At 71.4% G+C, this 181257-nt stretch carries 168 protein-coding genes, 5 tRNA genes and 1 pseudogene (1 of these 174 cut by a window edge); 116 read left to right on the top strand and 58 right to left on the bottom strand.

The genetic code is table 11. The features are described from left to right. Positions 1-273: 273 nt before the first annotated feature. Positions 274-810 carry a GNAT family N-acetyltransferase gene (locus tag ACZ4VW_RS25325; protein ID WP_467966121.1) on the bottom strand — a complete coding sequence of 179 codons (537 nt, stop codon included), beginning with the start codon at positions 808-810 and terminating at the stop codon, positions 274-276. A gap of 230 nt (positions 811-1040) precedes the next feature. Here ACZ4VW_RS25325 and ACZ4VW_RS25320 point away from each other — a divergent pair, with 230 nt between their 5' ends. Both ACZ4VW_RS25320 and ACZ4VW_RS25315 read left to right on the top strand, forming a co-directional pair. Beyond that, entirely contained in the window at positions 1041-1223 is a 183-nt protein-coding gene (locus ACZ4VW_RS25320; RefSeq protein ID WP_467966120.1) for a hypothetical protein, read from the top strand. A 34-nt stretch (positions 1224-1257) separates the two neighbouring features. Continuing rightward, on the top strand, positions 1258-4293 hold the full coding sequence (locus ACZ4VW_RS25315) for a helix-turn-helix transcriptional regulator (RefSeq protein ID WP_467966143.1): 3036 nt from the start codon (positions 1258-1260) through the stop codon (positions 4291-4293). Here ACZ4VW_RS25315 and ACZ4VW_RS25310 read toward each other — a convergent pair. The 3 genes from ACZ4VW_RS25310 to ACZ4VW_RS25300 form a co-directional block, all read right to left on the bottom strand. Continuing rightward, a complete protein-coding gene (locus tag ACZ4VW_RS25310) occupies positions 4290-4595 on the bottom strand; it encodes a DUF6191 domain-containing protein (RefSeq protein WP_467966118.1) in 306 nt (101 codons plus the stop codon). The genes ACZ4VW_RS25315 and ACZ4VW_RS25310 overlap by 4 nt on opposite strands. A gap of 20 nt (positions 4596-4615) precedes the next feature. Beyond that, a complete protein-coding gene (locus ACZ4VW_RS25305; protein WP_467966116.1) occupies positions 4616-5725 on the bottom strand; it encodes a PQQ-dependent sugar dehydrogenase in 1110 nt (369 codons plus the stop codon). 81 nt (positions 5726-5806) lie between these two features. Beyond that, entirely contained in the window at positions 5807-6808 is a 1002-nt protein-coding gene (locus tag ACZ4VW_RS25300; protein ID WP_467966114.1) for an aldo/keto reductase, read from the bottom strand. A 75-nt stretch (positions 6809-6883) separates the two neighbouring features. Here ACZ4VW_RS25300 and ACZ4VW_RS25295 point away from each other — a divergent pair, with 75 nt between their 5' ends. The 7 genes from ACZ4VW_RS25295 to ACZ4VW_RS25265 all read left to right on the top strand — a co-directional run bounded on the left by ACZ4VW_RS25295 (position 6884) and on the right by ACZ4VW_RS25265 (position 17391). After that, positions 6884-7846, top strand: coding sequence for a 2-hydroxyacid dehydrogenase (locus ACZ4VW_RS25295; RefSeq protein ID WP_467966112.1), 963 nt, complete (start codon positions 6884-6886; stop codon positions 7844-7846). A gap of 307 nt (positions 7847-8153) precedes the next feature. Next, on the top strand, positions 8154-11096 hold the full coding sequence (locus ACZ4VW_RS25290; protein ID WP_467966110.1) for a putative bifunctional diguanylate cyclase/phosphodiesterase: 2943 nt from the start codon (positions 8154-8156) through the stop codon (positions 11094-11096). A gap of 220 nt (positions 11097-11316) precedes the next feature. After that, entirely contained in the window at positions 11317-13194 is a 1878-nt protein-coding gene (locus ACZ4VW_RS25285) for an acetolactate synthase large subunit (protein WP_467966108.1), read from the top strand. A gap of 52 nt (positions 13195-13246) precedes the next feature. Beyond that, positions 13247-13771 carry an acetolactate synthase small subunit gene (gene ilvN, locus ACZ4VW_RS25280; protein ID WP_019889675.1) on the top strand — a complete coding sequence of 175 codons (525 nt, stop codon included), beginning with the start codon at positions 13247-13249 and terminating at the stop codon, positions 13769-13771. A 119-nt stretch (positions 13772-13890) separates the two neighbouring features. Continuing rightward, complete coding sequence (gene ilvC, locus ACZ4VW_RS25275; RefSeq protein ID WP_467966106.1) at positions 13891-14892, top strand: ketol-acid reductoisomerase; 1002 nt, start codon at positions 13891-13893, stop codon at positions 14890-14892. A 238-nt stretch (positions 14893-15130) separates the two neighbouring features. Beyond that, positions 15131-16720, top strand: a complete 1590-nt coding sequence (serA, locus tag ACZ4VW_RS25270; protein ID WP_467966104.1) for a phosphoglycerate dehydrogenase — start codon at positions 15131-15133, stop codon at positions 16718-16720. An 89-nt stretch (positions 16721-16809) separates the two neighbouring features. After that, complete coding sequence (locus ACZ4VW_RS25265; protein ID WP_467966102.1) at positions 16810-17391, top strand: TetR/AcrR family transcriptional regulator; 582 nt, start codon at positions 16810-16812, stop codon at positions 17389-17391. 195 nt (positions 17392-17586) lie between these two features. Here ACZ4VW_RS25265 and ACZ4VW_RS25260 read toward each other — a convergent pair whose 3' ends face one another. Next, positions 17587-18699, bottom strand: a complete 1113-nt coding sequence (locus ACZ4VW_RS25260; RefSeq protein ID WP_467966100.1) for a PucR family transcriptional regulator — start codon at positions 18697-18699, stop codon at positions 17587-17589. A 184-nt stretch (positions 18700-18883) separates the two neighbouring features. Here ACZ4VW_RS25260 and ACZ4VW_RS25255 point away from each other — a divergent pair, with 184 nt between their 5' ends. Together ACZ4VW_RS25255 and pruA are read left to right on the top strand one after the other, a co-directional pair. Next, positions 18884-19810 (top strand): proline dehydrogenase family protein, encoded by a 927-nt coding sequence (locus ACZ4VW_RS25255; protein WP_467966098.1) that lies wholly within the window; start codon positions 18884-18886, stop codon positions 19808-19810. A 30-nt stretch (positions 19811-19840) separates the two neighbouring features. Next, positions 19841-21472, top strand: coding sequence for an L-glutamate gamma-semialdehyde dehydrogenase (pruA, locus tag ACZ4VW_RS25250; RefSeq protein WP_467966096.1), 1632 nt, complete (start codon positions 19841-19843; stop codon positions 21470-21472). 219 nt (positions 21473-21691) lie between these two features. Here pruA and ACZ4VW_RS25245 read toward each other — a convergent pair whose 3' ends face one another. Beyond that, positions 21692-22093, bottom strand: coding sequence for a hypothetical protein (locus ACZ4VW_RS25245; RefSeq protein ID WP_467966094.1), 402 nt, complete (start codon positions 22091-22093; stop codon positions 21692-21694). A 36-nt stretch (positions 22094-22129) separates the two neighbouring features. Next, a complete protein-coding gene (locus tag ACZ4VW_RS25240) occupies positions 22130-23020 on the bottom strand; it encodes an alpha/beta fold hydrolase (protein WP_467966092.1) in 891 nt (296 codons plus the stop codon). 111 nt (positions 23021-23131) lie between these two features. Here ACZ4VW_RS25240 and ACZ4VW_RS25235 point away from each other — a divergent pair, with 111 nt between their 5' ends. Continuing rightward, positions 23132-23671: a GNAT family N-acetyltransferase gene (locus tag ACZ4VW_RS25235; protein WP_467966090.1), complete on the top strand. Its 540-nt coding sequence runs from the start codon at positions 23132-23134 to the stop codon at positions 23669-23671. A 1-nt stretch (position 23672) separates the two neighbouring features. On the opposite strand, the gene ACZ4VW_RS25230 is transcribed toward ACZ4VW_RS25235, so the two are convergent. The 3 genes from ACZ4VW_RS25230 to ACZ4VW_RS25220 are packed head-to-tail and all read right to left on the bottom strand — an operon-like array spanning position 23673 to position 25757. After that, positions 23673-24377 (bottom strand): hypothetical protein, encoded by a 705-nt coding sequence (locus ACZ4VW_RS25230; protein WP_467966088.1) that lies wholly within the window; start codon positions 24375-24377, stop codon positions 23673-23675. Then, positions 24374-24715, bottom strand: coding sequence for a PadR family transcriptional regulator (locus tag ACZ4VW_RS25225; protein WP_467966086.1), 342 nt, complete (start codon positions 24713-24715; stop codon positions 24374-24376). Before ACZ4VW_RS25225 ends, ACZ4VW_RS25230 begins: the two co-directional genes overlap by 4 nt. A 49-nt stretch (positions 24716-24764) precedes the next feature. After that, the gene (locus ACZ4VW_RS25220; RefSeq protein WP_467966141.1) at positions 24765-25757 is read right to left on the bottom strand and encodes a zinc-binding dehydrogenase; all 993 of its coding nucleotides are present in this window, start codon (positions 25755-25757) and stop codon (positions 24765-24767) included. Between the two features lie 175 nt (positions 25758-25932). Between ACZ4VW_RS25220 and ACZ4VW_RS25215 the strand changes: the two genes are divergently transcribed. The 4 genes from ACZ4VW_RS25215 (at position 25933) to ACZ4VW_RS25200 (ending at position 29926) form a co-directional block, all read left to right on the top strand. After that, on the top strand, positions 25933-26868 hold the full coding sequence (locus ACZ4VW_RS25215) for a LysR family transcriptional regulator (protein WP_467966084.1): 936 nt from the start codon (positions 25933-25935) through the stop codon (positions 26866-26868). A 140-nt stretch (positions 26869-27008) separates the two neighbouring features. Then, positions 27009-27143 carry a hypothetical protein gene (locus ACZ4VW_RS25210; protein ID WP_467966082.1) on the top strand — a complete coding sequence of 45 codons (135 nt, stop codon included), beginning with the start codon at positions 27009-27011 and terminating at the stop codon, positions 27141-27143. A 391-nt stretch (positions 27144-27534) separates the two neighbouring features. Next, positions 27535-28575 carry a 3-isopropylmalate dehydrogenase gene (locus tag ACZ4VW_RS25205; protein ID WP_467966080.1) on the top strand — a complete coding sequence of 347 codons (1041 nt, stop codon included), beginning with the start codon at positions 27535-27537 and terminating at the stop codon, positions 28573-28575. A gap of 244 nt (positions 28576-28819) precedes the next feature. Further along, entirely contained in the window at positions 28820-29926 is a 1107-nt protein-coding gene (locus ACZ4VW_RS25200; RefSeq protein ID WP_467966078.1) for a branched-chain amino acid aminotransferase, read from the top strand. Between the two features lie 113 nt (positions 29927-30039). Here the strand turns inward: ACZ4VW_RS25200 and ACZ4VW_RS25195 are convergent, their stop codons facing one another. Continuing rightward, positions 30040-31467 (bottom strand): cytosine permease, encoded by a 1428-nt coding sequence (locus ACZ4VW_RS25195; RefSeq protein ID WP_467966076.1) that lies wholly within the window; start codon positions 31465-31467, stop codon positions 30040-30042. A gap of 137 nt (positions 31468-31604) precedes the next feature. Here ACZ4VW_RS25195 and ureA point away from each other — a divergent pair, with 137 nt between their 5' ends. The 7 genes from ureA to ACZ4VW_RS25160 all read left to right on the top strand — a co-directional run bounded on the left by ureA (position 31605) and on the right by ACZ4VW_RS25160 (position 39592). Then, a complete protein-coding gene (gene ureA, locus ACZ4VW_RS25190; RefSeq protein WP_467966074.1) occupies positions 31605-32351 on the top strand; it encodes an urease subunit gamma in 747 nt (248 codons plus the stop codon). Beyond that, the gene (locus tag ACZ4VW_RS25185; protein WP_467966072.1) at positions 32351-34033 is read left to right on the top strand and encodes an urease subunit alpha; all 1683 of its coding nucleotides are present in this window, start codon (positions 32351-32353) and stop codon (positions 34031-34033) included. The genes ureA and ACZ4VW_RS25185 overlap by 1 nt, the downstream gene beginning before the upstream one ends. A gap of 11 nt (positions 34034-34044) precedes the next feature. Continuing rightward, on the top strand, positions 34045-35061 hold the full coding sequence (locus tag ACZ4VW_RS25180) for an agmatine deiminase family protein (RefSeq protein ID WP_467966070.1): 1017 nt from the start codon (positions 34045-34047) through the stop codon (positions 35059-35061). Between the two features lie 44 nt (positions 35062-35105). Next, positions 35106-35546 (top strand): hypothetical protein, encoded by a 441-nt coding sequence (locus ACZ4VW_RS25175; protein ID WP_467966068.1) that lies wholly within the window; start codon positions 35106-35108, stop codon positions 35544-35546. A gap of 87 nt (positions 35547-35633) precedes the next feature. After that, positions 35634-36191, top strand: coding sequence for a TetR/AcrR family transcriptional regulator (locus ACZ4VW_RS25170; RefSeq protein ID WP_467966139.1), 558 nt, complete (start codon positions 35634-35636; stop codon positions 36189-36191). A gap of 375 nt (positions 36192-36566) precedes the next feature. Next, positions 36567-38189 (top strand): citramalate synthase, encoded by a 1623-nt coding sequence (cimA, locus tag ACZ4VW_RS25165; RefSeq protein WP_467966066.1) that lies wholly within the window; start codon positions 36567-36569, stop codon positions 38187-38189. A gap of 56 nt (positions 38190-38245) precedes the next feature. Further along, positions 38246-39592 (top strand): hypothetical protein, encoded by a 1347-nt coding sequence (locus tag ACZ4VW_RS25160; RefSeq protein ID WP_467966064.1) that lies wholly within the window; start codon positions 38246-38248, stop codon positions 39590-39592. An 18-nt stretch (positions 39593-39610) separates the two neighbouring features. On the opposite strand, the gene ACZ4VW_RS25155 is transcribed toward ACZ4VW_RS25160, so the two are convergent. Both ACZ4VW_RS25155 and ACZ4VW_RS25150 read right to left on the bottom strand, forming a co-directional pair. After that, on the bottom strand, positions 39611-40822 hold the full coding sequence (locus ACZ4VW_RS25155; RefSeq protein ID WP_467966062.1) for a DNA polymerase III subunit beta: 1212 nt from the start codon (positions 40820-40822) through the stop codon (positions 39611-39613). Between the two features lie 110 nt (positions 40823-40932). Next, complete coding sequence (locus tag ACZ4VW_RS25150; RefSeq protein ID WP_467966060.1) at positions 40933-41544, bottom strand: YceI family protein; 612 nt, start codon at positions 41542-41544, stop codon at positions 40933-40935. A gap of 233 nt (positions 41545-41777) precedes the next feature. Between ACZ4VW_RS25150 and ACZ4VW_RS25145 the strand changes: the two genes are divergently transcribed. The 6 genes from ACZ4VW_RS25145 to ACZ4VW_RS25120 all read left to right on the top strand — a co-directional run bounded on the left by ACZ4VW_RS25145 (position 41778) and on the right by ACZ4VW_RS25120 (position 52113). Continuing rightward, on the top strand, positions 41778-42287 hold the full coding sequence (locus tag ACZ4VW_RS25145; RefSeq protein WP_467966058.1) for a hypothetical protein: 510 nt from the start codon (positions 41778-41780) through the stop codon (positions 42285-42287). Positions 42288-42457: 170 nt separating this feature from the next. Then, the gene (locus ACZ4VW_RS25140) at positions 42458-46339 is read left to right on the top strand and encodes an endo-alpha-N-acetylgalactosaminidase family protein (protein WP_467966056.1); all 3882 of its coding nucleotides are present in this window, start codon (positions 42458-42460) and stop codon (positions 46337-46339) included. 129 nt (positions 46340-46468) lie between these two features. Next, positions 46469-48823, top strand: coding sequence for a polysaccharide lyase 8 family protein (locus tag ACZ4VW_RS25135; RefSeq protein ID WP_467966054.1), 2355 nt, complete (start codon positions 46469-46471; stop codon positions 48821-48823). A 179-nt stretch (positions 48824-49002) separates the two neighbouring features. After that, positions 49003-50586 (top strand): acyl-CoA carboxylase subunit beta, encoded by a 1584-nt coding sequence (locus ACZ4VW_RS25130; protein ID WP_467966052.1) that lies wholly within the window; start codon positions 49003-49005, stop codon positions 50584-50586. 15 nt (positions 50587-50601) lie between these two features. After that, a complete protein-coding gene (locus tag ACZ4VW_RS25125) occupies positions 50602-50802 on the top strand; it encodes an acyl-CoA carboxylase subunit epsilon (RefSeq protein WP_376636639.1) in 201 nt (66 codons plus the stop codon). A gap of 105 nt (positions 50803-50907) precedes the next feature. Continuing rightward, positions 50908-52113 (top strand): hypothetical protein, encoded by a 1206-nt coding sequence (locus ACZ4VW_RS25120; RefSeq protein WP_467966050.1) that lies wholly within the window; start codon positions 50908-50910, stop codon positions 52111-52113. A 74-nt stretch (positions 52114-52187) separates the two neighbouring features. Here the strand turns inward: ACZ4VW_RS25120 and ACZ4VW_RS25115 are convergent, their stop codons facing one another. The 8 genes from ACZ4VW_RS25115 to ACZ4VW_RS25080 all read right to left on the bottom strand — a co-directional run bounded on the left by ACZ4VW_RS25115 (position 52188) and on the right by ACZ4VW_RS25080 (position 62632). After that, positions 52188-52769 (bottom strand): GTP-binding protein, encoded by a 582-nt coding sequence (locus ACZ4VW_RS25115; RefSeq protein ID WP_050791473.1) that lies wholly within the window; start codon positions 52767-52769, stop codon positions 52188-52190. Then, positions 52750-53298, bottom strand: a complete 549-nt coding sequence (locus ACZ4VW_RS25110; RefSeq protein WP_467966048.1) for a DUF742 domain-containing protein — start codon at positions 53296-53298, stop codon at positions 52750-52752. The genes ACZ4VW_RS25115 and ACZ4VW_RS25110 overlap by 20 nt, the downstream gene beginning before the upstream one ends. Before the next feature lie 93 nt (positions 53299-53391). Then, complete coding sequence (locus tag ACZ4VW_RS25105; protein WP_005311461.1) at positions 53392-53805, bottom strand: roadblock/LC7 domain-containing protein; 414 nt, start codon at positions 53803-53805, stop codon at positions 53392-53394. Between the two features lie 7 nt (positions 53806-53812). Then, a complete protein-coding gene (locus tag ACZ4VW_RS25100; protein ID WP_467966046.1) occupies positions 53813-57022 on the bottom strand; it encodes a sensor histidine kinase in 3210 nt (1069 codons plus the stop codon). Between the two features lie 339 nt (positions 57023-57361). After that, positions 57362-57946, bottom strand: a complete 585-nt coding sequence (locus ACZ4VW_RS25095) for a GTP-binding protein (RefSeq protein ID WP_467966044.1) — start codon at positions 57944-57946, stop codon at positions 57362-57364. Further along, positions 57927-58334: a DUF742 domain-containing protein gene (locus ACZ4VW_RS25090; RefSeq protein ID WP_467966042.1), complete on the bottom strand. Its 408-nt coding sequence runs from the start codon at positions 58332-58334 to the stop codon at positions 57927-57929. Before ACZ4VW_RS25090 ends, ACZ4VW_RS25095 begins: the two co-directional genes overlap by 20 nt. Before the next feature lie 128 nt (positions 58335-58462). Further along, positions 58463-58876, bottom strand: coding sequence for a roadblock/LC7 domain-containing protein (locus ACZ4VW_RS25085; RefSeq protein ID WP_030325548.1), 414 nt, complete (start codon positions 58874-58876; stop codon positions 58463-58465). Positions 58877-58885: 9 nt separating this feature from the next. Then, positions 58886-62632 (bottom strand): sensor histidine kinase, encoded by a 3747-nt coding sequence (locus ACZ4VW_RS25080; protein WP_467966040.1) that lies wholly within the window; start codon positions 62630-62632, stop codon positions 58886-58888. Between the two features lie 544 nt (positions 62633-63176). On the opposite strand from ACZ4VW_RS25080, the gene ACZ4VW_RS25075 reads away from it, so the two are divergent. The 9 genes from ACZ4VW_RS25075 (at position 63177) to ACZ4VW_RS25035 (ending at position 67091) form a co-directional block, all read left to right on the top strand. Further along, positions 63177-63365, top strand: a complete 189-nt coding sequence (locus ACZ4VW_RS25075) for a hypothetical protein (protein WP_158994727.1) — start codon at positions 63177-63179, stop codon at positions 63363-63365. Positions 63366-63444: 79 nt separating this feature from the next. Beyond that, the gene (locus ACZ4VW_RS25070; protein WP_467966038.1) at positions 63445-64230 is read left to right on the top strand and encodes a fumarylacetoacetate hydrolase family protein; all 786 of its coding nucleotides are present in this window, start codon (positions 63445-63447) and stop codon (positions 64228-64230) included. Beyond that, positions 64223-65701, top strand: coding sequence for a glutamate--tRNA ligase (gene gltX / locus ACZ4VW_RS25065; RefSeq protein ID WP_467966036.1), 1479 nt, complete (start codon positions 64223-64225; stop codon positions 65699-65701). Before ACZ4VW_RS25070 ends, gltX begins: the two co-directional genes overlap by 8 nt. Positions 65702-65723: 22 nt before the next feature. Beyond that, complete coding sequence (locus ACZ4VW_RS25060; RefSeq protein ID WP_467966136.1) at positions 65724-66446, top strand: HAD family hydrolase; 723 nt, start codon at positions 65724-65726, stop codon at positions 66444-66446. A gap of 94 nt (positions 66447-66540) precedes the next feature. Then, positions 66541-66612, top strand: a tRNA-Gln gene (locus ACZ4VW_RS25055). 42 nt (positions 66613-66654) lie between these two features. Beyond that, positions 66655-66727 (top strand) — tRNA-Glu (locus ACZ4VW_RS25050). Positions 66728-66815: 88 nt separating this feature from the next. Then, positions 66816-66888, top strand: a tRNA-Glu gene (locus tag ACZ4VW_RS25045). Positions 66889-66904: 16 nt separating this feature from the next. Continuing rightward, a tRNA-Gln gene (locus tag ACZ4VW_RS25040) sits at positions 66905-66976 on the top strand. 42 nt (positions 66977-67018) lie between these two features. Beyond that, positions 67019-67091, top strand: a tRNA-Glu gene (locus tag ACZ4VW_RS25035). A gap of 146 nt (positions 67092-67237) precedes the next feature. Here the strand turns inward: ACZ4VW_RS25035 and ndgR are convergent. Continuing rightward, positions 67238-67954, bottom strand: coding sequence for an IclR family transcriptional regulator NdgR (gene ndgR / locus ACZ4VW_RS25030; RefSeq protein ID WP_005311436.1), 717 nt, complete (start codon positions 67952-67954; stop codon positions 67238-67240). Positions 67955-68094: 140 nt separating this feature from the next. Between ndgR and leuC the strand changes: the two genes are divergently transcribed. The 4 genes from leuC (at position 68095) to ACZ4VW_RS25010 (ending at position 71281) form a co-directional block, all read left to right on the top strand. Further along, positions 68095-69519: a 3-isopropylmalate dehydratase large subunit gene (leuC, locus tag ACZ4VW_RS25025; RefSeq protein WP_467966034.1), complete on the top strand. Its 1425-nt coding sequence runs from the start codon at positions 68095-68097 to the stop codon at positions 69517-69519. Positions 69520-69525: 6 nt separating this feature from the next. Beyond that, the gene (gene leuD, locus ACZ4VW_RS25020; RefSeq protein WP_467966032.1) at positions 69526-70119 is read left to right on the top strand and encodes a 3-isopropylmalate dehydratase small subunit; all 594 of its coding nucleotides are present in this window, start codon (positions 69526-69528) and stop codon (positions 70117-70119) included. A gap of 104 nt (positions 70120-70223) precedes the next feature. Beyond that, on the top strand, positions 70224-70451 hold the full coding sequence (locus ACZ4VW_RS25015; protein ID WP_031013922.1) for an SCO5555 family protein: 228 nt from the start codon (positions 70224-70226) through the stop codon (positions 70449-70451). Positions 70452-70594: 143 nt separating this feature from the next. After that, positions 70595-71281: an HU family DNA-binding protein gene (locus ACZ4VW_RS25010; protein WP_467966031.1), complete on the top strand. Its 687-nt coding sequence runs from the start codon at positions 70595-70597 to the stop codon at positions 71279-71281. A 121-nt stretch (positions 71282-71402) separates the two neighbouring features. Here ACZ4VW_RS25010 and ACZ4VW_RS25005 read toward each other — a convergent pair whose 3' ends face one another. Both ACZ4VW_RS25005 and cofC read right to left on the bottom strand, forming a co-directional pair. Next, positions 71403-71612 carry a hypothetical protein gene (locus ACZ4VW_RS25005; protein WP_355107455.1) on the bottom strand — a complete coding sequence of 70 codons (210 nt, stop codon included), beginning with the start codon at positions 71610-71612 and terminating at the stop codon, positions 71403-71405. A gap of 10 nt (positions 71613-71622) precedes the next feature. Beyond that, positions 71623-72270, bottom strand: coding sequence for a 2-phospho-L-lactate guanylyltransferase (cofC, locus tag ACZ4VW_RS25000; RefSeq protein WP_467966029.1), 648 nt, complete (start codon positions 72268-72270; stop codon positions 71623-71625). 161 nt (positions 72271-72431) lie between these two features. Here cofC and ACZ4VW_RS24995 point away from each other — a divergent pair, with 161 nt between their 5' ends. The 3 genes from ACZ4VW_RS24995 to ACZ4VW_RS24985 all read left to right on the top strand — a co-directional run bounded on the left by ACZ4VW_RS24995 (position 72432) and on the right by ACZ4VW_RS24985 (position 75412). Further along, the gene (locus ACZ4VW_RS24995) at positions 72432-73184 is read left to right on the top strand and encodes a lysophospholipid acyltransferase family protein (RefSeq protein ID WP_467966028.1); all 753 of its coding nucleotides are present in this window, start codon (positions 72432-72434) and stop codon (positions 73182-73184) included. Continuing rightward, positions 73181-74182, top strand: coding sequence for an NAD(P)H-dependent glycerol-3-phosphate dehydrogenase (locus ACZ4VW_RS24990; protein ID WP_467966026.1), 1002 nt, complete (start codon positions 73181-73183; stop codon positions 74180-74182). The genes ACZ4VW_RS24995 and ACZ4VW_RS24990 overlap by 4 nt, the downstream gene beginning before the upstream one ends. Before the next feature lie 90 nt (positions 74183-74272). Next, on the top strand, positions 74273-75412 hold the full coding sequence (locus tag ACZ4VW_RS24985; RefSeq protein WP_467966024.1) for a D-alanine--D-alanine ligase family protein: 1140 nt from the start codon (positions 74273-74275) through the stop codon (positions 75410-75412). Between the two features lie 82 nt (positions 75413-75494). Here the strand turns inward: ACZ4VW_RS24985 and ACZ4VW_RS24980 are convergent, their stop codons facing one another. Both ACZ4VW_RS24980 and ACZ4VW_RS24975 read right to left on the bottom strand, forming a co-directional pair. After that, a complete protein-coding gene (locus tag ACZ4VW_RS24980) occupies positions 75495-75989 on the bottom strand; it encodes a DUF3515 domain-containing protein (RefSeq protein ID WP_467966022.1) in 495 nt (164 codons plus the stop codon). A gap of 20 nt (positions 75990-76009) precedes the next feature. Then, the gene (locus tag ACZ4VW_RS24975) at positions 76010-76243 is read right to left on the bottom strand and encodes an Lrp/AsnC family transcriptional regulator (RefSeq protein ID WP_028802415.1); all 234 of its coding nucleotides are present in this window, start codon (positions 76241-76243) and stop codon (positions 76010-76012) included. 230 nt (positions 76244-76473) lie between these two features. Here ACZ4VW_RS24975 and ACZ4VW_RS24970 point away from each other — a divergent pair, with 230 nt between their 5' ends. Then, on the top strand, positions 76474-77436 hold the full coding sequence (locus ACZ4VW_RS24970; protein ID WP_467966020.1) for a thiamine-phosphate kinase: 963 nt from the start codon (positions 76474-76476) through the stop codon (positions 77434-77436). After that, positions 77433-78224, top strand: a complete 792-nt coding sequence (gene thiD / locus ACZ4VW_RS24965; RefSeq protein WP_467966018.1) for a bifunctional hydroxymethylpyrimidine kinase/phosphomethylpyrimidine kinase — start codon at positions 77433-77435, stop codon at positions 78222-78224. The genes ACZ4VW_RS24970 and thiD overlap by 4 nt, the downstream gene beginning before the upstream one ends. Before the next feature lie 203 nt (positions 78225-78427). Here the strand turns inward: thiD and rpmB are convergent, their stop codons facing one another. Then, entirely contained in the window at positions 78428-78613 is a 186-nt protein-coding gene (gene rpmB / locus ACZ4VW_RS24960; RefSeq protein WP_003957616.1) for a 50S ribosomal protein L28, read from the bottom strand. A 237-nt stretch (positions 78614-78850) separates the two neighbouring features. Here rpmB and ACZ4VW_RS24955 point away from each other — a divergent pair, with 237 nt between their 5' ends. Next, positions 78851-80452 carry a DAK2 domain-containing protein gene (locus ACZ4VW_RS24955; protein ID WP_467966016.1) on the top strand — a complete coding sequence of 534 codons (1602 nt, stop codon included), beginning with the start codon at positions 78851-78853 and terminating at the stop codon, positions 80450-80452. Positions 80453-80703: 251 nt separating this feature from the next. On the opposite strand, the gene ACZ4VW_RS24950 is transcribed toward ACZ4VW_RS24955, so the two are convergent. Both ACZ4VW_RS24950 and ACZ4VW_RS24945 read right to left on the bottom strand, forming a co-directional pair. After that, entirely contained in the window at positions 80704-83490 is a 2787-nt protein-coding gene (locus ACZ4VW_RS24950) for a tetratricopeptide repeat protein (protein WP_467966014.1), read from the bottom strand. Further along, positions 83487-85298, bottom strand: a complete 1812-nt coding sequence (locus tag ACZ4VW_RS24945; protein WP_467966013.1) for an HSP90 family protein — start codon at positions 85296-85298, stop codon at positions 83487-83489. The genes ACZ4VW_RS24950 and ACZ4VW_RS24945 overlap by 4 nt, the downstream gene beginning before the upstream one ends. Before the next feature lie 166 nt (positions 85299-85464). Here ACZ4VW_RS24945 and recG point away from each other — a divergent pair, with 166 nt between their 5' ends. The 8 genes from recG (at position 85465) to mutM (ending at position 92912) form a co-directional block, all read left to right on the top strand. After that, entirely contained in the window at positions 85465-87678 is a 2214-nt protein-coding gene (gene recG, locus ACZ4VW_RS24940) for an ATP-dependent DNA helicase RecG (RefSeq protein WP_467966011.1), read from the top strand. 73 nt (positions 87679-87751) lie between these two features. Further along, entirely contained in the window at positions 87752-88333 is a 582-nt protein-coding gene (gene rsmD / locus ACZ4VW_RS24935; RefSeq protein ID WP_467966009.1) for a 16S rRNA (guanine(966)-N(2))-methyltransferase RsmD, read from the top strand. Positions 88334-88359: 26 nt separating this feature from the next. Beyond that, positions 88360-88851: a pantetheine-phosphate adenylyltransferase gene (coaD, locus tag ACZ4VW_RS24930; protein ID WP_467966135.1), complete on the top strand. Its 492-nt coding sequence runs from the start codon at positions 88360-88362 to the stop codon at positions 88849-88851. 110 nt (positions 88852-88961) lie between these two features. Beyond that, positions 88962-90026, top strand: a complete 1065-nt coding sequence (locus ACZ4VW_RS24925) for an ATP synthase F0 subunit B (RefSeq protein ID WP_467966007.1) — start codon at positions 88962-88964, stop codon at positions 90024-90026. Positions 90027-90210: 184 nt separating this feature from the next. Further along, positions 90211-90816, top strand: coding sequence for a YceD family protein (locus tag ACZ4VW_RS24920; protein ID WP_467966005.1), 606 nt, complete (start codon positions 90211-90213; stop codon positions 90814-90816). A gap of 2 nt (positions 90817-90818) precedes the next feature. Continuing rightward, the gene (rpmF, locus tag ACZ4VW_RS24915; protein WP_030496967.1) at positions 90819-90992 is read left to right on the top strand and encodes a 50S ribosomal protein L32; all 174 of its coding nucleotides are present in this window, start codon (positions 90819-90821) and stop codon (positions 90990-90992) included. A 19-nt stretch (positions 90993-91011) separates the two neighbouring features. Next, positions 91012-91866: a ribonuclease III gene (rnc, locus tag ACZ4VW_RS24910; protein ID WP_467966003.1), complete on the top strand. Its 855-nt coding sequence runs from the start codon at positions 91012-91014 to the stop codon at positions 91864-91866. Between the two features lie 185 nt (positions 91867-92051). Beyond that, positions 92052-92912: a bifunctional DNA-formamidopyrimidine glycosylase/DNA-(apurinic or apyrimidinic site) lyase gene (gene mutM / locus ACZ4VW_RS24905; RefSeq protein WP_467966002.1), complete on the top strand. Its 861-nt coding sequence runs from the start codon at positions 92052-92054 to the stop codon at positions 92910-92912. On the opposite strand, the gene ACZ4VW_RS24900 is transcribed toward mutM, so the two are convergent. Together ACZ4VW_RS24900 and ACZ4VW_RS24895 are read right to left on the bottom strand one after the other, a co-directional pair. Further along, positions 92902-93294, bottom strand: a complete 393-nt coding sequence (locus tag ACZ4VW_RS24900; RefSeq protein ID WP_467966000.1) for a winged helix-turn-helix transcriptional regulator — start codon at positions 93292-93294, stop codon at positions 92902-92904. The genes mutM and ACZ4VW_RS24900 overlap by 11 nt on opposite strands. Before the next feature lie 195 nt (positions 93295-93489). After that, on the bottom strand, positions 93490-94323 hold the full coding sequence (locus tag ACZ4VW_RS24895; RefSeq protein ID WP_467965998.1) for a CAP domain-containing protein: 834 nt from the start codon (positions 94321-94323) through the stop codon (positions 93490-93492). A gap of 181 nt (positions 94324-94504) precedes the next feature. Here ACZ4VW_RS24895 and ACZ4VW_RS24890 point away from each other — a divergent pair, with 181 nt between their 5' ends. The 4 genes from ACZ4VW_RS24890 to ACZ4VW_RS24875 all read left to right on the top strand — a co-directional run bounded on the left by ACZ4VW_RS24890 (position 94505) and on the right by ACZ4VW_RS24875 (position 100788). After that, complete coding sequence (locus tag ACZ4VW_RS24890; protein WP_158990922.1) at positions 94505-94786, top strand: acylphosphatase; 282 nt, start codon at positions 94505-94507, stop codon at positions 94784-94786. 393 nt (positions 94787-95179) lie between these two features. Further along, positions 95180-95395, top strand: a complete 216-nt coding sequence (locus ACZ4VW_RS24885; protein WP_215066520.1) for a hypothetical protein — start codon at positions 95180-95182, stop codon at positions 95393-95395. 195 nt (positions 95396-95590) lie between these two features. Beyond that, complete coding sequence (gene smc, locus ACZ4VW_RS24880) at positions 95591-99154, top strand: chromosome segregation protein SMC (protein WP_467965995.1); 3564 nt, start codon at positions 95591-95593, stop codon at positions 99152-99154. A gap of 200 nt (positions 99155-99354) precedes the next feature. Beyond that, complete coding sequence (locus ACZ4VW_RS24875; RefSeq protein WP_467965993.1) at positions 99355-100788, top strand: sugar porter family MFS transporter; 1434 nt, start codon at positions 99355-99357, stop codon at positions 100786-100788. A gap of 48 nt (positions 100789-100836) precedes the next feature. Here the strand turns inward: ACZ4VW_RS24875 and ACZ4VW_RS24870 are convergent, their stop codons facing one another. Both ACZ4VW_RS24870 and ACZ4VW_RS24865 read right to left on the bottom strand, forming a co-directional pair. Continuing rightward, entirely contained in the window at positions 100837-101808 is a 972-nt protein-coding gene (locus tag ACZ4VW_RS24870; protein ID WP_467965991.1) for an LLM class flavin-dependent oxidoreductase, read from the bottom strand. Positions 101809-101867: 59 nt separating this feature from the next. After that, on the bottom strand, positions 101868-103337 hold the full coding sequence (locus ACZ4VW_RS24865) for a cytosine permease (protein WP_467965989.1): 1470 nt from the start codon (positions 103335-103337) through the stop codon (positions 101868-101870). 225 nt (positions 103338-103562) lie between these two features. On the opposite strand from ACZ4VW_RS24865, the gene ftsY reads away from it, so the two are divergent. Further along, positions 103563-104795, top strand: a complete 1233-nt coding sequence (ftsY, locus tag ACZ4VW_RS24860; protein ID WP_467965987.1) for a signal recognition particle-docking protein FtsY — start codon at positions 103563-103565, stop codon at positions 104793-104795. A gap of 86 nt (positions 104796-104881) precedes the next feature. Here ftsY and ACZ4VW_RS24855 read toward each other — a convergent pair whose 3' ends face one another. After that, positions 104882-105532, bottom strand: a complete 651-nt coding sequence (locus tag ACZ4VW_RS24855) for a bifunctional DNA primase/polymerase (protein ID WP_467965985.1) — start codon at positions 105530-105532, stop codon at positions 104882-104884. 419 nt (positions 105533-105951) lie between these two features. Between ACZ4VW_RS24855 and nsdA the strand changes: the two genes are divergently transcribed. The 6 genes from nsdA (at position 105952) to ftsH (ending at position 115651) form a co-directional block, all read left to right on the top strand. Next, positions 105952-107427, top strand: coding sequence for a transcriptional repressor NsdA (gene nsdA, locus ACZ4VW_RS24850; protein ID WP_467965983.1), 1476 nt, complete (start codon positions 105952-105954; stop codon positions 107425-107427). Between the two features lie 332 nt (positions 107428-107759). After that, positions 107760-109106, top strand: a complete 1347-nt coding sequence (locus ACZ4VW_RS24845) for an ammonium transporter (protein WP_467965981.1) — start codon at positions 107760-107762, stop codon at positions 109104-109106. Then, positions 109103-109441 carry a P-II family nitrogen regulator gene (locus ACZ4VW_RS24840; RefSeq protein ID WP_101390346.1) on the top strand — a complete coding sequence of 113 codons (339 nt, stop codon included), beginning with the start codon at positions 109103-109105 and terminating at the stop codon, positions 109439-109441. The genes ACZ4VW_RS24845 and ACZ4VW_RS24840 overlap by 4 nt, the downstream gene beginning before the upstream one ends. Before the next feature lie 21 nt (positions 109442-109462). Then, entirely contained in the window at positions 109463-111913 is a 2451-nt protein-coding gene (locus ACZ4VW_RS24835; protein WP_467965979.1) for a [protein-PII] uridylyltransferase, read from the top strand. Positions 111914-112024: 111 nt separating this feature from the next. Continuing rightward, the gene (gene ffh / locus ACZ4VW_RS24830; protein ID WP_467965977.1) at positions 112025-113578 is read left to right on the top strand and encodes a signal recognition particle protein; all 1554 of its coding nucleotides are present in this window, start codon (positions 112025-112027) and stop codon (positions 113576-113578) included. A 147-nt stretch (positions 113579-113725) separates the two neighbouring features. Then, positions 113726-115651 carry an ATP-dependent zinc metalloprotease FtsH gene (ftsH, locus tag ACZ4VW_RS24825; RefSeq protein ID WP_467965975.1) on the top strand — a complete coding sequence of 642 codons (1926 nt, stop codon included), beginning with the start codon at positions 113726-113728 and terminating at the stop codon, positions 115649-115651. Positions 115652-115743: 92 nt separating this feature from the next. Here ftsH and ACZ4VW_RS24820 read toward each other — a convergent pair whose 3' ends face one another. Next, positions 115744-116514 carry a class I SAM-dependent methyltransferase gene (locus tag ACZ4VW_RS24820; protein WP_467965973.1) on the bottom strand — a complete coding sequence of 257 codons (771 nt, stop codon included), beginning with the start codon at positions 116512-116514 and terminating at the stop codon, positions 115744-115746. Positions 116515-116939: 425 nt separating this feature from the next. On the opposite strand from ACZ4VW_RS24820, the gene ACZ4VW_RS24815 reads away from it, so the two are divergent. The 17 genes from ACZ4VW_RS24815 to ACZ4VW_RS24735 all read left to right on the top strand — a co-directional run bounded on the left by ACZ4VW_RS24815 (position 116940) and on the right by ACZ4VW_RS24735 (position 130217). Beyond that, a complete protein-coding gene (locus ACZ4VW_RS24815) occupies positions 116940-117536 on the top strand; it encodes a hypothetical protein (RefSeq protein WP_467965971.1) in 597 nt (198 codons plus the stop codon). Between the two features lie 180 nt (positions 117537-117716). Continuing rightward, entirely contained in the window at positions 117717-118157 is a 441-nt protein-coding gene (rpsP, locus tag ACZ4VW_RS24810; RefSeq protein ID WP_467965969.1) for a 30S ribosomal protein S16, read from the top strand. 2 nt (positions 118158-118159) lie between these two features. Beyond that, positions 118160-118399, top strand: coding sequence for an RNA-binding protein (locus ACZ4VW_RS24805; RefSeq protein ID WP_005311361.1), 240 nt, complete (start codon positions 118160-118162; stop codon positions 118397-118399). An 85-nt stretch (positions 118400-118484) separates the two neighbouring features. Continuing rightward, on the top strand, positions 118485-119102 hold the full coding sequence (gene rimM / locus ACZ4VW_RS24800) for a ribosome maturation factor RimM (RefSeq protein ID WP_467965967.1): 618 nt from the start codon (positions 118485-118487) through the stop codon (positions 119100-119102). Then, positions 119099-119920, top strand: coding sequence for a tRNA (guanosine(37)-N1)-methyltransferase TrmD (gene trmD, locus ACZ4VW_RS24795; protein WP_467965965.1), 822 nt, complete (start codon positions 119099-119101; stop codon positions 119918-119920). Before rimM ends, trmD begins: the two co-directional genes overlap by 4 nt. A 129-nt stretch (positions 119921-120049) precedes the next feature. Then, on the top strand, positions 120050-120400 hold the full coding sequence (gene rplS, locus ACZ4VW_RS24790; RefSeq protein WP_467965963.1) for a 50S ribosomal protein L19: 351 nt from the start codon (positions 120050-120052) through the stop codon (positions 120398-120400). A 71-nt stretch (positions 120401-120471) separates the two neighbouring features. Then, positions 120472-121296, top strand: a complete 825-nt coding sequence (gene lepB, locus ACZ4VW_RS24785) for a signal peptidase I (RefSeq protein ID WP_467965961.1) — start codon at positions 120472-120474, stop codon at positions 121294-121296. Then, positions 121289-122314, top strand: coding sequence for a signal peptidase I (gene lepB / locus ACZ4VW_RS24780; protein ID WP_467965960.1), 1026 nt, complete (start codon positions 121289-121291; stop codon positions 122312-122314). Before lepB (ACZ4VW_RS24785) ends, lepB (ACZ4VW_RS24780) begins: the two co-directional genes overlap by 8 nt. Then, positions 122265-123209, top strand: a complete 945-nt coding sequence (lepB, locus tag ACZ4VW_RS24775; RefSeq protein WP_467966133.1) for a signal peptidase I — start codon at positions 122265-122267, stop codon at positions 123207-123209. Before lepB (ACZ4VW_RS24780) ends, lepB (ACZ4VW_RS24775) begins: the two co-directional genes overlap by 50 nt. A 63-nt stretch (positions 123210-123272) precedes the next feature. Then, positions 123273-124106, top strand: a complete 834-nt coding sequence (gene lepB, locus ACZ4VW_RS24770) for a signal peptidase I (protein WP_467965958.1) — start codon at positions 123273-123275, stop codon at positions 124104-124106. Further along, on the top strand, positions 124103-124624 hold the full coding sequence (locus tag ACZ4VW_RS24765) for an NUDIX hydrolase (RefSeq protein WP_467965956.1): 522 nt from the start codon (positions 124103-124105) through the stop codon (positions 124622-124624). The genes lepB (ACZ4VW_RS24770) and ACZ4VW_RS24765 overlap by 4 nt, the downstream gene beginning before the upstream one ends. A 55-nt stretch (positions 124625-124679) precedes the next feature. Next, positions 124680-124988, top strand: coding sequence for a DUF2469 domain-containing protein (locus tag ACZ4VW_RS24760; protein WP_005311352.1), 309 nt, complete (start codon positions 124680-124682; stop codon positions 124986-124988). 201 nt (positions 124989-125189) lie between these two features. Further along, on the top strand, positions 125190-125606 hold the full coding sequence (locus ACZ4VW_RS24755; RefSeq protein WP_467966131.1) for a YraN family protein: 417 nt from the start codon (positions 125190-125192) through the stop codon (positions 125604-125606). 1 nt (position 125607) lies between these two features. Beyond that, positions 125608-127221 carry a YifB family Mg chelatase-like AAA ATPase gene (locus ACZ4VW_RS24750; RefSeq protein WP_467965954.1) on the top strand — a complete coding sequence of 538 codons (1614 nt, stop codon included), beginning with the start codon at positions 125608-125610 and terminating at the stop codon, positions 127219-127221. Beyond that, a complete protein-coding gene (dprA, locus tag ACZ4VW_RS24745) occupies positions 127218-128531 on the top strand; it encodes a DNA-processing protein DprA (RefSeq protein ID WP_467965952.1) in 1314 nt (437 codons plus the stop codon). Before ACZ4VW_RS24750 ends, dprA begins: the two co-directional genes overlap by 4 nt. 238 nt (positions 128532-128769) lie before the next feature. Further along, entirely contained in the window at positions 128770-129606 is an 837-nt protein-coding gene (gene whiG, locus ACZ4VW_RS24740) for an RNA polymerase sigma factor WhiG (RefSeq protein WP_467965950.1), read from the top strand. A gap of 53 nt (positions 129607-129659) precedes the next feature. Further along, positions 129660-130217, top strand: coding sequence for a TetR/AcrR family transcriptional regulator (locus ACZ4VW_RS24735; protein WP_467966129.1), 558 nt, complete (start codon positions 129660-129662; stop codon positions 130215-130217). 78 nt (positions 130218-130295) lie between these two features. Here ACZ4VW_RS24735 and ACZ4VW_RS24730 read toward each other — a convergent pair whose 3' ends face one another. Then, positions 130296-130763, bottom strand: coding sequence for a murein hydrolase activator EnvC family protein (locus ACZ4VW_RS24730; RefSeq protein ID WP_467965948.1), 468 nt, complete (start codon positions 130761-130763; stop codon positions 130296-130298). A 255-nt stretch (positions 130764-131018) separates the two neighbouring features. On the opposite strand from ACZ4VW_RS24730, the gene rpsB reads away from it, so the two are divergent. The 5 genes from rpsB to ACZ4VW_RS24705 all read left to right on the top strand — a co-directional run bounded on the left by rpsB (position 131019) and on the right by ACZ4VW_RS24705 (position 135567). Continuing rightward, the gene (rpsB, locus tag ACZ4VW_RS24725; RefSeq protein WP_467965946.1) at positions 131019-131939 is read left to right on the top strand and encodes a 30S ribosomal protein S2; all 921 of its coding nucleotides are present in this window, start codon (positions 131019-131021) and stop codon (positions 131937-131939) included. A 123-nt stretch (positions 131940-132062) separates the two neighbouring features. Further along, complete coding sequence (gene tsf / locus ACZ4VW_RS24720) at positions 132063-132899, top strand: translation elongation factor Ts (protein WP_467965944.1); 837 nt, start codon at positions 132063-132065, stop codon at positions 132897-132899. Positions 132900-133057: 158 nt separating this feature from the next. Beyond that, positions 133058-133822: a UMP kinase gene (pyrH, locus tag ACZ4VW_RS24715; protein ID WP_467965942.1), complete on the top strand. Its 765-nt coding sequence runs from the start codon at positions 133058-133060 to the stop codon at positions 133820-133822. A 96-nt stretch (positions 133823-133918) separates the two neighbouring features. Next, positions 133919-134476: a ribosome recycling factor gene (frr, locus tag ACZ4VW_RS24710; RefSeq protein ID WP_467965940.1), complete on the top strand. Its 558-nt coding sequence runs from the start codon at positions 133919-133921 to the stop codon at positions 134474-134476. After that, positions 134476-135567, top strand: a complete 1092-nt coding sequence (locus ACZ4VW_RS24705; RefSeq protein ID WP_467965938.1) for a phosphatidate cytidylyltransferase — start codon at positions 134476-134478, stop codon at positions 135565-135567. Before frr ends, ACZ4VW_RS24705 begins: the two co-directional genes overlap by 1 nt. An 86-nt stretch (positions 135568-135653) precedes the next feature. Here the strand turns inward: ACZ4VW_RS24705 and ACZ4VW_RS24700 are convergent, their stop codons facing one another. Together ACZ4VW_RS24700 and ACZ4VW_RS24695 are read right to left on the bottom strand one after the other, a co-directional pair. Beyond that, entirely contained in the window at positions 135654-137222 is a 1569-nt protein-coding gene (locus ACZ4VW_RS24700) for a phytoene desaturase family protein (protein ID WP_467965936.1), read from the bottom strand. A 3-nt stretch (positions 137223-137225) separates the two neighbouring features. Further along, positions 137226-137711, bottom strand: a complete 486-nt coding sequence (locus ACZ4VW_RS24695) for an SRPBCC family protein (protein WP_467965934.1) — start codon at positions 137709-137711, stop codon at positions 137226-137228. A 221-nt stretch (positions 137712-137932) separates the two neighbouring features. Between ACZ4VW_RS24695 and ACZ4VW_RS24690 the strand changes: the two genes are divergently transcribed. Beyond that, positions 137933-138817: an SDR family oxidoreductase gene (locus ACZ4VW_RS24690; RefSeq protein ID WP_467965932.1), complete on the top strand. Its 885-nt coding sequence runs from the start codon at positions 137933-137935 to the stop codon at positions 138815-138817. A gap of 183 nt (positions 138818-139000) precedes the next feature. Here the strand turns inward: ACZ4VW_RS24690 and ACZ4VW_RS24685 are convergent, their stop codons facing one another. Beyond that, on the bottom strand, positions 139001-140146 hold the full coding sequence (locus tag ACZ4VW_RS24685) for an SRPBCC family protein (protein WP_467965930.1): 1146 nt from the start codon (positions 140144-140146) through the stop codon (positions 139001-139003). Positions 140147-140149: 3 nt separating this feature from the next. Next, positions 140150-141019, bottom strand: a complete 870-nt coding sequence (locus ACZ4VW_RS24680; RefSeq protein WP_467965928.1) for a histone protein — start codon at positions 141017-141019, stop codon at positions 140150-140152. 222 nt (positions 141020-141241) lie between these two features. Here ACZ4VW_RS24680 and ACZ4VW_RS24675 point away from each other — a divergent pair, with 222 nt between their 5' ends. Genes ACZ4VW_RS24675 through ACZ4VW_RS24640 form a run of 8 tightly spaced genes read left to right on the top strand, consistent with a single transcriptional unit; the run spans position 141242 to position 145028 of the window. Continuing rightward, positions 141242-141616: a gas vesicle protein GvpO gene (locus ACZ4VW_RS24675; RefSeq protein ID WP_467965926.1), complete on the top strand. Its 375-nt coding sequence runs from the start codon at positions 141242-141244 to the stop codon at positions 141614-141616. Positions 141617-141646: 30 nt separating this feature from the next. Beyond that, entirely contained in the window at positions 141647-142102 is a 456-nt protein-coding gene (gene gvpJ, locus ACZ4VW_RS24670; RefSeq protein ID WP_467965924.1) for a gas vesicle protein GvpJ, read from the top strand. 3 nt (positions 142103-142105) lie between these two features. Further along, the gene (locus tag ACZ4VW_RS24665) at positions 142106-142825 is read left to right on the top strand and encodes a GvpL/GvpF family gas vesicle protein (protein ID WP_467965922.1); all 720 of its coding nucleotides are present in this window, start codon (positions 142106-142108) and stop codon (positions 142823-142825) included. A 44-nt stretch (positions 142826-142869) separates the two neighbouring features. After that, the gene (locus tag ACZ4VW_RS24660; protein ID WP_467965920.1) at positions 142870-143118 is read left to right on the top strand and encodes a gas vesicle protein GvpG; all 249 of its coding nucleotides are present in this window, start codon (positions 142870-142872) and stop codon (positions 143116-143118) included. 21 nt (positions 143119-143139) lie between these two features. After that, positions 143140-143562 carry a gas vesicle protein gene (locus tag ACZ4VW_RS24655; protein WP_467965918.1) on the top strand — a complete coding sequence of 141 codons (423 nt, stop codon included), beginning with the start codon at positions 143140-143142 and terminating at the stop codon, positions 143560-143562. Beyond that, positions 143559-144398: a GvpL/GvpF family gas vesicle protein gene (locus tag ACZ4VW_RS24650; protein WP_467965916.1), complete on the top strand. Its 840-nt coding sequence runs from the start codon at positions 143559-143561 to the stop codon at positions 144396-144398. The genes ACZ4VW_RS24655 and ACZ4VW_RS24650 overlap by 4 nt, the downstream gene beginning before the upstream one ends. Next, positions 144395-144616 carry a gas vesicle protein gene (locus tag ACZ4VW_RS24645; protein ID WP_467965914.1) on the top strand — a complete coding sequence of 74 codons (222 nt, stop codon included), beginning with the start codon at positions 144395-144397 and terminating at the stop codon, positions 144614-144616. The genes ACZ4VW_RS24650 and ACZ4VW_RS24645 overlap by 4 nt, the downstream gene beginning before the upstream one ends. Then, the gene (locus ACZ4VW_RS24640; RefSeq protein WP_467965912.1) at positions 144609-145028 is read left to right on the top strand and encodes a gas vesicle protein K; all 420 of its coding nucleotides are present in this window, start codon (positions 144609-144611) and stop codon (positions 145026-145028) included. Before ACZ4VW_RS24645 ends, ACZ4VW_RS24640 begins: the two co-directional genes overlap by 8 nt. 87 nt (positions 145029-145115) lie before the next feature. Here the strand turns inward: ACZ4VW_RS24640 and ACZ4VW_RS24635 are convergent. Further along, a pseudogene (locus ACZ4VW_RS24635) lies at positions 145116-145310 on the bottom strand (GlsB/YeaQ/YmgE family stress response membrane protein); the annotation flags it as partial. Between the two features lie 125 nt (positions 145311-145435). On the opposite strand from ACZ4VW_RS24635, the gene ACZ4VW_RS24630 reads away from it, so the two are divergent. Further along, positions 145436-145606 (top strand): hypothetical protein, encoded by a 171-nt coding sequence (locus ACZ4VW_RS24630; RefSeq protein WP_467965910.1) that lies wholly within the window; start codon positions 145436-145438, stop codon positions 145604-145606. A gap of 70 nt (positions 145607-145676) precedes the next feature. Here the strand turns inward: ACZ4VW_RS24630 and ACZ4VW_RS24625 are convergent, their stop codons facing one another. The 3 genes from ACZ4VW_RS24625 to ACZ4VW_RS24615 all read right to left on the bottom strand — a co-directional run bounded on the left by ACZ4VW_RS24625 (position 145677) and on the right by ACZ4VW_RS24615 (position 146623). Beyond that, positions 145677-145847: a hypothetical protein gene (locus tag ACZ4VW_RS24625; protein WP_467965908.1), complete on the bottom strand. Its 171-nt coding sequence runs from the start codon at positions 145845-145847 to the stop codon at positions 145677-145679. 69 nt (positions 145848-145916) lie between these two features. Next, positions 145917-146147 (bottom strand): hypothetical protein, encoded by a 231-nt coding sequence (locus ACZ4VW_RS24620; RefSeq protein WP_467965906.1) that lies wholly within the window; start codon positions 146145-146147, stop codon positions 145917-145919. A gap of 35 nt (positions 146148-146182) precedes the next feature. After that, positions 146183-146623: an Asp23/Gls24 family envelope stress response protein gene (locus tag ACZ4VW_RS24615; protein ID WP_467965904.1), complete on the bottom strand. Its 441-nt coding sequence runs from the start codon at positions 146621-146623 to the stop codon at positions 146183-146185. Positions 146624-146795: 172 nt separating this feature from the next. Between ACZ4VW_RS24615 and rlmN the strand changes: the two genes are divergently transcribed. From rlmN to ACZ4VW_RS24595, 4 genes are all read left to right on the top strand, one after another. Beyond that, positions 146796-147902 carry a dual-specificity RNA methyltransferase RlmN gene (gene rlmN, locus ACZ4VW_RS24610; protein ID WP_467965902.1) on the top strand — a complete coding sequence of 369 codons (1107 nt, stop codon included), beginning with the start codon at positions 146796-146798 and terminating at the stop codon, positions 147900-147902. 226 nt (positions 147903-148128) lie between these two features. Next, positions 148129-149196 carry a thiamine ABC transporter substrate-binding protein gene (locus ACZ4VW_RS24605; RefSeq protein ID WP_467966127.1) on the top strand — a complete coding sequence of 356 codons (1068 nt, stop codon included), beginning with the start codon at positions 148129-148131 and terminating at the stop codon, positions 149194-149196. 38 nt (positions 149197-149234) lie between these two features. Further along, on the top strand, positions 149235-150848 hold the full coding sequence (locus ACZ4VW_RS24600; protein WP_467965900.1) for an ABC transporter permease: 1614 nt from the start codon (positions 149235-149237) through the stop codon (positions 150846-150848). After that, a complete protein-coding gene (locus ACZ4VW_RS24595; RefSeq protein WP_467965898.1) occupies positions 150849-151907 on the top strand; it encodes an ABC transporter ATP-binding protein in 1059 nt (352 codons plus the stop codon). Positions 151908-151914: 7 nt separating this feature from the next. Here the strand turns inward: ACZ4VW_RS24595 and ACZ4VW_RS24590 are convergent, their stop codons facing one another. The 6 genes from ACZ4VW_RS24590 to ACZ4VW_RS24565 form a co-directional block, all read right to left on the bottom strand. Then, positions 151915-152901, bottom strand: coding sequence for a DMT family protein (locus ACZ4VW_RS24590; RefSeq protein WP_467965896.1), 987 nt, complete (start codon positions 152899-152901; stop codon positions 151915-151917). A gap of 289 nt (positions 152902-153190) precedes the next feature. Continuing rightward, entirely contained in the window at positions 153191-154312 is a 1122-nt protein-coding gene (locus ACZ4VW_RS24585) for an LOG family protein (RefSeq protein WP_467965894.1), read from the bottom strand. Between the two features lie 109 nt (positions 154313-154421). Then, positions 154422-155567 (bottom strand): hypothetical protein, encoded by a 1146-nt coding sequence (locus ACZ4VW_RS24580; RefSeq protein WP_467965892.1) that lies wholly within the window; start codon positions 155565-155567, stop codon positions 154422-154424. After that, positions 155549-156277, bottom strand: a complete 729-nt coding sequence (locus ACZ4VW_RS24575; RefSeq protein WP_467965890.1) for an ABC transporter ATP-binding protein — start codon at positions 156275-156277, stop codon at positions 155549-155551. Before ACZ4VW_RS24575 ends, ACZ4VW_RS24580 begins: the two co-directional genes overlap by 19 nt. A gap of 218 nt (positions 156278-156495) precedes the next feature. Further along, complete coding sequence (locus ACZ4VW_RS24570) at positions 156496-157875, bottom strand: aspartate aminotransferase family protein (RefSeq protein WP_467965888.1); 1380 nt, start codon at positions 157873-157875, stop codon at positions 156496-156498. Then, complete coding sequence (locus tag ACZ4VW_RS24565) at positions 157860-158366, bottom strand: Lrp/AsnC family transcriptional regulator (RefSeq protein ID WP_137993079.1); 507 nt, start codon at positions 158364-158366, stop codon at positions 157860-157862. Before ACZ4VW_RS24565 ends, ACZ4VW_RS24570 begins: the two co-directional genes overlap by 16 nt. A 190-nt stretch (positions 158367-158556) precedes the next feature. On the opposite strand from ACZ4VW_RS24565, the gene ACZ4VW_RS24560 reads away from it, so the two are divergent. The 3 genes from ACZ4VW_RS24560 (at position 158557) to ACZ4VW_RS24550 (ending at position 161389) form a co-directional block, all read left to right on the top strand. After that, positions 158557-159993 (top strand): gamma-aminobutyraldehyde dehydrogenase, encoded by a 1437-nt coding sequence (locus ACZ4VW_RS24560; protein ID WP_467965886.1) that lies wholly within the window; start codon positions 158557-158559, stop codon positions 159991-159993. Positions 159994-160231: 238 nt separating this feature from the next. Beyond that, positions 160232-160789: an HXXEE domain-containing protein gene (locus tag ACZ4VW_RS24555; protein ID WP_467965884.1), complete on the top strand. Its 558-nt coding sequence runs from the start codon at positions 160232-160234 to the stop codon at positions 160787-160789. A gap of 30 nt (positions 160790-160819) precedes the next feature. Beyond that, complete coding sequence (locus ACZ4VW_RS24550) at positions 160820-161389, top strand: hypothetical protein (RefSeq protein ID WP_467965882.1); 570 nt, start codon at positions 160820-160822, stop codon at positions 161387-161389. Here ACZ4VW_RS24550 and ACZ4VW_RS24545 read toward each other — a convergent pair. The 5 genes from ACZ4VW_RS24545 to ACZ4VW_RS24525 form a co-directional block, all read right to left on the bottom strand. Continuing rightward, a complete protein-coding gene (locus ACZ4VW_RS24545; RefSeq protein ID WP_467965880.1) occupies positions 161368-162567 on the bottom strand; it encodes a serine hydrolase domain-containing protein in 1200 nt (399 codons plus the stop codon). The genes ACZ4VW_RS24550 and ACZ4VW_RS24545 overlap by 22 nt on opposite strands. A gap of 99 nt (positions 162568-162666) precedes the next feature. Then, the gene (locus ACZ4VW_RS24540; RefSeq protein WP_467965879.1) at positions 162667-163338 is read right to left on the bottom strand and encodes a response regulator; all 672 of its coding nucleotides are present in this window, start codon (positions 163336-163338) and stop codon (positions 162667-162669) included. Then, positions 163335-164549 (bottom strand): sensor histidine kinase, encoded by a 1215-nt coding sequence (locus ACZ4VW_RS24535; RefSeq protein ID WP_467965877.1) that lies wholly within the window; start codon positions 164547-164549, stop codon positions 163335-163337. The genes ACZ4VW_RS24540 and ACZ4VW_RS24535 overlap by 4 nt, the downstream gene beginning before the upstream one ends. After that, positions 164549-165334: an SAM-dependent methyltransferase gene (locus tag ACZ4VW_RS24530; protein ID WP_467965875.1), complete on the bottom strand. Its 786-nt coding sequence runs from the start codon at positions 165332-165334 to the stop codon at positions 164549-164551. Before ACZ4VW_RS24530 ends, ACZ4VW_RS24535 begins: the two co-directional genes overlap by 1 nt. Beyond that, positions 165331-166023 (bottom strand): glycerophosphodiester phosphodiesterase, encoded by a 693-nt coding sequence (locus tag ACZ4VW_RS24525; protein WP_467965873.1) that lies wholly within the window; start codon positions 166021-166023, stop codon positions 165331-165333. The genes ACZ4VW_RS24530 and ACZ4VW_RS24525 overlap by 4 nt, the downstream gene beginning before the upstream one ends. Before the next feature lie 157 nt (positions 166024-166180). Between ACZ4VW_RS24525 and ACZ4VW_RS24520 the strand changes: the two genes are divergently transcribed. Both ACZ4VW_RS24520 and ACZ4VW_RS24515 read left to right on the top strand, forming a co-directional pair. Further along, a complete protein-coding gene (locus tag ACZ4VW_RS24520) occupies positions 166181-167383 on the top strand; it encodes an NAD(P)/FAD-dependent oxidoreductase (protein WP_467965871.1) in 1203 nt (400 codons plus the stop codon). A 10-nt stretch (positions 167384-167393) separates the two neighbouring features. Beyond that, on the top strand, positions 167394-168347 hold the full coding sequence (locus tag ACZ4VW_RS24515; protein WP_467965869.1) for a sigma-70 family RNA polymerase sigma factor: 954 nt from the start codon (positions 167394-167396) through the stop codon (positions 168345-168347). A gap of 58 nt (positions 168348-168405) precedes the next feature. Here ACZ4VW_RS24515 and ACZ4VW_RS24510 read toward each other — a convergent pair whose 3' ends face one another. Continuing rightward, positions 168406-169437 (bottom strand): adenosine deaminase, encoded by a 1032-nt coding sequence (locus ACZ4VW_RS24510; protein WP_467965867.1) that lies wholly within the window; start codon positions 169435-169437, stop codon positions 168406-168408. A gap of 75 nt (positions 169438-169512) precedes the next feature. Here ACZ4VW_RS24510 and ACZ4VW_RS24505 point away from each other — a divergent pair, with 75 nt between their 5' ends. Further along, entirely contained in the window at positions 169513-170160 is a 648-nt protein-coding gene (locus tag ACZ4VW_RS24505; protein WP_467965865.1) for a DUF4190 domain-containing protein, read from the top strand. Positions 170161-170233: 73 nt separating this feature from the next. On the opposite strand, the gene ACZ4VW_RS24500 is transcribed toward ACZ4VW_RS24505, so the two are convergent. Continuing rightward, positions 170234-170782 (bottom strand): NADAR family protein, encoded by a 549-nt coding sequence (locus tag ACZ4VW_RS24500; RefSeq protein ID WP_467965863.1) that lies wholly within the window; start codon positions 170780-170782, stop codon positions 170234-170236. Between the two features lie 175 nt (positions 170783-170957). On the opposite strand from ACZ4VW_RS24500, the gene ACZ4VW_RS24495 reads away from it, so the two are divergent. The 6 genes from ACZ4VW_RS24495 to ACZ4VW_RS24470 are packed head-to-tail and all read left to right on the top strand — an operon-like array spanning position 170958 to position 178153. Beyond that, positions 170958-172472 carry a gamma-aminobutyraldehyde dehydrogenase gene (locus ACZ4VW_RS24495; RefSeq protein WP_467965861.1) on the top strand — a complete coding sequence of 505 codons (1515 nt, stop codon included), beginning with the start codon at positions 170958-170960 and terminating at the stop codon, positions 172470-172472. Between the two features lie 48 nt (positions 172473-172520). Continuing rightward, on the top strand, positions 172521-173768 hold the full coding sequence (locus ACZ4VW_RS24490; protein ID WP_467965859.1) for a polyamine ABC transporter substrate-binding protein: 1248 nt from the start codon (positions 172521-172523) through the stop codon (positions 173766-173768). A 40-nt stretch (positions 173769-173808) separates the two neighbouring features. Further along, complete coding sequence (locus ACZ4VW_RS24485; RefSeq protein ID WP_467965858.1) at positions 173809-174978, top strand: ABC transporter ATP-binding protein; 1170 nt, start codon at positions 173809-173811, stop codon at positions 174976-174978. Beyond that, positions 174975-175892 carry an ABC transporter permease gene (locus tag ACZ4VW_RS24480; RefSeq protein WP_467965856.1) on the top strand — a complete coding sequence of 306 codons (918 nt, stop codon included), beginning with the start codon at positions 174975-174977 and terminating at the stop codon, positions 175890-175892. The genes ACZ4VW_RS24485 and ACZ4VW_RS24480 overlap by 4 nt, the downstream gene beginning before the upstream one ends. After that, positions 175892-176686: an ABC transporter permease gene (locus tag ACZ4VW_RS24475; RefSeq protein WP_467965854.1), complete on the top strand. Its 795-nt coding sequence runs from the start codon at positions 175892-175894 to the stop codon at positions 176684-176686. Before ACZ4VW_RS24480 ends, ACZ4VW_RS24475 begins: the two co-directional genes overlap by 1 nt. 48 nt (positions 176687-176734) lie before the next feature. Beyond that, positions 176735-178153, top strand: coding sequence for an NAD(P)/FAD-dependent oxidoreductase (locus ACZ4VW_RS24470; protein ID WP_467965851.1), 1419 nt, complete (start codon positions 176735-176737; stop codon positions 178151-178153). Between the two features lie 42 nt (positions 178154-178195). On the opposite strand, the gene ACZ4VW_RS24465 is transcribed toward ACZ4VW_RS24470, so the two are convergent. Further along, complete coding sequence (locus ACZ4VW_RS24465; RefSeq protein ID WP_467965848.1) at positions 178196-180505, bottom strand: MMPL family transporter; 2310 nt, start codon at positions 180503-180505, stop codon at positions 178196-178198. Between the two features lie 402 nt (positions 180506-180907). Between ACZ4VW_RS24465 and ACZ4VW_RS24460 the strand changes: the two genes are divergently transcribed. Continuing rightward, positions 180908-181257, top strand: the 5' portion of a protein-coding gene (locus tag ACZ4VW_RS24460) for a bifunctional DNA primase/polymerase (RefSeq protein WP_467965845.1). Its footprint extends 118 nt past the window's final position; only the first 350 of its 468 coding nucleotides appear in the window; the start codon lies at positions 180908-180910; its stop codon lies beyond the right edge, outside the window.

Below are 181257 nucleotides of genomic sequence, written 5' to 3'. Positions count from 1 at the left end.
GTGCGGTGTAGTCCTAGACACCTCCACCACACCGGAGGTCTTCGCCATGATCAAGACCTGCGACTGTCAACAACGCTCGTGATCAATACACCTAGGCCACGGTCCTGCCGTCCCGGTGGCTCGCCCCGCGTCCTCGGCCGGGCGGGCGAGCCGCTGCTCGCCGGCCGGCAGGCTGTTCCCACGAGCTGATCCCGGAGGTGGCCGGGGGACGTCGACCGAACGGCCCACGCCGCCCGACCGGCCACCCGGGGGAGGCCCAGGGCAGCGGTTCACTCACGCCTGTCGGGTGAGTGGCGACGTCTCGCTCGCGGTCGGACGGCGGGCCAGCACGCGGGTGGTGCTGCCGTCGTCCTCCCTGATGTCCCGAACATGCCCGAAACCGATTCTGCCCAGCAGAGCCAGGGACGCCTCGTTCGGTGCGGCCACGGTGGCGTACACCTCGGTCAGTCCGAGGGTGTCGAAGCCATGGGCGACGACGGCCTCTGCCAGCTCGGTCCCCAGGCCGCACCCCCATGCCGACGGCGCCAGAGCGTAGATGATCTCGTGGCCTTCGACGGCATCGGTCGGCTTGATCTCGGCATGCCCGACGAGGAGTCCGTCGCGGCGAACGGCCCAGACATCGAACAGATCCTGGGCATAGACCTTGGTGAAGATCCGCCCGAACAGGGCCCGGTCCGCCGCTTCGGAAGCAGCGCCGTCACCCATCCACCGCGACACCCTGGTGTCCTGGAACAGAGCGACGAAGTCCTCTTCGTCGTCGGGGCTGTACGGCTCCAGGAGCAGCCGCTCGGTGCGCAGGGTCGGGGTCACGGCCGCCGACGCTACCGACGCACCGCACGAGTCGGCAAAGGACTTTCGCCCGCGCGGGCGTCGTCCCTGTCGGCGTCATGCCGAACATCGCGGCGTCCTAGGTACCCCTCAGGACCCTCCTAAGGCACCCCGTACCCCGAACATGCGGCACTCTCCCGATGTGGCCGTACCCCCTGGGCGACGAAGGTGGAGGCATCGCAAGGAGCGACACCGACACCAGGGAGCACCAGATGTTCGCGTACGAACTGCACCGCATGCACCACGCCGAGCTCGTCCGGGAGGCCGCCGCCCAGCGTCTGACCCGCCAGGCCGTCAGGGCGCGGCGGGCCGCCAAGGCCGCCGCTCGGTCCGGCGACCACGACTCCGAAGGGCGGGTGGGATCCGCCCGCGGCCGCTTCGTCCGGGCCGCGTGACCCCCGTATGGGCACCGCCCCGGACAGCTGTGCGATGCTCGGCGCCGTGGAGACCAGGTCAGTCAGCCCCGTGTTCGTCGGCCGCGCCGGCGAACTCACCGCCCTCACCGACGCGCTCACCCGCGCCGGTGAGGGCGAGCCGCAGGCCCTGCTCCTCGGCGGTGAGGCAGGCGTCGGCAAGACCCGCCTCATCGAGGAGTTCGTCGCCGCGGCCTGCGACCGCGGCGCCTACGTCGCGGTCGGCGGCTGCGTCGAGATCGGCGCGGACGGGCTGCCGTTCGCGCCCTTCTCCACCGCGCTGCGCGCGCTGAGCCGCCGCCTCCCCGGCGAACTGGCGGCAGCCGCCGCCGGTCAGGAGGGCGAACTCGCCCGTCTCCTCCCCGAACTGGGCGACGTCGGCAGCCACGAGCCCTCCAACGAGGACTCCACCGCCCGCCTCTTCGAGCTGACCGTACGGCTCCTGGAACGGCTCGCGGCCGACCGCACGATCGTGCTCGTCCTGGAGGACCTGCACTGGGCCGACGCGTCGACCCGGCACCTTCTCGCCTACCTCTTCCGTACACTGCGCCGCGGCCGGATCGTGGTCGTCGCCACCTACCGCGCCGACGACATCCACCGCCGCCACCCGCTGCGCCCGCTGCTCGCCGAGCTGGACCGGCTGCGGACCATCCGGCGCATCGAACTCGCCCGGTTCACCCGCGCCGAGGTGCGCCGCCAGCTCACCGGCATCCTCGCCGCCGAACCGGACGCCGCCCTCGTCGACGAGGTCTTCGACCGCTCCGACGGCAACGCCTTCTTCGTCGAGGAACTCGTCGTCTCCCACGAGTCCGGCTGCGCCCCCGGCGCCCTCAGCGACTCCCTGCGCGATCTGCTGCTCGTGCGGGTCGAGGCGCTTCCCGAAGACGCCCAGCGGGTCGCCCGGATCGTCGCCGAAGGCGGCTCCACCGTCGAGTACGCACTGCTCGCCGCCGTCGCCCGGCTCTCCGAGGACGACCTCATCGAGGCGCTGCGCGCCGCCGTCGGCGCCAACATCCTGCAGGCCGTCCCGGACGGCGACGGCTACCGCTTCCGCCACTCGCTGGTCCGTGAGGCCGTCAGCGACGACCTGCTGCCCGGCGAGCGCTCCCGCCTCAACCGCCGCTACGCCGAGGCCCTGGAGGCCGACCCCTCGCTCGTCCGGGCCGAGGAACGGGCGACCAGGACCGCCACCTACTGGTACCACGCGCACGACCCCGCCAGGGCCCTGCCGGCCGTGCTCCGGGCCTCCGTCGAGACCCGCAAGCGCTCCGCGTACGCCGAGCAACTGCGGCTCCTGGAGCGGGCCATGGAACTCTGGGACGAGGTCCCCGCCGAGGTGCGCGCCTCCCTGCGCCCGATGGACTACGCCGAGGCCTACCCTCCCTGCGGCTGCGACGACCCCGAGACCGCCCCGCTGGACTACCTCGACCTGCTCGCCGAGGCCGCGTACGCCGCCCGGCTCTGCGGGGAACGCGAACGCGCCCTGAAGATCGGCAAGATGGCGCTGCGGATCCTCGAAGGAGAGGAGGGCGGGAGCCGCGACCCGCTGCGGGCCGCCTGGTTCTGGACCGAGCGCTCCCGCATCGTCTCCGGCCTCGGCCGTTCCGACGGCTGGGCCGAGATCGCCACCGCACAGGAGCTCGTCAAGGGCCTGCCCCCGTCCAGCGTGCACGCCCGCATCCTCGCCGTGGCCGCGGGCTGGGGCATGCTCCACCAGCCCGGCCCGGAGAGCCTCGCCGCCGCCGAGCGGGCCGTCGAGTACGCCCGCCTGGTCAAGGACGAGTCCGTCGAGCTCAGCGCCCGTCTGACCCTCGGCACCCTCCAGGTCTCCGCCGGCGACCGGGAGGCCGGGCTCGCCGCCATGTACGAGGCCCGAGACCGCACCCGCGCCCTCGGCCTCCACCACGAGTCCTCCCGGGCCCATGTCAACCTCTCCCACGTGCTGGAGAACCTCGGCCGCTCACAAGAGGCCGTGGCCGTCGCGGAGGACGGCGTCCGGCTCACCCGCGACCACGGACTCCTCGACAGCCAGGGCTGGGTCCGCGCCAACATGGCGGAGTCCCAGCTCTCCCTCGGCCTCTGGGACGAGGCCCAGCGCAACTGCGAATGGATCGTGCACACCGCGACCCGCTCCAAGCCGCGCGGCTCCGCGACGCTGCGCCTCGCCCAACTGGCCCTCCTCCGGGGCGAGCCGACCACCGCCGCCGCCCAGCTCGCCGCGGCCCGCGAGGACTTCGGCGAGTCGGACCCGATGCCGCAGTACACCGTTCCGATGCGGCAGGTCGAGCTGAGCGTCGCCGCCGCCGGCGGACGGATCCAGGACGTACGGACCGTCCTCACCGCCGCCGTGAAGACCGGCTTCCCGCCCGGCACCCACCGGGAGGGCTGGCCGCTGCTCCTCGCCGCGGCCACGGCCGAGGCCGACGCGTACGGCCTGCCCGCCGCCGAGGAGGGCCGCGCGGAGGCGGTCGCCCTGATCCGTCGCTGCGTACGGGGGCTGGCGACCCCGGCGCCGGTCTGGGAGGCGTACTCCCTGCACACCTCGGCGGAGCTGGACCGCGCCGAGAACCGCCGCCCCGTCGAGCGCTGGGCCGAGACCGTCGCCGCCTACGAGCGGGTGGAGCGCCCCTATCCGCTCGCTCTCGCCCGGCACCGCCTCGCCGACGCCCTCCTCGCCGAGGGCGGCCGGCGCGACGAGGCCGCGGCGCTCCTGCGCGAGGCCCACGCCACCGCCGTCCGCCTCGGCGCGCACCCGCTCCGTGAGGACGTCGAACTCCTGGCCGCCCGCGCCCGCCTCTCCCTCACCACCCCGGACCGCGCGCCGGACCCGGAGCCGGGAGACGACGCCTTCGGCCTGACCCCTCGGGAGCAGGACGTCCTGCGCCTGGTCGCCGCCGGCCGCACCAACCGCCAGATCGCGGAGGAGCTCTTCATCTCCCCGAAGACGGCGAGCGTCCACGTCTCCAACATCCTCGCCAAGCTGAACGTCTCCGGCCGAGGCGAGGCAGCCGCCCTCGCCCACCGCCTCCGTCTCCTGGAGCCGACCCCCTAGGACCCGGTGGCCAGCGGCCCCGCGCTGTCCCGAGCCTGGTTCTCCGGGGCCCCGTTCTCGGGGACCGCGTCGTCCGGGGCCCCGCCCTCCGGAGGAGCGGCGTCGTCCGGGGCCCCGCCCTCGAGAGCCCCGCCCTCCGGGGCCTCGGCGGTGCCCGGGACGCGTATCGTCACACGGCCCGAACCGAGGTCGATCGGCCCCCGGCCGGGGTCCCCGTCACCCTGGTCCTCCCGGGTCAGGGCCAGACGCCGGCGTTCGTCGTCGGTGTGCTTGCGGCCCGGTGCGAAGAGCTCTTCCGCCATGTTGAACATCGTGTCCGCCCCTACGTCACCTCCAGCCGGAGGATCTTGTCGTCGCCGGGCCCGGGCGTGCCCCGGGTGTCGGTCTCGCTCGTCGTCAGCCAGAGCCGGCCGTCACCCGCCGCCAGGACCGTACGCAGGCGGCCGTACTCCTCCACGAGGAACGCCTCGGGGTCCCCCGCGCGTTCCGCCCCCGAGAGCGGGATCCGCCACAGCCGCTCGCCCCTGAGCCCGGCCATCCAGATCGCGCCCTCGGCGTAGGCGATGCCGCTCGGCGACGCCTCGGAGGTCTTCCACTGGGCCACCGGGTCCACGAAGCCGGAGACGTCCGACGAGCCCTCGACCTTCGGCCACCCGTAGTTCTTCCCGGGCTGGATCAGATTCAGCTCGTCCCAGGTGTTCTGGCCGAACTCGGCCGCCCACAGCCGTCCGTCGGCGTCCCAGGCCAGGCCCTGCACATTGCGGTGCCCGTACGAGTACACGACCGAGCCGGGGAACGGATTGCCGGGCGCCGGCTTCCCCTCCGGCGTCATCCGCAGGATCTTGCCGCCCAGCGACTCCACACTCTGCGCGAGGCCCGTCTCGCCCCGCTCACCGGTCCCCGCGTAGAGCATCCCGTCCGGGCCGAACGCGATCCGCCCGCCGTTGTGCACATTCCCCTTCGGGATGCCCGACAGGACCACTTCGGGAGCGCCCAGGCGATCCGCGTCCCCGCCCCCGTACGCCATCCGGACGATGCGGTTGTCCGACTCCGCCGTGAGGTACGCGTACACCCGGCCGTCCCGCACGGCCAGCCCGAGGAGCCCGCCCTCACCGCCGGGAACCACCCCCGGCACCTCTCCGAGCGGCGTCTTCTTCCCCGTCTTCGCGTCGACGCGGGTGATCGTCCGCTCGTCGCGCGAGGCGACGAGGAGATCCCCGCCGGGCAGCGCGGCCAGGCCCCACGGCGATTCCAGATCCTCGGTGAGCGTGCCGGCGACCCGCACGGCGGCGGCCGGCGAGCTCGTCGACGGCGCCGCCGTCCCCGGCTCCGTCGCGGGCGGGGACGGAGATCCGCTCCCACCCGACGAGCACCCCGTCACGAGCGCCAGCACGACGGCGGCCCACACAGCTCCCACAGATGCTCGGCCCACGGTCCCGATCCCTTCAGGCGGCGGTCACTACCCTTGATACACCGCCCGGGCAGATCAGGGTCCCGGGTTCGTCTCCCGTCCTCAGTCCCACGACCCCCGCGCCGCGGGCAGGCGCGCGATCTCCGCCAGATCCGCGGCTGTCAGCATCAGCTCCGCCGCCCGCGCGTTCTCCACCGCCCAGCACTCCCGCTTCGCCCCCGGGATCGGCACCACCTGCGGCCCCTGCGCCAGCGTCCACGCCAGCGCCACCTGGGCCGGCGTGACCTCCTCGCCGTGGCGTGCCGCCACCCGCCGCAGACCGGCCACCAGCGGCTGGTTGGCCGCCATCATCTCGGCGGTGAAACGCGGGTGCCGGGCCCGCGGATCGTCCGGCTCGAAACCGCCGCCGGGCGTCAGTGTCCCGGTCAGGAACCCGTTCCCGAGCGGCATCGCGGCCAGGAAGCCCACCCCGCGCGCCTCGCACCACGGCAGCAGCCGTTCCAGCGCCTCCGGCGACCACACCGACAGCTCGGCCTCGACCGCGCTCACCGGGAAGACCTGCTGGACCCGCTCCAACTGCCGGATCGTTCCCTCGTACAGGTGCGCGGCCCCGCCGCGCCGGGTCGCCCGGGCCCCCACCGCGCACAGCCCGAGCGCCCGCACCTTGCCCGCGGACACCAGCTCGGCCATCGCGCCCCAGGTCTCCTCCACCGGCACCTCCGGGTCCGCCCGGTGCAGCTGGTAGAGGTCGATCACATCCGTCTGCAACCGCCGCAGGGAGGCGTCGCAGGCCCGCCGTACGTACCCGGGCCGGCCGTTGGCCACCACGTGCTGGTCACCCACCAGCAGACCGCACTTCGTCGACACGAACGCCTCGGCACGGCGTTCCTTCAGCGCCCGCCCGACCAGCAGTTCGTTGGTGAACGGCCCGTACATGTCCGCCGTGTCGAGCAGGCTCACCCCCGCGTCGAGCGCCGCGTGCACCGTGCGCACCGACCGGTCGCCGCGCTGCTGCGAGCGGCTGTAGGCCCAGTTCATCGGCATACAGCCCAGGCCGACCGCGCCCACGTCGAGCGCCGCCGCCCCGATAGTCCTGCGCTCCACCTGCCGGTACCCCTCCCTGTGCCGTCACCCAAACTAACCAATGGCGAGCGGGATTCTTCGCATAGCCTCCGGGTCATGACACTCGATGACACGACCGCTGACGTGTGGCTTCCGATGGCCGCGGACGAGATCGACGGGCTTCCCGAGCCGAGCGCGTCGGGGCTGAACTACCGCTTCTGGGACGGCGGTCCGGACTTTCCCGCCGACCCGGCGCGCTGCGCCTTCTACGTGGTGCCGTACATGAAGGGTTCCGAGGTCGCCGTACGGCCGCTCGCCGCGATGACCTCGGTGCGCGCCGTGCAGACGCTCTCGGCGGGTACGGACCATGTGACCCCCGGCCTCGGCGCGCTGGGCCCCGGGGTCGAGCTCTGCAACGCCAAGGGTGTCCACGAGGCCAGCACCGCCGAGCTGACGCTCGCCCTGATCCTCGCCTCGCTGCGCGGGATCCCCGGCTTCGTGCGCGGCCAGGACGCGGAGGAGTGGCGGGACGGCTTCTATCCGGCCCTCGCCGACAAGTCCGTGCTGATCGTGGGGTACGGGTCGATCGGCGCCGCCATCGAGGACCGGCTCGTGCCCTTCGAGTGCGCGCGGGTGGCGCGCGTCGCGCGCTCGGCACGCACCACGGAGCGCGGGCCGGTGCGGCCGATGTCCGACCTGCCCGCCCTGCTGCCGGAGGCGGACGTCGTCGTGCTCTCCACTCCGCTCACCCCCGAGACCCGGCACCTCGTCGACGCGGGCTTTCTCGCGCGGATGCGGGACGGGGCGCTTCTGGTGAACGTCGCCCGCGGCCCCGTGGTGGACACCGCGGCGTTGCTCAAGGAGGTCGAGAGCGGCCGGATCACCGCCGCGCTCGATGTCACCGATCCCGAACCGCTGCCGCCCGGCCACCCGTTGTGGCACGCTCCCGGTGTCCTGGTGAGTCCTCATGTCGGCGGCTCCACCTCCGCGTTCATGCCCCGTGCCAAGCGGCTGATCGCCGCCCAGCTGACCCGGTTCGCGGCGGGGGAGCGGCTGGCGAACGTGGTCCTCACCACCTGATTCGCCGGCCCGCGGCGCGCGCCCCCTCGGTGCGCCCACCGCGCGCCCCCAACCGTCACGCAGAGTACAGCGGCCCTGTCCCTGAGTGACGGTCCTGGTGTATCGTCCCGGAGCGGGGGGCCGCGTCGAGCACGAGATGGCGCTGGGGAGCAACGTGACGGGTCATCAGTTTCCGAGGGGGGCGACGGGTGGAGTACGACCGACGAACCGGCGATCCGACGCGGCGGGGCCACCGGCGACGACCCTCGCGCGCCCCGTTCCGGCACAGGAGGCGCCCGAGGCCGCCGGCGCGCGCAGGGGAGCCCCGGTGACCGCCCCCGGAGCGCTCATCGGCCGCGACCCGGTCACCCCCGGTCCCGTACCGGGCGGCACCACATCGACCGCCACCGCACCGGCCGGCACCACGGCCCCCGTCCCGACGGCGGGCGGCGTCCCGCCGAAGGGCGCGGGTGACGGCGCCGGAGGCGCTCGCGGCCCGGACCCGACACGGTCCGACGGCGCTCCGGTCCTCGCCCAGGTCCTCCTCGGGCTGATCTGCGCGGCCTACGCCACAGGAGCCGCCCTGGGCTGGGGATCCGAGCGACTGGCGCTCGTCATGGGCGATTTCGGCCTGAGCGCGGCCGCCCTCGCCGCCGGCGTCTCCTGCTTCCTCTACGCCCGCCTCGGCGAGAGCCGCTTCCGGCCCGCCTGGATGCTCTTCGCCTTCTCCTCCACCATGGCCGCCGCCGGAAACGGCGTCTGGGGGTGGTACGAGGTCGTGCTCGGCCGGGACGTGCCCAGCCCCTCCGTCGCCGATCTCTTCTTCCTGCTCTTCGCCCCACCCGCCATCGTCGGCCTGCTCGTCCTCGCCAAGAAGCCCGTCACCCGGGCCGGCTGGGTCTGTCTCGGGCTCGACGCCTGGCTCATCGGTGGCTCGCTGCTCACCCTCTCCTGGAGCCTCGCCCTCGCGCACACCACGCACTTCGAGGCCGAGAGCGTCGCCCAGGCCGCCCTCTCCCTGGCGTACCCGCTGCTCGACATCGTCCTCGTCAGCATGGTCCTGGCCCTGCACTTCCGCCGCTCGCACGCGAACCGCTCGGCGACGAACACCGCCATCGCCGCCCTCGCCCTCACCGTGCTGTGCGACGCCCTGTTCACCTCCCCGCTGCTGCGGGAGAACTACACCTCCGGACAGCTCCTGGACGCCGGCTGGTTCGCCGGATCACTGCTCCTGGCGTACGCCCCCTGGGGGGTGCGCCGGGGTCCCGAGGGCATCTCCTCCCCACGGGGCCAGCGCCTCCCGAGCCGCCCCGTGGCCGGCTCGCTGGCCGCGCTCACGCCGTATCTCGCGGCGGCCGTCTGCACCCTCGGCATTCTGTACAACGTCATCGAGGGGCGCAGGGTGGACCGCGTGGTCGTCTTCACCGGCTGCACGGTCGTCCTCGCCCTTGTCGTACGGCAGGGCATCATGCTCCTCGACAACATCGCCCTCACCCACGAACTGGCCCAGAAGGAGAACCACTTCAGGTCCCTGGTGCAGGGCTCCAGCGATGTCATCATGATCGCCGCACCCACCGGCATACTCCGCTACGTGAGCCCGGCCGCCTCCGGTGTCTACGGACGCGACGCCGAGGATCTCATCGGCCAGGAACTGGCCTCCCTCATCCATCCCGAGGACCTCGGGGGCGTCGTCCACGAAGTGCGCCGGTTCCTGGCCGCCTCCCCCGCGGAGGAGCCGACGACCCGGATCGAGTGCCGCTTCCGCTCCGGCCGCGGCGACTGGCTCAACGTCGAGTCCACCGTCAACCGCCATCAGGGCGGCCTGATCTTCAACAGCCGGGACGTCACCGAACGGGTCCGCCTCCAGGAGCAGCTGCAGCACAACGCCGAGCACGACCCGCTCACCGACCTGCCCAACCGGGCGCTGTTCACCCAGCGCGTCCGCAACGCCCTGACCGGCCGGCGCTCCTCCGACCCCGGCACGGCCGTGCTCTTCATCGACCTCGACGGCTTCAAGGGGGTCAACGACCGGCTCGGCCACCAGGCGGGCGACGAGCTCCTCGTCCAGGCCGCCCGCCGCCTCCAGGACTCCGTACGGGCCGGGGACACCGCCGCCCGCCTCGGTGGCGACGAGTTCGCCGCGCTCATCCTCGGCGACGGCTCCCAGGACGGATCGGCACGCGAGCGCCAGGTCCACGAGATCGCCGACCGGCTGCGCCTCACGCTCTCCCAGCCGTACCGCGTCGAGGGCGGGAACGAGGTGCGGGTCGCCGCCTCCATCGGCGTCGCCTTCGCCGAGCCCGGCATCGGCGTGGGGGACCTGCTGCGCAACGCCGACCTGGCCATGTACCGGGCCAAGGCCGCCGGCAAGGACCGCGTCGAGATGTACGCCCCGCAGATGCAGGCCGAGGTCGTCCGCAGGACGGAGCTGGCGACGCGGCTGCGCACCGCCCTCGACGACGGGGAGTTCGCGCTCCTCCACCAGCCGGTGGTGGACCTGGCCACCGGCCGCATCACCGCCGTCGCCGCCCAGGCCCGCTGGCGCTCCGCCCAGGGCATCCTCTTCACCCCGGCCGAGTTCCTGCGGGTCGCGGACGACAGCGAGCGCGTCGCCGCGCTCGGCCGCTGGCTCCTCGAACAGGCCGTGGAGCAGGCCGCCGAACGGGCGAGTCTCGGCCACCGCACACCGGTCTCCATCCGGCTCTCCGCCCGCAGGCTCCTCGACCGCTCCCTGCCGCTCGGCTCCGTCGAGGCGCTGCTGACCCGCCACGGGCTGCCCTCGGGGTCCCTGATGATCGAGCTCGCCGACAGCGACCCCCGGGTCTCCTTCGACGACCTGGAGCAGCGCCTGGTCGCCCTGCGCCGCCTCGGCGTACGGATCGCCCTGGACGGCTTCGGCAGCGGCCACGCGGCCATCGACGCGCTGCGGCGCCTCCCCGTCGACGTACTGAAACTGGACAGAGGTCTGGTCGAGGGCGTGGTCGAGTCCGCCAGGCTGCGCAAGATCACCAGCGGGCTGCTCCGTATCGCCCGCGACCTCGGGCTGCAGTCCGTGGCCGACGGCGTGGACGTCCCCGAGCAGGTGCTCGCCCTGCGTGCCATGGGCTGCACCCACGGCCAGGGCATGGCCTTCTCCGGCCCGCTCGACGAGTACCGGCTGCGCCGCGCGCTCGTCCGGGACGAGTACCCGATCCCCGGCGCGGTGGCGGTTCCCGCCGGAAACCGTCCCCCGATCCGCTCAAATAATGAGACGCCTGTCCCACCCACTTGACACTGATAGTGCGTCGGGGGGAGGGTCAGTGCCATGCGCACCCGAATTCTCGTACTTGGAAAGCGCGTCGGCTGAAGCAGGGCCATGAAGGCCCGGCTTGAACGCTCCCGACGCGCTCCCCTCGCTTGCCTCCCGGCACGAGGGGTTTTTTGTTGCACCGGCTCATCCTGAAGTCGTACCAAACCCTCGCAAAAACCTCTGCCTCGAGAAGAGAATGCTGATGACCGAGCAGGCCACCGGGCACCATCCGCAGCCGCGGGCCCGTAGCGGCGGACAGTCCGCCACCACCGTCGAGCACGTCACGGGTGCGCAGTCCCTCATCCGTTCTCTCGAGGAAGTGGGGGCCGACACCGTCTTCGGTATTCCGGGCGGCGCCATCCTCCCCGCGTACGACCCGATGATGGACTCCACGAAGGTCCGCCACATCCTGGTCCGCCACGAGCAGGGCGCGGGCCACGCCGCCACCGGCTACGCCCAGGCCACCGGCAAGGTCGGCGTCTGCATGGCGACCTCCGGGCCCGGCGCCACGAACCTGGTCACCCCGATCGCCGACGCCCACATGGACTCCGTCCCGCTGGTCGCGATCACCGGCCAGGTCGCCTCGAAGGCCATCGGCACGGACGCCTTCCAGGAGGCGGACATCTGCGGCATCACGATGCCGATCACCAAGCACAACTTCCTGGTCACCAAGGCCGAGGACATCCCGCGGACGATCGCCGAGGCCTTCCACATCGCCTCCACCGGCCGCCCCGGCCCGGTCCTGGTCGACATCGCCAAGGACGCCCTGCAGGCGAAGACCACCTTCAGCTGGCCGCCGCAGACCGACCTGCCCGGCTACCGCCCGGTGACCAAGCCGCACGCCAAGCAGATCCGCGAGGCCGCCAAGCTCATCACCGCGGCCAAGCGCCCCGTCCTGTACGTCGGCGGCGGCGTCCTGAAGGCCGGCGCCACCGCCGAGCTGAAGGTCCTCGCCGAGCTCACCGGCGCCCCCGTCACCACCACCCTGATGGCGCTGGGCGCGTTCCCCGACAGCCACCCGCTGCACGTGGGAATGCCGGGCATGCACGGTGCGGTCACCGCCGTCACCGCGCTGCAGAAGGCCGACCTGATCGTCGCCCTCGGAGCCCGCTTCGACGACCGCGTCACCGGCAAGCTGGACAGCTTCGCCCCCTTCGCCAAGATCGTCCACGCCGACATCGACCCGGCCGAGATCGGCAAGAACCGTGCCGCCGACGTCCCGATCGTCGGTGACGCCCGCGAGGTCATCGCCGACCTGGTCCAGGCCGTCCAGGCCGAGTACAGCGAGGGCAACAAGGGCGACTACACCGCCTGGTGGAGCGACCTGAACCGCTGGCGCGAGACCTACCCGCTCGGCTACGACCTGCCGGAGGACGGCAGCCTCTCGCCGCAGCAGGTCATCCAGCGCATCGGCCAGCTCGCCCCCGCCGACACCATCTACGCGGCCGGCGTCGGCCAGCACCAGATGTGGGCCGCCCACTTCATCGACTACGAGAAGCCGGCCACCTGGCTGAACTCCGGCGGCGCCGGAACGATGGGCTACGCGGTCCCGGCCGCCATGGGCGCCAAGGCCGGCATGCCGGACCGCCCGGTCTGGGCGATCGACGGCGACGGCTGCTTCCAGATGACGAACCAGGAGCTCGTCACCTGCGCGCTCAACAACATCCCGATCAAGGTCGCCATCATCAACAACGGCGCCCTCGGGATGGTCCGCCAGTGGCAGACCCTCTTCTACAACCAGCGCTACTCCAGCACGGTCCTGCACGCCGAGGAGACCGGCCACGGCGCCGCCGGCTCGCAGGTCGGCGCGAGCACGGCGCCCCGCAAGGGCACCCGCGTCCCCGACTTCGTCAAGCTCTCCGAGGCCATGGGCTGTGTCGCCCTGCGCTGCGAGGACCCGGCCGACCTGGACAAGGTCATCGCCGAGGCCAACGCCATCAACGACCGCCCGGTCGTGATCGACTTCATCGTCCACGAGGACGCCCAGGTCTGGCCCATGGTCGCCGCCGGCACCTCCAACGACGAGGTCATGGCCGCCCGGGGCGTCCGCCCCGACTTCGGCGACAACGAAGACGACTGAGACCGAGAGCCGTAAGGACCGTAAGGACCTGAAGGAAAAGGGAACGACGCACATGTCCAAGCACACGCTCTCCGTCCTGGTGGAGAACACCCCCGGCATCCTGGCCCGGATCGCCGCCCTGTTCTCCCGCCGCGGCTTCAACATCGACTCGCTCGCCGTCGGTGTCACCGAGCACCCCGACATCTCCCGCATCACGATCGTGGTCAATGTCGAGGACCTGCCGCTGGAGCAGGTGACCAAGCAGCTCAACAAGCTCGTCAACGTCCTGAAGATCGTCGAGCTCGAGCCCAGCGCGGCGATCCAGCGCGAGCTCGTCCTGGTGAAGGTCCGCGCCGACAACGAGACCCGCTCCCAGATCGTCGAGATCGTCCAGCTGTTCCGCGCCAAGACCGTGGACGTCTCGCCCGAGGCGGTCACCATCGAAGCCACCGGTTCGAGTGACAAGCTCGACGCGATGCTCAAGATGCTGGAGCAGTTCGGCATCAAGGAGCTCGTGCAGTCCGGCACGATCGCCATAGGGCGTGGTGCCCGGTCCATCACGGACCGGTCCCTGCGGGCCCTCGACCGCAGCGCCTGACGCCGAGCACGCGTGACCGCCGGTCCGACCCGGCGGTCCGCCTGGCGAGACCCGAAGACTTCCCTCCCGCTCCCCGCCGTACGGTGGGACGCAACACCAGCACATCAAGGAGATTCCCAGTGGCCGAGCTGTTCTACGACGACGACGCCGACCTGTCCATCATCCAGGGCCGCAAGGTCGCGGTGATCGGTTACGGCAGCCAGGGCCACGCCCACGCGCTGTCGCTCCGTGACTCGGGTGTCGACGTCCGCGTCGGTCTGCACGAGGGCTCCAAGTCCAAGGCCAAGGCCGAGGAGCAGGGCCTGCGCGTGGTGACGCCCGCCGAGGCCGCCGCCGAGGCCGACGTCATCATGATCCTCATCCCTGACCCGATCCAGGCCAAGGTCTACGAGGAGTCCATCGCCCCGAACCTGAAGGACGGCAAGGCGCTCTTCTTCGCGCACGGCTTCAACGTCCGCTTCGGGTTCATCAAGCCCCCGGCCGGCGTCGACGTCGCGCTCGTCGCCCCCAAGGGCCCCGGCCACCTGGTCCGCCGCCAGTACGAGGAGGGCCGCGGCGTCCCCGCGATCGCCGCCGTCGAGCAGGACGCGACCGGCAACGCCTTCGCCCTGGCGCTCTCGTACGCCAAGGCCATCGGCGGCACCCGCGCCGGCGTCATCAAGACCACCTTCACCGAGGAGACCGAGACCGACCTGTTCGGTGAGCAGGCCGTCCTCTGCGGTGGCGCGTCCGCGCTGGTGAAGGCGGGCTTCGAGACCCTGGTCGAGGCCGGCTACCAGCCGGAGATCGCCTACTTCGAGTGCCTGCACGAGCTGAAGCTGATCGTCGACCTCATGTACGAGGGCGGCCTGGAGAAGATGCGCTGGTCGGTCTCCGAGACCGCCGAGTGGGGCGACTACGTCACCGGCCCGCGGATCATCACCGACGCCACCAAGGCCGAGATGAAGAAGGTCCTCACGGAGATCCAGGACGGCACCTTCGCCCAGAACTGGATGGACGAGTACCACGGCGGTCTGAAGAAGTACAACGAGTACAAGACCCAGGACGAGAAGCACCTCCTGGAGACCACCGGCAAGGAGCTGCGCAAGCTCATGAGCTGGGTGAACGACGAGGAGGCGTAAGCCTCCCGGCGGGGGGCCGGACACGCTGTCCGGCCCCCCGCCCCATCGTTGGACAGGCCGTCCAACCACGGACGGGTGATCCTTCCAACGAGGCGCATGAACTGCGCCGACGCACCACTACACTGCTCAACAACATTCGCGTTCAGGCCCACAGCGTCGTGCGCTTTCACGCGGCAAGCCCCCTCCACCGCCTGCGGCCGTCGGGACGGCCGTCCGCACTGGATCTGTGAGGACTCACGTGAGCTCGAAACCCGTCGTACTCATCGCTGAAGAGCTGTCGCCCGCCACCGTCGACGCCCTGGGCCCGGACTTCGAGATCCGGCACTGCAACGGTGCGGATCGCGCCGAACTGCTCCCCGCCATCGCCGATGTGGACGCGATCCTGGTCCGCTCCGCGACCAAGGTCGACGCCGAGGCCATCGCCGCCGCCACCAAGCTCCGGGTCGTCGCCCGCGCCGGTGTCGGTCTGGACAACGTCGACGTCTCCGCCGCCACCAAGGCCGGCGTGATGGTCGTCAACGCCCCGACCTCCAACATCGTCACCGCCGCCGAGCTGGCCTGCGGTCTGCTCGTCGCCACCGCGCGCAACATCCCGCAGGCCAACACCGCGCTGAAGAACGGCGAGTGGAAGCGCTCGAAGTACACCGGCGTCGAGCTCAGCGAGAAGACCCTCGGCGTCGTCGGCCTCGGCCGCATCGGTGTCCTGGTCGCCCAGCGGATGTCCGCGTTCGGCATGAAGATCGTCGCGTACGACCCCTACGTGCAGCCGGCCCGCGCCGCCCAGATGGGGGTGAAGCTGCTGGCCCTGGACGAGCTCCTGGAGGTCGCCGACTTCATCACCGTCCACCTGCCGAAGACCCCCGAGACCCTCGGTCTCATCGGCGACGAGGCGCTGCACAAGGTCAAGCCGAGCGTACGGATCGTCAACGCCGCGCGCGGCGGGATCGTCGACGAGGCGGCGCTGTTCTCCGCCCTCAAGGAGGGCCGGGTCGCCGGCGCCGGGCTCGACGTGTACGCGAAGGAGCCCTGCACGGACTCCCCGCTCTTCGAGCTCGACCAGGTCGTCTGCACCCCGCACCTCGGCGCGTCCACGGACGAGGCCCAGGAGAAGGCCGGCATCGCGGTCGCCCGCTCCGTGCGCCTCGCGCTCGCCGGTGAGCTCGTCCCGGACGCGGTCAACGTCCAGGGCGGTGTCATCGCCGAGGACGTCAAGCCGGGTCTGCCGCTCGCCGAGAAGCTCGGCCGGATCTTCACCGCGCTGGCGGGCGAGGTCGCGGCGCGTCTCGACGTCGAGGTGTACGGCGAGATCACCCAGCACGACGTGAAGGTGCTCGAACTCTCCGCCCTCAAGGGTGTGTTCGAGGACGTGGTCGACGAGACCGTGTCGTACGTCAACGCCCCGCTGTTCGCGCAGGAGCGCGGTGTCGAGGTCCGTCTGACGACGAGCTCGGAGTCGCCCGACCACCGCAACGTGGTCACCGTGCGCGGCACGCTCTCGAGCGGCGAGGAGGTCGCGGTCTCCGGCACGCTGGCCGGCCCCAAGCACCTCCAGAAGATCGTCGCGGTCGGTGACTACGACGTGGACGTCGCGCTCGCCGACCACATGGTCGTGCTGCGCTACGAGGACCGTCCGGGCGTCGTCGGCACGGTCGGCCGGATCCTCGGCGAGGCCGGTCTGAACATCGCGGGCATGCAGGTGGCCCGTGCCGAGGAGGGTGGCGAGGCGCTCGTCGTCCTCACCGTGGACGACACCGTCCCGGCGACGGTGCTCGCGGAGATCGCGGCGGAGATCGGCGCGACGTCGGCCCGTTCGGTCAACCTGGTCTGACGCAGGCCGGTCCGACCGGCTCATCGCCCGTACCCGGCCGCTAGACAATCGTCTTACACGGTTGTCTAGCGGCCGGGTACAGTGCTGTCATGGGACATCGGGAAGATCTGCTCGAAGGCGCCAAGCGCTGCCTCCTGGACAAGGGCTACGCCCGCACGACCGCCCGCGACATCGTCGCCGCCTCGGGCACCAACCTCGCCTCCATCGGCTACCACTACGGCTCCAAGGAGGCCCTGCTCCAGCAGGCGTTCCTCGGTCTCACGGAAGAGTGGGGCAACGAGGTGGGCCCGGCGGGCAGCGGCGAGGACAGGAAGGTCCTCCCCGCCGACCCGTACGAGCGCTTCCACACGGTGTGGGAGCAGGTCATCGCGGCCGCGGACGCCAGTCGCCCGGTCTGGAAGCTCCAGACGGAGGTCGTCACCCGCCTCGACGACGACGAGAAGCTCCGCGAAGCCATCAAGGAACCCCAGCGCGAGGGCCGGCTGGGCATGGCCGAGGTGTTCCTGGGCATCGACCCGGAGGCGGACCCGGAGAAGGCCCGGGTGGCGGGACTGCTCTGCCAGGCGCTCGCCACGGGCGTGATGATCCAGTGGATGGTCGACCCCGAGACGGCTCCGACGGCGGACGACCTGACCGAGGGGCTGAAGGTCCTGATGGGGGAGCGGGGCTGAGGGGCGAGTGGGGCTGAGGGGCGAGCGGGATCGAGGGGCGAGCGGGACCGGCAGGTCGGTCGGCGCGCTCGGCGCCAGCCGGCGCGTACAGCCGGTGCTCGATCTCCGTCGGCGGGAGCCAACCGCCCGTCATCGCCCCCGTGTTCATGATCCGATCCCACGGAGCCCGTCGCCGTGCCCCGTGGTAGCCCCTGACTACAGCCTGGCCGACTTCAGGGACATGTGGAGCAGCAGACGGTCCTCGCCGTCGTCCAGGTCCAGGCCCGTGAGCTGTTCGACCCGGGACAGCCGGTAGTAGAGGGTCTGGCGGTGGACGCCGAGGGCGGCCGCCGTGCGGCCCGCCTGGCCGGCGTTGTCGAGGAACACCTCGGCGGTGCGCGCCAGCTCGGCGTGGGCGGGGGCGAGCAGCGGTGCGACGGCGGGGTCGATCTCGGGGTGGTAGAGCGCCGCGAGGAGCCGGTACGGGCCGATCCCGGCCCACTCCGCGACCGGGCCGAGCTTCGGCTGCGCCGTGGCCGCCCGGGCCGCCGTGCTCGCTTCGCGCCAGGCCGCCGGGAGCTCCGCGAGACCGCGACGGGGGGTCGCGACACCGGCGGGGGAGCCGGCGCGCAGCCGGTCCGCCGCCGCGTGGGCGGGGGCGAGGTCCTCGGGCGAGCGCAGCCGTACGAGGACCGCGAGGGACCCGCTGTCGGGGAGCACGGCGACCGCCGCCGCGCTCGCGACCGTGCGGGCCGAGGGGGCCTCGCCGCGCCAGGGGGTGACGCAGACGACGGTGTGCAGGCCGTCCGCGCCGGGGCCCAGGGCCGTGCGCAGCGCCGCGAGGGCCATGTCGCTCTGCCAGCCGCGCTCGGCGGTCAGTACGGCGGTGAACGCGCGGGAGAGGTCGGCGTCCGCCCGCTCCTCGTCCGCGAGGAGATCGCCGATCCGGGCCGCCACCTCCATCGCCGCCGCCAGCTGGGCGGCCGAGGGCCCCGGCTCGGCGTCGAGCAGCCAGACGTATCCGAGGACGATGCCCCGATGCCGTACGGGAAGGCAGATGCGGTCCCGGAGCACTCCGGCGTCCGGTGCGGCCGGGATGCGGACCGGGCCCGTCGCCCGGGTGATCCCGAAGCCCTCGAACCAAGCGCGGACGGCCGGCGTCGACTTCCGCGTCAGGATCGAGCGGGTGCGCACCGGATCCATCGCGCTGTCGTCCTCGCTGTCGTGGGCCCCGAAGGCGATCAGCCCGAAATCCCGGTTCTCCAGCGTCGCCGGGGCGCCGAGCAGCGCCGAGATCTCGTCCACCAGCTCTTGGTAATCGTCCTTCACAGCGTCATTCTCGCACCCCCTTCATACATATGTCTGAGATGCCGACCACGGATGCGTGACAGCTGTCGATGGCACAGGATCGGAGCGATCCTTAGGTTTCACGGTGGTTCTCCGTGCTGTTCCCGGTTCCTTACGAAAAACCGGGTATGGCACTCTTCGTCACCCTGTCCTTCTGGAGGTCCCCGTGCTGGGTCCCGTGATCCTCGCCGCGTCGCGCAGCGACAAGATGCGCCGCTTCGTGTCGGCCGCCCCTGGGACCAAGCAGGTCGTCGACCGGTTCATCGCCGGCGAGACGGTCGAGCACGTCATCCCGATCGTCCGGGACATCACCGGCCGCGGCCTGGAGGTCACCCTCGACGTCGTCGGCGAGGACATCACCACCGTCGAGCAGTCCTACGCCGCCCGTGACGCCTACCTGGAGCTGATCGGCCGCCTCGAGGAGCTGGGCCTGGGCGCCCGCGCCGAGATGTCGGTCAAGCTGTCCATGTTCGGCCAGGCGCTGGAGGAGGGGCACGAGCTGGCCCTCGCCAACGTCCGCCCGGTCGTCGCGGCCGCCGCCGAGATCGGCACCACCGTCACCCTGGACGCCGAGGACCACACCACCCTCGACTCGATGTTCGCCATCCACGAGGAGCTGCGGAAGGACTTCCCGCAGACCGGCTGCGTCATCCAGGCGTACCTCTTCCGCACCGAGGAGGACGCCCGCCGCCTCGCCGCGAACGGCTCCCGCGTCCGGATCGTGAAGGGCGCCTACAAGGAGCCCGCCTCCGTCGCGCTCCAGGACAAGGCCGAGATCGACAAGGCCTACGTCCGGATCATGAAGATCCTGATGGAGGGCGAGGGCTACCCGATGATCGGCTCCCACGACCCGCGACTCATCTCCATCGGACAGGAGCTCGCCCGCCGTGCGGGGCGCAAGCTGGACGAGTACGAGTTCCAGATGCTGTACGGCATCCGCAGCGAGGAGCAGAACCGGCTGGCCGCCGAAGGCCACCGGATGCGCGTCTACACCGCCTACGGCACCGACTGGTACGGCTACTTCATGCGCCGCCTCGCGGAGAAGCCGGCCAACCTCCTCTTCTTCGCCCGCTCCATCCTCACCAAGGGCTGAGCCCACCTCTCACAAGGAGTTACGAGACTCATGGACGCTGTGACCCAGGTCCCCGCTCCGGTCAACGAGCCGGTGCACAGCTACGCCCCCGGTTCCGCCGAGCGCACCCGTCTGGAGGCCAAGCTCAAGGAGCTGGCCGAGAACCCGCGCGACCTCCCGATGACCATCGGTGGCGTGAAGCGCATGGGCGGCGGCGAGCGTGTCGACGTCGTGCAGCCGCACAACCACAAGGCCGTCATCGGCACCTTCGCCGGCGCCACGCAGCAGGACGCCCAGGACGCCATCGACGCCGCCCTGGCCGCCGCCCCCGCCTGGCGCGCGATGTCCTTCGACGACCGTGCGGCGATCATCCTGCGCGCCGCCGAGCTGCTGGCCGGCCCGTGGCGCGAGACGCTGGCCGCCTCCACGATGCTCGGCCAGTCCAAGACCGCCCAGCAGGCCGAGATCGACACCCCCTGCGAGCTCGTCGACTTCTGGCGCTTCAACGTGGCCTACGCGCGCCAGATCCTGGCCGAGCAGCCGCCGGCGAACTCCCCGGGCGTGTGGAACCGACTGGACCACCGCCCGCTGGAGGGCTTCGTCTACGCGATCACGCCGTTCAACTTCACGGCCATCGCGGGCAACCTGCCCACCGCCCCCGCCCTCATGGGCAACGTGGTGATCTGGAAGCCGTCCCCGACGCAGACCCACTCCGCCGTGCTCCTCATGGAGCTCCTGGAGGAGGCCGGCCTGCCGAAGGGCGTCATCAACCTGGTGACGGGCGACGGCATCGCCGTCTCCGAGGTGGCCCTGAACCACCCCGACCTCGCCGGCATCCACTTCACCGGCTCCACCAAGACCTTCCAGCACCTGTGGAAGACGGTCGGCAACAACATCGAGAAGTACCGCTCGTACCCGCGGATCGTCGGCGAGACCGGTGGCAAGGACTTCGTCGTCGCCCACCCGAGCGCCGACCGCGCCGTCCTGAAGACCGCGCTCACCCGTGGCTCCTTCGAGTTCCAGGGCCAGAAGTGCTCCGCGTCCTCGCGCGCGTACATCCCGGCCTCGATCTGGAACTCCGGCTTCAAGGAGGAGTTCGCGACCGAGGTCGACGGCATCAGGATGGGCGACGTCACCGACCTGACGAACTTCATCGGCGCCGTGATCGACGAGCGTTCCTTCGCCAAGAACAAGGCCGCGATCGACCGTGCGAAGGCCGACCCGAGCTGTACGGTCATCGCCGGCGGCACGTACGACGACTCGGAGGGCTACTTCGTCCGCCCGACCGTCATCGAGTGCTCCGACCCCTCGAACGAGGTCTTCACGACCGAGTACTTCGGCCCGATCCTCGCGGTCCACGTCTACGAGGACGACCGGTACGACGAGATGCTGACCCAGATGGAGTCCGTCTCGGACTACGCGCTGACCGGCTCGGTGATCTCGGGCGACCGCGCCGCCACGGCGTACACGATGGAGAAGCTCCGCTACGCGGCGGGCAACTTCTACATCAACGACAAGTCGACCGGCGCCGTCGTCGGCCAGCAGCCCTTCGGCGGCGGCCGCGCGTCCGGCACGAACGACAAGGCCGGCGCGCCGCAGAACCTGATGCGCTGGACGCTGACCCGCGCGATCAAGGAGACCCTGGTCCCGCCGACCGAGTACGGCTACCCCCACATGGGCTGACCCCCCCGCCTCCCCGAGGCCCCCGACACCGCCCCCCTCCTAGGTCCCCCAACCGAGGACGGGGGCGGTTCTCATGCGCTGCCGCCGGTCACCAGGCGCGCAGATAGACCCGGGTGCGATCGGCGTCCAGCTTCTGGAGGTAGATCTCGATCCACTCGATGTGCTTGCGCCGCGTGTCCTCCACACAGGGAGGGCAGACGCCGGCCCACCGGAGGTCGGTCAGCGCTCCTGGTTCCGGCAGCCCGAGGTGGCGAAGTCGGGATACTGGAAGGAGACCCCGGAACCGCTGAGTGCGGCCTTCTCACCGCCGAGCCGGCCGAGCAGCATCTTCACCTGGCCTGCCCAGGTCTCCTCGACGGTCTTCAGGGCGGACGCCGTCCGCCAGCCCGCGAACTCCGTCTTCGCGGCCGTGGTCGACGCGTCCGCGTGGTCCCCGGCCGTCCTCGTGTCCGGTTCCAGGATGTCGTGGATGGCCTTGGCCGCCGCCTTCTTCTCGGCCGGCGCGGTCTTCAGATCGGGCGCGCCCGTGCCCCCGGCACTCCCGCCGCCTCCGTCGAGCTGATTGAGGCGCACGCTCGTCGTATCGGTCTTGATCCGCGACCACTCGTCGTCGAACGCCATGTCCACCCCCGTTGATCGGCGCAGTCCGTTTTCACCCTACACAGCGCGACCGACAGCGCGTTCGAGGAAATCGGCGATGAGCCCGGCGATCGTCGGCGCGTGTGTCTCCAGGGCGAAGTGACCCGTCGGAAGCAGGTGGATCTCCGCGTCGGGGAGGTCCCGGCCGAACGCCTTCGCGCCCGCCGGGACGAACACCTCGTCGCCCTCGCCCCAGACCGCGAGCAGGGGAACGCGGCTGGTGCGGAAGTACTCCTGGAACGCCGGGTACAGCGCGAAGTTGGAGCCGTAGTCGGCGATCAGGCCGAGCTGGATCTCGTCCTGGCCCTCGCGGGCCATCAGGGCCGCGTCGTGGTGCCAGGCGTCCGGGCTGAGGAGGTCGCGGAACTCGGCGGGGACGCCCGTCTCGTACTGCCACCGGATGCCGTCGAGGGAGCGGATCGCGCGGACCGGCTCCTCGGTCTCGGGGGTGCGGTCGGCGATCAGGGCGAGGACCGGGGCCCAGGCGTCGGCCCCGAGGCCCTCCTCGTACGCGTTGCCGTTCTGGGTGACGATCGCCGTGACGCGCTCGGGGTGGGCGAGCGCGAGGCGGAGGCCGATGGGGGCGCCGTAGTCCTGGATGTAGAGCGCGAAACGGTCGAGACCCAGCGCCTCGGTGAACTCGGCCGTCAGGGACGCCAGTTCGGCGAAGGTGTAGTCGAACTCCGCGGCCGAGGGCGCGGCGCTGCGGCCGAAGCCGAGGTGGTCCGGGGCGATCAGCCGGTAGTCGTCCGCGAGGAGCGGGATCAGGTCGCGGAACATGTGCGAGCTGGTGGGGAAGCCGTGCAGCAGAAGCAGGACGGGCGCGTCGGCGGGGCCGGCCTCGCGGTAGAAGATCTCGTGGCCCCGGACGGTGATCGTGCGGTGGTGGACCTGCTGCACAGAAGACATGTCTAACCCCTCAAGACGCCTTGACTGGTGATAGACGGCAGTCAAGCAGCGGTCGCCTAACCTGTCAATAAGCGTTTGAGGGTTAGGTAGGGGAGAGGGGAGACTGAAGGCATGACCGTGACGACCGCAGCCACCCACCAAGTCGGGGACGAACGCCTGCGCGCGACCCGGCGGATGCTCGACGCCGCGTTCGACGGCGCGTTCGCGGACGAGGACTGGGACCACGCCCTCGGCGGCATCCACGCCTGGATCGAGGACGAGCACGGCATCGCCGCCCACGGCAGCGTCATCATGCGGCGGGTGCTCCACGACGGCCGCTCGCACCGCGTCGGATACGTCGAAGGCGTCGCCGTCCGCGCCGACCGGCGGCGCCAAGGGCTCGCGGGGCTCGTCATGACCGAGCTGGAGCGGGTGATCGACGGGGCGTACGCCTTCGGCGCCCTGTCCGCGTCGGACGAGGGGGCCGCCCTCTACCGCTCGCGCGGCTGGGAGCCATGGCAGGGGCGGATCGAGGCGCTGAGCCCCGGCGGGATCCTGCACCTGCCCGAGGAGGAGGGCTCGACCTACCTCCGGCCGGCGCCAGGCCGGCCGCTGCCCGACCCCGCCGCCGCGCCGCTCGTCTTCGACTGGCGCGACGGCGACGTCCTCTGACTCACCGCCGACGGCCCTTCGCCGTCTCCAGCTTCGCCGTGACCAGGGCCGACGCCGCACCGCTCACGCCCATGAGGGCGATGGCGTATCCCGGCAGTCCGAGGGTCAGATAGGCCGCGCCCACGACAAGCGCCCAGACACCGAGCAGCGCCTTGCCCCGGCGGCTCAGGAACAGCCACTTCGCGGGAGTCTCCGGCAGCGTGTCCAGCGCGCCCGCCGGGCCCGCGCTCGCCGCCTTCGGGCGCTTGAAGTACCCGTACACCAGCCACTCACCGCAGAACTCCCACCCCTCCGGCGAAAGTTCGGCGAGCACCTGCTCGCGCCTGCGGCCCCTGATCACCTCGCGCCGGTACTCCCAGCGGAGCGCCACGCCCGGCGCGCGGCGGCAGACGAACCGGCCGAGGGAGTCCAAGGACTCCACCTCCCAGCCCTGGTCGCCGTGGACCGCCAGCATCCGCCGGTCGTTGAAGAGGTCCGCCGTCCACGTCCAGCTCTGCGCCTCGTCGGCGGGCTCGCCCGGTGCCGGCGCGAGGCCGCCGAGCTGCGCCGCGAAGGAGGCGGCCGAACCGAACTCCTCCTCCGCCCCCGTCCCGGTCTCCGCGAGATGCGCGCGCAGATCCGCCACGGTCGAGGCGATCTGCTCCTCCGTCACGCCCGCGGTGCGCAGCGCCGCGGCCAGCTCCTCGAAGTAGGTGTCCGTCGTCATGGTCTCGTTCCCCCTGGATGCAGCATGGTCTGTACGGCCCCGTGGAAGTCGCTCCACGCCCCGCTCTCGGCCGCGAGGTGCTCGCGGCCCCGCTCGGTGAGCCGGTAGTACCGGCGCCCCGGTCCGCGCTCGGCCGCGCGGAACTCGGCCTCCACCAGGCCCGCTTCCTCCAGCCGGTTCAGTACGGGATAGAGCGTTCCGCCCTTGATCTCACCGAGCCCCGCCCGGTCGAGCGCCTTGGCGATCTCGTACCCGTAACTCTCGCCGTCGGTCAGGCAGGAGAGGACGAGCAGGTCGAGAACTCCCTTGAGCCAGCTGGATCTGCGGTCTGCGGCCATGCCCGCATTCCATCACTACCTAGGTAGGAATGCAATCTAGCTAGCCTGACTAGCTGGTTCGGGCCACCAGCATCTTCCCGATGTTCTCCCCGCGCAGCATCCCCAGGAAGGCGTCCACGATGTGCTCGAAACCGTCGACGACCGTGACGTCCAGCGGCAGCCGTCCGCTCCGCAGATGGGGCACGGCGAAGTCGTACAACTCCGCCTGCGCGTCCGCGTGATGGCTGACCAGGAACCCTTCGAGCCGGATGCTCTTCTCCACCAGGTCGAAGAGGTTGCGCGGCGCGGGCGGGGGAGCGGAGAGCGAGTGGTACTGCGCGACGGCGCCGACCCAGGCGATCCGCCCGAACGGGCGCAGTGCGGCGATCGACGCCTCCAGGTGGTCCCCGCCCACCCCGTCGAGCACGGCGTCCAGGCCGTCCGGTGCCGCCTTCGCGAGCAGCTCGGAGACCGGCCCGTCGTGGTAGTCGAAGGCGGCGTCGAAGCCGACCCGTTCGGTGAGGTACGCGATCTTCCGCGCCGAGCCCGCGCTGCCGACGAGACGGCCGGCACCCAGGAGGCGGGCGAAGCGGCCGGCCGCCGTGCCGACCCCGCCGGCCGCGGCCGAGACGAAGAGGTCCTCGCCCGGCTGGAGCCGCGCGATCCGGGTCAGGCCGACGTACGCCGACAGGCCCGTGCCGCCGAGCACGCTCAGGTGCGCGGCGAGGGGAACGCCGTCGAAGTCCGGGACGGGGCGCACCTCGTCCGGGCCGACGACGGAGTGGGTGCGCCAGCCCTTGCGGTGCTGGACCAGGTCGCCGGGGGAGAGCTCGGGGGTGCGGGAGTCCACGACCCGGCCCAGGGTGCGGCCCTCCATGGGGGAGTTCAGGGTCCAGAGGAAGTCACCGTCCATCGCCTCGCGGTGGTACGGGTCCACGGACCACAGCAGGTTCTCGACGAGTGCGGTGCCGGGCGCCGGGTCCGGGACCGGGGACTCGACGAAGGCGAAGTGGGCGGGGGTGGGGAAGCCGTCGGGGCGGGCCGTCTGCTGGACCGTGATCATCGTGGTGCACGGCGGGGTTGCGGGCGGCGTGGTGGCGGGCGGCGTGGTGGCGTGTGCGAGGAGCTCGTGCGTCATGAGGGAGACCGTAGGAAGGAAGACGCGAGGCGGGCAGTAGGTTGCTTCGATGGATCGCGCCGATCCATCGATATCGCTCATAACCCGAGGTGAGAGCCGCATGACCGACCTTGCGCCGCACGAACTGCGCGTCCTGCTCGCCGTCGGCAGCGAGCGTGGCTTCTCCGCCGCGGCCATGGCGCTCGGCATGACGCAGTCCGCCGTGTCCCACTCCGTGCGGACCAGCGAGCGCAAGCTGGGCGCCGTCCTCTTCGAGCGACGGCGGACGGGGGCCACGCCCACCGCCGCCGGGGAGAGGGCGCTGTCGCACGCGCGGCGCGTGCTGCGGCTGCTGGAGGTGATGGGGGCGGAGGTGCGGGGGGCCGGGGGGACCGGCGAGGCCGCCGGGCCGCTGCGGATCGCGGCCTTCCGCAGCGCCGCCCTGCACCTGCTGCCACGCGCCCTGGAGCGGCTGGCCGCCCGCCATCCGGAGATCGTCCCGGAGGTGCGGATCGTACGGGAGGTCGGACGCGGGACCGCGGGCGAGGTGCTGGACGGGCGGGCCGACCTCGGCATCGCCACCATCGGGACGACCTCGCCCGTACCGCCGCAGCTCGTCGGAGGCGTGCTCGTCGAGGAGGGATACGCGCTGGTGCACCCGGCCGGGCACCCGGCGCCGCGCTCGCTGCCGCTCGTGGACTGGACGGAGAACTGCACCTCGTACACCCGGGAGTGGTGGGCGGAGCAGGACTGGCTGCCGGCGGCGACCGTCGAGGCGGAGGACGACGGAGCGGTGCTCTCGATGGTGAGCAGTGGTTTCGGGATGGCCGTGATGCCGGAACTCTCCCTCGTCGGAGCACCGCCCTCGGTCCAGATCACCGATCTCGGTCCTGCCCGTCCCACGCGCTCCGTCGGCTATGTCACCACCCCTGAGCTGGCCACTTCCCTCGCCGTGCGGGCACTCATCCGCGAACTGCGCGCGGGTGTGAGCCGGCCGCCGTCTCAGATAGTAGGAAGTCCGAGTAATTGTGGAGACAGATGCGACGGCCTGTCCTAGCTTTGTAGAAGCCGAACGTCCCGCTTCATCAAGCGAACGGCGGTCGAGAGCGTGACGCCCTGTGCAGGCAACCCCTGCGGCGGCGCTCCCCGCCCCTTCCGGCGCCTTCGATCACGCTGATCTCAAGGAGTCGATCCCTCATGGCCGCTCAGACCGCCCGTCGCGTCCGCCACTCCGTCACCCGCCCCAGCAGCGACGACGCTCGCAAGAACGCCGCCGCCGCCCTCCAGCGCGCCCTCGACCGCCGCGACAACGGCGGCTCCACGGGCCACTAGGTCCTGGGGGCCTGTCCTGGCCTTCCGCCCGATGGGGCACTGAGCCCCCGGCGTCCGTCTGATCAGGCGACTGAGCCCGTGGCCGTCCGCCTGCTGGGGTCACTGGCCCCCGGGCTGGCCGCCTGATGGTCACCGAGCCCCCGAGCCGTCGCCTGATCCCGACGTGCCTGACGTGCCTGACGTGCCCGACGCGGCCGACGCGCTCGCCGCTCTCGGCGAGCGCGGAGACCTTCGGCGCGGACGCCGGCCCGCCGAGCATCCGGCGGCGCGTCCACTCGCCCGTCACTCACAGCCCCCCGCCGAGCCCGGCGTGCGGGAAGTTCGCGAATCCAAGCCGTCCGCATGGTGGACAATGCGTGTCAAGCGCTGGGACGGGGAGTAGGGTGCCGACATGTCTCACAGCATCGATCTCGCAGTCATTCCCGGCGACGGCATCGGCCAGGAGGTCGTGGCCGAGGGCCTCAAGGTTCTCGCTGCCGCGCTCCCGCAGGACGTGAAGCTGGAGACGAAGGAGTACGACTTCGGCGCCAAGCGCTACCACGCCACCGGTGAGACCCTCACCGACGCGGACGTCGAGGCCCTCAAGCGGCACGACGCCATCCTGCTCGGCGCGATCGGCGACCCGTCGGTCCCCTCGGGCGTGCTGGAGCGCGGCTTCCTGCTGAAGCTCCGCTTCCTCTTCGACCACCACGTCAACCTGCGTCCGTCGAAGCTGCTCCCCGGCGTGTCGACCCCGCTCAAGGGCCAGCCCGAGATCGACTTCATCGTGGTTCGTGAGGGCACCGAGGGCCCGTACACCGGCAACGGCGGCTCGATCCGTACCGGCACCCCGCACGAGGTCGCCACCGAGGTCTCCGTCAACACGGCGTTCGGCGTCGAGCGCGTCGTCCGCGACGCCTTCGCCCGCGCCCAGGCCCGCCCGCGCAAGAAGCTGACGCTGGTCCACAAGAACAACGTCCTGGCGTACGCGGGTCACCTCTGGACCAACATCTTCAACAAGGTGGCCGAGGAGTTCCCCGAGGTCACCACCGACTACCTGCACGTGGACGCGGCGACGATCTTCCTCGTCACGCAGCCCGAGCGGTTCGACGTGATCGTCACCGACAACCTCTTCGGTGACATCATCACCGACCTCGCCGCGGCCGTTTCCGGCGGCATCGGTGTCGCCGCCTCCGGCAACATCAACCCGAGTGGCGAGTTCCCGTCCATGTTCGAGCCCGTCCACGGTTCCGCGCCGGACATCGCGGGCCAGGGCAAGGCCGACCCGACGGCCACCGTTCTCTCCGTCGCGCTCCTGCTGCGCCACCTCGGCCACGAGACCGAGGCGGCCCGCGTCGAGGCCGCCGTCGCCGCCGATCTGACCGAGCGCGGCGACTCCGTCCGGACGACGGCCGAGATCGGCGACGCGCTCGCGGTACGCGTAGCGAGCTGACCCGCCGACTGACGTCACACACAGCCGCCGGGTCGCACCAGACACCCGGCGGCTGTACCTATGCGGTCGTGGGGTGCCACCATCAACTCATGGATCGCATGCACGCCGTTTCCGTGCACCGTCCCCCACGGGCGATAATCGAACGTGGGGCCGCGGCATGCGGGAAAGCTCGGACGTCCTAGCAGAGCACTGATAGCGGCGTGAGCGCGGTCCGTCACACACAACCGGTGAAGGACTAGCACTCATGACGACGCCCACGATCGAGCTCAAGCCCTCCTCCAGCCCGCTGTCCGACGCGGAGCGCGAGGCGATCCTGGCCAACCCGGGATTCGGCCGCCACTTCACCGACCACATGGTGACCATCCGGTGGACCGAGGGCCGCGGCTGGCACGACGGCCAGCTCGTGCCGTACGGCCCGCTCTCCCTCGACCCGGCCACGAACGTCCTGCACTACGCGCAGGAGATCTTCGAGGGCCTCAAGGCGTACCGCCGTCCCGACGGCTCCGTCGCCACCTTCCGCCCCGACGCCAACGCCCGGCGCTTCCAGGCATCCGCGCACCGGCTGGCCATGCCCGAGCTGCCCGTCGAGACGTTCATCGAGGCATGCGACGTCCTCGTCCAGCAGGACAAGGCATGGGTTCCGGCGCACGGAGGCGAGGACTCCCTCTACCTGCGTCCGTTCATGATCGCGACCGAGGTCGGCCTGGGCGTGCGCCCGGCGAACGAGTACCTCTTCGTCGTCATCGCCTCGCCCGCCGGGCCGTACTTCCCCGGCGGTGTGAAGCCCGTCTCCATCTGGCTCTCCGAGGACCGCGTCCGTGCCGTCCCCGGCGGCATGGGCGACGCCAAGACCGGCGGCAACTACGCGGCCTCCCTGCTCGCGCAGGCCGAGGCGGCGGCGCGGGGCTGCGACCAGGTCGCCTACCTCGACGCCGTGGAGCACAAGTGGGTCGAGGAGCTCGGCGGCATGAACCTGTACTTCGTGTACGGGGCCGAGGCCGGCGGGACGCCGAAGATCGTCACGCCGACGCTGACCGGCTCCCTGCTCGCCGGCATCACCCGTGACTCGCTCCTTCAGCTGGCCAGGGACCTCGGGTACGAGTCCGAGGAGGGTCGCGTCTCCATCGACCAGTGGAAGGCCGACACCGAGAACGGCACCCTCACCGAGGTCTTCGCCTGCGGCACGGCGGCGGTCATCACCCCGGTCGGCTTCGTGAAGTCGGCCCGCGGCGAGTGGCAGCAGTCGGGCGGAGAGCCGGGCGAGGTCACGATGAAGCTCCGCGAGACGCTGCTCGCCATCCAGACCGGCAAGGCCGAGGACGTCCACGGCTGGACCCACCAGCTGGGCTGACCCGCGTCTCCCGGGCGAGAAGCACCTCGCCCGCTACGACGGCGACCCGGACCGATCGACACGTGGGGCGCCCCCTCGGGGGCGCCCCACTTTCGTGTCTGCGGCCTTCGGTCTCAGGACACGGCGACTTCCGGCTCGGCCTCCCGCTCCGGCACGAGCGCCGGGGCCGTGGCCGGCGTCAGCAGGGCGTACAGGGCGCCGCCGACCAGACCGGAGAGCACGAAGCTGCAGTCGATCCCGCCGGTCAGGGCGAGCAGCGGCCCCTCGTACAGCGGGGTGGACACCGCGGCGAGGCCCACGCCCGCCCCCACCACCCAGCACGCCGTCGCCCGCGGGTGCCAGCCGGCCGCGAACCAGTACGCCCCGCCCCGCGCCCTGCGGTTGTAGACCTGGAGGGCCTCCGGGTCGTACGCGCCCTTGCAGCGTGCGTGCCCGATCAGGGTGATCACGGCCCAGGGCGTACCGATCGCGGTCAGCAGGAGCACGAAGGACGTCATCGCGGACTGCGCGTCCGAGGCGAAGTGGCCGAGGAAGACGAAGGCCGTCGCCACCACCGCGACCACCAGCGTCGCTCGCGCCCGGGTCACGCGCGGCAGGATCGCGTCCAGGTCGAGGCCCATCGAGTACAGCATCAGCCCCGCGTTGCCGACCGAGCCGGCGGTCGCGGCGAGCAGCAGCGGCACCACGTACCAGGCGGGGGAGGCCTCGACGAGCGGGCCCGCGTAGTCCAGCGCGCCGCGCGCCGCCAACGCCGTGTACGTACCGAAGAGCTGAGGGATCAGCAGGCCGGCGGTGAGCCCGATACAGGTGGTGAGCAGGACCTTCTTCGGGCTGTGTCGCCGCGGGGACATGTAGCGCGTGTAGTCGCCGAGCAGGGTGATGAAGGCGACCGGGCCGCTGAGCCCCGCCGCGACCGCCGAGAGCACCCACGTCGGCCAGAACGAGCCCAGCAGGTACGGGGTTTCGGGCACGGGAGCCGTGGTGAAGTCACCCGCGTACGCGACCAGGCCGAGGGCGAGCAGCAGGGTCATGCCGACCGCGAGGCCCTTGCTGAGCTGGAGCAGCAGCCGGTAGCCGTAGACCGCGAAGACGACCGTGCAGGCGGCGAGCACCGCGTACACCACCGCGTGCGTGGTGTCGCCGGTCGGCAGCCCGGTCAGCCGGGCGAGCGTGCCGACCACCACGTCTCCGCCGATCCACAGGGTGAGCGCGGTGTAGCCCAGGGAGAGCAGCAGCCCGACCACGGAGCCGACGAGTCGGCCGCGGACGCCGAAGAAGGCGCCGCTCGAGGTCGAGAGGTTCGTCGCGGTACGCAGCGAGACGAGGGCGAGCGGGGCGGTCACGGCGACGCCGACGAGCGTGCCGGTGACGACGGAGGTCACCGAGGCCCACAGCCCGAGGCCGAAGGAGACCGGTAGCCAGCCGAAGACGATCACTCCGAGGCAGAGGTTCGAGCCGAGGAGGATCGACAAGAGGTCGCGCGGACCGCTGGTGCGTTCCGCTTCGGGGATGGTGTCGACTCCGCGCTGTTCGATCGGCATGGGGGCTCCCTGCGGGGCAAGCGGGCGGACAAGGTTTTGAGTGACGCTCAATGTGACCCACTACCGCTGCGTACGTCAATGCTTGGATACGAGCCCCAAAAGGTTTAGAGTGGCGCTCAAACAGGAGGTGTGTGGACGTGCGACTGACCCCCACGGAACGCGACCGGCTGCTGATCTTCGGCGCCGCGGAGCTCGCCCGGGCCCGCCGGGCCCGGGGACTCCGGCTCAATGTGCCGGAGGCGACCGCCCTCATCGCGGACACGGTCTGCGAGGCGGCCCGCGACGGCAGAAGGCTCGCCGAGGCGATCGCCGCCGCCCGGTCCGTGCTCGGCCCGGACGACGTGCTGCCGGGTGTGGCCGATGTCGTCACCGAAGTGCATGTCGAGGCCGTTTTCGACGACGGCTCGCGGCTGGCGGTCGTCTCCGACCCGATCGGCGGCGGAAACCTCGGCGACGGCGCCCCCGGAGCCCTGCTCCCCGCCCCCCAGGAGGCCGAGGAGCCGCCCGCGCTGCTGCTGATGGTCCGCAACACCGCGACCGTCCCCGTCAGCGTCACCTCCCACTTCCACTTCTTCGAGGCCAACCCCCGCCTCGACTTCGACCGCGCCGCCTCCTACGGCATGCGGCTGGCCGTCCCCGCCGGCTCCTCCTTCCGCTTCGACCCGGGCGGCGAGGCCGAGGTCGGGCTCGTTCCGATCGGTGGCGCCCGCATCGCCATCGGCTTCGCGGGCCTCGTCGACGGCCCGCTGGACGCGCCCGGCGCGAAGGGAGAGGCCCTGCGCAGGGCGGCGGCCTGCGGCTATCTGGGGGCGGGCGACACCCCCGACCACCTGTCGTCGTCCCCGGCCGCGTCCCAGGACGCACGCCCGAAGGAGGGCAACTGATGGACCCGTACGAGTACGCATCGGTGCACGGCCCGCGCGCGGGCGACCGGGTCGTCCTGGGTGACTCCGGACTCGTCGTCCGGGTGGAGTCGGACTCCCAGAAGCCCGGGGACGAGTTCCTCGCGGGCTTCGGCAAGACCGCTCGCGACGGCCTTCACCTCAAGGCGGCGGCCGTCCGCGAGACCTGCGACGTCGTGGTGAGCAACGTCCTTCTGATCGACGCCGTCCAGGGCATCCGCAAGGTGTCCATCGGTATTCGCGAGGGCCGGATCCACGCCATCGGGCGCGCCGGGAACCCGGACACCCTCGACGGTGTCGACGTGGTCGTCGGCACCGGCACGTCGATCGTCTCCGGCGAGGGCCTCATCGCCACCGCCGGTGCCGTGGACACCCATGTCCACCTGCTGTCCCCGCGCATCATGGAGGCCTCCCTCGCCTCTGGTGTCACGACCATCATCGGACAGGAGTTCGGTCCTGTCTGGGGGGTTGGCGTCAACTCGCCATGGGCCCTCAAGCACGCCTTCAACGCCTTCGACGCCTGGCCGGTCAACATCGGCTTCCTCGCCCGCGGCTCCTCCTCGGACGCCGCCCCGCTGGTCGAGGCACTCGCCGAGGGCGGCGCGTCCGGCTTCAAGGTCCACGAGGACATGGGCGCGCACACCCGCGCCCTCGACACCGCCCTGCGGGTCGCCGAGGAGCACGACGTCCAGGTCGCCCTGCACAGCGACGGCCTGAACGAATGCCTCTCCGTCGAGGACACCCTCAGGGTCCTCGACGGCCGGACGATCCACGCCTTCCACATCGAGGGCTGCGGCGGCGGACACGTACCCAACGTCCTCAAGATGGCCGGCGTGCCGAACGTCATCGGCTCCTCCACCAACCCCACGCTCCCCTTCGGCCGTGACGCCGTCGCCGAGCACTACGGGATGATCGTCTCCGTCCACGACCTGAAGACCGACCTGCCCGGCGACGCCGCCATGGCGCGCGACCGGATCCGGGCCGGGACGATGGGCGCGGAGGACGTCCTGCACGACCTCGGCGCGATCGGGATCACCTCCTCCGACGCGCAGGGGATGGGAAGGGCCGGCGAGACCGTACGCCGGACCTTCGCCATGGCCGGGAAGATGAAGGCAGAGCTGGGCCCGCTGGACGGCGACGGCGCGCACGACGACAACGCGCGCGTGCTGCGCTACATGGCCAAGCTCACCATCAACCCGGCCATCGCCCACGGCCTCGCCCACGAGATCGGCTCGATCGAGGTCGGCAAGATGGCCGACCTCGTGCTGTGGCGGCCGGAGTTCTTCGGCGCCAAGCCGCAGCTGGTCCTGAAGTCCGGCTTCCCCGCGTGGGGGGTCGTGGGCGATCCGAACGCCGCCACCGACACCTGCGAACCGCTGGTCCTCGGACCCCTGTTCGGAGCCCATGGCGCGACCCCGGCGGACATCTCCGTCGCCTTCGTCGCGCAGGCCGCCGTCGACCTCGGCTCCGACGCGCTGCCGACCCGCCGCCGCCGGGTGGCCGTCCGCGGCACGCGCGGCATCGGGCCCGGCGACCTGCTCCTGAACTCCCGTATCGGTCAGGTGGGGGTGGACGGCCGGACCGGGCTGGTGTCCCTGGACGGCGAGCCGATCCGCTCCGAACCGGCCGAGTCCATCTCCCTCAACCGTCTCTACTTCCTCTGAGGACGCATCTGATGAGCTTCCGTATGCCGCCCGAGTGGGCGCCCCACGAGCGCACGTGGATGGCCTGGCCCGGCCCGAACCCGACGTTCACGAACGACGAGGAGCTGGCCGAGGCCCGCACCGCCTGGGCGTCCGTGGCCCGCGCCGTACGCCGCTTCGAGCCGGTCACCATGGTGGTCGGCCCCGGCCAGCTCGACTCGGCGCGCGCTCTCCTCGGGCCGGACGTCGAGCTGGTGGAGCGTGAACTGGACGACGCCTGGATGCGGGACATCGGCCCGACGTTCGTCACGAACGGCACGGAACTCGCGGCCGTGGACTGGGTGTTCAACGGCTGGGGCGGTCAGGACTGGGCCCGCTGGGAGCACGACTCCAAGATCGCCCGCCATGTGGCGGACCTGGCGGCGGTCCCCGTGCTGGCCTCCTCCCTCGTGAACGAGGGCGGCGCGATCCACGTCGACGGCGAGGGCACGGTCCTGCTGACCGACACCGTCCAGCTCGGCGCGGGCCGCAACCCGGAGTGGACCCGCGAGCAGGTCGAGGCGGAGATCCACGCCAAGCTCGGCACCACGAAGGCGATCTGGCTCCCGCACGGCCTCACCGGCGACTACGGCCTCTACGGCACCCAGGGCCATGTCGACATCGTGGCGGCCTTCGCCAAGCCCGGTGTCGTGGTCGTCCACAGCCAGCAGGACCCGGCGCACCCCGACCACGAGCGCTCGCGGATGTACGTCGACATCCTGAGCCGCCAGACGGACGCGAAGGGCCGCACGCTCCAGGTCGTGGAGGTCCCCGCCCCCACCGTCCTGAAGGACGAGGAGGGCGACTGGGTCGACTACTCCTACATCAACCACTACCTGTGCAACGGCGGCGTGGTGCTGTGCGGCTTCGACGACCCGAACGACGAGATCGCGGCGGGCATCTTCCGCCGGCTGTTCCCGGAGCGGATCGTCACGCTGGTCGACGCGCGGGCGATCTTCGCAGGTGGGGGCGGTATCCACTGCATCACCCAGCAGCAGCCGAAGGTCTGAGAAACCCGGTGGGCGGGCCGCGGGCGGTGTGACAGCCTGCGGCCATGCCGCTGATCACCCACGAGGACCGGGCGTACGCGCTCCAGATCCTGTACTCCGTACCGGACGACGCCTGGTACCTGGAGCTGGACGACCTCGCCGACCACCGGACGCTCGTGACCGCGATCGTCCCCGACGAGGACCCGGCGCGGGAGCCGATGGTCTGCTTCGACCCCGGGGCCGGGCACCGCCATGTCCCGTACGACGTCATGCGCTGGTTCATGGAGCACGTGGAGTCGGAGATCCGCACGTCCCGGGCCTGGATGGAGCTCCGCCCCGAGCTGGTGGAGATCATCCGTGAGCTGCGCGAGGAGTACCTCGGCCTCATCGACGACGAGCGGTTCGGGACCGTCCTGGCGGAGCTGCGGGCGACCGTGCCCGCCGAGGACCTCCCCGTCGTCCTGGAGGCCGCCTTCGGCCGGAACCCGGACGGCGGCGTGGGGTAGAACATACGAGTGACCCGCATCAACCCCGCCGGCCCCCGGCGCCGCAACCACCCCGCCCCGCCTCGCGAGGAACTCCTCGCCGCCGCCATGGACACCATCGCCGAGCGCGGGCTCGACGGGCTGACCATGGCCGGGCTCGGACGCGAGGTCGGGATGAGCAGCGGGCACCTGCTCTACTACTTCCGCACCAAGGACGAGCTGCTGCTGCAGACGCTGGAGTGGAGCGAGGGGCGGCTCGGCGCCGAACGCAGCGCGCTGCTCTCGCGGCCCGGGACCGCCCGTGAACGGCTCGACGGGTACGTCGACGTCTACATCCCCGACGGCCCGCGCGACCCCCACTGGACGCTCTGGCTGGAGGTCTGGAACCGGTCGCAGAACGCCGACGACGACGCCCGCGGCCGACAGGCCGCCATCGAGGGCGCCTGGCACCGCGACCTCGTCGCCCTGATCGCCGAGGGCGTCTCGCGCGGCGAGTTCCGTACGGTCGACCCCGACCGGTACGCGGCCCGGATGCGGGCCCTGCTCGACGGGTTCAGCGTCCACGTCGCGGTCGGCATCCCCGGCACCGGCCGCGACCAGGTCCTCACCCACGTACGAGAGTTCGTCACCGACACCCTGCTCCTGCGGTCGTCGTCCACGACGTGATCAGGACCTGAGCTCGGCCGTGCGCCGGCGTGGCGGGCCGTACCGCGCTCCGGCGGTCCGCGCCGCGCTCCGGCCGGCCGTGCCCGCATCCTGAGACCGTCGTCCCGCGGACCGCGGGGGTGTGGCAAACTGCCGACGTGCTTGCTACCACCATGATTATCGGCAGCAGCGCGCCGGTCCGCAGTGACCGCTGAACGCGACTCGACCCCCGCATCAGTGGACACCGTGCCCCAGACCCGCGCGCAGACCTCTCGCACCCGCGAGAGGTTTTTTCGTTTTCCGGCCCCACCACCGCCGGAAACGGACGACGCGTGAGAATGGGGGCAAGTGGATCCAGACCTTCCGGAGCCACATCCGACAGGAGCCATCACAGCCATGACCACGGAGACCGACGAGAGCCCGCACCCGCGCCTCGACGACAGCTTCCACGTCTTCGACACGACGCTGCGCGACGGAGCCCAGCGCGAAGGCATCAACCTCACCGTCGCGGACAAGCTGACGATCGCGCGGCACCTCGACGACTTCGGCGTGGGCTTCATCGAGGGCGGCTGGCCCGGTGCCAACCCGCGTGACACGGAGTTCTTCGCCCGCGCCCGGCAGGAGATCGCCTTCAAGAACGCGAAGCTCGTCGCGTTCGGGGCCACCCGCAGGGCGGGCGGCAGCGCCGCCGACGACCCGCAGGTCAAGGCGCTGCTCGACTCCGGCGCGCCGGTGATCACCCTGGTCGCCAAGTCGCACGACCGGCACGTGGAGCTCGCGCTGCGCACCACGCTGGACGAGAACCTGGAGATGGTCCGCGACACCGTCGCCCACCTCGTCTCCCAGGGCCGCCGGGTCTTCGTCGACTGCGAGCACTTCTTCGACGGTTACAAGGCCAACCCCCGGTACGCCAAGGCCGTCGTCCGAGCCGCCGCCGAGGCCGGCGCCGATGTCGTGATCCTCTGCGACACCAACGGCGGCATGCTCCCCGCCCAGGTCCAGGCCGTCGTCGCCACCGTCATCGCCGACACCGGGGCCCGGCTCGGCATCCACGCCCAGGACGACACCGGCTGCGCCGTCGCCAACACCCTGGCCGCCGTCGACGCGGGCGCCACCCACGTCCAGTGCACCGCCAACGGCTACGGCGAGCGGGTCGGCAACGCCAACCTCTTCCCCGTCGTCGCCGCCCTGGAACTGAAGTACGACAAGAGGGTGCTCCCCGAGGGCGCGCTCGCCGAGATGACCCGCATCTCGCACGCGATCGCCGAGGTCGTCAACCTCACGCCCTCCACCCATCAGCCGTACGTGGGAGTCTCCGCCTTCGCCCACAAGGCCGGACTGCACGCCTCCGCCATCAAGGTCGACCCCGACCTCTACCAGCACATCGATCCCGAGCTCGTCGGCAACACCATGCGGATGCTCGTCTCCGACATGGCGGGCCGCGCCTCCATCGAGCTGAAGGGCAAGGAGCTCGGCGTCGACCTCGGCGGCGACCGCGCGCTGATCGGCCGGGTCGTCGAGCGGGTCAAGGAGCGCGAGCTCAAGGGGTACACCTACGAGGCCGCCGACGCCTCCTTCGAGCTGCTGCTGCGCGAGGAGGCGGAGGGGCGGCCGCGCCGCTACTTCCGTACGGAGTCCTGGCGCGCGATCGTCGAGGACCGGCCCGACGGCACGCACGCCAACGAGGCGACCGTGAAGCTCTGGGCCAAGGGCGAGCGGATCGTCGCGACCGCCGAGGGCAACGGCCCCGTCAACGCGCTGGACCGGGCGATGCGGGTGGCCCTGGAGCGGATCTACCCGCAGCTCGCGAAGTTCGAGCTGGTGGACTACAAGGTCCGCATCCTGGAAGGCCGCCACGGCACGGAGTCCACGACCCGCGTCCTGATCACCACCGGCGACGGCAACGCCGAGTGGTCGACGGTCGGTGTGGGGGAGAACGTGATCGCCGCGTCCTGGCAGGCGCTGGAGGACGCCTTCACGTACGGCCTGCTGCGGGTGGGCATCGACCCCGCCGAGTAGGCCGAATCTCGGTCCTCTATGTCTCTTACTCCCCCATTAGGGGTAGTTTCGATGGTATGAGGACCAGGCCGTTCCACCTCCTGTCGGCCCTCGCCGGGCTGGCACTGCTGCTGCTCCTGGTCCTGGCCCCCTCCGCGGGGGCCGGGATCACCGGGATACCGGACGCCGCCCGGGCTCTGAAGCAGGGCCCGGTGTACGTCGATCCGGGCGCCGCCGACCAGCTGTCGACGGCCGACGCGGATGCCCTCGCCCAGAAGATCGAGGACGCGGACAAGCCGCTCTTCATCGCCGTCCTGCCCGCGACCAGCGAGTATCCGCCCGAGGACCTCCTGCGCAATCTGCGCACCCAGACCGGGGTGACGGGCCTGTACGCGGTCCGGCTCGGTGACGGGTTCGACGCCGCCGCCGACCGCTCGGTGATGTCCGCGGACGCCGTGAACAACCTGGTCACCTCCGTACGCCAGCCCGGCGTCGACGCCAGGACCGAGCTGAACAACTTCGTCGACCAGGCCCTGCCCACCCTGTCCGGCTCCGCCCCCACCACGTGGGGCAGCGTCGGCACGGACGACGGCGTCCCGGTCGGCGGGCTGATCACCCTCGGCGCGGTGGCCGCCGCCGGCGGCGCGGGCGCGTACGCGGTCGTCCGCCGCAATCGGCTCCGCAAGGAGGCCGAGGAGCGCGCGGCTCTGGACCGTCTCCGGGTCGTCGTGGACGAGGACATCACCGCCTTCGGCGAGGAACTCGATCGCCTCGACTTCCACCCGGCCGAGCCCGGCGCCGACGACGCCATGCGCGGCGACTACGAGCGGGCCCTGGACGCGTACGACAAGGCGAAGTCGCTGATGGGCGCCGCCCGCCATCCGCACGACGTCAAGGAAGTGACCCAGCAACTGGAGGACGGCCGCTTCTCGCTCGCCGTCCTGGCCGCCCGCCGGGAGTCCCGGCCACTGCCCGAGCGCCGTCCCCCCTGCTTCTTCGACCCGCGCCACGGCCCCTCGACCGAGGACCGGACCTGGACGCCCGCCGGCGGCGCCACCCGCCAGGTCCCCGTCTGCGCGGCCGACGCCGCCCGCCTCGACGACGGCCAGGACCCCCTGGCCCGTACCGTCGAGACCGACGGCGGCCGCCGCCCGTACTGGGACGCGGGACCGGCGTACGGCCCGTGGGCCGGCGGCTACTTCGGCGGCGGCATGCTCCCCGGCCTGCTCGTCGGCACCATGCTCGGCTCGATGCTCGCCACTCCGGCCTACGCCTCCGAATACGGCGGCGGCGAGTTCGAGGGCGGCGACTTCTCCGGCGCCGACTTCAGCTCCAGCGACTTCGGGTCGGGCGACTTCGGCGGTGGAGGTGGCGGCGGATTCGGGGACTTCGGCGGCGGTGGAGACTTCGGCGGAGGGTTCTGAGCCTCTCCTTCCGCGGAGTCAGAGGAGGGGCTTCACCGACATCAGCAGGTGCTGGTGGACCCCGCCAGGCCGGTCGGTGATCAGGGCGCGCTGCCCCGGCCCGAGCAGATGGAAGCGGACGGATCCGCTGCCGAAGGAGCCGAGCGCGTCCAGGAGGTAAACGGGGTTGAACGCGACCGTCATGGCGGCCGCGCCCTCGAGCAGGGACGGGAGGCGCTGGGACGCCACGTCGTCCTCGTAGCCGGCCTGGAGCTGGACGCTCTCCCCGGTGAAGGCCAGCTGGATCGGGCTGTCGCCCTCCGCGACCACCGCGACCCGTTTCACGGCCTCCAGCAACGCAGCCCGGTCCGTCACGGCGATCGCGTGCTCACCCAGCGAGAAAAGCTTGTCGTGACGGGGGAGCCGGCCGTCGAGCAGGCGGGTCGTCGTCCTCGTCGCCCCGCTCTCGAAGCCGATGGAACCGCCGTCCAGGGCGAGGCGGACCGGCCCCGCCGAGGTCAGGGAGCGCGCGATCTCGGTCAGCCGGCGGGCCGGCGCCACCACGTCCGCACCCCCTGCGTCGCCCGCACCCCCTGCGTCGTCCGCACCCCCTCCGTCGTCCGCACCCCTTCCGGTCCCGGCGCCGTCTCCTTCCCCCGCGAGGCCCGTGACCTGCCCGCCGGGCGCGGCTCCTCCACCCTCCGGCTTCCACTCCAGGGTGCGGACCGCGTAGCGGTAGCGGTCGGTCGCGGCCAGCGTCATCGTCGTACCGTCGAGCGCCATCCGTATCCCGGTGAGGACCGGCAGCGAGTCGTCCCGGCCCGCCGCCACCGCGACCTGCCCGACGGCCGTCGCGAAGGCGCCGCCGTCCACCACGCCCCGGAACGCGGGCAGCGCGGGCCGCGCCGGATAGTCGTCCACCGGCAGCAGGGACAGCCCGAAGCGCGCCTCCCCGCCCGTCACCGAGAGCCGGGCACCGTCGACCGCGCACTCCACCACGCCCCGGGGCAGCACCTTGCAGATGTCGAGCAGCCGCCGCCCCAGGACCAGCGCCTTGCCCTCCCGCGCGGTGTCCGCCTCGACCTCGATGCGCGCCGACGCCTCGTGGTCGAGGCCGGAGATGCGCAGCAGGCCGTCGCTCGCCTCCAGGAGCAGCCCGCCGAGCACCGGCACGGGCGACCGGGCGGGCAGGACGCGGGCGGCCCAGGCCACGGCGTCGGTCAACACGCTGCTGTCGATACGGAATTCCATGGGCCCGAAGCTAGCGACCCGCACTGACAACGACCCGGGAACGCCGAGCGCCCGCCCTCCGTCGTGACGGAGAGGCGGGCGCGCTCGTGGGTGCCGAGGGAGAGGGTGGCTCAGGCGGCGGTCTTGATCGCGGAGATGTCGAAGTTCAGCTTCACCTTGTCGCTGACCATGACGCCGCCGGTCTCCAGGGCCGCGTTCCAGGTCAGACCCCAGTCGGAGCGCAGGATCTGGGCCGAGCCCTCGAAGCCGACGCGCTCGTTGCCGTAGACGTCCGTGGCCGCGCCGTTGAACTCCAGGTCGATGGAGAGCGGCCTGGTCACGCCCTTGATCGTGAGGTCGCCGGTCACGCGGTACGTGTCGCCGCCCAGCTGCTCGGCCTCCGTGGAGCGGAAGGTCATGAGCGGGAACTGCTCGGCGTCGAAGAAGTCGCCGCTGCGCAGGTGGCCGTCGCGGTCGGCGATGCCCGTGTCGATGGAGGCGATCGTGACGTCGATGGAGGCGGAGGACGCGCCCGGGTTCGCGCCGTCCAGCGTCAGCGTGCCCTCGTGCTCGGCGAAGGAGCCCCGCACGTTGGTGACCATCGCGTGACGGACGGTGAAGCCGATGCTGCTGTGGGCCGGGTCGATCGTGTACTCACCGGTCAGCGCGGCAAGGGCCGGGTCGACGGGGAGGGTCGCGACGGCGGTGGCGGTGTCGTCGTTCCTGCGGGTGAAGATGCCCATGACGTGCTCCTTGGGGACGAGGTGACGAGCTTTGTTGAAGGTTCAACGAGAACGACGATAGCCCTATTCCGTTCAACTTTCAACATCTGGGGGAAGGGGTTCACCCGAAAGGGCCGACGCCCTCTGGCGGACGCGCGTAGACCTGCGGCACCATCTCCTTGCTCACCCAGCACGGCTGCTCCACCTGCACCGCCGTCCCACCCGTCACGGTCCCCAGCAGGAGGCAACCCCCGATGAAGCTCCGCTCCGTCCTCACCGCGCTCGCCCTGGTCCTCGGCGCCCTCTTCGCGCCCGGCGTCGGCGTCCTCACCGGCGCCACCGACGCCCACGCGGTCACCAAGATCAGCCACGCCACCGCGACCTCGATGTTCCGCAGCTCCGGGATCACCTGGTCCTCGTCCGGCGGCTGCTCCGACCGCAACAACCCGACCTGTACGTCGTTCGAGCAGCTCAACCTCGCCACCGCGAAGGGCGCCCAGACCCTCAAGAGCGCCAGCGGCTGCGCCCTGAACATCACCGGTGGCACCGAGACCGGCCACGCCGGCGGCACGTACTCGCACTGGAACGGCTACAAGCTCGACTACAGCAAGTACACCTGCGTCGGGAACTACATCAAGAACACCTTCACCTATATCGGGGTGCGCGGCGACGGGGCCCCGCAGTGGAGGTCCGGCTCGGGCAACATCTACGCCGACGAGGGCAACCACTGGGACGTGACCTACTACAACTGCGGCGGATGCTGACCGTCGTTCCCGCACCGACTCGCCGCGACTGGCCGCGAGAAGTGGCGAGAAGCCGCAAGAAGCCCCCTCCGGTGGTCACTTGGACTAACCGAAGGGGGTTCTTGGACTGGTGGGGCCCCCGGTACGCGATCTCGTTGACGGTGTCGCGCGGCCCGGGCCAACTAGTCCCCATGTCCCTCCCCAAGTCGCGAAGAATCCGTGCGGCCTGCGCGCTCGCCGTCGCCTCGTCGGCCGTGTTCGCCCTCTCCGGGCCCGCCCTCGCCCAAGCCCCGGCCGGGGCCTTTGCCGAAGCCCCCGCATCACCCACCCGTACGACCGAGGCCGAGGCCGAGGCCGTGATCGGCTCCGACCAGCTCGCCGTCGCCGTCGCCGAGGACTTCCCGCGCGTCGTCTCGTACACCGACCGCGCCACCGGCGCCCGCCTCCTCGGCAGTACGGCCCCGGTCACCCAGATCGTCCTCAACGGCACCCCGTACGCGGTCCGGGCCAAGGCCGCCCCCGTCCTGACCGCCACCAGCGCGGCGTACACCCTGGCCTTCCCCACCCTGAGCGGCGTCGAGATCGACGCGACCCTGAGCGTCAGCGGCCGGGCCACCACCTTCAAGGTCACCGCCGTCCGCGACACCGAGGCGTTCCGGGTCGGCACCCTCGACATACCCGGCCACGACCTCGTCTCCGTCGGCTCGTCCGACATCGGCGCGCAGACCGCCTTCACCCGGCTCGACCCCGACTCCACCCGTACCGCCGACGTCTTCGCCGACATCACCGACGCCACTTCGGCCGAGGCGAGTCCGGTCGGGGCGAGCTACGCACTCGTCAACACCGGCCGGCTCGCCGCCGCCGTCGAGTCCAACTCCAGCTACGACAAGCCCTCAGGACCGAGCGCCCGCGACGGCGCCCGCTTCTGGCACCAGGCCCGCAGGACCGCCACCGAGACCCGTGTCGGCGTCTGGTCCGGCCAGTGGACCTACCGCGGCGCCGGAGCGCCGCGGCCCGAGAGCGGCGACAACCTCCCCTGGGCCAAGGTCGTCGTCACCCCCGACGCCAACGCCGACGGCAGGACCGACTGGCAGGACGGCGCACTCGCCTTCCGCACCATCGGGATCAAGGCGCCGGGCGGTGAGCAGACCCCCGACCGGGTGATCGCCCACATCCCGTTCAACTTCGCCAGCAACGCCACCCATCCCTTCCTGCGCACCCTCGACGACGTCAAGCGCATCTCGCTCGCCACCGACGGCCTGGGGCAGTTCGCCCTGCTCAAGGGGTACGGCTCCGAGGGCCATGACTCCGCCCACCCCGACTACGGCGGCAACTACAACAAGCGCGCGGGCGGGCTCGCCGACCTCAACACCCTCCTGAGGGAGGGGAAGAAGTGGGGCGCCGGCTTCGGGGTCCACGTCAATGCCACCGAGGCGTACCCCGAGGCGAAGAACTTCAGCGAGACCCTGGTCGACAGGACGAAGCCCGGCTGGAACTGGCTCAACCAGAGCTACTACATCGACCAGCGCCGGGACATCAACAGCGGCGACCTCGCCCGTCGCTTCCAGCAACTGCGCGACGAGACCGACCCGAACCTGTCGATGCTCTACATCGACGTCTACTACACCCACGGCTGGATCGCCGACAAGACGATGCAGGCCGTACAGGCGCAGGGCTGGAACGTCGCCACCGAGTGGTCCGAGAAGTTCGAGCGGGCCTCCCTCTGGTCCCACTGGGCCAACGACCTCGACTACGGCGGAGCCACCAACAAGGGCCTCAACTCCCAGATCATCCGCTTCATCCGCAACGGCGAGAAGGACGTCTGGAACAACCACCCCGTCCTCGGCCAGACGGCCCTCGAAGACTTCGAGGGCTGGACCGGCGAGACCGACTGGAACCACTTCTACGCCAACATCTGGCAGAAGAACCTCCCCGCCAAGTACCTCCAGCAGCAGAAAATCACCCGCTGGAACGGCAACGACCTCACCTTCACGGGCGGTGTCCGCGGCACCGTCGAGAACGGCCGGCGCACCTTCTACGAGAACGGCCGCAAGGTCCTCGACGGCGAGACCTATCTGCTCCCCTGGGACGGCGGGGCGAAGCTCTACCACTTCAACAAGGCGGGCGGTCGCAGCACCTGGGCGGTCCCGGGCACCGGCCCGTACACCGTCCACAAGCTCACCGACAACGGCCGCGTGCAGACCGCGACCGTACGCCCCGTCGACGGGCGGATCACCCTCGACGCCGCCGCGGGACAGCCCTACGTCCTCCACCCGGGCGTCACCCCCGCGCCCCGCGACCCCCGCTGGGGCGAGGGCACACCGGTCAAGGACCCCGGATTCAACGACGCGCGGCTGGCCGCCTGGACCAAGGCCGGTACCGTCGCCCGCGACACCGACGCGCAGGGCCGCAACAGCGCGAAGCTCACCGGCTCCGTGACCGCGTCCGTCCGGCAGCAGATCACCGGCCTCACCCCGGGCGCGCGCTACACCGCCTCCGCCCTGATCGAGGTCGAGCCCGGCAGGACCCGCCCGACCACCCTGTCCGCCGGCGGGAAGTCCGTCACCGTCGCGCGCTCCGCCGTCGAGGACCGGGTCGCCGCCTCCGACTGGAACGGCACCCGTCTCCAGCGCGCCAAGGTCACCTTCACCGCCCCCGGCAGCGGCTCCACCACCCTCCGGGTCGAGGCCGCCGGCGGCAGCCCCGCGGCCGTTCGGATCGACGACGTCCGCATCGTCGCCAACGCGCCCGCCACCAGGGCCGGCGCGCTCGTGCACGAGGACTTCGAGGCCGTCGACCAGGGCTGGGGCCCCTTCCTCAAGGGCGACGCCGGCGGCACGACCGACCCGCGCACCCATATCGCCCAGCTGCACGCCCCGTACACCCAGGCCGGCTGGAACGGGAAACTCATCGACGACGTGATCGACGTCATCGGCGGTGCCGAGTCGCTGAAGTCCCACGACGAGAACAGCGGCCTGGTCTACCGGACCGCGCCCTGGACCGTCCCGATGAAGGACGGACACCGCTACCGCGTCGCGTACGACTACCAGTCGAGCCACGCGGGCGCCTACGAGTGGGTCACCGGATACGACCGGACGAACGGCACCGCGGTCGAGACGCGCCGGACCCCGATCGGGCAGCAGCGGACCACCGGGCACTTCTCCGAGGTCGTGACCGCCGGGTGCGGCGACACCTGGACCGGACTGCGCAAGCGCGGCGACGCCCCCGACGGGGCCGACTTCGTCCTCGACGGCTTCACCGTCACCGACCTCGGCCCGGCGCCGGAGAAGCCGGCCTGCGGCACGCTGGCGCTGGCCGCCCCGGAGACCCTGGAGCCCGGGCGCCCGAACCAGATCACGGCCACCTTCGCCAACGACGAGGCGAACGCCGTCGCCGGGGCCGCGGCCGTCCTGGAACTCCCCGCCGGCTGGACCGCCGAGCCGGCCGGACCCGTCACCCTCGGGACCGTCGCGGCCGGCGCCCGGGCCACCGCCACCTGGAAGGTGACGCCGCCGGTGGACGCGGCGTACCGGACGTACCCGCTCGGCTCGACGGTCACGTACACCGTCGGCGGAGAGCCGCGGAGGCTGAGCGCCACGACCTCCGTGCGTACGCTGCCCCCGCCGCCCGCCGCGGACAGTTGGGCGAGCGACCTGGACTGGACCTCCGCCACCAACGGCTGGGGGCCGGTCGAGCGCGACCTGTCCAACGGCGAGACGGGCGCGGGCGACGGCAGCCCGCTCCGGATCGGGGGAGTGGCGTACGCGAAGGGCCTGGGCACCCACGCCCCGGCCACCGTCCGCTACTACCTGGGCGGGGCGTGCACCTCGCTGACCGCCGAGGTCGGCGTGGACGACGTCCAGACCACCCGCGGCACCGTCCAGTTCAGCGTCCGCGCCGACGGTACGGAGAAGGTGAAGTCGCCGGTCCTCCGAGCGACGGACCCGGCCTGGTCGCTGACGGCCGACGTCACCGGCGCGTCCTATGTGGACCTGGTGGTCGGGGACGGCGGCGACGGGAACGGCAACGACCACGCGGACTGGGGGAACGCGCGGTTCCACTGCGGCAACTGACGGCGCAGGTCGGACGGGAAAGGACAGAAAGCGCTTGTGCCACGGGCTGCCGTGCTCATTGATTGCGTCGGAGAACGAGTGCTACACCGGGCGCCAACCGGTCTACACCTCTTCTCCCGGGAGGCTCCTGTGCCCCTTCCCGTCTGGTCCCGCCGTACGTTCCTCGTCAGCGCCACCGCCACCGCGGCGGCCCTCGGGCTCTCCGCTCCCGCCACCGCGAACGCCTTCGGACTCTCCGCCACCGCCCTCGCTGAGGACGGCGAGTTCGAGGAACTGCGCCTGCGCTGGCTCGACATCCAGCTCGGCGCCGGCTTCGACGCCGGCGCCGAGCCGTACGCCTCCCGTCTCGCCGAGACCGGCGGCCTCGCCCGCGCCTTCCGGGCGTCCATGGCACCCGGCGACACCTCCCTCTGGCCGGGCGTCACCTTCGACCCGCCCGCCGGCATCACCCAGAGCTACAGCCGCCTGTGGACGATGACGCAGGCATACCTCCAGCCCGGTACCGGACTCACCGGCGACGCGACCCTGCTCGCCGACGTCCTGCGCGGCCTCGACCACCTCTCCGCGCGGGTGTACAAATCGGGCGCTCAGCGGTACGGCAACTGGTGGGAGTGGCAGATAGGCAGCCCCCGCCTGCTCATGGACATCGTCGCCGGGCTCCACCCGCACCTCGGTCCCGAACGGATCGCCGCCGCCTGCGCCGCCGTCGACCACTTCGTCCCCGACGCGATGCTCACGACCTACAGCGGCACCTCCACCGGAGCCAACCGCGTCGACCTCTGCCGCTCCGTCGCCCTGCGCGGCATCCTCGGCGCGAACCCGGCGAAGATCGCCCTCGCCCGCGACGCCCTCTCGCCCGTCTTCCCGTACGTGACCAAGGGCGACGGCCTCTACGCCGACGGCTCGTTCGTCCAGCACACCTGGGTCGCCTACTCGGGCACGTACGGACAGGTCATGCTCGACGGCCTCGGGCGCCTCTTCACCCTCCTCGCCGGCTCCAGCTGGGAGGTCGTCGACCCGAACCGGCAGATCATCCTCGACAGCGTGGAGAAGGCGTACGCGCCCCTCCTCTACGACGGCCTGATGATGGACAGCGTCAACGGCCGCGCCATCAGCCGCGGTCACCTCAAGAACGACGAGCGCCGCGTCATGCGCTCCGACCACTTCCACGGCCAGGGGATCATCGCCGCCATCGCCCTGCTCGCCGGCGGAGCGAGCCCCGCCGAGCGCGAGCGGTGGCACGCGCGCGTGAAGGGCTGGATCGAGCGGGACACCGTCTCCCCGATCCTCTCCGCCCGCCAGTTCGGCGTCGCCGACCTCGCGCGGCTGCACGCCGTCGCCGACGCGCCCGTCCCCGCCGCCCCCGAGCCGACCGGACACCGGCTCTTCGCCTCCATGGACCGGGCCGTCCACCGCCGCCCCGGCTGGGCCGCCAACATCGCCATGGCCTCGGAGCGGATCTCGTACTACGAGTGCGGCAACGGCGAGAACCCGCGCGGCTGGCACACCGGCGCCGGAATGCTCTCCTGGTGGACCGCCGGCCAGGGCGGTCAGTACACCGACTGGTTCTGGCCCACCGTCGACCCCTACCGGCTGCCCGGCACCACGGTCTCCACCAAGCGCCTCGCCGACCGCGCAGGCGGCGAGTGGGGCGCTCCGAAGCCGGCCGTGAGCTGGGTCGGGGGAGCCACCGACGGCGAGTTCGCCGCCGTCGGCCAGCACCTCAAGGGCCTCGGCTCCACCCTGGAGGCCCGTAAGTCCTGGTTCTGCGCGGCGGACGCCGTCATCTGCCTCGGCGCCGGGATCACCGCCGCCGACGGCGTCCCCGTGGAGACGGTCGTCGACAACCGCAACCTCGGCGAGAACGGCGGCCACGCGTTCACCACCGGACGGGGCTGGGCGCACCTCGAAGGGCACGGCGGCTGGGTCTTTCCCCGCGGCGCGGCGAACCTGCGCACCCTGCGCGAGGACAGGACCGGCGCCTGGAGCGACATCAACACCACCAGCTCCACCGAGACCCGTACCCGCGCCTACCAGACCCTGTGGCTGGACCACGGCACGGACCCGGTCGACGCCTCGTACGTCTACCTGCTCATGCCGGGCGCCTCCCCGCGCACCCTGTCCGCCCGCGCCGCCGACCGGGACTGGCTGACGATCCTGGACAACAGCGCCGACCGGCAGGCCGTGGCCGTCCCCTCCCTGGGGCTCACGGCCGCCAACCTGTGGCGGGCCGGTACGGTGGGGCGCCTGACGGTCACGGCACCGGCCAGTGTCCTGGTTCGTCGCCGGCGCGCCGTCCTCGACCTCCGGATCAGCGAGCCGCAGCGCACCGGACAGGCCCTGGAGCTGGTCTGGGACCAGCCGGTCCGCCGGGTGGCCGGTCACGACCCCGCGGTGGAGGTGCTCGCCGCCGGACGTTCCCTGCGCCTGCGGATCGCCCCGGGCACGGCGGGGGCCACCCACCGCTGCGAGGTCGTCCTCTAAGGCCCGGCGCGGAGCCCCGTCCCCAGGTTTATGTGGAAAGCCTACAAAGGCGGGGGGTGTATGGCTGTCGAGTCGGCACGCGCCGCTCATGGTTCTGTCCTACCCCACCAGGAATCGACACGGGAGACTGTACGGAGTCGACGGCGGGATTTCCTCGGTCGGCTTCGTAGGGTCGGTACATGACCGTTGTGGACCAGATCCCGAGCGAGCCGACTGACGCCCGTGGCCGTGTGGCCGAGCTGCACGCCCTGCGCGAGGAGGCTCGGCGCGGACCGAGCGACCGGGCGACCGAGGCCCAGCACGCCAAGGGCAAGCTGACCGCTCGCGAGCGGATCGAGCTGCTGCTCGACCCGGGTTCCTTCAACGAGGTCGAGCAGCTGCGCCGGCACCGCGCCACGGGCTTCGGCCTGGAGGCGAAGAAGCCGTACACCGACGGTGTCATCACCGGCTGGGGCACGGTGGAGGGCCGCACCGTCTTCGTCTACGCGCACGACTTCCGGATCTTCGGCGGCGCGCTGGGCGAGGCCCACGCCACGAAGATCCACAAGATCATGGACATGGCCATCGCGGCCGGTGCCCCGCTGGTCTCCCTGAACGACGGCGCCGGTGCCCGTATCCAGGAGGGCGTCTCCGCCCTCGCGGGCTACGGCGGCATCTTCCAGCGCAACACCCGCGCCTCGGGCGTCATCCCGCAGATCTCGGTCATGCTCGGCCCGTGCGCCGGCGGCGCGGCCTACAGCCCCGCCCTGACCGACTTCGTGTTCATGGTCCGCGAGACCTCGCAGATGTTCATCACGGGCCCGGACGTCGTCAAGGCCGTCACCGGCGAGGAGATCACCCAGAACGGCCTCGGCGGCGCCGACGTGCACGCCGAGACCAGCGGCGTGGCCCACTTCGCCTACGACGACGAGGAGACGTGCATCGCGGAGGTGCGCTACCTCCTGTCGATGCTCCCGCAGAACAACCGCGAGAACCCGCCGACCGTCGCCTCCGAGGACCCGGCGGACCGCCGCTCCGACGTCCTGCTCGACCTCGTCCCGGCCGACGGCAACCGTCCGTACGACATGCACAAGGTGATCGAGGAGCTCGTCGACGACGGCGACTTCCTGGAGATCCACGAGCGCTGGGCCCGCAACATCATCTGCGCGCTGGCCCGTCTCGACGGCCAGGTCGTCGGCATCGTGGCCAACCAGCCGCAGTCGCTGGCGGGCGTCCTGGACATCGAGGCGTCGGAGAAGGCTGCCCGTTTCGTCCAGATGTGCGATGCTTTCAATATTCCGATCGTCACCCTTCTGGACGTACCCGGCTTCCTGCCGGGCGTCGACCAGGAGCACGGTGGGATCATCCGGCACGGCGCGAAGCTGCTGTACGCGTACTGCAACGCGACCGTGCCCCGGATCAGCCTGATCCTGCGCAAGGCGTACGGCGGCGCGTACATCGTCATGGACTCCCAGTCCATCGGCGCCGACCTGACGTACGCCTGGCCCACCAACGAGATCGCGGTGATGGGCGCCGAAGGTGCCGCCAACGTCATCTTCCGGAAGCAGATCGCCGAGGCCGAGGACTCGGAGGCCATGCGGGCCCGCATGGTCAAGGAGTACAAGGCCGAGCTGATGCACCCCTACTACGCGGCGGAGCGCGGACTGGTCGACGACGTGATCGACCCCGCAGAGACGCGGGAGGTCCTCATCAGGTCCCTCGCCATGCTCCGCACCAAGCACGCCGACCTGCCGTCCCGCAAGCACGGCAACCCGCCTCAGTAAGAGGAGCCCACAGAAGTGACCACGCCTGCCACAGCCAACCTTCTCCGAGTCGAGAAGGGCCACGCAGACCCCGAGGAGCTGGCCGCGATCACCGCCGTGCTGCTCGCCCGCGCCGCCGCCCAGCCGGCCGAGCCCACCCGCCACGGCCGCTCCACGGCCGGCTGGCGCCGCCTGGAGCGCGAGAACGGCTTCCGCGCCCCGCACAGCTGGCGCTGACCCCTCCCGACGCGCGAAGGCCCCGCTCCACACCAGGAGCGGGGCCTTTCCGCGCCACCGGAAAAGCGGTGATCGCCGGCCCGCCCCGCTCGCTAGCATCGGGCGATGCCGACGATCGACACCCTCATACCGGAGCGCGGTGGGCCCGACACCGCCGCCCTGAGCGCCCACGACCCCGACGCACTCGCCCGCTACGTGCTGGACACCCGTAACGCCTGGTGGCGCCGCCGGATCTGTGTGCGCGCGCTCGCCGGCCGCGTCCCGGAGCCCCGCGTCCCCGGCCTCCTCGACCGGATCCGTGACGGCGAGGAGACGGACGAGGTCCGCGTCGCCCTCCTCGACCTCCTCGCCGACCGCACCGAGCTCCTGCCCTGGCTGTGCCACGAGGACCGGCGGAACGAACCTCCGTACGGCGTGCCCGAGGCGATCCTGAAGACCCGCGGGCTGCTCGGCGACCGCACGGCCGCCCGGGAGCTGGCCACCCTCGCGGCCTCCCCCTGGCAGCAGCGGGAGACGCTCGGCGAGGCCGGACTCGACGGACTGGTGGAGCGGTACGGGGCCGAGGCGATCCTGGCCGACCTCGGCGCGGAGCGCCCCGAGGACCGTCTCTTCGCCGTGCGGATGCGCCACCGCGCGGGACAGGACCTCACCGCCTACCTGGCCGACCCCGACCGCACGGTGGCCCGCCTCGCCCAGGCACTTGTCGGCGACCCGGACCGGCTCCGCGCCTACCTGGACGAGGCGCCGACGACCGAGGCGGCGGTCTGGGCCGCCTACGCGCTGCACCAGCTCACCGACGACACCGCCGAGACCCGCCGCGTCGACGAGCGCCTGGGCAGCCCCCGGGTGGAGGTCCCCGGTCTCGACGAGGAGCTTCGCCGCGCGATCGTCCACGAGTACGCCCCGGGCGCCCAGCGGGGGAGCGACCCCCGCTGGCACCTCGAAGCCCTGTGCACGGACCCGCCCGCCCCCACCGACCAGGAGGCGCAGCTCGCCCGGGCGACCGCCGCCCTGAGCGAGGCCGGATTCGACCCGAAGCCGCCGGTCTCCTGCGGGGAGCACAACCAGCAGGGCGACGGCACCTACCACGTGCTCGACTGCGGCGGGGACGACGTCCTCGTCAGCACCCTCGGGCGCTTCGTCACCAGTTACGAGCCGGACCACGCGGCCCGCGGCGCACTGGAGGCGGCCGGCTTCCGCTGGCTCGACCCCGACATCTCGTCCGTCGTCGTCACCGGCCTGTGCGTCTACCACTTCGGCCGGCGGGGGCCCCTGGACGTCGGCACCCTGCTCTTCTACTGGCAGGACTGAACGCGGCACGACGAGGGCCCCGCGCACCGAGAACCGGTGGGCGGGGCCCTTCGTACGCGTCGGCCCGTCGGGACCTACCGCAGGCGGGCCATGAGCGCGTGCTCGACCAGGGTGATGAGCGCGCTCTTGGCGTCCGCGCGGTGGCGGGCGTCGGTGGTGATGATCGGGGTGTCCGGGCCGATCTGAAGGGCCTCGCGGACCTCCTCCGGGTTGTACGGCTGGTGGCCGTCGAACCCGTTCAGCGCGATGACGAAGGGGAGGCCGCTGTTCTCGAAGTAGTCGACCGCGGGGAAGCAGTCGGCGAGACGGCGGGTGTCCACGAGCACGACGGCGCCGATGGCGCCGCGGACCAGGTCGTCCCACATGAACCAGAAGCGGTCCTGACCGGGCGTACCGAAGAGGTACAGGATCAGGTCCTGGTCCAGGGTGATACGGCCGAAGTCCATCGCGACAGTCGTCGTCGTCTTGTCGCCGGTGTGCGTGAGGTCGTCGATGCCCGCGGACGCAGACGTCATGACGGCCTCGGTACGCAGCGGGTTGATCTCCGAGACGGCGCCGACGAACGTGGTCTTGCCCACGCCGAAGCCACCCGCCACCACGATCTTCGCGCTGGTGGTTGAACGGGCCGCGCCGCCGCTAGAGCTTGCGAAGTCCACTGAGCACCCTTTCGAGCAGTGTCACGTCTGGCTGACCGCCGGCGGCTTCGTCGCCGCCGGGCTGGTGGATGGCGACAAGTCCGGCCTCGGCCAGGTCGGCCACGAGAATCCGGGCAACGCCGAGGGGGATGGAGAGAAGTGCCGAGATCTCGGCCACCGACTTGATCTCGAAGCACAGTCGGCAGATCCGCTGGTGCTCGGGCAACTGCCCCTGCAGCCGGGACGGATCGGCCGTCGTACTGACCAGCGCCTCGATGGCGAGCTGGTAACGCGGCCGGGTCCGGCCGCCGGTCATCGCGTACGGGCGCACGAGCGGGTTGTGCGCGCCCGTACCACCCGCGGCGCGCTGCGCACGGGGTGCGTTCGGCGCGGCCACGGGCGAAGGCTGGGCCTGCGGCTGCTGGTAGGGCTGCTGCGTGCCCTGTCTGCTGGGCGTGGAGGGAAAGTTGAACCGGTTCTGTGTGGTGTCGCCGTGCGGCTGCGAACCGTCAAAACCGTTGTATGGGCGTCCGCCCGGGGGTGTACCCACGTCTCCTCCTCCGACTGCCTCGCGGCCCATGTCCCTGTGGAACCGCGCCACCGCACCTTACGGGGCGGTGGCGCGAAACGCACTGTCTGTCTGTTAGTTGAGAAGACTTCCCTGAAGCTCCGCCCGGAGGTCAGGAGTCAGGACGCTGCCCGCACGGTCGACGAGCAGAGCCATCTCGTAGCCCACCAGACCGATGTCGGCCTCCGGGTGTGCGAGCACGGCCAGCGAGGAGCCGTCGGAGATCGACATGATGAAGAGGAAGCCACGCTCCATCTCCACGACGGTCTGGTTGACCGCACCGCCCTCGAAGATCCGGGACGCGCCCGCGGTCAGCGAGGTCAGTCCGGAGGCGACGGCCGCCAGCTGGTCGGCTCGGTCCCGGGGGAAACCCTCGGACATCGCCAGCAGGAGTCCGTCGGCGGAGACCACCACCGTGTGGGACACCCCGGGGGTGTTGTCCACGAAGTTGGTGATCAACCAGTTCAGATTCTGCGCCGCCTGGCTCATGCTCACACTAACGCTCCTGGTTGTAGGTACTGCCCGGGCCGAGGCCCGATCCGTTCGTGTCCGTTCCCGCGGTGCGCCCCTGCTGGACACCGCGACGCAGGTTGCTCAACCTGCCTCGCACGTCCTCAGGAGCGCGGGAGACCTGGGGGCCGCCCTGCGGGGTCTGCTCCGCCGTGCCCTCGACCAGATTGGCCTTCGGGACGCGCCGCGGAAGGCCGGAGGAGGTGACCCCGCCCGCCTTCGGCTCGCGGAGCTTCTCGGCCCGCTGCCAGCGCTCGTCGTTCGTCGAGCGCCAGTCGTCGGAACCGTCGGCTTCGTTCTGCTGCGCCGGGGCCGGCGCAGCCGCCGACTGCCGGCCCGACTGCGGCGCCTGGGCGGCGGTGCCGCCGCGACGCGGCAGACCGGCATCGGTCAGCGCGTGACCGGCGTCCGGGGTGGGGTTCGGCGTCGGCCCCGGACGGTCGAAGCCTACGCGCTCGGCGGCCGGTTCGGGAGCGGCGGGAGCAGATTCCGCTTGTGCTCCGTACTGCTGCTCGTAGCCACCCTGGTACGTACCCTGATCCGCCCACTCACCCTGGTGGTTCTGGGGCTGGTACGTGTTGTCGTACTGCGCCTGGCCATTGTCCTGGCCCTGGTAGGCGGCTTCCGCATAGCCCGCCGGGGCGTACCCGTCGGTGGGCTGGGCGTAGCCGTCGTAGCTCTGCTGGGGGTAGTCGTACGCGTCGTTTTGCGGGGCGTGCTGACCGAAGTCGGCCGCGTACTCCTGGCCGTACTCCTGCTCCTGGCCGTACCCCTGCTCCGGTGCGTACTCCTGCCCGTGCTCCTGCTGCCCGTACGGCTGCTGCGAGGGGTCGACCTCGTCCCGGAACATCGGACGCTCGCCGCCCTGCGCCTGCGCCTCCAGGGCCGCCCTGCGCTCCTCGCGCATCAGCGAACGGTTCACCGGGTCGAGCTGCCGCTCCTCGCCCTGCTGCTCGTAGCGGGAGTCGTCGAAACCGAGCTCGGCCGCGGTCCGCATCGGCTGCTGGACGGGCTCGAAGGCGTGCTGCTGCTGTTGCGGGATGATCTGCGAGACCGTGAAGTCGTTCTCCGGCAGGTGCTCGCCACCACCACCATGGGTGATCGCGTCCGGCAGCATGACCAGCGAGGTCGTGCCGGCCTGCTCGCCCGAGGGGCGGAGCTGGACACGGATGCCGTGCCGGTCGGCCAGCCGGCCGACCACGAAGAGGCCCATGCGCTGCGAGACAGCGGCGTCCACGGTCGGCGGGTTGGCCAGCTTGTGGTTGATGTCCGCGAAGTCCTCGGCGGTCAGGCCGATGCCCTTGTCGTGGATCTCGACCATCACGCGGCCGTCGGGCAGCCGGGTCGCGGTGACGCGGACCTTGGTCTGCGGCGAGGAGAACGTGGTGGCGTTCTCCAGGAGCTCGGCGAGCAGGTGCACGAGGTCGGTCACGGCCTGGCCGTGGATCTCGGCCTCCGGGACACCGGCGAGCTCGATGCGCTCGTACTGCTCCACCTCGGAGGAGGCGGCGCGCATGACGTCGACCAGCGGCACCGGCTGGTCCCAGCGGCGGCCCGGCTCCTCGCCGGCGAGGACCAGGAGGTTCTCGCCGTTGCGGCGCATACGGGTGGCCAGGTGGTCCAGCTTGAAGAGGTTCTCCAGCTGGTCCGGGTCGGCCTCGTTGTTCTCCAGGTCGGTGATGAGGGTCAGCTGGCCCTCGATCAGCGACTGGTTGCGGCGCGAGAGGTTCGTGAAGATCGCGTTGACGTTGCCCCGGAGCATGGCCTGCTCGGCGGCGAGCCGGACGGCCTCGCGGTGGACCTGGTCGAAGGCGCGGGCGACCTCGCCGATCTCGTCCTGGGAGTCGATCGGGATGGGCTGGACCCGGGTGTCGACCCGGCCCGGCTCGGTACGGGAGAGCTGGTCGACGAGCATCGGCAGACGCTGCTCGGCGATACCGAAGGCGGCGGTGCGCAGCTGCTGCATCGCACGGCTCATCTGGCGGGCCATCATCCCGGCGAGGATGAAGGCGGCGAGCAGCGCGACGACGGTGATGCCACCGATGACGAAGGCGTCGGTCTTGGCCTCGTCGGAGACGCGGACGGCCTCCGCCACGGCCTTGTCGACGAGCTCCTTCTCGACGGTCGTGTAGCCGTCGAACTTCCCGGTGGCCACGGCCATCCAGGTCTCGAACGTGATGTTCTTCGCCTTCAGGGCCGCGATCGCATCGGCGTCCTTGGCCGAACCGATCTCCTTGACCACACCGGTGAAGACGGAGCCGTCGGCTCCCTTGGGCAGCGTGACGCCCGCCGCCTGCATCTTCTCCTCGCCGTCCTTGGCCTTCTCCGTCATGACCTGCTTCAGCCGGTCGACGTCGGCCTGGGTGCCACCCGAGTTGTACTCGCCGAGGGCGATCTGCTCCAGGTAGTTGTACGAGTTGAACGCCACGGACTGCTGGGCGAAGACCTGGTCCTTCTGGCTGGGCCGGACCAGGAGCTGGGTGCCGATCGAGCGCTGCAGCGACTCGGCCGCCTTGGCGAGCTGGATGGCGTAGAGCGTGCGGCCGTAGGCGGTGACGTTGCCCGTGCCGAGCCCGAGCTCGTTGGAGAACTCCATGAGGAAGTGCTGGACACCCGTGTACCCGAGCTGGGTGTTCACGGGGTCCAAGGCTCCGGTGTACGCGCCCTGGCGGAGCTTCTGGAGCTGGGGCTCCTCGTCCCTGAACAGCTTCAGGCGGCGCTCGAGGCCCTCGCCCTCCGGCATGTTCGTGGCGGCCTGGTCGAACTTCACCTTGGCGGCGTCGGTGGCGGCGTACGCCTGCGTCACCTCGTCGCTCTTGCGGTCCTCGGTGGACGTGGCCGTGAGCAGGGGGGCGGCGGTGAGGTCACGCTCGTTGAGCAGCGCCTGGCTGTACTCCGAGGCGGCACTCACGATCCGCGCCGTCTTCTCGGCGTTCTGCGCCTCCTGCCAGGTGTCGATGGCCCCCTTCACCTGGAAGCCGCCCATGACGAGGCCGACCAGCACGGGTATGAGGAGGATCGCGTTCAGCCTGGTGGGCACCCGCCAGTTGCGCGGGGACAGCTTGCTCGTACTCCCCTTGCCGTCGCCGGCCTGCGGCGCCACCGGCGGTTCAGCGGGCGACGCCACCATGCGTGCCGGCGGCGTGAAGTTGCCTCGCGCCTGCTGTTCCGCGGAGCTTTCCTTGCTTCGCCTCACTCGACCAACAACCTCTCGGCGTCGGCACCTACGTTGTGCCGGTGTTTCTGTCAGGGCCGTACTACTCGGGAGTTCATGAATTGCAGCACGTGAAGGGGGTCCCCTCCAAACAGCGCTGAGCGCTCGCTTTTCCGCTTCACGCCCCAGATAAAACGGGCATAAAGAACGAGCCCCGCCAAATAGCGGGGCTCATGTGAGCACAGCGGCACCGATCGGATGCGTCGGGTGTCCGTGGAGCCCCAATTCTCTTTCGAAACGTTATGAACACGGAGGGGGGCCGTGTCGAACGACACAGGCCGCCCCTCCGCGGGGCGTACGACAACTTCCGTACGCATCTGCCTACTTGAGCCGGGCCATCAGCGCGTGCTCCACGAGCGTGATCAGAGCGCTCTTGGCGTCCGCGCGGTGACGGGCGTCGGTGGTGATGATCGGGGTGCCGGGACCGATCTGCAGGGCCTCGCGGACCTCGTCGGGGGAGTACGGCTGGTGGCCCTCGAACCCGTTCAGCGCGATGACGAACGGGAGGCCGCTGTTCTCGAAGTAGTCGACGGCCGGGAAGCAGTCGGCGAGACGGCGGGTGTCCACGAGCACGACGGCGCCGATGGCGCCGCGGACCAGGTCGTCCCACATGAACCAGAAGCGGTCCTGACCGGGCGTACCGAAGAGGTACAGGATCAGGTCCTGGTCCAGGGTGATGCGGCCGAAGTCCATCGCCACCGTCGTGGTGGTCTTGCCACCGGTGTGCGTCAGATCGTCGATGCCGGCCGAGGCCGAGGTCATGACGGCCTCGGTACGCAGCGGGTCGATCTCCGAGACGGCGCCGACGAACGTGGTCTTGCCCACGCCGAAGCCACCGGCCACCACGATCTTCGCGCTGGTGGTCGATCTGGCCGCGCTGCCGCCGCTAGAGCTTGCGAAGTCCACTGAGCACCCTTTCGAGCAGTGTCACGTCCGGCGTGCCGCCGGCCTCTCCGTTGCCCGGCTGGTGGATCGCCACCATGCCCGCCTCCGCCAGGTCGGCGACGAGGATCCGGGCGACGCCGAGCGGCATCGACAGCAGGGCCGAGACCTCGGCCACCGACTTCACCTCTCGGCACAGGTGGCAGATCCGCTGGTGCTCGGGGAGCAGTGTCGAGAGGTGCGCCGGGTCGGCCGTCGTGCTGACCAGCGCCTCGATGGCGAGCTGGTAACGCGGCCGGGTCCGGCCGCCGGTCATCGCGTACGGACGCACCAGCGGCTGGTCGCCTTCATATCCGTACGACTCGTCGAGTGAGGCGCCGTACGGATCGTGAGAGGCGGGGGGCGGGGTCATGAATCCTCCGGGCGTGACGGCAGAGAGTCGCCTGCCGTCTGATGGGGCCGGTGGGGGGCCGGATGGGGCGGCCGGACGGTGTGTGATCCCAGGGTGGCACGGAGGGGCGTGCCACCCTGTCGGTGCGTCTAGTGCAGCAGGCTTCCCTGGAGCTCGGCACGGAGATCCGGGGTGAGGACGCTGCCGGCCCGGTCGACCAGCAGCGTCATCTCGTAGCCCACGAGGCCGATGTCGCACTCCGGGTGTGCGAGCACGGCCAGTGAGGAACCGTCGGAGACGGACATCAGGAAGAGGAAGCCGCGCTCCATCTCCACGACCGTCTGGGCGACCGGGCCGCCCTCGAAGATCCGGGACGCGCCCGCGGTCAGCGAGGTCAGTCCGGAGGCGACCGCCGCCAGCTGGTCGGCGCGGTCGCGGGGGAATCCTTCCGACATGGCCAACAGCAGGCCATCGGCGGAGACCACCACCGTGTGGGACACCCCGGGGGTGTTGTCCACGAAGTTGGTGATCAACCAGTTCAGATTCTGCGCCGCCTGGCTCATCGCGCTCAACTAACGCTCCTGCTGGTGGGTCGGGCCGAGGTGGAAGCTACCCGTGGTCGAGTTGCCCGCCTGGCGGCCCTGTTGGATACCGCGGCGCAGATTGGTGAGCCGGCCGCGGACGTCGTCGGGTGCACGCGAGACCTGAGGACCAGCCGTGTGGGCCTGCTCCTGTGCGGTCCCGGGTACGAGATTGGCCTTCGGGACCCGTCGCGGCAGCCCGGAGGTGGTGACCCCGCCGGCGGCGGGCTTGCGCACCCGCTCTGCCTGGCGCACCAGCTCGTCGTTGGGCGAGGTCCGCCAGGAGCCCGGACCGCCCGCCTGCTGGCCGCCGTCGCCGCCCTGTGCCGCGGGGCGGCGCGGGGAGGGAGACGCGGACGGCTGAGGCAGGGCCGGGATCTGCGCCGTCCGGTCGACGGCGCCCCGTCCGTCGTCCTGCTGGGCCTGGCCCTGACCCTGCTCCTGGTTCTGACCGTGGAACCAGTTGGTCTCCAGCGTGTCGTACAGGGGGGTACGGGTGTCGCTCGAGCCGCTCGCCGGAGGCAGGGCCTCGGGCTGACGAGGCTGCTGCAACTGGGGCTGCTGCGGCTGCTGGGGCAGGTTGCCGGCCGGGCGGGGCGCGCCGTAGTCGCCGCCGCCGCGCTGGCGCGGGGCCGGGGGCTGCGGGTTCTGCGGCTGGTACGCCTGCGGGGCCTGGGCCTGCTGGGGCGCCTGCTGCGGCTGTCCGAAGTCCGGCCGCGGGAACTGGGCGGTGGACGCCGGGTCCTGCGGGTTCTGCGGCTGGTACGCCTGGGGCTGCTGCGGAGTCTGCTGCACCCGTCCGAACTCCGGTTGGGGGAACGGAGCCGGGGCACCGGGGTTCTGGGGCGCCGTCGGACGGGCGTACTGGCCCGTGCTCTCCGGCTCCTCGTGACCGCGCGGCGCGTCGAGCGGCGACATCTCCTGCTGCGGGCGGCGGACCGGCTGCGCCTGGTCGTTGCCCCAGCTCGTGGCCTGCGGACGCTGCTGGGCGTTGCCACCGGGCAGCTCGGCGCGCGGGTAGCCGTTCTGGTCGGGACGACCGCCCTGCGGGGCCTGGTTGCCCTGGCCCTGCTGCGGCTGCGGAGCCTGACCCTGCTGGCCCTGACCCTGCCCCTGCTGGTTCTGACCCTGCTGGTTCTGGCTCTGGTTGCCCTGGCCGCCCCAGACGTCCGTACGGGACGGAATGGCGCTCTGCGCACCGCCGAACCCACCGGCGCCGAGACCCGGACGCTGCGGCTCCTGGGAGACCTGCGGCATCTGCGAGGTCTGCTGACCCTGCGGCTGCGACTGCTGCGAAGCCTGACCCGGGGCCTGACCCTGAGGAGCGTTCTGGCGCGGCGCGCCCTCCCGGCCGGGCAGCGCGGCACGCGGCCCGTTGCCCGCACCGACCTGGCCGCGAGCGGCACCCGCACCGGCGGCGAGCCGGCCGGCCGCCCCCGACGGCGCCCCGCCGAGGCCCGGACGGGAACCCCCGCCGAGACCACCGGCCGCGCCCGGGCCGCCGGTCAGGCGGCCACCGGGAGCGGAGGGACCCTGCGGCATCGCGCCCTGGCCACCCGGACCCTGCTTGGGCGCGGGCTTCTTGTTGCCCTGGGCGACGTCGACGGGAAGCATGACGAGCGCGGTGGTGCCGCCGGAGTCCGACGGGCGCAGCTGGATCCGGATGCCGTGCCGCAGGGACAGGCGGCCGACCACGAACAGACCCATGCGGCGGGAGACGGAGACGTCCACGGTGGGCGGCGAGGCGAGCCGCTCGTTGATCGCGGCGAGGTCCTCGGGGGAGAGGCCGATGCCGGTGTCGTGGATCTCGACGAGGACACGGCCGTCGGGCAGCGCGTGACCGGTGACGCGGACCTTGGTCTGCGGCGAGGAGAACGACGTGGCGTTCTCGAGCAGCTCGGCGAGGAGGTGCACGAGGTCGTTGACGACGCGGCCGGCGACCTCGGTCGCCGGGACGGCGGCCAGTTCGATCCGCTCGTACTGCTCCACCTCGGAGGCGGCGGCACGGAGCACGTCGACCAGGGGGACAGGACGGGTCCAGCGCCGGCCGGGCTCCTCACCGGCGAGGACGAGGAGGTTCTCACCGTTACGCCGCATGCGGGTGGCGAGGTGGTCGAGCTTGAAGAGCGAGGACAGCTGGTCCGGGTCGGCCTCGCGGGACTCCAGCTCGGAGATGAGCGAGAGCTGACGCTGGATAAGACCCTGGGAGCGGCGCGAGAGGTTGGTGAACATCGCGTTGACGTTGCCCCGCAGCAGGGCCTGCTCGGCGGCGAGGCGGACCGCCTCGCGGTGCACGTCGTCGAAGGCCGCGGCCACTTGGCCGATCTCGTCCCGGGAGTGCACACCGACGGACTCGACGGAGGTGTCGACGTCCTGCGGGTCGACCTCGGAGAGCTGCTTGACGAGCTCGGGCAGACGGTCCTGGGCGACCTTGGTCGCGGTGTCCTGGAGCCGGCGCAGCGAGCGGATCATGGACCGGGCGACGACGAAGGCGCCGATGAGCGAGACGCCGAGGACGAGGAGGATCAGCGCACCGTTGATGATGGCCTCGCGCTGCGACTCCGCGCGCAGCTCACGGGCCTTGGTCTCCATCTGTCCGAGGAGGCTCTCCTCGATGACGTTCATGGCGTTGATCTTGGTGCCGTACTCGTCCGTGAAGTTCAGGTGACCGCGCGGCGTGCGGCTCGCCATCCCGGAGTCGGTGGTCAGCACCCGGTCCGCGTACTTGTCGGCGGCCTCGATGGTGGGGTTGCCCGTGGAGAGCGAGGAGGTCAGCTCGGCGGCGTCGCCGCCGGCCGACTCGTAGATGGTCTCGAAGGCCTTGAGCTCCGACTGCTCACCCTGCTTGGCGGCGTAGCCGTAGAGGCGGTCGCCGGGCTCCAGCTTGCCGGGCCGGCTGTTGCCCGGGGGCAGCGCGGAGGCGATGATCGCCTGCTGGACGGAGGCGTACTCCTTGGCGGAGGAGAACGCGGCGAGCGCCCGGGTCCGCTTGATCATCTCGGGGTTGGAGGTCGCCTGCGCCATGTCCTGGGAGAGGCTGAGCAGCGAGCGGATCAGACGGCTGTACCCCTCGACCGTCACCGAGTGGGCGACGCCGTCCTTGTACGCGTCCGTGCGGATGCTGCCGATCTGGACGACCTGGGACGCGATCTGGCTGACGTTCTGCCGGATGCTCTGCAGCGCCTCGTCGCCCTCGGTGGCGGGGATGTCATGGGTGGCGGCCATGAACGCCTTCTGGGCGCGGTCCGTCTCCTTGCGCTTGCTGTTGACCTGGTAGTCACCGGCCGACTTGCCGTTGGCCAGCGGGCCGGCGGAGAGGTCACGCTCGGCCTGGAGGGCCTGGGCGAGGTCGGTCGCCTCCTGGGTCAGCTTGGTGAGCAGCTGCATGTGCTCGAGCTGCTCCATGTCCTGGAGCGACTCGCTGATGCGGATGCCGCCGAGGCTGGTGGCCGCGACCACGGGGAGGGTCAGCAGGGCGACCAGACGCGTCGAGATGCGCCAGTTGCGCAGTGCTATTCGCGGGCCGACCTCGTTCTGGGCCCGGGGCTTCTGCGGGGTGCCGTTGGACTCGGTGGCAGAGGTCGTGGCGCCGGAACGCGCGGAACCGTCACCGCCCTCGCCGGTGGGGCCCTGGCCCGGCTTCTGGGCGTGCTGGGCCGAGGAACCGCGGTCGGTTCCGGCGCGAGGCTCCTGCTCCGCGGCAGCCGCGCTGCCATCCCTCTTGAATCGTCCCTGCACTAGCGTCGCAACCTCTGGACCAGGCGCCCTTCCGCGTGAACGGAGGACGGTGTCGGCGTCTCGGGACGCGAATGCGCCCCATGGTGGTCGTCGATGACCGGCGCAGTTCCCCCTTCCCCGCCGCTCACCCGGCGCTGCGTTGCGCCCCCTGCGCGCCGGCTTGAAACCCGCGGCGGTGCGTGGAATTCCAGCACAGTGCCGGATCTCCAACAAGGCCCGCGTGTCGGGTGTCCCAGGGCATAACAACCCGTGAACATCGTGTCACCCCACGTAGAAGATGATCATGGAGGAATCGGACTTATTAATCCCAAAGAGTCACGTGGGCCGAGTGTCCCAGTCGCGATGATCAGGAGCGGAATGAAGCGTTCAGTGGCGCAATGTCCGTTTCGCGGACCCTGTGCCTCCGCCTGGAATGCCTGATTTATCCGCCCAGGGGTGAGCAAACTCACACAGAGATCGATGTCTTCCCCATGCATTCGAAGGGAATGGCACGTTTAGCCTGACGCTTTACAAGACCACCCGCTCTGTAGAGGCTCCCGTGACCATGAAGACGACCATGCTGCTCCGCTCCACGGCCAACCCCCGCCGCACCACGCTCGCCCATCTCGAGGACGCCGAGCAGCTCGGCCGGGGCGCGCAGCCGGAGCACGGGCTCGACCTTCCCACGCAGACGGCCAACCCCCGCCGCACGGTCCTCATGACCGCCCCCGAGGCCCCGCAGCCCGCACAGTAATACGTCAAGAGCCGCCCCTCACCGCGTTAGCCTGGAGCGTCAGACTCCAGCCAGTACCAAGTGAGGGGCGAAAGCACTCGTGCGCATCGCCAGATTCTCCATCGACGGCAATGTCGCCTTCGGCGCCGTCGAGGGCGAGGGAACCGTCGAGTCCGGCGGTCTGGTCCTCGACATCATCAAGGGCATCCCGTACACCGACTTCGAGCTCAGCGGCACCAAGGTCCCGCTCAGCAAGGTACGGCTCCTGCCGCCCGTGCTCCCCAACAAGGTCGTGGCCATCGGCCGCAACTACGCGGAGCACGCCGCCGAACTGGGCAACGAGGTCCCCGAGGTGCCCGTCGCCTTCTTCAAGCCCACCACTTCCGTGATCGGCTCCGGCGACGCCATCGAGTACCCCTCCTTCTCCAACGAACTGCACCACGAGGCCGAACTGGCCGTGGTCATCGGCCGCATGTGCCGCGAGGTCCCGCGCGAGCGCGTCAAGGACGTCGTCTTCGGCTACACCTGCGCCAACGACGTCACCGCCCGGGACGCGCAGGCGCGCGAGAAGCAGTGGGCCCGCGCCAAGGGCTTCGACACCAGCTGCCCCCTGGGCCCCTGGGTGGAGACGGAGCTCGACCCGAGCGACCTCACCATCCAGGCGACCGTCAACGGCGAACAGCGGCAGCTCGGTCGTACGAGCGACATGATCCGCTCGATCGAGGACCTGGTCGTCCACATCACCGAGGCCATGACGCTGCTCCCGGGCGACGTCATCCTCACCGGCACCCCCGCCGGGGTCGGACCGCTCAACGTCGGCGACGAGGTCGCCGTCACCATCGAAGGCATCGGCACTCTCACCAACAAGGTGATCAAGCGTGGCTAACGCGAACGTCCGCGTACGTTTCTGTCCCTCCCCGACCGGCAACCCCCACGTGGGCCTGGTCCGCACCGCCCTGTTCAACTGGGCCTTCGCCCGGCACCACGGCGGTACGTTCGTCTTCCGCATCGAGGACACCGACGCGGCGCGCGACTCCGAGGAGTCGTACCAGCAGCTGCTCGACTCGCTGCGCTGGCTCGGGTTCACCTGGGACGAGGGCCCCGACGAGGTCGGCGGCCCGCACGCCCCCTACCGCCAGTCCCAGCGGATGGACATCTACAAGGACATCGCCGAGAAGCTGCTCGCGGGCGGCTACGCCTACCACTGCTTCTGCACCGCCGTGGAGCTCGAGGCCCGCCGCGACGCCGCCCGCCTGGCCGGTAAGCCCTCCGGCTACGACGGCACCTGCCGCAACCTGAGCGCCGAGCGCATCGAGCGCTACCGCGCCGAGGGCCGCGAGTCGATCGTCCGCTTCAAGATGCCCGACGAGCCGATCACCTTCACCGACCTGGTCCGCGGAGAGCTCACCTTCACCCCGGACAACGTCCCGGACTACGGCATCGTGCGCGCCAACGGCGCCCCGCTGTACACCCTGGTCAACCCGGTCGACGACGCGCTCATGGAGATCACCCACGTCCTGCGCGGCGAGGACCTGCTCTCCTCCACCCCGCGCCAGATCGCGCTCTACAAGGCGCTGATCGAGCTGGGCGTCGCCAAGGAGATCCCCGCCTTCGGTCACCTGCCGTACGTGATGGGCGAGGGCAACAAGAAGCTCTCCAAGCGCGACCCGCAGGCCTCGCTCAACCTCTACCGTGAGCGTGGGTTCCTCCCCGAGGGCCTCCTGAACTACCTGTCCCTCCTGGGATGGTCGTTCTCGGCGGACCAGGACATCTTCACCATCGAGCAGATGGTCGAGAAGTTCGACATCGCCGACGTCAACGCCAACCCGGCGCGCTTCGACCTCAAGAAGGCCGAGGCGATCAACGCCGACCACATCCGCATGCTGGACGTGAAGGCGTTCGCCGCGGCCTGCGAGCCCTGGCTCCGGGCGCCGCACGCCAACTGGGCGCCCGAGGACTTCGACCGCGCGGCCTGGGAGGCGATCGCCCCGCACGCCCAGACGCGTGTCACGGTCCTCTCCGACATCACGCAGAACGTGGACTTCCTGTTCCTCCCCGAGCCGGTCTTCGACCAGCCGTCGTGGGACAAGGCCATGAAGGGAGAGCCGGCCGCGCTGCTCACCACCGCGCGCGCCACGCTGGAGAGCGCCGACTGGAGCGACCCGGAGTCCCTCAAGAACGCGGTCCTGGCCGCCGGCGAGCAGCACGGCCTGAAGCTCGGCAAGGCGCAGGCCCCGGTCCGCGTCGCCGTCACCGGCCGCACGGTCGGCCTGCCGCTCTTCGAGTCCCTGGAGATCCTGGGCAAGGAGAAGACCCTGACCCGCATCGACGCGGCGCTGGCGAAGCTGGCGGCGTAATCTCGGCCCCATGCCGAGCCGTATGCCGATCCGCGCGGTCCTGTGGGACATCGACGACACGATCTTCGACTACGCCCGCGCCGACGTGACCGGCATGCGTGAGCACCTCACGGCCGAGGGCCTGGTGGACGGATTCGACTCCGTCGACCAGGCCCTCCGTCGTTGGCAGGAGCTCACCGTCGTCCACTGGCGGCGCTTCGAGGCGGGCGGGGTGGACTTCCAGGACCAGCGCCGCGAGCGGGTACGCGACTTCCTGGGCGTTCCCACGCTCACCGCCGCCGAGGCCGACGGCTGGTTCGAGCGGTACCTCACGCACTACGAGGCCGCCTGGGAGCTCTTCCCCGACGCCGTGCCCGTCCTCGACGTCCTGGCAGGTGACTACCGTCACGCCGTCCTGTCGAACAGCAGCATCCACAACCAGGACCGCAAGCTGCGCGTCCTCGGCGTACGGGACCGCTTCGAGGCCGTCGTCTGCGCCGCCGAGCTCGGGTACGCCAAGCCGGCCGCGGAGGCCTTCCACGCCGCCTGCACCGCGCTGGGGCTGGCCCCCGAGGAGGTGACGTACGTCGGCGACCAGCCGGACATCGACGCCCGCGGGGCGGTCGAGGCGGGGCTCCGGGGCATCTGGCTGGACCGCGTCGGCAGGGGCGGCCGGCCCGAGCTGACCCGCATCACCGACCTCCACCAGCTCCCCGGCCTACTGCGCGGCGATACCCGTTTTGGAGCGTCGGAGACCTTCAGGTAATGTTCTTCCTGCGCCGAGGGGAGCAAGCCGAAAGGCCGAAACCCCGAAGCGCACAACCCGAACAAGATCCCCCACAACGGGGATCGAGTTTTGGTGGCCTATGGTGTAATTGGCAGCACGACTGATTCTGGTTCAGTTAGTCTAGGTTCGAGTCCTGGTAGGCCAGCTCGCAGAGCTCATCTGCATGTACGCGGATCACATCCGCAAAGCCCCCGTTGTGTAGCGGCCTAGCACGCTGCCCTCTCAAGGCAGTAGCGCCGGTTCGAATCCGGTCGGGGGTACAGATCCATCCTGCGCATCACCAGGGTCGCTCCCGGTGAACACGTGGTGACATCGCTCGGCACTTCGGTGCCGGGCGGGATCGCTAGGGCCCCCGTTGTGTAGCGGCCTAGCACGCCGCCCTCTCAAGGCGGTAGCGCCGGTTCGAATCCGGTCGGGGGTACTGGTCTAAACCACCATGGCCTATGGTGTAATTGGCAACACTACGGTTTCTGGTACCGTCATTCTAGGTTCGAGTCCTGGTAGGCCAGCTCGCAGAGCTCATCTGCATGTACGCGGATCACATCCGCAAGGCCCCCGTTGTGTAGCGGCCTAGCACGCCGCCCTCTCAAGGCGGTAGCGCCGGTTCGAATCCGGTCGGGGGTACGCATCGAAGAAGCCCTTCCCTTCGGGGAAGGGCTTCTTCGCGTTGCCGGACAACTCAAGATCGGCCCCCGGACTCGGCACACAACTCCGGCCCACCGCTGCGGCGTTGAAGCGGTGAGCCGGATCGTGCAGAAGGGGCGGGAGGGTCAGCCGTTACGGCGCAGCGCCTCGGAGAGACGGGCGGCGGCGTCGATGACGGCCTGGGCGTGCATACGGCCCGGGTGGCGGGTCAGGCGCTCGATCGGGCCCGAGACAGACACGGCGGCCACCACGCGGTTCGACGGGCCGCGCACGGGTGCGGAGACGGACGCCACGCCCGGCTCCCGCTCACCGATCGACTGCGCCCAGCCGCGGCGCCGTACGCCCGACAGCGCGGTCGCCGTGAAGCGCGCGCCCTGCAGACCGCGGTGGAGCCGCTCCGGCTCCTCCCAGGCCATCAGGATCTGCGCGGAGGAGCCGGCCTTCATCGTCAGCGTCGAGCCGACGGGGACCGTGTCCCGGAGGCCGGACAGCCGCTCGGCCGCCGCCACGCAGATGCGCATGTCGCCCTGACGCCGGTAGAGCTGCGCGCTCTCGCCGGTGACATCGCGCAGATGCGTCAGTACCGGGCCCGCGGTGGCGAGCAGGCGGTCCTCACCGGCCGCGGCGGCGAGCTCCGCCAGGCGCGGTCCGAGGATGAACCGGCCCTGCATGTCGCGAGCCACCATCCGGTGGTGTTCCAGTGCCACGGCGAGGCGATGTGCCGTGGGTCGTGCGAGTCCCGTCGCCGCGACCAGACCTGCGAGGGTGGCCGGACCGGACTCCAGGGCGCTCAGGACAAGGGCTGCCTTGTCGAGAACGCCCACGCCGCTAGAGTTGTCCATGCAACGATATTCACGTCTCACTCTGTGAAACGCAAGTTCAATTTTCCCCGGATCTTGCGACCCTGGTGAGGCGGCCGCACAACGGCTCGCGAAACGGGTCTCTAGTTGTGTCGGCGATCACGTCGGCCGGAGGGAAAGCGATGGGTAGGACACTCGCGGAGAAGGTCTGGGACGACCACGTCGTCCGGCGCGCCGAGGGCGAGCCCGATCTCCTCTTCATCGATCTGCACCTGCTGCACGAGGTGACCAGCCCCCAGGCGTTCGACGGCCTGCGTCAGAACGGCCGGCAGGTGCGGCGCCTCGACCTCACCATCGCGACCGAGGACCACAACACCCCGACCCTCGACATCGACAAGCCGATCGCCGACCCCGTCTCCCGCGCCCAGTTGGAGACCCTGCGGAAGAACTGTGCCGACTTCGGTGTGCGGCTGCACCCGCTGGGCGACGTCGAGCAGGGCGTCGTCCACGTCGTGGGACCCCAGCTGGGCCTGACCCAGCCCGGCACGACCGTCGTCTGCGGCGACTCGCACACCTCCACCCACGGCGCGTTCGGCGCGCTGGCCTTCGGCATCGGCACCAGCCAGGTCGAGCACGTCCTGGCGACCCAGACGCTCCCGCTGGCCCGCCCCAAGACCATGGCGATCACCGTCGACGGCGAGCTGCCCGAGGACGTCACCGCCAAGGACCTGATCCTGGCGATCATCGCCAAGATCGGCACCGGCGGCGGCCAGGGCTACATCCTGGAATACCGCGGCTCCGCCATCGAGAAGCTCTCGATGGAGGCCCGGATGACCATCTGCAACATGTCGATCGAGGCCGGCGCCCGCGCGGGCATGATCGCCCCCGACGAGACCACCTTCGCGTATCTGAAGGGCCGCGCCCACGCCCCCGAGGGCGAGGACTGGGACGCCGCCGTCGCGTACTGGAAGACCCTGAAGTCGGACGAGGACGCCGTCTTCGACGCCGAGGTCGTCATCGACGCCGCCTCGCTCGCGCCGTTCGTCACCTGGGGCACGAACCCGGGTCAGGGTGCCCCGCTTTCGGCGAACGTCCCCGACCCGGCTTCGTACGAAGACGCTTCGGAGCGTCTGGCCGCCGAAAAGGCCCTGGAGTACATGGGGTTGACCGCCGGACAGCCGCTGCGGGACATCAAGGTGGACACCGTCTTCGTAGGCTCCTGCACCAACGGCCGCATCGAGGACCTGCGCAACGCCGCCGCCCTGCTGGAGGGCCGCAAGGTCGCCGAGGGCGTCCGGATGCTGGTCGTCCCGGGCTCGGTCCGGGTGGCCCTGCAGGCCGTCGAGGAGGGTCTGGACAAGGTCTTCAAGGAGTCCGGCGCCGAATGGCGGCACGCGGGCTGCTCGATGTGTCTGGGCATGAACCCCGACCAACTGGCGCCCGGTGAGCGTTCCGCGTCCACCTCCAACCGCAACTTCGAAGGCCGGCAGGGCAAGGGCGGCCGGACCCACCTGGTCTCGCCCCAGGTCGCCGCCGCCACCGCCGTACTGGGCCACCTGGCCTCCCCGGCCGATCTGTCCGACGTCGCTACGCCCGCGGGGGTCTGAGGAACCATGGAAGCTTTCACCACGCACACCGGCCGGGCCGTCCCGCTGCGCCGCAGCAACGTCGACACCGACCAGATCATCCCCGCGCACTGGCTGAAGAAGGTCACCCGCGACGGATTCGAGGACGGGCTGTTCGAGGCCTGGCGCAAGGACGAGCAGTTCATCCTCAACCGCCCCGAGCGGCAGGGTGCCTCGGTCCTGGTCGCCGGCCCCGACTTCGGCACCGGCTCCTCCCGTGAGCACGCCGTCTGGGCGCTGCAGAACTACGGCTTCAAGACCGTCGTCTCCTCCCGGTTCGCCGACATCTTCCGCGGCAACTCGCTGAAGAACGGTCTGCTGACCGTGGTCCTGGACCAGAAGACCGTGGACGCCCTCTGGGAGCTGACCGAGGCCGACCCGACGGCCGAAATCACTGTTGACTTGGAGCAGCGGAAGGTTCTCGCCGCCGGGATCGACGCCGACTTCGAGCTCGACGAGAACGCCCGCTGGCGTCTGCTGAACGGCCTCGACGACATCAGCCTCACCCTTCAGAACGAAGGCGACATCGCGGCCTACGAGGCGGCGAGGCCGTCCTTCAAACCCCGTACAATTACCGTCTGAGCAGCGCTTTTCCATGACTGCGCCCCCCACCTCCCGGTGGGGGGCGCAGTCGCTTGTTGAGACCCCGTCGGGCGACAACTCGCCCTAGATGGCACAATCGGTGCATGGAACGCGACAGCCAACTCGAGCTCTACGAGGCAGTCGCCGCCCGATTGAAGGAAGCGCACACAAGGGTGCGCGCACTGCAAGTCCCGGAGGGCGTAAGGATGGCGCTGTCCCGGAAGCTGCTGGTCGTCACGGCCGCGGCGAAGCACGATCTCGCGGACGCGGCCACGCGTCTCGACCGGTTGATGAAGGACCTCGATGAGGGCCGATTCCCTGAAGACGACTGACACCAGGAACTCCGCAACGGCACTTCCGCGTTGCGGCACTAGGGTGATTAGCCCGTTTCGTGTTTGATTTGCGGTATATACATGCCTAACGTGCGAAAAAGCTTGAACACTTTCGTTCTGGCAATGTCTCCGAAGGGGAAGACGTGAACAAGGCGCAGCTCGTAGAAGCGATTGCCGACAAGCTCGGCGGCCGTCAGCAGGCCGCGGACGCTGTCGACGCGGTGCTGGACGCGATCGTGCGTGCCGTGGTCGGCGGGGACCGTGTTTCGGTCACCGGCTTCGGCTCGTTCGAGAAGGTCGACCGTCCGGCCCGGTACGCCCGCAACCCGCAGACGGGTGAGCGCGTACGGGTCAAGAAGACCTCCGTGCCCCGCTTCCGTGCTGGTCAGGGCTTCAAGGACCTGGTCAGCGGGTCCAAGAAGCTTCCCAAGGGTGGCGAGGTCTCCGTCAAGAAGGCGCCCAAGGGCAGCCTCACCGGCGGTGCTTCCGCGACCGTGAAGAAGGCCGCCGCCAAGAAGGCCACCACGGCCAAGAAGGCCGCCGCCAAGAAGGCGACCCCGGCCGCGAAGAAGACCACCGCCGCGGCGAAGAAGACCACGCCGGCCGCGAAGAAGACCACCGCGACCGCGAAGAAGGCCACGCCGGCGGCGAAGAAGACGTCGGCCACGACCAAGAAGGCCACGCCGGCGGCGAAGAAGACCTCGGCCACGACCAAGAAGGCCGCCGCCAAGAAGACCGCGCCGGCGAAGAAGGCGACCGCGACGAAGGCCCCCGCCAAGAAGACCACGGCGCGCAAGACCACCGCCAAGAAGACCGCCGCCAAGAAGTAGACGGGTAAGGCGCTCAGCGGCCACGGGCCACTCACACGCCGGGCCGGGCTCCCCCTCGGGGAGCCCGGCCCGCGGCGCGTGCGCGCCCTGTTCGGCCCAACCCGGGGCCGGAGGAATCCGCTCAGAGGGTCTGCAGCGTCACCAGCGTGATCCGCGGACCGGCGTCCCCGGCGCCCGGCTCCGTCTCGATCCGCACCCGCTGCCCCGGACGCAGCAGCAGCAACCCGCCCGCGTCGAAGGCCTCGGCCCCGAACTCCACCGGGGTGCCGTCGTCGAGCAGCACACTGCCGCTGCGGGTCTCGGGGTCGTACGTGTACGCGGTCGCCTGCATGAACCGCACCCTATCCGGCCGTGCGAGAGCCGTGGGCCGCCGTCCGCGGGCCGACACCCAGCGCCAGCGCGGCCACCAGATCCTCGCCGGTGTCCACGTCCCGGCGTACGGAATCCACCCCGGTCAGCCGGATTTCCACCGCCCCCGAAGACAAATGCCGGCGGCGTGAAGCGCCCCCGAATGCGGGTGCCAATTCCACCCCCGGGCCCGCCGAGAGGAATGTCGTACCGATTTCGGCTGCATCCGGGAGAAATGTCCGGGGGAATTTCCCGGCGACCTCCAGGACCCGCGCCAGCTCACCGGGGCGCAGCGCCGGCAGGTCCGCGTTGAGCGCCGCGACCCGTGCGCCCGGCCGGGACTCACGTACCGTCCGCGCCCCGTGCGCCAGCGCCGCGTTCAGCCCGGCGGCCGGGGAGTCCGGCACGATCCGCGCGCCGAGCGCCGCCAGCGCCGGCGCCGCCACCGGATCATCCGTGACGACCACCACATCCCGTACCCGCGCGCACTCCAGCGCCGCGGCCACCGTGTCCTGCGCGAACGCCAGCGCGAGCCGCGGACGCAGCAACGCCCCGGTGGCCTCGGCGAGCCTGCTCTTCGCCCGCGCAAGGGGCTTCAGGGGGACGACCAGGGACCAGCCGTCGTCCGGATCGGTGTTCATCGGGGCCCATTGTGGCCCGGCGTCCTCCGCGCGCGTCCGACGGGCCGGAGGGCCGGTGCCCGGCGGAGGCGGGAGCACGGGGCGTACCGTGTCCTCGACAGACCAGGAGCATGGGGCGAGACTTGACCCCCTGCACGCCAGTCCCAGAGGAAGGTGCACGAGTGTCCCGCCGCAGAATCGGCTTCTGGTACCGCCTGGCGGCGGTCATCGCTAAACCGCCGCTGGTGGTTCTGTTCAAGCGGGACTGGCGCGGAACGGAACACATTCCGGCCCACGGCGGATTCATCACCGCCGTCAATCACAACTCGTATCTGGACCCGCTCTCCTACGCGCACTTCCAGTACAACACCGGACGCGTCCCGCGCTTCCTCGCCAAGGCCGGACTCTTCAAGGGCTCGTTCGTCGGCATGATGCTGCGCGGCACCGGACAGATCCCCGTCTACCGCGAGACGACCAACGCCCTGGACGCCTTCCGGGCCGCCGTCGAGGCCATCGAGCGCGGGGAGTGCGTCGCCTTCTATCCCGAGGGCACCCTCACCCGCGACCCCGACATGTGGCCCATGGCCGGCAAGACCGGCGCCGCCCGCGTCGCGCTGCTCACCAAGGCCCCGGTCATCCCGGTCGCCCAGTGGGGCGCCAACCTCGCGATGCCGCCGTACGCCAAGGAGAACAAGTTCAACCTGTTCCCGCGCAAGACGCTGGTCGTGCAGGCCGGCCCGCCCGTCGACCTCTCGCGCTTCCACGGCCAGGAGCCGACGCCCGAGGTGCTGCGCGAGGCGACCGAGGTCATCATGGCCGCGATCACCGCGCTCCTCGAGGAGGTGCGCGGCGAGAAGGCGCCGCCCGAGCCGTACGACCACCGCAAGGCCCGGCTGGAACAGCGGCGCAAGGCCGCCGGGGAGGGCAAGAAGTGACCAAGGCAGCCGTATTCGGCACCGGATCGTGGGGCACGGCCTTCGGCATGGTGCTCGCCGACGCGGGCTGCGAGGTGACCCTCTGGGGCCGCCGCGCCGAGCTCGCCGACGCCATCAACACCACCCGCACCAACCCCGACTACCTCCCGGGTGTCGAGCTCCCCTCGAACGTCCGGGCCACCACCGACCCGGCCGAAGCCGCCCACGACGCCGACTTCACCGTTCTCGTCGTCCCCTCCCAGACGCTGCGCGCCAACCTCGCCGAATGGGCCCCCAAGCTGGCCCCCGACACCGTCCTCGTCTCCCTGATGAAGGGCGTCGAACTCGGCACCGCCAAGCGCATGAGCGAGGTCATCACCGAGGTCGCCGACGTGCCCGTCGAGCGCGTGGCCGTCCTCACCGGCCCCAACCTCGCCAAGGAGATCGCCGCCCGGCAGCCCGCCGCCGCCGTGGTCGCCTGCGCCGACGAATCGGTCGCCCAGCGGCTCCAGACCGCCTGCATGACCCCGTACTTCCGCCCGTACACCAACACCGACGTGGTCGGCTGCGAACTCGGCGGCGCGGTCAAGAACGTCATCGGGCTCGCCGTCGGCATCGCCGACGGCATGGGGCTCGGCGACAACTCCAAGGCCACGCTCATCACCCGCGGCCTCGCCGAGACCACCCGGCTCGGGCTGGCCATGGGCGCCGACCCGCTCACCTTCTCCGGCCTGGCCGGACTCGGCGACCTGGTGGCCACCTGCTCCTCGCCGCTCTCCAGGAACCACACCTTCGGCACCAACCTCGGCCGGGGAATGACGCTGCAGGAGACCATCGCGGCGACCAAGCAGACCGCGGAGGGCGTCAAGTCCTGCGAGTCCGTCCTCGATCTGGCCCGCCGCCACGATGTCGACATGCCGATCACCGAAACGGTCGTCTCGATCGTCCACGAGGGCAAGCCGCCGATCGTCGCCCTCAAGGAACTGATGTCCCGCAGCGCCAAGTCCGAGCGCCGCTGAGGCCGCCGCTGAGGCCGCCGCTAGGCCGGACGCGCGCGGCGGCCCGGGGCTCTTAAGCGCATCGAACACGCAAGGTACGCTCAACGCGTTATGAGCGAGAACACCCAGAGCCCCCGCAAGCCGCGCGTGGCCGTCGTCTTCGGCGGACGCAGCTCCGAGCACGCCATCTCCGTCGTCACGGCCGGCGCCGTCCTGCGCGCCATCGACCGGACCAAGTACGACGTGCTGCCCATCGGCATCACCACGGACGGGCGCTGGGCGCTGACCGCCGACGCCCCCGAGCGGATGGCCATCGCCGACCGCGCCCTCCCGAACGTCTCCGACCTCGCCGAGTCCGAGCAGGGCGGCGTCGTCCTCTCCGTCGACCCGGCCAACCGCGAGGTCGTCCACACCGAGCCCGGCTCCGTGCCCAAGGCGCTCGGCGAGGTCGACGTCGTCTTCCCCGTGCTGCACGGCCCGTACGGCGAGGACGGCACCCTCCAGGGCCTCCTGGAGCTCTCCGGCGTCCCCTACGTCGGCGCGGGCGTCCTCGCCTCCGCCGTCGGCCAGGACAAGGAGTACATGAAGCGGGTGTTCACCTCCTTCGGGCTGCCGGTCGGCCCGTACGAGGTCATCCGGCCGCGCGAGTGGGACCAGAATCCCGCCGCCGCGCGCAAGAAGATCGTCGAGTTCGCCGCCGACCACGGCTGGCCGCTCTTCGTGAAGCCCGCCCGCGGCGGCTCCTCCATGGGCATCACCAAGGTCGACGACCTCTCGGGCCTGGACGAGGCCATCGAGGAGGCGCGGCGCCACGACCCCAAGATCCTCGTGGAGTCGCTGCTGCGCGGCCGCGAGATCGAGTGCGGTGTGCTGGAGTTCGAGGACGGGCCCCGGGCCAGCGTGCCGGCCGAGATCCCGCCGGTCACCGACCACGACTTCTACGACTTCGAGGCCAAGTACATCGACTCGGCGTCCGGGATCGTGCCCGCGCCGATCGGCGACGACGCCACCGCCGAGGTCCAGCGGCTCGCGATCGCCGCGTACGAGGCCGTCTCCTGCGAGGGCCTGGTCCGCGCGGACTTCTTCCTCACGGAGGACGGCGACTTCGTCATCAACGAGATCAACACCATGCCGGGGTTCACCCCGATCTCGATGTATCCGCGGATGTGGCAGGAGAGCGGCGTCAGCTACCCCGAGCTCGTCGACCGGCTGCTCCAGGCCGCGCTGACCCGCTCGACCGGCCTGCGCTAGGCCGTGACCGGAAAGCAGCGCCGTCCGTCCTCGGGCCCGCGGGACTTTCCGGACACGGCCTAGGGCCCCGGCCCGTTCCCTGCTAGTCGCACTCCGGTTCCAGGGCGCACGGGACGGCCTTCTCCACAGGAGCGGCGAGATCGGTGAGCGGCGCGGCGTCGTGTGCGTACCGCTCGTCCAAGGTCACCTCGACGTACGTCTTCCGGTACACCGAGGTGAAGCGGGGCCCGCCCCCCTCCGGCCGTTCCAGCATCCACCGGACGCCGTTCACGGAGACGCCCTGGGACTGGGGATCGGTCATCTTTTCGGGCCGGGGGACGCCACAGCGCAGTACGATCGCCGCGTCCCCCCACCCGGCGGTCAGCTCGGACTCGGGCTTCGGATCGTTCCGACCCAGCCCCGCCACGGTGTCCGGAAGTTCCTTCGCCAGCGCCTGGCAGAGGGCGGCTTCCTCCGCCGGAGGGCTGGGAACCGGGACCGACGCCTTCGCGTCCGGGGAGGAGCAGCCCGCGGCGGTCAGCAGCAGAACGGCTGCGACGGCGGCGGGCAGGCCGAAGGGCCGGTGGGAAGACGTCACCGGCCAAGGGTAGACGGGGGCTACAGATGCACGACCGGGCAGGTGAGGGTCCGCGTGATGCCGTCCACTTGCTGGACCTTGGCGACCACCATGCGGCCCAGCTCGTCCACCGTGTCGGCCTGCGCGCGGACGATCACGTCGTACGGGCCCGTCACGTCTTCCGCCTGGATCACCCCCGGGATCTTGGAGATGGTCTCGGCGACGGTCGACGCCTTGCCCACCTCGGTCTGAATAAGGATGTACGCCTGTACCACGGAACCTCCAGGGCGACCACGAGGATCTTGTGGGAGAAAGGGACGCCACGGTACCGCGTCGCCGAGGGCCGCGGGGAGACCTGCGCGCCCCGAGGCGCCCACAGTGTGGCGGACGCACGACAGAAGTTGACGGTCTACTTGACGGTACCCAGCGCGGTGACGGCTCGCGACCCGCAGAGCGAGCGGCGGGCGACGCGCACGGCCGGCACGACAACACGAGGTGACACGCGGTGAAGGGCACAGTAGGAGAACTGGGGGAGTTCGGGCTCATCAGGGAGCTCACCTCCCGGCTCACCTCCACCCCGGCGGTACGGATCGGACCCGGCGACGACGCCGCGGTCGTCTCCGCACCCGACCGGCGCGTGGTGGCCAGTACGGACATCCTGCTCGAAGGACGGCACTTCCGCCGGGACTGGTCGACGGCGTACGACGTCGGCCGCAAGGCGGCCGCCCAGAACCTCGCCGACATCGCCGCCATGGGCGCCGTGCCCACCGCGCTGCTGCTGGGCCTGGTCGTCCCCGCCGAACTCCCCGCCACCTGGCCGGTCGAGCTCATGGACGGCCTGCGCGACGAGTGCCAGGTCGCGGGCGCGGCCGTCGTCGGCGGCGACGTCGTCCGCGGCGACACCATCACCATCGCCATCACCGCCCTCGGTGACCTGCGCAACCACGACCCGGTGACCCGGGGCGGGGCCCAGCCCGGTGATGTCGTCGCCTACACCGGCTGGCTCGGCTGGTCCGCCGCCGGATACGCGGTGCTCTCCCGCGGGTTCCGCTCCCCGCGCGCCTTCGTCGAGGCCCACCGGCGGCCCGAACCGCCGTACCACGCGGGCCCCGCGGCCGCCGGGCTCGGCGCCACCGCCATGTGCGACGTCAGCGACGGACTCATCGCCGACCTCGGTCACATCGCCGAGGCCAGCAAGGTGCGGATCGACCTGCGCTCCGGGCTCATCGACATCCCGACCCAGATGCACGACATCGGGCAGGCCGTGGGCGTGGACCCGCTCCAGTGGGTACTGACCGGGGGAGAGGACCACGCGATCGTCGCCACCTTCCCGCCCGACGTGAAGCTGCCGGCCCGCTGGAAGGTCATCGGCGAGGTCCTCAACCCCTCCGCGCTGCCGCAGGTCACCGTGGACGGGGCGCCCTGGCACACCAAGGGCGGCTGGGACCACTTCGGGGGCCACGAGTGAACCCGCCCCTGGTCCTCACCGTCGCCGGATCCGACTCCGGCGGCGGAGCCGGCATCCAGGCCGACCTGAAGACGATGCTCGCCCTCGGTGTCCACGGCATGAGCGTGCTCACCGCCGTCACCGCCCAGAACTCGCTGGGCGTCCGGGGCGCGTGGGAACTGCCCGAGGAGGCCGTACGGGCCCAGTACCGGGCCGTCGTGGACGACATCGGCGTCCAGGCCGTGAAGACCGGCATGCTGTCCTCCGCCGCGCTCGTGGAGACGGTGGGGGAGCTGCTCGCGGGCACGCCCGGCGTGCCCGTGGTCGTCGACCCGGTCGGCGTCTCCAAGCACGGGGACCCGCTGCTCGCGGCCTCGGCGCTGGATTCCGTACGGACGAAGCTGCTGCCGCTGGCGACGGTGGCGACGCCCAACCTGGACGAGGTGGTCCAGCTCACGGGTGTGGTCGTCGCGCGGGAGTCCGATCTCCGGGAGGCCGCCGCGGCGATCCTGGCGTACGGGCCGCGGTGGGCGCTCGTCAAGGGCGGCCATCTCGAAGGGGACGCCGTCGATCTGCTCACGGACGGCAGCGAGGAGCACTGGCTGCGCGCCCCCCGGCACGACAACCGGCACACGCACGGCACGGGGTGCACGCTGGCCTCGGCCGTGGCGTCGGGCCTCGCCAAGGGGCTGACCGTGCCGGACGCGGTGGGAGAGGCGAAGGCGTACGTGACAGGGGCGATCGCGGCCGGGTTCGCACTGGGCGCGGGGATCGGCCCGGTGGACCACGGCTGGCGGTCGCGCGGTTAGGCCCGGGGCCGGGACCCGTTCCCGGCCACGGTTCTCCTACCCGTTCCGGCCCCGATCCCGGCCCAGGTCCTGGCCCCGCTCCGGGTTCCGGGCATGGCAAAAGGCCGGTTCACCGAGGTGAACCGGCCTTTCAAGGCAACCGCAGGGGCTGCGCTACGACAAAACGTCGGCGGGATCATCCCCACTTGCGCGGGGAGCATCACTTAGCGCGAGACCTTGCCGGCCTTGATGCACGAGGTGCAGACGTTGAGCCGCTTCGGCGTCCGACCGACCACGGCACGCACACGCTGGATGTTCGGGTTCCAGCGACGAGACGTACGGCGGTGCGAGTGCGAAATGTTGTTGCCGAAGCCCGGCCCCTTGCCGCAGACGTCGCAGTTGGCAGCCACGGGTCACTCCAAAGACTTCAGATTTACAGTGAAAACCGGCGCACCGGAATCAGAGGTCTGAAGTGGCTTGCCGGGGGAATGGCCCGACTCTCGCCGGGCAACCGAAGCAGCATACAACGGCTGCTCCCGTAGAACGAAACTACCACGACCACCGCGGCCCCCGCCCCCGGCCCTGGTCACGAGCGGGTCTACCCTGCGGTGAGCTCACCGCAGACGCCGCTGGCAGGAGGCCACCCGTTGCCGCAGACCGCGCAGACCCTCGACGCCGCAGCGGTCCGCTCCTGGTGCGTACGCGCGCTGGACGCGCTCGGCCGGGAACGCGAGGAGATCGACGCGATCAACGTCTACCCGATCGCCGACGGTGACACCGGCACGAACCTCTATCTGACGGTGGAGTCCGCCGCCCAGGCGGTCGAGGCGGTCTTCGCGGCGGACGACCCCGACGCCGGCGAGGTCATACGGGCCATGGCGCACGGCGCCCTCATCGGCGCCCGGGGGAACTCCGGGACGATTCTCTCGCAGCTGCTGCGCGGCATGGCGTCCGTCCTCGCGGACGGGCGCGACGGGGACCACCTCGCCCGGTCCCTCGCGGTGGCGGCCAAGGCGGCCCGAGAGGCCGTGGCGCACCCGGTCGAGGGAACGATCCTGAGCGTGGCCGGTGCGGCGGCGGACGCCTGCGAGCGGGGCGGGACCCTCGTGGCGGTGGCCCGAGGGGCGTACGAGGGGGCCAGGACCGCGCTGGAGGCGACCACGGGGCAACTGGCCGTGCTCGAACGCGCGGGGGTCGTGGACGCGGGCGGACGGGGTCTGGTGGCGGTCCTCGGGGCGCTGGTGGAGGTCGTGTCCGGAGAGGCGCAGGTCCGGCCGGCCGGGGCGGCGCACCGACCGGCCGATGCGGACGAGGCGTGCGGCCCCGAGGACGGAGCCGAGGGACCCGCCGGGCCCGCCTTCGAGGTGATCTACCTCCTGGAGGCGGACGACGCGGCCGTGGACAGGCTGCGGGCCCGGCTGGACGAGCTGGGGGACTCCCTGGTCGTGGTCGGCGGCGACGGGCTGTGGAACGTCCACGTCCACGTCGACGACGCGGGGGCGGCGGTCGAGGCGGGCGTGGAGGCGGGCCGGCCGTACCGGATCCGCATCACGCACTTCTCGGGCGTCACCGCGGTACGGGAGCGCACGCAGCGGGCCGTCGTGGCGGTCGTGCCCGGCGAGGGGCTCGCCGGCCTGTGCGCGGAGGTCGGGGCGACCACGGTGCTGGCCGGGCCGGGGGAGCCGCCGGCCAGCGGCGTACTCCTCGAAGCGATCCGGCGGGCCCACGCGCGCGAGGTGGTGCTCCTGCCGAACGACACCGACCTGCGGCACACGGCGGGCGCGGCGGCCGAACAGGCGAGGGCGGAGGGCATCAGGGTCGCCCTGATCCCGACCCGCGCCGCCGTCCAGGGCATCGCGGCGCTCGCCGTCCACGAGCCGGACCGCCGCTTCGACGAGGACGTGGTGGCGATGACGGCGGCGGCGGGGGCGACCCGGTACGCCGAACTCGCCGTCGCCGAACGCCAGTCCTTCACCTCGGCCGGCGTCTGCCAGGCCGGCGACGTCCTCGGCCTGATCGAGGGCGACGTGGCGGTCATCGGCCAGGACCTGACGACGACGGCCCGCACGGTCCTGGACCGGATGCTGTCGGCGGGCGGCGAACTGGTGACCCTGATCGTGGCGGACGAGACCCCGCCCTCCCTGGCCACGGCCCTCGAACGCCACGTCCGCGACACCTACCTGGCCGTCGACACGACGACGTACCGCGGCGGCGTGGGGGCGCCCCCGCTCCTGATCGGCGTCGAATAGCGCCGGGGCGACGAGACCCGCTCGGCCGGGCGGTGCGGTCGCTTCGCCCCCACGCGGGCGGGCGACTCCGCACCACCCACGGCCGAGCCCTGCCCGGGCGGGCGGGGAAGACCAGCGGCGGGGGGGCGGCCGCGCGCCCGCGGCCGCCGCTCTCCCCGGCGATGCGGCGGCTGCAGGTGCGCGGCGCTCCGTGGCCGACCCGTCCGCCCCGACGGCCCGGGAGCCGACGGGGCGCAGGGTTCAGGAGGGGGTCAGGACGTCGCCTGGGACAGCAGGGCCGTCGCCTCCTCCGACTCCGGGTTCTCCGCCAGGACCTTCCGGGCCAGCGCCGCCGCCTCCGCGTGCTCGCCGAGGGCCAGGTGCAGCCGGCCGGCCAGCAGTTCCGCCGCCGTCCGCCGGTCGCGGAAGCCGGGGCCCGCCGACCCGTACGCGGACACCGCCCGCGCCGCGTACGACAGGGCCTCCCGCGCGTCCGACTCCCCGAGCAGCTCCGCCGCCTGGGCGTACGTGTCCGCGAGTTCCCCCAGGTCCGAGCCGCACGCCTCCGCCGCCGCGTCCATCAGCGCACGGCCCTCCTCGGCGCCCGCGATCCACGCCCGCACGCGCAGCGTCCTGACGTACGCCGCCGCGTCGCCCAGCTCCCGCCACAGCTCGCCCGCCCGCTCGTACGCCGCGGCGGCCTGCGGCCGCAGCTCCGCCCGCAGCAACGCCTGCGCCGCCAGGTTCGCGAGCATCGCGTGGTCCCGCTGCTCCGGCCACTCCTTCGCGAGCTCCGCCGCCCGCAGCCACTGCTCGGCCGCGGACCGGGGTTCGTCCAGCGCCGTCAGGCAGTCGCCGAGCCACCACAGGGTCTGGACGACCATTCCGTCGCCGTGCTCCTCCACGGACAGGTCCGGCAGCACCGACTCCAGAATCGCCGCCGCCTCCTCGGTCCGCCCCTCCCGCAGCAGCCAACCGCCCAGCTGATGCCGGGCGTACGCGCCGATCCCCCGGCTCTCGCCGGCCTCGTCGGCCCAGTGCGCCGCCTCCAGGGCGTGCTCCGTCGCCTCCGCGAACCCTCCCGCCGCGGCGAGCGCGTGCGCGAGCTGCATCCGCAGCCGGGCCTGCCCGCCCGCCGGCGCGTGCGCGGCCCCGTGCTCCAAGGCCGCCCGGGCGGCCCGCTCGGCCGTCTCGACGTCGTCGAGGTGCAGAGCGATCCGGGAGAGCTGGACCTCCGGTTCGACGGCGTACCAGGGCAGCCCGGCCCGGTGGTACAGCTCGGCGGCGTGCGCGTACTGCCGGGCCGCGCCCTCGGCGTCGCCCTGGTGCGCCGCCAGATCGCCCCGCACGGCCTCGGCCTCCGCGACCCGGTCCGTGAGCTCCGCGAGTTCCGCCGGGTCCGTCACCGCCGCATCGTCCGCGCGGGCCGAGGCGAAGGCCAGCAGCGCGTCCACGGACCGCGCGAGCTCCTCGGGCGCGCCGTCCTCCTCGTGCAGCCGCAGCAGCCCGATCCGCACCCGGGCGAGCAGCGCCCCGGCCGCCTGACGGGCCGTGGCCGCGCCCTCGGCGTGCAGGGCGAGCACCCGCGCGATCGCCTCCTCGACGGCCGCCGACGCCTCCTCCACCCGTTCGTCCAGCGCGAGCGCGTACGCGGCGCGGGCCCGGGCGCCCTCCGCCTCACCATGCTCGCCGGCCGCCTCGTACCCCTCGGCCGCCGTGTGGAACAGCCGCACCGACTCCGCCGGGCCGTCCGCCATGGCCATCGCCCGATGGTCGTCGAGCTCGGCCCGCGCGAGGGCGTCCAGCTCGACGCCCGCCGCCGCGACGGCCTCCCACGCCGCCCGCGCGGACGGGCTGCGCTCCTTCGACAGCCGTCGCGCCTCGGCGATCGGATCGCGTGATTCCGTCACCGGCTCCACGACGGGCTCAGGGACGCGGACCGGCACCGGCCCCGACGCCCGTACCCCCAGCGGCAGCCGGTCCAGCAGCGGCGCCCGCCCCATCCGCTCCCGGGCGATCTCGCTCACCCGGTCCGTACCGTTGCGCTCGTCGAAGCGGCGGGCGATCGCCAGCGCCTCCACGCGCGCGTGACGGGCGAGTTCGCCCGCCGTCCAGGAGGAGCCCGCCGGCCCCGGCACCGACTGTCCGCCGTGTCCGAGCGCCACCAACCGGTCCATCAGCAGCGCCGTCACGGCCAGGAAGTCCAGGTGACTGTCCGGGTCACCGGCGTCGGTGAAGTACGCCGGGCGCTCCGCCAGGATCTCCAGACCCCGCGCCTCGTTCCCGGTCAGCGCGCAGAACTCGATGTGCTCCGCCACCGAGCCGCGCATGCTCTCCATCGGCCGCACCAGACGGTAGCCCCGCAGATGGTTCGCGCGGGCCTGCTCGCCCCGGCCGAGCCGGAGCAGCGGCAGCAGCGAGGACGCCAGCACCGCGTGCGGCTCATGGGCGCAGGTGTGCTCACCCGCCAGGACCGGCGCCCAGATCTCCAGGGCCTCCTCGTCCTCGCCCAGCTCCGCCCGCCAGTGGCCCTGCGTGTGCAGCTCACAGGCGTGACAGTCGGCCATCCGGTCCCGGTCGGCAGCCAGCCAGGCCGCGTACGCCCGACCCGCCCGCTCCCGGTCGCCGATGTGACGGGCCACCCGGAACTCGCCCTGCCGCACGGCCCGCTCGGAGTGCCCCGCGAGCCGGTACCGGTGCTCCATCTCGCCGAGCCACTTCTCGATCGAGGCGAGCGGGATGTGCGGCTGGTCGAGCATCCCGCTGGAGACCCACTTGAACACCCAGTGCAGGGAGTGCGCCTCGTACGCGTCGAAGTCCGCCGGGTTCTCGTCCCACATCCGCAGCAGCCGCGAGAAGGGCACGAACATCTTCGCCTTCTCGGAGCTGTAGTTGTACGCCTGCAACTGGTGCCCGAGCGCCTCGATGACGGCCAGCGGCTCACCGATCGACTCGGCCTCCGCGAGCAGCCGCTCGGCCCGCTCGTTGCGCGCGGGCCCCTCCGGCTGCTGGGAGTTCTCCTGTATGGCCTCCCGCAGGGCCTGGAAGGTCAGGGTCATGCCGTGTTCTCCCCGTGGTGAGTGGTCCATTCGAGCAGTCCGGCGAACGCCCGGTTGAGCAGGGCCGAGTCGGCCGGACGCAGCGGCCGCTGCGCCATCAGCAGCGCCTGGCCGTACAGCGCCTCGACGGCCGTTCCGGCCAGCTGCGGATCGTCGAGCGAGCCGATCCGGCGGATCAGCGGGTTGAGATGGTTGAGGACCAGCCGGGCCCGCGGCGCGCTGCCGCGCAGCGAGCCGAGGATGCCCGCCCACAGGTCGTCGGCCTGTTCCTCGGCGTCCGCCCGCGCCTGTTCGTGCCGGGCCGCCCGGTCGTCCAGGTGCAGCGCGGGCACGGTCAGCGGGTGGAAGGCCCGCAGGGCCACGTCGCAGCCGAGGGGATCCAGCGCGGCGCGCGCCACCGACAGGAACGGCGCGAGGGCCAACTCCTGCGCCGGGTCGACGGAGTCCAGATGGGCGGTGACCGTGTCCGCGTCGAGTTCGGCGACCGCCGTGCCAGGCCGGACCTCGGGAAGCCGCTCGACCAGCTCCGTGTCGTACGTGTAGCCGCCGTTGACCACACCGATGCCCTGCGCGGACGCGATGGCGGCGACCTGCCGGAACTCCTCGACCGTACGGGTGTAGTGCACCACCGGGTGCCGGCGGGCGAACTCCTCCAGCGAGAGACGGCCGTCCGTCGTCTCGAACGGCAGCCACGGCAGCATCGTCCGCAGCATCTCGCCGTCGTGCCGGGCCAGCGACTTCACCCCGAGATGGTGCACCGACAGGAACTGCCCCAGGCGCTCCGGGTCACCCGCGGCCAGCCCCCCGAGCCAGTCGCGCACCGCCGCGCCCAGCGCGTCCCGCACACCGGCCAGCGTCTCGTCCTCGTACAGCGCCTCACGCGAGGCGGTCGGCCGCAGGCTGTCCGTGTCGAGCACGCACCGGACGAAGAACGCCCAGTCGGGCAGCAGCCCGTCCGCCCGCTCGGTGAGCAGCATGCCCTTCAGATGCACCCGGTGCCCCGCGCGCTGGGCGGGGCTGACCGCCGACGGCAGGACGTACGCCACACCCCGGATGCCGGCCAGCGGCAGATCCAGGTCGATCGAGTCGAGCGGGGTGAAGCCGAACAGCGCCCGGCAGTGACCGGCGAGCGCCACCCGGCGGGCGGCCGGGCTCGGGTACGCGCGGTCCCAGGGCGCGGGCAGATCGGTGACCGGCTCGTCCCCGACCCGTACTTCGTACGGGAGGAGGGAGCCGTACTCGCGGGCCAGCGAGAGCACCTTCGCCTCGGTCAGCCACTCGCCGGCACCGGGGCGGGCGGTGAGGTGCACCGTCGTGCCCGGCTCCGGGCGGGCGCCGTCCGGGAGCGTACGGACGGTGTACGAACCGTCGTCGCGGGCCGTCCACTCCACCGGAGGGGCGTCGGGCGTACGAGCGCTGCGGCTCACCACCCGGATCTCGGCGGCGACCACGAAACAGGCGAGCAGCCCGATGCCGAACTGGCCCAGGAACTCGGCCCGCGCGCTCGCGATGCCCTCGGCGTCGGCCCGCTTCGAGCTGCGGCCGATGGTGGCGAGCAGGCTGTGCACGTCGTGCTCGGTCAGCCCGATGCCGCTGTCGTCGACGCGCAGACCGTCGCCGTCCACGGACAGCAGGACCCGCGCGGGGGCGTCCGGCTGCTCGGCGCGACGGGCGGTGATCGCGTCCACGGCGTTCTGAAGCAGCTCGCGCAGATAGACGCGGGGGCTCGAATAGAGGTGGTGGGAGAGAAGATCCACGAGTCCGCGCAGATCGACCTGGAACGTATGGGGTGTCTGATCAGGAGTCATCGTCGCTGCGCCGGTGGGGGGACGGGCGACGGCGCGGGTCGGGCGATCCCGGCGGCCGGTGATCGCGGAGGAGGAGGGGAGGACGCGCCATCCTAGGCATCACGACGCCGACGTGACCAGGGGATATCCGCGGCCTGCGGGACGGTTGTCGGTGGAGTGGTGTGCAATGGAACGCGTGCCAGTGCTCGACGAACCCCTCAAGAACCTGCTCGGCGCCGCCACCGCGAAGGTGATGGCCGAGCAGCTCGACCTGCGGACGGTCGGCGACCTCCTCCACCACTACCCCCGGCGGTACGCCGAGCGCGGAGAGCTCACCGCGCTCGCCGATCTGCCGCTGGACGAGCACGTCACGGTGGTCGCGCGGGTGGCCGACGCCCGCGTGCTGACCTTCAACAAGGGCGGCCGGGGCAAGGGCCAGCGCCTGGAGGTGACGATCACCGACGGCAGCGGCCGGATGCAGCTCGTCTTCTTCGGCCGGGCCGTCCACTTCCACCAGAAGGAGCTGCTGCCCGGCCGGCGCGGGATGTTCGCCGGCAAGGTCGGCGTCTTCAACCGCAAGCTCCAGCTCGCCCACCCCGAGTACAAGCTCCTGGACGACGAGAGCAGCGACGAGGCGGTCAAGGCGTTCGCGAGCGAACTGCTGCCGATCTATCCCGCCTGCAAGCAGCTGGAGTCCTGGACGATCGAGCAGTCCGTCTCCATCGCCCTGGACTCCCTGGCCGCCACCGGCTGGGCCGGGCTCGCCGACCCGCTGCCGCCCGCCCTGCGCGAGGGCCGCGACCTCACCGACCTCCCGGACGCGCTCCAGAAGATCCACCGCCCCCGCACGAAGGCGGACATCGAGGAGGCCCGCCGCCGCCTCAAGTGGGACGAGGCGTTCGTCCTCCAGGTCGCCCTCGCCCGCCGTCGGTACGCGGACACCCAACTGCCCGCCGTCGCCCGCAGGCCCGTCCAGGACGGCCTCCTCGACGCCTTCGACGCCAAGCTGCCGTTCACCCTCACCGAGGGGCAGCGGAAGGTCTCCCGCGAGATCTTCGACGACCTCGCCACCGAGCACCCCATGCACCGCCTCCTCCAGGGCGAGGTCGGCTCGGGCAAGACGATGGTGGCCCTGCGGGCCATGCTCGCCGTCGTGGACGCCGGGGGACAGGCCGCCATGCTCGCCCCCACCGAGGTCCTCGCCCAGCAGCACCACCGCTCGATCACCGAGATGATGGGCGAGCTCGCCGAGGGTGGCATGCTCGGCGGCGCCGAGCGCGGCACCAAGGTCGTGCTGCTCACCGGCTCCATGGGTACGGCCGGGCGGCGGCAGGCCCTGCTCGATCTGATCACGGGCGAGGCCGGGCTCGTCATCGGCACGCACGCGCTGATCGAGGACAAGGTGCAGTTCCACGACCTCGGCCTCGTCGTCGTCGACGAGCAGCACCGCTTCGGCGTGGAGCAGCGCGACGCCCTGCGCGGCAAGGGGAAGCAGCCCCCTCACCTGCTCGTCATGACGGCCACCCCCATCCCGCGCACGGTCGCCATGACCGTCTTCGGCGACCTGGAGACCTCCGTCCTGGACCAGCTGCCCGCCGGACGCTCCCCGATCGCCAGCCATGTCGTGCCGGCCGCCGACAAGCCGCACTTCCTCACGCGCGCGTGGGAGCGGGTGCGCGAGGAGGTGGAGAACGGCCATCAGGCCTACGTCGTCTGCCCCCGCATCGGCGACGACGAGGACGAGAAGAAGAAGCGCAAGGCGTCCCCCGAGGACGAGGCCGAGAAGCGGCCGCCGCTCGCCGTCCTGGAGGTCGCCGAGAAGCTCCGCGCCGGCCCGCTCGCCGGACTCCGCACCGAGGTCCTGCACGGCCGGATGCACCCGGACGACAAGGACGACGTCATGCGCCGCTTCGCCGCCGGCGAGGTCGACGTCCTGGTCGCCACCACGGTCATCGAGGTCGGGGTCAACGTCCCCAACGCCACCGCCATGGTGATCATGGACGCCGACCGCTTCGGCGTCTCCCAGCTCCACCAGCTCCGCGGCCGCGTCGGCCGTGGATCCGCCCCCGGCCTCTGCCTGCTCGTCACCGAGATGCCCGAGGCCGCCCCGGCCCGGCAGCGCCTCGCCGCCGTCGCCTCCACCCTCGACGGCTTCGAGCTCTCGCGGATCGACCTGGAGCAGCGCCGTGAGGGCGACGTCCTCGGCCAGGCCCAGTCCGGCGTCCGCTCCTCGTTGCGGATGCTCACCGTCATCGACGACGAGGAGGTCATCGCCGCCGCCCGCGAGGAGGCGACCGCCGTCGTCCTCGCCGACCCGGACCTGACCGACCACCCCGAGCTGCGCACCGCGCTCGACGCGCTCCTCGACAAGGAACGCGAGGAGTACCTGGAGAAGGGCTGACGCACGGCACCGGGAGCCGCCATAAGCTATTGCACACGCAATGGCTCATGGCTTACACGGAGCGAGGACCCAGATGACCCGCGTGATCGCCGGCACCGCCGGCGGGCGCCGACTCGCCGTACCGCCGGGCAACGGCACCCGCCCCACCTCCGACCGGGCGCGGGAGGGCCTCTTCTCCACCTGGGAGTCGTTCCACGGCCTGGCCGGGGCGCGGGTCGTCGACCTGTACGCCGGTTCCGGCGCCGTCGGCCTGGAGGCGCTCTCCCGCGGCGCCTCCCACGCCCTGCTCGTCGAGGCCGACCCGCGCGCCGCGAGGACGGTGCGGGAGAACATCCGCACCCTCGCCCTGCCGGGCGCCGAACTGCGCACCGGCAAGGCCGAACAGATCGTGACCGGCCCGGCCCCGGCGGAGCCGTACGACCTGGTCTTTCTGGACCCTCCGTACGCCGTCTCGGACGACGATCTTCGCGAGATCCTGCTCACACTCCGCTCCGGGGGCTGGATCGCGGAGGATGCGCTCGTCACCGTGGAGCGCAGCACCCGAGGCGGGGAATTCGGCTGGCCGGCCGGTTTCGAGCCACTGCGGGCCCGTCGCTACGGCGAGGGAACGTTTTGGTACGGTCGCGCCGCCTCTACGTGCGAAGACGCACGATGACCGGACCGGAGAGCGAGGGACCCAAGTTGCGCCGCGCCGTCTGTCCGGGGTCATTCGACCCCATCACCAACGGACATCTCGACATCATCGCCCGCGCCTCCAAGCTGTACGACGTCGTACACGTCGCGGTGATGATCAACCAGTCCAAGAAGGGCCTGTTCACCGTCGACGAGCGGATCGAACTGATCCGTGAGGTCACCCGCGACTTCGGCAACGTCGAGGTCGAGTCCTTCCACGGCCTCCTCGTCGACTTCTGCAAGCAGCGCGACATCCCCGCCATCGTCAAGGGCCTCCGCGCGGTCAGCGACTTCGACTACGAGCTGCAGATGGCCCAGATGAACAACGGCCTCTCGGGCGTCGAGACCCTGTTCGTCCCCACGAACCCCACCTACAGCTTCCTGTCGTCCTCCCTGGTCAAGGAGGTCGCCGCCTGGGGCGGAGACGTCTCCCACCTGGTGCCGGAGGCCGTCCTCGGCAGGCTCACCGAGCGCCTCGCCGAACAGCGCGGCCCGCAGTGACCGCGAGCGACCGTATCTGACGGTCCGTCACCAGGTGTCCGACGGGGGACGACTGCCCTTACAGTCGTCCCGTCCGTCTCCATCCAGCTGTAGAGAGTGGCGAGCACCCGGTGGACGTGCAGAAGAAGCTCGACGAGATCGTTTCGACGGTCACAAACGCCCGCTCCATGCCCATGTCGGCGTCCTGCGTGGTCAACCGCGCCGAGCTGCTCGCCATGCTCGAAGAGGTACGGGAGGCCCTGCCGGGCTCCCTGGCACAGGCCCAGGAGCTTCTCGGCGGGCGCGAGCAGATGGTCGAGCAGGCCCGGCAGGAGGCCGAGCGGATCATCCAGGCCGCCCACGCCGAGCGCGGCTCGCTGATCTCCGACACCCAGGTCGCCCGCCAGTCCCAGGACGAGGCGGACCGGATCCTTGCCGAGGCCCGCCGGGAGGCCGAGGAGATCAAGGCGGAGGCCGACGACTACGTCGACTCCAAGCTCGCCAACTTCGAGGTCGTCCTCAACAAGACCATCGGCTCCGTCGACCGCGGCCGCGAGAAGCTCCTCGGCCGCGGCCCCGGCCTGGACGAGCAGGGCTACGCCGATGAGGACGCCCCCGAGTACAGCGCGGACCCGCAGACCCTGATCCACCGGGCCGACGCGTACGTCGACGCCAAGCTGGGTGCCTTCGAGGCCGTCCTCTCCAAGACCCTGGAGGCCGTCGGCCGCGGCCGGCAGAAGCTGCACGGCCGGATCGCCACCGACGACCTCGGCGCGCACATGGCGGCCCAGGACGCGGCGGGCAACGCCGTGCACACCAGCGACGCGGACTACCTGGCCGGCCTCGCCGAGCTGGCCGACCCCGAGCCGGGCCGGCAGCCCGCCGCGCAGCAGGCCCCGCAGATCCCGGCGCAGCAGCCGGACCCGTACGGCTACCAGCAGCCCCAGCACCAGCCCCAGGACGCGTACGCCTACCAGGGCCAGGACCCGTACGCGTACCAGAACCAGGATCCGTACGCCTACCAGCAGCAGTACAGCTACGACCAGCAGGTCCAGGCACAGGTCCAGCCCCAGCAGCCGCAGGCCGCCGCGCTCGACGAGACCAGCTTCTTCGACACGAGCATGATCGACCTGGAGCAACTGCGGCAGTACGAGCAGGGCCACGGCCAAGGACACGGCCAGGGCCAAGGCCACTGAGGCGGACCCCGGCCGGGGCCGGATTGGGCCCTGGGCGAAGCGTCCAGTATCCTGGCTCTTCGGTCGCGCGTATGCCCGCGATCCATGCTGCCTGCTTCGTCTCTCGATTCGAACGCGGCGGCCCCCTCACGATCCGAAAGCAGGAAGAGCCCTGAGCACGCGCCTCGACCACCGCAACCCCCTCGTGTTCGACACGCACGAGCTGGGGCGGCGTCCTGGTGCCCTGCAGCGGCTCTCCCGCTCGGTCACGGCCCCCGGCGACTTCGGCGTCGAAGGGGTCATCGGTGTGCCGGAAGGCGCGCCCGTGGAGATCCAGCTCCGTCTCGAGTCGGTCATGGAAGGGGTGCTTGTCACAGGCACCGCCCGTGCATCGGCCGAGGGGGAGTGCGTAAGGTGTCTGGAGCCTGTCGAGTTCGAGCTCGACGTGGACTTCCAGGAGATGTTCTCGTACCCCGACTCCGACGACCGGGGCCGCTCCAAGGCGGCCGCGGACGACGAAGCCGAGGACGACGAGGACATGATCCCCCTCGAGGACGGCATGTTCGACCTCGAGCCCGTGCTGCGTGATGCGGTGGTGCTCGCACTGCCGATGCAGCCGGTGTGCCGGGAGGACTGCAAGGGTCTGTGTTCCGAGTGCGGAACCAACCTGAACGAGAACCCGGACCACCACCACGACGCCGTCGACATTCGTTGGGCGGCACTGCAGGGACTCGCCGGTTCGCTGGGAACCGATGAGAAGGACAACATGAGCGGCGCCGAAGCTGGCGTCGACGAGAAGCAGGAGAAGTAGCCGTGGCTGTTCCGAAGCGGAAGATGTCGCGCAGCAACACGCGCCACCGCCGGTCGCAGTGGAAGGCTGCGGTCCCCACCCTGGTTTCGTGTGAGCGTTGCCAGGAGCCGAAGCAGCAGCACATCGCGTGCCCGAGCTGCGGCACCTACAACAAGCGCCAGGTCCTCTCGGTCTGAGTGGCTGGTGAGAGGCGCGATGTCTGAGTCCAACAAGACGGACAATGCCTCGTCCCACACGCTTCTGGAAGGGCGGCTCGGGTATCAGCTCGAGTCCGCCCTTCTGGTGCGTGCGCTGACGCACCGCTCGTACGCGTACGAGAACGGCGGTCTGCCCACCAACGAGCGTCTGGAGTTCCTCGGGGACTCCGTGCTCGGCCTGGTGGTCACGGACACGCTGTATCGCACCCACCCCGACCTGCCCGAAGGCCAGCTGGCCAAGCTGCGGGCCGCGGTGGTCAATTCGCGTGCGCTGGCGGAGGTCGGTCGCGGCCTCGAACTCGGCTCCTTCATCCGGCTCGGCCGGGGCGAAGAGGGCACGGGTGGCCGGGACAAGGCGTCCATCCTCGCCGACACCCTTGAAGCGGTGATCGGCGCGGTCTATCTCGACCAGGGCCTCGACGCGGCCTCGGAGCTGGTGCACCGGCTCTTCGACCCGCTGATCGAGAAGTCCTCGAACCTCGGTGCAGGACTGGACTGGAAGACCAGCCTCCAGGAACTCACCGCGGCCGAGGGTCTGGGTGTTCCGGAGTACCTCGTCACCGAGACGGGTCCGGACCACGAGAAGACCTTCACTGCTGCCGCCCGCGTCGGTGGTGTCTCGTACGGCACCGGCACCGGCCGCAGCAAGAAGGAGGCGGAGCAGCAGGCGGCGGAGTCCGCCTGGCGCGCGATTCGCGCGGCGGCGGACGAGCGAGCGGCGGCGGCGAAGGCCGCGGCGGCGAGCGCGTCGACCGTCACGGCTCCGGTCGAGGCCGACGTCGCGTCCGACGTCGAGGTCGAGGTCGAGGACGGTGGCGCGCCGACGGCCACCGACCCGGCGCAGACCGTCTGACCCATTCCTTCGGGTTCTTCTCCGCCCGCTCCCTGGTTCCAGGGGGCGGGCGGTGCCGTTTCCGCAGCCGTGAACCCCCTGAGCCGGTCCGTCCTACGGTCCGTCGTACGGGCCGTCGAACCGGTCCGCGGGCGGGCGATAGGCTGCGATCGTCGTCGTCACCAGCCCCCTTCCGGAGGAGTCCCGTGCCCGAGTTGCCCGAGGTCGAGGTCGTACGGCGCGGTCTTGAGCGCTGGGTCGACGGGCGCACGGTGGGCGAGGTCGAGGTGCTGCACCCCCGGGCCGTGCGCCGGCACCTCGCCGGCGGGGCGGACTTCGCCGCGCGCCTCACGGGCCACCGATTCGGCACCGCACGCCGGCGCGGCAAGTACCTGTGGATCCCGCTCGCGGACCGCGAGTTCTCCGTCCTCGGCCACCTCGGCATGAGCGGGCAGCTGCTCGTCCAGCCCGAGGACGCCCCCGACGAGAAGCACCTGCGGATCCGCGTCCGCTTCGACGACGGTCTCGGCACCGAGCTCCGCTTCGTGGACCAGCGCACCTTCGGTGGGCTGTCGCTCCACGAGAACACGGCCGACGGCCTCCCCGACGTCATCGCGCACATCGCCCGCGATCCGCTGGACCCGCTGTTCGACGACGCGGCCTTCCAGACGGCGATCCGTCTGCGCCGTACGACCGTCAAGCGCGCGCTGCTCGACCAGACGCTGATCAGCGGCGTCGGCAACATCTACGCCGACGAGGCGCTGTGGCGCAGCAAGCTGCACTACGAACGCCCCACCGGCACGCTCACCCGGCCGCGCTCCGCCGAACTCCTCGGCCATGTACGCGACGTGATGAACGCGGCCCTCGCCGCCGGCGGCACGAGCTTCGACAGCCTCTACGTCAATGTGAACGGCGAGTCCGGCTACTTCGACCGGTCCCTGGACGCCTACGGGCGCGAGGACGAGCCGTGCCGCCGCTGCGGCACACCGATGCGCCGCCGCCCGTGGATGAACCGGTCCAGCTACTTCTGCCCGCGCTGCCAGCGCCCGCCGCGCGCTACGGCGTGACGGCGGCGGAGGCGGTGCGCCTCTCGTCGTAGCTCTCGCGCGCCGACAGGACCTCCGGCATACGGCCCTCGACCAGGTCGATCAGAGCGCGCAGCCGTTCCGCCACCTCGCGGCCAAGGGGGGTGAGGCGGTAGTCCACCCGCGGGGGGTTGGTCGGCTGGGCCTCACGGTGGACGAGGCCGTCGCGCTCCAGCGCGTGCAGGGTCTGCGACAGCATCTTCTCGCTGACTCCGTCGACGCGGCGGCGCAGCTCGTTGAAGCGGAACGTGCCCTCGTGGAGCGCGCCGAGCGTGAGCGCGCCCCACCGGCCCGTCACATGCTCCAGCGTCTCGCGCGAGGTGCAGGCCCGTGCGAACACGTTGAACACGAGGTCGTCGGTCATGCCCTCCACCGTACTCGCGCGCAGCGCTCACCGGCAGAGGGCGCTTACCGACGGATTGCGCTGCGTTTACGCGCTGCGTGCATGCGCCGCGGGCATGCGTTGCGTCGGCCGGGGAGGCGCCCTGTCGGCCGGGAAAGGGCGAAGGGCCCCGTCACCACGTGGTGACGGGGCCCTTCCTCCTGTGTTCCGGCCGGCTCAGAAGCCGAAGTCCTGCGTCCACCACGGGCCGCCGTCGGCGAAGTGCACGCCCACGCCCAGCGTCGTGTAGTCGCAGTTCAGAATGTTCGCGCGGTGGCCGTCGCTGTTCATCCACGACTCCATCACGGCCGCGGCGTCCGCCTGACCGCGGGCGATGTTCTCGCCGCCGAGCCCCGAGACGCCGGCCTGACGGGCGCGCTCCCAGGGGGTGTCCCCGTCGGGGTCCGTGTGGTCGAAGAAGCCGCGCTGCGCCATGTCCTGGCTGAACGCGCCCGCCAGGGCCGCGAGAGCGCTGTCGGACCGCACCGGGGTGCAGCCCACCTTGGCCCGCTCCACATTGACCAGCCGCACGACCTCCGCCTCGGCCGCGACATCGCGGGCGACCGCGGCCGGGGCCTCGGTGCGCACGGGGGGCTTCTCCGTCGTCGGCACGGGCTTCGGCTTCGGTGGCGTCGTCATCGTTCTCGACGGCTGCGGGGCCGGCTTCTTCGGCGCCGGGGAGGCGGTGGTCTTCGACGGCTTCGGCTTCGGCGACGGGGTCGCGGAGGGGGAGGAGGCGGTCTTGCCGGCCGACGGGCCCGCGGACGTACCCGCGGCCGGGGCGGACGACTGGTTCGACGGGGTCGCGGACGAGCCGCCCTGCGTCGTCAGCTCCGGCGCCTGCCGGGACTCGGTCTGCCGCTCGCCCGAGCCGGCGCTGCCGACGGTCAAGGTGTCCCCGCCGGGCAGGAGGCCCGAGGCGACGGCGATCGCGCCGACCGCCACCGCGGCGGAAGCACCGAGCAGTCCGGTGCGCACGGGCGCGCCGCGCCTCTTGCGATGGCGTCCCATCTGCTCTGCCTTTCTGCCGACTGTGCTGTGCTCTTTGCTGATCTTTGCTGCCGGGGCCCCTGGTGCAGAGGCTGTCCACTGAGACGCATCCGAACGGGTGAGTCTCATTCGGTCGGGACTGTACGCCATGACGCGCGGGGGCGACGTGCTCCTTCGGGAATTGGGCGGTTAGCGTGCAGCCATGAACGAAGACGTACGGCTGACCGCCTGGGTGCGCGGCCGAGTACAGGGAGTGGGCTTCCGTTGGTTCACCAGGGCAAACGCCTTGGAGATCGGAGGGCTCGTGGGCTTCGCCCTGAACCTCGACGACGGGCGGGTCCAGGTCGTGGCCGAGGGGCCGAGTGAGAATTGCCACCGTCTGCTCGACTGGCTCCGGTCCGACGACACTCCCGGGCGGGTGGACGGAGTCACTGAGATCTGGGACACCCCGCGCGGCGGCTACGACGGCTTCGCCATCCGCTGACGGTCACGGGAGAACGGCTCCGCCCCGGCGCCTCCGCGCGCCCGGGCGGACGTTCGGCGAACGGTCGCCCAAGCGGAAATGACCTGCTGATTGCCGAGAGGGTCTTGCCGTGCCGGGCTCCGCGAGGAAGGATGATCTCTACGCCCCCCGAGGCACCGAGTTGCGAGGCGCCGCCGCGAGTTCTGCGGCCGCTGCCCCCCGGTCGCCCCTTGATCCCGGGCGTGATCGTGTTGACCGTCAAACTTTTTGGTGAGACTCTGGAAGCCCCGCGCACCTTAGCTGTTCGGCGGCGAAAACGGCACGAAACAAAATATGCCGCTGAGCACCGCGGGTGCGAAATCCCTCACGACCCAACCGCTTCGGTCGGTCACTCAGTGTGGAGGACCATCCATCATGGCAAAGGCGCTTCTCGGTTACGTCGGCGGCTCCGACCCGCGACTCCTCGCCGAGATGCGACGGCTTCAGCAGCGCGTCCAGGATCTGGAGTCCGAGCTCGTTCGGATCCAGTCCGAGAACGACGCGCTCAACGCTGCCGCCGCACAGCACGGAGAGTCGCTGCTCGACAGCATCGACCTCGACGTTCCCCAGGCGGAGCCTGCGCTCACCTGACAGTCAGCCCCGTGCCGGGGCAGGGTGAGAAACACTCTCGCTGGAACAGCTAGATATGCAAGGGACGCTTCGGCGTCCCTTCTTTCTTGAGTCCCGGTGCTTTCCTGCGTCCCCCATGTCCCACCCCTCTTCTGGGGAGGATGTGCCCGGCACCTTCCGGGGTGAAACGCGAGAGCCCAGGTAGAGTCCGGGGGCGTGCATCTCAAGGCCCTCACCCTCCGCGGTTTCAAGTCGTTCGCCTCCGCCACCACGCTGCGGTTCGAACCGGGAATCACGTGCGTCGTGGGGCCGAACGGATCGGGCAAGTCCAATGTCGTGGACGCCCTGTCCTGGGTCATGGGAGAGCAGGGCGCCAAGTCGCTGCGCGGCGGCAAGATGGAGGACGTCATCTTCGCCGGCACGACCGGGCGGCCGCCGCTCGGCCGTGCCGAGGTCTCGCTGACCATCGACAACTCCGACGGCGCGCTGCCCATCGACTACGCCGAGGTCACCATCACCCGGATCATGTTCCGGGGCGGCAGCAGCGAGTACCAGATCAACGGCGACACCTGCCGGCTGCTCGACATCCAGGACCTGCTCTCCGACTCGGGCATCGGCCGCGAGATGCACGTCATCGTCGGCCAGGGCCAGCTCGACTCCGTCCTGCACGCCGACCCGATGGGCCGCCGCGCCTTCATCGAGGAGGCCGCCGGCGTCCTCAAGCACCGCAAGCGCAAGGAGAAGGCGCTGCGGAAGCTCGACGCGATGCAGGCCAACCTCGCGCGCGTGCAGGACCTCACCGACGAACTGCGCCGCCAGCTCAAACCGCTCGGCCGGCAGGCGGCGGTCGCCCGCCGGGCCGCCGTCATCCAGGCCGACCTGCGCGACGCCCGGCTGCGGCTCCTCTCCGACGATCTCGTACGGCTGCAGGAGGCTCTGAAGGCCGAGGTCGCCGACGAGGCGGCGCTGAAGGAGCGCAAGGAGAGCGCCGAGCGCGAGCTCGAGGCGGCGCTCGCGACCGAGGCCGACCTGGAGGACGAGGTCCGCAGACTCGTCCCGCGCCTCCAGCAAGCCCAGCACACCTGGTACGAACTCTCCCAGCTCGCCGAGCGGGTCCGGGGCACCGTCTCGCTCGCCGACGCGCGCGTGAAGAGCGCCACCGCCCAGCCGCCGGAGGAGCGCCGGGGCCGTGACCCGGAGGACATGGAGCGCGAGGCCGCCCGGATCCGCGAGCAGGAGGCGGAGCTGGAGGCCGCCCTGGAAGCGGCCGAGCGGGCCCTGGAGGACACCGTCGCCCATCGCGCCGAACTGGAGCGCGAGCTCGCCGTGGAGGAGCGCCGCCTCAAGGACGTGGCCCGTGCCATCGCGGACCGTCGGGAAGGACTCGCCCGGCTGCACGGCCAGGTCAACGCCGCCCGCTCGCGCGCCGCGTCCGCCCAGGCCGAGATCGACCGGCTCGCCGCCGCCAGGGACGAGGCCCAGGAGCGGGCCGTCGCCGCCCAGGAGGAGTACGAGCGGCTCAAGGTGGAGGTCGACGGACTCGACGCGGACGACACGGAGCTGGGGGAGCGGTACGACGCCGCCCGCCGGGACCTCGCCGAGGCCGAGTCGGCCCTGACGGCCGCCCGCGAGGCCGCCACGGAGGCGGACCGGGGCCGGGCGGCGACCCGGGCCCGGCACGAGGCCCTGTCCCTGGGGCTGCGCCGCAAGGACGGTACGGGAGCGCTGCTCGGTGCCCGCGACAGGCTGAGCGGACTGCTCGGCCCGGCCGCGGAACTGCTCACCGTCACCCCGGGATACGAGATCCCGGTCGCCGCGGCCCTCGGCGCGGCGGCGGACGCGATCGCCGTCTCCGGCCCCGCCGCGGCCGCCGAGGCCCTGCGCCTGCTGCGCAAACAGGACGCGGGCCGGGCGGCGCTGCTCCTCACGGGCGGGGAGGCGCCGGCGGGGCCCCGGGTCGTCCCGGAGCCGGCCGGCCGGTACCCGCGCGCCGCCGACCTCGTCCGGGGCCCCGACGACCTCACCGGCTCCGTACGGCGGTTGCTCGACGGGATCGTGGTGGTCGGCACGCTGGAGGAGGCCGAGGAGCTCGTCTACGCCCACCCGGGTCTTACCGCCGTCACCGCCGAGGGGGACCTCCTGGGGGCGCACTTCGCGCAGGGCGGTTCCGCCGGGGCGCCCAGCCTCCTCGAGGTGCAGGCGTCCGTCGACGAGGCGGCCGCCGAGCTGGAGCGGCTGGAGTCGCGGTGCGCCGAGCTGGCCCTCGCCCAGCGGGAGGCGACCGAACGCAGGCGCACCGCCGCCGCGCTCGTGGAGGAGCTGGCCGAACGGCGTCGCGCCGCGGACCGCGAGAAGTCCGCCGTGGCCCAGCAGCTGGGCCGTCTCGCCGGCCAGGCCCGTGGCGCCGCCGGGGAGGCCGAGCGCACCACCGCGGCGGCCGCCCGCGCGCAGGAGGCGTTGGAGAAGGCGCGGTACGAGGCCGAGGAGCTGGCCGAGCGTCTCCTGGTCGCCGAGGAGACCCCGGCCGAGGAGGAGCCCGACACCTCCGTGCGCGACCGGCTCGCCGCCGACGGCGCCAACGCCCGCCAGACCGAGATGGAGGCCCGGCTCCAGCTCCGTACCCACGAGGAACGGGTCAAGGGCCTCGCGGGACGCGCCGACTCCCTCGACCGGGCCGCCCGCGCCGAACGCGAGGCACGCGCGCGTGCCGCGCAGCGCCGCGCCCGGCTGCGGCACGAGGCGGAGGTCGCCGGCGCGGTCGCCGCGGGCGCGCGGCAGCTCCTGGCCCACATCGAGGTCTCCCTGGTCCGGGCCGAGAGGGAGCGCGCGCTCGCCGACGCGGCCAGGAGCGCTCGCGAGCAGGGTCTGACCGCCGCCCGGAACCGGGGCCGCGATCTGAAGGCCGAGCTGGACAAGCTCACCGACTCCGTCCACCGCGGCGAGGTCCTGGGCGCGGAGAAACGGCTGCGGATCGAGCAGCTGGAGACCAAGGCGCTGGAGGAGTTCGGAGTCGAGCCGGCCGGGCTCGTGTCCGAGTACGGCCCTCACCACCTCGTACCGCCGTCGCCGCCCGCCGAGGGGGAGGAGCTGCCGGAGGACCCGGACCATCCGCGCAACCAGCCCCGCCCCTTCGTCCGTTCGGAGCAGGAGAAGCGGCTGAAGGCCGCTGAACGGGCGTATCAGCAGCTCGGCAAGGTGAATCCGCTGGCCCTGGAGGAGTTCGCGGCGCTGGAGGACCGGCACAAGTTCCTCTCCGAGCAGCTGGAGGACCTGAAGAAGACCCGTGCCGACCTCCTTCAGGTTGTGAAGGAGGTCGACCTCCGCGTCGAACAGGTCTTCACCGAGGCGTACCGGGACACCGCCCGCCAGTTCGAGGGCGTCTTCTCACGGCTCTTCCCCGGTGGCGAGGGCCGGCTGATCCTGACCGACCCCGACAACATGCTCACCACCGGTGTCGACGTGGAGGCGCGCCCGCCGGGCAAGAAGGTCAAGCGCCTCTCGCTGCTCTCCGGCGGCGAGCGCTCGCTGACCGCCGTGGCGCTGCTGGTCTCCATCTTCAAGGCCCGCCCCAGCCCGTTCTACGTCATGGACGAGGTGGAGGCCGCCCTGGACGACACCAACCTCCAGCGGCTCATCCGGATCATGCAGGAGCTCCAGGAGTCCTCGCAGCTGATCGTCATCACGCACCAGAAGCGGACGATGGAGGTCGCCGACGCGCTGTACGGCGTCTCCATGCAGGGCGACGGCGTCTCGAAGGTCATCAGTCAGCGCCTGCGGTGATCAACTACAAGTCTTGAACTCAAGACGCCGCGCCACAGGTTTAAAGTCATACGACATCAGGTCTTGACTTCGAAACTTGAAGGAATAGTCTCTGCAACGTTGCTTTTACCTTCACGTGGTGGGCGGCGTGATGTTGTGCGCCACTGGAAGGGCTCGCCCCCCACACTCCGGCGACGCTGCCGGAGCCCACAGGAGTCCATGTGACCAGCACCGCGCAGGCGCCCACGCCGCCGCCTTCCGAAGGCCGAGCCGCCCACCCGGACCACCTCGGCCACGTCATCTTCATCACGGCCTCCGCCGCGATGGGTGGTTTCCTCTTCGGGTACGACAGTTCCGTCATCAACGGCGCCGTCGAGGCCATCCGGGACCGCTACGACATCGGCTCCGGCACCCTGGCCCAGGTCATCGCGATCGCCCTGATCGGCTGCGCCATCGGCGCGGCGACCGCCGGCCGGATCGCCGACCGCATCGGCCGCATCCGCTGCATGCAGATCGCCGCCGTGCTCTTCAGCGTCAGCGCCGTGGGCTCCGCCCTGCCCTTCGCCCTCTGGGACCTCGCCTTCTGGCGGATCGTCGGCGGCTTCGCCATCGGCATGGCCTCGGTGATCGGCCCGGCGTACATCGCCGAGGTCGCGCCCGCCGCCTACCGCGGTCGCCTCGGCTCCTTCCAGCAGGCCGCCATCGTCATCGGCATCGCCATCTCCCAGCTGGTCAACTACGGCATCCTGCAGCTCGCCGACGGCGACCAGCGCGGTGAGATCGCCGGCCTCGAAGCCTGGCAGTGGATGCTGGGCGTGATGGTCGTCCCCGCCCTGCTCTACGGTCTGCTCTCCTTCGCCATCCCCGAGTCCCCCCGCTTCCTCATCTCCGTCGGCAGGATCGACCGGGCGAAGGAGGTCCTCGCCGAGGTCGAGGGCCACGGTGTCGACCTCGACCACCGTGTCGCCGAGATCGACCGCGCCATGCGCAGCGAGCACAAGTCCACCTTCAAGGACCTGCTCGTGGCCGGCGGCCGCTTCAAGCTGCTCCCCATCGTCTGGGTCGGCATCGGACTCTTGGTCTTCCAGCAGCTCGTCGGCATCAACGTCGCCTTCTACTACTCCGCGACGCTCTGGCAGTCGGTCGGCATCGACCCCTCCAGCTCGTTCTTCTACTCGTTCACCACGTCGATCATCAACATCGTCGGCACCGTGATCGCGATGGTCCTCGTCGACCGCGTGGGCCGCAAGCCCCTCGCGCTCGTCGGCTCCATCGGCATGGCCGTCGCCCTAGCCTTCGAGGCATGGGCCTTCTCCGCCGACCTCGTCGACGGCAAGCTCCCCGAGACCGAGGGCGTCGTGGCCCTCGTCGCCGCCCATGTCTTCGTGCTCTTCTTCGCCCTCTCGTGGGGCGTGGTGGTCTGGGTCTTCCTCGGCGAGATGTTCCCCAACCGGATCCGCGCCGCCGCCCTCGGCGTCGCCGCCTCCGCCCAGTGGATCGCCAACTGGGCCATCACCGCCAGCTTCCCGTCCCTGGCGGACTGGAACCTCTCCGGCACCTACATCATCTACACCGTCTTCGCCGTGCTCTCCATCCCCTTCGTGCTGCGGTACGTCAAGGAGACGAAGGGCAAGGCGCTGGAGGAGATGGGCTAATCCCCGCTGCCCCTCTCCTCGACACGAGTACTGCCCCGGCCCAGGGCCCTATGCCCCGAGCCGGGGCAGTACGTCTTCCCCGAACAGCCGCAGGCTCCGCCACGCCTCGTCCACCGGCATCCCGCCGCACAGCGGATGGAGCACCAGGCTCTCCAGGCCCAGCGCCACACACTCGTCCGGCGTGACGATCCGGTACACCCCCTCGGCCCGCAGCTCCGCGACCGTCGTCGCCGTCGAGCGCACCGCCGAGCGGATGTCCTTCGACTGCCAGGACGCGTACGTCCGAGCCTCGTGCAGGAAGTGCTCCCCGTACAGCTCCCAGGACCGGTCCGGGTCCTCGGACAGATGCAGCAGCGGGGTCCGCTCGGCCGGCATCATCGTCCAGCCCTCCGTGCCGTACTCCGCGCACCGCTCCCGGTAGTACGTCTCCAGCTCCGGCAGGTGGGCGCTGGGAAAGAACGGCAGCCCGAGCCGGGCCGCCCGCCGCGCCGCCGCCTTCGAGGACCCGCCCACCAGCAACAGCGGATGAGGCCGGGTGAAGGGCCGGGGAGTGATCCGTACCGTACGGCCCTGATACGTGAAGGGCTCGCCGGACCACGCCTTCAGCAAGGTCTCCAGGAGCAGGTCCTGCAGCTTGCCGCGGCGGCCCCAGTCGACCCCGCGCTCCTCGTACTCCTCGGGGCGGTAGCCGATGCCCGCGACCGTCACCAGCCGCCCCGCGCTCAGCAGGTCCAGGACCGCGATCTCCTCGGCGAGCCGCAGCGGATCGTGGAGCGGCCCGATGATCGCGGAGACGGTGACCGCGATCCTCCGCGTCGCCCCGAAGACCGCGCCCGCGAAGGCGAAGGGGGACGGCAGCCAGTTGTCGGCCACACCGTGGTGCTCCTCGGTCTGGACGGTGCCGACCCCGTGCTCGTCGGCGTAGGCCGCCATGGCGAGGGCGGCGCGGTAGCGCTCCGAGAGGGACTCGGGGGTCGCGTGCGGATCGACGAGGTTGAACCGTACGACTGTGAAGGGCATGGGAAGTCCCCCTCCGCGCGTGGGATGCCGGGCGAAGGGGGACGGTATCTGACGAAGCGTCAGATGGAAACAGTCTCGCGGACCTCGACGGGTTCCGCGTCCGCACCCGCGGCGGTCCGCGGCAGCGCTCCGTGGAGCACGCCCGCGACCACGACCGTCGCCGCCCAGCCGAGCCCGTTCTCGCCGATCCAGGACGCGGCGAGCGGACCGGAGAACCACTCGACCCTGGTGAACAGCAGACCGGCGACCAGCGCCACGGCCCAGGCCGTCATCGCCTGCCAGGCGAAGCCGCCCCGGTACCAGTAGGCGCTCGTGCGCGTGGTGTCCATCAGCGCCACCCCGTCGTAGGACCGGCGGCGCAGCATGTCGACGCCGAAGACGCCGATCCACGCGGAGAACGCCACCGCGAGCAGCGTCAGGAAGGAGATGAACGAGCCGATGAAGCTGGTCGCCACCACCATCAGCAGGAAGCCGAAGACCAGGCTGATCACGGCGTTCACGCTCACCGCCGCGGCACGCGACACCTTGATGCCGAGCGTCTGCGCGGTGAACCCGGCCGAGTACATCGACATCGAGTTGATCAGCAGCATGCCGATCACCGCGATCATCAGGTACGGCACGGAAATCCACGCCGGCAGCAGCTCGCCGATGAACGACACCGGATCCTGCGCCGAGGCCAGACCGGGCGTCGCCACCGCCATGACCGCGCCCATCAGGACCATCGGCAGCACGACGATGCCGGCGCCGCCGACCGTGGACCCCACGATCGCCTTCGAGGAGGCCGTACGCGGCAGATAGCGGGTGAAGTCCGGGCCGGACGGGACCCAGCTGATGCCGCCCGCCGCGATGGTGCCGATACCGGCGATCATCATCGCCGTCGAACCGGCCGGCTTGTCGAAGACCGCGGACCAGTCCGTGTTCGCCACCAGGTGGACCAGGACGAGGACGGAGAAGGCGCCGAAGAGATACGTCGACCACTTGCTGCACACCCGCAGTGCGTTGATCCCGAGCCCGGACACCAGGAAGGTGCAGGCGACGAAGAGCAGCAGCGTGATGACGATCAGCGCGGTGTTCGACTCGATGCCGAAGAGCAGATCGAGGACGGTCAGCACGGCGTAGGCGCCGGTGACCGCGTTGATGGTCTCCCACCCCCACCGGGCCACCCAGATCAGCGAACCCGGGAAGAGGTTGCCGCGCTGCCCGAAGACGGCCCGCGACAGCGCCATACCCGGGGAGCCCCCACGCCTCCCGGCGATCGAGATCAGGCCGACGATCCCGTACGAGAGGATCGGCGCGGCCGTCGCGACCATGAGCACCTGCCAGAAGTTCAGGCCGTTGAAGACGATCAGGCCCGCGCCCATCGTGAGGAGCAGCACACTGATGTTGGCGGCGACCCAGGTCGGGAACAGCTCCCGTACGTGGCCGGTGCGCTCGGCATCGGGGACGGGCTCGAGACCACGGGTCTCGACGGCGCGTTCGGCGGCCGGACCGCCGGATATCGCGCCTTCGGGCTCGGAGGCGTGGGGCATGGGGGTACTCCGTACAGAGGTGGGGGCTCCGGGGGAGGGCGGCGGTCGAAGCGCGCGCCGAGTGCACCAGCATCGTATGTAATCGAGCAAAGGGCCGCATAAGGGCCCCTTGGTACCGGTCGTACCGGTCTTCACCCCCTTCCCGCTCCCCGCCGCCCGAGGGGACGCGCCCCGGCCGGGCGGCACCCGGGGTGAGGCGCCGGGCCGCGCCATACTGGTGGGGTTATGGAACTCATTCTTGCTGTAGTCATCGCCCTGGTCGTCGCCGTCGCCGTGACCAGCGGGCTCGTGATCAGCGGCCGCAAGAAGAAGCAGCTGCCGCCGCCCGAGGCGCCGTCCACTCCGCCGACCATCACCGCTCCGCCCGCCGAGCCGCACGTCGGCGAGGAGGCGGAGACGCCGCGGGAAGAACCACGCCGCACCATCGAGGAGGTCGACCTCCCGACGGCCGAGGAGGCCGTCGAGACCCCGGCGGCGGTCGAGGACCCGGTCGTCGCCGCCCCGCCGGCTCCCGAGATCGAGGTGCCGGAACCGACCGCGGGCCGTCTCGTACGGCTCCGCGCCCGCCTCGCCCGCTCGCAGAACTCCCTCGGCAAGGGGCTGCTCACGCTGCTCTCGCGGGACAACCTCGACGAGGACACCTGGGAGGAGATCGAGGAGACCCTGCTCACCGCCGACGTCGGCGTCGCCCCCACCCAGGAGCTGGTCGAGCGCCTCCGCGAGCGCGTCCGGGTCCTCGGCACCCGCACCCCCGAGGAGCTGCGCGGCCTGCTCCGCGAGGAGCTCATCACCCTCCTCGGCCCCGACCTCGACCGCACCGTGAAGACCGAGAGCGCCCCGGGCACCCCGGGCGTCGTCATGGTCGTCGGCGTCAACGGCACCGGCAAGACCACCACCACCGGCAAGCTCGCCCGGGTCCTGGTCGCCGACGGCCGCTCCGTGGTCCTCGGCGCGGCCGACACCTTCCGCGCCGCCGCCGCCGACCAGCTCCAGACCTGGGGCGAGCGGGTCGGCGCGCGGACCGTGCGCGGTCCGGAAGGCGGCGACCCCGCGTCGATCGCCTTCGACGCGGTCAAGGAGGGCATCGCGGAGGGCGCGGACGTCGTCCTCATCGACACCGCCGGCCGTCTGCACACCAAGACCGGTCTGATGGACGAGCTCGGCAAGGTGAAGCGGGTCGTCGAGAAGCACGGCCCGCTGGACGAGGTCCTGCTCGTCCTGGACGCCACCACCGGTCAGAACGGCCTGGTCCAGGCGCGTGTCTTCGCCGAGGTCGTGGACATCACCGGCATCGTGCTCACCAAGCTCGACGGCACCGCCAAGGGCGGCATCGTGATCGCGGTCCAGCGCGAGCTGGGCGTGCCGGTCAAGCTGATCGGCCTGGGGGAGGGCCCGGACGACCTGGCTCCCTTCGAGCCCGCGGCCTTCGTCGACGCCCTGATCGGCGACGGCGCCTAGGCGCCGTTCGACGGCCCCACGTACGCCTTCGGGCCCCGCACGCTACAGCGCGTGCGGGGCCCGAAGGCGTTGTGGGAAGGCCGGCGTCAGGGATGGCTGCGATGGCAGATGTACGCCAGCGTGCCGAGCAGCAGGCGCGCCTGGGGCGGTGAGCCGGCCGTGTCCAGCGTCGGAGGGCGCAGCCAGCGCACGGGGCCCAGGCCGCCGAGGTCCGACGGCGGGGCGGTGATGTAGGCGCCGGCGCCCAGGCCCCGCAGGTCCAGGTCCGCGTCGTCCCAGCCCATCCGGTACAGCAGCCGCGGCAGCTCCACCGCAGCGCCCGGCGCCACGAAGAACCACGCCCGGCCCGTCGGCGTCGCGCAGACCGGACCCAGCGGCAGCCCCATGCGCTCCAGCCGGACCAGCGCGCGGCGCCCCGCGGCCTCGGCGACCTCGAGCACGTCGAACGTGCGGCCCACCGGCAGCAGCAGCGCCGCGCCCGGGTACCGCGACCACGCCTTGGTCGCGTCGTCCAGACCGGCGCCCGCCGGGACCTCGTCGGCGAACGAGAGCGGATGCGCCCCCGGAGCCGTACACGCGGGATCCCCGCAGGAGCACTGGCCGGAGAGGGCCCGCGCTCCCGGGACCACGTCCCAGCCCCACAGTCCGGTGTACTCGGCCACCGCTGTGCACTCTGTCGTGCGAACGCGGCGACGTGTGCCGGACCGCATCTCGCGAATGCCGATCGTGAAGCCCATGCCCCCTCCAACGGGTCGGACGCGCCGGTGGTTACGACTCGGAGCCTCACCGTCACGCTCCGTCGCCGTAGGTGGCGTACCGTCGCGGCCGCGGTGGTGCGGCCCGCTGCGCGCGCCTCCTCGCGCAACACTCCGCCGACCCGTGGTTCGTCGCATGTCAAGTGAATCGTGTTCGGTGGCAGGCGAGTTCATTCGAAGGGGTGGCGAATGGTGGCGTTTCTTGAATCCGCCTCCCTGGACGGGTGATCGTAGGATTACTTTCGGTGCTCGAACCCTGGAGTTCACTGCGCGCGCGGGTATGCCGGAGGCAACCCGCTTTCCAGTTCGAAGGAGTGCAAGCTCCAGACGGACGCCGCAACACGCGGCATCCTGTGAGGGGTTCGCGCAACAGAGACATCGACGTGGATGGGGGCGTTCCTGTGGGCGGCAACGGCGCAGACGCTACGACTGCCGGCAAGCGCCCGAACGAGCAGCTGAGCTCGTGGTTCGTGCGCAGCGGCTGGTCGAAGGGCGAGCTCGCGCGCCAAGTGAACCGCAGGGCACGCCAGATGGGCGCCCACCACATCTCCACCGACACCTCCCGCGTCCGCCGCTGGCTGGACGGCGAACAGCCCCGCGAACCCATCCCGCGGATCCTCTCCGAGCTGTTCTCCGAGCGCTTCGGCGCCGTCGTGGCCATCGAGGACCTCGGACTGCGCACCGCCCACCAGTCCCCGTCCGTCTCCGGTGTCGACCTGCCCTGGGCCGGACCCCAGACCGTCGCCCTGCTCAGCGAGTTCTCCCGCAGCGATCTGATGCTCGCCCGCCGCGGCTTCCTCGGCTCCGCCCTGTCGCTGGCCGCCGGACCCTCCCTCATCGAGCCCATGCAGCGCTGGCTCGTGCCCACCCCCGTCGGCGAGGTCGAGCGCCCCGAACCGGCCCTCGACACCCGCCGCCCCGGCCGCCTCTCCACGGGCGAGCTGGACCTTCTCGAATCCACCACGGCGATGTTCCGCCAGTGGGACGCCCAGTGCGGCGGCGGACTGCGCCGCAAGGCGGTCGTCGGCCAGCTCCACGAGGTCACCGACCTGCTCCAGGAGCCCCAGCCGGCCGCGACCGCCCAGCGTCTGTTCAAATGCGCCGCCGAACTGGCCGAACTCGCCGGATGGATGAGCTACGACGTGGGCCTCCAGCCCACCGCCCAGAAGTACTTCGTCCTCGCCCTGCACGCCGCCAAGGAGGCGGGCGACAAGCCGCTCGGCTCGTACATCCTCTCCTCTATGAGCCGCCAGATGATCCACCTCGGCCGGCCCGACGACGCCCTCGAACTCATCCACCTCGCCCAGTACGGCAGCCGTGACTGCGCCACCCCGCGCACCCAGGCCATGCTGTATGCGATGGAGGCCCGCGCCTACGCCAACATGGGCCAGCCCTCCAAGTGCAAGCGGGCCGTCCGCATGGCCGAGGACACCTTCGCCGACGTCGGCCTCGACGGCGAGCCCGAGCCCGACTGGATCCGCTTCTTCTCCGAGGCCGAGCTCAACGGCGAGAACTCCCACTCGTACCGCGACCTGGCCTACGTCGCCGGGCGCTCCCCGACGTACGCCTCGCTCGCCGAGCCCGTCATGGAGCGCGCGGTCGCCCTCTTCGAGAAGGACACCGAGCACCAGCGTTCGTACGCACTCAACCTGATCGGCATGGCCACCGTGCACCTGCTCAAGCGGGAGCCCGAGCAGTCCGCCTCCCTCGTCGAAAGGGCCCTGGTCGTCGCCAAGCGGGTCCGTTCCGAACGGGTCAACACCCGGCTCCGCAAGACCGTCGACACGGCCGCCCGCGACTTCCGCGACGTCGCCGAGGTCGTCCAGCTCACCGACCGGCTCACCGCCCTGCTGCCCGAGACCGCCGAGGCGGTCTGAGCACCGGCAGCCCTCCACACTCCGGCCGCGACAGCCGTCCCCCACTGCCCGACCCGGCTCCCCCGCCGCCAGGACACAGGGACGCTGCCGCGGCCGGTCTCGTCCTCCCGCCACGGCCGCGGTTTCGGCGCGGCAGGCGTGTTACCTCCCCGTGACCTTGCCGTTCACAGCCACGTAACACGCCCCACCCCTTCGTCACTGCGGCGAAACATCGTGCGGCATCGACGGAAACGGCGCTGCGCCAACTTTGGCGCATAACCGGCCACCCCTCCTGGCCAAGCCGCTCTCGGCCCCGCCCCCGCACAGGCCGTACCGACGACGAGGAGACGCCGATGGCACCAGCCATCACGACCCTGGCAGCAGACGCCCCCCAGCTGTCCGCCGCCAACACCGGGTTCATGCTCATCTGCTCCGCCCTGGTCATGCTGATGACCCCGGCACTCGCCTTCTTCTACGGAGGCATGGTCCGCGTCAAGTCCACCCTCAACATGCTGATGATGAGCTTCATCAGCCTCGGGATCGTCACGATCCTCTGGGTGCTCTACGGCTTCAGCATCGCCTTCGGCACCGACAACGCCTCCCTGTTCGGCTGGTCCTCCGAGTACGTCGGCCTCAGTGGTATCGGCGTCAACCAGCTGTGGGACGGCTACACCATCCCGGTCTTCGTCTTCGCCGTCTTCCAGCTGATGTTCGCGATCATCACCCCCGCGCTCATCAGCGGCGCACTCGCCGACCGCGTGAAGTTCACCGCCTGGGCCCTCTTCATCGCCCTGTGGGTCACGATCGTCTACTTCCCCGTCGCCCACTGGGTCTGGGGCTCCGGCGGCTGGCTCTTCGAGATGGGCGTCATCGACTTCGCCGGCGGCACGGCGGTCCACATCAACGCCGGTGCCGCGGCCCTCGGCGTGATCCTCGTCATCGGCAAGCGGGTCGGGTTCAAGAAGGACCCGATGCGTCCGCACAGCCTCCCGCTGGTCATGCTCGGCGCCGGTCTGCTCTGGTTCGGCTGGTTCGGCTTCAACGCCGGCTCCTGGCTCGGCAACGACGACGGCGTCGGCGCCGTGATGTTCGTGAACACCCAGGTCGCCACCGCCGCCGCCATGCTCGCCTGGCTCGCGTACGAGAAGATCCGCCATGGCTCCTTCACCACCCTGGGCGCCGCCTCCGGCGCGGTCGCCGGCCTCGTCGCCATCACCCCGTCCGGCGGCGCCGTGAGCCCGCTCGGCGCGATCGCGGTGGGCGCCATCTCCGGTCTGCTCTGCGCCATGGCCGTCGGCCTCAAGTACAAGTTCGGCTACGACGACTCCCTCGACGTCATCGGTGTCCACCTCGTCGGCGGTGTCATCGGCTCCCTCCTCGTCGGCCTCTTCGCCACCGGAGGAGTCCAGTCCGAGGTCAAGGGCCTGTTCTACGGCGGCGGCCTCGACCAGCTGGGCAAGCAGGCCATCGGCGTCTTCGCCGTCCTCGCCTACTCTCTGATCGCCTCCGCGATCCTCGCGCTGATCATCGACAAGACGATGGGCATGCGGGTCAGCGAGGACGACGAGGTCTCCGGCATCGACCAGGTCGAGCACGCCGAGACCGCGTACGACTTCAGCGGAGCCGGCGGCGGCGCGTCCTCGCGCTCCACCGCCGCGCCCGCCCCGGCAGCTACGGAGACCAAGAAGGTGGACGCATGAAGCTCATCACCGCAGTCGTGAAGCCGCACCGGCTGGACGAGATCAAGGAAGCCCTCCAGGCTTTCGGAGTCCAGGGGCTCACGGTCACCGAGGCCAGCGGATACGGCCGCCAGCGCGGCCACACCGAGGTCTACCGCGGTGCCGAGTACACGGTCGACCTCGTCCCCAAGATCCGCATCGAGGTGCTCGTCGAGGACGACGACGCCGAACAGCTCATCGATGTCGTGGTCAAGGCCGCCCGAACCGGCAAGATCGGTGACGGAAAGGTGTGGAGCGTGCCGGTCGAGACGGCCGTACGCGTCCGCACGGGCGAGCGCGGTCCGGACGCACTGTAGGCACGGATAGGGAGCTGCTGGGTGACGAGCGTCGATGTGAGTACGCAAGCGGAAGACTCGGGACCCAGCGGCTACGCGGCGGCCCGGCTGCTCCTTCTCACCGAGAAGGAGCGGTCCGGGCCGCCGCGCCGTGCCGCCCTGGCCCGGCTCACCGACGAATGGCTGGCCGGACTGTTCGCCGCCGCCCAGCCGCCACGAGGGGTGGCGCTCGTCGCCGTCGGCGGCTACGGACGCGGTGAGCTGTCCCCACGGAGCGACCTCGACCTGCTCCTCCTCCACGACGGAACCGCCGACGCGGGCGCCGTCGCCCGGCTCGCCGACCGCATCTGGTACCCGGTCTGGGACCTGGGCCTCGCCCTGGACCACTCCGTACGCACCCCCGCCGAGGCCCGCAAGACCGCCGCGGACGACCTCAAGGTCCAGCTCGGGCTCCTCGACGCCCGGCCCGTCGCCGGCGACGCCGGACTCGTCGCCGGGCTGCGGACCGCCGTGCTCGCCGACTGGCGCAACCAGGCACCCGAGCGGCTCCCCGAGCTCGACGCGCTCTGCCGGGAACGGGCCGAACGCATGGGGGAGCTGCAGTTCCTCCTCGAACCGGACCTGAAGGAGGCCCGCGGCGGGCTCCGCGACGCCCAGGTCCTGCGCGCCGTCGCCGCCTCCTGGCTCGCCGACGCCCCGCGGGAGGGCCTCGACGCCGCCCGCCGCCGCCTCCTCGACGCCCGCGACGCACTGCACCTGACCACCGGCCGGGCCACCGACCGACTCGCCCTCCAGGAGCAGGACGCCGTCGCCCAGGAACTCGGGCTCCTCGACGCCGACACCCTGCTGCGCGAGGTGTACGAGTCCGCGCGGATCATCTCGTACGCCACCGACGTCACCTGGCGCGAGGTCAACCGGGTTCTCAAGGCCCGCTCCGCCCGCCCGCGCCTGCGCACCCTCCTGGGCGGCCGCTCGGGCGGCGGGAAGCCGCCGATCGAACGCACCCCCCTGGCCGAGGGCGTGGTGGAGATGGACGGCGAGGTCGTCCTCGCCCTCAGCGCCAAGCCCGAACGGGACTCCGTACTGCCCCTGCGGGCCGCCGCCGCGGCCGCCCAGTCCGGCCTCCCGCTCTCCCTGCACGCCGTACGCCGCCTCGCGGCCGCCGCGAAGCCGCTGCCCGTCCCCTGGCCCGCCGAGGCGCGCGAGGAACTCGTCACCCTGCTCGGCGCCGGGGAGCCCACCGTGCCCGTCTGGGAGGCGCTGGAAGCCGAGGGGCTGATCACCCGGCTCCTGCCGGACTGGGAGCGGGTCCGCTGCCGGCCGCAGCGCAACCCCGTCCACACCTGGACCGTCGACCGGCACCTCGTCGAGACCGCCGTCCGCGCCTCCTCGCTGACCCGCCGCGTCGGCAGGCCCGACCTGCTGCTCGTCGCCGCGCTCCTGCACGACATCGGCAAGGGCTGGCCCGGCGACCACTCCGTGGCCGGCGAGACCATCGCCCGCGACGTCGCCACCCGGATCGGCTTCGACCGCGCCGACGTCGCCGTCATCGCCACCGTCGTACGCCACCACCTGCTGCTCGTCGAGACCGCGACCCGCCGCGACCTGGACGACCCGGCCACCGTACGGTCCGTCGCCACGGCCGTCGGGACCCACGGCGCGCTGGAACTGCTGCACGCCCTCACCGAGGCCGACGCGCTCGCCACCGGCCCGGCCGCCTGGTCGTCCTGGCGTGCCTCGCTCGTGGCCGACCTGGTGAAACGGGTCGGGGCCGTCCTCGCGGGCGAGCCCGAAACGGAACCGGAACCCCCCGCTCCCAGCGCCGAACAGGAACGCCTCGCGGTCGAGGCGCTCCGCACCGGGGAGCCCGCCCTCGCCCTGCACGCCCAGCCGGAGACCGCGGCGGAGGACGGCGAACCGGAACCGGTCGGGGTGGAACTGCTCATCGCCCTGCCCGACCAGCCCGGCGTGCTGCCGGCCGTGGCCGGCGTCCTCGCCCTGCACCGGCTGACCGTCCGCGCCGCCGACCTGCGCGCCATCGAGCTCCCCACAGCGCTCGGGCCGGGCGCCGTCCTCGTCCTGAACTGGCGCGTCGCCGCCGAGTACGGCTCCCTGCCCCAGGCCGCCCGGCTGCGCACCGACCTCGTCCGGGCCCTGGACGGCAGCCTCGACATCCGCGCGCGGCTCGCCGAACGCGAGGCCGCCTACCCGCGGCGGCGCGGAGTCACCGCCCCACCGCCGCGCGTCACGGTCGCCGCCGCCGACTCACGCCTCGCCACCGTCATCGAGGTCCGCGCCCAGGACGCCCCCGGACTGCTGCACCGCATCGGCCGGGCCCTGGAGGGCGCCGACGTCCGGGTCAGGAGCGCGCACGTCTCCACCCTGGGCGCCAACGCCGTGGACACGCTCTACGTGACCCGTCCCGACGGCTCCCTCCTCCCCGACGAGGAGGCCGTGGACCTGGCCGGGGCGCTGGAGGGCGCACTGCGGTGACGACGTCCGCCCCCGCCGGATCCGACGGGCGGGGGCACGCACTTCGACCGGGCAGATACCCTGGAGGGCAATCCGTCCGCCCGCCCCCGACACCGAGGATCCGCGACCGCCGTGTTCGATACCCTCTCCGACCGCCTTGCAGCGACATTCAAGAATCTCCGGGGCAAGGGGCGCCTGTCCGAGGCGGACATCGACGCCACCGCGCGCGAGATCCGTATCGCCCTCCTCGAGGCGGACGTCGCCCTGCCCGTCGTCCGGGCGTTCATCAAGCAGGTCAAGGAGCGGGCCGGCGGCGCCGAGGTCTCCCAGGCGCTGAACCCCGCCCAGCAGGTCATCAAGATCGTCAACGAGGAGCTCATCGGCATCCTCGGCGGCGAGACCCGGCGCCTGCGGTTCGCCAAGACCGCGCCGACCGTGATCATGCTCGCCGGTCTCCAGGGTGCCGGTAAGACCACCCTCGCCGGAAAGCTCGGCCTCTGGCTCAAGAGCCAGGGCCACTCGCCGCTGCTCGTCGCCTGTGACCTCCAGCGCCCCAACGCCGTCACCCAGCTCGGCGTCGTCGCCGAGCGCGCCGGCGTGGCGTTCTACGGCCCGCAGCCCGGCAACGGCGTCGGTGACCCGGTCCAGGTCGCCAAGGACTCGATCGAGTACGCGCGCGGCAAGCAGTACGACATCGTCATCGTCGACACCGCCGGCCGCCTCGGCATCGACCAGGAGCTGATGCAGCAGGCCGCGGACATCCGCGACGCCGTCAGCCCCGACGAGGTCCTCTTCGTCGTCGACGCCATGATCGGTCAGGACGCGGTCAACACCGCCGAGGCCTTCCGCGACGGCGTCGGCTTCGACGGTGTCGTGCTCTCCAAGCTCGACGGCGACGCCCGCGGTGGTGCCGCGCTCTCCATCGCGCACGTCACCGGCCGCCAGATCATGTTCGCCTCCAACGGCGAGAAGCTGGACGACTTCGACGCGTTCCACCCGGACCGCATGGCGTCCCGCATCCTCGGCATGGGCGACATGCTCTCGCTCATCGAGAAGGCCGAGCAGACCTTCAGCCAGGAAGAGGCCGCCAAGATGGCCTCCAAGCTGGCGTCCAAGAAGGGCCAGGAGTTCACGCTCGACGACTTCCTCGCCCAGATGGAACAGGTCCGCAAGATGGGCTCCATCAGCAAGCTGCTCGGGATGCTTCCCGGCATGGCGCAGATGAAGGAGCAGATCAACAACATCGACGAGCGGGACGTCGACCGCACGGCCGCGATCATCAAGTCGATGACCCCCGGCGAGCGCCAGGACCCGACCATCATCAACGGCTCGCGCCGCGCCCGTATCGCCAAGGGTTCGGGCGTCGAGGTCAGCGCCGTCAAGGGCCTGGTCGAGCGGTTCTTCGAGGCCCGCAAGATGATGTCCCGCATGGCGCAGGGCGGCGGCATGCCGGGCATGCCCGGGATCCCCGGCATGGGCGGCGGCCCCGGCCGGCAGAAGAAGCAGATCAAGCAGGCCAAGGGCAAGCGCAAGAGCGGCAACCCGATGAAGCGCAAGGCCGAGGAGGAGGCCGCCCAGGCCCGCCGCGAGCAGGCGCAGCAGGGCGGCGCGTTCGGCCTGCCGGCCGCCGGGCAGGGCCCGGGCGACTTCGAGCTTCCGGACGAGTTCAAGAAGTTCATGGGCTGACGCCCGTCACGCTGTACGTGAAGGGGCCCGGGGCGGTGCGAAACCGCCCCGGGCCCCTTTTCACTCCTTCACCCCGCCTGGAATGCCGGGATTGTCGGCTCTTCCGATACTGAGGACCGGGCCTGACGTCGGTATGAGGAGAGCAGCGTGCCCAACTCCGTACCCCCGCGCGACCGGACCGACCAGCCCTGGCGCTCGGAAGGGGCCCCGCCGCCACCCCCGGCGAAGAGGAAGATGCCCGGCGGCTGGGGCGGCCTCGTCCTCACCGCCCTGATCGTCTACCTGATCGCCAACCTCGTGCTGTCGTTCTTCAACCGGGGCGACGAGCCGACGATCTCGTACACCGAGTTCAGCAAGCAGGTGAACACCGGCAACGTCACCAAGATCTACTCCAAGGGCGACGCCATCCAGGGCGAGCTGAAGAACAAACAGCCGCTGCCCGACGGCGACAAGGGCGACTACACCAAATTCCTCACCCAGCGGCCCGCGTTCGCCGACGACAAACTCTGGGGCGAGCTCACCGCGAAGGGCGTCACCGTCACCGCCGAGCCCGTCGTCCGGGAGCGCAGCTTCCTCGCCAACCTGCTCATCTCGCTCGCGCCGATGCTGCTGCTCGTCGCGCTGTGGATCTTCGTCGCACGCCGGATGAGCTCCGGCATGGGCGGCGCCGGCGGCATGCTCGGCCGCAAGGCCCCGCCCAAGCCCGTCGAGCTCCAACCCGGCGCCCGCCGCACCACCTTCGAGGACGTGGCCGGCATCGACGAGGTCGAGGGCGAGCTCAACGACGTCGTCGACTTCCTCAAGAACCCCGCCGCCTACCGCGACATGGGCGCCAAGATGCCACGCGGCGTGCTTCTCGCCGGCCCGCCGGGAACCGGAAAGACACTCCTCGCGCGAGCCGTGGCCGGCGAGGCCGGAGTGCCGTTCTTCTCGGCCTCGGCCTCCGAGTTCATCGAGATGATCGTCGGCGTCGGCGCCTCACGCGTACGGGAACTCTTCGCCGAGGCCCGCAAGGTCGCCCCGGCGATCATCTTCATCGACGAGATCGACACCATCGGCCGCGCCCGCGGCGCCGGCTCGGGCATGGGCGGACACGACGAACGCGAGCAGACGCTCAACCAGATCCTCACCGAGATGGACGGCTTCACCGGCTCCGAGGGCGTCATCGTCCTCGCCGCCACCAACCGCGCCGACGTCCTCGACCCGGCACTGACCCGGCCCGGCCGCTTCGACCGCATCGTCCACGTGAACCCGCCCGACCGCGGGGGCCGCGAGGCCATCCTCAAAATCCACACCCGCGAGATCCCGCTCTCCCCGGACGTCGACCTCGGCCGGGTCGCCCGCACCACCCCAGGCATGACGGGCGCGGAACTCGCCAACCTCGCCAACGAGGCCGCACTTCTCGCCGTCAAGCGACAGCAGAAGGCGGTCACCCAGTCCGACCTCTCCGACGCCCTGGAGAAGGTCCAGCTCGGCGCGGAACGACCCCTGGTCATGCCCGAGGAGGAGCGGCGCCGCACCGCCTACCACGAGAGCGGCCACGCACTGCTCGGCATGCTCCAGCCCGGCGCCGACCCGGTCCGCAAGATCACCATCGTCCCCCGCGGCCGGGCCCTCGGCGTCACGCTCTCGACGCCCGACGCCGACAAGTACGCGTACACGGAGGAGTACCTGCGCGGCCGGATCATCGGCGCGCTCGGCGGAATGGCCGCCGAACAGGTCGTCTTCGGCGTCGTCACCACCGGCTCCGAGAGCGACCTGGAACAGGTCACCCACATCGCCCGCGGCATGGCCGGGCGCTGGGGCATGAGCGAACGCGTCGGCCGCCTCACCGCCATCCCCGGCGACGCCCAGCAGGCGTACGGCCTCTCCGCGGCCCCGGCCACGCTCGACACGGTCGCCGAGGAGATGCGCCGGATCGTCGACGAGTGCTACGAGAGCGCGGTCCGCCGGCTCCGCGAGAACCGCGACAAGCTCGACGCCCTGGCGACCGCCCTCCTGGCCCACGAGACCCTGGAGGAGGACGCCGCCTACCGCGCCGCGGGCATCACCCGCCTGGCGAAGGACACCTAGGTCGTGTCCGCAGGGCCTGTCCCGTCGCGATCATGCCGGGCGCGCGCGGGACGCCGCCCCACGCGCGCGTGGCGCCCCGGCGGCCCCGCCTCCTACGGGACGCGTGCGAGCAGGTAGCGGAAGACGTTCGGCATCCACACCGTCCCGTCCGGGCGGACGTACGGGACCAGAGCCTCCGCGATCTCCTTCTCGACCTGCGACTGATCCGTCGCCCGCACCGCCGCGTCGAACTCGCCCGTCGACAACAGGCCCCGCACCGCACTCTCCTGGTCCGCGTAACCGAACGGGCACGACACCCGGCCCGAGCCGTCCGGCTCCAGACCGGCCCCCGCCACCACGTCATCGAGGGCGCCTCGGCGCTCCGGGCGCCGGTCGGCCAGCCGGGCCGCGACCCGCAGCACCGACGCCGTCGCGCACCGCTCGGGCGGCCCCCAGCCCGCGAGCACGATCACCGTGCCCGATTGCGCCAGAGGAGTGACGGCCGCCAGCGCCCGGCCCACCTCCGCCGAGGCGTGGAAGGCCGTGATCACGTCGTACGGGGTACGTGACGGGCCGGCGGCGTCGCCCGCGATGTCCGACACGTCCGCCGGATCACCCGCGACCACCACGTGCCCCGCACCCTCCGGCAGCCGCTCCCTGGCCAGCTCCACGCGCGCGTGGTCCCGGTCCACGCCGGCGACCCGCGCTCCCCGCGAGGCCGCCATCAGCAGCGCGAGCCCCGACCCGCATTCGAGCCCCAGGACCCGCGAGCCGTCGCCGACGGCGAGACGGTCGTACACCGCCTCGTAGAGCGGCACGAGCATCCGCTCCTGGATCTCGGCCCAGTCGCGCGCGGGGTCGTGCCGGACGAGCGTAGGTGTCATGGAAAGCGCCCCAATCAGTACCTGGTCGACGGCCCCCGTGTACGTGCGCCCACATCCCCCCGTATGTCAGGGAACTGCGCATCCGTCCCCACGTCCAGTGCTCGCACCGGACCACTTCCCCTTCGGGGTGGGGCCGGTGCGCCGCCCTGCTACGGGACCGGGTACTGTCCCCGCATCGGACCCGCCGCGGGACCCGCCTCCGGAACCGGCCGGACCCGCCTCCCGAGCAGGCCCGACCCGCCACCGGAGCCGCGTCGGAACGTATGCGTCGCTACGCACCACCTTGCCGCGAGGTGCGAGCCTTCTCCGCAGTTCGGCGCACTGGCCCTCGTCCGGACGCATGAACGGCAACTGACGGGTACGTGCAAATTATTTGGGATGCCCCGTAATGGAACCCGGGAGCGCTTCGGCTCGTTGTACGCGACGTGAGCACGACACCACCTGTTCTCGCCGCAGAGCTGGCACAGGCGTGGGCCGACATTCAGCGGCACCACCCCGAACTGCCGGATCTTGCCGCGCCCGAGTCCCTGATCGGAGAGTCCTCGTCCGCCTGCGGCGCCGAGCTCTCCTTCGAGCGACTGCTCCATGAGGCAGTCCACGGCATCGCCGCCGCCCGAGGAGTCCGCGACACCTCACGCGCCGGCCGCTACCACAACCGCAGATTCCTGGCGATCGCCGAGGAGATGGGCCTCGACCACCCCGAGGAACCGCACGCCAGCAGCGGCTTCTCCCTGGTCACGCTCAACCCCGAGGCGAAGCGCCGCTACCGCCCCACGATCGAGCGGCTCCAGCGCGCTCTCAAGGCCCACACCGTCGCGACGGCCGCCGACACCAAGCGCTCCTTCCGCGGCCCCGCCGCGCGCCACGGCTCCTCCGGCGGAGGCGTCCGCGTGAAGGCCGTCTGCGACTGCGGCCGCAACGTCCGCGTGGTCCCCTCGGTCCTCGCCCAGGCCCCCATCGTCTGCGGCGGCTGCGGCAAGCCCTTCCGTATCCCGGAAACGGTGGGTGCGGCGGCGAGATGAGCCGGTGCCCGGGCCGGGTCGGGCCCGCCACCGGCGTGTGGCACAATGGCTAGCTGTACTCGACAGTCGCATAGGACCCCTCTCTCCTCCGGCTGACGCGTCCATCGGGCACCCGAGTACCGCAACCCCACGTGGCATCTCATGTGCCCAACCACGTCAAGACCAGGAGACACCACTCCAGTGGCAGTCAAGATCAAGCTCAAGCGCCTCGGCAAGATTCGCCAGCCGCACTACCGCATCGTCGTCGCCGACTCCCGCACCCGCCGGGACGGTCGTGCGATCGAGGAGATCGGTCTGTACCACCCGACGTACAACCCGTCGAAGATCGAGGTCGACTCCGAGCGTGCGCAGTACTGGCTGTCCGTCGGCGCCCAGCCGACCGAGCCGGTCCTCGCCATCCTGAAGCTCACCGGCGACTGGCAGGCGCACAAGGGCCTCCCGGCCCCGGCGCCGCTGCTGCAGCCGGCGACGAAGGAGGACAAGCGCGCCTCCTTCGACGTGTTCGCCAAGACCCTCGAGGGTGACGACGCCAAGGGTGAGGCCATCACCCCGAAGGCGAAGAAGGCCGACAAGAAGGCGGACGAGGCCGAGGCCGCGTCCACCGAGTCGACCGAGGCCTGATCGTGCTCGAGGAGGCTCTCGAGCACCTCGTGAAGGGCATCGTCGACAACCCTGACGATGTGCAGGTCGCCTCGCGCAACCTGCGCCGCGGTCGCGTGCTCGAGGTCCGGGTCCACCCCGACGACCTCGGCAAGGTGATCGGCCGCAACGGCCGCACCGCTCGTGCGCTGCGTACCGTCGTGGGCGCCATCGGCGGCCGTGGCATCCGCGTCGACCTCGTCGACGTGGACCAGGTCCGCTGAACAAGTTGGACACACCGGCACGGGCCGGGGAGGGCCTTCGGGCCCGCCCCGGCCCGTCGTCGTCGGAACAGGAGAGAATGAAGTCGTGCAGCTGGTAGTCGCGCGGATCGGCCGTGCCCACGGCATCAAGGGCGAAGTCACCGTCGAGGTCCGTACGGACGAGCCCGAGCTCAGGCTCGCGCCCGGTACCGTCCTGGGGACCGACCCGGCCTCCGCCGGGCCGCTGACCATCGAGACCGGCCGGGTGCACAGCGGCCGGCTGCTGCTGCGCTTCGAGGGCGTCCGCGACCGCAACGCGGCCGAGGCCCTGCGCAACACCCTGCTCATCGCCGACGTCGACCCCGACGAAGAGCCGGAGGGCGAGGACGAGTATTACGACCACCAGCTCATGGACCTGGACGTCGTACTCACCGACGGCACCGAGATCGGCCGGATCACCGAGATCTCCCACCTGCCGTCCCAGGACCTCTTCATCGTCGAGCGACCCGACGGCACCGAGCTGATGATCCCGTTCGTCGAGGAGATCGTCCTCGAGATCGACCTGGAGCAGCAGCGGGCCGTCATCGACCCGCCGCCCGGTCTGATCGACGACCGCGCCGAGATCGTCTCCTCCCGGGACGACGGCTCCTCCCCGGACGAGGACACCCCCGGGGACGACGACACGTCCCGGGCCGCCGACTCCTCGCGGGACGACGACGCATGAGGCTCGACGTCGTCACGATCTTCCCCGAGTACCTGGAACCGCTGAACGTCTCCCTGGTCGGCAAGGCACGCGCGCGTGGACAGCTCGACGTCCACGTCCACCACCTGCGGGAGTGGACCCACGACCGGCACAACACGGTCGACGACACCCCCTACGGCGGCGGTCCCGGCATGGTCATGAAGACCGAGCCCTGGGGTGACGCCCTCGACCAGACCCTCGCCGACGGCTTCGAGGCGGGCGCGCACGGACCCGTCCTGGTCGTCCCCACGCCCAGCGGACGCCCCTTCACCCAGGAACTCGCCGTCGAGCTCTCCGAGCGCCCGTGGCTGATCTTCACGCCCGCCCGCTACGAGGGCATCGACCGGCGCGTCATGGACGAGTACGCGACCCGCATGCCGGTGTACGAGGTCTCCATCGGCGACTACGTGCTGGCCGGCGGGGAGGCCGCCGTCCTGGTGATCACGGAGGCCGTGGCCCGGCTGCTGCCCGGCGTCCTCGGCAACGCCGAGTCCCACCGCGACGACTCCTTCGCCCCCGGGGCCATGGCCAACCTCCTGGAAGGCCCCGTCTACACCAAGCCCCCCGAATGGCGCGGCCGCGCCATCCCGGACGTACTCCTCAGCGGGCACCACGGGAAGATCGCGCGCTGGCGCCGTGACGAGGCCTTCCGCCGTACGGCGGCCAACCGGCCGGACCTGATCGAGCGCTGCGACCCCTCGCTCTTCGACAAGAAGGACCGGGAGATCCTCTCCATGCTCGGCTGGGCCCCCGAGCCCGGCGGCCGATTTTGGCGCAGGCCGGACGCCGTGGAAGAATAGGCCGCTGCTGTGTGTCCGGCGAGCGCCCCTGCCACAGGGGGACGACGCCCGCACGGTACGCACGGCGCTCCATCTCCTTTTCGAACGTTCCGCTGATGACCTGTGGCATCAGCGAGGAAAGAGACCACCATGGCCTCCCTGCTCGACACGGTCAACGCGGCTTCGCTCCGCACCGACCTCCCCGCCTTCCGTCCCGGCGACACCGTGAACGTCCACGTGCGCGTCATCGAGGGCAACCGCTCCCGTATCCAGCAGTTCAAGGGCGTCGTCATTCGCCGCCAGGGCTCGGGCGTCAGCGAGACCTTCACGGTCCGCAAGGTCTCGTTCTCCGTCGGCGTCGAGCGCACCTTCCCGGTGAACAGCCCGATCTTCGAGAAGATCGAGCTCGTGAGCCGCGGTGACGTCCGTCGCGCCAAGCTCTACTACCTGCGCGAGCTGCGCGGCAAGGCCGCCAAGATCAAGGAGAAGCGCGACAACTGAGCTCCGGCTCACCGATCGCGCGGAGCTTCGGAGCGATGACTCTCAGGGCGGCCGGATAGGCTCTGCCCCCGATGGACACCGAAGCACAGCACACGGAGCGCGACCGCTCCCCCGAGACGGGGGAGCGGTCGCGCTCCGCGCGTATTTCCGGCCGCACGGCCGGGCGTTCCCGCGGGCGCCTGTCCGCGCGCACGGCCGGGAGCGAGGCGCGGGACGGCGCCGCCGGCGGGTGGACCTGGCGCCGCACGGGCTTCGTGGGCGGCGTCTGCGTGGTCTTCCTGCTGCTCCTGAGCCACTTCGTGATGCAGCCCTTCCTCATCCCCAGCGGCTCCATGGAACCCACCCTGCGGGTGGGGGACCGGATCCTCGTGAACAAGCTGGCGTACCGTTTCGGCGAGCAGCCGCGCCGCGGCGACGTCGTCGTCTTCGACGGCACCGGGTCCTTCCTCCAGGAGACCCCCGAGGAGAACCCGGTCACCGGTCTGCTGCACGGCGCGGCCGCGGCCCTCGGACTCGCCGAGCCCGCCGAGACCGACTTCGTGAAGCGGGTCGTGGGCGTCGGAGGCGACCGCGTCGTCTGCTGCGACGGGAACGGTCGGCTGACCGTCAACGGTGTGCCCGTCGAGGAGCGGTACGTCCTGCTGGGCGACGCCCCCTCGAAGGTCCCCTTCGACATCGTCGTCCCCGAGGGCACCCTGTGGGTCATGGGTGACCACCGCAGCCAGTCCAGCGACTCCCGCGACCATCTCGGGCGACCGGGTGGCGGCATGGTGCCCGTGGAGCGCGTGATCGGCCGCGCGGACTGGATCGGCTGGCCCTTCGGCCGCTGGTCGGAGGTCCCGGAAACGGGGGCCTTCGACGCCGTCCCCGCTCCCGTGGCGGGTGGCCATGGGTAACCGGGGCAGGCCGGCCGGACACCGCGCCGACCCACGGCTGCCCACCGGCACACGGTCGACCGACGGCGGCCGTCCGCTGCCCGGCCGGGCGGAGCGGCGCAGGCTCGCCCGCAAGGTCAAGCGCAGGCGACAGCGCTCCGCGGTCAAGGAGATCCCGCTCCTGATCACCGTCGCCCTGCTGATCGCACTCGTTCTGAAGACCTTCCTCGTCCAGGCCTTCGTCATCCCGTCCGGCTCCATGGAGCAGACGATCAGGATCGACGACCGGGTCCTGGTCGACAAGCTCACGCCCTGGTTCGGCTCCACGCCGCAGCGCGGCGACGTCGTCGTCTTCAAGGACCCCGGGAACTGGCTCCAGCAGGACCCGACTCCGGCCACCGAGGACCCGGTCGGCGTCAAGCAGGTCAAGCAGGCTCTGACCTTCATCGGGCTGCTGCCCTCGGCCGACGAGCAGGACCTGATCAAACGGGTCGTCGCGATCGGCGGTGACACGGTCGCGTGCTGCGGTCGGGACGGCCGGATCACCGTCAACGGCGTACCGCTGGACGAACCGTATCTGCACCCGGGGAACGAGCCCTCGAAGATCAAGTTCGAGGTGAAGGTGCCGCCGGGCCGGATCTTCGTGATGGGCGACCACCGGTCGGACTCCGCCGACTCCCGGTTCCACCTCGACGAGAAGGACCGGGGCACCGTCTCCGAGGAGGACGTGGTGGGCCGGGCCGTCGTGATCGCCTGGCCCGTGAGTCACTGGCGCCGGCTGGAGGAGCCGGACACGTTCGCCGCCGTACCGGACGGTCGTTCGGGATCTTCGTCCGCGCACGGCGCGTCGCATAGTGTGTCCTCGCGGAATCTGAACGGATTGACCTGGCTCCCGACCCCTGCGGAACTCCCGCTCGTTATGGGAGTGATGGGCCTGTCCCTGTTCTGGGGCAGGCATGTGCACGGACTGAGGAGTGGATGTGGGGGATGTGGCCGTCGGCGCACGATCCGGACACGGCGAGCCGGAGGAGAGGCCTGAGCGGCTCGCCGAGTCGTCGGTGGCCATGAGGGACGACTCCTCCGAGCGGCGGGACGGCGACCCCGCGGACCCGGCTGACGGCGAGGGCGAGAACGGACGGACCGGGCAGGCGGAGTCCGCCGACGCGGGCGCCGGCCCGAAGAAGCAGCGTTCCTTCTGGAAGGAACTGCCCCTGCTCATCGGTATCGCGCTGCTGCTCGCGCTGCTGATCAAGACCTTCCTGATGCAGGCGTTCTCGATCCCCTCCGACTCGATGATGAACACGCTGCAGCGCGGCGACCGGGTGCTGGTGGACAAGCTGACCCCGTGGTTCGGCTCCGAGCCGGAGCGCGGCGAGGTCGTCGTCTTCCACGACCCGGGCGGCTGGCTGGAGGGCGAGGTCACCCCCGAGCCGAACCCGCTGCAGAAGTTCCTGAGCTTCATCGGCCTGATGTCGGAGGAGAAGGACCTGATCAAGCGGGTCATCGCGGTCGGCGGTGACACGGTCTCCTGCAAGGAGGGCGGCAAGGTCATCCTCAACGGCAAGACGCTGGAGGAGGCCTCGTACATCTACCCCGGTTCCTCGCCCTGCGGCGACAAGCCCTTCGGTCCGATCACCATCCCCGAGGGCAGCATCTGGGTGATGGGCGACAACCGGCAGAACTCCCTCGACTCGCGGTTCCACCAGAACCTCCCGGGCGCCGGCACCGTCCCGAACGACTCGGTCGTCGGACGCGCGGTCGTCGTGGCCTGGCCCGTCACCCGCTGGTCGTCGCTGCCCGTGCCGGAGACCTTCGACCAGCCCGGGCTGAGCCAGGCGCTGGCCGTGGCTCCCGGTGCGGCCGGACTCGCCGGCGCCCTGCCGCTGGTGCTGTGGCGCAGGAAGAGGTTCGCGTCTCGGCATACCGCCGAGTAGCAACGCGCGGGTAGGGTGCCGTCCCAGATCGACGAACCGACCTTGAGGGTGGGGAGCGCTGGGATGAGCGGAACCATACGAACGGACGGCGGCCGCGGCCGCCTCGGCAGCGTGCTGTCGGGGCTGGTCGTGGCCGTCGGCTGTGTGCTCTTCCTCGGCGGATTCGCCTGGGGAGCAGTGCTCTACCAGCCCTACACCGTGCCCAGCGACTCGATGACCCCGACGCTGGCCGTCGGCTCCAAGGTCCTCGCGCAGCGCATCGACGGAGACGAGGTGCGGCGAGGCGACATCGTCGTCTTCAAGGACCCGCTCTGGGGCGACATGCCGATGCTCAAGCGGGTCGTCGGCATCGGCGGCGACACGGTCGCCTGCTGCGGCGCGGACGGGCGGCTCACCGTCAACGGCACGGCCATCGAGGAGACGTACCTGCGGCCCGGAGCCCCGGCTTCGGGCCAGAAGTTCTCCGCGGACGTACCGGAGGGGAACCTGTTCCTCCTCGGCGACGAGCGGCACAACTCCCTCGACTCCCGCGTCCACCTCCAGGAAGCCGGCAAGGGCTCCGTACCGCGCAGCGCGGTCACCGCCCGCGTCGACGCCCTCGCCTGGCCCATGGACGGGGTGCTGGCGCGACCGGAGGGCTTCGCGGCGCTGCCGGGCGGGGTCTCCCGGCCGGGGCCCGTGAAGCCGCTCTTCTACGCGATCGTCGCCGGGTGTGTACTGATCCTGGCCGGGGCCGCGTACGGGCCGCTGGCGCAGCGGCTGGGCGGACGGTCGGGCGGGTCGGGTGGGTCCGGCCGGTCCGGCGGGAGGCCCGGTGGTGCGAGCGGTGGCGGCTCCGGTGGGGGTTCCGGGGGTGCTACCGGTGGTGGTTCCGACAGGGAGACGGTGAACAGGTGACGGGTTCGGAGGGCCTGGTCGAGCCGGCCGGGGCGACGAGGCTACGGCGCGTGGCGCGCGTCGTCCTGCTCGATCCCGACGACCGCATCCTCCTCCTGCACGGTTACGAGCCCGACGACCCGGACCAGACCTGGTGGTTCACGCCCGGCGGCGGCCTGGAGGGCGACGAGACCCACGAGGAGGCGGCGCTGCGCGAGCTGGCCGAGGAGACGGGTATCACCGAGGTCGAACTCGGACCGGTGGTCTGGCAGCGCGTCTGCTCCTTCCCCTTCGACGGGCGGCGCTGGGACCAGGACGAGTGGTACTACCTGGCACGAACCACCCAGACCACGACCGCCCCGACCGCGCTCACCGAGCTGGAGGCGCGCAGCGTCGCGGGCCTCAGGTGGTGGACCTCCGCCGAACTGTCGGCGGCGCGTGAGACGGTGTACCCGACCAGACTCGCCGAGCTGCTGCACAGACTGCTCGACGAGGGACCGCCGACCGCGCCGGTCGTGCTCGCCCCGGAAATCGTTTAGCGGTGCGAGCGGCTGGCGCACAATAGGTGGACGCACGGCTGAAGGGGAACATGCCATGAGCGCCGAGGACCTCGAGAAGTACGAGACCGAGATGGAGCTGAAGCTCTACCGGGAGTACCGCGACGTCGTCGGGCTGTTCAAATACGTGATCGAGACGGAGCGGCGCTTCTACCTCACCAACGACTACGAGATGCAGGTGCACTCGGTCCAGGGCGAGGTGTTCTTCGAAGTGTCCATGGCGGACGCCTGGGTCTGGGACATGTACCGGCCGGCCAGGTTCGTCAAGCAGGTCCGGGTGCTCACCTTCAAGGACGTGAACATCGAGGAGCTCAACAAGAGCGACCTGGAGCTCCCCGGCAGCTGATCCCGGATCGGAAACCACCCGCAGGGGTGAGGCGGTTGTCCACAGGCGGGCAACCGTCCACCAAGATCCACACGGAGGGTCGCGGAGCGTCACAGTCGGTGCCGGAGGTGGTACCGAATGAACCCGACCCACGCGACCGGACCGACCAGCCCCACCCGCGCGAGCGACGCGACCCGCACGACCGGCGCGAGCCACGCGAGTATCGCGACCCGCACGACCAGCGCGAGCCCCACGACGAGCGCGAGTTCCACGACGAGCGCGACGAGCGCGCTCGGGCGGTACGGAGAAGAGCTGGCCGTCCGGCGGCTCACCGAGAGCGGCATGTCCGTCCTCGCCCGCAACTGGCGATGCGGGCGCACCGGCGAGATCGACATCGTCGCCCGCGACGGCGACACCGTCGTCATCTGCGAGGTGAAGACCCGCCGCGAAGGCGCCTTCGAGCACCCCATGGCCGCCGTCACCCCCACCAAGGCCGACCGTCTCAAACGACTCGCCGCCTGCTGGCTCGACCGCCACGGCGGACCACCGCCCGACGGCGGCGTCCGCATCGACCTGATCGGCATCGTCCTGCCGCGCCGCGGAGCCCCCGTCGTCACCCACGCCCAAGGGGTGGTCTGAGATGGGATTCGCCCGCACCTGCTCCGTCGCCCTCGTCGGCGTGGAAGGCGTCGTCGTAGAGGTCCAGGCCGACCTCGAACCCGGAGTGGCCGCCTTCACCCTCGTCGGCCTCCCGGACAAGAGCCTCACCGAAAGCCGTGACCGCGTCCGCGCGGCCATCGTCAACTCGGACGCCGAGTGGCCCCAGAAAAAACTCACCGTCGGACTCAGCCCCGCCTCCGTCCCCAAGGGCGGATCGGGTTTCGATCTCGCTGTGGCCGCGGCCGTCCTCGGCGCCGCGGAACGGATCGACCCCAGGGTCATCGCCGACCTCGTCCTCATCGGCGAACTGGGGCTCGACGGCCGCGTCCGCCCCGTCCGCGGCGTCCTGCCCGCCGTCCTCGCCGCCGCCGAAGCCGGCTACCAGCAGGTCGTCGTCCCCGAACGGACCGCGGGCGAAGCCGCCCTCGTCCCCGGAGTGTCCGTCCTCGGCGTCCGCAGCCTGCGCCAGCTCATCGCCGTCCTCACCGACGAACCCGTCCCCGAGGAGGAACCCGCCGAGGAGGGCCGCCCCGACGCCATGCTCGCCGGACTCCTCGTCCCCGGCGCCGGCGTGGGCACCGGCCTCGCCGCCGACCCGGCCGACGGACCCGACCTCGCCGACGTCGCCGGACAGCACAGCGCCCGCCAGGCCCTGGAGGTCGCCGCCGCGGGCAGTCACCACCTCCTGCTCTCCGGGCCGCCCGGTGCGGGCAAGACCATGCTGGCCGAACGGCTCCCCGGCATCCTTCCGCCGCTCACCCGACAGGAGTCGCTCGAAGTCACCGCCGTCCACTCCGTCGCCGGCATCCTTCCGCCCGGCGAACCCCTCGTCCGCCGCGCCCCCTACTGCGCACCCCACCACTCCGCGACCATGCAGTCCCTCGTCGGCGGCGGCAACGGCCTCCCACGCCCCGGCGCCGTCTCCCTCGCTCATCGAGGCGTTCTTTTTCTTGATGAAGCTCCTGAATTCTCCGGAAAAGTCCTCGACGCCCTCCGCCAGCCCCTCGAATCCGGACACGTCGTCGTCGCCCGCGCCGCCGGAGTCGTCCGCCTCCCCGCCCGCTTCCTGCTCGCCCTCGCGGCCAACCCCTGCCCCTGCGGACGCCACACCCTGCACGGCACCGGATGCGAATGCCCCTCCTCCCTCATCCGCCGCTACCAGGCACGGCTCTCCGGACCCCTTCTCGACCGCATCGACCTGCGCGTCCAGGCCGAACCCGTCACCCGATCCGACCTCCTGGGCCACGGCGGCCGCGGAGAACCCACCGCCGTCGTGGCCGACCGCGTCCGCGAAGCCCGCGCCCGCGCCACGGCCCGCCTCGCCGACACCCCCTGGAGCGTCAACAGCGAAGTCCCCGGCCATGAACTCCGTACCCGCTACGTCGTCAGCCCGGGAGCCCTCGCCGCCGCCGAACGCGACATCGAACGCGGCCTCCTCACCGCACGCGGTCTCGACCGCGTCCTCCGCGTCGCCTGGACCGTCGCCGACCTCGCAGGGCACGACCGGCCCGACGCCCACGACGTCGAGCTCGCCCTCCAGCTGCGCACCGGCATCGCCCGCGGCGTACCCGTCGGAGCGGGGGACCTCGCATGACCACCGGGCAGGAACCCACCACGGAAGAAACACCCCGCGCCACCCCGGACGAAGAGCGCCTCGCCCGCGCCGCTCTCACCCGCATCGTCGAACCCGGCGACGAACACGCCGGCCGCTGGCTCCGCCGGTACGGCGCCGCGGGCTTCCTCCGACGCCTCCGCGACCCCGCCGGAACCCACCCCCACACCCACCCCGACACCCACCCCCACACCCACCCCGACACCCACCCCGACACCCACCCCGAGACCCACCCCGGGGCCGGGCCCCCGGCCGGGCCGGGCGCCCCGGGCGCCGCCCCGTTCCCCGGCACCGGGGAGAAGCGGGTCGACGGATGGCGCCGACGCGCCGCGGCCGTCGAACCACGACGGGACCTCGACGCCGCGGCCCAGCACGGCGGCCGGCTCGTCGTCCCCGGCGACACCGAATGGCCCCGGCAGCTCGACGACCTCGGCGACGCCCGCCCCATCGGACTCTGGATCCGCGGCCCCGCCGACCTGCGGACCTGGGCCCTGCGCTCCGTCGCCGTCGTCGGCGCCCGCGCCTGCACCCCCTACGGCGCGCACATGGCCACCACCCTCGCCTCCGGGCTCGCCGAACACGGCTGGGTCGTCGTCTCCGGCGCGGCCTTCGGCATCGACGGCGCGGCCCACAGAGGCGCCCTCGCCGCCCAGGGCGCCACCGTCGCCGTCCTCGCCTGCGGCGTCGACGTCCCCTACCCCCGCGGCCACGCCGGACTCATCGGACGCATCGCCGAACAAGGGCTGGTCCTCGGGGAACTGCCACCAGGCAGCCACCCCACACCCAGCAGATTCATCCTCCGCAACCGCGTCATCGCCGCCCTCACGCGCGGCACCGTCGTCGTCGAGGCCCAGTACCGCAGCGGATCCCTCGTCACCGCCCGCAACGCCCACCGACTCGGCCGCCACATCATGGGCATCCCCGGCCCCGCCACCAGCGGTCTCTCCGCCGGCGTCCACGAACTCCTCCGCGGCGAGGCCGCCCTCGTCACCGACGCCGCCGAAGTGATCGAACTCGTCGGCGACATGGGGCAGCTCGCCCCCGTCCGCCGAGGCCCCGTCCTGCCCAGGGACCTCCTCGGCCCGTCCACGGCCCGCGTCCTCGAAGCCCTCCCCGCCGGCCGCCCCACCCCCGTACCCGAGATCGCCGACCGGGCCGGAACCACCCCGGACGACACCCTCGCCCGACTGTACGAACTGCACTCCCTGGGGTACGTCGAACGGCAGGGCGGTGACTGGCAGTTGACGAACAGGCCCACGGAAGGGACGAACCCGCGGCGAGGCGGTCCTTGACCTGGAGCATTCGGGTGAAAAGGTGATGTGGGTGAACACCCGAGCCCTTTCGACCGCACCCGAGGAGCCGACACACGCCCCGGCCGGGTTCGAAGATGTGGACGAGGGAACCCACCCCGGCCGGAGCGATCCACGGAGGATCGCTCACCGCGACATGCCAGTCACGCTACGCTCACCAGGACCCCCTACCGGCCACACCCACCGACCCACTCCACAGCAGAACGGCTCAAGGCAACGCATGCCCCAGCACACCTCCGGGTCTGACCGCGCTGCGGTGCCCCCAGCAGCCCGGGGCACCGTGCGACCACCCGCGCCGACATCGCTCGACGAGCTGTGGCGGTCGTACAAGGACACGGGCGACGAGCGTCTGCGGGAACAGCTGATCCTGCACTACTCGCCGCTCGTGAAGTACGTAGCCGGCCGCGTCAGCGTCGGACTGCCGTCCAATGTGGAACAGGCCGACTTCGTCTCCTCCGGGGTCTTCGGGCTGATCGACGCCATCGAGAAGTTCGACGTCGAACGCTCGATCAAGTTCGAGACCTACGCCATCACCCGCATCCGCGGCGCGATGATCGACGAACTCCGCGCCCTGGACTGGATCCCCCGCTCCGTGCGCCAGAAGGCACGCAACGTCGAGCGCGCCTACGCCACTCTCGAGGCGCAGTTGCGGCGGACCCCCTCCGAGAGCGAGGTCGCCGCCGAGATGGGCATCGCCCTGGAGGAACTGCACGCCGTTTTCAGCCAGTTGTCCCTGGCGAACGTCGTGGCCCTCGAAGAGCTGCTGCACGTCGGAGGCGAGGGCGGCGACCGGCTGTCGATCATGGACACGCTGGAGGACACCGCCGCCGACAATCCGGTCGAGATCGCCGAGGACCGCGAGCTGAGACGGCTGCTCGCCCGGGCCATCAACACCCTCCCCGAGCGGGAGAAGACCGTCGTCACCCTCTACTACTACGAGGGCCTCACCCTCGCCGAGATCGGCCACGTCCTCGGGGTCACCGAGAGCCGTGTCAGCCAGATCCACACCAAGTCGGTCCTGCAGCTGCGCGCCAAGCTGGCCGATGTAGGACGCTGACGCCACGAGGCCGGTCGTACAGTGGAGCCGTGCCCAGGATTCGAGCGGCCAGTGTGGCCGAGCACCGGACGATGCAGCGCGGCGCCCTGCTGGACGCCGCGCGATCCCTGCTGTCCGAAGGCGGTACGGAGGCGCTGACCTTCCCCGCACTCGCCGAGCGCACGGGCCTGGCCCGCTCCTCGGTGTACGAGTACTTCCGCTCCCGCGCGGCCGTCGTCGAGGAGTTGTGCGCCGTCGACTTCCCCGTCTGGGCGGCCGAGGTCGAGACGGCCATGGCCCGGGCCGACACGGCCGAGGGCAAGGTCGAGGCGTACGTACGCAAGCAGCTGGAGCTGGTGGGGGACCGACGCCACCGCGCCGTCGTCGCCATCTCCGCGAGCGAGCTCGACGACGGCGCCCGGGAGAAGATCCGCGCCGCCCACGGCGGACTCGTCGCCATGATCGTGGAGGCCCTGGCGGACCTGGGCCAGGCCGAACCCCGACTCGGCGCGATGCTCCTCCAGGGCGTCGTGGACGCGGCCGTGCGCCGCATCGAGCTCGGAGCGGCGGAGGAGCCGGACACCATCGCCGACGCGGCGGTCGCCATGGCCCTCCGCGGCGTCAGCGGCTGACCCCGCCCCCGCCCCCCGCCGCCCCCCCGCCCCCCGCCCCCACCCACCCCCCCGCCCCCGCTTCGGGTGTCGTGTCCGTCAGGGCAGGCCCGTCACCGGCAGCAGCCGTGTGGGGCGCCGGTCGAGGAGGAGCAGGGGGTTCAGGTAGGTGTCGCCCCGCAGCAGGCCCCAGTGGAGGCAGGACGTCGGGCAGTGCGCGGTGTCCTCCGGTGGGATGGAGAGGGTGGCGACGGGCCGGCCGCGGGTGACCGTGGTGCCGACGGCGACCGTGGGGGTCACCGGTTCGTAGGTGGTGCGCAGGGGCGGGTCCCCGGTTCCCGGCAGGGTGATCGTGAGGACTCCGCGACCGGCCACCCGGCCCGCGAAGGTGACGACGCCGGGCGCCGCCGCGTGGACCGGGGTGCCCGGTGGGGCGGCGAGGTCGAGGCCGCGGTGGCCCGGGCCGTACGGGCCGGCGGGTGGTTCCCAGCCGCGGAGGATCTCGGGGCGCGGTGGCCCTACGGGCCAGCTCAGGGCGGCCACGAGGAGCAGTGTCGTGAGGTGCATGGGGGTCACGCTCCCGCGGGCGCCCGTTCCGCGGGGATCATGGTCGGTATCTGTGGAGTACCGGCCGGTTGTGGACAGCGCCGTCACCCGGCGCCTTCCGGGTCCCGTACACTTCCTATGGCGATCCGGGTCACCGGGTCGACTTCGCACGCCCCGCCACCACCCTCACAAGTCGTGGCAGCGCCTTTTCGGTCCCTCGTGGCACGGCGCGTCGGGGCGTCAGGACATAACCGAGAACACCAAGGAGATACGGCCATGGCCGTCGTCACGATGCGGGAGCTGCTGGAGAGCGGCGTCCACTTCGGTCACCAGACCCGTCGCTGGAACCCGAAGATGAAGCGCTTCATCTTCACCGAGCGCAACGGCATCTACATCATCGACCTGCTCCAGTCGCTGTCGTACATCGACCGCGCCTACGAGTTCGTCAAGGAGACCGTCGCCCACGGCGGTTCCATCATGTTCGTCGGTACGAAGAAGCAGGCCCAGGAGGCCATCGCCGAGCAGGCGACGCGTGTCGGCATGCCGTACGTCAACCAGCGTTGGCTCGGTGGCATGCTCACCAACTTCTCCACCGTCTACAAGCGTCTGCAGCGCCTCAAGGAGCTCGAGCAGATCGACTTCGAGGACGTCGCCGCCTCGGGTCTCACCAAGAAGGAGCTCCTGGTCCTCTCCCGCGAGAAGGCCAAGCTGGAGAAGACCCTCGGTGGTATCCGCGAGATGCAGAAGGTGCCGAGCGCCGTCTGGATCGTCGACACCAAGAAGGAGCACATCGCCGTCGGTGAGGCGCGCAAGCTCCACATCCCGGTCGTCGCGATCCTCGACACCAACTGCGACCCCGACGAGGTCGACTACAAGATCCCGGGCAACGACGACGCGATCCGCTCCGTCACCCTCCTCACCCGCGTGATCGCCGACGCCGTCGCCGAGGGCCTCATCGCCCGCTCCGGCGCCGCGACCGGCGACTCGAAGCCGGGCGAGAAGGCCGCGGGCGAGCCGCTCGCCGAGTGGGAGCGCGACCTGCTCGAGGGCGAGAAGAAGGCCGACGAGACCGTCGAGGCCGCCGAGGGCGAGAAGCCGGCCGAGGCCGCTGCCGAGGCTGCTGCCGAGACCCCCGCCGAGGCCCCCGCGGCCGAGGCCGAGGCCGAGGCTCCGGCCGCCGAGGCCGAGCAGGCCTGACCCACGGCCTGACCCTCACGGGTCCGGTTGTTTCGGACGGAACGGACGTCGACGGCGGGGGCCCACGAAGCCCCCGCCGTCCACCCGTAGATCTTTCAGACTTCGAGAGAGAAACTCAGACTCATGGCGAACTACACCGCCGCTGACGTCAAGAAGCTCCGTGAGCTCACCGGCGCCGGCATGATGGACTGCAAGAAGGCGCTCGACGAGGCCGACGGCAACGTCGACAAGGCCGTCGAGGCCCTGCGCATCAAGGGCCAGAAGGGCGTCGCCAAGCGCGAGGGCCGCTCTGCCGAGAACGGCGCCGTCGTCTCCCTCATCGCCGACGACAACACCTCCGGTGTCCTCGTCGAGCTGAAGTGCGAGACGGACTTCGTCGCCAAGGGTGACAAGTTCCAGGCCGTCGCCAGCCAGCTCGCCGAGCACGTCGCCGCGACCTCCCCGGCCGACCTGGAGGCGCTGCTCGCCTCCGAGATCGAGCCCGGCAAGACGGTCCAGGCGTTCGTCGACGAGGCCAACGCCAACCTCGGCGAGAAGATCGTCCTCGACCGCTTCGCGCAGTACGCCGACGGCTACGTCGCGGCCTACATGCACCGCACCATGCCCGACCTGCCCCCGCAGATCGGTGTTCTCGTCGAGTTCGACAAGGAGAACGCCGAGATCGCCAAGGGTGTCGCGCAGCACATCGCCGCCTTCGCGCCGAAGTACCTCACCCGTGAGGACGTCCCGGCCGAGGTCGTCGAGACCGAGCGTCGCGTCGCCGAGGAGACCACCCGCGCCGAGGGCAAGCCCGAGGCCGCGCTCCCGAAGATCGTCGAGGGTCGCGTCAACGGCTTCTTCAAGGACGCCACGCTGCTCGGCCAGCCGTACGCGCTGGACAACAAGAAGTCCGTCCAGCAGATCCTGGACGAGGCCGGCGTCACCCTGAAGCGCTTCACGCGCATCAAGGTCGGCATCTGAGTCCGTACGCAACGGACACCGGACCCCGGTAGGGTCTGAAGCAGTCGTCCACGCTCGCGTAGGACGACCGCAGATCTGACGAGGAGGCCATTGCCGTAGGGGAAACCGCAAGGACCCATCGGCAATGGCCTTCGTCGTATGTGCACGAGGAGATCTCCATGAACCAGTCCGCCGCACAGGGCGACGACATCCACGGCAAAAAGTCCGGCCGCTTCATGCTGAAGCTGTCCGGCGAGGCATTCGCCGGTGGCGGCGCGCTCGGCGTCGACCCCGACGTCGTGCACAAAATCGCGCGCGAGATCGCCGCAGTCGTCCGCGACGGAGCGGAGATCGCGGTCGTGATCGGCGGCGGCAACTTCTTCCGCGGCGCCGAGCTGCAGGTCCGCGGCATGGACCGGGCGCGCTCCGACTACATGGGAATGCTCGGCACCGTCATGAACTGCCTCGCACTCCAGGACTTCCTGGAGAAGGAGGGCATCGACTCCCGCGTCCAGACCGCCATCACCATGGGCCAGGTCGCGGAGCCGTACATCCCGCTGCGGGCCGTGCGCCACCTGGAGAAGGGCCGCGTGGTCATCTTCGGCGCCGGTATGGGCATGCCGTACTTCTCCACCGACACCACGGCCGCCCAGCGTGCCCTGGAGATCGACGCCGAGGCCCTGCTCATGGGCAAGAACGGCGTGGACGGGGTCTACGACTCCGACCCGAAGACCAACCCCGACGCGGTGAAGTTCGACGCGCTGGAGTACGGCGAGGTGCTCTCCCGCGACCTCAAGGTCGCCGACGCCACCGCCATCACGCTGTGCCGCGACAACAATCTCCCGATCCTCGTCTTCGAACTGCTCGCCGAGGGCAATATCGCTCGCGCGGTGAAGGGTGAGAAGATCGGCACTCTCGTGAGCGACCAGGGCACCCGGGCCTGAAGCCTGACACCGGGTACCGCCCCGCGAGGGGATGGACAGAGCCCTGCCGGTCGCACACCGTGCAGGACAAGACGCGACGACACGCAGGAGCAAGTGGTGATCGAAGAGACCCTCCTCGAGGCCGAGGAGAAGATGGAGAAGGCCGTCGTGGTCGCCAAGGAGGACTTCGCCGCGATCCGCACCGGCCGTGCGCACCCGGCGATGTTCAACAAGATCGTGGCCGACTACTACGGTGCGATCACGCCGATCAATCAGCTGGCGTCGTTCTCGGTGCCGGAGCCGCGCATGGCGGTGGTGACCCCGTTCGACAAGAGCGCGCTGCGCAACATCGAGCAGGCGATCCGTGACTCGGACCTCGGCGTCAACCCGAGCAACGACGGCAACATCATCCGTGTGGTGTTCCCGGAGCTCACCGAGGAGCGCCGCCGCGAGTACATCAAGGTCGCCAAGAGCAAGGCCGAGGACTCGAAGATCTCCATCCGTTCCGTCCGCCGCAAGGCCAAGGAGGCCATCGACAAGCTGGTCAAGGACGGCGAGGTCGGCGAGGACGAGGGCCGCCGCGGCGAGAAGGAGCTCGACGACACCACCGCGAAGTACGTCGCGCAGGTGGACGAGCTGCTCAAGCACAAGGAAGCCGAGCTGCTCGAGGTCTGATGAACGACTCTTCCTGGAGGGCCCCGGCCGGTTCCGGCTACTGGGGGCCCGACCAGGGGCCTGCCCCGGCGGGTCCCGCATACGATGGGCTACAGGCGGCGCAGACTCGGCCCATGCCCATCGTGCCCGACGTCCCCGCCGGCGATCACCAGGACGACCACGACCGGGGGGCCGCTCACCAGAGCGGTCCCCTGTTCCGTGACGAGACGCCGAACGAGCACCCGCAGGAGCCCATGTCCAGCCCGTCGCAGCCCGCTCCAGGGGCTCCGCAGAAGAAGAGCGCGGGGCGCGATTTGGGCGCGGCCATAGGAGTGGGGATCGGGCTCGGCGCCGTCATCATCGCGTCGCTCTTCATCTGGAAGGCGGCCTTCGTCGGCGTCATAGCGGTCGCCGTCGTGGTCGGACTGTGGGAGCTCACCTCCCGTCTCCAGGAGCGCAAGGGCATCAAGGCTCCGGTCGTCCCGCTCGCCGTCGGCGGCGCGGCGATGGTCGTGGCCGGATACGTCCGCGGCGCGGAGGGGGCCTGGGTCGCCATGGCCCTGACCGCCCTCGCGGTTCTCGTGTGGCGCATGACGGAGCCGCCCGAGGGCTATCTGAAGGACGTCACGGCGGGTGTGTTCGCCGCGTTCTACGTGCCGTTCCTGGCGACGTTCGTGGCGCTGATGCTCACGGCGGACGACGGGCCGCAGCGGGTGCTCACGTTCCTGGTGCTGACCGTGGTCAGCGACACCGGCGCGTACGCGATCGGCTGGCGTTTCGGCAGGCACAAGCTGGCGCCGCGGATCAGCCCCGGCAAGACCCGGGAGGGCCTGCTCGGGGCGGTGACGTTCGCGATGGCCGCCGGCGCGCTCTGCATGGAGTTCCTGATCGACGACGGCACGTGGTGGCAGGGCCTGCTGCTCGGCCTGGCGGTGGCGGCGAGCGCGACGCTCGGCGACCTCGGCGAGTCGATGATCAAGCGCGACCTCGGCATCAAGGACATGGGCACGCTGCTCCCGGGCCACGGGGGCATCATGGACCGGCTCGACTCACTGCTGCCGACGGCGCCGGTGGTCTGGCTGCTGTTCGTGCTCTTCGTCGGTACCGCCTGACCAGCCTGTTCGTACGATGGGGCTCGCTGTCCGCAAGGACGGCGAGCCCTTCGTCGTATCCCGGGGGGCCGGCTCCGCGGCCGCGTTCATCTCCGGCGCAGCAGGCGGCCGCGCAGCGCCGCCCGGGCCGCGTTCGCGCCGGGCGCGCCATGGACGCCGCCGCCCGGATGCGCCGAGGCCGACGCCAGGTACAGGCCCCTGACCGGTGTCTCCGGGCGCCCGGTGCCCGGCGTGGGCCGGAAGACCAGCTGCTGGTGGAGCGAGGCCGTGCCCCCGTTGAGCGCACCGCGCCGCAGATTCGCGTCCATCGACTCCAGCGTCGTCGGGGCGAGGATCCGCCGGGCCCGGATGCGGTCACGGAAGCCGGGGGCGTAGCGCTCCACCTGGGCCTCGACCCGCTGGGCCATCGCCTCGCACTCCCTGGTGTCCCAGACACCGGTGATGCCGTCGGGCCCGGCGTCGCCGCGGATGTGCTGGGGGACGTGCGTGTAGGCCCACGCCGACTCGGTTCCGGCGGGCGACCGGCCGGGGTCCGAGGTCGTCATCTGGCCGAAGAGCGCGAACGGCTCCTCCGGGACGTGGTCGGTGGCGATCTGCGCGGCGAAGCGGGTGAGCCCGTCCACCCCGTCCGCCAGGTGGACGGTGCCGGCCGTCGTCGCCGCCTCGGCCGTCCACGGCACGGGGGAGTCCAGCGCCCAGTCGACCTTGAAGGTGGCGAAGTCCCACTGGAAGCGCCGCAGATCGCGCAGCAGCCGGTCGGGCAGGTGCTCGGGAGCGACCAGCCCCCCGAAGAGCGCCGGTGCCGAGACGTCGGCGAGGACCGCCCGGCGCGCCTGCACCTCCTCACCGCCCGCCGTACGCACGGCGACCGCCCTGCCCTCCCGTACGACGACCGACACGACCCGCTCCCCGCAGCGCACCGCGCCGCCGCGCCCCGCCAGGCGGCGCACCAGGGTCGCGGTCAGGGCTCCCGCCCCGCCCACCGGGACCGGGAAGCCGTGGCTCTGGCCGAGCATCGACATCAGCCAGCCGTATCCTCCGCTGCCCGCCGCCTCGGGGGCCAGGTCGGCGTGGAGCGCGTTGCCCGCCAGCAGCAACCGTCCCGCCTCCCCGCCGAACTCCTCCTCGCCCAGACGGCGTACCGGCAGCGACAGGTTCCGCGCCAGCCGCAGCCCGGTCGACGGCCGCAGCCGGGCAGCGAGACGCAGCGCCGGCAGGACGGGCGGGAACGGGGTGAACAGGGCTCGTACGATGTCCGCGCCGAGCCGCTCCCACACGGCGTACATGCCCCGCCAGGCCTCGCCGTCGCCCGGCGCGAACGCGTCGAGTCCCGCCGCGGTCGCCTCCAGGTCACGGGAGAGGACCGCGCACCGCCCGTCCCGCAGCGGATGCGCCAGGACCCGCGGGGCGTGACTCCAGCGCAGTCCGTGGCGCTCCAGCTCGAGGCGGGCGAGCACGGGGGAGGCGGCGGCCAGTGGATAGAAGGCGCTGAAGAGATCGCTGACGTAGTCCGGGTGGACGCCCCGGTCGCTGCGGACCGCGCCGCCCGGCTCGGGCTGCTCCTCCAGGACCTCCACGCTCCACCCCGCGTCCGCGAGGAGATTGGCGGCGACCAGCCCGTTGGGGCCGGCTCCGATCACCACGGCGTCCGGCACGGGTCACACCGCCCGGGTCGGGGACGCTTCGCCCGCCGCGCCCGTCCGCTCCTCGCCCTGCGGGTTCTCGACGGTCCTGGCCAGGCGGGCGAGCATGCCCCGGTGGCGGAGCTGGATCAGCGAGTCCGCGAGGGTGTTGTGCCATCGGCCGCCCAGGCCGCGCAGCGGGTGCTCGTCACAGATGACCAGCGTCTCCTCGCCCCACGGGCTCACGGTGAGCGCGATCCGGGCGGTTCCGATGCCTTGGGCGACGGCCTCCAGTTCCAGTTCGGCCCCTGGCTCGCAGCGGCGCACGATCGTCTCGCCGTGGCCCGTCCACGGGCCGACGCGGACCGTGTACCGCAGCCGGGCGCCGACCTGGGGCCAGTCGCCGTCCAGGGGCTCCGAGTCCGAGGTGCCCATCACCCAGTCGCTGTAGCGCGAAGGATCCGCGAGGACGGCCCAGACGGCCTCGGGGCTCCGGCGGATCAGCTGGTGTCGTACGGCCATGGGGTCCTCCCACGTCGAGAAGTCAGATCCAGAGGTCGGCTTGAGATGTCGGCCGAGACGCCGGCCGGGAAGCCGGTCGTCCCGGGTGTACGGGTTCGGGTCTGCGGGTGTCGGGTGTCGGGTCTGCGGGTGTCGGGTGTCGGGTGTCGGGTCTGCGGGTCTCGGATCTGCGGGTTCCCGATCCCGCGCGGTCCATCCGTCCCTGTGCCTACGGTGGACCCATGACGGGAGCTTCACCACTGCGCGGCCGTACGGCCGTCGTGACGGGTGCCGCCCGCGGTGTGGGGGAGCAGGTCGCGCTGGCCGTCGCCCGCCGTGGGGCGCGCGTCGCCCTGCTGGGCCACGAGGAGGCCGAACTCGCCCGGGTGGCCGCCCGCTGCCGGCAGGCCGGCGCCACCGCCCACGTCTGGCCGGCCGACGTGACCGACGAGCGGCGGATGGCGGCCGTGGCCGACGAGATCGAACGGAGCCTGGGGCCCGCGTCGGTCGTCGTCGCCAACGCAGGCATCGCCGCGGGCGGCCCGTTCGACCGCACCGACCCCGTCACATGGCGCCGGGTCGTCGAGGTCAACCTCGTCGGCAGCGCCGTCACGGCGCGTGTCTTCCTGCCCGCCCTGCTGGCCACCCGCGGCTACTACCTGCAGATATCCTCGCTCGCGGCACTGGCCCCGGCGCCGATGATGACGGCGTACGGGGCGTCCAAGGCCGGGGCCGAGGCGTTCGCGTACGCCCTGCGCGCGGAGGTCGCCCACCGGGGCGTCGCGGTCGGCGTGGCGCGGCTGAGCTGGCACGACACCGACATGATCCGCGCGGCCGAGGAGCACCGGGTGATGCGCGAGCTGCGGCTCAACATGCCGTGGCTCTCGGCGTGGGTGAACCCTCTCGACGGGGTCGGCGAGCGGCTGGCCACGGGGATCGAGCGGCGTCGCCCCGTCGTCGGCGTCCCGGCCTGGCTCCGCCTCGTCCCGGCGGTCCGCCCCCTGCTGCCCGCGCTGGTCGCGCACCGGGCCCGCCACGTCCTGTCCCGCGTCGACGAGCGGGCCCTCACCCCCACGGGGCTCCTGGGCCCGGGCGGTGCGGCGGACCGATCCGGGCGGGCGGCGTAGGTGGCCGCGCCGGCCGCCGGAGCACCGACGGCCGGCGCGGCACCCCCAGGACCTCTTCCCCCCCTTCCCCCCCCCTCACAACCACAAAACCCCTATGGGAGGACTCCCTCCCCCCCCCCCTCCCCCCCCCCCCCCCCCCCCCCCCCCCCCCCCCCCACCCCGGGACTGTCGTCCGCTCCGGCCTCACCGCTGACGCCGGCGACGTCGCTGGGGACGGCCTGCCTCCTCCGCCTCGTCCTCGTCAGGGACATCCTCCTCGTCGTACTCCTCCTCGGGGACGTCCTCGTCGTCCGCGTACTCCTCCTCGTCGGCATAGCCTTCGTCGGCTTCCTCGTCGTACTCCTCCTCGGGCTCCTCCTCGAGCTCTGCCTCGTCCTCGGGCTGCCCGTCCTCCCCGGTCCCGTCGCCCTCCTCGCCCTCCTCGCCTTCCTCGTCCTCCGCGTACTCGTCTTCGTCGTACTCGCCCTCCGGCTCGCCCTCGTCCTCGCCCTCCGCCTCGCCTTCTTCTTCCATGGCCTCTTCGTGGGTGCGGACCACCTCGCCGTCACGGATCTCCCCGCGCCAGCCCTCCGGCTCGTCGGTGCTCAGCGAGACGTGCCGCAGGAAGTGTTTGAGGTCCAGGCGGAGGCGGCGGCCCTGGGCGCGCCACAGGTTGCCGGTCTTCTCGAAGAACCCGGAGGGGTAGTACTCGACCACCAGGACGATGCGGGTCAGCGACGGAGCCAGCTCGTGGAAGCTGACGCAGCCGCGGGTGGTTCCCTTGGCGCCGTCGGAGGTCCACACGATGCGGTCATCCGGTACCTGCTCCTGGACGGTGGCCTTCCAGCCGCGCGTCGAGGGGCCGACCTTGACCTTCCAGTCGCTGGTGGTGTCGTCGTTGCGGGAGACGTCGCGTACTCCCTTGGCGAAGCCGCTGAAGTCCTCGTACTGCGTCCAGTGGTCGTACACCGTACGCAGGGGGAGGCCGACGTCGATGAACTCGATGATGTTGATGACCTTGCCGCCGCTCTTGCGGCCCTTCTTGCCCTTGCCGAACATCTTGGAGCCGGCTTCGGTCACCTTGTCCTTGAGGCCGCTGAGGCCCTGGCCGGCCATCGCTTTCAGAGGCGAGTCACCCTGGAGCAGGCGTCCCCCGACACCGGCGATGTCGGACATCTTGCCCTTGCCGTCGGCGACGTCCTGGAGCTGGTCGGTGACGTCCCCCAGCTTGTCCGACGCCTTGTCCGCGAGTTGTCCGGCCTGGGCTCCGAGGAAGGAGGACAACTCCTCGAGCAGTTGGTCCATCCCTGACTTGGGTTCCTGCGCGCCGGCGCGGTCTGACTGTGCCATGACCTACCTCCGCGTGGACGGCTTGCGGCCCGACGTCTTCTTCGACGCGGTCTTCTTGGCAGCCGTCTGCTTGGCGGGCGCCTTGCGTGCCGGAGTCCTGGCCGCGGCCTTCTTCGCCGGTGCCTTCTTGGCCGTCTTCTTGGCGGCGGTCTTGGACGGCGTGGCCTTCTTGGCGGCCGCGGATTTCGCCGGTGCCTTCTTCGCAGGCGGCTTCTTCGGTGTGGTCTTCTTCGCCGCGGCCTTCTTGGCGGGGGGTTCGGCCTTGGACGTGGTCGAGCGCCGCGGCTTCCGGGCGGGTGTCTCCGAGGTGCTGCGAGCGGGAGGCCGGGCTCGTCGGCGAGGCGGGGGCTCCTCCTCGGGCTCTTCCTCCTCCTCTTCTTCTTCGTCCTCCTCGGCCTCGGGCTCCTGTTCCTCTTCTTCGTCCTCGGCTTCTTCGTAGCCCTCCTCGTCCTCGCCCTCGCCCTCGTCCTCGCCCTCGGGCCCGTAGTCGGCCTCGTCCTCGTCCTCGTAGGGCTCCTCATCCTCCTCGTCGGTGCTGTCGGCCTCGTCGGGGCCGGCGGCGCCGCCGATGGAGAGGGTCCGCTGGTGCAGCGAGTCGGCGAGGTCGCCGAGTTTCCTGTTGGCCGCGGCGCCCAGCGCCTTCTTGCCGGCGCCCAGGGCCTCGTTGCGGAGCTGGTCGGAGATCTCGGCGAACTGGGGCATCTCCTTGAGCTTGCTGATGCCCTGCGTCATGAGCTGACTCGGTTCGAGACCGAAACGGCGGCCGGCGAGGTACGTCGCCGCTGAGATCGCGAGACGGCCCTTCTTGGCGCGTCCCAGCACGTAGCCCCCGGCCACGGCGGCCGCGAGCGCGATTTTGGTCGTGTCCTGCATGAGCTGTTTTCCCTTCCCCAGGGCTCCAGCGCGGGCTGTGCGTCTCTGCCCAGGGAAATCCGTCCGGGTCTGCGGATCGGGCCGGCTGTGGCGTGCGCCGGCGGCCGAGGAAACGGCCCCGCTCGGGCGGCCCTGCACACCGCCCACCGCCGATACGGTGATATTTCCCTATATGCTGACATTGTAGTTTCAGCGAGCGGTGTTCCCCCAGTGGAGCGACATATGACCGCATCAGAACCGGCACGTCCGCGCAGAGTCCGCCCCCGTCCAGACGCCGAAAGCGAGGAACAGGAGAGGCGGCCGGCACGCCGTACCCCCGCCAAGCGAAAGACCGGAGTTCCTGACGCAACGTCAGCGATGCGCTCCGCGGCCGGGCAATTGGCCCAACTGCTGGGCAGGAACCCGGACTCCGTCTCGTCGCTCAAACCGACCGACGACGGCTGGGAGGCGCAGGTGGAGGTGTTGGAGCTGGAACGCATTCCCGACACGACCAGTGTGATGGCCAGTTACAAGGTGGCCTTGGACTCCGACGGACAACTGGTCTCCTACGAACGGACCCGTCGCTACAGCCGAGGCATGATCGACCGGCCGACCTGAGGAAGCAGGCCGTCCGGGAAAGGGGGCGCCATGACCATGGTGCCGCAGGGTGGCAGCAGTGTGAGCAGGGGCGGAGGCGGCACGAGCAGCCTCTACGACGTCCTGGAGCTCATTCTCGACCGGGGCCTCGTCATCGACGTCTTCGTCCGCGTCTCGCTGGTGGGCATCGAGCTGATCAAGATCGACGCCCGCATCGTGGTGGCGAGCGTCGACACCTACCTCCGTTTCGCCGAAGCGTGCAACCGCCTCGATCTCGAAGCGGGCCGCAAGGCTCCCGCCCAGCTCCCCGAGGTGGTCGGAACCATGATGGAAGGCGGCGCCCGCGGCAAATCGAAGGGCGCGCTCAGCGGGGCGGTCGACGCGGTGACCGAGTCCCTGACCGGCTCAAGCAAGCGGGAGGAACCGGAGGAGGAAGAAGCCGAGGAGGAAGCCGCCCCCAGGAAACGGCGTCCCGCCCGGCGCCCGGTCCGACGGGAAAGGGAGTGACCGATGGCGCTCTACGTGTACGCGATCACCGGCGAGAACCACCCCCGTCGTGTCGACGATCTGAATGGGGTGGGATCCCAGCCCTCACCCCTGCGCACGGTCACCGCCGGTCCCCTGTGCGCAGTGGTCAGCGACGTCTCCGAGGAGATCCGGCCCAAGCGCCGGGACCTCCTGGCGCACCAGGAGGTGCAGGAGCGCCTCATGGCCGACGGGGTGTGCCTCCCCCTGCAGTTCGGTTACATCGCCTCCGACGACCAGGTCGTCCGGCAGGCCCTCGAGGAGAACGCCGATGCGTATCTGGCCACCCTCGAGCGCCTCGACGGATGCGCCGAGTACCACGTCAGGGCGACCCAGGCCGACGAGGACGAGCTGTTGCGCCAGGTGCTCCGGGACACCCCCGAAGCGAGGGAACTCAACGAGCGGATCCGCGCCGGCGCACCGGACCCGCAGCTACCTGTCGAGCTGGGGGAACTCGTCGCCCGCGCCGTGCAGGAGCGCCACGACGCGCTTGCCGCCGGGCTCGCCGAGGCGCTCATCCCCTACGCGCGCGAGCACACCACCCATCCGCCTTCCAGTCCCGACTTCCTCAACCTGTCGGTGCTGGTGCCCCACGACCGCAAGGACGACTTCGAGGCCGCGCAGGCCGGCCTGGCCCGCCAGATCGGGGACGGCGTCGACCTTCGGCTCACGGGCCCCCTGCCCCCCTACAGCTTCGTCCGGTGAAGCGATCGGCACCCCCGCTTCCCTTCGGAAAGGAGGACACCTCCATGGGACTGCTGACACACCTCCTCACCCTTCCCGTCGCACCGCTGCGAGCCGTCACCTGGGCCGCTCAGCGGGTCGTGGAGAAAGCCGAAGACGAGTACTACGACCCCGCTCCGGTGTGGCGCGAGCTCGCCGACCTCGAGCGGCGCCTGCTGAGCGGCGAGATCGACCAGGAGACGTTCGACGGCCGGGAGGACGAGCTGATGGACCGGCTGACAGAGATCGAAGAGTTCCGCCGGCGCATCGCCTGACGGGGAAGCGAGGTCGTCATCGTGTCTGAGCCAGTACCCGGCCGACTCGGATCCTTTCCCTCCCGTGCCGCCCCGCCGCCGTACGGGCAGAGCACCTCCAGCCTTGCCGACATCCTGGAGAGAGTCCTGGACAAGGGCATCGTCATCGCCGGCGACATCCGGATCAACCTCCTCGACATCGAACTGTTGACGATCAAACTCCGGATCCTGGTCGCCTCCGTCGACAAGGCGAAGGAGATGGGCATCGACTGGTGGGAGCACGACCCTTCGCTCTCCTCCCGCCACGCCGGCAGCCCCCTCGAGCAGGAGAACCGCAGACTGCGCGCGGAGCTGGACGCCCTGCGCCGGGAACGCCTCGACGATCAGGAGCTGCCGCCACCCACCGCCGACGCGGAACCCGAGAGCGATACGGGCCGTGGGACCGCGCGGGGGCGCCGGCGATGAACCCCTCCGGCGACACCCTCACCTACGTCTACGCAGCGGCCCCGCTCACGGCACAACTCCAGGAGGCCCTGTCCGGCCTCCGCGGGGTCTACGGCTCGCCCGTCCTCTTCGTCACCGCGCCCCATGCCGCCGGCCCCGGCGACCCGCCACCCGTGGCCTTCGCCACCAGTCATGTGCCACGGGACGACTTCAACGAGAACGCGCTGAAGAACCACTTCGAAGACCTCGAATGGCTCGAGAACGTCGCCCGCGCCCACCACGACGTCGTGCAGGCACTCTCCGCCCACACCACGGTTCTTCCCCTGCGCATGGCCACCGTCTACCAGGACGACGACCGCGCGGGCCAAGCACTGGCCGAGCAGTACGACGCCTTCGCCGAGCGGCTCGCCCAGCTCACCGCCCGTACCGAGTTCGGAGTGAAGATCTTCCTCGCCTCCACCGCGGCCGCGCCCGACACCGGATCCGTCACCGACACCGCCACCACCCCGGGAAAGGCGTATCTCCAGCGCCGCCGGGCCCAGCACACGGCCCAGGAAGCCGTCTACCACCAGGCGCAACAGGCCGCCGAGGCCATCGAAGGCGTCGCCTCCCGGTACGCCCTGCAGCGCGCGCGCCACCCCACGCGGCACGGCGCCCTCACCGGGCCCGCCGAGAACGTGCTCAACGACGCCTACCTCGTCCCCGACGCCTACGCGGAGCAGTTCCGAGCCGCCGTCGAAGGGGCGGTGGTCGCCTTCGACGGCATCCGGGTCGAGGTGACCGGGCCCTGGGCGCCCTACTCCTTCGCGATGCCGCCGGCCGAGCGCGGGCACGCCGACGAGGAGCGCGGCTCATGACGCTCGCGGAGCACGGGGAACCGCTGCCAGGGCGCCAAGTGGCGTTGGTGGACCTCCTCGACCGACTGCTCAGCGGCGGCGTGGTCATCACCGGCGACATCGTTCTCTCCATCGCCGACATCGACCTCGTCCGGATCTCCCTGCGCGCTCTCATCGTGTCCGTCGGCTCCGAGAACCGCCCGACCCCGACGGCACAGGAGAGCGGACCGCATGAGTGAAGAACGCCCCGAGCCGCACCGGAACGACTCCTCACCCACCGCTCCCGGTCTCAAGGACGTCGGTGACACGATGTCGCAGGCGTTCCGGCTTCTCCAGGCCCCTCCGACGCCGCGCGACGCCACGCCGCGTGCGGCGCACCGCCTGTACACCGACCGCGACACGGTCGAGGAGGACCTTCTGAAGCTCGTGCTCACCCTGGTCGAGCTTCTGCGCCAGCTCATCGAGCGCCAGGCCCTGCGCCGGGTGGACGCGGGGGATCTCACGGAGGACCAGGAGGAGGAGCTGGGAGCCACGCTCCTCGCCCTCCACGACCGTCTGGCGGACCTGTGCGCCGAGCACGGCTATGCCCTGGAGGACCTCAATCTCGACCTCGGTCCCCTGGGACCTCTCCTGCCCCGGAACGGCACCTAGCGCCAGCGCGACGGCGCCTCTCGCGGGAAGCGACCCCCTCGACCGTGAGGGGCGCCGCTTCGCGCGAGAGGCGCCGACGCGCTGGGGTCAGGCGTGGCGGCGACTGCCCCGGGTGAGGAGTCGGTAGACGGCGAGCAGGATGAGGGAGCCGACGTTGGCGGCGATCCAGGTGGAGAGTTCGAAGAGTCCGTCGATGGAGTCGACACCGAGAACAACCTTGCCGAGCCATCCGCCGAGCAGACCGCCGGCGATGCCGATGAGCATGGTGATGATGAGGCCCCCCGCCTTTCGGAATCACGAGCACCGTGAGCTTCTCGTTTGGCAACCGGCCATCGGGGCACGAGCAGCCACAGTTCCTGCCCTGACCGTGGGCAGGAGGGACCGGAGACGCTGCAAAGGAAACCGACATGAGTGGCACCGAGAAGGCGAAGGCGCGGCTTGAACAAGTAGCGGGAAGGGCCGTGCGGAAAGCAGCTCATGCGATGCACAAGGAGACCATGGCGGCCAAAGGAACCGCTCTGGAGGCCCGAGGGAAGGCCCGGGAGATCAAGGAAAAGGGCAAGGACAGCTTCCGCTGACCGTGTTTCCCCGGGCGGGAGGCGTCATTCTCCCCTTCGATGCCGCCTTGCTCAGGTACGCGGTCGGAAGTCAGTGGACCGGGCGTCGGCGCGAGCGTGATATCGAGCGCACCAGCATGTACAGGACGGCGGCGAGGAGAAGCAGTACCCCGATGGAGATCAGGTAGAGCATGCCGTCCACGACAGCGCCGGTGACGACCAGCGCGACGGCCATGCTCACAAGCAGCAGGAAGAACCTCATGGCTCCGCCCCCGGGTGGTCAGTGCGAGGCGGCCCTATGGAGGCTCCCCAGGGAGAGCCTCTTCCGGGGTCACCGTCGCCACTCTCTGGGTGCCTGTCGCCGGTCATCGCGGGGTCGCTGCCAGCTGGTGTCACGGCGGCGGACGAAGTCACTCGGTCCCAGATCGCCTTCCATCAACCGCCCGACCACGAGTCCGGCGGCGCCCAGCCCCAGCACCAGCAGGAAGGCCTCGAAGCCGCCGAAGTACCCGGCGAAGCCCAGCGCCATTCCAGCGATCAAGCCCACCATGGCCCTGCTCATCACATGCTCCTCGCTCGAGCGGCCGTCCGGCCCGGCTACTGAAGTCGCGGCCGCTCTTCCCCTTCGTCCTCCTCGTCGGGCAGCTTCACGTCGCTGAAGAGGATGTTCACTTCCACGACTTCGCGACCCGCCATCCGCTCCACCGCGGAGATCACGTTCTCCCGCACCGCACCGGCCACGTCCGTGATCGGAGCGCCGTACTCCACAACGATCTCCAGGTCGACGGCCGCCTGCGTCTCGCCCACCTCGACGCTGACTCCCTGCGTCACGGATCTGCCGGTGCCGGAACCCGGCATCCGCTCCCGCATCGATCCCATGGAGCGTGCGAACCCGCTGCCCAAGGCATGGACGCCGCGCACGTCTCGTGCTGCCATCCCGGCGATCCTCGCCACGACGACATCGGCAATGGTGGTCCGGCCGCGAGAGGCAGGCGCACCACGCGCGCCATCCTGATTGACGCCGCTGGTCTCAGTCATCAGACCATTCCTCCCTCAATTGGGGTTTTGCGGCTTTCAATAACATTACATTTGTTTGGGTGTGCGGGCGGTTCCAAAACGACCGGCTCCGGTGGCATCCCGGGCCTAGGGCGACGACCATGACCGTCGTCCTTCCGGGCCACGCGCGCGCGTCTGCGACACTGGTAGCACCATGCCCAAGCCCGGAGAACTCACTTTCGTCGCGCCCCGCGGAGCCAAGAAGCCGCCGCGGCATCTCGCCGACCTCACGCCCGCCGAGCGCAAGGAGGCCGTCGCCGCGATCGGCGAGAAGCCGTTCCGCGCCAAGCAGCTGTCCACGCACTACTTCGCGCGGTACGCCCACGACCCCGTCGAGTGGACCGACATCCCCGCCGCCTCCCGCGAGAAGCTGCAGAACGAGCTGCTGCCCGACCTGATGTCCGTGGTCCGGCACATCTCGTGCGACGACGACACCACCCGTAAGACCCTGTGGAAGCTGCACGACGGCACGCTCGTCGAGTCCGTGCTCATGCGGTACCCGGACCGGGTCACCATGTGCATCTCCTCACAGGCCGGATGCGGGATGAACTGCCCGTTCTGCGCCACCGGACAGGCCGGACTCGACCGGAACCTGTCCACGGCCGAGATCGTGCACCAGATCGTCGACGGCATGCGCGCCCTGCGCGACGGCGAGGTGCCCGGCGGGCCCGCGCGGCTCAGCAACATCGTCTTCATGGGCATGGGTGAGCCGCTCGCCAACTACAAGCGGGTCGTCGGCGCCATCCGCCGGCTGACCGACCCGGAGCCGGACGGGCTCGGGCTCTCGCAGCGCGGGATCACCGTCTCCACCGTCGGTCTCGTGCCCGCGATGCTCCGCTTCGCCGACGAGGGCTTCAAGTGCCGCCTCGCCGTCTCGCTGCACGCCCCCGACGACGAGCTGCGCGACACCCTCGTGCCCGTCAACACGCGCTGGAAGGTCCGCGAGGTCCTCGACGCCGCCTGGGAGTACGCCGAGAAGTCCGGCCGCCGGATCTCCATCGAGTACGCCCTCATCCGCGACATCAACGACCAGGCATGGCGCGGTGACCTTCTCGGGCGACTGCTCAAGGGCAAGCGGGTGCACGTCAACCTGATCCCCCTGAACCCGACCCCCGGGTCGAAGTGGACCGCCTCCCGTCCCGAGGACGAGAAGGCGTTCGTCGAGGCGATCGCCTCCCACGGCGTCCCGGTCACCGTCCGTGACACCCGCGGTCAGGAGATCGACGGCGCCTGTGGACAGCTGGCGGCGTCCGAACGCTGACCTTGTACTCTGTGCTCGAACACATCTCCATATTCCGACAGGGGAGCGCCACAGCGCTGAGAGTGCGGTCACCGTAGGACCGCAGACCCTCTGAACCTCGCCCAGGTCATTCTGGGTAGGAAGTTCGGTCGTAACTCGAGCTGTTGCGCCCTGCCCGCCTTCCGGTGGGCAGGGCCGCGTCTCTTCCTGGTCACACCCAGGAGGAATCCAAGTGAGCACCAAGAAGATGGCAGCCGCGGCGATCGCCGCCGCGCTGGGCGTCACCACCCTCGCCGCGTGCGGCGGATCCGGTGACAAGGGCGCGGCGACGGGGACGGACAAGACCGTCACGCTCGTCAGCCACGACTCCTTCAACGCCTCCAAGGAGGTGCTGGCGGAGTTCACGAAGCAGACCGGCTTCCAGGTCAAGGTCCTCAAGAGCGGCGACGCCGGCGAGGCCGTCAACAAGGAGATCCTGACCAAGGGCTCCCCGCAGGGAGACGTCTTCTTCGGCGTCGACAACACCCTGCTCTCCCGCGCCCTCGACAACGGCATCTTCGTGCCGTACGAGGCGAAGGGCCTGGACCGGATCCCGGCCGGACTCCAGCTCGACAAGGAGCACCGGGTCACCCCGATCGACTCCGGCGACATCTGCGTCAACTACGACAAGAAGTACTTCGCCGACAAGAAGCTGGCGCCCCCGCAGACCTTCGACGACCTGGCGAAGCCGCAGTACAAGAACCTCCTCGTGGTCGAGAACCCCGAGCGGTCCTCCCCGGGCCTCGGATTCCTGCTCGGCACCGCCGCGCAGTACGGCGACGAGGGCTGGCAGGACTACTGGAAGAAGCTCAAGGCCAACGGCGTGAAGACCGTCGACAGCTGGGAGCTCGCCTACAACCAGGAGTTCTCCGGCTCCGCCGGCGGCAAGAAGGCCAAGGGCGACCGGCCGCTGGTCGTCTCCTACGCCTCCAGCCCGCCCGTCGAGGTCCTCTACTCCGAGCCCCAGCCCAAGGAGGCCCCCACCGGCGTCTCCACCGGCACCTGCTTCCGGCAGACCGAGTTCGCCGGACTCCTGAACGGCGCCAAGAACACCGAGGGCGGCAAGGCGCTGATCGACTTCCTGATCTCGAAGAAGTTCCAGGACGACATGCCGCTGCAGATGTTCGTCAACCCCGTGGCCGAGGACGCCACCCTGCCCGAGCTCTTCACCCAGCACGGTGTGGTGATCGACAAGCCGCAGACCATGGCCCCCGAGAAGATCGCCGACAAGCGTGACCAGTGGATCCAGCAGTGGTCGTCGCTCGTTCTGAAGTAGTTCCCGACCGCAGGGGAAGCGCGGCGCGGCTCGGCCTCATGGTCGTGCCCGTCGCCTTCTTCGCGCTCTTCTTCGCCTGGCCCGTCGCCTCGATCGTCGAGCGCGGGCTGCGCGTCGACGGCGCGTGGCGGTTCGGCCGCTTCGGCGAGACGCTGACCCGGCCCGAGATCCTCGACGTCCTCTGGTTCACGCTCTGGCAGGCACTCGCCTCCACCGGGCTCACCCTGCTCGTCGCGCTGCCCGGCGCGTACGTCTTCGCGCGCCTCGACTTCCCCGGCAAGGGGCTGCTGCGCGCCGTCGTCACCGTGCCCTTCGTCATGCCGACCGTCATGGTCGGCACCGCCTTCCTCGCGCTCGTCGGACGCGGTGGGCTCCTCGACGCGTGGTGGGGCGTCCGACTCGACACCACCGTCTGGGCCATCCTCCTCGCCCATGTCTTCTTCAACTACGCCGTCGTCGTCCGCACCGTCGGCGGCCTCTGGGCGCAGCTCGACCCCCGTCAGGAGGAGGCCGCGCGGGTCCTCGGCGCCTCCCGCTGGACCGCCTGGCGGACCGTGACCCTGCCGGCGCTCGCCCCCTCCGTCGCCGCCGCCGCGCTGATGGTGTTCCTGTTCACCGCGAGCTCCTTCGCCGTCGTCCAGATCCTCGGCGGCTCCACGTACTCCACCCTGGAGACGGAGATCTACCGGCAGACGGTCGACCGCTTCGACCTGACGACGGCCGCCGTCCTCACGATCGTGCAGTTCGCGGCCGTGGGCGTCGTCCTCGCCGTGCACGCCCGGACCGTGCGCCGCCGGGAGACGGCGCTGCAGCTGGTCGCGCCCGAGCAGACCGCGCACCGGCCCCGCGGCGCCGGCCAGCGGGGACTGTTCGCCGTCGTCCTGCTGTCCGTCGCCCTGCTGATCGTGCTGCCGCTCGGCGTCCTCGTCGAACGGTCCCTGGCCACGCCCGACGGCTACGGCCTCGACTACTACCGGGCCCTGCGGTCCACGGACCCCTCCGGCACCTTCCTGGTGCCGCTGGCGGACACGATCGGGAACTCGCTCCGGTACGCCCTCGTCGCCACCGCCATCGCCCTGGTCATCGGCGGCCTCGCGGCGGCGGCCCTCACCCGGCGGGCCGGCCGGCTCGTGCGCGGCTTCGACGCGCTGCTGATGCTGCCGCTCGGGGTCTCCGCCGTCACCGTCGGTTTCGGCTTCCTGATCACCCTCGACGAGCCGCCGTTCGACCTGCGGGCGAGCTGGATCCTCGTCCCGCTCGCGCAGGCCCTGGTCGGTGTCCCCTTCGTCGTACGGACGATGCTGCCCGTCCTGCGGGCCGTCGACGAGCGGCTGCGGGAGGCGGCGGCCGTCCTCGGCGCCTCGCCGCTGCGGGCCTGGCGCGAGGTCGATCTCCCGCTCGTACGGAGGGCGCTGCTCATCGCCGCCGGATTCGCCTTCGCGGTGTCGCTCGGAGAGTTCGGCGCGACCGTCTTCATCGCGCGGCCCGACAACCCGACGCTGCCCGTCGCCGTCGCCCGTCTGCTCGGCCGGCCCGGCGACCTCAACTACGGCCAGGCCATGGCCCTTTCGACGATCCTGATGGTGGTGTGTGCGGTGTCCCTGCTGCTGCTCGAACGACTCCGCACCGACCGGACCTCCGGGGAGCTGTAGATGCTGACGCTCAAGGACGCGACCGTACGGTTCGGGGAGCGCGCCGTCCTCGACGCGGTGGACCTGGAGGTCGCCGAGCACGAGATCGTGTGCGTGCTCGGGCCGAGCGGCAGCGGAAAGTCCACGCTGCTGCGGGTCGTCGCCGGACTGCGGCGCCTGGACGAGGGCCGGGTGCTCCTCGACGGCACCGACCAGACCGGGGTGCCGGCGCACCGGCGCGGCGTCGGCCTGATGTTCCAGGACCACCAGCTCTTCCCCCAGCGGGACGTCGGCGGCAACGTCGCCTTCGGACTGCGGATGCGTGGCCTCGGCTCCGACGAGCCCGGGGCGGCGCGGGTGGGGAAGGCGGAACGGGACCGGCACGTCGAGGAGCTGCTGGAGCTCGTCGGGCTGCCGGGAGCCGGGCGGCGGGCCGTCGCCTCCCTCTCCGGCGGCGAGCAGCAGCGCGTCGCGCTCGCCCGCGCGCTCGCGCCCCGGCCCCGGCTCCTCATGCTGGACGAGCCGCTCGGCCAGCTGGACCGGGGACTCCGCGAGCGGCTCGTGGTCGAACTGCGCCGGCTCTTCCGCCGGTTGGGCACGACGGTGCTCGCCGTCACCCATGACCAGGGCGAGGCCTTCGCGCTCGCCGACCGGGTGGTCGTGATGCGGGACGGCGGGATCGCCCAGTCCGGCACCCCGCTGGAGGTCTGGCAGCGGCCGGCCTCCGAGTTCGTGGCGCGCTTCCTCGGATTCGACAACGTGGTGGCCGGGACGGTGAGCGGGGACGCCGCCGACACGGTGTGGGGGAAGCTCCCGGTGCCCTCGGGGTCGCCCCAGGGCGGGCGGAAGATCCTCGTACGCCCGGGCGGTGTCCGCCTCGTGGCGCCGGCGGACGGTCTGGTCTGCACGGTCGAGGCCCGGACGTTCCGCGGCGCCCATGTCGCCGTCCTGCTCCGCCCGGCCGAGGGACCCGTCCTGGAGGCGGAGTGCGCACTCCGGGACGCTCCGGAGGAGGGCGCGGAGGTGGGAGTGATCTTCGCCGCCGACGAGGTGGTGGTTCTCGCGGGGGACCAGGAGTGACGCACCCTCAGCGGCGCCCCGTGCCGGCCGGCTCCTGGAGCAGGGCGGGGGAGCCGGTCCGCCGCTCCCGGGTCGGCGCTTCCCCCGCGTTCCCGGCCTCCGCCTCAGCGTCGTGGACGGCTCCCGTCTCCTGGTCCTCCGGAGCGCCGAACCACGCCACCGCCACCGCGCCCACGACCGCCAGCACGAAGCCGAGGACCGCGAGCCAGGCGAGGCCCGGGCGGGAGGCGTCGCCCAGCCACCACACACCGATCATTCCGGGGAGCACCGTCTCGCCGACCACCAGCGCCGCCGTCGCCCCGTTCACCGAACCGATCTGCAGCGCGACGGTGTGCAGGTACATGCCGCCGACCCCGGCGACCAGGATCGCGTACAGCGCCGGGTCCGTGAGGAGCGCGCCGGGGGCGAAGGGGTCCACGCCGTCGAGGATGCGCACCCCCACGCCCAGCGCGCCGAAGCCGAGCCCGGAGAGCAGACCCGCCAGGATCGCGGCCCGCGCGCCCAGGAGCCGTACGAGCACCGTGCCGCCCGCCATCAGGAGCAGCGAGATCGCGAGCAGCCACCAGTGCGTCCCGACCGGGGTGTGCCCGCTTCCCTCCGCGCCCGCCGCGCTCGCCAGCAGCACCAGCGCGGAACAGACCACACCGATCGACGTCCACTCCGCGCGGGTCAGCCGGATCCCCAGCAGCCGGACGCTCAGGACCGCCGTGACGACCAGATTCGCGCTGATCACGGTCTGGGACAAGAACAGCGGCAGCAGTCGGGCCGCGAGGGCGCCCAGGCCGAAGCCGATGAAGTCCAGGATCGTGCCGACCACGAACTCCCAGGTCGTCGCCGCCTTCGCGGTGGAGGACAGGCTCGGCCCGCCGCGCTCCGTGAGATCCCCGGACGCCGCCTCCCGCCGCGCGGACCTGCGCGACCCGACGGCCTGCAGGACGGAGCCCGTGCCGTAGCAGATCGAGGCGGCGATGGCGGTCAGCAGTCCTATGAGCACCGAGGGGCTCCGTTCCGGAGGGATTGGTACGGACTGCCAGACGTGGGAACGGGCGCCGACGTTGCCTCGCGCGGCCACCCGTGGTGATCGTCCGGCCCTGGCCGGGTCCTCACCGACGAGATCGCGCTGCCCGCGGACAGGGCCGGCCGGCACGCCGGGATCGAGCCGGAGGAGAGCCGCGCGGCGGCGTCCGGTGAGCGGGCCGCGGTGTGGAACGGGCGGAGGCGCCGGCGATACGGAGGCGCTGAGGCCGGGGCACGCGAGCCCGGCACGATCGGAAAGACGCCCCCTAGGGCAGCGGGGTATCGGCGGAGGCCAGGCGGCGGAGGGCCTGCGGGGCGTCCTCGACGGAGTCGACCAGGGCGATCCGGGCCGCCATCGGGCGGTCCGCGGCCAGCGCCCGGAGCAGCGGCCAGGCGGGGAGCTCTTCCGTCCAGTGGGCGCGGTTCACCAGGACCATCGGGGTGGGCTCGCCCCGCGACTCGTAGTAGTTCGGCGTCGTGGCGTCGAAGATCTCCTGGACCGTGCCGGCGGCGCCCGGCAGGAAGATCACCCCGGCGGTGCAGCGGGCGAGCAGACCGTCCTCGCGGGTGGCGTTCGCGAAGTACTTCGCGATGTGCCCCGCGAACGGGTTCGGCGGCTCGTGCCCGTAGAACCAGGTGGGGATGCCGACCGAGTCGCCGCCCCCCGGCCACCGTGCGCGCACCTCGAAGGCGGCCCGCGCCCACTCCGTGACGGACGGGACGAAGGAGGGCGCCTTGGCGAGGAGTTCGAGGGCCTCGTCGAGGACGGCGTCGGCCAGCGGGGCGGTGTACGCGCCGAGGTTCGCGGCCTCCATCGCGCCGGGCCCGCCGCCCGTCGCCACGGTGAGACCGCTCCGGGCCAGCGACCGCCCGAGCCGCGCCGCCCCGCCGTACGCGTCGGTGCCACGACCCATCGCGTGCCCGCCCATGACGCCGACGACCGGGGCGCCGGCGAGGAGCTCGTCGAGGGCGTCGGAGATCGCGTCGTCGTGGACGGAACGGAGCATCGACGCGAAGACGTCGCCGTCGGCCTTCGTCCGCTGGAACCACGCGTGGGCGAGGGCGTCGGGTGTCGTCTCGTAACCGCCGTCCCCGAGGCCGTCGAACAGATCGTCGGGGGAGTAGAGCCGGGCACGGTACGGGTCGAACGGCAGGTCCGGCACGGGCGGAAAGACGAGGGCGCCGTCCGCGCGGACCTTGGCGGCGGCCTCGGGCTGCATGGCGCAGCCGAGGAACACGGCGCCGGTGGTGGAGACGGAGAGGAGGGCGAAGGTGCGGTCGGTGAGGTCGACGGACTGGATCCGGTGGCCGACGAGGGACCCGCGGGTGACGACCGCGTCGAACTCGGCGGGGGTGTGGATCTCACGCTCGTGGGAACGGCCGGTCATGGGGCCACGATAGGCCCCCGTGGCGCCGGGCCGTGCCCGGGCGCCGCGCGCTGACGGGCACCGGGGGCGGACGCGCCCGCGAGGGCGCCGTCCCGTCTGCCCCCGGGCGTCAGCCCCTCAGGGGAAGCGCCGCCAGCTCCGCCACCAGCCAGGTCACGGGCAGGAACACCGCCAGCAGGATGCCCGTGCGCATCAGCGCCGCCGAGCGCAGGACCGTGGGCGGGGCGCCGAGGCGGAGGAGCGCCGCGGCGGTGTGGGCCCGGCACTGCTTGGCCTCCAGGGCCGCCGTCAGCAGCGTCGCCGTGGTGCAGGCCATCACGACCGCCGCCCCCAGCCCCGTCAGCGGGCCGAAGCCGCCCGTCCCGCCGTCGTACAGCGTCGCCGCCGCGAGGGCGCCCGAGACCACCGCGCAGACCACGCCGAGCGGGCGGCCGATGCGTCGCGACTCGTCCATGAGGACGCGGCCGGCGAGGAGCCGGGTCGCACCCGGGCGGGCGGCCTGCAGCAGCCGGCCGCACCAGTGGGTGATGCCGGGGCCCGCCGTCGCGAGGCCGGCCGCGGTGAGGATCCAGCCGGCGAGCACGCCGCCGGGGCTTCCGCCGAGGCGGCCCGGCAGCGCGAACACACCGCCCCCGCCGCCCTCGCCCGCGTACGTCTCCACCGCGAGGCCCACCGCGAGCAGCGCCACACCCCACGGCAGCCCGGAGGGGGTCGCCTTCTCGACGCCCTCCGGGGGCAGGGGGGTCTTCCGGGGACGCAGGGCGACGGCGGCGGCCGTGGAGGCGGCCACCGGCAGGATCGCGAGGAGGGTGAGCGCGGCGGCGAGCGGGATCGGCCGCCCGGCGGCGAGGAGCTCGGCCGCCGCGCCGTCGAACGGCAGGCCGGTGATGTCCCCGCGCAGGTGCAGGTAGAACAGCAGCGCGATCGTCGAGCCGAGCGTGCAGGAGACCGCGGTCGAGGCCGCGGCGATCGCCGTGAGCCTCGCCGGGCCGAGGCCGATCGCCGAGAGTCCCGGCCGCGGCCGTGTGCTGGGATCCGTACGGGCGACGGCCACCGCGAAGTACACGGTCGCCGCCATCGGGATCAGGCACCACAGCAGCCGCTGGGTCGCCGCGCCCGACCGGTCCGGGTGGCCCACGGCGTACCCCAGCGTGCAGAGCAGCAGAAAGCCGACCCCCGCGGCCGCCGCGGCGACCAGGAGGCGCCGCAGCAGGACGAGGGGGTGGGCCCCGCGGACTAGACGGAGAGCGAGCACGCGGCGACGCCCTCCGCCCCGGTGGTCGGCACCACGGTCCCCACGCGGCGCCCGTCGAGCAGGGCGACCGAGCGGTCGGCGAAACCGGCGATCTCCGGGTCGTGAGTGGCGAGCACCACGGTGATCCGGTGGGAGCGGGCAGCGGCGGTGAGCGTGCGCAGCACTTGGGACCCGTCGGCGCGGTGCAGGGAGGCGGTCGGTTCGTCGGCGAAGAGGACCGACGGGGTGGTGACCAGGGCCCGGGCGATGGCGATCCGCTGGCGCTGCGGCTGGGTCAGGGCGTGCGGGCGCTTGCGGCCGTACGCGCCGACGTCCAGCCGCTCCAGCCACTCCTGGGCGGATGCCTTGGCCGTCCGGTGCGAGACCCCGCGCAGCAGGAGCGGCAGGGCCGCGTTCTCCCAGACGGTCAGTTCGGGGACGAGCCCGGGTTCGGGATCGATCCAGCCGAAGCGGTCACGGCGCAGCCGTTCGCGCTGGGACTGGTTCAGGGTGTGGACGGGGCTGCTGTTGAACCAGACCTCGCCCTGCTGGGCGAGCGTCTGTCCCGACAGACAGCGCATCAATGTGGTCTTCCCGCTGCCTCGCGGGCCGACGAGGGCGAGGATCTCGCCCTCTCGCACACCCAGGGAGACGCCGGTGAGTACGTCCGAGCCTTCCAGGGTGCAGTGCAGGGAACGCGCCCAGAGCACGTCGTTGTCCGGTGGGGCCATCGCGTACACCTCGATGTCGGATCCGATTCTTGCGTTCCCCCGTCCGGGGGAACGAAGGGACGGGCCTGTCGGTCACTGGGCACCGTAAGGATTCAGATCCGTTTGTACGGACAGCACGCGGCCCGGGCCGCCCCCATCCACTCGGATGGAGGCATGCCCGGGCCGGGGTCACGCCGTGAGGGCGGCGTGAGGTCCTGTGCCTGGAAGGGCGGGGACGGTCAGAGCTTGGTCCACGCCTCGGTGAGCACGGAGCGCAGGATTCCCTCGATCTCGTCGAAGGTGCCCTGGTCGGCGATCAGCGGCGGGGCCAGCTGGATGACCGGGTCGCCACGGTCGTCGGCACGGCAGTACAGGCCGTTGTCGAAGAGCGCCTTGGAGAGGTAGCCGTAGAGCACGCGCTCGGTCTCCTCGTCCGTGAAGGACTCCTTGGTGGCCTTGTCCTTGACGAGCTCGATGCCGTAGAAGAAACCGTTGCCGCGGACGTCGCCGACGATCGGCAGGTCGTGCAGCTTCTTCAGGGTGTCGAAGAAGTTGCCCTCCTGGTCCAGCACGTGCTGGTTCAGGCCTTCCTTGTCGAAGATGTCGAGGTTGGCGATCGCGACCGCCGACGACACCGGGTGGCCACCGAAGGTGTAGCCGTGCAGGAAGGTGTTGTCGCCCTTGTAGAACGGCTCCGCGAGGCGGTCCGAGACGATGCAGGCGCCGATCGGGGAGTAGCCCGACGTCATTCCCTTGGCGCAGGTGATCATGTCCGGCACGTAGCCGAACTTGTCACAGGCGAACATCGTGCCGAGGCGGCCGAAGGCGCAGATCGTCTCGTCCGAGACGAGGAGCACGTCGTACTGGTCACAGATCTCGCGGACCCGCTGGAAGTACCCGGGCGGCGGCGGGAAACAGCCACCGGCGTTCTGCACCGGCTCCAGGAAGACGGCCGCGACGGTCTCGGGGCCCTCGAAGAGGATCTGCTGCTCGATCTGGTCGGCGGCCCAGCGGCCGAAGGCCTCGGGGTCGTCGCCGTGGATCGGGGCGCGGTAGATGTTGGTGTTCGGCACCTTGTGCGCGCCGGGGACCAGCGGCTCGAAGGGGGCCTTCAGGGCCGGCAGGCCGGTGATCGACAGGGCGCCCTGCGGGGTGCCGTGGTAGGCGACCGCACGCGAGATGACCTTGTACTTGGTGTGCTTGCCCTGCAGCTTGAAGTACTGCTTGGCGAGCTTCCACGCGGTCTCGACGGCCTCGCCGCCACCGGTGGTGAAGAAGACCTTGTTCAGGTCGCCGGGGGCGTAGTGGGCGAGGCGCTCGGCGAGCTCGACGGCCTTCGGGTGGGCGTACGACCACACGGGGAAGAACGCGAGCTCCTGGGCCTGCTTGTACGCGACCTCGGCCAGCTCCTGGCGGCCGTGACCGGCGTTGACCACGAAGAGACCCGCGAGACCGTCGAGGTAGCGCTTGCCCTTGTCGTCGAAGATGTAGGTGCCCTCACCACGCACGATGGTGGGGACGGGGGAGTTCTCGTACGACGACATGCGGGTGAAGTGCATCCACAGGTGGTCGTACGCGGTCTTGGACAGGTCCTGGGTCACGATTATCGAGTTCCCCACATATAGGTCTGCTTCTTGAGCTTGAGGTAGACGAAGCTCTCCGTGGAGCGCACGCCGGGGAGAGTGCGGATGCGCTTGTTGATCACATCCAGCAGGTGGTCGTCGTCCTCACAGACGACCTCCACCATCAGGTCGAACGAGCCGGCGGTCATCACCACGTATTCACATTCGGCCATGGCCGTCAGCGCGTCCGCCACCGGATCGAGGTCACCCTCGACGTTGATGCCGACCATCGCCTGTCGCCGGAAACCCACGGTGAGCGGGTCGGTGACGGCGACGATCTGCATGACGCCCTGGTCGAGCAGCTTCTGGACGCGCTGGCGCACGGCCGCCTCGGACAGGCCGACGGCCTTGCCGATCGCGGCGTACGGACGGCGGCCGTCCTCCTGGAGCTGCTCGATGATCGCCAGAGAGACGGCATCGATCGTCGGGGACGAACCGGAACCGGTTCTGGAGTTCGTGCTTTGACTGGCCACGACTTCACTGTGCACCGAGACTCGTCTGTCTGGCAAGCCCAGACCGATGAAATTCGTTGTTTCGGCTTCGCGATCACACTGAATCCGAAGTTGGGGGCTGTCGGGCCTGTCGAAAGCGTCAGGGAAGCGACTACCCTGAGGTGTCTCAGCAAACGGGACGCCGCACGAAGACGTGCGACCAAGAACGTGACAGGAGGGGTGGCAAGTGACCACCGAGCTGCGCCGGCTGCGTAACTACATCAACGGGGAGTTCCGGGACGCCGCCGACGGGCGGACCATCGAGGTGGTCAACCCGGCCACGGGCGAGGTCTTCGCCACGTCGCCGCTCTCCGGCCAGGAGGATGTCGACGCCGCGATGACGGCCGCCGCGGCCGCCTTCCCGGCCTGGCGGGACACCACGCCCGCCGAGCGCCAGAAGGTCCTGCTCAAGATCGCGGACGCCTTCGAGGAGCGCGCCGAGGACCTGATCGCCGCCGAGGTCGAGAACACCGGCAAGCCGATCGCCCTCACCGCGAGCGAGGAGATCCCGCCGATGGTGGACCAGATCCGCTTCTTCGCGGGCGCCGCGCGCATGCTCGAGGGCAAGTCCGCCGGCGAGTACATGGAGGGCCTGACCTCGATCATCCGCCGCGAGCCGGTGGGTGTGTGCGCCCAGGTCGCGCCGTGGAACTACCCGATGATGATGGCCGTGTGGAAGTTCGCCCCGGCCCTCGCCGCGGGCAACACGGTCGTCCTCAAGCCGTCCGACACGACCCCCGCGTCCACCGTCCTGATGGCCGAGATCATCGGCTCCATCGTCCCCAAGGGCGTCTTCAACGTGATCTGCGGCGACCGCGAGACGGGCCGCGCGATGGTCGAGCACCCGATCCCGGCGATGGCCTCCATCACCGGTTCGGTACGCGCCGGCATGCAGGTCGCCGAGTCGGCCGCCAAGGACGTCAAGCGCGTCCACCTGGAGCTGGGCGGCAAGGCCCCGGTCGTGGTCTTCGAGGACACCGACATCGCCAAGGCCGTCGAGGACATCTCGGTGGCGGGCTTCTTCAACGCCGGCCAGGACTGTACGGCCGCGACGCGTGTCCTCGTGCACGAGTCCATCCACGACGAGTTCGTGGCGCAGCTGGCCAAGGCCGCCGCGGACACCAAGACGGGTCAGCCGGACGACGAGGACGTGCTCTACGGCCCGCTGAACAACGCCAACCAGCTCAAGCAGGTCTCCGGTTTCATCGACCGCCTCCCGGCACACGCCAAGGTCGAGGCCGGTGGCCACCAGGTCGGTGACAAGGGCTACTTCTACGCCCCCACCGTCGTCTCCGGTCTCAAGCAGGACGACGAGATCATCCAGAACGAGGTCTTCGGCCCGGTCATCACGGTGCAGTCGTTCCGTGACGAGGAGCAGGCCCTGGAGTACGCGAACGGCGTCGAGTTCGCGCTCGCGTCCTCGGTCTGGACGAAGGACCACGGCCGCGCGATGCGCATGTCCAAGGCGCTCGACTTCGGCTGTGTGTGGATCAACACCCACATCCCGCTGGTCGCGGAGATGCCGCACGGCGGTTACAAGAAGTCCGGCTACGGCAAGGACCTCTCGGCGTACGGCTTCGAGGACTACACGCGCATCAAGCACGTGATGACGTCCCTGGGCTGAGCCCCCGCAGTCCGACCGCGGCCCCGGCACCTTGATCGACAAGGCGCCGGGGCCGCGGCCGTTCGGCCGACGCGCCGCCCGCCGCCCGCCGCCCGTCGTCCGCCGGTCGCGGCCCGGGATGCTGCTCGGATGAAGAGCGGCCCGGGCACGACCTGTCCGCGCGGGACCGGACGCTCGGCTTCGCGAAGCGGTGGAACTCGATCGGCGGGCCGGGAGTTCCCAGGCGGTGACACCGACCATGAACCCAGCCGTGGACCCCACCGCGAACTCGGCGGTGAACTCGACCGTGACATACGGACTGTTGGCAGCCTGGGCCCTGCACGACGCCGAGGAGATCCTCCTCGGTCCCCGCTGGCTCCGGGAGCACCTTCCGGAGCTGCGGGAGCGGTTCCCCGAGGCACCCGAAGCGGTGTGGAAGGCCGTGGAGAGCGTCGACGAGCGGGAGTTCACCGTCGCCGTGGCGGCGGTGGGGGCCGTCGTCGCCGCCGCGGCCGTCGCCGGGCACCGCTCCGGCGGCCGGTCGGGCTTCTACCAGGCCGCGCTGAACGGCTTCGGACTGCACGGCCTCGTCCACCTCGCCCAGGCCGCCGCCGTCCGGGGATACACGCCCGGCTCGGCGACCTCCCCGCTGATCGTCGTGCCCTTCGCGCTCTGGGCGCGCGGGCGGCTGCGGAAGGCCGGCGTGCTCCGGCCGACCCGGCCGAGGGACCTGGTGGCGGGGCTCGCCGTGGCCGCCGGCGTGACCGTCGGGGCGCACGCGCTCGCCCGGAAGGTGACCCGCCACCCCGGTTTTTGAACGCGTTCATGACGAGCGTAGGATGCTGTCATGAACGAGACGAAAGGGCCGGCGGCCCTTCTCAGGCGTATCCGCGCGTGGCTGGTCCTCTTCATCGTCTGCCTGGTGCTGAGCGGGGTCACCGCCTTCCCGCTCGTCACCGAACTCCGCCTCGCCGAGGAGGCCCTGACCTCCTGGGCAGCGCCCGTCGCCGACCTCTTCCCCGGCCTCCTGGAGTGGATCGAGCGGGTACGCCAGGGGACCGACACCGCCGACGCGCGGTACCCCTTCCTGCTCTACGGGACCGACTGGCTGGCCTTCGCCCACCTCGTCATCGCCGTCGCGTTCTACGGCCCCTACCGCGACCCGGTGCGGAACATCTGGGTGATCGAGTTCGGGATGATCGCCTGCGCCGGGATCGTGCCACTGGCCCTGATCTGCGGCCCGATCCGCGACATCCCCTTCTGGTGGTCGGTCATCGACATGTCGTTCGGCGTCTTCGGTGTGATCCCGCTGCTCGTCGTGCGCCGGATGATCAAGCGCCTGGAGGCGGTGGAGGCGGTGGACGCGGTGGAGGGGGTGGACGCGGTGGAGACGCCTCAGTCCGTCGGCGCGCCGTAGGCCGCCACCATGACGTTCAGGGCGACCTGGTTCATGTCCTGGCCCTTGGCGTCCGTGGAGTTGACGCCGTAGACCAGGGTGCGCGCGCCGTCACGGGTCGAGGCGATGGCCGCGTTGTAGCCCCACCGGCCGCCGGTCTTGCCCCACACCTCGCGCCCGCCGAGCTTCTTCATCGACAGGCCCACCGAGTACGCCGCCGGGTCGCCGCTCCTGAAGTCCGCCACCTTCGGCAGCGTGAACATCTCCTCCAGGAGCGGGCCGCGCACCACCCGCCCCTGGAAGAGGGCCTGCGTGAAACGCTCCAGGTCGGCCGTCGTGGAGATGATGTCGCCGGCCGCCCATCCGTCCGTGGTGCCCCAGACCGTCACGTCGCGCAGCCCGGTCGTGCCGTCGTCGAGCGTCATCGTCTGGTAGCCGTGGTGGTGCGGGCCCCTGATGCGCGGGTCGGTCCCCGGGAAGTACGTGTCGCGCAGGCCGAGCGGCCGCAGCACACGCGCGGCGACCTGATCCTCGTACGCGTCACCCGTCACGCGCTCGATCAGCAGCCCCGCGATCGTGTAGCCGATGTTCAGGTAGTGCTGCCGGGTGCCCGGGGCGAACTCGCGCTTCTTCGCCGTCGCCGAGCGGACCATCTCCCGCGGGTCGTGGATCTCGAAGCGGTTCGCGTACCACTCTTCGACCGTGTCCCCGGCGACGCCGGCGGCCGGGATGCCGTGGGTGTGGTCGAGGAGCTGGCGGACCGTCACCTTGCCGTAGCGGCCGGGGATCAGCTCCGGCAGGTAGGAGCGGGCCGTGCGGTCCAGGTCCAGCCGACCCTCCCCGGCCAGCTGCAGGGCGACCGCGGCGGTGAACACCTTGGTCACCGAGCCGGCCCGGAACCGGGCGCCCGGATCGGCCGGGCGCATCGTCTCCAGGTCGCGCACGCCCGAGGCGCCGTGCCAGACCCCCTCCGTGCCCCCGACGCGTACCAGCGCCGCCGTGGTATGGGCCTTGGGCAGCCCGGCGATCGCCGCTTCCAGGGCCGTATGCGCCGACCGGGACGCCGGGTCCGGCCCCGCTGCGGCGGCCGCCACGGTGGCGACGGGCCCGGATGAGGCGGCGGCCGGCAGCGTCGCCGGGCCCGCCGCCACACCCAGGACGAGGGCGGCGGCCAGCAGCGTGCGCGAGGTGCTCTTCATGGTCGACTCCGAAGATGTGAGCGGTTGTTCCGACCGCACTCATCCTGCTGACCGGCGGCGACGCGCGGATCGCCGGAGCGGGGGGTCTTCGGGCCCCCGTCATCCCCCGGGCGGGGGAGAACCGGCGGTGATCAGCCCGCTCTCGTACGCGCGGATCACCGCCTGGATCCGGTCCCGCAGCCCGAGCTTGGCGAGCACGTTCCCCACGTGCGTCTTCACCGTGTGCTCGCTCACCACCAGCTCCACGGCGATCTCCGCGTTGGACAGCCCCCGTGCGAGCAGCAACAGCGTCTCCCGCTCCCGGGACGTCAGCGCGTCGAGACGCGGATCGGGGCGGGGTGCGCGCCGGGTCGGGCGGGTGTACTCCGCCACCAGCCGCCGGGCCACGGACGGCGCCAGCAGGCAGTCGCCCCGCGCCACCACCCGTACCGCGTGCACGAGATCGTCCCGGCGCACGTCCTTCAGCAGGAAGCCGCTCGCGCCCGCGTGCAGCGCCTCGTACACGTACTCGTCGGAGTCGAAGGTCGTCAGCATCACCGTCCGGCACTCCGACTCGGCACTGATCGCCCGGCACGCCTCGATGCCGTCAAGGCGCGGCATCCGGATGTCGAGCAGCGCCACATCGGGGCGGTGCCGCCGCACGGCCTCGACCGCCTCGGCCCCGTCGCCCGCCTCCGCCACCACCTCGATGTCCGGCTGCACGTCCAGAATCATCGAGAAGCCACTGCGGACCAACTCCTGGTCGTCGGCCACCACCACACGGATCGTCACCGCGCCGCCCCCTCCACCGCCGAGGCCACGGGCAGCTCCACCCGTACCTCGAAGCCCCGTCCGCCCGGCCCCGGGCCGCTCACCGCCGTACCGCCGTGCGCCGCCGCCCGCTCGCGGATCCCGACCAGGCCGTGCCCGCCCGAGCCCACCGGAACACCGCGCCGCGGTCCCCGCCCGTCGTCCGACACCACGATCTCCAGGACACCGGCCCCGTGCGTCAGCCGTACGGCGGCGGTGGCCGCTCCCGCGTGCTTGACCACGTTCGTCAACGCCTCCTGCACGATGCGGTAGACGGTCGCCCCGGTGGCCGACGGCAGCGCCCGGACCCCGCCCGTCGTCCGGTACGTGACGTCGAGCCCGCTGTCCCGTACCCGCTCCATGAGCTCGGGCAGATTCCGCAGGTCGGGCTGCGGCTCGCGCGGGGCGTCCGCGCCGGGTTCGTCGCCCTCCCGCAGCACCCCAAGCATCCGGCGCAGCTGCGCCATGGCGTCCCGGCCCGTCGCGGAGATCGCGTCGAACGCCGCCTCCGCCCGCTCGGGCGCCGCCCGCACGGCCACCGGACCGGCCTCCGCCTGCACGACCATCAGGCTCACCGCGTGGGACAGGATGTCGTGCATCTCCCGGGCGATCCGGGCGCGTTCGCGCGCCGCGGCCCGCTCGGCCTCCACGCGGGTTGCCCGCTGCCGGGCGTCGGTGAGCCGCCCGAAGACGTACGCCGCCGCGAACACGAAGAGCGAGAAGGTCAGTTCGCGCGCCGACCGCGTGTTCAGCCACACCGACACGGGCACCGCGACCAGCAGCAGCAGGCCCGTCACCAGCCGCTTCCACGGCGGCGAGAGCGCGGCGATCGTGTAGACGATGACGAGCCCGGTGTACGGCAGGGGCTGCCCGGGGCCGTCCGCGGCCAGCTGGTACAGCGCGCCGGCCGCCACGATGGCGAGGAGCACGGCGACCGGCGCGCGTCGCCGCCAGATCAGCGGGACCACGGTGAGCGTCGTCAGCCCGTACGCGGTCCAGGTCGCCGGCTCCAGCTCCGGCGGACGCGGCACCACGAAAGGCATCGTCATGGCCGCCTGGACGAGCAGCGCGATCCCGAGGTCCACGGCGGGCGGATGGGCGGCCGCCAGCATCCGGGCCCGCTCCCACCATCCCCGTACGTCCGTCCCCAGGTCGGTTCGTGCGCCCGTCCGTATGCCCGTCCCTATGCCCATTACGGTTTGCGGCCCACCGCGCCGAACTGCGCCACCTGGCTCGCCGGGGCGAACCGCCAGCTCGCGCACGAGACGATCCCCGGATCGAGGAGGTCGAGTCCGTCCAGGAAGGAGGTGAACTCGGCGCGGCTGCGGGCGGTGATGGGCGGGGTCGCGTTCTCGTTCCAGAACGCCATCGCCGCCACGTTCCCCTCGCCGCCGAGTTCGGGCTCCAGGGTGGGGTGGGTGAGGACGAGATGGCTGCCGGACGGCATCGCGGCCATGAGCGTGCCGACGACGGACCGGGCCTCGTCGGTGTCGAGGACGAAGTTGAGGATGCCGAGCATCATCACCGCGACCGGACGCGACAGATCCAGTGTGCGCGCCGCCGCCTCCAGGATGCGCTCCGGGTCCCGCGCGTCCGCGTCGACGTACTCGGTCACCCCTTCGGGGGCGCTGGTCAGCAGCGCGCGGGCGTGCGTCAGCACGATCGGGTCGTTGTCGACGTAGACGACCCTGCACTCCGGCGCGACCCGTTGGGCGACCTCGTGGGTGTTGTCGGCGGTCGGCAGGCCGGTCCCGATGTCCAGGAACTGGCGCACCCCGGCCTCGGCCGCCAGATGGGTCACCGCCCGGCCGAGGAAGGCCCGGTCCGCGCGCGCCACTTCACCGATGCTCGGGTAGAGAGTGGTGACCCGGTCGCCGACCGCGCGGTCCACCGGGTAGTAGTCCTTGCCGCCCAGCCAGTAGTTCCACACCCGGGCGTTGTGCGCGACATCGGTACGGATCCTCTCGGCCCCGGTCACCTCGGCGTACCCCTTCCCAGCTCGGCGGCGAGCGCGTCCACACGGTTGGTGGTGATCGCGTCCACCCCGTGGGACAGGAGCTTACGCATCGTGCGCCGGGTGTCCGCCGTCCAGGCCGACAGCAGGTATCCGTCGCGGTGCACCCGCTCCGCGAGCTCCCTGCTCACCAGCCCGAAGCGGTAGTTGAGCCAGCGTGGTCGCACCGCGGCGAGGAGCGTGGCGCGCGGCGGCGCCAGCGTCGTCCACGTCAGGGCGATCTCGGCGGCCGGGTCGGCGGCCCGGACGTGCAGCATCGCCACCCCGCCCGCGCAGTAGAGGACGCGCTCGGCGGCCCCGCACTCGCGGACCGCGCCGACGATCGTGCGGACCGAGGACTCGTTCCCGCCGGGCAGATCCAGCATCAGCCGGTGCGAACCGGCCGCGATCAGAGCCTCGCGCAGGGTGGGGACGCCGTCGCGGGTCAGCTCGCGGAGCTGCGTCAGGGTGAGCGTGCCCAGCGGCCGGTCGTGCCCCCAGAGCCGTCGGAGCGTGTCGTCGTGGAGGAGGACGGGGACGCCCTCGGCGGTGAGCCGGACATCGATCTCGACGACGTCCGCGCCCCGCTCGATCGCCGACACGATCGAGGGGACCGTGTTCTCCCGGACGCGGTACGGGTCGCCGCGGTGGCCTACGACAGTGACGTGGTCCATGGGGGCCATTGTCACGGCTGGGGCGCCGCTCGGCGCGCGAGCCCCCACGGGCGGCCCCCCCATGCCGGTGTGACCCACATCACACCCCGTATCTGTCAGCAATCGGGGTGCTGTCCCGCTCAGACACCGGGAGCAAGCGAACCGACAGGAGCAGCACATGAAGCACCGCATCGTCGTCCTCGGCGCCGGCTATGCCGGGGCCTACGTGGCCGGGAACCTGGCCCGCCGGCTGTCCCCGGAGGACATCGAGATCACCGTCGTCAACGCCGAGCCCGACTTCGTCGAGCGGCTGCGACTGCACCAACTCGCGGCCGGCCAGCGGATCGAGTCGCGGAAGCTCACCGACATCTTCGCGGGCACGGGCATCCGGCTGCGCCGGGCCCGTGTCACCGCCGTCGACCCGGAGCGCCAGGTCGTCGCCCTGGCCGACGCCGACGGCGGCGGCGAACTCGGCTACGACACGCTCTTCTACACGCTCGGCAGCCACGTCGCCGAGCAAGGCGTCCCCGGCGTGGCCGAGCACGCCTTCGACGTCGCCGGCCGGCCCTCCGCGCTCCGCCTGCGCGAGCGCCTGGCCAGCCTGGACGGGCGGGGTGGCGGCGGGAGCGTGGTCGTCGTCGGCGACGGGCTGACCGGCATCGAGACCGCCACCGAGATCGCCGAGTCGCGGCCCGGTCTGTCGGTGACGCTGATCGCCCGCGGCGAGCTGGGCGGCCGGCTCTCCGCCGGGGCCCGCGACCACCTGCGCCGGGCCTGCGACCGGCTGGGCATCACCGTCCTGGAACACACGGCCGTCGAAGGCGTCGAAGCGACCCGGGTGTGGTGCGCCGACGGCACCGCCCTCGCGTCCGACGCGACCGTGTGGACGGCCGGGTTCGCGGTCCACCCCATCGCCGCCGCCAGCGGGCTGGAGGTCACCGAGAACGGCCGGATCGTCGTCGACCGCACCATGCGGTCGGTCTCCCACCCGAACGTCTACGCCGCCGGCGACAGCGCCTACGCCCTCGGCGACGACGGCCGGCCGCTGCCGATGTCCTGCGCCTCGGCCGGCGCCACCGGCCGACAGGCCACGGAGGCGATCGTGGGACGCCTGACCGGCGGCAAGGTCGCCCACGTCAAACTGTCCTACCTGGGCAACCACATCAGCCTGGGCCGGCAGGACGGGATCCTGCAGACGGTCGACGACGCAGGGCTGGCCAAGCCGGCGTACGTGGGCGGCCGGAAGGCCGCGCGCATCAAGGCGGGCATCCTCCGGCTGTCGCTGTGGGCCACCGCGCACCCGACCTTCGGGATCCCCAAGCGCAGGCGCCGCCTGGCCGCCGTGCCGGAAGCGGCCGCCGAGCGGCGCGTGGCTGCCTAGGGTGTTCCCCGTGGACAGCACCGCCACCGATCGCTTCGACACCGGCCGGTTCGAGGCCAGCCGGAACCGGCTGGCCTCGCTGGCGTACCGACTGCTGGGCTCCGCCACCGACGCCGAGGACGCCGTGCAGGACGCGTTCCTGCAGTGGCAGGCCGCCGACCGGCAGCGGATCGACGTCCCCGAGGCATGGCTGACCAAGGTCGTCACCCATCTGTGCCTCGACCGGCTCCGCTCGGCACGGGCCCGCCGCGAACGCGCCGTCGGCGCCTGGCTGCCCGAACCGCTCCTCGACGGCGACCCCATGCTCGGCCCGGCCGACACGTTCGAGCAGCGCGAATCGGTCTCCCTGGCCGTGCTGACGCTCATGGAGCGGCTGTCACCCCTCGAGCGGGCCGTCTACCTCCTGCGCGAGGCGTTCTCCCACAGTCACGCGGAGATCGCCGACATCCTCGACATCACCGAGTCCGCGAGCCAGCAGCACCTCCACCGGGCCCGGCGTCGCATCACCGCCGCGCGCCGCGGCGGGGGCGAGGCCGACCCGGCCTCCGCCCGCAAGATCGTCGAGGCATTCCTGGCCGCCGCCTCCTCGGGCCGCACGGAACGGCTGGTGGCGCTGCTCACCGACGACGTGACCGCGATCTCCGACGGCGCGGGCCTGGCCAAGAGGCTGCTGCGGTTCGACACCCCGCAGCGCGTCGCCGCCGTCGCCCGTGCCGGCTTCACCCCCTCGGCCGCGAAACGGCGACTCGCCGGTGGCACGCCCGCCGTCCACTACGCGCTCGTCAACGGCGCTCCGGCCATCCTCTTCGTACCGGGCGAGCGGGTCGTCGGCGCCGTGACCTTCGACCTCGTCCACGGCAGGATTGCCACGGTCCGCGGCATCGCCGCCCCCGCCCGCCTCGTCCGGCTCACCGAAGCCTGGCGGCGGCGGGAACCGGAGGCGCCGCTCATCGCCCGGTGGTGACCGGCGCGGACCGCGGCGCCCCGCGCGCCGCGGAACCGTCGGCCACGAAGGCCGCGCGTCACACGGAGGAGCCCAGAGCCGTGTCCGTGTAGCGGTCGATCTCCGCGGCGATGCGGGCCTTGCCGGCCGGGTCGAGGAAGGACGCCTCGACCGCGTTCTTCGCGAGCGCGGCCAGACCGCGCTCGTCGAGCTCCAGGAGACGGGCGGCGACCGCGTACTCGTTGTTCAGGTCCGTACCGAACATCGGCGGGTCGTCACTGTTGATCGTCACCAGGACACCCGCCGCCACCATCTCCTTGATGGGGTGCCGGTCGAGATCGGTGACCGCGCGCGTCGCGATGTTGGAGGTCGGGCAGACCTCCAGCGGGATCCGGCGCTCCGCCAGGTACTTCAGGAGCTCCGGGTCCTGGACGGCACTGGTGCCGTGGCCGATCCGCTCGGCGCCCAGCTCGTTCAGCGCGTCCCAGATCGTCTCCGGGCCCGTCGTCTCGCCCGCGTGCGGGACGGAGTGCAGGCCGGCCGCGATCGCCCGGTCGAAGTACGGCTTGAACTGCGGGCGCGGCACACCGATCTCCGGGCCGCCGAGCCCGAACGAGACCAGACCCTCGGGGCGCAGGTCGACCGCGAGCCGGGCGGTCTCCTCCGCCGCGACGAGACCCGCCTCGCCCGGGATGTCGAAGCACCAGCGCAGCACGACGCCCAGCTCCGTCTCGGCCGCCCCGCGGGCGTCCTCGATGGCCGCCATGAAGGCCCGCTCGTCGATCCCGCGGCGCGTCGAGCTGTACGGCGTGATGGTCAGCTCGGCGTACCGGATGTTCTGCCGCGCCATGTCGCGGGCGATCTCGAAGGTCAGCAGCCGGACGTCCTCCGGGGTGCGGACGAGGTCGACGACCGAGAGGTAGACCTCGACGAAGTGCGCGAAGTCGGTGAAGGTGAAGTAGTCGGCGAGCGCCTCGGGGTCCGTGGGAACCTTCGAGTCGGGGTGGCGGGCGGCCAGCTCGGCGACGATCCGCGGGGAGGCGGAGCCGACGTGATGGACGTGCAGCTCTGCCTTCGGCAGTCCCGCGATGAAGGGGTGGAGGTCGGTCATCGGATCATCGTAGGCCGGGCCGGTCCGCCGTCGGGGGCAGGTCGTAGCATGGCGGGACCACGATGGGGGAGGCCCATGTCTGACAACAGCGACCAGCCGCGGGGCGGGTACGACCCGGCGGACCCGTGGGCTCCGCCGAACCGCGACGGGGTGGAACTGAGCAAGCCGGCGACGCCCGCGCCGCAGGACCGTCCGCCCGTGCACGACCAGCCGACGATGACGGCGATGCCGACGGGCGGAGAGGTGCCGCCGCCGCCCGTGGCCCCGGGCGGGCCCGCGGCCACACCCGGCGCGTACGGCTATCCGACGGCCACGCCGACACCGGCCGCCTCCGCGCCGACGGGATACGGCTACCCCGGCTACCCGGGATACGCGGCCTCGGGCTACGGCCAGCCCGGCTGGCAGGCGGCCCCGGCCAACGGGATGGGCACGGCCTCGATGGTGCTCGGCATCATCGCGACCGTCGGCTTCTGCATGTACGGCCTCGGAGTCGTCCTCGGCGTCCTGGCGCTGATCTTCGGCATCATCGGCCGCAAGAAGGTGCAGCGGGGCGAGGCGAACAACGGGGGGATGGCGACCGCGGGCATCGTCCTCGGCTCGATCGGCATCCTGGTCAGCGCGGTCTTCCTGGGCTTCGTCATCTGGGTCATCGCCCAGGGCGACTCCTACGACAGCGACGTGGACGACCCGTTCGCCACGAGCCTGGTGGTCGAGAACCGCTAGACCGAGCAGGCGACAGGGAAGGGCCCCGCGGCAGCCGCGGGGCCCTTCCCTCTTGCGCCGCGCAGCCGCTTCCTCATGCGCCGCGCAGCCGCTCCCGGGCCTCCATCAGCGCGAAGCCCAGCAGGTTCAGCCCCAGCCAGCGGGAGGGGTCCTTCGCCCGGGGGTCGTCGGCGGCGAGACCGATGCCCCACACCCGGTCCATCGGGCTCGCCTCGACGAGGACACGGCCGCCCGTACCGAGCAGATAGGACCGCAGCGCCTCGTCCGAGCCGAACTTGTGGACGCTGCCCTCGACCACGATCCCGAAGCGCTCCCGCTCCCACACCGTGTCGTCGAAACCCCGCACCAGCCGCCCGGCGTTCTTCGCCTCCGCGGGTGTACGGGACGAGAGCGCGGCCCGCTCGGCCTCGGCGTCGCCGAAGAGCCGGGCCTTCGCGGCCATCATCCAGTGCTCGGCCGTCGCGTAGTGCACCGCCTCGACCACGAAGGGCGACGCCCACCACTGACTCAGACAGCTCGCAGAGAGCTGCCCGTCCGGCCTCGGGCGGTGGCCCCAGAAGTGCAGCCACTTGACCTTTTCACCCTTGCTGACCTGCTGCGTCAGCTCCTCGATCGTCCCCATGCACGCGATTCTGGCAGTCGCCACGGACAGTCCGTACGGTGATTTCCCCGACCCCTCGACACATGGTCGACCGATTCCGTCGCGTAACCAAAAGGCAACAACGGAATCCCTTGTTGGAGCCGGGTCCCTCTGTCAGGATCGGCACTCAATTCGAGCTGGAACAACGGAGAGCGTCATGGGCAACCGCTTCCAGGTGACAGGCCGCTTCGCGGACGGCGCACAGTACTTCGGCGGGCGGCTGCGGCCCGGAACCTCAGGGGAGGAGCACAGCGTCGTCGACCCGGCCACGGGCGACAGCGTGTACACCTACGAGCTCGCCTCCCCGGCGGACGTGGACGCGGCCGTCGCCGCCGCGAAGGAGGCGTTCCCGGGCTGGGCGGCCGCCACCCCCGGCGAGCGCTCGGACGCACTGCACCGGTTCGCCGGCGTCCTGGCCGAGCGAGGCGAGGACTTCGCCCGCGTCGAGTCGCTCCAGTGCGGCAAGCCCATCAAGCTGTCCACCGAGTTCGACGTGCCCGGCACGGTCGACAACACCGCCTTCTTCGCCGGCGCGGCCCGCCACCTCCAGGGCCAGTCGGCGGGCGAGTACAGCGGCGACCACACCTCGTACGTACGGCGCGAGCCGATCGGTGTCGTCGGTTCCATCGCCCCCTGGAACTACCCGCTCCAGATGGCCGCCTGGAAGATCCTCCCGGCGATCGCCGCCGGCAACACGATCGTCCTCAAGCCGGCCGAGCTGACCCCGCTCACCTCGCTGATGTTCGCCCAGGCGGCCACGGAGGCCGGTATCCCCGACGGCGTCGTCAACGTCGTCACCGGCGCCGGCCGCACCGCCGGCGAACACCTCGTCGGCCACCCCGACGTCGCCATGACCTCCTTCACCGGCTCCACCCCGGTCGGCAAGCGGGTCGCCGAGATCGCCACCTCCACCGTCAAGCGGCTCCACCTCGAACTCGGCGGCAAGGCCCCCTTCGTCGTCTTCGACGACGCCGACCTGGAGGCCGCCGCCCACGGCGCCGTCGCCGCCTCCCTCATCAACACCGGCCAGGACTGCACCGCCGCCACGCGCGCGTACGTCCAGCGCCCCCTCTTCGACGCGTTCGTCGCCCGGGTCGCCGAGCTCATGGAGACCGTCCGCCTGGGTGACCCCTTCGACCCCTCCACCGACCTCGGTCCGCTGATCAGCCACCTCCAGCGCGACCGCGTCGCCGCCTTCGTCGACCGCGCCCGCGGCTACGCCACCGTCGTCACCGGCGGCGAGGCCCCGGGCGGGGAGCTGAAGAACGGTGCGTACTATCGTCCGACCCTGATCACCGGGGCCGCGCAGGACAGCGAGGTCGTGCAGTCGGAGATCTTCGGACCGGTCCTGGTGGCCCTGCCCTTCGACGGAGACGACGAGGGCATCCGGCTGGCCAACGACACCCCCTACGGCCTGGCCGCCTCCGCCTGGACCCGTGACGTGTTCCGGGCGGGCCGCGCCACCCGTGAGATCAAGGCCGGATGCGTGTGGGTCAACGACCACATCCCGATCATCAGCGAGATGCCGCACGGAGGCTACAAGGCATCCGGATTCGGAAAGGACATGTCGGCGTACTCCTTCGAGGAGTACACGCAGGTCAAGCACGTGATGTACGACAACACGGCGGTCGCCGCGAAGGACTGGCACCGCACGATCTTCGGGGACCGATAGCAGACAGCCGCCCGACCAGCGGCTCAACCTCCCGAAAGGGCACAGCGCATGGAGCAGTACGAGCCCGACAGCCTGTCCGCCGCTCAACTCGCGGCGATGCGGCGCAGCCTGACGAGCGGCCGGGGCGCCCTCACCCGCCGCTCGATGCTGCGCGCCGGAGGCGTGGGCGCGCTCACCATCGGCGGCCTCGCGTCCCTGAGCGCCTGTGGCATCCCGCCGGCCAAGCGGGAGGGCCAGGGCCCCGCGTCCACGGATTTCTCGGCCAAGGAGAAGCGGCTCAGCTTCTCCAACTGGACGCAGTACATCGACATCAGCGAGGACGAGAAGTCGCGCCCCACCCTGGAGGCGTTCACCAAGCGCACCGGGATCGCGGTCAAGTACACCGAGGACATCAACGACAACGTCGAGTTCTTCGGGAAGATCCAGCCCCAGCTCGCCGCCGGCCAGGACACCGGCCGCGACCTGATCTGCGTCACCGACTGGCTCGCCGCCCGCATCATCCGCCTCGGCTGGGCGCAGAAGCTCGACCCGGCGAACCTGCCGAACGCCTACGCCAACCTGGCCCCGCAGTTCCGCCGCCCCGACTGGGACCCCGGCCGCTCCTACTCGTACCCGTGGACCGGCATCTCGACCGTCATCGCGTACAACGTGAAGGCCACCGGCGGCCGCAAGGTCGACTCCGTCACCCAGCTGCTCGACGACCCCACCCTCAAGGGCAAGGTCGCCTTCCTCTCCGAGATGCGCGACACGGTCGGCATGACCCTGCTCGACATGGGCAAGGACCCGGGCACCGTCACCGACGCCGACTTCGACGCCGCCCTCGGGCGGGTCCAGAAGGGCGTCGACACCAAGCAGATCCGGCGCTTCACCGGCAACGACTACACCTCGGACCTCAGCAAGGGCGACATCGCGGCCTGTCTCGCCTGGGCCGGAGACCTCATCCAGCTCCAGGTCGACAACCCGGACATCAAGTTCGCGATCCCGGCCGCCGGTTACATGACCTCCACCGACAACCTCCTGGTCCCGGCCAACGCCCGGCACAAGGCCAACGCCGAGAAGCTCATCGACTACTACTACGAGCTTCCGGTCGCCGCTCAGCTGGCCGCGTACATCAACTACGTCTGTCCGGTCGACGGGGTGAAGGACGAGCTCGCCGAGATCGACCCCGAGCTGGCGAACAACACACTGATCCTCCCGGACAAGGCCATGGCCCGGAAGTCGCACGCCTTCCGCTCGCTGACCAGCGAGGAAGAGACGGCGTACGAGGAGAAGTTCGCCAAGCTCATCGGTGCCTGAGCAGCCGTCGCCCACCCCTTACGAACTGGGATCGCAACCCATGACTGACAAGAACACCGGCGGCGACGTCCGTCTCTCCGGCATCAGCAAGACGTACGGCTCCTTCACCGCCGTCCACCCGCTCGACCTGACCGTCCCGCAGGGCTCGTTCTTCGCGCTCCTCGGCGCCTCCGGCTGCGGCAAGACGACCACGCTGCGGATGATCGCCGGCCTGGAGGACCCGACCACCGGGACGGTCTTCCTCGGCGACACCGACGTCACCGACCTCCCGCCGTACAAGCGGCCGGTCAACACCGTCTTCCAGTCCTACGCGCTCTTCCCGCACATGGACATCACCGAGAACATCGCCTTCGGCCTGCGCCGGCGCGGCATCAAGTCCGTGAAGAAGCAGGTCGACGACATGCTGGAACTCGTCCAGCTCGGCGACAAGGCCCGCCACAAGCCGCACCAGCTCTCCGGCGGCCAGCAGCAGCGCGTCGCCGTGGCCCGCGCGCTCATCAACCACCCGCAGGTCCTCCTCCTCGACGAGCCGCTCGGCGCCCTCGACCTCAAGCTGCGCCGCCAGATGCAGCTGGAGCTCAAGCGCATCCAGACCGAGGTCGGCATCACCTTCGTCCACGTCACGCACGACCAGGAGGAGGCCATGACCATGGCCGACCAGGTCGCGGTGATGAACGGCGGCCGGGTCGAGCAGCTCGGCGCCCCCGCGGACCTCTACGAGAACCCGCGGACCACGTTCGTCGCCAACTTCCTCGGCACCTCCAACCTCATCGAGGCCGACGTCCTCGAGACCGGCGGCACGGACCTGGTGGTCACGGCCGGCGGCGGCAAGCTCAAGCTGCCCGCCGAGCGCTGTTCGGCGGCCGTACGCACCGGCGGCAAGGTCCTCGTCGGCGTCCGCCCCGAGAAGATCTCGCTCGCGCACGCCGACGACGCGGGGAAGATCGCCGAGGGCCGCAACAGGGTCACCGGCCGGATCGCCGACTCCTCCTTCATCGGCGTCTCCACCCAGTACGTGGTGAACTCGCCGGCGGGCGCGGAGCTGCAGGTCTACGAGCAGAACATAGAGCGCGACACGCGCCTGACCCCCGGCGCCGAGGTCGTCCTGCACTGGAACCCGGCCCACACCTTCGGTCTGGACGCCACGCAGTCCCCGCTTGCCGGGACAGTGGGCGACGCGGGTGTCGAGACGGTGGAGGACGCCTCGTGACGACCACGGAAGCTCCCCCCGTACCGGACCTGCCGGTCCGCAAGGGGTCCACCCGCAAGCGGCTCGTCCCGTACTGGCTGCTGCTGCCCGGCATCATCTGGCTGCTCGTCTTCTTCGCGCTGCCGATGGTCTACCAGGCGTCGACCTCCGTGCAGACGGGCTCGCTGGAGAAGGGCTTCGAGGTCACCTGGCACTTCCGGACGTACTGGGAGGCGTTCCAGGAGTACTGGCCGCAGTTCGTCCGGTCCCTGCTCTACGCCGGTACCGCCACGTTCCTGTGCCTGCTGCTCGGCTACCCGCTCGCGTACCTGATCGCCTTCAAGGCCGGCCGCTGGCGCAATCTGCTCCTGGTCCTGGTCATCGCGCCGTTCTTCACCAGCTTCCTCATCCGCACGCTGGCGTGGAAGACGATCCTCGCCGACGGCGGACCGGTCGTCGACGTCCTCAACACGCTGCACGTCCTGGACGTCACCAGCTGGCTCGGCTGGACCGAGGGCGACCGTGTGCTCGCCACCCCGATGGCGGTGGTCTGCGGTCTGACGTACAACTTCCTGCCGTTCATGATCCTGCCGCTCTACACCTCCCTGGAGCGGATCGACGGCCGGCTGCACGAGGCCGCCAAGGACCTGTACGCCTCTCCTGCCACCACCTTCCGCAAGGTGACGTTCCCGCTCTCCATGCCGGGCGTGGTCTCGGGCACGCTCCTCACCTTCATCCCGGCCAGCGGCGACTACGTCAACGCCGAGCTGCTCGGCTCGACCGACACCAAGATGGTCGGCAACGTCATCCAGTCGCAGTTCCTGCGGGTGCTCGACTATCCGACGGCCGCCGCGCTGTCCTTCATCCTCATGGCGATCGTGCTCCTCATGGTCACCGTCTACATCCGCCGTGCGGGAACGGAGGACCTGGTCTGATGCGCTGGATACGCCGGAACCTCGTCGCCATCGCGGGCCTGCTGACGCTCGCGTACATGATCGTGCCGAACATCGTCGTGATGGTGTTCTCGTTCAACAAGCCGAACGGGCGCTTCAACTACGCCTGGCAGCGCTTCTCGCTCGACGCCTGGAAGGACCCGTGCGGCGTCGCCGACCTGTGCGGCTCGCTGACCCTGTCCCTGCAGATCGCGGCCTGGGCCACCCTCGGCGCCACGATCCTCGGTGCGATGATCGCCTTCGCACTGGTCCGCTACCGCTTCCGGGCGCGGGGCGCGATCAACTCGCTGATCTTCCTGCCGATGGCCATGCCCGAGGTCGTGATGGCCGCCTCCCTGCTCACGCTCTTCCTCAACATGGGCGCGGAGCTGGGCTTCTGGACGGTCCTGATCGCCCACATCATGTTCTGTCTGTCGTTCGTCGTGACGGCGGTCAAGGCACGGGTGATGTCGATGGACCCGCGTCTGGAGGAGGCCGCGCGCGACCTCTACGCCGGCCCCGTCCAGACCTTCCTACGGGTCACCCTGCCGATCGCCGCCCCCGGAATCGCCGCCGGAGCGCTGCTCGCCTTCGCGCTCTCGTTCGACGACTTCATCATCACCAACTTCAACGCGGGCTCGACCGTCACCTTCCCCATGTTCGTCTGGGGCTCGGCACAGCGCGGCACACCCGTCCAGATCAACGTCATCGGTACGGCCATGTTCGTCATCGCCGTCCTGGTGGTGGTGGCCGGTCAGATCGTCACCAACCGGCGTAAGAAAGCAGCGACAAGCTGAGTACGGCCCTGAGAAGGCCCTGAACAGGCCCTGAAGGAGTTGGAAACCATGGCCCCAGTCGCCATGCGTAGTGCCGCACAGTCTCTCTCCGACGCCCAGCCCGTCCCCTTCTGGCTGGAAGACCCCGGCAAGCCCGGAGCCCTGCCCGCCCTCACCGGCACCGAGAAGTGCGACCTTCTCGTCGTCGGCGGCGGATACAGCGGACTGTGGACCGCGCTCCTCGCCAAGGAGCGGGACCCCTCCCGGGATGTCGTCCTGATCGAAGGCCGCGAGGTGGGCTGGGCCGCCTCGGGCCGCAACGGCGGCTTCTGCGCCGCCTCCCTCACCCACGGCTTCGGCAACGGACTCGCCCGCTGGCCGGGCGAGCTGCCGAAGCTGGAGAAGCTCGGCGAGCGCAACCTCGACGCCATCGAGGCGGCGGTCGCCCGCTACTCCCTCGACTGCGACTTCGAGCGCACCGGCGAGATCGACGTCGCCACCGAGCCGCACCAGCTCGAGGAACTCCACGAGGTGTACGCGGAGATCCAGCGGCTCGGTCTCGCGGACGGTCTCGACCTCCTCGACGCGGACGCCGTCCGCGCGGAGGTCGACTCCCCGACCTTCCTCGGCGGCCTGTGGGACCGGCGCGGCGTCGCCATGCTCAACCCGGCCAAGCTGGCGTGGGGCCTGAAGCGGGCGTGCGCGGAGCTGGGGGTGCGGATCTACGAGAACACCCCCGGCCTCGACCTCGTCTCCCTCGGCGCGGGCATGGGTGTGCGCACCCCGTACGGCCGGGTCCTGGCGCGGCGCGTGGCGCTCGGCACCAACGTCTTCCCCTCGCTGGTCAAGCGGGTCCGGCACTACACCGTCCCGGTCTACGACTACGCCCTGATGACCGAGCCGCTCTCGCCCGAGCAACTCGCCGCCGTCGGCTGGAAGAACCGGCAGGGACTCGGGGACAGCGCCAACCAGTTCCACTACTTCCGGATCACCGCCGACAACCGGATCCTGTGGGGCGGCTACGACGCGATCTACCCCTTCGGGGGCAAGGTCAGCGCCGAGATGGACCATCGCCCGGAGACGTATCTGAAGCTCGCCGAGCACTTCTTCCGCTGCTTCCCCCAGCTGGAGGGGCTGCGCTTCAGCCACGCCTGGGGCGGGGCGATCGACACCTGCTCGCGCTTCTCCGCGTTCTTCGGCACGGCCCACCAGGGGAAGGTGGCGTACGCGGCCGGCTTCACCGGTCTCGGCGTCGGTGCCACCCGCTTCGGCGGCGACGTGATGCTCGACCTCCTGGCCGGAGAGCGCACGGAGCGTACGGAGCTGGAGATGGTCCGCTCCAAGCCGCTGCCGTTCCCGCCCGAGCCGATCGCCTGGGCCGGTATCGGCATCACCAAGTGGTCGCTGGCCCGCGCCGACGAGAACGGCGGCCGGCGCAACCTGTGGCTGAAGGCCATGGACCGCCTGGGGCTGGGCTTCGACAGCTAGACCGGGTCCGGTGGATCGGGTCCGGACGCGGGCGCGACGGGGTCACGGCGTGTGCCGCGGCCCCGTCGCGCCGTTGCCGGTCAGGTCGGCGAGCTCGTCCTCGCCCTCCGTGTCCACGTGCGGCAGCACCCGGTCCAGCCACCGCGGCGTCCACCAGGCCGATGTGCCGAGCAGGGTCATCACGGCGGGCACCAGGAGCAGTCGCGCGATCGTCGCGTCGATCAGCACGCTCGCGGCGAGCCCGAGACCCAGCATCTTCACCACGATGTTGTCGCTGACGACGAAGGCGGCGAAGACGCTCACCATGATGAGCGCCGCGCAGGTGATGACGCGGGCGGTGATCTCCAGCGCGTGCGCGACACTGGCCTTCGCGTCCCCGGTGCGCAGCCATGCCTCGTGGACCCGGGACAGCAGGAAGATCTCGTAGTCCATGCTCAGCCCGAAGACGATCGCGAACATCATCATCGGGACGTAGCTCTCGATGGGCACCTTGCCGGAGACACCGAGCGCCGGGCCGCCCCAGCCCCACTGGAAGACGGCGACGACGACCCCGTAGGACGCGCCGATCGACAGCAGGTTCAGCACGGCGGCCTTGGCGGCGACCAGCGGCCCCCGGAAGACGACCAGGATGACCAGGAACGCCAGGGCCACGACCACCGCGATGATGAGCGGCAGCCGGCTGGAGACGATGTCGAGGAAGTCGACCTGGGCGGCGGTGGTCCCGGTGACGTATGTGGCGGCGTCGTCGCCGGCGACGGCCTTCGGCAGCGCCGTGTCGACCAGTTCGTCGACCAGCCGCGTGGTGCGCTCGTCCTGCGGCGCGGCGACCGAGTAGGCGGTGGACAGCAGGACGTCCCCGTCGGAGGTGGGCGTGAGCGGGGTGATCAGGGCGGCGTCGGGGACCCCGGTGAGAGCCTTCTGCGCCTGCGTGAGGAGGGCGGCCCGGTCGGCCTCGGGCACCTTCGTCTGGTCGATCACCAGCGTCAGCGGCCCGTTGGAGCCGGGACCGAAGGCCGAGGACATCAGATCGAAGGCGCGCCGGTCGGTGAACGACTCCGGGTCCGCGCCGTCGCCGATGTGTCCGAGCTGCATGAAGAACATCGGCAGGGCGAGGACGACGAGCGAGACGACACCGGCGGCCAGGAACCACCAGGGGCGGCGCTCCACCCGCTGGGCGTAGCGGTGCCAGGTGCCGTGGGCTTCTCCGTTCGTGTTTCCGTCTCCGTCGGAGGCTTCGGTCTCGGCGACCGGGGTGCGCACCCTCAGCCGGTCGATCCGGCGCCCGATCAGCCCGAGCATCGCCGGTACGAGGGTCAGCGCGCCGATCACGGCGGTGACGACCGTCGCGGTCGCGGCCAGGCCGAGCAGTCCGATGAAGGTCAGCCCGCTGACCCACAGCCCGGACAGGGCGATGACGACGGTGCAGCCCGAGACGAGGACGGCCCGGCCGCTGGTCGCGGTGGCCTTCCCGGCGGCGCTCACCGGGTCCACGCCGTTCATCAGCAGCTGGCGGTGCCGGGTGATCAGGAACAGCGCGTAGTCGATACCGACACCGATGCCGATCATGGTCGCCAGCGTCGGGGAGACGGTCGCGAAGGTCCACACGGCGGCGAGCAGGCCGAGCAGCCCCAGTCCGCAGACGGTCGCGAGCAGCGCGGTGACCAGGGGCAGCACGGCGGCCAGCAGGCTGCCGAAGCCGATCAGGAGCACGACGATCGCGACCCCGAACCCGATCGCCTCGCTGACCCGGTCGTCCGCCTCGGGCCGTGCCAGCTCCCCCAGCGACCCGCCGTACTCGACCTGGACACCGGCGGAACGCAGCGGCTTCACCGCGCTGTCGACACCGTCCAGGTAGTCGTCGCCGAGGGTGGCGGGCTGGACGTCGAAGCGGACCGTGATGTAGCCGGTTCTGCCGTCGGTCGACAGGGGGCCGACGTCGGGAGTGCCCGGGGGCGGGGAGGGCGGCTGGGTTCCGGGCGCGGGCAGCGGGCTCGTGGCGTTCAGGACGTGCGGGAGCTTCTTCAGCGCGTCCACGGCGGACGAGACCTGGTCGCCGGAGTCGGTGAGCGGCTTCGCCGCGTCGCGCAGCACCACCTGCGCGCTGTAGCCGCCGGCGGCCGGTTCGTGGGCCCGGAGCACGTCGAGTCCCTTCTGGGACTGGGCTCCGGGCAGCGCGTAGTTGTCGGAGTACTCGCCGCCGTACGCGTGCTGAAGCACCAGCAGCCCGGCGAGCCCGACGATCCACGCGGCGATCACGGTGACGAAGTGACGGGCCGACCACGCACCGATGCGCCACAGCAGCCCCTTCCGCCGATGGCCCCGCACGCCGCTCGACGGAGAGGGGAAGGTCATGGGTACTCCCGGTGCGGAGGCGGTGCGGAGGCGGTGCGGAGGCGGTGCGGAGGCGGTGCGGAGGCGGTGCGGAGGCGGGCCTGGAGGCGGTGCGGAGCGGTGCCGAGTCGTGCGGAGGAGGCGCGGAGGGCCATACGACCAGGAGGGCCATACGACCACGCGGAGAGCGCTGGGCCGCGGAAGCCGCCGGTCCGGACCGCCGCCGTCCACCCGATCGGGTGGACGGCGGCGAAGCGTGGCCCGGTCGCACGCGCCGGATGCGCGCCCCCCGCGCACACCACTCCGTGACGGTGTGACCCAGTTCACCACCCACGAGTCGCCCGAACCCGCGTAATGATCGTCGCCCACCCCGCTCTCTGCGTGTGGACATCGCGTTCGCACACGGAATGGAGGCCATGGGCAATGACTGGTTCGGGGGCCAAGGCCGCAGTGGAGTGGCTGGCGTCGGTGGCGCCGGATCCCGACGCCTGCCGGTGGGAGTGGGAGCGCAACCCGCTCGGGGTGGCGCTGCTGCCCGCCGGCAGGCGCTGGGACGTGCTGATCCTTCCCGGGGAGCTCGGCTGCCCCACGCTCGATGTGCTGAGCCGGCTCGTGGCGCGGCCCGGACCCGTCCTCGCCGACTTCGGTGAGGCTCGTACGGGCTTCTTCGTTCCGCCCGGCACCGCCGCGCGCTGGCTCGGGACGGGGGTGCGCAGCGCGGGTCGTGGCACCTGGATCGTCGTCCCGTACCCCGGACGCGCGACCGGTGGGGT

The sequence above is a fragment of the Streptomyces sp. NPDC029139 genome, from assembly GCF_055564335.1.
This window is presented reverse-complemented; position numbering and strand designations above follow the sequence as displayed.

Coding starts and splice junctions, on each gene's coding strand:
- ACZ4VW_RS25320 (WP_467966120.1), top strand. CDS start 1,041: ATGTTCGCGTACGAACTGCACCGCATGCACCACGCCGAGCTCGTCCGG.
- ACZ4VW_RS25315 (WP_467966143.1), top strand. CDS start 1,258: ATGCTCGGCGCCGTGGAGACCAGGTCAGTCAGCCCCGTGTTCGTCGGC.
- ACZ4VW_RS25310 (WP_467966118.1), bottom strand. CDS start 4,595: ATGGCGGAAGAGCTCTTCGCACCGGGCCGCAAGCACACCGACGACGAA.
- ACZ4VW_RS25295 (WP_467966112.1), top strand. CDS start 6,884: ATGACACTCGATGACACGACCGCTGACGTGTGGCTTCCGATGGCCGCG.
- ACZ4VW_RS25285 (WP_467966108.1), top strand. CDS start 11,317: ATGACCGAGCAGGCCACCGGGCACCATCCGCAGCCGCGGGCCCGTAGC.
- ilvN (WP_019889675.1), top strand. CDS start 13,247: ATGTCCAAGCACACGCTCTCCGTCCTGGTGGAGAACACCCCCGGCATC.
- ACZ4VW_RS25265 (WP_467966102.1), top strand. CDS start 16,810: ATGGGACATCGGGAAGATCTGCTCGAAGGCGCCAAGCGCTGCCTCCTG.
- pruA (WP_467966096.1), top strand. CDS start 19,841: ATGGACGCTGTGACCCAGGTCCCCGCTCCGGTCAACGAGCCGGTGCAC.
- ACZ4VW_RS25245 (WP_467966094.1), bottom strand. CDS start 22,093: ATGGCGTTCGACGACGAGTGGTCGCGGATCAAGACCGATACGACGAGC.
- ACZ4VW_RS25240 (WP_467966092.1), bottom strand. CDS start 23,020: ATGTCTTCTGTGCAGCAGGTCCACCACCGCACGATCACCGTCCGGGGC.
- ACZ4VW_RS25235 (WP_467966090.1), top strand. CDS start 23,132: ATGACCGTGACGACCGCAGCCACCCACCAAGTCGGGGACGAACGCCTG.
- ACZ4VW_RS25230 (WP_467966088.1), bottom strand. CDS start 24,377: ATGACGACGGACACCTACTTCGAGGAGCTGGCCGCGGCGCTGCGCACC.
- ACZ4VW_RS25225 (WP_467966086.1), bottom strand. CDS start 24,715: ATGGCCGCAGACCGCAGATCCAGCTGGCTCAAGGGAGTTCTCGACCTG.
- ACZ4VW_RS25220 (WP_467966141.1), bottom strand. CDS start 25,757: ATGATCACGGTCCAGCAGACGGCCCGCCCCGACGGCTTCCCCACCCCC.
- ACZ4VW_RS25215 (WP_467966084.1), top strand. CDS start 25,933: ATGACCGACCTTGCGCCGCACGAACTGCGCGTCCTGCTCGCCGTCGGC.
- ACZ4VW_RS25210 (WP_467966082.1), top strand. CDS start 27,009: ATGGCCGCTCAGACCGCCCGTCGCGTCCGCCACTCCGTCACCCGCCCC.
- ACZ4VW_RS25205 (WP_467966080.1), top strand. CDS start 27,535: ATGTCTCACAGCATCGATCTCGCAGTCATTCCCGGCGACGGCATCGGC.
- ACZ4VW_RS25200 (WP_467966078.1), top strand. CDS start 28,820: ATGACGACGCCCACGATCGAGCTCAAGCCCTCCTCCAGCCCGCTGTCC.
- ACZ4VW_RS25195 (WP_467966076.1), bottom strand. CDS start 31,467: ATGCCGATCGAACAGCGCGGAGTCGACACCATCCCCGAAGCGGAACGC.
- ACZ4VW_RS25185 (WP_467966072.1), top strand. CDS start 32,351: ATGGACCCGTACGAGTACGCATCGGTGCACGGCCCGCGCGCGGGCGAC.
- ACZ4VW_RS25180 (WP_467966070.1), top strand. CDS start 34,045: ATGAGCTTCCGTATGCCGCCCGAGTGGGCGCCCCACGAGCGCACGTGG.
- ACZ4VW_RS25175 (WP_467966068.1), top strand. CDS start 35,106: ATGCCGCTGATCACCCACGAGGACCGGGCGTACGCGCTCCAGATCCTG.
- ACZ4VW_RS25170 (WP_467966139.1), top strand. CDS start 35,634: ATGGACACCATCGCCGAGCGCGGGCTCGACGGGCTGACCATGGCCGGG.
- cimA (WP_467966066.1), top strand. CDS start 36,567: ATGACCACGGAGACCGACGAGAGCCCGCACCCGCGCCTCGACGACAGC.
- ACZ4VW_RS25160 (WP_467966064.1), top strand. CDS start 38,246: ATGAGGACCAGGCCGTTCCACCTCCTGTCGGCCCTCGCCGGGCTGGCA.
- ACZ4VW_RS25155 (WP_467966062.1), bottom strand. CDS start 40,822: ATGGAATTCCGTATCGACAGCAGCGTGTTGACCGACGCCGTGGCCTGG.
- ACZ4VW_RS25150 (WP_467966060.1), bottom strand. CDS start 41,544: ATGGGCATCTTCACCCGCAGGAACGACGACACCGCCACCGCCGTCGCG.
- ACZ4VW_RS25145 (WP_467966058.1), top strand. CDS start 41,778: ATGAAGCTCCGCTCCGTCCTCACCGCGCTCGCCCTGGTCCTCGGCGCC.
- ACZ4VW_RS25140 (WP_467966056.1), top strand. CDS start 42,458: ATGTCCCTCCCCAAGTCGCGAAGAATCCGTGCGGCCTGCGCGCTCGCC.
- ACZ4VW_RS25130 (WP_467966052.1), top strand. CDS start 49,003: ATGACCGTTGTGGACCAGATCCCGAGCGAGCCGACTGACGCCCGTGGC.
- ACZ4VW_RS25120 (WP_467966050.1), top strand. CDS start 50,908: ATGCCGACGATCGACACCCTCATACCGGAGCGCGGTGGGCCCGACACC.
- ACZ4VW_RS25105 (WP_005311461.1), bottom strand. CDS start 53,805: ATGAGCCAGGCGGCGCAGAATCTGAACTGGTTGATCACCAACTTCGTG.
- ACZ4VW_RS25090 (WP_467966042.1), bottom strand. CDS start 58,334: ATGACCCCGCCCCCCGCCTCTCACGATCCGTACGGCGCCTCACTCGAC.
- ACZ4VW_RS25085 (WP_030325548.1), bottom strand. CDS start 58,876: ATGAGCCAGGCGGCGCAGAATCTGAACTGGTTGATCACCAACTTCGTG.
- ACZ4VW_RS25075 (WP_158994727.1), top strand. CDS start 63,177: ATGAAGACGACCATGCTGCTCCGCTCCACGGCCAACCCCCGCCGCACC.
- ACZ4VW_RS25060 (WP_467966136.1), top strand. CDS start 65,724: ATGCCGATCCGCGCGGTCCTGTGGGACATCGACGACACGATCTTCGAC.
- ndgR (WP_005311436.1), bottom strand. CDS start 67,954: ATGGACAACTCTAGCGGCGTGGGCGTTCTCGACAAGGCAGCCCTTGTC.
- leuC (WP_467966034.1), top strand. CDS start 68,095: ATGGGTAGGACACTCGCGGAGAAGGTCTGGGACGACCACGTCGTCCGG.
- leuD (WP_467966032.1), top strand. CDS start 69,526: ATGGAAGCTTTCACCACGCACACCGGCCGGGCCGTCCCGCTGCGCCGC.
- ACZ4VW_RS25015 (WP_031013922.1), top strand. CDS start 70,224: ATGGAACGCGACAGCCAACTCGAGCTCTACGAGGCAGTCGCCGCCCGA.
- ACZ4VW_RS25005 (WP_355107455.1), bottom strand. CDS start 71,612: ATGCAGGCGACCGCGTACACGTACGACCCCGAGACCCGCAGCGGCAGT.
- cofC (WP_467966029.1), bottom strand. CDS start 72,270: ATGAACACCGATCCGGACGACGGCTGGTCCCTGGTCGTCCCCCTGAAG.
- ACZ4VW_RS24985 (WP_467966024.1), top strand. CDS start 74,273: ATGAGCGAGAACACCCAGAGCCCCCGCAAGCCGCGCGTGGCCGTCGTC.
- ACZ4VW_RS24950 (WP_467966014.1), bottom strand. CDS start 83,490: ATGACCCTGACCTTCCAGGCCCTGCGGGAGGCCATACAGGAGAACTCC.
- ACZ4VW_RS24945 (WP_467966013.1), bottom strand. CDS start 85,298: ATGACTCCTGATCAGACACCCCATACGTTCCAGGTCGATCTGCGCGGA.
- recG (WP_467966011.1), top strand. CDS start 85,465: ATGGAACGCGTGCCAGTGCTCGACGAACCCCTCAAGAACCTGCTCGGC.
- rsmD (WP_467966009.1), top strand. CDS start 87,752: ATGACCCGCGTGATCGCCGGCACCGCCGGCGGGCGCCGACTCGCCGTA.
- rnc (WP_467966003.1), top strand. CDS start 91,012: ATGTCTGAGTCCAACAAGACGGACAATGCCTCGTCCCACACGCTTCTG.
- ACZ4VW_RS24900 (WP_467966000.1), bottom strand. CDS start 93,294: ATGACCGACGACCTCGTGTTCAACGTGTTCGCACGGGCCTGCACCTCG.
- ACZ4VW_RS24895 (WP_467965998.1), bottom strand. CDS start 94,323: ATGGGACGCCATCGCAAGAGGCGCGGCGCGCCCGTGCGCACCGGACTG.
- ACZ4VW_RS24890 (WP_158990922.1), top strand. CDS start 94,505: ATGAACGAAGACGTACGGCTGACCGCCTGGGTGCGCGGCCGAGTACAG.
- ACZ4VW_RS24885 (WP_215066520.1), top strand. CDS start 95,180: ATGGCAAAGGCGCTTCTCGGTTACGTCGGCGGCTCCGACCCGCGACTC.
- ACZ4VW_RS24870 (WP_467965991.1), bottom strand. CDS start 101,808: ATGCCCTTCACAGTCGTACGGTTCAACCTCGTCGATCCGCACGCGACC.
- ACZ4VW_RS24865 (WP_467965989.1), bottom strand. CDS start 103,337: ATGCCCCACGCCTCCGAGCCCGAAGGCGCGATATCCGGCGGTCCGGCC.
- ftsY (WP_467965987.1), top strand. CDS start 103,563: ATGGAACTCATTCTTGCTGTAGTCATCGCCCTGGTCGTCGCCGTCGCC.
- ACZ4VW_RS24855 (WP_467965985.1), bottom strand. CDS start 105,532: ATGGGCTTCACGATCGGCATTCGCGAGATGCGGTCCGGCACACGTCGC.
- ACZ4VW_RS24845 (WP_467965981.1), top strand. CDS start 107,760: ATGGCACCAGCCATCACGACCCTGGCAGCAGACGCCCCCCAGCTGTCC.
- ACZ4VW_RS24840 (WP_101390346.1), top strand. CDS start 109,103: ATGAAGCTCATCACCGCAGTCGTGAAGCCGCACCGGCTGGACGAGATC.
- ACZ4VW_RS24820 (WP_467965973.1), bottom strand. CDS start 116,514: ATGACACCTACGCTCGTCCGGCACGACCCCGCGCGCGACTGGGCCGAG.
- trmD (WP_467965965.1), top strand. CDS start 119,099: ATGAGGCTCGACGTCGTCACGATCTTCCCCGAGTACCTGGAACCGCTG.
- rplS (WP_467965963.1), top strand. CDS start 120,050: ATGGCCTCCCTGCTCGACACGGTCAACGCGGCTTCGCTCCGCACCGAC.
- lepB (WP_467965961.1), top strand. CDS start 120,472: ATGGACACCGAAGCACAGCACACGGAGCGCGACCGCTCCCCCGAGACG.
- lepB (WP_467965960.1), top strand. CDS start 121,289: ATGGGTAACCGGGGCAGGCCGGCCGGACACCGCGCCGACCCACGGCTG.
- lepB (WP_467965958.1), top strand. CDS start 123,273: ATGAGCGGAACCATACGAACGGACGGCGGCCGCGGCCGCCTCGGCAGC.
- ACZ4VW_RS24760 (WP_005311352.1), top strand. CDS start 124,680: ATGAGCGCCGAGGACCTCGAGAAGTACGAGACCGAGATGGAGCTGAAG.
- ACZ4VW_RS24750 (WP_467965954.1), top strand. CDS start 125,608: ATGGGATTCGCCCGCACCTGCTCCGTCGCCCTCGTCGGCGTGGAAGGC.
- dprA (WP_467965952.1), top strand. CDS start 127,218: ATGACCACCGGGCAGGAACCCACCACGGAAGAAACACCCCGCGCCACC.
- whiG (WP_467965950.1), top strand. CDS start 128,770: ATGCCCCAGCACACCTCCGGGTCTGACCGCGCTGCGGTGCCCCCAGCA.
- ACZ4VW_RS24730 (WP_467965948.1), bottom strand. CDS start 130,763: ATGCACCTCACGACACTGCTCCTCGTGGCCGCCCTGAGCTGGCCCGTA.
- rpsB (WP_467965946.1), top strand. CDS start 131,019: ATGGCCGTCGTCACGATGCGGGAGCTGCTGGAGAGCGGCGTCCACTTC.
- tsf (WP_467965944.1), top strand. CDS start 132,063: ATGGCGAACTACACCGCCGCTGACGTCAAGAAGCTCCGTGAGCTCACC.
- pyrH (WP_467965942.1), top strand. CDS start 133,058: ATGAACCAGTCCGCCGCACAGGGCGACGACATCCACGGCAAAAAGTCC.
- ACZ4VW_RS24705 (WP_467965938.1), top strand. CDS start 134,476: ATGAACGACTCTTCCTGGAGGGCCCCGGCCGGTTCCGGCTACTGGGGG.
- ACZ4VW_RS24695 (WP_467965934.1), bottom strand. CDS start 137,711: ATGGCCGTACGACACCAGCTGATCCGCCGGAGCCCCGAGGCCGTCTGG.
- ACZ4VW_RS24690 (WP_467965932.1), top strand. CDS start 137,933: ATGACGGGAGCTTCACCACTGCGCGGCCGTACGGCCGTCGTGACGGGT.
- ACZ4VW_RS24685 (WP_467965930.1), bottom strand. CDS start 140,146: ATGGCACAGTCAGACCGCGCCGGCGCGCAGGAACCCAAGTCAGGGATG.
- ACZ4VW_RS24680 (WP_467965928.1), bottom strand. CDS start 141,019: ATGCAGGACACGACCAAAATCGCGCTCGCGGCCGCCGTGGCCGGGGGC.
- ACZ4VW_RS24675 (WP_467965926.1), top strand. CDS start 141,242: ATGACCGCATCAGAACCGGCACGTCCGCGCAGAGTCCGCCCCCGTCCA.
- gvpJ (WP_467965924.1), top strand. CDS start 141,647: ATGACCATGGTGCCGCAGGGTGGCAGCAGTGTGAGCAGGGGCGGAGGC.
- ACZ4VW_RS24665 (WP_467965922.1), top strand. CDS start 142,106: ATGGCGCTCTACGTGTACGCGATCACCGGCGAGAACCACCCCCGTCGT.
- ACZ4VW_RS24660 (WP_467965920.1), top strand. CDS start 142,870: ATGGGACTGCTGACACACCTCCTCACCCTTCCCGTCGCACCGCTGCGA.
- ACZ4VW_RS24650 (WP_467965916.1), top strand. CDS start 143,559: ATGAACCCCTCCGGCGACACCCTCACCTACGTCTACGCAGCGGCCCCG.
- ACZ4VW_RS24645 (WP_467965914.1), top strand. CDS start 144,395: ATGACGCTCGCGGAGCACGGGGAACCGCTGCCAGGGCGCCAAGTGGCG.
- ACZ4VW_RS24640 (WP_467965912.1), top strand. CDS start 144,609: ATGAGTGAAGAACGCCCCGAGCCGCACCGGAACGACTCCTCACCCACC.
- ACZ4VW_RS24630 (WP_467965910.1), top strand. CDS start 145,436: ATGAGTGGCACCGAGAAGGCGAAGGCGCGGCTTGAACAAGTAGCGGGA.
- ACZ4VW_RS24625 (WP_467965908.1), bottom strand. CDS start 145,847: ATGAGGTTCTTCCTGCTGCTTGTGAGCATGGCCGTCGCGCTGGTCGTC.
- ACZ4VW_RS24620 (WP_467965906.1), bottom strand. CDS start 146,147: ATGAGCAGGGCCATGGTGGGCTTGATCGCTGGAATGGCGCTGGGCTTC.
- ACZ4VW_RS24615 (WP_467965904.1), bottom strand. CDS start 146,623: ATGACTGAGACCAGCGGCGTCAATCAGGATGGCGCGCGTGGTGCGCCT.
- rlmN (WP_467965902.1), top strand. CDS start 146,796: ATGCCCAAGCCCGGAGAACTCACTTTCGTCGCGCCCCGCGGAGCCAAG.
- ACZ4VW_RS24605 (WP_467966127.1), top strand. CDS start 148,129: ATGGCAGCCGCGGCGATCGCCGCCGCGCTGGGCGTCACCACCCTCGCC.
- ACZ4VW_RS24600 (WP_467965900.1), top strand. CDS start 149,235: ATGGTCGTGCCCGTCGCCTTCTTCGCGCTCTTCTTCGCCTGGCCCGTC.
- ACZ4VW_RS24595 (WP_467965898.1), top strand. CDS start 150,849: ATGCTGACGCTCAAGGACGCGACCGTACGGTTCGGGGAGCGCGCCGTC.
- ACZ4VW_RS24585 (WP_467965894.1), bottom strand. CDS start 154,312: ATGACCGGCCGTTCCCACGAGCGTGAGATCCACACCCCCGCCGAGTTC.
- ACZ4VW_RS24575 (WP_467965890.1), bottom strand. CDS start 156,277: ATGGCCCCACCGGACAACGACGTGCTCTGGGCGCGTTCCCTGCACTGC.
- ACZ4VW_RS24555 (WP_467965884.1), top strand. CDS start 160,232: ATGAACCCAGCCGTGGACCCCACCGCGAACTCGGCGGTGAACTCGACC.
- ACZ4VW_RS24550 (WP_467965882.1), top strand. CDS start 160,820: ATGAACGAGACGAAAGGGCCGGCGGCCCTTCTCAGGCGTATCCGCGCG.
- ACZ4VW_RS24545 (WP_467965880.1), bottom strand. CDS start 162,567: ATGAAGAGCACCTCGCGCACGCTGCTGGCCGCCGCCCTCGTCCTGGGT.
- ACZ4VW_RS24535 (WP_467965877.1), bottom strand. CDS start 164,549: ATGGGCATAGGGACGGGCATACGGACGGGCGCACGAACCGACCTGGGG.
- ACZ4VW_RS24525 (WP_467965873.1), bottom strand. CDS start 166,023: ATGGACCACGTCACTGTCGTAGGCCACCGCGGCGACCCGTACCGCGTC.
- ACZ4VW_RS24520 (WP_467965871.1), top strand. CDS start 166,181: ATGAAGCACCGCATCGTCGTCCTCGGCGCCGGCTATGCCGGGGCCTAC.
- ACZ4VW_RS24510 (WP_467965867.1), bottom strand. CDS start 169,437: ATGACCGACCTCCACCCCTTCATCGCGGGACTGCCGAAGGCAGAGCTG.
- ACZ4VW_RS24505 (WP_467965865.1), top strand. CDS start 169,513: ATGTCTGACAACAGCGACCAGCCGCGGGGCGGGTACGACCCGGCGGAC.
- ACZ4VW_RS24500 (WP_467965863.1), bottom strand. CDS start 170,782: ATGGGGACGATCGAGGAGCTGACGCAGCAGGTCAGCAAGGGTGAAAAG.
- ACZ4VW_RS24495 (WP_467965861.1), top strand. CDS start 170,958: ATGGGCAACCGCTTCCAGGTGACAGGCCGCTTCGCGGACGGCGCACAG.
- ACZ4VW_RS24490 (WP_467965859.1), top strand. CDS start 172,521: ATGGAGCAGTACGAGCCCGACAGCCTGTCCGCCGCTCAACTCGCGGCG.
- ACZ4VW_RS24485 (WP_467965858.1), top strand. CDS start 173,809: ATGACTGACAAGAACACCGGCGGCGACGTCCGTCTCTCCGGCATCAGC.
- ACZ4VW_RS24475 (WP_467965854.1), top strand. CDS start 175,892: ATGCGCTGGATACGCCGGAACCTCGTCGCCATCGCGGGCCTGCTGACG.
- ACZ4VW_RS24470 (WP_467965851.1), top strand. CDS start 176,735: ATGGCCCCAGTCGCCATGCGTAGTGCCGCACAGTCTCTCTCCGACGCC.
- ACZ4VW_RS24465 (WP_467965848.1), bottom strand. CDS start 180,505: ATGACCTTCCCCTCTCCGTCGAGCGGCGTGCGGGGCCATCGGCGGAAG.